This window comes from Parasphingorhabdus cellanae, assembly GCF_017498565.1.
Lineage (GTDB): Bacteria > Pseudomonadota > Alphaproteobacteria > Sphingomonadales > Sphingomonadaceae > Parasphingorhabdus > Parasphingorhabdus cellanae.
This window is the reverse complement of record NZ_CP071794.1, coordinates 805,903-1,036,588: the sequence shown is the minus strand read 5'-3', so window position 1 is coordinate 1,036,588 and position 230,686 is coordinate 805,903. Positions and strand designations below refer to the sequence as shown.

The window sequence follows — 230,686 nt, the reverse complement described above, 5'->3', positions numbered from 1 at the left end:
CCCACGCGCATATGATCGCCGATGGCCGGGTGACGATCATGTTCAATAATTTCGCCAATCCAGCGCTGATCATGCGGCTTTACGGGACCGGAAAGCCGGTCTTGCCGCAGGATGAAGGCTGGGATGAACTGGCGGCCCATTTCGAGATTTTGCCCGGGACGCGGCAGATATTCGATATCGCGGTGGATAATGTGCAAACCAGCTGCGGCTGGGGCGTCCCGCAGATGGAATTGAAATCAGAGCGCGAAACTTTGGTCAAATATCACCGACAGTCCGATCCGGAAAAATGGATGGAGAAGACCGCTGAACGGGTGCAGAGCATTGACGGCCTGCCAACCCGCGCGACCGATCGGTATCTGGGCGGGGATGGCTAAAGATGAGCCTGGTTGAACTGTCCCGTCACATGCATGGCTATGAAGCGGAAATCATCCGCGGCCGGCTGGAGGCCGCTGGCATTGGTGCGGTCTGTTTCGATAGCGGGGTGAATATTGTCGAGGGGGCAGGGATTGCCTTGCCCGCTCGCGTGATGGTGCTCGACGAGGATTTGGCTGAGGCGAAAGCGATACTGGCGGAGGATGTTGCCTTATGAAGCTTTCGCTGGCTCTTGGCGGCGGTGCCGGTCTCGGATGGACCCATATCGGCGTATTGCGCGCAATTGAAGATTCACCGCTGGAAATTGCCGCTATTTCCGGCACATCCATCGGGGCAATAGCAGGGGCCAGCTTTGCGGCTGGAAAGCTCGATTATCTTGAGGAAACCGCACGCACCGCGAATTTTCGAACCTTGCTCCGCTTCATGGACCCGCATTTCAAACGCGGCGCGGTGATGGGCGCGCGGACAATTGAAAAAGAACTCGAAGAACAGCTCGGCAGCCTGAGTTTTGCTGATCTGTCAATCCCGGTCGCGGCTGTTGCTGCTGACCTGAAGACCGGTGACACGATCATCATGAACAGCGGCAAGTTGGTGCCTGCTATTCGCGCATCCATGTCCTTGCCGGGTATTTTCAAGCCCGTGGAATATGAAGGTCGGTTGCTGGTTGATGGTGGCGCCGCTTTACCGGTACCCGTTTCCCCGGCGCGGGAAATGGCGCCTGATGCGCTGTGCCTGTCGGTTAATCTTCAGGATGACTTCATCAATCGCGCTGAAATGGCGGGAATTAGCCGCGTTGATGGAAAATATCCCAACAGCATTGCCATAGTGAAGGCTTCCATTGGGCTGTCATTGCGCAATTTGGGGCGCTATTCACTGGCATTGGATCCGCCAGATTTTGCCCTGTCACCACCCGTCGGTCACATTGATATGCAGAACTTCACCAAGGCAGATGAATTGATCGAAATCGGCCATCGCGAGACCGCTGCGATCATTCCCGAGATTCTGAAGAGGATCGAACAAAGCGCTGCCTAAAATTTAGGCAATCCTGTCAGCCTGCACAAAATTTACCCTTTGTTTAGAATTTGAGAATCACATTATCGTATGAATCCAGCAGTTTGTGATTCTGGCACACCCCTTGCGAAGTACTGACCGGTAACAAGAAGGGGGCAAAATGAAATTTATCATTGCCATAATTAAGCCATTTAAACTCGACGATGTGCGGGACGCGCTTACAGAAATTGGCGTGGCAGGCATGACCGTGTCCGAAGTAAAAGGCTTTGGCCGTCAAAAAGGGCAGACCGAAGTTTATCGCGGGGCTGAATATACCACCAACATGGTTCCCAAAGTAAAATTGGAAATCGCATGCAGCAGTGAACTGGCTGCACAGGCTGTTGAAGCGATTCAGAGCGCTGCGGGCACGGAGTCGATTGGCGATGGCAAGATATTCGTCATGGGTTTGGATGATGCCGTTCGTATTCGGACCGGTGAAACCGGCGACACCGCGATTTAAACAGGGAAGTTTGATAATGAGAAAAATTCTAACACTATCTGCGGGATTGGCGGCCATGGGGATGGCGTCGCCCGCATTGGCGCAAGAAGTCGTTGAAGTGGCTGACCCGAGCGCCAACGTTGCTTATATTTTTAACACGCTGCTCTTTCTGATTGGCGGTTTTCTGGTCATGTGGATGGCTGCCGGCTTTGCTATGCTGGAGGCCGGACTGGTTCGCTCGAAAAACGTTTCCATGCAGTGCCTGAAAAATATCAGCCTCTATTCGCTCGCCGGGATCATGTTCTGGGTCACAGGTTACAATCTGATGTACACAGATGTCGCCAGCTGGATCGGCAGCTTCGGGCCTTATGGCATGCAAGCCGTCGGTGAAGCCGATGTTGAGACAGGTTATTCGGTAGCATCGGACTGGTTCTTCCAAATGGTTTTCTGTGCGACCACAGCATCGATCGTATCTGGCACGATTGCTGAGCGGGTCAAATTCTGGCCCTTCATGATCTTTGTCGCGATCCTGACCGGCTTCCTCTATCCGATTACCGGTAGCTGGGAGTGGGGCACAGGTTGGCTCGATCAACGCGGTTTCAGTGACTTTGCCGGATCCACGCTTGTTCACTCTGTTGGCGGCTGGGCTGCTTTGGCTGGCGCGCTCATCATTGGACCTCGTCTGGGGCGCTATGTGAATGGCAAAATCACGGTCATGCCGGGTTCCAATATCCCGCTGGCAACATTGGGTACGTTTATCCTGTGGCTTGGTTGGTTCGGATTTAACGGCGCGTCACAGCTTGCGATGGGTACGATTGGCGATGTCAGCGATGTATCGAAGATTTTCGTCAACACCAATATGGCTGCTGCTGGCGGTGTGGTGACAGCGATTATCCTGACGCAAATCCTCTATAAGAAGATCGATGTCACCATGGCGCTCAACGGTGCCTTGGCTGGTCTGGTATCGATCACGGCAGAACCACTGACACCATCGGTGCCTGCTTCGATCCTGATCGGTAGTGTTGGCGGGTTAATCGTAGTGTTTGCGGTGCCATTGCTTGATAAGCTTAAAATAGATGATGTGGTTGGCGCCATTCCCGTTCACTTGTTGGCCGGCATCTGGGGCACGTTGATCGTCGCCTGGAACACGCAATCAGAAGTCGACGGTGTCACGCTGAGCGTTGGTGAGCAACTCGGCGTGCAGGCCTTGGGCGTTGTGTCCATCGGCGCCTTCACCTTCGTGCTTAGCGCCATCGTCTGGCTCATATTGAAATTTACCATTGGTGTTCGTCCTTCCGAGGAAGACGAACGACTGGGTATGGATATCGCGGAAGTCGGTGTCGAAGCATACCCGGAATTTGCCAAAGGATAACCAGCTTGGTGCCGGCCATCTCCTCCCATAATTGAGGTCGGCACCTCCACTTGTTCCTCCTGAGAACAACACCTTTACGGCCGGTGATGTGAAAACATCCCGGCCCTTTTTTTGTCCAAATCGGATGAATAGGTCCGATATGTGACTAATTCATCACAAAAAACCTCGCCCTGTCAAAAATACTAGGGAAAACGAGAGTTTCGCCTTCCCATCAATGTAAAATCCGATTTTAATACGGTTGTGGGCCAAAGAGCCTCGGTTGTGAACTTGACCATAAAGGTCATCACAGCAGAACATATTGAGAGGGTTTAGCTATGAAATCAGTAAAATTTGCAAGTCTGTCCGTATTGGCTTTTGCCATGGCATCGCAACCTGCATTGGCTCAAGATTCTGAGGAAGCGGCAGAGGCGGATGATAATATCATTATCGTCACGGCCACAAAACGGGACGCTAATCTTCAAGATATTCCATTTTCCATCAACGCCCAGACAGCGGCGGATATTCAAAAAAGCGGTGCGACCACACTGGAAGATATCTCTCGCAATGTCGCGGGTCTCTCGATTCAGAATCTCGGCCCCGGTCAGAGCCAGGTCGCCATCCGCGGCGTATCGGCGGGACAAATTGTTCGCGACCAGCCTGGTGTGAAAGAGCAGGTCGGCGTCTATCTTGATGAGTCGGTGATCTCGTTGTCGCTGTTTACACCGGACCTTGATCTCTTTGATCTCAACCGAGTGGAGACCTTGCGCGGCCCACAGGGTACGCTCTTTGGCTCTGGCTCTATCGGCGGCACCATACGCTATATTACCAATCAACCCAATTTGAATGAATTGGAAGCTGTTGCCGAGGGAGACATTAATCTCGTGGACGCGGATGATCTGGGATACAGCCTAAAAGGCGCGGTCAACGTGCCACTGATCGCAGATAAACTGGCCCTTCGTGCCGTCGGCTATTACACGCAATTTGGCGGGTTTATTGAAGCCTTGGGTGAAGGCGGAGTGTCCGAGGAAGATGTGAATAGCGGGGAACGCTATGGCGGCCGGGTGGCGCTGACATTGCAGCCAGTTGAAGGTATGACGATCACGCCGCGGATCGTGTATCAGGAAATCAAATCTGATGGGTTCAACCGCCAAGAAGTCTTCAACGTCTTTGCCAATCCCTTCACCACGACCCGGCCGGATATCCAGCTTGGCGAGCGGCAGCAATATCTGTTGCTTGACGAGGCTTTCGAAGATCAGACCATGATTGCGGATCTGACCTTCAATGCTGATCTGGGTACTGTGAACTTTACTGCCGTGACCAGCTATACCGACCGCGAAATTCTGGTCAGCCGCGATGCGAGCGCGTTGACGGGATCGGTATCAATTGATCTGGGTTTCCCTGAGGCAGCGGCACTATTGCCTTCCAACCTGCGGGATACCACCAATCTGTCCCAATATTCACAGGAAATCCGGTTTGCTTCAGATAATGAGAGTCGGTTCCAATGGGTTGTTGGTGGCTTCTATTCTTCTGTTACGCGCGAATATCGCCAACGCCTACCAACTCCGGGATATGATGCCGCACAAACGGCGCGATCAATCTTTCTTGACGGCGATGGCGATCCGGATACCAGCCTGCCATTGCCATCGGTTACGGCAAATGGGTTCGGCGCTGACTCGCCGTTTAACTCCGATTTGGATTATGATATCGAGCAGTTCGCCGTTTTTGCGGAAGCCAGCTTCGATCTTACCGACAGTCTGACCATTACGGCCGGCGGACGCTATTACGACTTTGAAGAAACGCGGATGATTACCACAGGCGGCTTGTTCGCCAACGGTGATAGCGGCGTGGTTGATGTAACGTCATCTGATGGCTTCACACCGCGATTGCTTGTGAATTATGACATCACTGACGATATTTCGGTAAACGCCCAGGCATCGCAGGGCTTTCGGCTTGGCGGGGTCAATGATCCGCTGAATATTCCGTTATGTTCCCCGCAGGATGCGGCGATATTCGGTTCATTTCAGGATTATGACGATGAATCGCTGTGGAACTATGAAGTTGGCGTGAAAGCACAGACTGGCGGCATCACCTTTAATGCTGCGGCTTTTTATACCGATATCAGCGACTTGCAGGTGACACTGGATGCTGGCTCCTGCTCTTCGCGCATCACCTTCAACGTGCCGGAAGCGCATACGCTTGGTCTCGAATGGGAATTGTCAGCAGAAGTGCTGACGGGTCTGGATATCGGATTGTCTGGTTCGATACTTGAAGCGGAGTTTGATTCCACCGTTGTCGACGGCGATGGAAACATATTAGGCGGCGTGGAAGACGGGAACAGGCTTCCTTCGGTACCGAAATTCCAGATATCTGGTGACGCGACTTACAGCTGGCCAATTGGTGCTGGTGAAGCCTTTGTCAGCGCGTCGGCGCAGCATGTTGGCAGCCGGTTTACCCAACCCAGTGATCAGGTCGACAATCCACGCTCTTTTGTATCAGGCCTGCCATTTGGCGGGGCCACAGGCGATGAAGCGACTGTCATTGATCTGAAATTGCCCGCTTATGAACTCGTCAATCTCAGCGCCGGTGTGAAACTCGATAATCAGCTCGATGTAACAATCTATGTGAAAAATGTGTTCGATGAAAATACTTTGTTATCCTTTGACCGGGAGCGCGGTGGTCGTGCACGTACTGCCTTCCGGGTTGGTCAGCCGAGAACATTTGGCTTGACTGTTCGCAAGGGCTTTTAGGCAAGCCACGCGATATATTGAAAGGCCGGTGATGGAAGCATTGCCGGCTTTTTCAAAGGATAGTGAACGCGAGGGCTGTCCTACAGGTCTTGATTCGTGCTAAGGTTCAGCTCCCCGCGGGATCAGGAACTGTCCCGCCATATTGAAAGCAATTGGCAGAGATTGGATTCGATTTCCTGTCGAAATTTATAATGTGCGAATAGTCATGATAGTCTGTAAACTTTGTAAACTTAACAGCTATGCCGCAGAAAATGGCGATTTATCTGTTCATAAAAGATGCTATTAACCTGAACAACTCCTGACAAGAGAGTTCAGTCTCCACTCAAGAGCGATTCCCTAAAAAGGTTTCGCAAGCTCGAAAATAGTTCTCGGGTTATGAGTAAAAGGAAAGTGGAGATGAACACTCTTAAAACAGCAATGATCGGAACCGCTGCCGCAACTGCGATGGCCGTTTCTGCGACACCGGCCATGGCTAAAGATCATGATCGAGATGGGATCAGCGCCGGAGAAGTAATTGCCGGAGCCGTTGTGTTGGGCGGGCTGGCTGCGATTTTGTCATCGAACAAGAAAGACAGATATTATTCGGGCTATGATCGCGATTATCGTGATGGTCGCTATCGCGATGGCCATTATCGTGACCGCCGCTATGGTAAGCGTATCCGTCCGCGCCGTGCTGTAAACAAATGTGTTCGGGCTGCCGAGCGTAAGGCGAGCTATTATGGCCGGGCCGACGTGACCCAGATCCGCGACGTCAAGCGCACCAGCTATGGCTATAAGGTCAAGGGGCGGATCGTGGTAAAAGATGGCTATCGCGGATATCGCCGCAGCTATGACCGGGGTAAGTTTACCTGTTACGTTGAAGGTCGCCGGGTGTCCGGAGTACGCCTGAAAGACCTTAGACATCGTTACTAAGGTTACAGGATATAAGAATATGGTTCAGCCTGGCGACAGGCTGAACCAACTATTTGTGGTATATCACTGGAGTCTAGGGTACAGAATCTAGTGAAACTGGGGGTATGCGTTATGAGTTTTCAAAAGACAATTTCAGCGGCTGTTGCATCGACGGCCCTGGTATTTACCGGATTTGCGCCTGCGATGGCAGCACCGATTAATCCGGCACCGACACCAGCACCTATTATAGATCTAGAGAGCCTGGGTTGGACAGCGAACAGCGACAAGGCCGAAGGCTGGCGTGGTTATCGCGGTTACCGTGGGTATCGAGGTTATCGTGGATATGGCTATGGTCGCGGCTATCGGCGGCACCGCAACCGGGTGGATGCCGGTGATGTCCTAGCCGGTGTGTTGATCATCGGTGGCATTGCGGCCATTGCCAGCGCAGCGTCAAAGAATAAGCGGGATCGCCGTTATGATGATCGTGACTATCGTTATGACCGGCGCAGTGATAGCCGGCGCTATGATGATCGCCGTTCAGATCGTCGCTCGGACAATCGCGGAGATCGCGGTACCGGCTCGATGGATAATGCGATTAACGTCTGCTCCAATGCCGCTGAGCGACAGGCAGGGAATGATGCTCGCGTTTCTGAAATTCAATCGGTTGCCCGCGATGGTGCTGGTTGGCGGGTTGAAGGCGGATTGTCGGGGACAGCGCAAACCACTTTCCTATGCGGTGCAACCGATGGCCGAGTGGATTTTGTGCAACTTGGTAACGGTGAGCTCGCTTTCGCGAACTAAGCTTTAAACAGCAGTGCGACCAAATTCTTGACGGGTGACCGGGTGCGAAGCGCTTAGTCCCCCGTCTACCGCAATCGCCTGACCATTGACATAAGATGATCTATCGGATGCCAAAAATAAGGCAACTTCCGCCATCTCGATCGGATTGGCTCCGCGGCGCAAGGGATTGAGATAACCGAGGCGGTCTTCTTTGCCCTTTTCCCGGGCCTTATCATAGATAAACTGAGTCATACCGGTTTCCGTGATACCAGGGCAAATGGCGTTGCAGCGGACATTGGCTGTAGCAAATTGTTGCGCGGCAACTTTGACAAGATTGATCACACCCGCCTTGGACGCGGAATAGGCAGGACCACCGGCACCGGACCGAATCCCGGCAACGCTGGCCGTGCAGATTATCGAGCCGCCATGGCCGCTATCAGCAATCACTTTGCCTGCATATTTGGCTGCGAGAAATGGTCCGATCAGATTGACGCGCAAGACTTCCTGCCATTCAGCAACGCTGCTGTCGAAGATACCTTCAAAACCACCGCCGATGCCGGCATTGGCAAAAAACACATGCAGGTCACCGAATTTCTGCTCCGCCGCATCGACAAGCATTTCGATATCACCTTCGGATCCGGCATCCGCTTTGATTGCAATGATATCGCCATCAGAGCCTTTGGCCGTCTCTTCCACTTCATCGGTAACATCGCTGGCGATGACTTTTGCCCCATGCTCAGCAAAGAGCAACGCTGACGCTCGACCAATACCGCTGCCAGCGCCAGTGACGATAGCTACTTTATCCTTGAGATCCGCCATGCTTTCGCTCCTGTTCGTCTGAGTTATGCGCCAGCGCGTTTTGCCGCTTCCCATCCGGCCTGTGCCAATGGTGTTACGCGGTCTGACATTTCAGCAGCCGCTGCGCTATTTGCTGTACCATCTACTACACGCTTCTGGATGCCCTGCAAAATTGCGGCAATCCGGAACAGGTTATAAGCGAGATACCAATCCATAGGCGGCAGATCATCAATACCGGATTTCTGGCAATAGCGGGCGATGGCCTCTTCGCGGGAGGGAATGCCTAGCGCTTCCAGATCAACACCTTTCAATCCGCTGCGGCCTTCCGGTTCCATTTCATAGGCCATCAGCCAATAGGCAAAATCTGCAATCGGATCGCCTAGTGTGGAGAGTTCCCAGTCCAGTACTGCTATAACTTTGGGTTTGTCATGCGCAAAAATCATATTGTCGAGACGATAATCACCGTGAACAATTCCAAAACTCTTTTGCTCCGGAATAGTCTTTGTCAGCCATTCGATCAGCTGATCCATTTCTGGAATGGTTTCAAGCTCGGACAATTTATATTGCTGTGTCCAACGGGAAATCTGCCGTTCGCAATAATTGCCGGGTTTGCCATGTTTCTCAAGGCCCAGTTCTGTAGGATCATAGCTATGGAGAAGGGCAAGTGTATCTATCATTTCGTGATAAATCGCGCGTCGGTCATCAGGCTCCATGCCTGGCAATGTACCGTCCCAAAGTGTACGTCCGTCAGCCATGCCCATGATGTAGAACATGGTGCCGATGACATCATCATCGTCGCAGAGACCATAAGGTTTCGCGACAGGAAACCCTGCTGGATGCAGCCCAGCAATGACCCTGAACTCCCGATCGACAGCGTGCGCCGAAGGCAATAGCTTGCCAAATGGTTTCTTGCGCAGAACATAATCCGTGCCGGGGGTTTCGATTTTGTAGGTGGGGTTGGACTGACCGCCTTTAAATTTTGTAATATCCATGGGCCCGGTAAAGCCGTCGACATTCTCTTCCATCCATGTTGATAGACTGGCTTCATCCAGCTTATCTTTGTCTGGCACCGCCATTGTACCAGTCATATCTTCTTGTGGGTTCATCTTGGTCGGTCCTCTGCCTTAAACTATCCAAATGTAATGACGGAGCGCGCCGCATCACCTTTTTTCATTTTTTCAAAGCCTTCGTTGATCTGTTCCAGTGAGATCGTTTCGGCAACAATGCTATCCAAATCCAGTAGCCCACGGAGGTAGAAATCGACCAAGCGCGGAATATCAACCGGGAAGCGGGTCGCTCCCATCAACACGCCTTGCAACTTTTTGCCAGCCAGCAGATCCATGGCACCAAGGCCAACTTTGTGATCCAGCGGCATCATGCCAAGGATTGTTGCTGTGCCTCCGCGTTTCAACGAGCCAACGGCGAGTTCGCCTGATCCAGGACGCCCTACGGCTTCGATGGCATGGTCGACACCGCCTTTTGTTTTGTCGATAATCTGCGCGGCCGCATCATCAGCAAGTGCATCAACAACATCGGTTGCACCGAGTTTCAACGCCAGTTCCCGTTTTTCAGGGATCGGATCTGCGGCTATTATACAGCCAGCACCCGCTATTTTTGCGGCATTTATCGTCGCAAGGCCGACTCCGCCACAACCGACAACTGCAACGGTCTCCCCGGGCGTGACATTACAAGCGTTAAAGATTGTTCCGGCGCCCGTTGTAACCGCGCAACCAATGACCGCTGCACGATCAAGGGGCATGTCAGGGTCAATGCGAACACATGCGTGTTCATGGATCAGCATCTGTTCGGCAAAAGCAGATAGGTTGAGCATTTGGGCAACCGGCGATCCATCGGGGCGGCTAATGCGCGGGTTATCATCTGGAGCACGTCGTGTATCGGCCCCAAGGCACAACGACATACGACCCGAAACGCAAAATTCGCAATGCCCGCAAAAAGCCGAAAGGCAAGATATGACCGCGTCCCCAACATTAACTGTGCGAACTTCACTACCAATCGCTTCGACAATACCCGCTGCCTCATGCCCCGGAATAGCGGGCAATGGGTGTGGATAGCTACCGTCAATAAAGTGCAGATCGGAATGGCATAACCCACAAGCCGCTGTCCGGATGAGCACCTCATGCGGTCCCGGCTTTGAAATACTTACTTCTTCTATTTCGAGCGGTTTACCCGCCTCAACCAGGACTGCTGCTTTCATAAAACGGATCCCCTATTATCGCGTAACGGCAAGGTCGCCCGAGGAAATTTCATCCTTCATTTTGCTGCCTTCAGCGGTTTCGGCATATTTGCCATATTCCATTTTTGCGATTGTCCGATTGTGGACTTCATCAGGGCCATCTGCAAGGCGCAACGTGCGCTGATGCGCATATGCCTGAGCCAATCCAAAGTCATTGCTTACGCCGCCCCCGCCATGGGCTTGAATAGCATCGTCAATGATTTTCAGTGCCATGGTCGGCGCCTGGACCTTGATCATAGCGATTTCGGCTTTCGCATATTTGTTGCCGACTTTGTCCATCATATCAGCCGCTTTCAGGCAAAGCAGTCGGCTCATATCGATGTCGATCCGCGCACGCGCCACACGTTCGTCCCAGACGCTATGTTCAGAAATGCGTTTACCAAAAGCAACACGTGACTGCAGACGCTTGACCATTTTCTCGAGCGCTTCTTCTGCCACACCAATTGTACGCATGCAGTGATGAATACGGCCAGGTCCAAGACGACCCTGCGCGATCTCAAAACCGCGACCTTCGCCCAGGATGATATTGGAAGCAGGAACGCGAACATCCTTCATCTCAACTTCCATATGTCCATGAGGTGCGTCGTCATAACCGAATACTGGCAAGTGGCGGATGATGTTTACACCGGGCGCGTCGGTCGGCATCAATATCTGGGACTGCTGCGTATAGCGGCTGCCTTCGAAGCTCGTTTTACCCATCACAATGGCAATTTTACAGCGTGGATCACCCAGTCCAGATGACCACCATTTCCGGCCATTGATAACATATTCATCGCCATCGCGCACAATTGCGGTTTCAATATTGGTAGCGTCTGAGGACGCTACCGCTGGTTCGGTCATCAAAAACGCAGAGCGAATTTCACCATTCATGAGCGGGCGAAGATACTGCTCTTTCTGCTCCAACGTTCCATAGCGATGGAAGACTTCCATATTGCCGGTATCGGGCGCAGAGCAGTTGAATACTTCCGATGAAAATCCAACGCGGCCCATTTCTTCGGCGCATAAAGCATATTCCAAGTTGGTGAGGCCAGGCCCCTCAAATTGGAAAACATCATCAATATGCGTAAGGTTGGGGTTTGCAGGCGGCATGAAAAGGTTCCAGATGCCTTTTTCTTTTGCCTTTGCTTTTTCCTCTTCGACAACCTGGAGCACTTTCCAGCGGTCTCCAGACTCATCTTCTGCTTTATAGTCGGCCACGCGGGGACGGACGTGATTGTCGATATGCTCGCGCACTTGATTGCGCCAATATTCCTGTTTTTCTGTGAGATCAAAATCCATGCGCGCATCCTTTTTCGAAAGCATTTCAATTTAACTATGCAATTAACTTATCAGAGCATCCTTGGCTTTGCCACAGGGAAACTTGTCATTGGGATCAGATTTATTCTGCAGCCTGATTATTCATTACCATTTTGGCTAATCGGTTTTCATGGTCTTTCTCGCCGAGAGGGAACTTGGTGTAGGCCCATGCCCCGATTAACGCGATAATAGTTGCCAGCAAAACGTAGATCAGTGCCAAATTATCCACTATCGCCGGGTCTACTGATCCCGGTGTAGCGTTTTTTGGCATATTGATGAATGAGATGATTTGGCTGGCGAGTAAAATACCAATGCCATTGACCACTTTTTGCATGAAGAACATGCCTGAAGAAAACAGGCCTTCGCTCTTGTTACCTGTTTCAAACTCATGCTGATCCGTGACATCGGCTATCATCGACATCGTTAAAATCATTGCTGAAATACTCGACGCGGTGGCAACCACCAGAAGAGTGAACAATACTGGCAGCATACGTGAATCTCCTGGGGCAGGAAATAAGTCTACCATCCTCAACCAATAAGGCGCTGTACCGATAAAAAGAGCGCCAAGCGTCAGGAACGAGGCTGCCTTTGCTTTTCCGAGCCGTTTAGAGATTGGCGTCACAACTAGAAAAGCCGTAATCGCAGCTACGAAAAGAGTGAGCGAATAGGCAGTAAAATCAGGCTGGCGGAACTCCCAGACGTGCGTAAACAGGTAAGGTGACAGAGCAAAAACAAGCCATTGATTAGTGAATGCAAAAACGCCAGCCAGCATGAGTAGAAGGAACGGCCGATAGCGAAATGTTTCCATGATCTGGCCAAAAGTTTCTGCGGTAGGTGGATGAGTTTTCGTGCTGCGATAATCTCTCACAACGCGCTTATGTGTGCCAATTGCTGAAATCAGAACAGCCGCCAACATGATAAAGGCACCAAGAATTGCGTAATTTTGGTAGCCATCTTTATTGAGAAGGCCGACCGGGTAATTTTCGCTGGGTACGAGGAAAATAGCATAAGCTATGAACATGATCGTCAGACCTCCTGCCCATCCAAATAGAAAGCGGAAGCGCATTATGGCGGTGCGGTCGTGATAGTCTCGGCTAAGCTCAGGTAACAAAGCCAAAGCCGGAACCTCAAAGGCGGAAAAAGCCATACGCACCGCCATGGCTACACCAAAGAGATAAAGAAATGTCATCGTCGGACTTGTTTCTGGTGGGTGCCATAAGAATACCCATGCGATCACAATCGGAAATGTCGCTCCGTAAAGCCATGGATGTCGCCGACCGATGCGTGTCCGTGTTCGGTCGCTCATTTGCCCAACCGCTGGGTCGATAAAGGCGTCTGCAATCAGAGCTAGGGCAATAGCCAGACCAACCAGATCAGCGCTGAGGCCTACAACCTGCTCGTAGTAAAATAATAGAAAGGTGGCAAAACCGTTATCTTTAATCCCATAAGCAATGGAGCCCGATCCATAAAGCAGTTTGGTTTTTGTCGGGAGAGGTTGAGCGATACTCATTTCATAGACTCCGGCAGCAGGGCATCCAGCAGACCGGGCATTTCTGGATCCCAGCTCGCTTGAGTGCCAACCAGCAGCCCTCCGTCGACGAGCAAATGAGTGCCGGTTACGAAACCAGCCGCATCCGATGCAAAGTAAGCGACAGCCTCGGCAATGTCATTTGGAATACCAGGGCGCGCCACTGGTTGAACACCTGCTGCCACTTGTCCGAGAGCGGTATTGATATGATTTTTCTCGTCGCTATTGGCGCCGAGGGTGGTTGCAAAAATATTGGTTTGGATAAAGCCCGGGCAGATTGCATTCACCCGGATTTTATACTGCGCCAATTCAGCAGCGGCTAGTTTGGTGAGATGCAACACACCGGCTTTGGCTGTCGAATAGGCAATGGGACCGAAGCCCGCTTGAAAAGAACAAACCGAAGCTGTGTTGATGATCGCCCCGCCGCCCCGTTTCTTTAAATGCGGCGCAGCGTGGCGGATACCCATTGCGACTGATTTTAGCAGCAATGCCATAGTAAAATCCCAGTCGTCGCCGCTTATCTCATCAATTGCGTCGCGCGGTCCGCCGGCACCGGCATTGTTGAAAACTATATCTATCCCGCCGGTCTTCTCAACCGCATTATCCATCAGCGATTTGATTTGGTCTTCTTGGGTCACGTCACATTTTTGAAAATGAAAGTCGTCGCCCAGTGAAGACATCATCGCCGTGCCTTCATCGGCGTCGATGTCACCCATTACAACTTTGGCGCCTTCGCGCAAAAACAGATCTACAGCGCCGCGACCAATGCCGGACGAACCACCCGTTATCACGATGGTTTTGCCTTCAAATCGCATCCTCGGCACTCCTGTTTTTTAGGTATTTTTATCTTCAGAACATAGGCCTATCGCGAATTGACCGTCAATTGATTCCGATAGTTTATTAGCCTACCGCTACGGAATCGGCGGCATAGCGCTGAAGCGATATATTTTTTCCTATTTCCGGTAAGGCCATCATTGAACCTTGCGGCGGACCTATGATAGTCAACGGTTAATTGAGCAATTAAAGGAATCACCATCATGTCCGATCTCGAAAGTTTCCGCGAAGAAACTGTCGCTTGGCTGGAAGCCAATTGTCCACCTGAAATGCGCCAACCCATGGTGGATGAAAGCGATATTTGCTGGGGTGGTAAAAACCCGACCTTCAAACCTGGCCAGAAAGAATGGATGGATAAAATGGCGGCCAAAGGCTGGACCGTTCCGGACTGGCCAAAAGAATATGGCGGCGGCGGATTGTCACGGGCCGAAACCAAAATCCTGTTGCAGGAAATGGGGCGCCTGAAAATTCGTTCGCCTTTATCGAGCTTTGGCATCTGGATGCTTGGACCTGCGCTGCTGCATTTTGGTAGTGAAGAACAGAAACTACATTTTCTGCCGCCAATTGCACGTGGTGAAGTGCGTTGGTGTCAGGGCTATTCGGAGCCTGGTTCCGGTTCTGATCTTGCCTCGCTGCAAACCTCTGCAGAAGACAAAGGCGATCATTATTTGATCAACGGTCAAAAGATCTGGACCAGCTATGCCGACAAAGCTGACTGGATTTTCTGTCTGACCCGGACCGACAAAACGACCAAGCATAAAGGCATTAGCTTTATGTTGTTCGATATGACGAACGAGGGTGTAGAGACGAAGCCTATCGTGTTGATCTCCGGACAATCGGCATTTTGTGAGACGTTCTTTACTGATGTCGAAGTACCCAAAACATATGGCGAAGGTGTGTCATCGGTGGTCGGTGAAGTGAACCGTGGCTGGGATGTTGCCAAATATCTGTTGGGACATGAGCGCAGCATGATTTCCGGTGACGGGTCTTCTGGTGCGACATCATTGGGCTCCAAGTTCGCGGATCAATATGGCCGGGACGAGATGGGCCGGCTGGATGATCCGATGCTGCGCGCGCAAATGGCAGAGATGGATATCGACGTGCTCGCTTTTCGCGCCATGGCCGAACGTTTTGGTGATACATTCAAAGCCAATCTTTGCCATCCTGCCCAGCCCAACATGATGAAATATGCCGGTACAGAAATTAACAAGCGGCGCCATGAACTGATTATGTCGGCGGGCGGTAGTGAAGTTCTGGAATGGGAGAGTGATGCATCCAATGGCGGGCTGACTGCTCGTGGTTGGCTCCGAACAAAAGCGAACAGTATTGAAGGCGGTACCAGCGAAGTGATGCTGAATGTCGTTTCTAAACAGATATTGCAATTGCCCAACGCCTGATCGCGCTGGCAGTGAAACAACCATATTAGAAGGATCCAAGCGATGCCGCTTTACTTGAATGACGACCAGAAGATGCTGCAAGACAGCGCAGCGGATTTTATGAAGGGCGAAGGCAATGTCGCTCATTTCCGTGAATTTCGTGACAAGAACTGCAAGGATGGTTTTTCGCATGCGCTGTGGAAGCAATTTGCGGAAATGGGTTTTACCGGAATATTGGTTTCCGAAGATGAAGGCGGTCTTGGTCTCGGTCATACCGAAGCTGGCGTTGTGCTCGAAGAAATAGGTCGCAATCTCACCCCGTCGCCATTCCTGACCACTGCCGTTGCTGGCGTAGAGGCCCTGAATGCTGGCGGCAAAGCGCTGCGTGACAAATATTTCCCGGGTATCTTGTCCGGCGACAGTGTCTTGGCACTTGCCATTGATGAGGGAGCCAAACATCGCCCCGATCAAATCGCTATGGCGGCTACGCGAGCAGGCAATGGTTTTAAGCTGGATGGCAAGAAGCAATTTGTTGTGCAAGGTGGTTCGGCCGATACATTGATTGTTGCGGCGCGGACCAGTGGCAGTGCGGGCGATGATAAGGGCCTGACTCTCTTTGCAGTTGATACCAGTGTTGGTGGCTTGTCCAGAGACAGTGTCCGTTTGGTCGACAGCGCTATGGCGGCCCATGTCGAATTTGATGGGGTGGTTGTTGACGCTGACGCGGTGATCGGTGAAGTTGACGAGGGCGGCGCGGTTCTGAAACGCATGCTCAATGCTGGCCGGGCAGGGGCGGCTGCGGAAACCCTTGGTGTCGGCGCGGGCGCTATGGATATCACCGTAGACTATATCAAAGGCCGCAAACAGTTTGATACGATTATCGGCTCGTTCCAGGCGCTGCAGCATCGCACCGCTCATCTTTACAGCGAGATGGAAATTGCCCGTGCAACCGTATTGAAGGCACAGCAGATGCTGGACGAGGGCTCGTCTAAAGCAGAAATGATGGTTTCGGTTGCCAAGGCGAAAGCGGGCAAGGCGACATCGCTCTCTGTCAAGGAAGGCGTGCAAATGCACGGCGGTGTGGGGATGACGGATGAATATGATATCGGTCTCTACATGAAGCGCGACCGCGCGCTGGCCGAATTCATGGGTGATACCAATTATCACACCAATCTCGTTGCCGAAATGCACGGTTATTAAAGGTATAATATGATGGATTTTAACAAGCTATTCTCTCTTGAAGGCCGTGTTGCTTTGGTTACGGGCGGTCACCGCGGTATTGGACGGATGATTTCTGAAGGCTTTCTGGCTCAGGGCGCGAAGGTCTATATTTCTGGCCGAAAAGCCGATGCCTGTGATGCCGCTGCGGCGGAAATGGGCGACAATTGTGTTTCCGTTCCCGGTGATGTCAGTACCGTTGAGGGCTGTCAGGCGTTGGCCGCCGAAATTGCCAAACATGAGACAAAGCTGGATATTTTGATCAACAATGCCGGCGTCGCATGGGGTGAGGAATATCTTAGCTTTCCGGAAGCCGGCTGGGACAAGGTGATGGATACCAATGTCAAAGGCCTGTTCTTCCTCACGCAAGCGCTGCATCCACAACTGAAAGCCGCAGCCAGTTTTGATCGTCCAGCAAAAGTCGTTAACATCGCCTCAATCGATGGCTTTAGAGTTAACCCATGGGAGACCTACAGCTATCAGGCGTCCAAAGCGGCGGTTGTTCATCTGACCCGCAAGATGGCGTCCAAGCTGGTGTCTGATGATATCATCATGTCCGGGATTGCGCCGGGTGCCTTTGCATCAAATATGAACAAGGCGGCACGTGATCATGAAGATGCGGTTGAAAAAGGCATTCCGGCGAAACGCATTGGTCGGCCCGAAGATATGGCCGCTGCGGCGATTTACCTATCCAGTAGTGCCGGTGACTATGTCATTGGCACGACCTTGATCGTTGATGGCGGTGTGGTGAACGCGTCCAATCCCGATGCCTCGATCCAGCCCTGATAAGCTCTCTTGACCTGGCCTCTCCATACTGTATTATGCAGGCAATACAGTATGGAGATTCCTGATGACCAAGACCTATTTGGCCGCGCTGGCCGTTATTCCGCTGACCCTATCGGCCTGTTCTGTTTCTGATGAAGGGGCGAACGAGGGGCAGGGCGACGACGGATTTGAAATGTCGATCGATTTAGACGGTGAGGCTGGTGACAAAGCCGACAGCATCAAAATTGGCGGCAGCGACGAAGATACCAAATTCTCCATCAAGACAGACGGTTTTTCTATGGACGTGGATTTGCCGCAGATATCGCTCGACAGTGATGATATTGATTTGAATAATGTCGCGCTTTACCCGGGTACGAAAGTCACTGCTTTGAACGTTGAGGATAAAGATGGCCAGAGCGGTAAATTCATCCTGCGTTTTGATGCTCCCACCGGCGCCGATAATCTCACATCCTGGTTCGAGCAAAAAATGGCAGAGAAAAATTTCACTGTCGCGAAAGACGGCAATACGCTGTCTGGTAAAACGGATGAAGGGGATCCTTTCCTGCTGGAGTTGACCGCCGCTGGTTCTGATCGAACGACGGGGAAACTGGAATTTTCTGAAACGAAATAGGCGTCGATATTCTCGATTTCCGGGTACAAGTATTTACACAATTTCGTGAAGCTATTCAGCTTGTTGCCAAAATGCTATGCTATGGTCAGGGGACATAAGATAGCAGGAGTGGGACAATGCGGAATATGACCAAGAAATTGAAACTGAGTGTGGCAACAGCTTTGCTGGCAGTACCATTGTCCGTGTCTCCGATTTTATCCGCCCCGGCACAGGCACAAGGCACCGGCGTCAAGAGCTTGCTCGGCAATGCATCCGATGGCGCGCTTGATAAATTGTCGCAGCCGGGCGCCTTTTATGCCGACAAAGCGGTGCGGGTATTGCTGCCCGGTCCCTTGAAAAACGCCACCAGTATATTGCGCTTCACCAGCAAGGCTGGCCTGACCAAGGATATCACCAAAAGCCTGAACGACGCAGCCGGCAAGGCGGCGCTTGAGGCCAAACCGGTTTTCCGGTCCGCCATCGATAACCTGACTTTGACCGACGGCGTCGGTATCGTCACAGGCGGCGGCACGGGCGGAACAGACTATCTGCGCAGGACATCTGGCGAAGAGCTGGCCGTCAAGATCCGCCCGCTGGTTGAAAAAGCGCTCGGCGAGGTCGGCGCTTATAAGCAGGTTGAGAGGCTTGGTTCGCTTTCCGCCTTGTCTTCGCTGGGCGGGCTTGATCTGTCGCGCGATGGATTAACCGATAGCGTCACCGAACAGGCTTTGGATGGTATTTTCTCTTACATCGGCGCTGAAGAAACCAACTTCCGCAAGAACCCTTGAAAAAAGGCAAGAAGTTGCTCGACGGCATTTTCTAAAACCATCCCAGTTGCAAATCATGCAACTAATACATCTCCGTTTTCAATTGAAACTTAACGGTTTGGCGACCATTTCCTGACTATCAGTTAGACAGGAAAAGTGATGTTTGATTGGCGTTTTTAAAACAGGAGATATCTCATGAAAACGCTTTTCAATATAGTAGCCGCCCTGACCGTTAGCAGCATCATCTTGATGACTACCGTTCAGGTCTAATACTTAATATTCTTTCAGTCTCGGTTGCCGCTCCTCCTCCCGATAGGCAACGGGACTGTTGCGACGGTCCGGCCCTTTCAAATATCCCCCTCCCGAAAGGCCGGACCAATCGCATTTTTGCCGTCAACCGTGCGCACCACCGAATGTCATGCCTCGGAAATCGTTTCCGGACGAAGAAACCCCAACATGTGCGGTATGTAATCCACCTTGCCAAGCTCGACTTTCTCGCTGCGCAATATGGCATATGCGGTCATGAGGTGGAAATAAAACTGGGCGAGCGTCCAGTCGCGGGCATATTGTTCCGCCGTCAGGTCAAATATCATGCCGCTGGGAAGTTCATGCACAATGGGTGCGTCCGGATCGGCATCCAGCGCGTCGGTGACAAGACCCTCCAGTAAATCCAGAGCCTCATGAATCCGTGCTTGCGCCTCTGCAAGCGAACCGGGCTTATCAATGGCATCACGCCCTTCATCGACCAGTTGATGCAGAGATTCCGGAAAAGCTTCTCCTCTTAAGCGATAAATAGGTTCCTGGGCCTGTACACAGACAAACCGGATCTGGGTCGATAGCGGAAACATATCAGGTGCCAGCCGAGCGGCCAGCAACGCTTCGGCATTTTCCTTGGGCATCTGCGCCTCTGCCTTTTTCAACCAGCCGGAAAGTGCTTTTAACATTTGGACATAGGTGGGGACGAGGAGCTTTGTTAATGACATGGGGGTCCTTTGATTTGAAATGATGATAATCGGTGCTGACAATCATTCCTGCCATCAGCGCCGCTGAACCGGTCGAAATCTATCATTGCGCGGCCTGTGTAGGAAAGCGGTTTCGATAGTCTGGCCCTGTGAAAGGGATTGTCCACAATCCGATAACTGTTTTTCCACAAGAAAGATCAGCATCTGTGGATAACTGGGCTTTTGCCATTTGGAGCGACTCGCAAACCCGTGTCATATACAAGTTATCGGACGGAGTTTGAATGGAACCGGCGACCAGTCAGCAATGACCCGCTGGAACGATCTAAAGCCTGAAGATAATCGAGACGAACATAGTGTTTTTCGCAAGAAAAATAAGATGATCTTTCGATTGATGATTGGAAAAAATCCGTGAAGCAAAGGCGCAAGCCGGAGCAGATCAGATGGACGACAATCATCGGGTGACTGGACCAATATCGGGTTTAAACCGAAACATGATTGCGCAAGCGATGATGCGGAAAACCAAAAACCATTAACGATATTGGCCCGGAAACCGGACACCGGAACTGCGGATGTTGAAATCGCAAGAGGACGATATCCCTAATCAGGTGCAGTGGGAGCCGAAATCCAAATTCGTTTGGAGATCGGCTCCCATTTTTTTTGCCATCGACCGAGGCGGTGCGATGTGTACGCTTTCCTTTCAAGCCGGCGACAAGATCGAACCACTTGTGCCCCTGCGCAGGCAGGGGTCCATCTCGGCCTCGTCACTGTTGCGCAGCAGGAATATTGGACGGCACTTTCCAGCTCATATCAACGCCCCACTTTCTGTCAGTCATTTTTGCAGAGACCGGGAGATAGGCCCCTGCCTGCGCAGGGGTACAGCGTTTATATCCCCCGGTCCTGGGTTTACCCGTATCACGACTTTGTACCCCGCGCAGGCGGGGGTCCATCTCCATCGCTTCACTTTAGCGCGGCGCGGATATTGGACAGTGCTTTCTGGTCCCTTTCCGCGCCCCATTCCCGTATTGCCTTTTTGCGAAGACCGGGAGATGGGCCCCTGCCTGCGCAGGGGTACGTAACGACGCTTGCCTCCCTGCGCCTCTTCATTCGGTCGCACCCATATGATCTTCGATCATCGCCTCGACGTCCGCGATCGTCGCGCATCGTTTGGCGAAATCGTCGCACATTTGCAGAAACGCCTCCTCGTCCACTTCCTGCCGCTGCCAGATGATTACATTCGGCCTTTCCAAATGTTCGGTTTTGGCAACCGCGCTTTGTTCGAGGCTATAGGCCTCGGCCGATACTGTTTCTGCTAGCGCCCCATCATAATCAGCCACGATGTCCCAGCGCGGTCCGGCATAATAGACGGCCGCATACATGATCCGTGCCTTCGCTCCGCTCACCTTCGACGCGCGCATGGCTTCGTAGAACATCCGGTGGGTTGCTTTCCATTCGCGGGTGCGAATGTCGCAATACCAGTCATGAACCACAGAGGCTTTGCGATAGCGGCCGACAAACGGACTGCCGAGAATCGACCACGCAAATTTCGGAATTGAGGCGCCGTCCACCCGCACATTTGCCGGCACGCTCCATACCCGCTGCGCCTTGTCAACAAAGGCAAAGCGGTTCAGCAATGTCATGATCCGCCCGTCCTCATCCCATTCAAAGCGCGGTCGTCCGGTATAATGTGCCATGATCGTCCTTTCTCCACCCCGTTCTGTCGCCCGCGAAGCCGTTATAGCATGTTTTACCGCTAAAATTGTCCGACAGTGATTATCATCACATCGTCGTGCAGAATCGCTTGCTACCACCCTATTGCGATGCCGCTTAATTCGCAGACAGTTGCGGGGGGCGGCGGCATCGCACCACTATCTTGAAGCCTTAGGGCTTTCGGGTGGTAACTTCCCTTTGGGACAGCCCGGTTTGGGCATTCCTCTGGAAGCTCGATGGTAAAGCGACCCAGCCATCGAGCTTCTTAGAGAAAGCCTTCAATTAAATCCTTATACACGAGCGCTTTACCAGTTTTCTGCCGCTTTGTGAGTCCGATCACACTAAATTTATTTTTTTCGGTTAAACAGCCCTTACGGTCGTTAAGCATCACGCGATGACACCGTAAAACAGGGAGAGTCCGGCGGCAAAGCGACCCAGTCGTCGGGCTCTTCTTTTTGCTATCCAGCGCTTAAATTTTTCCCGATATGACGTTTATCCGGGCCTTAAGTTTACAAAGTGTACAACCCTCATTTCCTGTCCGCCTCAATATCATCGGCCGCCAGGCTTACCGCGCTGGATGCCATGATGGTGGAGAGAAAAGCCGGGTCATCCATGGCAACTTCCCGGGTCTTGACCTGCGGATGCTTGGCGGTGATCTCCGCGGCTTCTTCGGCAAACATGCGCCAATATTCGACGTCCTTGCCATCGCCCCAATCCACTTCATGCATCGGTCCGTAGATCTTCTCCTTTTCCGGTGCGTCAGAATAATAGGGGTCCCTTGTCCGAGCGGCGGCGCTCTCGGGGTCGGCCTCGGCTTCGGCGGATAATTTGTCATCATGTTTACTATTGCTTTGGCGCAGGCACTCCGCCTCCACTTCCTGCACCGTCGCTTGGGCTTCGGTTTCTGCAATAATATCTACAATCTCGTCCGTGGTCGGTTCACTGATCAGGGGACTGGTATCGGTTTCTGTGGCAATCGCGTCGAGCATCTCGTCAAAGCGTGCTGCGCCGCGGCTGACCGAAATGCGCTCCGCCATCCGGTCAAGTCGCGCGATATGGGCGAGCAACAGGCGATTGTCATAGCGCCGCTTTGTACCGACAACCTCTCCCTGATAGTAGACCTCCTCTTCAATCCCGTTTACCGCGCGGTCCTGCAGCGCGTCGGTGGAAACATCCCGTCCAATCAGCAAGGCCGCATCCCATGCCCGCGAAAAATCTATGTTACGCCGCCTGAGACTATAAGCCGACGTGCGAGAGCGTTCCACAAAGATCGCCGCCGATCCGACATGCCCGCAATTGGCCAAAGCTTCGAGAAACTTGACGCGGATTTCGGGCGTCCAGCCGTCGTGGCGGGTAGCGCGGGCTGGCTTGGCGCGTGGTGCATCATTTGGTTCATTTGATGCCTCTACGCTCTCGTTGTCCCCAGCCCCACCATCATCGCCATAGCGCAAATGCAGTGTTTCTCTCTCGCCATCAGGGGCGGGAGCGGCGAAAGGGTGCTGATCCGGTTCCTGCCCCGCCAATTCGCCGCTATTGTTACCGCTGCGCCGCTGCTTCTTGGCATTACGCGCAAAATCATCTTGAAAACCCATGGTCTATTCCTTTCTGGTTCCACAGCTGCGTCCAATGCAGATATGGTTTGTTGAAAGAGAGATAATAACCTATTTGGTGTTTTGTAGGAAAGCGGTTTTAATAAACCCTCAGGGCGGCCCCGCTACCTGATCAGACTCACAGCTATAATCAGCAGCAATGTATAAGCCAATATACCAGCCAATATGCGCGGCAGGCTGAGGGTCTCACCGAAGGTGGCTTTTGCCATTGTCGTCGCTTGCTGCATCAACTCTGGCCAGGTGTAGGACACGAAATCGCCCTGCGTCATGATCGATTGCAACTTGTCGTCATTGTCGACAATTGGCAGGCGGCGAAAGCGTTCGTTGGACATGATCCGCAGCCAGTCGTTCAGGTCATCATCCGCTTTGGCCGTTCGCACAGAAGACGTCATGATATCCCCGACCTTGGTCTTCTTGGGATCACGCCCTTCGGCGATCAGGCGTTTCATGATATCGCGTTCGGTCATCATGCCCAGAATATGGTCGCTCTTATCCACTGCGATGATGGAACCGTAATTTTTGTCCGCCATTCGCTTGACCGCATCCAGGACCAAGTCATCCGGGTCACAGGTCAGGGGTTTTGGTTTGGTGGCATATTCTACGCGTTCAGCAATTTTCATCATCGCATCTCCTTATGATATTCTCGGTATCGTCTCTTAAGCTACGTAAAGTCTCTTAACCAACGCTGTGCAGCGGATATCGGGCTTTCCTGATTAGAGCTCCCCCGGTTTCATTCCTTGCAACGCGTTTCTCGGCGATAAGTTGCATGTCAAAATAGCGGATGTGGCGGGAGTTTATATATGCCCATTCGGGCAACGCGGTGCGGCTTACCACCACCCGGTAATCTCCATGGCCAGCATCACAAAGGCGTAGCCGAGCAAGCCGTATAGCAACGTGCGGAACACCGGATAGGGGATGCGGGCTTGCTGCGGGTAGCCTTCGGGGTAGATGATTTCGACCATCTCGCCGATCACCGGCTTGGGAAAAGGCATATAAAGCTTGTCACGCACCTCGATAAATGTGCCGTGTTCGTCGGCAAATCGGAACACTGGCTGGTAAACCGGCGCGCCGTCTTCATAGCGACGATCGTGGCGGACAATTTTTGCAGGCGCACGGCGGACAGGGTTGCGCAGAAACGGCAAATCACTGCGCAACGCCAGCGCTATTCCCGTTACCGTAAGGGCCAGGCCGATCCAGAGTATGATTGTCTCGATGACGCGGGGCTAGCATTGTTTTTTCGGGTTGTTAAGCCGGTCATCGCGCCGCCGTTTTCGCCCCTTGCCATCCGCAATCATTCTGCTAAGTGGGTTTCATAATGCAACGGAGATTGCATATGGTCTCGCACGACATATCAGGGGAAACCGCCATGACTTTATTTCGCATCGCTATCTATGTTTTCGGGCTGATCCCGCTTTATTACGGCGTTACAGGCATCGTCTTAGGTGCGGCACAATTGATGGCCGGGGAACCCTTTACCCCAGCGATGGATAATCAGTTTCGCTATCTCTCCGGCGTGTATATTGGCATTGCAGCGATGCTATTTTATGCCGCCGGCGATATAGTGGGACGGGCATCCGTGTTTCGCCTGGCGGTGCTGGCCGTGTTTATCGGTGGTTTGGGCCGGGTGGTTTCTTACCTGAGCATAGGCGCGCCGCCCGCAGAGATGGTTGGCGGCATGGTGCTAGAGCTAATCGCGCCCGTCTTTATTTTGTGGCAGGCGAAGGTGATCAAAAGCGCGTGATCGAGCGGCTCAGCGGTACGTGCGTAAACCCGCTGATTTGACGAGGGTTTTCGAAAGCTTCAGGACATTATCCGACGATCCCGTTCTGATAGACGGTTCGTCGCCGGCCGTTGCGGACGACACGCTTGGCGGTCAGTTCCTGATTGCGATAGGGTTCGCGGTAAGACACGTGAACCCAGCCGCTTGCCGGCACGCCGCGCTCGTAAAATTCCAGGATCAGCTGGTCATAGTTGAGCCGCCGTTCCATCCACTGGCAGATACGCAGGTTGTCGATACCGGCAATTTCGAAATCCGCCGCTTCGCCCTTGGCATGTTGCGAACTGCGAGAACCACGGATGGCGCGGTTGACGGCGGGCGAGCGATAGCCTGAAGAGATCAGGACCGGGCGATTATAATTCTCACGCACCGGCTCCAGCACCTTTTCGCAGAGCAGTTTCAGCGCTGCGATCTCCGCCGGTCCGGGCGTGTTGTCGAGCATCAGCCGCGTGGCCGTCTGCGATTGCGTAAACTCGCTGAGATGGAAATTCGGGCTGAGTTTCATGGGCATCATTGTGCGAGCGGGGGAGTGACCGTGTCAAGGGCATGGCCCACAGACGGTGCCAAATGCGCTGCCCACAAGATGCGTCATCCTGAACTTGATTCAGGATCCAGGTTGATGGTCGCATGTTGCTACTCTGGATCCTGAATCAAGTTCAGGATGACTGGTCTGCAATTTTTCAAGCTTCGCCTAAGTCTCCCTCAAGGGAGATCGCGCGGCCTCACTTCGACAGCATGTCCTTCAAATAGCCGCCAGTAAAGCTGCCCTTGACCTTCGCCACCTGTTCCGGGGTTCCTTCCGCAACAATCTCGCCGCCGCGCACCCCGCCTTCGGGACCGAGGTCGAGTATATGATCAGCCGTCTTGATGACATCGAGATTATGCTCAATGACCACCACGCTATTGCCTTGCTCGACCAATTGATGAAGCACTTGCAGCAATTTGCGGACATCCTCGAAATGGAGGCCGGTTGTCGGCTCGTCGAGGATATAGAGCGTCTGCCCGGTCGAGCGTTTGGACAGTTCCTTGGCCAGCTTCACCCGTTGGGCCTCACCGCCCGACAGGGTTGTCGCCTGCTGGCCGACTTTGATATAGCCGAGGCCCACTTCATAGAGCATCGCCATTTTGTCGCGGATCGGCGGGACGGCCTTGAAGAAGCTCACCGCGTCTTCGACCGTCATGTCGAGTATGTCGGCGATGGACTTGCCCTTGAACTTCACTTCCAGCGTTTCGCGATTATAGCGTTTGCCGCCGCATTCCTCGCAGGTGACATAGACATCGGGCAGGAAGTGCATCTCGATCTTGATCAGCCCGTCGCCGCGACACACTTCGCAGCGCCCGCCTTTGACGTTGAATGAAAAACGCCCCGGTTTATAGCCGCGCGCCGCCGCTTCGGGCAGGCCCGCAAACCAGTCGCGAATGTTGGTGAACGCACCGGTATAGGTCGCCGGGTTGGAACGCGGTGTCCGGCCAATCGGGGACTGGTCGATATCGATGACCTTGTCGCAATATTGCAGGCCGGTGATTTTATCATGCTTGCCGGCGATAACCCGCGCGCCATTCAATGTGCGCGCCGCCGCTGCATATAGTGTATCGATGGTCAGCGATGATTTGCCGGAGCCAGACAGGCCGGTGACACAGGTAAAGGTGCCCAGCGGGATTGATGCTGTGACATTTTGCAGGTTGTTCGCGGTTGCGCCATGGACGGTCAGCTTCTTGCCATTGCCTTTGCGCCGCTTTGCCGGAACCTCAATCTCCCGCGAACCATTGAGATAGGCTGCGGTGAGCGATTTCTTCGCTTTCAGGATCTGTTTGAGCGTGCCGGCCGCAACAACATCGCCGCCATGTACGCCCGCACCCGGCCCCATATCGACGACATAATCCGCGGTCCGTATAGCATCCTCGTCATGTTCAACGACAATCACGGTATTGCCAAGATCACGCAGGCGCTTGAGCGTGGTCAGGAGCCGGTCATTATCGCGCTGATGTAGGCCAATGCTCGGTTCATCGAGCACATAGAGAACACCGCTTAATCCAGACCCGATCTGGCTTGCCAGACGGATGCGCTGGCTCTCCCCGCCAGATAAGGTGCCGCTGGTACGGTCAAGATTGAGATAATCGAGGCCGACATTGTTGAGGAACCCAAGCCGTTCGATAATCTCTTTGAGTATCGGTTCCGCAATCTGCTTTTGGGTCTTGTCCAGTTGATCGGCGAGACCGTTGAAGAAGGCGAGGGCGTCACCGACGCTGCGCCGGGTCGGGATGCTGATATCCTCACCCGCAATTTTCACCGCCAGAGCTTCGGGTTTCAGCCGCGCGCCGTGACAGACTTCGCAAGGCGCCGCCGCTTGAAACTTCGCCAGTTCTTCGCGCATCCACGCGCTTTCGGTTTGCAACATCCGGCGGGTGAGGTTACCGACCACGCCTTCAAACGGCTTCTTGACCTCATAGCTTTTGCGCCCGTCCTGGAACCGTAAAGTGACCGGCAGACCCTGCGTGCCATTGAGGATGATATCGCGATGATGTTCCGACAAATCTTGCCACGGCGTATCGAGCGAAAATTCAAAATGTTTTGCGAGACTGCCAAGTACCTGCATATAATAGGGGCTGGGCGGATTGGACTTGGCCCAGGGCACGACCGCGCCCTTTTTGATCGACAGCGCCGGATTGGGCACGACCAGTTGCGTATCAAAATGCAGCTTTTCACCTAGACCGTCACAGGCGGGGCAGGCGCCTTGCGGTGCGTTAAACGAAAAGAGCCGCGGCGCGATCTCCTCAATCGTGAAGCCACTGACCGGACAGGCAAAGCGTTCGGAAAACACAATGCGATTATCGGGTAGGCCGGTGCCCTTCATCTTGCCTTGAGCCCTCTCCCCTTCAGGGGGGAGGGTTGGGAGGGGGGAAGTTTCGTCCTTACCGGACTTCCCCTCCTTTAATCCCTCCCCTGAAGGGGAGGGAGCCTTTTTGGCCATGGCCTCGGCAACCGTTCCCTCCGCCAGATCGACAAAGGCCAATCCGTCGGCCAGCCGCAGAGCGGTTTCGAAACTGTCGGCCAGCCGGGTTTCCATGCCCTCTTTATTGTCGGTCTCGGCCCGTACAACCAGACGATCGACGACAACCTCAATGTCATGTTTCAGTTTTTTGTCGAGCTTTGGCGTTTCTTCAATATCGTAAAATTCGCCATCGACACGGACACGGGTAAAGCCCGCTTTCTGCCACTCCAGCAATTCCTTGCGATATTCGCCTTTGCGTCCGCGCACGACAGGAGCAAGCAGGTAAAACCGTGTTTTCTCTGGCAATGCCATGACACGATCGACCATCTGGCTCACCGTCTGCGCGGTAATCGGTTCTCCCGTTGCAGGGGAGTAAGGCACACCTGCGCGCGCCCATAACAGACGCATATAGTCATAAATCTCGGTAACCGTCGCCACTGTCGAACGCGGATTGCGGGAAGTCGTTTTCTGTTCGATCGAGATGGCGGGGGACAGGCCCTCAATATGCTCGACATCCGGTTTCTGCATCATCTCCAGAAACTGGCGCGCATAGGCGGAAAGCGATTCCACATAGCGGCGCTGACCTTCCGCATAGATGGTGTCGAAAGCCAGGCTCGACTTACCACTGCCGGAAAGGCCGGTAATGACGATCAGCTTGTCACGGGGAAGGTCGATATCGACGCCTTTGAGATTATGCTCCCGGGCGCCTTTGACTTTAATATGGGTAAGACTCATGCGCGTGCTTTGCCGAAGATGAGGAGGAGAGTCCAGCGGGTCATAAGGCCGTATTATGTTCTATATATGTTCTTTTTGCAAGCGGGTTTGATTACAGCGGTGTGAGGACCGTCCACATCGCTTCGATGGGTTGTCATAAATTCGGTGATTTTGATTAAAGACCCAGAAAATCAAATAGATATATTTATTTACAATAGTGTAAATGATTTTATTTCCATTTTTATTTCCGTTTATTGGAACGATCATAAGTGTTACGTGTTTTTACAATATGTCACAAAGGCCAGAATATGAGCCGGGACACAGGCTGTCATCCCCAGAATTCTGGCTTTTCACGGCTTTGACTGCAGGCGCCTTATATTTAAGCGCTATTCAAATATTCCTGTTCTCCGTCATGCCGGATGAAAACACAGTTTCTAAGGCTCCAAAGGCAAATGTCGCACAGATTGCTAATGTTGGACCTGTCGGAATAAGTTCATCCCATCCGCATGTCATATCGCGAAGCAGCGACGGCCTGTTCTACATTGATGGCAATATTGACGGTGTTACCGTTCGATTTGCCGTCGATACCGGGGCATCGATAGTTGTTTTGAATGCACAGGATGCAAAGCGGGTCGGATTGGGCACGGAAAACCGGCTAAAACAACGCATTCGCACGGCCTCGGGCTATGGAATGATGGCTTGGCAGCGTGCCGATAATATAATGATTGCGGGACAATCGCTCGGTCGTCTGGAAGTCGCTATCATGGAAGATGGCCCGGATGTTTCGTTGCTGGGGCTGAATGCCTTGTCCCGTTTGGGTTCGATCACGATTGAACAGGATCAACTCTTTATTGAATAAAATTTGTAGTGAAGTGGCATCTGTAATCGCCTGAAACCATGACTGCCCAGCCCGCCGGTATTTATTGCGCTGGAAAACGGTCTCCACCGGACACATCAATTCGCCCTCCCGCTTCCACTGGCACGATACCGCGGCCAAACCAGACATAGCGAGCAGTGGGGGCCATCAGCAAATTGTCATAATTATCCGCTGCATAAATCGGGTCATAACCCATCAAGGCAAGAGTCGTCGGGAATAGCTGGCTATGGCTGCGCTCGCCGGGCGCGGACGCATAGCTTTGCTGTATATCCGGCGGTAGAAACCCGATAAGGGGCACGGAAAATTCGGCCGCCACCGGGCTTCCGCTGCAATGCGGGGTGACGCCGTCCTCGATATTCTGGCCATGGTCGGATGTATAGAAAATCGCAACCTTGGAACGATCAACGCCGTCTAGCAGCGCGTCAAAAAAACCCTGTTTGGAATAGGATATCGCCTTTCGATATTGCTCCATCATGCTGCTGCCTTCTGGCATTGCGCCTTGGGGATAATGGTCGCGATATTGAAAATGGACACCGCGCAGGATGGTATAAACGAACTGTTTGCCATCCGCTTTCAAGTTGGCATTGAGTGACCGCGCGATAGCAAAGTCGGTTTTCATACCATTGGCAGCGCTTTGGTACGTGCCAATCAATGCCCGTTCAGGCGGCAGCAACAGATTTTGTGGCGGCCCGGAAACCTGCCCGTCAATCATCGTCGTGGCATAGCCTGCTTTCGCCGCATAGCCCCAGATGGACGATGTGCGGCGCAGGTCTGTCGTGTCAGTGACAGTTCGGACATTCACTCCTGATCGCAGCGCGACGTTCGACGGCGTGCTGCAATGGCCCATGGATGCCGCTTCGCCAAAATCCAGGGGCGTGTGGCGCGTGATCTGTGGTGCAATAATCTCGTTAAAGGCTTCATAAGATACGCTTTCATCAACCAGCCAGATGATTTTATCGATCGCCATGTCCGATTCAGATGTGGCCGTGACAACAGCGCGCGGCGGTGCGGGATCAGCGGACAGGATCGCTATCGCGTAGCTGTAGATATTGCGTTCCACGGCTAGCGGATGCAGGCCGAGGACAGGCCAGAGAAACGAGGGCGCTGTCAGCAACAGCATGATAGCGGTGGTCGATTTTTTGCCAGCAACGCGGCCACCGGTCAACTGATGCACCGGTTTATGCGACAGGCGCCGTGCGGCTATCAATAAAGCGGCGGCCAGTAGCAACTTGCCAACTGCCAACGCAAGCGGCGATGCAAACTCTCCTGCCGCGTTAAAGGCCTGCCGTGCCTCTGTCACGAGCCAGCCGGCTTTCTGTAGGTCGAGTGTATCGCCAACAATCTGGCCATAGATCATGTTGATCCCCGCAGAGAGTATGACCAGCACCAGAGCCAAAACAAACCAACGGTTTGAAAGCCAGAGTGTCGCTATGAAAAGCAGCAAAGCCTGTAGCGCAAAAGATAGCCCGGCCAGTGCTGCATTGGTATAGTCAAACGCGGCTGCGCGATAGAGGATAGATTGCGTCAGCGGCAATTGGTTGATCAGCGCATAAGCCGCGCTGAACAGCAAAAAACCGGCGACAAACCGGGTAATCAGCCATTTGCTGTCGGGGCCGCCATCAGGGCCGTTACTGGGGCCGCCATCGGGGGTGCCAAAGGGACTGTCTGCCACGCGCTGAATCTCGCTTCAAAAGGCGGTGAATCAAATATTCACAATGGCACAAAGCCTTTAAGAAACGGTGACCTGCGCTTGTTTTCGCTGGTTTTTGACCGGTTGGGTCACGATCCTATGCACGATTGTCGAAGCCCGTCCCCCGTTTGTCGAAAGCGACTGCCTTCCGAATCTTATCTGGCATAATTTGTTGGAGAGCCACATAGTGGTCCTGTTTGGTTACGCATTAGGATCGCCGCTTGGCTTTAACACGGGGGATGGTGCCACATGACAAACGTGGTTCGTAATTTGGTATTTCGGGAATTTTTGCCCTCCGCATGGGCAAGCTCCTTTTCCCGACCCGGTACCCAAAGCGCCCTACCCCTAATCTGCGCTTTGTTTGCGGCGTTGATGGCATCATCCCCTATATTGGCGCAATCCACTACACCGCCTGAGCCAACCGCAAAAACACCGCCGCTGCCTTGTGCTACCCCCGCCCACCGCGCCTTTGATTTCTGGATAGGCACTTGGGACGTGACGCCAGCAGGCAAGGACGCGCCCACGGGGGTCAACCGTATCAGCGCGCAACATGGCGGCTGTGTGATCCGCGAGGATTATCAAACGAACGGCGGCTATACCGGCATGAGTATGAGTTTCTATGATGTCGCGCGCAAAATCTGGCACCAGACCTGGATGGGCGCGGATGGCACGGCTTTGTTCATAGCGGGCGGCGTCAATGAAGCGGGCGAAATGGTGCTCAGCAATGCCAATTGGCCCGGCTATGTCAAAGGCTCCCCAATCAACCGGGTGACCTGGACTCCGAATAAGAACGGGACCCCGAATAGGAACGGGACCCCGAACAGGAACGGGGCCGCGATTGAGAGCGTTCGCCAACACTGGCAGTCATCGAACGACGGCGGCGAGAGCTGGACGACAGTGTTCGACGGGCTTTATGTGAAGCAGGGAAAATAGAGCCTAGTTCACCCGCGCACGAAATTGAACGGTGAAGCTGGGCGGGCTGCTGCGGGAGATATTGAAATTAAAGAAATTTTTTTGACGCTTCGCATCTTTCCCAACAAACAGCGGGCAAAGATCACCGCTACCGCTCTTGCGCGACCAAATCCCTGACAAAGCCAATTAATCCTGTCTGCCGCGACCGGCGCATGCGCTCGGTGGCCAAAATCTGTTTCACCTTGGCAAAGCAGGCATCGAGGTCATCATTGATCAGGACATAGTCATAGCCGTCCCAATGGCTGATTTCGCTGGTCGCGCGTTGCATGCGGCTGTCAATTATCTCGTTGCTGTCGGTGGCTCTCGCCTCCAGTCGTTCTCGCAACTCAGCTAGCGAAGGCGGCAGTATAAAGATGCGCACAACATCTTCACCAGCGCGTTGATAAAGTTGCTGGGTCCCCTGCCAATCAATATCGAACAAGACGTCCTGACCTTCTTCGAGATTTTTCTGCACCGGAGCGGCAGGGGTCGCATAGCGATTGCCGAATACCGTCGCATATTCCAGGAAGGCGTTGTCGGCGACCATTTCTTCAAATTCATCGCCCGAAACAAAATAATAATCTTTGCCATGGTCTTCACCAGGACGCTGCGGCCGGGTGGTGACAGATACGGACATGGCAATTTGCTCATCCGCTTCCAACAGCATACGTGCAAGCGTCGATTTACCGGCGCCAGAAGGTGAGGAGAGGACGAATAGCAGGCCGCGGCGGCTCAGTTCGTCATGCGGAAGAGAAGAAATATCGTCGGCCATAGCGGCTATTGGCCGAGAAGAGTGCATGCCGTCAAGATACTAGTCGTGATCTATTGCAGATGTTACAGGAGCGGCAGTGACACGGATTGGATGACAGGTCGGAATTTTATGTTTATCAGCCAGTTGCAACGCGTTTTCGTCGCTTAAGGGAATGGTGATCTAGCATAATGTTACAGGTCCGGGTCAGTACTATATTTTTCTCGGTCGGCATAACGATCATGATCGGTTGGCTATTCTATGTCGGCAAGGATATCATCCTGCCGATTGTGACCGCGATCATCCTGCTGCAGATATTATATGCTGCCAGTGCTGCCGTTGCCCGTATTCCCGGTCTGGGCCGTTCGCCGATGTGGCTGCGCGCGACATTGGCGTTATTCGGTGTGATCCTGCTGCTATTTGTAATGACCCGAATGCTGGTCGCGAGCTTGCAGACGCTGGTGCCGTCGCTACCAACCTATCAGACCAATCTGGAAAATTTGTTTGCAGAATGGTTCCCCGCGCAAACAGAAACGGCAGCGGTCAAAACCGACATGGGTGATATGATGGCATCGCCAAGCCTAATGATTGATCGTGGCAGCGAGGCAGTCGTCAAAGCGGTGAGCGAATTTACGACCAAGCTGCTGACCGAAATCGATATCGCCGCCATTGCCCAATCGGTATTATCGTCGCTGACCAGCTTTGGCGGTTTTGTGTTTATCACAATCCTCTATGCGTCTTTCATGCTCAGCGAGATTACGGGTTTTCCCGCTAAGGTGCGCCGGGCATTCGGAAGCGCGAGCGAGTCCAAAGATACGCTGAACATGATCGCCCGGATCAACCATGATATCGGCAGTTATCTGGCGACCAAGACATTGATCAACATCATATTGGGTGTGATCTGCTGGGTCATCATGGTGGTATTGGGCATAGAATATGCGGCGCTTTGGGCGATCATTATCGGGCTGCTCAACTATATTCCCTATATCGGTTCAATAGTCGGTGTTGCCTTTCCGGCCCTGTTCGCGGTCGCGCAGTTCGGGACGCTGACGGTGCCGCTAATTGCAACGGGCCTGATGACCGGGGCACAGGTGATTATCGGCAATGTCGTCGAACCACGTATGCTCAGCAAGTCAGTCAATCTCAGCCCGATGGTCGTGCTCGTCGCATTGTCGGTCTGGAGCACCTTATGGGGTATTCCGGGGGCCATATTGGCGGTGCCGTTCACGACCATATTGATGATCATATTGGCTGGCCGTAAAGGCACAAAGCCAATTGCGGCGCTGCTGTCGAGCGACGGTAAGGTCTAGGCGGCTTTGGCCGTTTCAGGATGTGGCGGTGTCAAACAAATCGCCGAGATCAGCGACAGGCTGAGCAGGACTGAACCGATCAGGAAGGCAAGGTCATAGCTGCCGTAAATATCGAAAATATAGCCCGCACCGGCCGGCGCCATCGCCACAAAGGGTAGCAACAGCGGAGCGAAAACCGAGTTGATCTTGGCGAAGCTTTCCTGCCCGAAAAAATTGCTGGTAAGGGCAGGGGACAGGGCAAAAAACCCGCCATAGCACAGGCCCAATATAAAGGCGGCAACGCTCAGGCCGACGAAATCAGCGGCCGCCCACAGCAATAGGAATCCGAATAGCATCGCCGCCATCATTGCGGCCATGAGCCAGCGCAGCTCAAATCGGTCACCGAGCCATCCCGCTGGCATCCGGCCCAGTCCGCTGGCCATGATGAACAGACTAACCACCGACGCTGTCTGGATTTTGGAAATACCGGTATCTGACAAATAAAGCGAACCATGGGTCAGTAGAAAGGTACCGATGGCCAGATAAGTAATGTTGACCGTCATGATGAAATAAACCGCACGGGTACGAAACACCTGACGGATGGTCCAGCTATGCTCGCTGCGATAGGTGCGTGGTTTGGGTGCTGCTTTTCTGGCGTCGGCCTGTGGTGCAGCCGGGTCGATATTGTCGGAATGCTGTCCGATATCAGCCGGCCGGTTGATGATAAACTGGGTCAGCAAAAGCGCGATGATGACCGCAATCCCGCTGACATACCAACCGGACTGCCATGTGTCATATTCTTCCATGACGCGAATAAGCACGGGCTGGGCAACAAATCCGCCAAGCGCATTGCCGGTCATGATGATTCCCAAAACAGTTGCGCGCTTGACGTTAAACCATTGAATGACAACCGTTTGCCCGCAAAGCGGACCGGCCAGCGCCATGGCCATGCCCATGACGATGCCCCAGGCCAGCGTCCAATGCCAAATCTGTGTGACGAAAAAGATAGTGAGCAACAAACTGGCCAGCATCATGACCAGACCCGATGTCAGGGTCAATCTCACGCCCCATTTTCCGATCATCCAGGCAGTAAGCGGATAGCTGAGGCCCAGTGTCAAAAAGCTGAGGCTGTGCGCGATAGAGGCCGAACCGCGGTTCCAGTCCATTGCTTCAACCATCGCCGGAAAAATCGCCGCATAGGCGAAATAGACAAAGCCAGAGGCGGCAAACTGAATGGCAAATAACAGCGCAGCGTTATGCCAGCCATAAAATTTCCGCTGCACAACTTGGCCTGATACCGCGTCTTCATTCTCTTCGGCTTTTATACCGGGCAAAGCCTTCTCCTGCTATCCCATTCACGCGTGGTGGTAGCAGGCCGGGCGTCCACTAGGAAAGCGGTTTATAAAATGCGCCTGAGAATGGCGGGAAGCACAAGAAGAACAAGGCGGGGACGGGCGGAAAAGCCAATGCGGGGCAGGTCCCCGATTACCCGCCAGTCTCACTCATTTCGTTATTTGTTATGGTTCCATTGGTGTAATAATTCCCTAGCCAGTCGGTTATTTGCGGTACCGAAACCCGCTCTTGGAATTTAATACCAATTTCAGGACCTTTTTGCCATCGGACCGTACCCGCTATCTCGCCCAATTCCGGAACCGACAGGATCAATCGGTTTCCAATCTGGCAGGCACAACGGGTATTGATACGGGCTCCAGCGGGGGAAATATCGCAAATTTCGCCTCTGGCCAACGTCGATCCGATCCTTAAAAATACCGGTCGTGTCATGCGGACGCGTGGTAATCGCGCGGGTTGGTATTTGTTACGGACCGTCAAAGTGGCCAGCAATTCGGAAACGTTGATCCCGCTGCTAAATTGCATGCCAACCAGCGCGCCTTTGCGCCAACGAACCTTGCCCACCAGCTCCAAGTTATCGGTTAGTACAACTTTTGCCGTATCATCCAGTTTAAAGCCGGGATGTATCTCAATCATCACGCCATCATTTGAGATGTTCTTTATGAAGCCCCATCCTTCCGCCACACCGGATTGGATTTTTGCCAGGCGAAATACCGTGATCTGGCGATCACTCTTGCGCCGGTCCTCGCCGATATCTCTCGTCTCGCTGGCACCAAAGTCCTCAAGATCCGCCGTTTGGCTTTCGCTGGCCATTTAAACATACCTCATTTCTAATTGATCGACCGGCAAAATATCCTCCAAACAGGGATTGATTGCCCACAACAACATTGAACAATGTATCAAATCTGCCTCCTCCATCAATTTTTGCTTTTGGCCATTCCAGCAGGAAGTTTGGGAACGGTTTTGGTGACCATTGACACCAGCGCATCAAAACAGGTTTCATCAATCGCTTTGCCGCGTTCTGATCGGATAATATCCATCGCTTCATCTCGGGACATCGCGGGTCTGTAAGGGCGATCAGATGTCAGCGCATCATAGAAGTCCGCGATAGTAATGATGCGGGTATCCATGCAGATATCATCCGCTGATAAATTGTTCGGATATCCTGTTCCGTCCAATCGTTCATGATGTGCGCCGGCAATTTTGGCCATTTCCTTGAACACTGCAATACGGCCCAGGATTTCAGCTGTATGCTGTGAGTGACCACGCATGACGTCCCACTCGTCATCTGATAGCTTGGCAGGTTTATCCAGAATGAGATTACTTACACCCAGTTTTCCTATATCGTGCAGAATAGCGGCTCGTCTGAGCTTTCTGATATGGCCATTATTATATCCCAGGCGTAATGCGATGCCCGTGGCATATTTGCCAACCCGCTCGCTATGGCCGGCGGTATAGGGGCTTTTTGCATCAATGACTTGGCCAAAAGCTATAGCGATATCGTCAAGATAGGCTTCCGTTACCGGGATTTCAGATTTGGCTGGCTCCAAAGCCATTACTTTGGTCTCGATATCGGGAGACTGCAATTCTGTCCAAAACGTCTCATCAGCCGCCAGGTCAAGAAACACATTCGCAATGTCCGGATCAAACCACGTACCTTTACGTTTTTCGATTTCCTCTCTCGCGGCATCGGGACCATTGGCCATGCAGAATATATCAGCGACTTGCGCAATCAGCGCTATTCTGGAGAATAACGGGATCTGCTCGCCTTTAAGCATCGCTGGTTTTCCCGAACCATTCCAATGTTCGTCCAGTCCGGCAATGCCTTCTGCAACGTCTTCGCTGAAGCGCAATTTACGAGCAATATCGGCGCCGCGTATGCACCGGGTCGCGATTATGTCTGTTTCCAGTTTAGCCCCATTTACGATGACATTGGCAAGGGCGCTGATGCGCTGGGAGATGGGTAGATCTGCGGCCGTACGGGACAACACGAACTGCAGCACATTTTTTGTTTTGCCATCGATCAGCTTATAGTCTCGCTTAACCGCCAAATCGTCAGCAAGATATAGTTCACATATGCGGGCGGCATTGCTGCTGCATCCAAGGTCTTTGAGCAACACCGTGAAATATAATTCTCTCTGGTCTTCTTCCCTGAGATTGATTGCTGAACCGATCTTGGTGCCTATCCAACAAGCTCTTATGCAGTGCCCTTGAGGCTGCCCTTGGGTAAGATCAAGCGCATAGCTAAAGGCACTTAAAACTTCACCCAGCTTGATCGTCGTGGCCGGGCTGGTGTCAGTGTTACTTTGATCAAAAGTCTGGAACATTATGTCTGTAACGGTCACGCTTTTACATTATTAAGGTAAAATCGAACAAAAACATGCGTGGACAATCGCCGGTTCAATTCGTGCCTACGGCCAAAGGGACAGGTCGCGCGATCAACGTAATATCATTATTAATGAACAATAATAACAATAGGTTACATATTGGGTTCTCAAAGCATGAAGCAGACATAGCTTCGTTTCTCTTCTTTGAGCTACAGGAAGCGAACTATGCGCGAAACAAATTTCGCTCTTGATATATTACACATGTTCGAAGCTCGGAACGATATTCTCGGACCGGAGATTATGGCATTGGGGGAATATTCGTGGATATTATTGTTGCAGATGTTTGTGCATCAGGCCAACGGTACCCAGATATCCCACCAACAAATGATGCAATGCGGCGATAATCCCCGGATCGCGCGGCGGATAATCAATCAACTCGTCAAACGAGATATGCTTAAACAAGGTATTCCGGTATTGGGGAGCAAAGAAGTGTCTTATCGATTGACACGGCAGGCCAGATCGAAAGTTCAAATGATCCTGGCAACAAATCTTGTCACGTTAAGCTAAGATTGCTCGGCATTTTTTCGGGATTTTCCCCGTCCCAGATAGCCTTGATACACGGTCTGAGACGAAGTTTTCGTATCGCTTGCGTCATCCATCGGCGGTCAGCGTCAACAGCCAATCCTATGTTAGCGCAGCCGTTAGAAATAAATCCTCCTGCCTTTCCCTCACCAAAGACAACAACCGTGCCAGAGGCTCGTTGCAGCGCAAATCCTTCGGAATCCCAGTCTCGATCTGTAGGCAACAGCATTCCAGTGGGGCATACCGATAGAAGGAAGTGCTCCCCCATGAATAGTGTACGTAAGTTCGTAAAACCGTCTTTGACAGTTTTGGCCAGTATGGCGCTGATTCCGTTAAACGCTTGTGTCGATACGGTTGAAGATGAAGATATTGACTCATCCTCGGAACCCTATGTTCCAGAACGGGAAGAGGGCCCCACACAGGAGTCCGCTGAAGAATGATAACTGTTTGAAACATAGAGCGACAGCTGCTGTGCATTGTTGCCTGGCATGTTGCGGCCAGTCATTGATGTTGTAATCCTCCTTCAATGCTGCTGTGTTGCAGCTTCAATTGGGGGGCATATGACGATCTTATCACGCAATTATGTGCTGGCTGCGGCCGGTTTGGCGATACTCGCGCTTGCAATATTGTTCGGCATGGACAGGCCGCCCATTTGTGAGTGCGGCAACGTCAAACTTTGGCACGGTGCAGTGCAGTCGGCGGAAAATAGCCAGCATCTTTCCGACTGGTATACGTTCAGCCATATCATTCACGGCTTTCTGTTTTATGGCCTCGGCTATTGGTTATTCCGTAAAAAGCCAGAGGCGGCACGCCTTGGGCTGTCTTTATGCTTGGCCGTATTTATCGAAGGGTTTTGGGAAATTCTCGAAAACTCGCCAATCATTATCAATCGCTATCGTGAGGCAACTTTTGCATTTGGCTATGCCGGGGATAGTATCATCAATTCAATGGCAGACATTGGCTGGATGACACTTGGCTTTTTCGCAGCCCGGCGGATGCCCGTGATGGGGACGGTGATTGTCGCGGTGATTTTTGAGCTGCTCGCGCTCTACGCCATTCGGGATAATCTGACCCTGAATGTGTTGATGCTGACTTTCCCGATTGAGGCGGTCAAGAAGTGGCAAGGCGCGGTTTAGGCGGAGACCAACCGGTAGTTTGTTGGTCTAGTTTTCAGCATTTTCCGTTGGCGCGGGCGTGCCTTCAATATCGATAACCTGATCTGCTGCAGGAAGCTGTTCTTCTTCCTTGGATTTGTCATATAGCGCTTTCGCCACCATCGCGCCGCCGACAAGCAATGCGCCGGGCAGCGAGCGGGTGGCAATACGGGCCGCTAACATGCCCACACCAAAGCCGAGTAGGCCATTGCCCTTCCCGCGCTTGCGCGCTTCATTGCCGACTAATGCTGTGGTGATGTTGCGGATCAACGACATGGGCTATTCGTCACCTCCAGCAAACGGCACGGGTTCCTTGAATGTGTGGGTAACATAAGGGAACGGGATTTCTATACCAGCGTCGTCCAAGGCGCGTTTAATGGCACGAATTACCGTGTCCCGGCTTTCATGCATATCGCGCGGTTGTGATCCAGACCACCAGCGGACGGTAAAATCGACGGAGCTGGAATTAAATTCACGTGCAAAAACGTCAATTGGTTCGTCCTTATCCACATGATCTGCGCTCTCAACAGCTTTGAAGATTACGTCGCGTGCCTGTTCGAGATCCGTATCATAGGAAACCCCGGCAACCACCTCATGCCGCCGTTTCTCAACATCTGTGAGAATTTTTACCGGATTTTTGAATAGGATAGCATTGGGAACAATCGTCAGTTCCTTATCCAGCTTGCGAATATGGGTCTCGCGCAGAGCGATAAATTCCACTCTGCCTTCTACGCCTTCGCACTCGATATAATCACCAATGCGCATCTTCTCGCGCAGCATGATAAGAATGCCGGCCATGAAATTTTCAAAAATGTCCTGAAAAGCAAAACCAATCGCAACCGCGCCGAAACCAAGGCCGGCGATCAGGCTGGCCGGGGTCAAGCCCGGCAGCAGGATGGTGAGGGCGATCATCAGGCCGATCACCCAAATGGCAATGCGCACAACCGTTTCGACCAATTGTCGCAGCGACGGCCGCATGTCGGTTTTTCCGGTTATCCGGTCCGCAATTTTTACAGCGAAACGCGCAATAATCCATGTAATGAGAAGCACCACAAGAGCGATCAACATGCTGGGCACCAAGGCGATTAGCCCTTCCCACATCGCGGCCAACTGCCCCATCAGGATTTCTATCGATCCTTGGGTTTTTTCTGCAAATTCCTCGGTAACTTCTGCTGCTGCACTATTATTAGCCATATATCCCCATAAGTTCTGTCGATATTTCCCGCCCGCTAGACTGCTGCCCAGACTAACACAGATTACACATAAGTCACGGAAAGGTTGCAGTTAACTTGTCATATCCTGCGGCTTGACATGTGCATCATAGGTTTTCTCGTCAACCAAACCAAGAGCAAGCGCCGCCGCGCGTAAGCTGAGACCATTTTCATGAGCATATTTGGCTATTTTTGCTGCCTTGTCATAGCCAATGACTGGCGCGAGCGCGGTGACGAGCATCAATGAGTTGTCGACCAGTTCGGCAATGCGCGTCTCATTCACCTCCAGCCCGTCGACACAGCGCGTGGCAAAGCTCGACATGCCGATGGATGCAATTTCGATGGTGCGAAGGAGGTTGGCACCGATCATCGGTTTGAAGACATTGAGCTCCAGATGCCCCTGTATCCCGCCCACCGTGACTGCTTGATGGTTGCCAATCATCTGGGCTGCGACCATGGTCAGCATCTCGCATTGGGTGGGATTGACTTTGCCGGGCATGATTGAGCTGCCCGGCTCATTGGCGGGCAGGCTGAGTTCCCCAAGCCCGGACCGCGGGCCGGAGCCGAGCAAACGGATATCATTGGCAATTTTGGTCAGCGAAACGGCAAGCGTGTTCAATGCGCCGGATAGCTCTACCATGGTGTCATGCGCAGCGATTTCGGCAAATTTATTGGGCGCTGAAGTGAAGTTTAATCCGGTAATTTTGGCAATTTCACGGGCGATATGCTCCCCGAAATTCTCCGGTGCGTTGAGGCCAGTCCCTACCGCTGTCCCGCCCTGCGCCAGTTGATAAAGGCGCGGCAGAAGGGCTTCGATCCTGTCGCGCGCGGCGACGAGCTGCGCGGTATAGCCGGAAAATTCCTGACCCAGCGTTAGCGGGGTCGCGTCCTGCAAATGGGTTCGACCAATTTTGACAATGGCTTTCCAGTCCTGCGCTTTTTCCGCCAGTGCATCATGCAATTGCTCCAGTGCGGGAAACAGCTCCACTTCCAATGCTCGCGCGGCGGCAACATGCATGGCGGTGGGGAAACTGTCATTGGACGACTGGCCGCGATTGACATGGTCATTGGGATGGACGGGATCCTTGCCGCCGCGGGTGCCGGTCAGACTTTCGTTGGCGATGCCCGCGATCACTTCATTGACATTCATATTCGTCTGGGTGCCGGATCCGGTCTGCCAAATAGTGAGCGGAAATTGCGTATCAAAGGCCCCGGAGCGGACTTCTTCAGCCGCTTTTGCGATTGCGCCGGCAATTTCGGGGTCGAGTCCATGAATACCATTTACCCGTGCCGCCGCCTGTTTCACGGTCGCCAAGGCATGGATCAGCCGGATCGGCATGCGCTCATGGCGGGGGAAGGGGAAGTTCTCGACACTGCGCTGTGTCTGCGCGCCCCAATAGGCGTCCTCAGGGACTTCTATTGGGCCAATGCTATCGGTTTCTGTGCGGGTGTTGGTCATCATTCTCGTCTGTCGTCATCCCAGCGGGAGCTGGGATCTCATCGAGGGTGCGCAATACCTAGGGAGATTCCAGCCTTCGCTGGAATGACGCATTGTTTCTATTTTTTCTTGCCGAAGTCCACCGTTACAACGTTGGAGCCATCATCGACTGTCTCAACTGCTTCTTGATCGCCGTCATTTTGCGCCGGTTCATGGCTGTCGAGATCGCCTTCGACCTCATCCACCTGGAATTGCAGGGCAAAATCAACCGCCGGATCAACAAAGGAGGTGATCGCAGCAAATGGAATATGCAGCATCGAACTGATCTGATTAAAGCTTAATCCGACCTCGAACCGATCCTCGCTAACCGACAGATCCCAATAGCGATTTTGCAGCACGATGGTCATTTCATCCGGGAATTTCGCGATCAGATGATCGGGTATATCGACACCCGGTGCACGGGTCTTGAACGTGATGTAGAAATGATGATCGCCGGGCAGGCCATTGGCCTCCACTTCGCCCAACACCCGGCCGACCACAGCGCGCAGCGCTTCCTGCACTATTTCATCATAAGGAATCAGGCTATCGGGGGCACTGTCGTTCATAGCTACGTGGTGGCGCGAACCGGGGGCAGGGTCAAGGGCATTTGCATAATTTTCCGCAACTGTGATATTTCTGATTTTGCAGCGAAATTCTTGCCTGATCAAATCCAGCCTTTATAGGCAACCCGTATGAGAACAGCGACCATAGAGCGAAACACCAAGGAAACCGAGATTTTCGTCGAGTTGAATCTGGACGGAACCGGGCAATATGACGTGTCGACCGGCATTGGCTTTCTCGACCATATGATCGAGCAATTTTCGCGCCACTCGCTGATTGACCTGACGCTGCGGGTCAAGGGTGATCTGCATGTCGATCAGCATCACACGACCGAAGATAGTGCCATTGCGGTCGGGCAGGCGATTGGTCAGGCGCTGGGCGACAAGGCCGGGATCGTGCGCTATGGCAGCACCTATTCCCCGATGGACGAGACATTGAGCCGCGTTGCGTTGGATATTTCCGGGCGGCCGTGGCTGGTCTGGAAGGCTGGCTTTACCCAGGAACGGCTGGGTGAGATGGACACGGAGCTGTTCAAGCACTGGTTCCATAGCGTCGCCGATGCCGCTGGCATCACGCTGCATATCGAGCTGCTTTATGGTGAGAATAACCACCATATTGCCGAGAGCATCTTCAAAGGCTTTGCCCGCGCGATGCGGCAAGCGGTGGAGCGTGACCCGCGCAAAGGAGATGCGATTCCTTCGACCAAAGGGCAGCTTGGTGGATAATGTCATCGTCATTCCAGCGAAAGCTGGAATCTCAGACAGCCTGTGTGTCACCTCAAGGAGATCCCAGCTTTCGCTGGGATGACGCGTTTCTGGGATGCCTGAAAAAATAGCTCTTATCGATTTCGGCGCCGGTAACCTTCACAGCGTGCACAATGCGTTGATAGCAACTGGCGCATCCGGCGTGGTCGTGACCGCTGATCCGGATTTAGTCGCAGCGGCGGATCGTATTGTCCTGCCGGGTGTTGGCGCTTTTGGCGCGTGCCGTGATGCCCTGGCCGGGATTGACGGCATGATTGCGGCGCTGGAACAGCGGGTCCGGCAAGAGCGCGCGCCTTTTCTGGGCATCTGTGTCGGCATGCAATTGCTCGCCGACAAAGGCATAGAATTTGGCGAACATCAGGGGCTTGGCTGGATCAGCGGCACCGTGCACGCGATCGAAGCGCCTTCCGCGGATATTAAAATCCCGCATATGGGCTGGAATGATGTGACCCCGACAGCGGGCCATGATCTGTTGGAAGCGGGTGAGGCTTATTATCTTCACGGCTATCATTTCGATGCGGCAAATGTAGACGATATTTTTGCCACCACCTATCACGGCATGGAACTGGTATCGGCTGTTGGCCGCGACAATATTGTCGGCGTGCAATTTCATCCCGAGAAAAGTCAAGCCTATGGGCTGGCTTTCCTGAAACGTTTTTTGGAGTGGAAACCATGATCGTCTTTCCTGCCATTGACCTGAAATCCGGCGAAGTTGTGCGCTTGGCCGAAGGCGATATGGACCGCGCTACCGTCTATGGGGACAATCCGGCGGAGCAAGCGAGGCTGTTCGCCAAAGCTGGCGCTGAGCATATTCATGTCGTCGATCTGGACGGGGCCTTTGCCGGGTCTCCGCGCAATGCCGAAGCGGTTGAGGCGATTGTCGCCAGCTTCCCCGGCTATGTGCAGCTGGGCGGCGGAATTCGAAACCGGGAGACGGTGGAACGCTGGTTTGAACTGGGCGTGGCGCGGCTGGTCATCGGTACAGCGGCGTTGAAAGACCCGGAATTTGTGCGCGACATGGCCAGGGAATATGAAGGCGGTATTGTCGTTGCCGTCGATGCCCGCGACGGAATGGTCGCCACCGAAGGCTGGGCCGATGTCTCTGAAGTCAGCGTAAGAGATATGGCGCGGCGTTTCGAAGATGCGGGTGTTGCGTCGCTTTTATTCACGGATGTGGGGCGCGATGGCATGCTGACGGGTTGCAATATCGAAGCGACGGTTGATCTGGCGCGCTCTGTCGATATTCCGGTGATCGCCAGTGGCGGGGTGAAGGGTCTTGACGATGTCCATATGCTCAGCCAGTTTACCCAGGATGGTATTGAAGGCGTGATTACCGGCCGGGCGCTCTATGACGGGCGGTTGGATCTGGCGACGGCCATTGCGATGGCGAACCGATAGATATGACCGTTCGCATCCGCGTCATACCCTGTCTCGACGTAGCCGATGGACGTGTGGTCAAGGGCGTCAATTTCGTTGATCTTAAAGACGCCGGTGATCCGGTCGAGCAGGCGCGGGCCTATGATGCCGCGGGCGCAGATGAGCTGTGTTTTCTCGACATTGGCGCCAGTCATGAAAAGCGCGATACGATTATCGATGTTGTACGGCGGACAGCGGAAGTCTGTTTCATGCCGGTGACCGTTGGCGGCGGCGTGCGAACAGCGGACGATGCCCGCGCGCTGCTGATGGCTGGCGCCGACAAGGTAGCCGTTAACAGCGCGGCAGTTTCTCGCCCCGAAGTGGTCAGTGACATTGCCGGGCGTTTTGGTAGCCAGTGTATGGTCGCGTCCATCGATGCCCGATATGTTGAGGAAGGTCGCTGGGAAATCTTCACCCATGGCGGGCGCACGCCTACCGGAATCGACGCCCTGGAACATGCGGTACGCATGGCGGATCTGGGGGCAGGGGAGTTGCTCGTCACATCGATGGATCGCGATGGCACCCGCGATGGTTATGACCTCGCTCTGACCCGGGCGATTGCCGATGCGGTGTCTATCCCGGTGGTCGCCAGCGGCGGTGTTGGTAATCTTGATCATATGGTCGAAGGTGTCATCAAGGGCGGTGCCAATGCGGTCCTGGCTGCATCAATTTTCCATTTTGGCCAGCACAGTATATCCGAAGCGCATGATGCCCTGCGCGCCGCTGGTTTGCCTGCTCGCCACAACCGCTAAGGTGCGATAGCCAGCAAAAGCTAAGACTTAGTCTAAAGCTGATTCAATCTGAGAAAGTTTGAAAAGAACTGTAGTTAAGCGCTTATTTTTGGAGAAAATTATCTCCAATTCCCTATTTATATTTTCTCAACAATCTATCCGTTGGACTTGTTTGGTGATGATCTAGCCGCTGGCCGTTTGATACGGCGTCGATGCCAAACAAACAGGCCGAATGATTGGCCCAAACCAATATCGATTTTAATAGGGGTGGCTATTCCTCTTTCAAAACGGATGGCTCTACATTGTTGTCTCAATATGGGACGGTGACATTTATGGTTATTGTCGGTTTAACTTACAAAATTCACGATGTCCCAAATCCGTTAACCACCAGGATTGTGTAATATCGCAGGGCAGAGGATGTTGGCAGGAAAATTGCGTATCTCTTTTATCAGGCACTTCGAATTTCGGCCATATCCCCGAGGGCACGCTATGACATTTATGAATTTCGCCATTTTAGGCAGTGCAGTTGCAATAGGTTTGGCAGATTTGGCCGCTTCGATTCCAGAGCCATCTAATATCTTGATGCTGACGCTTGGCGTCGCCGGTCTGGTGGCCGGCCACATGGCCGCAAGCAAGAAGCGCAACAAGCTGTAAGAGTTCGTCGCGATTGGCGCGCAGATCCTTGATCTCGCTGTGCCATGAAAGGGCCGTCATCGGGGGATTAGACGGCCCTTTCCTTTGGGTAATTGGGCTCTGCGCACCGCAAAGACTTGACGCCCGTCCCCTTGCTCGCGCAAACGAACATCCATGAACGATATCTTGCAAAAGCTGGAAACCACCATCCATCAGCGTCGGAGCGCTGATCCCAAAGATAGTTATGTCGCCAGCCTGCGCGCTAAGGGACGTGCCAAAATGGCTGAGAAACTTGGCGAGGAAGCGGTTGAGGCCGTTATCGCGGCAGTACAGGGCGACAAGGCGGATATGACCGGAGAGGCAGCAGATGTCCTGTTCCACCTGATGGTTTTGCTGGCCGACATGGAATTGTCCATCGATGATGTGTTGGCGGAGCTGGCGCGCCGTGAAGGACTGTCGGGTATTATCGAAAAAGCTTCCAGAAAGGACTGATCCATGGCGATTAACCCAACCGAACCTTATGATGATGAGAATATCTTTGCCAAAATCCTGCGCGGGGAAATACCCAACAAGACGGTATATGAGGATGATCATGTTCTCGCTTTTCATGATATCAACCCACAGGCCCCGCACCATATCCTGGTCATTCCCAAGGGAAAGTATGTCAGCTGGGACGATTTTTCCGCTAAAGCCAGCGAGGTTGAAATTGCCGGTTTTGTGCGTGGTGTCGGTCATGTGGCACGCGAAGCGGGTATGGTTGAGCCAGGCTATCGCCTGCTCGCGAATATCGGTCATGACGGGCATCAGGAAGTTCCGCATCTGCACGTCCATATATTTGCCGGAAAACCACTTGGCCCGATGTTGATGAGAGGCTAGGTAGATCAGTAACTAGGCTGCTCAGACGGCGCGGAAAAATATCGGGGAGTTTCAAATATGGCAGGACCAGCAGCACCAACCGGAGAGGGTTGGTCATCGCGGACAGCCTTTATTTTAGCAGCTGTGGGCGCCGCGGTTGGTCTCGGCAATATATGGCGTTTTCCGACCTTGGCCGGTGAAAATGGCGGTGGGGCTTTTGTGCTGGTCTATATCAGCTGTATCATTTTAATCGGCCTTCCTATGGTTTTATCCGAAGTCCTGATCGGCAGGCACGGTCGCAGCGATGCATTTCATAGTGTCGTCAAGGTTGCTGAAGATTCCAACGTCAGTAAAAATTGGGGAATATTCGGCGGTATCGGTATATTAAATGCCTTTCTCATTCTTACATTTTACAGCGTCGTGGCCGGTTGGGTGATGTATTATGTCGGCGTTATGAGCGTCGATCTTGTGGGTGCGATCTTCTCCGGTGATCCTTTCGCTGGCGCTTTGGCAAGCGAAAACCCCGAAACTATCCCCAGCCGCATGACCGACCTGTTCGGAAATATCCCCCTGCTGCTGGGTATGCACACTTTGTTCATGGTCGTCTCTATCTGGATTGTCGCACGCGGGGTCACCGATGGGATTGAAAAAGCGGCAACGTACCTGATGCCGACATTCTTCGTGCTTCTTGTTCTGATCACACTTTATGGGGCCTTTACAGGGGAATTTGCCAAAGCCCTGTCGTTCCTGTTCACTCCCGATTTCTCAAAACTATCGCCGGCGGTTGTGAATGATGCCTTGGGGCAGGCGTTGTTTTCGATGAGCGTCGCCTCGGCTGCATTGATTACCTATGGCGGCTATGTTTCGCGCGAAACCAATCTTGCACCCACCGCTGGTATGATTGCTTTTGCTGATACTGGGGTCGCTCTGCTCGCCGGTTTGATGATTTTCCCGATCGTATTTGCGGTCGGCCTAGACGTTGCGGCGGGACCGACATTGGTGTTCCAATCCCTTCCGATCGCATTTCATAATATGCCCGCCGGATCACTGGTTGGGCTGCTATTTTTCGTGCTGATCTTCTTTGCTGCGCTAACCAGTTCGATATCCTTGCTGGAAGGTGTTGTGGCTTGGGCGATGCGGCGGTTTGAATGGGGCAGGGGCTTTACAGCTTGGCTGGTTGGCGGCGTCATATTCCTGATCGGCATTGCCTGTGCCTTGTCTCTTAACGTCTGGAGTGACATTCGGCCCCTTGGCTTCATTCCGCTTTTTGAAGATAAGAATATCTTTGACGCGATTGACGATCTGGTTTCCAAAATACTGCTTCCGGTTACCGCATTCCTGACAGCCGTGTTTATTGGCTGGCGAGCTGACAAGAAGCTGGTGAAGGAAGAAACTGGTCTGGAAGGCGCGATGTTTGGATTATGGCGTTTCTTGATCGCTTGGCTGGCGCCATTGGCAGTCGCGATGATTTTCGTTTTTGCAGTGTTTCCCAACCTTATCGGTCAGGGTTAGCTGTTGCCTGAGAAGCGTTCCTCAAAATGTCCGGTTTGCCGCAAGCCAAAATCCAGCGAATTTGCGCCTTTCTGTAGCGCAGGCTGCAAAGACCGGGAGTGGCTGGGAGAGGGCTATAAAGTGCCTGGACCGCCGGTTTCACCGGATCAACTGGCCGATCATTTTTCAGGAGATGCAGGCCGCGACGGAGAGTCCTAAAGCAGCATAAACAAACCGCGATTTTTAGGCTGGACAAGCCATGCAAGCCCCGCCTATAGCGGCGCTTCTAATTCGGTGGGAACAGCGTTTCCGCCCGTTGCCCGAATAGCTCAGTTGGTAGAGCAAGCGACTGAAAATCGCTGTGTCGGTGGTTCGAATCCGCCTTCGGGCACCACTTTTTTCCTCAGTTTTCAGCGTTTCGCGGTCTGAGTATTGTGGGTGTATTTTATCCCTATTTACCAGCGAGTTAGCAGATGATGATGCGCGGACCTTGTCTCCAGAGACCATTTGTCAGCCGCGACTTAAGGGCAAAATGGCCAAGTGTCTCGATAGCCCAAATACTGGAGTCCAGATGCACTTGTGGATTTAGGGAGTTTTTAGGCTGAAGCGAACCCAAACATTTTGCGCTGACCCGCCCAGTCTAGGGGGATTTTGTTGATACGTATGATCTTGCGTCCGGTGAGATCAGGTGGCTGAGTTCCATCGATAATTGTACAGATAATATCGGGGGCCATGAAGCTTAACCTAACGAGCTGCTGCAAATGCCGCTGTTTGTAGTGATTGACCATCGAAGAGGATATTCCTCGAACCAGAAGGTCCTGAGCTGCGAAGGCGTGAGCGATCAGTCTGAGCAACACTGGATCTGGCTCACGCTTGATTGGTCCATCATCCGGTGTAATTGCTAATCTTACTTCTGATCCTCTGCTGACCATTTTTGCCTTAATCGAGAGTTTGACCGGTTGATCCTGATTTGGAGGCGTGAATTTGATTTCAATTGTTCCGGCGTTGATAGCAACGTGAGTTTTACAGTTGAGCAATAATTCGCGTTGTTCGGTGATAGACATTGCAAGCAGATCGATTGAGGTTTGACGAACCAGATGAATCTGAACTTCCATTTCTCGTGCGTCATTAGTTCCTGTGGAGCTAAGTGTTACCATCTGCCTGGCAATCGTATCGATTACCAGCCGTTCGATTTCTCCAGCGGGCAATCTCCATTTGGAAGATTTGTCTCCAGGCGGTGTCCGTGTGACATAGTAGCGATAGCGCTTCGGTCCTTTCTTCGCATGCGCTGGCGTCATCGGCTTGTCATCAGGATCGGTAATAAAGCCCGTCAGCAAACTGGGGTTGTGGCTCTTCTTGCCAAGCGCATTATCGTGCCGGTTTTCAGCAAAGATGGATTGCACCCGTTCGAACAATTCATCCGAGATAATCGGATGATGCGCGCCATCATAGATTTTGTCTTTATGGCGGACTTTCCCGACATAGACAGGGTTTTGAAGGAGATGCGTTAAAGTACCAGTCTTGAAGTGGATACCCCCGGCGATCCTTCCAGATTTGAAGACACGGGCCCTGGTTCTGATATTTTTCGCGGCTAATTCATCGACTAACTTTGGAACTGATTTCAGTCGCGCGTACCGCTCAAATACATACCGCACCGTTTCAGCTTCAGCTTCATTAATCAGGAACTGGCGTTCTTTCACATCATATCCATAAGGAACACCGCCGCCCATCCACATGCCTTTCTTCTTAGATGCCGCAACTTTGTCGCGAATGCGTTCACCGGTGACTTCGCGTTCAAACTGCGCGAAGGAGAGAAGCACGTTAAGTGTCAGTCTTCCCATGCTGGTTGTTGTATTGAACGATTGGGTTACGCTGACGAATGAAGCATCGTTATCATCCAATATCTCAACAATCTTAGCAAAGTCAGCCAATGCACGCGTGAGTCGATCAACCTTGTAGACAACAATGATATCGACTTTGCCCGCTTTTACATCAGCCAGCAGCTGAGCTAGGGCAGGGCGATCCATAGTACCCCCTGACCATCCGCCATCGTCGTAAAGTTCTGAAACTGCTTCCCAACCTTCACTGGCTTGGCTCAATATATAGGCAGCGCATGCTTCTCGTTGGGCATCCAGACTGTTAAAGTCTTGCTCCAGACCCTCTTCTGTCGATTTGCGAGTGTAGATTGCGCACCGCTTTCGTTTTGCTCGCTCAACCATTGGTGAGCACTTTCGGCCCATACCCGCTTCGTTTCTTCAATCCGAAGAAGCGAGGGCCGGACCAATGCGCTCCGGTTATCGCGCGCGCGATATGACTGAGACTGGAATATTGGCGACCCTCAAACTCAAAACCATTATCGCAAACTAGGACATGATAGCTTTTGCCGTTCCATGATCGAACGAGCCGGGTTCCGGTTTTCAGTGAGATCGCATGCATGTGACTAGCTTTGCCGGTTCGTTCGACGCGTTTGCGAAGCCGCTCGATCTCTCGTTTTGTGGCACCCGTCAGGCTGCCATGCATGCGTTCCTGCAGCCGATTTGCTATGCCGCGCCGCAGCAGATCAGGTCCGATATCGGGTGCTGGTGACTTGAACGTATCACGCCATGCTGACCGTAACTGGGCAGGCGGCATTACTATGAGATCCGCCAAACGTTTATCCGGCTTGGTCATGCTGATCGTTTGGCGTCGGTGTCGCTTGGGCTTTGTGTAATGCGGTAGGCCGTACTATCATCGCCGCGCTGTTCACGTGCGAGCACATAGCCCTTCTTGCGCAGGCCGGTTAGAAATGCGCGGATGCTGTGCTGCTGCCAGTTTGTTGCTTTGCATATCTCATCGAGAGTAGCGCCTATCGTTCGCGACAACAGCGTGATGACCTTTGCGGATTTGGTTTGTGGTTTGGTTTTTGATGACATCGAAGGTCTCCAGTTTGGCGCTGGTACTTCCAACGCTTCCACTGACCGGAGCCGCGGATCGCTTTTAAGAGCGGGCGGCCCGTCGCAATTGATGTTTGCGACACCAACAACAATGCTCGAACAAACTCCTAAGTCCAGTTGTTTATTCTGATAATATGAAAAGCTGCATGTGGACTTTCATGCCAAGTCGAGCATGGGTTGGGACATGGCAGATACAAACGATGAAATTGATCCAATCAAGGTACGAACTGGATTATTTTCGCTGATCACTGCACGGTTAGAAGATGCCCATGAAATCGTTGTAAGGGGACAGGCCGCCAAGATCAGTGATCGAGATATTGGCAATTTGATTATTGATCTGCGTTCGATGCTTGATGAAGTTAATATTCAAATTGATGCGACCGATTTGTTGCGTGATCCCTAGCGGCAGTTTGCCGAACGTCGGCTTCCCAGACAGTTGCAGCCACTTTACATGGAGTCTGATCATGGGCCGCAAGCTGACGGTCCGGTTTGAGTTTAAATGGTAACAGAAGGGGCCATTGCGATACCACTTCTAAATGCGGCCTTCTGACCGTCAGGTCTTCACTGCAGAGACAAGGCGATAGCCGCGCGCAATCTTCACTATGCCTTGCTTGCAGATAGTTGCCAGAGCAAAAGCACCTCACCTCTAAGCTAGGCTAACGCCAATTTCGGGCAATCGATCGTCCATTTTTTTGGGTATATCAGCCGCTCTTGTCTTGGCAAATTCGTAGTAACGCTTGCGCCTAGGCGACCGAGTTAATCGCGGGCGAACTATCCTATCGTTGCTTCGTCCGTTCGTAGTCCTCGCGGGCCCGCTTCTGATCTGCTTCTAAGATATCGGCCGCATCTTTTTGCCGCTTCCGCGCTGCAAGCTCATACGCATCGGCTCGCTCGCGGTACTGCTCCTTGCGGCTGTCGATCAGCGTTCGGATTTCGCGATTGATGTCATTGTTTGAATTGCGTGTTTGAAGCCATGCTCCAAGACCTTGCTTTTCGCGGCTCCAGGCGCCAGTTACGCATGTAGACAATTGCGCCAAGGCAACATTGGTACGAAACGTATTTCCAGATTGCTGGGTGCTATTTTTAATGTTGGACCGCCCCATCGCCGTGTTGTTATGATTTCGGACCGCTGCCTCTCGTAACCTCAACTTCAACTCGCTCGGCGTGTCTACTTCCAAGAACTCTCCGCCGCCGGCGGTTGCCACCGCTTTCAATTGCTCTCGATCGCTCGCGGCCAAATCAAAGCCGATTATGTTCACCACAGCTTGAACATCGCTTCGATGCAACTTCCGCGCAGCGGAAATCGGGTCGCCGCCGCACGTCTCTTTCCCGTCTGATACGACGTAGACAACTTGGCCGCCTGGAATGTTGCTTGGCTTGAAGGATCGCCCGGCGCTCTCAATCGCCGATCCAAGCGGCGTCCACCCAGTTGCATCAAATTCAGTCAAGGCGGCAGCGACGCGTTGCTTGTCAACACCTCCAACTGCGTAGACGGTCTCAACCGCGCTACAGCTCTTCTCTTTGCCGCTCTCGGAATTGTTCCCGCGGTGGCCAAAGGCGATCAGCCCAACTTCGACATCATCGGACAAGCTGGAAGTATAATCGATTGCAGCAGCTTTTGCGGCTTCCATCTTGGTTTGGTTACCGACCCGCCCAGCCATTGAACCGGATGCATCAATGGCAATGATGACGCGGTTCATCGCATCGCGGCCGGGCAAGTCGTCGCTATCCTTAAAACTTACATTCGCAGGATCGGCACGAGTTTCCGGAAGGCTGCCAAAGCACGCCTCGAAGTCTTCTCCCTCGTCGTCAATATACCGTGTGAAGAGCATTCGCGCTTCAGCGCTAACTCCTGTTGGGTTCGTCAAACTCTCGGCAATCTCCGAAGCTGCCTCATCTCCCTCCTCGGAACCAGCGCACGCCCCAACAAGCAACGAGAATGAGCAAAGTAGATTGTACGCAAACCGCATTTCTGATTTCTCCGCGACCAACAAGGCACTGCTCAATTAACAGCTTTTCCAACCGAAAAGGGCGGTTTTTTCGCGTAACGGCTGCGTTCCGCGACCAAGTGAAGGCTTTTGACGCCGAATTGATTTTGCTTTAAACAGTCTGTCAAGTCGCTCGAATATCGCGCAGCACCCCAGCATCGGTCGCGATTTGGGCCGGTTGCGGAATGTCCAATTTTGGGCGCAAACTTTGCAGAAGCGGACTTCCCCGCTTCGAAAAATGTGATTTCGAGTTACAACGTGCGCGAGAGTTTCCGAGTAAACGCAAAAGATCTGGCGTCAGGCGCTTTGCAATCCAAGGCGGGCGTGCAATAGAGTGCCGATGAGTGCACCGAAGAGTATTATTGAACTAGTTGAACGCTTTCGACTTCATAAGGAAGCCTACCAAGCGAGCTCATATAACGAGACGCAGGTCCGCAGAGAGTTCATCGATCCCTTCTTCAAAGCGCTCGGTTGGGACATAGACAACGAACAGGGCTATGCCGAAGCATACAAGGATGTAGTCCACGAAGATGCCGTCAAGATCGGGGGGAACACTAAAGCCCCTGACTATGCTTTTCGGGTGGGCGGAACTCGAAAATTCTTCCTCGAAGCTAAGAAACCTGCGGTCAATATCAAGCGAGACGTAGGTCCCGCTTTTCAACTGAGACGATACGCGTGGAGCGCTAAATTACCCCTCTCGATCCTTACCGATTTTGAGGAGCTCGCGGTCTATGATTGTCGAGTCAAACCGGAAAAGACTGACAAGGCGAGCGTTGCCCGTACTGCCTATTATACCTTCGAAGACTACCTCGACAAATGGGACGAAATCGCGGCGATTTTCTCTCAAGAAGCAGTACTGAAGGGCTCTTTCGATAAGTACGCGAACGACAACCGGCGCAAACGAGGGACGGCCGAAGTCGATGATGCGTTTCTTGAGGAAATCGAGGGATGGAGGGCAGCGCTAGCTCGGAACATCGCACTTCGAAATCGGCAGTTGGACGTGCGAGAGCTAAATGCTGCAGTTCAAAGAATTATCGATCGAGTTGTGTTTCTGCGCATCGCAGAGGATAGAGGCATTGAAAAGTACGGGCAACTTCAGACGCTTGCTTCGACGAAGGAAGTTTACAGTGGTTTGACTTCGCTCTTCCTCAAGGCAGACGACCGTTACAATTCAGGGCTTTTCCATTTCAGAAAGGGAGATGGGTCAGCTGAAACATTGGACACATTTACGCTCGATCTCGCGATCGACGATAAGGTGCTGAAGCCAATCCTGAAAAGTCTGTATTACCCAGAGAGTCCATACGAGTTTTCTGTGCTGCCTGCCGATATCCTGGGGCAAGTCTATGAGCGCTTCCTAGGGAAGGTCATAAGGCTCGCTGGTTCCCGGGCGATCATCGAAGAAAAACCCGAGGTGAAGAAAGCCGGGGGCGTTTACTACACACCAGCCTACATCGTCGATTACATAGTCCAAAACACTTTGGGAAAATTGCTGGAAGGGAGAACACCCTCGCAGGCGTCGGGGGAGGATAGGCGTACGAAACACCCTGCTCCTATCCGTGTAATCGATCCCACCTGCGGCTCTGGCTCATTCCTGATTGGCGCTTATCAATATCTGTTGAATTGGTATCGGGATGCTTACGTTTCCGACGATCCTGCCAAATACACGGGAGGCAAAGAGCCAAAGCTGCTTGAAGTCGGAAAAGATGATTGGCGCCTAACAATGGCGGAACGCCGACGGATTCTGCTGACGCACATTTATGGAGTGGATATCGATACGCAGGCCGTCGAGGTGACCAAGCTATCACTTCTACTAAAGGTCCTCGAAGGCGAAACAGCTGATGCTATGGCAAGGCAAATGGATTTTTTCCAAATTAGGGCGCTACCGGACTTGGGGCAAAACATTAGATGCGGCAATTCGCTCATAGCAAGCGATTTTTACAAGACCTACTCATACTCTCTATTCTCCGACGACGATCACATTGCAATGAATGTGTTCGATTGGGAAGCAGAGTTTCCTTTCCTAGCCGATACGAAGGGGTTCGACTGTGTCATAGGAAACCCGCCGTACCTCTTCTCTGCCGGAAAGGATCAAGCGCTCTATTATCAAGACCGATACAAACTCACAGAATACCAGACGGACTTCTATGTCTACTTTATTGAGAAGGGTATCCGACTACTCAAGTCGGACGGCATTCTGGCCTACATTGTACCTGACTCCTGGTTGAACTCTGCCAACTTCTCAAGAGTCCGACACAGCTTGCTAAACGAATGGTCGACTGCTGAACTCAGTATTTTCGAGTATAAAGTATTTCGCGATGCAAATATCGAGAACACCATATTCTTCACTCGCAAAGCGAAACCGTCGAAGACCCTCAACATTGTAAGTTTCTCATCACCGTCTGAGTTTGAGCCGATGAGCACGTTAGATGTCGCTGACATCAATCGTCTTGGCTTGATCAATCCTCGCTACGACAAGCGTGCAGAGCGAATCATCTCTCGGCTTGACAGCAAATTTGATAACTTTGGAAGCATGGTGCGGCTGAACCGTGGCCTGCATGCATATCGGACAGATGGATGTTAAGTCCCTGACTTTTATTGGAAAGAAGGGCGAGAAGATACACCGCTTCCAATATACGGCGATTGATGATGCGACCCGCGTTCGCGCCCTGAAAGTCTATAAAAAACATACACAAGCCAATGCGATCGACTTCGTCGATCACATTATCGACAAGTTCCCTTTCCGCATTCGCGAAATCAGAACTGACAATGGCCACGAGTTCCAGGCCAAATTCCATTGGCACGTCGAAGATCTGGGTATCCGACATGCCTATATCAAACGCGGCACACCGCAACTGAACGGCAAAGTGGAACGATCACACCGATCAGATCAGCAGGAGTTTTACCAGCTGTTAAGCTATAAAGGCGACGTCGATCTGGAAGACAAACTCGACCAGTGGGAGCGCTTCTACAACTTCCATCGACCGCACGGCGCCTTCAATGGGAAAACACCCTATGAAGCTCTCCGGGAAAGGCTATAATCGAAGATAGAGAATGTCTCGCCAGTCACCCGATGTTACAGTTTGACTCTACGGCATAATCGCCAATCAGTGACCTCGAAAAGATGGCGTTTGGATGCGACAAAAATACTGCCACTTGCTCGGACTCAAGTAGTGGCAGATAGACTTACCCTACTTCGCGTGATTAAACTGGGTGCACAAATTATCCCAATCTGTAATTACTGACGCGTCGCGATATAGCGGAAAACGCTGTTGTCGCGCGGATCTGTTCGAACGACTGATAGCGTATCATCGTTGATCGTCATTTCCGTGATATTTACGACCTCATCGTCCAGAATATAGGTTATGCGATAGACACTATCGCTTACCTTCTCGACCTTGGCCATCGTGCCGCTTTGGCTGCCTTCAATCGCAACAGGATCGCCTCCCAGCGTCGCGCTCCAAACCGCGCCATTAGATTTATTTGAAAAAGTACCACCTTCAAGGGTGTAGGTAGCGAGGAGAGATGCCTCGCTCATTTCGCCAACCTCTGCCAGTGCCCAACTGCCTGACACGGCGTGCGCGCCTTCAGGCGCATCAGCAGTCCGGTTCATAGACACCGATCCTTCAGTTGTTTCATCTCCCGCAAGATTAACGAAATACTGTGTGAGTGATGAGCCGTCGTCGCTCACCGTCCAAGTCAATTCGCTAAGTTCGCGTCCTTTGAGGCGAACAGTGGATTTGACCGTTTTGTCGTCAACGACTTCTACCTTCATCTCGTCGAAGCCAGAACGAACCATTGGCTTCCATTGCCCATCGGCAATTGTCGAATAAGGCGGTATGCAGTTGCTACACGAAAAAGTGCCATCAATAAGCGTGAATTTTGAATCACTATTTTCAGATTTCGCAGTAGAGGTATCTATTTTCCAAGTGCCGGAAATTGCGTTGCCTGTCGCTGAAGTTGCTTCTATCTTGCTTGTTGCATCGACGCTGCAGGCTGCTGTTCCCAGTACAAGCGTGAGTGTGGCAAATGCTGTCATGGCGGTTTTCATTTACAAATTCCTCGCGTTGAAGCCCTGAGGTAGTCAGTGTCTGACCTAATCGGGCCATGTTCAGTGGTTCCAACTGTGTAAGTACACTACTCTCTATTAACTGTCCAAAATCGAACTGGCAGTTTTTCGATGTATTCTGACGTCAAATCTCTAATCAAAGTTCGTAATGATATCCGAAGTTTCGATCAAAGCCGCTAAGACTGCAGCTCAAGGTTAAGTCCCGAAAAAAGGAATCAGCAGTGCGTTTTTGAGAAAGAAACCTTAAGATACATATCGCCTCAAAATAGTCTCAAGCTTGAGTGCGAACCATAAGCGAGCAATCAACTCAAAATTGAATCCATGCACTGTTGCTTTTCGAGCATCTACCAGCAGCGCGTCCAAATCAATCAAGTTAAAATCAGCTATCAAAGATTCGGCAAATGCCTTATCAAAATCAAACATGGAGGCTTCGTGTTGAGACATCACGCCAAAGTGTTCTCCATATCTTGGAAAAAGAAAACCATCACTCAAGCCAGCTCGGGCCAATGACAGTACACTTAACATACGACCTTGTCGCATTGATTGAGGTAACGCCCGGCAAAAATCTACAACGCGCCGGGAAGTCAGAGGTTGAACAAGCCATATGTCTCTTCTCATAAACATATCCGAGCGACTAGTCGACGCATCAATAGCGGAAGACGCAATTCTGGAGTTTACTTCCCATTCTTCACGGCCGACAGTATTTTCCATTGTCAGTTCATCACCTCCGATTCCCGTAAGAACTAGGTCGATATCGCCGCCATCATGTTTTTCTAACGCGTTGACGCACGACATCCGAAACATATCATCATATGGTGTCCTGCTGCATTCTTTTAAGTTGAGTGCCGCAAAAGGCAAGGTGGAGTTAGCGGGAGCGGTAGCATCTATCAGACCGAGACTTGAAACTAATTCTTGACGTCTTTCGTTTTGCTGTATGCCCACTGCTCCCAACTGCAGCGCCGCATAAGAATACAAATCTGAACGTAACTGCGCCGCCGCAATCGCGACGCAAGACGAGTCATATCCTCCGCTCAATTCAATAGCGGTTCTCTCTGATTTTTTAACTGCCCGTTCCAGAGATTGCGAAATCAGAAAAATAAAATGTTCTGTTGCAACCGCGGAATTGCTTAATACTCCGCTCTGAACTATATCTCTGGAAGTAGCTTCGTGAAACGACAGGCCTGTTTTATCGAAAATACAAGCCTCGCCCGGCCAGAGCATGTAAAGCCCTTTAATTATCTGTTCCCGTATCGGTTTTGGGCCATGAGAAAGGAATTGCTTGCAACTTTGTTCATTGGGCAAAGGGTTCGCTATGGAAGCGACAACTTCTTCAATTTTCCAGGAAATGATGATCTGACTTCCTGTATTTGAGATATAGATAGGAGATCCAGTTACGTCGGTGCGGGCAAGTTCAACTCGAGCTCTGCCATCATTCGAGATTCTGATTTTAATCCCTTGTTGATCATCTATGTCACGGTATTGCTCCAAGGGCACTGATCGATCTATTCCTAAGTATGGATCTTCATCCTCGCCAATCCAAAATTCAATCACACCATCCCTGCTAACGGCTGAAAACTGAAGATGTTTGGATTTAAATTTACTGATGGTACTTTCGCCAAAAGTGGCTCTTGATGTATCATGTTCTATAGCAGAGTGAACGTCCTTCAGATTTAGTTTGGCACTCAACATGACAACACCCCACTCATTGAAATCCTCGCATTCGGCTATCCAAATAAAAAGAGCCGCAGAATAAACGCGGCTCCTTTTATATTTATCAAATATCTAACGGCTTACCTTGTTTTATAACAGGATTGAAATAGCCGTTTAGGCAAAATGATGTGCAGCGCCCATTACTTTCGCATGAGCATCCTGCGCAGAAATACCCTTACCGCCGCTCACCTGAGCGATTTCGGTTTCTTTTAAGGTACGGATAGGATGAGCAAAAACGCCGCCATTGGATTTAACTTGTTCTTTCTTTTTGCTATTAAACATCTGTATTCTCCATCTGTATTTGCTTCGTACAAATATACGAGCAAGATCACACTATAGGTCTATTTAGGTATAGTCAACCAATCGAAAATACCCACAAAGGTATACCTAAATAGCCTTATCGTATAGCAGTCACTAATCCACGATCTAAGCGAACAACCCTATCAGCTTTCGCAATGGTCTCTTTCCGATGAGCTACAATAACTCGCGTGATACCCAAATTTGCTATTGCCTCGTTGATGCTTTTTTCTGTTTCCTCATCCAAATGTGAAGTTGCTTCGTCCAGCACCAATACCTTGGGCTCCCTATACAACGCTCGCGCTAAGATGACCCGTTGCTGCTGCCCCCCTGACAACGCGTTGCCCATATCTCCTACGAGAGTATCAAAGCCCATCGGCATCTTTTTTACATCGCTGTATATAGCAGCGGCTGTCGATGCCTTGACAACCTTTTCCATATCCGGGTTTTCATCAAACATAGTAATATTGTCGCCAAGCGATCCGGCGAACAGGGTGTCATCCTGCAATACTGCGCTCACTTGTCTATGATAATTTTGATATCCAAATGTGTGTATTGGCACATCGTCTATCCAAACTTCTCCAGCAGACGGTCGAAATAGACCCAAAAGCAAATGAATCAGGGTGGACTTTCCACCTCCAGACGTGCCAGTTATTGCAATTGTCTCGCCATTTGAAATTTTGAGGTCAATACCGTTGAGTACGTATGGCTCTGTGTCACCATAGCGATATTTCACTCCGCGTAGTTCAATTGAACCTACCAAATTTGCCTGTACATTTCCATATTCCTGCAATCCTAAGTCATCTTCTGTAAGGGCTATATCAGCTAGTCGTTCCAAGTGAAGATCAAGCATTTTGAATTCGATGAACCGATCCAACAAGGTTGAAACGGCGACAAAAAATAGAACCTTATAGGCTAGGAATGCCATTATCATTCCAACGGTAAACCCTCCTTCAACAGCAAGGCTGATAGCGACAAGGATCACAACCACATTTTCTATACCGAGAATCGTATATTCTAGTGCGTTTTGCCAGTTTTCTAGTCGATTAAATCGGATGGCCGAGTTTACCGCTTCTACCATTCGTGTCCGCCAGAGCGCATGTCGGAGAGACTCCTGCCCTGATAGTCTTAAAGAACGGATGCCACGTAATGTCTCGATGAGAACAGATTGTTCGCGAGCATTCGCTATTAGCATATCCTCTTGCGCTCGTCGTTGGGCCAAAAAGATGGATAAGCGAACCGCAATTATCCCCACCATTCCAACGAACGAGACAAATGCGAGCAAATTAGAGTATATTGCCATTACGATCAGTGTCGAAAGCGCGAGCACTCCATCAACAATTGCAGCTGGCGCGTCTTCTGCCAAAAGTTTGCGAATTGGGGTAACAGATTGAAATCTAGATAATATGTCACCGAGATGACGACGATAAAACCAATCTATCGGTAGTCTGAAAAGTTTGCGAGATATGTTCGAGGACAATCCGCTTCCGAAAAGCGATCCAAGACTCAATAAAATTGACGAACGAAGAATTGTGGTCATTCCGGCCAAAACGATTAGTGCTGCAAAAAAAAGAGCTAGCTTAATAAGAAACGGAATATCTTGGTTCTGAAGAGCTTGATCAACAGCTAGTTGGACATAATACGGCGTCGAAAGCGCAAATACCTGAAGCAATAAAGAAAGCAGAACCACTTGGCCAACCGCCCGTTTTGTGCCTTTTATGTTCGACCATAAGTCTGATAATTTTAGTTGCTGACGAAAATCCCCTTGCTCGAACTCATCCAAAGGTTCTAGCTCAAGAGCGACTCCCGTGAAATGATCTGAAATTTTTTCGAATGAGATCCATTTGCTGACCCCCCGGGATCATGGATTAAAGCCTTTTGTGACCGTACTTGCTCAATCACGACGAAGTGCGCCATATCCCAATGCAGAATAGCAGGCATACGTAATGCGCCCAAGTCTTCCAATTCGAGTTGAACCGCGCGAGATGAGAGCCCCATTTGATCTGACATCTGCATTAAGGATTTTAATGTAATGCCGCGCGTCGATGGCCGAAATTTATGTCTTAAAGTTGCCAAATCAACTTCGAGGCCATGGTACGAAGCCACCATTGCGAGACACGCAAGGCCGCATTCGGCCACCGCCGTTTGCGTTACAAGGCGAACTTTGTTTTTTGCAAACAGCCCAATATCTAGTGTATTGCTCATTTATCAATCATGAAATAAGGGGCCCGAAAAGCCATCCCGCCAATGATTTGCTATCTAATGCTACTCGAAAACTGAGTTCCATACCTGGAACCAATGAGAATCGCTTTCCCTTAGCTTCAATGTGATCTTGGTCAAGTTTGGCGCGAGCGACATAAGCAAATTTGGTGTTTTCGCTTGGGGTTTCAATTGGCACGGGCGCTTTCGATACCGCTTCAACTGTAGCAGATACTCGTCCAAATCTTTCAAATGGGAAAGCGTCGACTTCTATTTCTATACGTTGACCTTTGCGGACATAATTTGTCGCTTTCATAGACACATAAAATTCCGCCACCAACGTCCCATCATCTGGAACGATGACCATCACCGCTTTATCCGGCGAAACAACGTCTCCTCGATGTGCCAATAGCGCTGTCACAGTTCCATCGACCGGCGCTGAAAGTATATATTCAGTATTACCGACGGCGGATTCCTCCTGCTCACTGAGGCGCGTTTGATCTCTCGCGATTTCGCCTTTCCTCGACATCAATTGGGTATTTATTGAGGTTTGAGCCAGCGCAGACTCCTGCAACTCAGCTTTCTTGGAAAAAAGATCTTGGCGCAGAGCTTCCAGCCCTTGTTCTCGGCTCACCACGAGTTCTTCTCGCCGCGCGAGATCCCTCCTGCTTAAGAATCCTCGAGTAGCAATTTCTTTTGCTTGCTGAAGGTCCTCGATTGCATCTTTTAGTAGTGTTTTTTGGGATTCTATTTGCGTTCCAATGCTTGAAACCTGATTTCGCAAAGAATCGATTTTTACATCTAACTTTCGAAGCTCGGAATTTGCCAGTGCCGTAGAGAAATTGGATTGATCATCTAATATTTTTCTTTGTTGCAAAATCAGATCTAAAATCTTTTGTTTGCTTCCAGGACTCGTTGGATCAGTTTGCGAAATGTTCACTTTTAGAAGAGGCTCATGTTTCTTCACATCTACACCGTCAGCGATGAAGAGATCGTCTACTCGACCCATTAGTGGAGGTGAAACATTGATTAGCCCCTCTGATAAAGTAAGATGACCTCTGCTTTTTTCGAAATCTGTATATGACATTGACAAAAGAGCTATCAGCAAAATTATTGCAGTGACTGCGAGAAGGGACGATATTAGATGCCAACGGAAAGGTAGAATTAAGCTGATGTCACCGTGTAATTCCGGTCTTCGCTTCAGAATAACTTCATCTCGAAAGAGTTTCATTTCATTTCTCAAATTATGACCCTATTGGTCGCAAATTTACAGATTCCAGAATTATGAAAACTATGAATTCAGACACAAAACCTCTACTTTTGAGAACTTAATTGATTTCATCGGGAAAACATATTTAATATACTTGTTAACATTCATCTCATGATAGAACACACATCATAGCTTCGGCTAGTGTTCAATCAACACAAATGTCAGTCTTAAAATTTGTGCTGACCTAACAATTGAGAGCGGAATTGCAATTTTAAGCAGCCGCAGGGGCGAGCGAGCTGAAAAAACACTCAGAAGCTTGCGGGAATTTGACAAAATCACTGATGTAAACACAATTTTCTATTTCCGAACCGCCCCGATAACCTTTGCCGCCACATTGCTTTTCACCCGGAGTTTACACGCATATCGCAAGGCCGTTGCAGGAGAATTCCAACGTAAAGCATGGGCAATACCCGCGCCAACAGCACCTGCTGCAAACCGATTTTGTGTCAGACCCACCCGAAGAGAGTGAGTTGAAATCGCATTTATCTCCTTAAGAAGTTTCGAGCCCATGATATCGACCAAACCAAGATCAGCGCACTGTAGCGCAATTCTTCTAAATATTGCTGTCGATCGCCAGATCAAATAGAGCGCGATCGCGAATACGCTCCTCCCGATCGAGGAAGAACCGAATGGCCCAAATCTGTTTCTGGTTGAGTGGGCGTTTGGGACCAATCTTAGCCTCAAAGTTCCATGGCACCCTATTCTGCGCTGCTGGATCAAATTATGAGTATGTCATTTACTTTCTCCTCGGCCGGAAAGACCAAAGAGAATGTCCGCTTCCAGGCACTAATAACCTATAGACTTTCGTCTTGGATTGGGGCTGCGGTTTCAACCGGTGGCCGCAACACTTTAATCTTTAGATTTGAAGATGGAGTGTTAGATACGAAGCAGAGACGACGGATATATTTTACAGTCGATCAGAAGCACGAGATATGGGATCGCTGGCAGCGCGGGGAGTCGATGAGTTCGATTGGTCGGGGCTTTGATCGGGATTCCTCTTCGATCTATCCGCTGCTGGCTCACACTGGTGGCATTCGTCCACCGACGCGTAAGCGGTCCAGATTGGCGCTCACTCTTGCTGAACGCGAAGAGATTTCACGAGGCCTGACCAGCTTTCTATCAATGCGGTCGATAGCGCGCCGACTTGGGCGTTCGCCATCGACCGTTAGCCGTGAGGTCAAACGTAACGGTGGAACCAGTCGCTACCGGGCTGCCAGATCGGATCAATCGGCATGGGATCGGTCAAGGCGACCCAAGCCGTGCAAACTCGCTTGCAATCGATCTTTGTGCCAAACAGTGGCGGGGAAGCTACAGCGCCACTGGTCACTGGAACAGATTGCTGGCTGGCTTAGGCGCAAATATCCCGGTGAAGGACATAATCACGTGTCGCATGAGACGATCTACCGCAGCTTATATGTTCAGGCACGCGGTGTGCTCAAGAAGGAGCTCCTCTCCCACTTACGGGCCAAGCGCAAAATACGCCGTTCCCAGTACGCTAGCCTGAAGCGGGATGGTCTTGGTCAAATCAAGGATGCCGTATCGATCAGTGAACGTCCTGCATCAGTTGAAGTTCGCGCTATACCGGGGCACTGGGAAGGTGATCTCATAGCAGGTTCCACGAACAGCTATATCGCAACGCTAGTGGAGCGCCATTCGCGCTACGTCATGCTGGCAAAGGTGGCGAACAAAGATACAAACAGCGTCGTCTCGGCATTGCTCAAGCAATCGCACAAGCTGCCGAGTGAACTCTATAAATCACTGACATGGGATCGAGGCAAGGAGCTTGCTGATCACAAACGCTTCAAACTGGCGACCAATGCAGATGTTTACTTCTGCGACCCGCACAGCCCATGGCAGCGCGGTTCAAACGAAAATACTAACAGACTGCTGCGTCAATACTTCCAAAAAGGTACCGATCTATCCGTCTATAGCCAGGTCAAACTTAATGCGGTAGCAAGACAACTTAACGAGCGTCTTAGAAAGACCCTCAGCTATGAAACGCCTGCAGAACGGTTCGAGGCGTGTGTTGCAGCCACCGGTTGAAACCACCCCCGAAAACGGACATTAGAACTGCATGATGACAGCGAATAACGAGCCTCCAATTTGCAGATTGTTCCGTCAACCGACACTGTCCAATCCTACAACCGAAGTTTTGGCGGATTTATTTTGTACGAATGTCAGCATGTCGCGCAGTTCAGTTTCTTCTAGATCTCGGAGGATGAAGACGATGCGGGAGCGGCGATCATCGCCTGGCCATTTTTCCAGTATCTCCGGCGGATGCCAGATGTGCTGTACACCGTGAATGACAAGGGGTTTATCAAGTTCTGCGAGTTTGATGATCCCCTTGACGCGCAGCACATTGACGCCGTTGAACGCTACTAGCATTTCCAGCCAACTGTCGAATACCTGAGCAGGGAGCGGTTCTTCGATCGTCAGGCAAACCGATCTTATCCTCTCATCGTGGCGGTTTATGTCATGCGCATGATCGTGGTCATGGGAATGGTCATGAGATTCATGATGGTGATGATGCCCCCCCTTATAGGCTTCGGCAGCCAACCAGGCTTGCACATCTTCGTGCTTCAATTTCGGATTGAAAGTCGGACCGTTAAAAAGGCGCGCAAGATCGTCTGTTTCGCCGGGAAGCAGATGCATAGGAGCGGCTGGGTTGAGTTTGCGTAGCCGTGCTTTCAACCTTGCGATGTCAGCAGCATCCGCAATGTCGGTCTTCGAGATCAACAGCTGATCGGCAACCGCAGCCTGCTTTACCGCTTCCACCTGAATATCGAGCGTGGAATTTCCGTTGTAGCCATCGACAAGGGCAATCACAGCGTCAAGCTGGTACAGCGCCTTCAACTTGTCATCCGCCATCACCGTGTGAATGATCGGGGCTGGATCGGCGAGGCCGGTCGTTTCGATCAGCACACGGTCAAACCAGCGCTGCCCGTCGCGAGCAAACCGCCAGGGAGCTTCATTCAACGTTTTCTGAAGATCTCCCTTTATGGTGCAGCATAGGCAACCGTTAGCCATCTCAACAATCGTGTCGTCTTCGTTGCTATGTGCCACGAGATCATGGTCGATTCCGATCGATCCAAATTCGTTGATGATAACCAGCGCCTTGGACATTTGTGGCAGTGGCATCAAATGATTCAGCAAGGTCGTTTTACCAGATCCTAGAAAACCGGTTATCAGGGAAACAGGGATGCGGGTATCTGGCATCTGCGCTCAATCCTCAACATGGTTGCTGTAAAGCTTCTGGGATGAATTTACCTCGCGACTTCAGCCGAAATTTCAATCGATGGAAAGACCGCAGGCCGTGGTTAGATCTAGCAACTGTCATCAGAAACTGATCCGCGCAGAAACCTTGAAATTCCGGCCCGTCAGAGGCACAAAATCCTTGGTGAAACTAGCATGGCGACGCGCATCGACGTCAAAAATATTATCAGCGGACAAGATCAAAATATGCTCACTTTCTTCACCAAATGGTTTCCAAGAGAATGATGCATTTACGAGCGTATGGCCATCGGTGGGAAGCTCAAATGCTGATGTCCGGTTTTGGCTGTCAACCCATTCGATCTCTGCCCGCCCACGTAAGCTTCCAGTGCTCGCTTCTAGACCACCTAACAATCGCAGTGGCGGAATGCGGGGCGCGGGGCCGTCATCCTCGATGGTTGCACGGACATAGTCCGCCACCGCATCGACGGTTACGGTCACGTTGTCAGATTGCACCACATCAACAGCAACCTGGGCTTCAAATCCCCAATATCGGGCGTCGGACTGAAAAAACTGGAATATAGGCAAGCCATCTGCTTCGCCTCCGGTTTCGATCTCATAGATAAAATCATCAAACCAGTTGTGATAAGCGGCAAGCTGGAAACGGGCTGGACCGCTCTTGCCACGCACATATGCTTCCAGTCCCAAAGAGGTTTCCTTGTCAAAAAAAGGATTGCCAATTTCAAAGGCTTGGGTTGCCACATGCGGTCCGTTGGAGAACAGCTCCTCGGCAGAAGGTGCTCGCTCTACCCGGCTGGCATTAATCCCGATTCGAACATCTGGGGCGATGCTGTAACTGGTCCCCGCAGCAACCGAGAACGCATTGAAATTGCGATCAATCGGGACAATCACCGCCGCTTCTTCCAGGCCAATGGCGACGCTGTTCGACTGGACGTCGGTCTTTTCAAAACGCGCGGACAACTCCAGTCCGACTTTATCCCATTGAAACTCCTGCAGTGTGAACAGGCCATATTGGTCGGTGACGTTGGGCGGTACGAAGGCTTCGGCCCCGGTTGCCACAAAATCGCGCGTAAGGCCCTGAAAACCAGTTACGCCGCGCCAGCCGTCGCGGTCCGCCTGGACAAATTCCAGACGGGCCTCAAAGCCTTCGCTGTCAAAAACAGTGCCGACCTCATCGCCTTCAAACTCAGTATGTTCATAGTTGGAATAGCCAGCACGAAAGCGAACCGATTCCAGAAAACCGCCGCCGGTGAATATTTCTCCGCGCAGATCGGCTCGCCATTGGCGCAAATCGATCGAAACCGGTGCCTCGCCTTCTTCTCCTTCTCCTTCGCCTTCGCCTTCCTCTTCTCCTTCTTCGCCATGATGCTCCGCCCCCGGACGTGCCGGTATCCCATAGCGCGTGTCATAAAGACTGATCGAAGCCCCCAGGCTTCCGCGTTCGTTGATCAGCGCAAAACCGGTGCCAAATGTATAGGTCTCGGTGAAACTATTGGGCAGTTGACCGCGCAAACCGGCAAGTTCTAGGGCTTCCGCTGCTTCATCAAGATTGCCTTCTTCCTGTTCTTCAGCGGCGACCTCCAACTGTTGGGCGCGCAGGGCGGGAGTCAGCACAAAATCGCCAACCTCCACATCACCGGTATCACGATAGCTGCCATCGATATGGACGACAAACTGGTCGCTCAGCGCCACTTCCAAAGCGCCGCCAATACTGGCCTCATCAAAAGCGCTACCATAATTGCCCAGCAGATCGACGTGAAAGCCATTTTCTGGGACTTCCCTAGGAATACGCCGGTCGATTGCATTCACCGCGCCGCCGATTGCTTGGCTGCCGAACAACAATGCCGCCGGCCCGCGGAATATCTCGATTCTATCGGTCGTGAGGGGGTCGATAGTAACAGCGTGATCAGCCGACGTGTTGGAAACATCAAGCGTGCCGATACCATCTGTTAACACCCGAACCCTTTCGCCTTGCAGGCCTCGCAGTACTGGCCGCGAAGCACCCGGCCCGAAGGACGTCGCCGAAACGCCCGGCTGTTTCGTCAGAACATCCCCAAGCTGCGGTTGCATACTGCGCAGGATATTATCTCTGGCAATAACCGAGGTCCCTGCAAGAATGTCAAATTCGGAGACATAATCCGCAGTGACAATAATAGTCTCATCATCTTCAATGGGATGATTCAGACTGCCATCCGCGTCTGCATCATTTTCAGCCAGTGCTGGACTTGCCAACAACCCCAGTGCAACAAATATTATTTTCTTCACATTAAACCCCTAAAATATGAGATGATATATCATATCTCAGATACGCAATCGAAAGTTCTTTGCAACAGAAAGTTCTACATTCCGGTCATTTCGCTGAGCCGGAACGAGCCATCGGCGCTAGATACCGTGCTTTGCCATGAAATTGACACAGCAAACCGGCACCTTACGACCAACATTAAAGAGGATTCGTTTTATGGCTGATTTGCGCTCCCGCAGACTTGATATGAGTCGGCGCCATGCACTCAAGACATTTGGGGGTGGTGCCATTGCGGCGTTGGGCCTGACGATCGGCGCGCCACTTCTCGCTGCGCCTGTCTTTAGGACCTATCCTTTTCAGCTTGGGGTAGCGTCAGGGGAACCTGCACCAGATGGATTTGTAATCTGGACGCGTCTTGCGCCTGACCCGCTTTCCATAGGCTATGGCATGCCTGCTGCCGCTGTTGAAGTCGAGTGGCTGGTGGCTAGTGATGAGCGAATGCGCGATATTGTGGCGCGTGGCACCGCCTATGCCCGCCCAGAGCTGGGTCATGCTGTACATGTGGCGGTCGCCGGGCTCGAACCCAATCGGCCCTATTGGTACCGGTTTGTTGTCGGCCGGGAACGAAGTGCCATTGGCCGTAGCAGGACGACCCCATCGGTTGGACAGCCATTAGACAGGCTCCGTTTCGCGGTAGCAGGCTGTCAGAACTATGAGGAGGGCTATTACACCGCCCATCGCTTCCTCGCCGCAGAAGAAGCTGATTTCGTCTATTGCTATGGCGATTATATCTATGAATATCGCGAGAACCGTTTCCGCAACAGGTCGAAAGGGCCTGTCGAAGTGGTCCGGCCACATGCGGGAGATGAAATCTATACGATCGATGATTACCGTCGGCGCTATGCCCAATATAAGATGGATGTAGACCTACAGGCTGCGCATGCCGCTGCGCCCTGGTTCATGACTTGGGACGATCATGAAATAGACAATAATTGGGTTGGCGCTATTGACCAGGACGGAACGCCGGAAGCGCTTTTCAATCTGCGTCGCCAGATGGCGGTACAGGCTTATTACGAGCATATGCCCCTGCGCGCCTCTGCCTTGCCTGTGGGTCCGGCGATGCAGCTTTATCGGCAGGCCCAATTTGGCGATCTGATGGATTTCAACCTGCTCGACACCCGGCAATATCGCACGGATCAACCCTGCGATGACAAATGGGGCATTCCCTGTAAGGATATCGATGGCGACAATGCGCAAGTGCTCGGCCAGCGTCAGGAAAGCTGGCTGTTTAACAAGCTCGGCAGCTCCAACGCCCGCTGGCAGGTATTGGCACAACAGGTCATGATGATGGACCTTGATCGCATGCCTGGCCCGGAGCATACCGAAAATCTTGATAGCTGGGCGGGATATCGCGTGCCACGCAACCGGGTTTTGGAACAGATCACTACATTGGGGCTAGACAGCGTCGTTGTGCTAACCGGCGACGAACACCAGAATTATGCAGGCGAATTGCATATGGATGGCAGGCGCCCAGGCTCCAAACCCATTGCCACTGAGTTTGTTGCCACGTCCATTTCATCGGGCGGCGATGGTGAAGATCAGCGTGAAAGCACAAAGGCCATCCAACGCGAAAATGCTAGCCTCAAATGGCATAACTCTCAGCGTGGCTATGTAGTATGTGATGTAAAGTCTGACCGCTGGATGACGGAGTTTAAAACGGTGGACTGCGTTACCGAACGCGGCGGGCAACTGCGAACCCGCAAACGCATGACTGTGGAGCACGGGGCACCCGATTCGCTCAGCGACGGGTAAGCCTATGGCAAGACAGCGGCCTGAAATCCGTCACCAGCACGAAAGATAAGCGTTTTGACCTTGGTTCCCACGCCAAGATTGACGCGATTTTCCTGACGCGACGAAATATCGGTCAATATCTGCGAGGATATTTGCAATTCGCTTCCCCGCGCCGGAGAGGGCATTTCCTGATAAATGAACAAGCTTCCTGCGTCGATCTCGCTACCAAGCAGCATCAGGTCCACCGGTTCATCTTCCACACTGATTGTAAAACGTTCGGCAACATATTTTGCAAAGGCCCGCCTGTTATCCATATCGGCGACAATATCCGGCGCCCTAACGCCCAATGACTTCAACGCGTGCTCCGCATCATGCAAGGTGATGCGATGAACCACCTCAAGCATTTCTGTCCGAGGATTATGTGAGACAGTGGAAATGGTGATCTTTTGCTGATGCGCTGCTGCGGGAACAGCCAGCGACAGCGCCATCAGCAAGACCATCAACAGAGAGGGCAGTCTCATTTTCGTCCTGTCTTATTCTTTTCGGTGCCGCGCGCTTCACCCATCAGATCGCGTTGAACACGCTCTTTTCTGTCCGGTGACTTAAACGCTTCAATCCGGCTTTCGATCATCCTGCGCGGATAGTGATTATTTTCAACGTCAGCGTCCGCGGTTTCCCAATCAGGATCAACGACAACCTTGGCAAGCGTTTTGCCTTTCGGAAATACCAGCATTTTTTTGACTTCTCTGGCATTACGCCGCCAGATCTCAGCTGGGATCATCATCCGTTCGGTCTTGCCATCAGCAAATGTCAAATCCAGAATGATCGGCATGACCAATCCGCCTTTGTTGGAAAAGCTCAGCACATAATAATTGGCATCCTCTTTCACAGCCCGGTCAAAGGTGGGGCGCATCCATGGTTCGTCCATGGATTCCAGAAACTCCTTATAGGACTTGCGATCCTTTGGCGTGACAGTGAATTCATCATTTTCGTCATAAAAATCAGTCACGCCGGGATTTTCCAAAACCCAGATCGGCACGCGCTCTTCGCGGTTCAAACGGTTGCCGACTTTTTCAGGATCATCAGCAAGTTCACCGCGGCGGCGCGGCAGATCAATGTTTGGATTTTCCGTATCGATCCGCAATTTGTGGATGGTATCCAGAGAAATATCAACATGGTCGGTGGTATAGAACCAACCGCGCCAGAACCAGTCCAGATCGGTACCGGAGGCTTCTTCCATCGTGCGGAAAAAGTCAGCCGGTGTGGGCCGTTTATGTTTCCAGCGTTGGGAATATTCTTTCAACGCGAAATCAAAGCGTTCGCGCCCGATAACAGTGTCGCGCAAGATATGAAAAGCAGCCGATGGCTTGCCATAGGCATTTGGCCCCAGATTCAGCACGCTGTCTGAATGAGTCATAATGGGAACCTGTTGAGAAGAGGTCATATAAGGGATCAGGTCGCGAGGAAGGCTGCGTGTCCAGGGCATATCCGGATCCCACTCATAGCCCGCAACACTATCGAGGAAAGAATTGATTCCCTCATCCATCCAGGTCCATTGCCGCTCATCGGAATTGACCACCATCGGGAAATAGATATGGCCAATTTCATGAATGATGACGCCGACTAGGAAAACCTTCTCTGACAGCGAATAGGTACGGCTTCCATCCTTGTTAAGCGTCGTCCGGGGCCCGTTAAAGGTGATCATCGGATATTCCATGCCGCCCACCGGCCCGTTGACCGATTGCGCGGTCGGATAGGGATAGTCAAAGCTGAACCGGGAATAGACCTTCATGGTGTGAACGACGGACGCAGTGGAATATTTACGCCACAGCTCACCGCCTTCTTTGGGCCAGAAAGACATGGCCATGACTGTATCATGTTCAGCCCCAGGCTGCTTGTGCCCCTGCGCATCCCACATGAATTTGCGGCTGCTTGCCCAGGCAAAGTCTCGCACATTTTTCGCGGTATAGCGCCAGATCTTGGTGCCGCTTGGCCCTGTGCGCTCATTGGCTGCTGCTTCTTGTGGTGTGACGATGAATACCGGTTTATCGGCGTTTTTGGCAGTCTCAAGGCGTTGGCGCTGGGTTGCTGTCAAAACATCAATCGGGTTTGCTAATATGCCGGTAGAGGACACGATATGATCGTTCGGTACCGCCATAGTGACATCATAATCACCAAATTCCAGCGTATATTCGCCGCGTCCCAGAAACTCCTTATTGTGCCAGCCTTCATAATCTGAATAGGCAACCAGACGGGGAAACCATTGTGCAAAAAGAAAAATGTCGTTCCCGCCCGAGCGCGGGTCATTGGGAAAATGCTCATATCCCGAACGCGCGCGAACCGCATTTTCCTCTACAATGTTAAACGCCCAATCGATCTGGAATTCAACGCTCTCGTTCGGCTTAAGTGGCATTGGCAGGTCAATGCGCATCATGGTGCCGACGATAGTATGAGAAAGCTTGGATCCATCTGGCAAGGTGATGCTGCGAATGTCATAGCCATAGTCATTGTCGGCCATTGCTTGCTGACGGCGCAGTTCACCGAGAGACAGCTTGGCTGGTTCATCACCATCGGCTGGCTTAACAACCGGGCCACGACGACCGGGGCCGCCGAAGGTGTTTGTCAGTTCGGCAACGGAGTCCTTGCGGAAGATATTCTGATCAAGCTGCATCCAGATCCAAGGCAGTACGTCTGGCGAGTTATTGGTGTAGTTTATTGTCGCTTGCGCGGTTAGCCGCCGCTTTTTCTCATCCAGCTCAGCTGTAATCCGGTAGTCCGCCCGCTGTTGCCAATATTGATGACCCGGCGCGCCAGACGCATTGCGATAGACATTGGGATCGGGCAAGACTTCGTCGAGTTGACGAAACTTGTCCTGAAAATCACCTTTGGTTTGCTGTATGCCTTGCGCCAAAGCGGGTGAAGCAAGCAGAAATGCTGCGATAAAAACCAAGATTCTCAATGATATTTCCTTCAGACTATAGAGAGCAGCGCGGTGTGCTTATTATTCAACGATGTCCATTTCCGCGATCAACGCCTGCGCGCCATCAACCTTGTCCATGACCCACAACATATAACGCGTGTCGACATGGATTGTACGGGTAGTGCGCGGATCAAAGTCCCAGTCGGAATTGACACTTTCAAAGGTACCATCAAATAACAGGCCAACCAGCTCCGCCCGCGCATTGAGCGTTGCTGATCCGCTATTGCCACCGGTTGAATCGAGATCGGACAGGAAATTCACGGGCACTGAATTCAAACTATCCAGCGCATAGCGGCCGTAATCCTTAGCCTCGATCCGCTCCAGCATCTTGGCAGGAGCGTTGAAGGGATCCTCGCCAGTATCTTTGTCTGTAATCCCCTCCAATGTCGTGAATGGCAAATACATCATGCCATCGCGCGGGCTGCCGCCTAGCACAGTGCCAAATGTCACACGCAATGTGCTGTTAGCGTCGGGATAGGTAAGCTGACCGCGCTCACGCTGCCACTTGGTAATGGCCTCCATATAGTCCGGGCGCAGCGCCAATGAGCGACCGCTGCGCTCTTCACTCTGCTTTTCCAACGCGCGGTCATATTCATATGTTGCCACCGCCAATTGCATGAAAGGATCGCTGCTTGCTTCCAGCTCTTCGGTTGTAGCTTCCATCAGGGCAAGGCGCGTGTCGCCATCACCCAGCTTTGTATCTGCATAGAACCGCTCTATTATGCCGGGCAGATCCGCTTCGCTTGTATTGGCATCAAGCTTCAATGCCTGATCAAATGCTGGCACCCGTTCTTCTGCTGGTTGCTTGAGATAACCGCTCAGGAACAAGAGCCATTCTGCCTTATCAACTGTCGGATCAAAGCGCCGGTCCAGCGCCTGAAGGCCTTCGCGGAAAAACGTCATGTCGCGCTCCTGATAGCCGGGTTCTCTTTCAGCATCAGGCTTTTGGCGCTCTTGCGTCAATCGATAGAGCCGCCGGGCTGCGGAAAACAGTTGTGGGCGAGACACATTGCGATACCAGAAATTGGTTCTGCCAGCTTTTGCCTGCTCTTCCGATAAGGTTGCGAGCTTTTCTATTGCCGCGCCATAACCAGCCCGCGTACTATCGGCTGCGATCCACTTGGTTAGGGAGGCCTCTCTCGTACGGCGGCGATCAACGAGTCCAACGCGTCTTGCGCCTTCAATTTGCCCGCGCAAATTCTTCTTGAAATTGTTCAATCCGGCAAGACGAGATTCATACTTCACCCTGGCCTCCGAACCCACGGGTGCCGCTTCCTCAATCGTATTGATCCAGTCGTTCAGCAGCAGTTCGAAGGTTGGATAGGTCCAGTTGAAGGTATTTTCCACTTCGGCGAGTAACGTATAGCGGCTGGTTGTACCGGGATAACCCGCCGCCATTACAAAATCGCCATCTTTGAGGCCAGATGCGCTAACCTTTAGATGATGTTTGGGACGATATGGGATATTGGCTTCATCGAAATCTGCCGCCGATCCGTCGGGCGCGACATAGGCCCGGTAAAACGCAAAGTCACCGGTATGGCGCGGCCATTGCCAGTTATCGATATCACCGCCATATTTGCCAACAGCATCGGCCGGCGCATAGACCAGCCGCACGTCGCGCACTTCCAGACGTTTCACTAACTTATATTGTGCGCCGCCATAGAAACTGGCCACTTGGCAGCGAAGACCCGCCTCTTTTTCGCATTCAGCAATAATATCTTTGCTGTGCTGTTCCACAATAGAGTAGCGATCAAGAGGTACAAGATCCGCGGTGCCCTCTCGTATCCGTTCGGTCACATCGACTACACCTGTAGTCACATAAATGCGAGAACCGGGTGCTGCGGGTAATTCGTCATCTTTGGCAGTCGCTAGAAAACCATCTTGTAGGTAATTTTTTTCGGCTGTTGAATTATATTGGACCGACCCGCGTGCGCAGTGATGGTTGGTAACAACCAGGCCTTCAGGGGAAACAAAGCTGGCAGAACAACCGCCCAGAGAGACAACTGCGCCCATCGGAAAACCGGTCAGATCGGCAAGCGTTTCCGGCGCAATCTCAAGCCCGGTTTGTTTCAGCTCTTCCTTGATTTCCTGCAGCTGGTCCGGCGTGTACATACCCTCTTTCGCTGAAACGGGTCCAGCCAGCGATACCGCGATGAGCAGATTGAGAGACCAGAGCTTTGTGTTTTTCATTGGATGATCCTGAAATTTTGTCCAAACGGGACTTGAGAACATCTATGATATAACATCTCATAGATGGAGAAGTAGTTCTCTGAACTATCCTTATGAGTCAAGCCGACATTGAAAATATTTAAGTTCCACATCCCGGACTCATCTGATCGATTGGATATATCATTATCGATCCTATGTTTGATGCGTTGCCTTGTTCTACCACCCTTTCTGGCGGAGCTTCCGCTCATTATTTTGGAACCGTCGCCGGAATGACTAGATGATTCTGAGTGGTTTCATGTTACATTGTTAGTCCCCGTGGTCTTGATCGTCGGACCTGTTTTGGTTGCTGGCGGTAAATATAATCGATCAATTTGGATATTCGCGCCCCTGGCGTTTGGTTTGCTGGATTTGGCATTGACTGTTGAATCACAGCTATCGGAGCAACTCATGACAATGGCCGGTGCGCTTCTGCTGATCATGGCGCATATCAAAAACAGAACGGCCAGAAAGATTTCAAGTTGACAAGCTTGTGGCCGCTACATCCTGAAAGTATTCGTAATTGGCGGAACTGATTACGAGTCGAGTTCCCGTTAGATTGCAGTGATTGATCTGCAACTGAAGGGATAAGAAGATGGGATATTATGTAGGACTGGATGTGGCGCTGCGCTCGGTTGCGCTTTGCGTGGTGACTGGAGATGGCGAGATTGTTCTGGAACGGGCTCTGGCCTGTGAGGTGGGTGAGATTGTCGAATGCTTGCGTGGTCTGGATCAATCGATAGAGAGGGTCGGCTTTGAGGCTGGCACAATGAGCCAGACATTGTTCCACGGATTGCACGCAGCAGGCTATAGGGTCATTTGCATGGAGGCCCGGCATGTCGGCGCGGCTTTGTCGGCGATGCGCAACAAGACGGACAGGAACGATGCGCGTGGTATCGCGCAAGTGGTCCGCTCCGGTTGGTATCGCCCGGTGCATATGAAGAGCCAAGAGAGCCACTACGTTCGAACCTTGCTAACGAGCCGGAAGGCGTTGCTGCGCCGCTGTATTGATCTGGAGAATGAGATACGCGGGCTGCTCAAGGTGTTTGGTATCCGGTTGCCATCATCGCTCGCCCATCACCGCTTTGCTCAGACAGTGAGACCGATCATCGAAGCAGATGAGGCTTTGCTATATGCACTTCTACCGATGCTGGATGCTCAGCAGGTGCTTCTGGCCAGCTATCAAGAGCTGGACCGGCGTGTGAAGCTAGTGGCGGGGAATGATCCGGTCTGCATGCTGTTGATGACAGCACCCGGCGTCGGAGCTGTCACAGCGCTGCACTTCAAGGCTGCCATTGATGATCCGGCACGCTTCACGTCATCAAGGCTTGTTGGCGCGCACTTTGGACTGACACCTAGACGGTTCCAGTCCGGAGAAAGCGACAACCAGGGGCGCATATCCAAAGCCGGTGATCCGATGTACGCTCAGCACTTTACTCTGCCGCAAACTCGCTGCTCACCCGAACACGCAAAATGTCTCCGCTCAAAGCATGGGGCTTGCATCTGGTTCGAACGAAGGGCCGGCGCCGCGCCACTGTTGCTGTTGCCCGCAAACTTGCCGTCATCCTCCACCGCATGTGGGTCGATGGCACCCAGTTCCAATGGAATGATCAGGAGGTAACTGCATGATCGCCACCTGATCAAACCAAAGGAAGACCCGTCCTCATCTGGACGTAGGTATGGGGATGATGCCGCAAGTGTCTGATGCGCCATAAACAGCGCGCCTGAAAGCAAGGCACTCCCTGACCAATCTTATACATGCATGCAGCTAGCAACATAGACTGCGGAGAGAAGCGTGACCCAGATGGCGACAATCAAACCAAATAGGGAACTTGACAATCACCAATTAGAGAAGCGGACATTAGTGTTAGCGGCGCTAAAGGTGAATTCGCTAACTTTTTTAGTAATTCAGATGGCGATTAGTATGGAGGCGTCGAAAAAATGGGAAGCAGTAGGAGGATTTGAAAAACGTCTGACGTCCCAAATTACTCGCGCCGCACTCACAATTGATCTGCAATTCGTCTCTTAGCTCGTTTATTCATGCACGAGGGCTTGGCAAGATTTCAGAGCCATTGAACCAGAAAGGGAAGTAATAAGAAAGCCAGAATGAACCAATAATCTAAGCGGTTCCACCAGCTTTCTTACGCTTCCGCTTACATCAAGCATCCACTGGCCACCCCGTCCATTTCTAGCGCATAGCCCAATGTTGCCCGGCGCGAACGGCAAACAGTCTTGCCAGCGCGTAACAATGGTGTCGCAATAGAGCGGATCATATTCAATCAGCCGGGCGCATCTGCCTGTCTTGTGTGCGGCAATCAGCGTAAAACCCGATCCGCCGAAACAGTCGAGAATGATCTCGCCTCGCCGGGAACAATCACGAATGGCATCCGCAACCAATGCGACCGGCTTGACGGTGGGATGCATGGCCAGCTCTTCATCCCGGCTCGCACTTATGCTGCTGATCCCGGCATAGTCCCAGACATTGGTGCGATAACGCCCGCTTTCTCCCAGACCAAAGCTGTTGGTATGAGGAGCGATACCTTTCTTGAACACAAAGACCAGTTCGTGCTTGGATCGGTAAAAGGTACCCATCCCGCCATTGGTCTTGTTCCACACGATCAAGTTTTTAAGCTCAGTGAAGACAGTATTGCCCGCTGCCAGCAGTTCACCCATATGACGCCAGTCCATGCAGACATAAGCAATCGAGCCATCGCGCATATGACCGGATGCATGACCTAATGTCGTGGATAGAAACGTCGTAAAATCCGTCTGGCTCATCTCTCCGCTAGCAAAAGCAAAGTCGCGGTGCCGGACATTGCCGAGGCCGCAGACATGCCCATCAATTTTCACATTATAGGGAGGGTCGGTGAACAGAAGATCAGCTTGCTCTGTACCGAGCAACTGAGCGAAGACGACACTGTTCTGAGCATCACCGCAAATGAGACCGTGCCGTCCCAGTTGCCAGATATCGCCGCTGATTGCCGCGGCATTTGGGAGCCGGGGAGGTATCACATCCTCTGCACTATCCGTTTTAGCCGGATCAGAATCATCGGCGTCATCCAACACCAGATCAATCGGGCCTTGCAGTTCGCTTGCCAACAAATCTTTGTCCCAGCCAGCGTTTAAAGCGAGCTTGTTGTCCGCCAGGATAAGGCTTCGCGATTATCTACTCGTAAACTTGAATGCGGATGTGAAGCTGAGCGAACGGGTTGATCTGTTCGGCCGCCTAGAAAATGTGGCAGATGAGGGTTACGAGGACGTGTTCAGTTTTGAAAAGCCTGACCGTTCCTTTTGCATCTGTGTGCGCGCCCGGTTCTGAGGTTTGGGCTTAGTCCAATTTCGGCGAGGATGGCCCAAGCATGATTCGGGTGTGGAATTCGCCATTCTCGCCGAACGGATCGACATGGTCCGGCAGCTTTGCAAGCAGGTCAGCGTCGAAAACATCGCCGATGGAAATTTGCGGAAGATCGGGGGCGACGGCGCTGACGATGCTGGTTGCTCCCGACGTTTTCAAATCTGCCAGCAGCGCATCATAATCCGCATTCCACAAAGGAAAGACCAGTTCCATTTCCGCCGTGCGCGGATGGCCGACAAAGGCCTGCTCGCGCCACTCGCGGATATGGATAAGATGAAGATCACCGAAGCATAGCCGTTCACAAGCCGGGATCAGATTGAGCGCTGCAGCGAGCTGGTCGACATAGTCCGCGCGTGCATGAAGCGGTACGCCGATTAGCGGCACACCCAGTTGCGCCGCCTGCTTAACCACAACTTCAATTGCGAACTCCTGATGCGCGATCATCCGACTGCGCGCATCGAAAGTGGTGAGGAGCACGATGTTGGTATGTCCGTCCCGTTGCAGCGCGCGGAACGCCAAAAAACTGTCTTTTCCGCCGCTCCAGAAAAGTAGCGACACGGGGCCGTCAGCATCATCATGCACATCTGTCAGCCACGCCGCCTGCTGGATCTTGCGGGTGCGCGCCGCCAACTTCACACCGTCATGGTCGAACGGGCAGTGCCGACACCCGGCACCGCAGCACCTTGTGCGTTGTAGGAGGCCAAGGCGCGTGAAGACGACATATCCGGTTTCGGGATCTTCATAGGTGAAATCACTGCGTTCGCAAGCGGCATCGTGCAAATCCCAATAGCTTGGCTCAGGCAAGTTCCATGAACTCCGACACTGCGTCCGACAGCATGACGATGCTGGGAAGGAGGGCTGGGCTAGGGCGGCTGAAATGCATGTGGCCATCGAGGAAAAGTACCGGACAGTCGAGCGGCACTGCGGCTGCCTTGGCCGCTGCTTCGTCCAACCCGCAGCAGGCGGCAATGACAATATCGGGTGCGGTTCTCGCAACCTCGTCCCAACCGACTTTAAAGGAGGGCTCGCCGCTCTTACCCAGCAGGCAGGTCATACCCAGCGTCTTGAGCATATCCGGTATCCAATGCCCGGCAATAAAGGGTGGGTCGAGCCAATCGAGAAATGCCACACGAAGACCAGTTCCCGCATGGCGGCCGTCATATTCGGCCAGAGTCGCATCCCATTTTGCGCGAAGCTCGGTAGCGGCTCGCTTTCGCCCGATGGCTTCCCCCACCTGGCCAAAACAGACCGGCACATCAGCCAGGCGGCTGGGGGCGAGATCGACCAGGATCGGCGCGTTCAAAAGCGAAAGAACCGCCTCGCGCACGTCGCCCGAAGGCACTGCGCAGACATCGCATAGCGATTGGCTGATCACCACATCGGGCGCGAGCCGTTCCAGCATCGCGATATCGAGCTGATATAGCGGCCGTGTCGCCGTGCTGACCTGTCGGTCGATCTGCGCGGCAGAGGCTTTCGTGTCGATCCAGGTGCTGGTCAGTTTGGGCAAATGATCCCATTCGCCCGAACAGCTATGACTTACTCCGACCAGATCGCCGCCTGCACCCAGCGCGACAACTATATCAGTGGCGCTTGGCAGCAGCGAAACGATCCGCATCGAATACTCCCGTCAAAGCGATGATTCCGAATGCTGCACCGCCATATATCGCATTGGCGAGGGCACCTTTCAGTAGAAAGGGCAGCCCGGCGACATAACAGGCGATCCATCCCTCAACTGTGTTAGGATAGAAACCCATTGCCATCGGTGTAATGTTGGAAATGAGATAGAATACCACCGCGCTCGCAACCGCCGCGAAAGCTACTGGAGTAAAACCGATCCTACGCAATGCCGGTCGCGCTGCGACCGCCGCAAATAAGTGCCCGGTATAAACGAAGCTCATCGCGAGCGCGCTGTAAAACCCATTCATCGCATCGACAAGCAGCACCGTTACAAATACCGGTACCAGCATAAGCCTGCGCGGCAGATAAGCCGCAGCGACCATTCCAATCGCGCCGACGGTCGATACGCCCATCGGATGCGGCAAGGCATGGGAGAGAACGCCCGCGAGCGCAAGCGAAGCGGCCAGAAGGCCGTTTTTAGCAGGTTGGTTCATGTTGCCAACTCCATAAGCCGCCAGTCCTCGGACGGTGATTTTAAAAGGTTCGAGCGGCCGGTCTCCGGACTTGACGAGTGTTGATAGGCAGCGCCTTCCCATCCTGAAAGGAAAGTGGCATCTTGCTGCTGATCACTCAATTACCGTTGCGAGGTCAGTACCGGATTTGCACCGGTTTCCCGTTCACCAACTCGAATGCACCTTCGTGCAACAATAACGTTAAACACAACTGAACTACGTGCCAAGCATAAACTATCGCTTTCCTCACTACACAATGAAACGACCAAAGGTCCGCCGGCGACAAGATGGAAGAGCTTTACATGTTTATCGCGCACCTGCTCGCCTTGTTCGGGTTTTTCGGTCGAGCGATGCATGAGATCGATAGAGTTGCGCTCAGGTGTCATACGTAATTTCTAAATCATTGAGATAAGAAGGACGGCCACGCCGGCCGTCAAACAATCTGTTGTATTCGGGTGCCGCCTGGACCGGGGAAGCGGCTTGCTGCCTCCCTGAGTTTGGCGACATCTTCGCCGGGCGGGCATCCGTAGAGCCTACGATAATCGCGGTAGGCAGTGAGGAAACCACATTTTCCAACATTAGGCTCTCATTTAGACCATGTTAAATTCCCCGCCAAAATCTATGTTTTTGCTAAATCGCATTCTTCAATCTTGCCGGGTTGATAACTAGCAACAGCCGCTCCTCACCAGTGCCTTCAATCGGTGGAGAGCGATGAATGCCAGCCTTGTCCCGGGACCAGAGGCGGCCTTTGAACAGGGCGACGTCGCCCGCCTGCATCTGCTGGATATTATGGAGATCACCGCAATCGCTATCGGCCGTATCTTCGCTATCAAGCCATTGTGTGCCTTGCCCCAAATAGGTGGTGATCAGCCGTGCTGTGACATAATCGGTGTGAAATTTCTTGCAGGCATTGGTGGTAACACACTCGAGCCGGATTTCGACAAATTCGTTCTGCATGATTTGGGCAAAGCGATTGGCGAGCACCAGAATATCGTTGTGCAGGATGTCCCGAGCAACACTTTTTTCATGACCTGCATCGTCAAGAGCACTATCGAGCATGGCAGGTAGCTCATCGATATCTGCCGTAAAACGGACATCAACTATTCCATCCAGTTTAAGGTCCGACAGGCCCGGTGGTGCTGAACGTTCCCAAATGGCAATTCCTACGCCCTCAACTCGAATCGCACGCAGAGCTTTTGGATTTCTTGCAGTGAATGCGATCGACCGCTCTTTCGCATCCACGCTCATTCGGCAGGCTCCAGAGCAGGTTGCGGCGCTTCCCATGCCGGGAAGGGATCGGCCAGTATTGACCATATATCAGGCACGAATATCTGTTCTTTCACCAAACAGCCGTCCAGTTCGCGGCGGATACGCGCCTCGTCCATGCCGATGCCAATGAACACAAGTTCCTGCCTCCGGTCGCCCCATGTTGGATCCCAATGTTTCAAGACAAATTCTTCAAATGAACCATCTTCCGGCCACAGGTTTTTCGGAACGGCGGCCCACCAGCGACCCATGCGCGCGGTAATGGTCTGGCTACCGGCTACAGCAAGCTCGCCTAAAAAATTGGGGCGGGTAGCGAGCCAGAAATGCCCTTTGGCGCGGATAACAGTATCGAGGCCATTTTGCGTTAGAAAATCATAGAAACGGGAGGGATTAAATGGGCGGCGGGCGCGGTAGACAAAACTCTCGACACCATATTCTTCGGTCTCCGGTCGGTGGCTACCATAGTCGTATAGCTCCTTGGCCCATAACGGGTGCATTTCCGCCTTTTCATCATCGAAAAGGCCGGTATCGAGTATCTCGTCGAGTTCAACTTTCGCATGATCTGCTTCAACGATCCTGGCATCAGCGTTGAGCGAGGCGACAACTTTTTTAACCATGGTGAGCTGTTCAGCCGATACATCGCTTGCCTTGTTAACGATAACGACATCGGCAAATTCAATCTGTTCCACCAATAGGCTTACCAGCTGGCGGTCATCACCTTCGCCAGCGGTTTCGCCTCGATCCGCAAGGAAGTCATGACTGGAATAGTCGTTCAGAAGATTAACCGCATCGACCACGGTGACCATGCAATCAAGCCGGGCCGCATCACTCAGGCATTGCCCGTCTTCGTCGCGAAAGGAAAAAGTTGCCGCCACCGGCAAGGGTTCGGACACGCCCGTGCTTTCAATGACGAGATAGTCGAAGCGGCCTTCCTCGGACAGCTTGCGCACCTCAAGCAGCAAATCGTCCCGCAGCGTGCAACAGATGCAGCCATTGGTCATTTCGACCAGCGTCTCTTCAGATCGCGATAGAGCTGCTTCTCCGCCGCGCACCAGATCCGCATCGATATTCACTTCTGACATGTCGTTGACGATCACTGCCACGCGCTTGCCGTCACGATTACTCAGAATATGGTTTAGTAGAGTTGTTTTGCCGGCTCCCAAAAAACCGGAAAGGACAGTCACAGGTAAGCGCGCGCCATTATCTGAAGTCATAAAACTGAGTCCTTGCGAATCATGTTATGTTGTATCATATCATAATTGTTCTAATTTCCTATCTTGATGGCTGCAAGGAAAATACCAAAGTGTCTCCACAATACGCCAACCGACTGGAAAGTTTGGCGCTGCTCCTGTCAGGGCTTTGTCTTTTCCATTGCCTGGGCCTTCCGCTGCTGCTGATCGCTATTCCTGCCTTAGCTGCTGTCTTGACTGTACCAGAATCGGTTCATTTCTATCTTGTGATCACAGCCTTGCCCTTAAGCGTGATAGTCCTTGTACTGGGTAGGCGCCAACATAAGTCATTCATACCATTGGCAATGGGCATTATTGGATTGCTATTTATGACTGCTGCTCTGACCGAGCAATATCGTAGCGATGAAATCACTCTGACCGTTATCGGCGCTACAATTCTTGCTCTGGCCCATATTATCAACTGGAAGCGCCGTTCGCGATGTGCCGTCGGTAGCGGTATTTGGAAGTGAAACGCCGGAAAGCTTTTGTCGTTGATGAGCAGGTCTGGAAAGTTCTCGTCAACAGCACGCAGCCCGTCGGTGCCTATCAGATAGCAAATATGTTGCCCAAGGTTTCGGCAACCCAAGTCTATCGAGTCCTTGAACGCCTTGTTTCAAGCGGCAAAGCAAGGCGGATAGCCGCGGGTAATGCGTTCGTGGTAGCATCCTCTAAAACCGATGCCATCGTCATTTGCCGCAAATGTGGTGAATTTGAACTGCTGGAATGTCCCGAGGCCATCGAAGGATTAGAACGCCATTGCGACGGTCGAAGCTTCCAGGCCAAACAGATTTTTCTTGAAATGATCGGTACGTGTCGGGATTGCCGTGGGTGACGGGGAAACTGGATCGACAATATCAAATGGAATTAGGCTTGGATAAATATAAGAGATGATGTATCATAACATCCATGATTAAAGCTAAAAAAGTTTGGACAGTCGCGATTCTATCTTTGGCCGTAGTGAGCTTGGGCACACCGGTACATGCCTGTGGTCTTCATGGCGATTTTGATGGCGGCTTTGGGATGCAACGGTTCAATCCGTTTCAAGCAGAACCCTCTGACAATAGCAGTTCATGGAGTGCTAGTCTCAACCAACAGAGAAAAATGTCCCCCATGCCGAAAACGCAGGATACAGATGCAGAGCCTGTAGAAAAAGCATGGACTGATACGCAGAATACAGATGAACAAGAGCCCGTTTCTCGCGGAACGCCAATTGGCCGACGCGATGATGCAAGCGGAGGTGATCAAGCCATAGAGCAGGAAAATGGGCAATACGACGAGCAGCAAAATCTTACAACTGCAGCAACCAGCGATCTGGATGTTGGCAAGGCGACGTTTCACTAAATCCATGTTGCTGGAAGTCGAGAATCTTCATTATACTATTAACGAAAACCCGCTGTTTTCCCGCTTTAATCTTGCGATAGAGGAGGGAAATCATCATCTCCTGGTCGGTCCGTCAGGTTCGGGAAAAACAACCCTCATTAACCTGACCTGCGGGCTTTTGTCACCGGAAAAAGGCGCGATCAGAGTAGCAGGCCATGATATGGCAGCCGTCTCCGAAAGCGGCCGCGATAAAATCCGGCGCGAACATATCGGGATCGTCTTCCAGACTTTACGGTTGGTTTCAGCCCTGGATTTGTCGGCCAATCTTTTGCTGGCCCAGCGATTGTCACGCGGGACCACAGATGCACCTTTAATCGCTTCCCTGTTGGAGCGGCTCGGCATCGCGCATCGCGCCAAAGCGAAGCCTCATCAGATGAGTCAGGGTGAGGCACAGCGGGCGGCCATCGCCAGGGCGCTGGTTACTCGGCCGCGGCTGCTCATTGCCGATGAACCAACCTCTGCGCTTGACGAAAGCAACGCCCAGCAGGTCGCCGATCTCTTACTGGAATGTGCCGCGGACTATGGTGTCACATTGTTGATCGCCACCCATGACGACCGGCTCAAACCTCTGTTTCCCAACCAAATTGCGCTGACTGACCACATGTTGAAAGCGGCCTGACCGATGTTTGGACTTGCTCTTGCCTATTTGCGCGACCGCAGTCTTACCACCGGGCTCAACATCCTGTTGCTCGGCATTTCGGTGGCGATGCTGGTACTGCTGGTGCAATTTGGCAACCAGCTTTCCAGCCGGCTGGACCGTGATGCGCAAGGTATTGATCTGGTCGTGGGTGCAAAGGGGTCGCCGCTGCAACTCATCCTCTCAAGCATTTTTCATATTGACCAGCCGACCGGCAATATCCCGCTCGACAGTCTTGATAGGCTGCGTGGCGACCCGGCGGTCAAAGTGGCCATTCCGCTGGCACTGGGCGATAATTTCGATGGTTACCGGATCGTCGGAACGGATGCATCCTATGCGACATTTTATGGCGGCGAAATCGCACAAGGCCAGATGTTCGAAAAACCAATGGATGCGGTTATGGGTGCCGCAGTAGCGAAAACAACCGGCGCGCAGCTTGGGCAGCAGTTTATCGGCAGCCATGGCTTGGAAACAGACGAAGGGGATGGGCAAGGGCACGATCATGCACCCTTTGAAACCGTTGGTATCTTGGCTCCGACAGGCACGGTTGTCGACCGCCTTATCCTGACTTCGGTTGAGAGTGTCTGGGATGTTCATGGCATAGAGCATGACCATGGTCACGATCATAGCGATCAGCCGAAAGCTGTGCATGATCATGGTCATAATCATGGTGCGGATGATGCGGCGCCGTCCGGGGCCGGGCAATTGCAGCCGGAATTGACCGCCATATTGGTCAGCTATCGTAATGCTGCAGGGGCCATCCGCATTCCCGCCATGATCAACCGTCAGACCGAGATGCAGGCCGCAACGCCAGCGGTGGAGACGGCACGCTTGCTCGCCCTGTTTGGTGCTGGGATAGAAGGCGCTCGTATTTTCGCGTGGATACTGGCTGCCACGGGCGGTCTCGCGATCTTCATTGCACTGCTCAACATGGCCCGTGCGCGGGAGGGCGATCTGGCGCTGTTGCGGGTGATGGGAGCCAGTAAGCCACAGGTCTTCGGCACTATATTGCTGGAAGGCTTGATAACAGCGGCAGCTGGAGCAACCCTCGGGCTCGCCGCTGCCCATGGAGCCCTTTTTGTCGCTGGCCGCAGTTTTCAAACGCTTAGTGATCTGGGGCTGAGCGCAACACAGTTTCTTCCGGCAGAACTCGGCATCGTCGCTGCTGTGCTGTTCATCGGTATCATCGCAGCGCTTGTTCCGGCGGCCCGCGTTTTCCGCATCAATCTGGCGAACACCCTCGCCCGAACATCATGAGGTTATCCATGAAAATTCTGCACGCCATAATCTTCGCATCTGCATTGTCTCTAAGCGCCGCACCCGCGCCAGCAGCCATGCAAGATGGCGGAAAGGCACCGATAAAAGACGTTTGGAAACCCGCGGCAACCCCGAAAGGCGGCGTATCATGGGCTGTTCTGGAAGGCACGAAAGAGAAAACGCGTAAAGGCAAGGATGGCTACATCTATTCAAAGCCGCTTTTTACACCAGCTGTAAAATCGCTCGCTGGAAAACGTATCAAGGTGGCAGGGTGGATGACCCCATTGGATAAAGGCGCGAAGCAGAAGAGGTTCGTGTTGCTCGCCTATCCGCCGGGATGTCCTTTCCATTTTCACGCAATGCCGAACCAGTTTATCGAAGTGCTAGCTGACATTCCTTTTCCCACGGATGAGAGGAAGGTGCATGTTGTCAGCGGTGTACTTGAACTTACAGGCCAAGACGAAAGCGGAATTTTCTATCGCTTAAAAGCCGCGAGCCCGTCATAGGGCGGGAACTAGTTTTTTGCGGTTCCAATTTTGATTTAAGTTGATGATTTCCTTCATGCCAAAGGAAGGGTATCTGAGCTCGCCTATTCTCTAAAACGGATGCCATGATCAACCGGGATTGCCTCGGAAATATCGCTTGAACCACACGATCAATCCAGTGATTGAGAGTAATAAGAGCGTTAAGCCGACGATCAAAATGACCGGCTGCCGCATTGCGCCGAATGTATCGCCGGAATGAATGGCATTGTTGATCGCACCAAGTTTGCCCAATCCCAAGACTTGTTCTTTATGGACCATATTCGCGCAGGAGGAGGAAACCCAGACCCTGCGGTCACCATCGCGTTTATCCAAATCATCGAGCTTTGATAGATAAAGGATGTGATAAGGTTGCCAGGGTGCAGCAAATTCCGCTTCCAGAATGCGAGTGCCGGGATATGTCGCTAGTGCTAGACCCGTCGCCTGACCAATGGAAACAGTTCCATCACAAGTTGCATTTTCCATTCTCTCGACGACTGCTTCCGGCAAAATATCGGTTTGAGGTTTGATAATCGCCGGCCCCCAATCCGGCTTGGACCAATAGGTCCCGGTCAGCCCCCAGATAACAATCAACAAAGCGCACCAGAAGCCAAAGAAACTGTGTAGACTGAATGATTTGCTATTCCAGTTTCCTTTCAGACTAAACCGCTTGGCCTTCATCCAAAAACCTCTGCGAACCGGCCACCAGAGATAAATACCAACGAAAGCCAAGATCGACAGGATCAATCCTAAAACGGCGACAATCACTTCGCCGATATCGCCCGCCAGCAGTTCATAGTGAAAGTCGATCAGCAAATGCGTCCATGTCCGGTCAAGATAGAAGTTGGTAATGGCTTCGTTGGTTCCAGGGTTGATGCTGACGATTTGCACTTCGCCGCCGGCATCAGGCGGTGCGGACATGCCGTAGATCATTGGTATGTCGGTGGCGATTTCCGCATGGGGTCCGAGATAGCCTAACGGTAAAAACGTCTCGCCCGCTTCGGTCCGCGCCGCAGCAACCATTGCCGCAAGATCGGGATCGGCCGCGGTGCTGATGGCTTCTATCTTCGGAAACGCGCCAGTCTCTAAGTGCATCAGCGGACCGGAGAACGCGATAGCCATGCCAGAGATCGTCACTAAAATGATGAAGATCGCGCAAAGCGCGCCTACCCAGGCATGTAAGGTCGCGTTGATTTTTCGAAGGGACGAGCGCTGTGCCATTATATTGCTGTTTCAGCGACAATCAAAATGCGAATTCAAGGCCGACACTGACTTTGCGCGGTTCCCCAACATTGGCGAGGGTACCGCTATCAAAAACGGACAGCTCGTAAAAGGCATCAAACGCATTGGTTAGATCGAGGAATAATCGTAGGCCTTCATATTCATAACTCGCCTGGAAATCGGCGACAAAATAACTATCGACATTATTGGCAGCGAGATTGGCATCATCACTGAAATAGCCATCGCTATACCGGCCAAAGCCGCTGAGGGTAAAGCCCGGCGCGGGTTCCCAAATAATGCCTCCGACGGCAGTTAATCCTGGGGTCCGCTGAAACTCGTTGCCGTCAATCAAGGCGCCGGCGTTGGAATCGCTTTGGAATTTTGTGTCCGTAATCCCGATCCCGGTTTGCAGAGTCCATCGGTCATTAACCGCAAAACGTGCTTCCAGTTCCGCGCCGATAGAGCGGGCTTCAGGGGCATTGCTGAATATATTGGCAAAGAAATCAGGGCCAAGTTCAACCAGCGTCGCGATTTGAAGATCATCAATATCGCTATAGAAAATATTGCCATTCAGGGTCAGACGTTGATCAAGCAGTTGCGCCCGGAAAAATGCTTCGTAATTCCACAACGTCTCCTGCTCGAACGTTTCGGCAGAAAAAGTTTCGAAGTTAAAGGTAAAGCCGCCCGCATTGAAACCCCGCTCGGCAATCAGGCCGATACGGACCTCATCCGAAACATCAAAAGCCAGCTCAAACTTCGGCAGGAACGCGTCAAAACTCTCGTCAAAGTCTATCGGAATCACCCCGGCAAAGCCGCCCAGTCTGGTCTGGCTATCGCGCTGCCAGCGGCCGCCAATATTGGCGTAAAGGTCGGGAGACAAAGCGATATTCGCTTCGGCAAAAATACCCAAACTGTCGCGCTCGTCGTTGAAATCGCCGATACCTATTCCAAAGCCGCTCAGGTCGAGCGTCTCTTCGCTTTCGAAACGCGATATATAAAAGCCCGCTAGCCCGGTGATGGCTGAGCCCTCGTTGCCGAAACGGGCGAGCAATTCGTTGGTCAGTTCATCCGATTGAATGTCTGCATTGCCTTGACCAGGTGCGACCAACCGTTGCACGCTGACGTCAGAATAGCTGGTTGTATTGCTCAGGCCAAAATTATCACTTACGGCGTAATTCAAAGCCACCGTGATAGCGTCAGAATTTGTTTCAAAAATCGAAAACCCGGGATTAAACCGTTGCAAATCCTCGAATGGTGCATCGATACCTTCTGTTTGAGGGCGGGATGTATCAGCGTGAGTCACGGTAATCAGGCCGTCAAATCCTGGCAAAGCCTCTGGCTTGATGCTCAGTTTGCCTCGCAAGTTCAGCGTTTCGATCCGCCGTAAATTACGGCCCAGATCAGCCGTGACGCCCAGCGGCCGAACGAAGCTCTCTTGTTCCCGGTAATCGGCCGATAAGCGAAAAGCCAGCTGGCCATCGGCAATCGGACCGCTGACAACAGCGGATGCTTGGTAAGTATCGAAATTGCCGACAATAGCGCGTAGTTTACCTTCAAATTCGTCATGATTGGGCTTGGCGGTTTCGATAAAGATCGCACCCGCAATAGCGTTGCGGCCTTGTGTTGTGGTCTGCGGCCCGCGAAAAATCTCGACCCGTTCAATATCCCAGGCAGATTCGCCGGAATAGACAAACTCGTTAAACGTTAATTGCCGTCCATCGACCTGAATGGTTGTGCGTGGCTGCGAACCGCCGAAAAAGCTTTCGAGGCTGGTGAGGATACCGCTGGTATTGGCGCCCCGAATAGTCGGGCCTTGATTGCCGTTGCCTGAAGTTGTCACATTCGCAGTCTGATTGAAAATGCGCTCCAGTGTATCCGGTCCGGCAAATGCATCGAGATCCGCTTGGGTTGTGACGCTGACTGAGGAAGCTGTTTCTTGCAGCGTTCGTTCCGTGCGCTCTCCTGTAACCACGATGATATTATCGGTATCACTGTCGGAAATATCTTGTGCTGATGCTATTGCAGGAACGCAAAGCGCCACTGATGTCAAAATTGCGTTGCGGATCACGAATCGCTCCCATGGATGGTTGCTGATCGAGATATGCAATACGGATCTTATTGTAAATGAGAATTAATCGCAATTTTTATTATGATATGATATCTACTAAACAAGAAGTCTTTGACGTCTGCTTTGCACTCTAAACAGATGCAGGCTTAGTGATCGCTTCATATCGAAAGCGGGTTCATTTGCGCGTGGTCAATCAGGAAAAACGAGTCGTCCCAGAGCTTGCTATTCAACCATTGCCATTTCCATCTATGTGATATAGTTACATTTTATGGTTCGGACCCGACGCACAACTAAGCAAAATTCCTTTGCGGCTATTTGGTTGCCTATGATTTTTGGCGCGTTTTTGCTCATGCAAATTATAGCTTCGGGGCATGCGCATGATGAAAATTTTGATGTAACGCCTGAAACATCTTGTGCAATTTGCGTTCACGGCAGTCAGAACGACGATTTGGATTTGCCAGCATCGATAGTGATGCCAGATGATGTCGGCCCGGCCCCCTGGGCAGCGACCATAATCAAAAGGCATCTCGCCGACTTTGCGCTTGAGGCAAAAGCGCGAGCTCCTCCATATTCCTGAAATCAGGTAGCTTATCTGCATGTCATGGAAGCATGTGACACAGGTATCCTGATGTTTCCCAAAAATATTATCGCCCAGTCTGAAAGGTCCAGGCGATCGTTTTGTCTGAATTACAGGAATATATAATGATAATATCAAATGCCGCTCGGTTGATGATAGGCGGCGCATCATTGTGCATCGCCAACACAGCTGTTGCGCAATCGGGGAATAATGAAACTGCCAGCATGTCTGCGGAGGATGACAGTGGAATTGTCGTCATCGGCTTGCGGCAAGCGTATCGCGGAGATTTTGATCGGCTCGAAATCCCTCAGGCTGACCAGATCATCGATCAGGAATTGCTCCAGGAAGCCGGAGTGGTCGACTTAAGCGGTGCTCTTGACTTGTCGGCATCGGTCGCGCGCCAGAATAATTTTGGTGGCCTATGGAACTCTTTTTCGGTGCGCGGCTTCTCTGGGGATATCAACCTGCCAAGCGGATTTCTCGTCAACGGCTTTAATGCCGGGCGTGGTTTTGGCGGCCCACGTGATCTGGCCGGAATCGAAGCTGTCGAAGTACTCAAAGGCCCGCGTTCAGCCCTTTACGGCCGGGGCGAGCCTGGCGGTACGGTCAATCTCGTTACCAAGCGTCCGGGTTTTGAAACCGTGGGCGAAGTTGAGTTTCAGGCCGGGTCATTTGACTTTTATCGCGGTGATGTCGATCTCCAAACAACCATTGGCGACAATGTCGGCGTGCGGCTTGTCGGCTTTTACGAAGATGCGGGAAGCTTCCGCAAAACGGTTGATACGGAGCGCTATGGTTTCTATCCATCGATTACAGCGAAGCTCGGCGAGAATACCGTAGCGACATATGAGCTCGAATATACCGAACAGAAAATCCCGTTCGATCGTGGTGTTATTTTCTCTGAAGAATTTGGTTTCAGCCCGCGCCGGACCTTCACGGGGGAGCCTGGAGATGGACCGATTGAAACAGAAGTTTTCGGCCATCAGTTCGAAGTCCAGCATGATTTCTCCGACAACTGGAGCCTGCTCGCTGGCCTTGGCTATCGCGAGACTTCGCTGACCGGGAATGCGTCGGAAAATAATTTCGATGGCCGCCAACTCTACCTGATTGATGGTCAGACGATCACGCGTTTTTTCCGGTTCCGCGATTTCGATTCCGAATATTTCGTTGCTCGGGCGGAACTGGCAGGCGAATTCAATACGGGCTCCCTGCGCCATCGCCTGCAATTTGGTATGGACTATGACCGATTTGATAATAACCTGTTCATCCTGCGCTTCCGCCCTCCGTTCTTTGCAGCCGGAACTGATCCCAGCACGTTGGACCCTGCTACTTATCTATTCCTCGACGCAAACAACCCCGTTTATGGGCAATTCCCGCAACCCGTTCCAGGGCCCAACACCGATCGTGAAGAACGGCTTAAAGGCTTTGGTATCTATTTTCAGGACCAGATCGACATTACTGATCGTCTGCAAATCCGCATCGGGGGTCGTTTCGATGATTTTGAGCAGGACCTGACGAATTTGCGCGCTACCCCTGCAACGACGACCACTAGCAAGGACAAGCGTTTCTCACCACAGGTCGGAGCTGTTTACCGTGCCGATGACGGACTAAGCATCTACGCTTCTTATGGCGAAGGTTTCCGCCAGCAAACGGGTTCGGATTTTCAGGGCAACCAATTTGACCCGAATATCACCAAGTCCGCCGAGTTTGGATTGAAGGCGGACCTGGGAGCCTATTTCAATGGGGTTCAAGGGAATGTTACGCTAACGGCCTTTCAGGTCGATCAAAGTAACATCCTTGTGAATGATGATCGACCTGAAGCCGTAGATGCTGGCTTCTTCTCGTTCCCAGCAGGTAAAGCGCGGAGCCGCGGCATTGAGTTTGATGCGAATGCCTCATTTGATAGCGGGCTGAGCATCTGGCTCTCTTATGCTTACACTGACGCTGAGTTCACCAACAGTAATCCCGATGCGGATTTTGGCGCGATCATCGAAGAGGGTGATCAGTTGATCAACTCACCAGAGCATCAGATCAGCCTCCTCGTCAGCCAGTCCTTTACCGTGGCGCAAGCGCCCGTTCAATTGGGTGGCGGTTTGCTTCATGTGGGTGAACGGAATGGTTGGACCGGGTTCGATTTTACGTTGCCAGATTACACCACGGTCAGGCTGTTTGGTGAGGTTGAATTAGTCGAAGGCTTTTCGCTGAGGCTCGACGTCGATAACGTATTCAATGAGACTTTTTACACCAACAGCTTCGCAGATGTCTGGGTTCAACCGGGCGCGCCGACCACTGCTCGGGTGTCTGCGCGATTTAAATTCTAGGCAAGGGAAGAATTCACTATGTCCATACCGCTTGAAGTTCGCTCGCTTTCACTGGTTCGCGAGGGAAATGCTGTCCTTGATGGCGTTTCCTTCACAGTGGCACAGGGTGAAATTTTCGCGCTGCTCGGCGGCAATGGCGCAGGCAAGTCGAGCACTTTGCTCACTTTCCTTGGTTTTCTGGCACCATCGGATGGTGAGGTTCTGGTATATGGTCAAAGCGTTGGAAGCGATGTTGCTTCCGCGCGATCAGCCATAGCATATCTGCCCGAGGCGGCATCTTTATATGGCCATATGACGGCTTACGAAAACCTGGATTACTTTCTTGATCTGGCCGGAAAATCAGCGAATCAAGCGGATTATGACCAAGCTCTTGACCGGGTCGCACTTCCTGATGAAGCCCGGTCTCGGCGCTTGCAATCCTATTCCAAGGGCATGCGGCAAAAGACAGCAATAGCGCTCGCCCTCTTGCGCGAAACTCCTATTTTGCTGCTTGATGAGCCGACCTCCGGTCTCGATCCCGTGGCGATTGATGAATTTCATGATCTGGTGAAGGACCTGGCAAGCGCTGGCCAGACGATCCTTATGGTAACGCATGATGTCTATGGTGCGTGTCAGGTAGCGGACCGGGTTGGATTGCTCAGGCGCGGCCAATTGGTTGGCAGCTTTTCGGCCGAAAATGGCAAGCGGATCGATACAGAAACCGTGCACGCAGCCTTCGCAGAGCGAGAAGCCGCATGAGCATGGTCTTCAGGATAGCGAAAGAAGAATGGCGGCTTTGGCTGCGCTCGAAAGTAGTCGTGATGGCAGCATTGATCGTCGGAACACTGCTTGCGGTGACGAGCGTTCTCACGATCAACCGCGTCGCGGAAGAACAATCGCAGCGGCTCGCACAACAGGTTGAGGCGGAAGAGACTTTTTTTGCCCAACCGGATCGCCATCCGCACCGCATGGTCCACTATGGCCACTATGCCTTTCGACCGCCGCCGCCGCTCGCTATATTTGAGCCGGGGGTAGACGCAGTCACGGGTCAGTCCATTTTCCTCGAAGGACACCGCCAGAACACCGCAATGTTCGCTGATACGAAGGCTGCAGCTGACCTTGGCGGCTTTGCGGCCTTGACGCCGGCCAGCCTTTACCAACTGCTCTTGCCGTTACTCTTGATTGTGCTCGGCCATGCGCTCTTCTTGCGAGAGCGCGAGAGCGGGACGCTGGCCGTGATTTTGGCACAGGGACAATCTGGTGTGACACTGGCGATGGGGAAGATGGCTGCGTTGCTCGCGGTCATCATCATTTTCATGATCCCGCTGATTATAGTCGCGGCTTATTCGGTCAGCCTCGGCGAAAGCCCGCTTGGGGCGTTGTCGCTGGTCGGTGGTTATTTCGCGTATCTCTGCGTGTGGGGTGCCATCGTCCTTGCCGCCTCAATCATCCTTAAGCAGCGTGCCGTCTCACTGGGTGTGCTGATATTCATGTGGCTGTTCGCTGCGCTTATTGTTCCGCGCTTTGCGATCAATGCCAGTAGTGCTGCCATTGATGCACCCGGCAAGATTGAAAGCGATCTTGTGATGCTCTCCGAACAACGCAAACTGGGAGATGGCCATAATGCGGCCGATCCCGCCTTTCAGCGGCTTCAAGCCGAGGTACTGGAGCAATATGACGTTGAAACAATCGAAGAGCTGCCGATTAATTGGCGCGGCGTTGTCGCGTCCTATTCCGAGGCAGAATTGACCGACTTGCTCAACGGCTACGCAGAAAACCGCATGAGCCTTGAGGCGAGCCAGTCGCGGATATTCGACCTGTTCGGTTTGATCTCTCCGACAATTGCAATCGGGTCGCTATCGCGAACCTTCGCCGGGACAGACCTTGCGACACACCACCGGTTTCTGCGCGAGAGTGAGAAATTACGCTTTGATTTCGTCCAGTCGCTCAACGAAGTCCACGTTAACGAGCTTAGTTATGCTGACGATATGAACCGCAACGCTGATGCTGAGGCAGCGCGCCGTGCCCAAGTAAACTCGGAGGCTTGGCAAGTGCTCGACGAGTTTCGCTTTGCCCCTGACAATGCCAGCGAGCGGATTGGCCGCGCCACGATCTCGCTTGGCGTGCTGATCACATGGTTGCTGGTATCAATCAGCATTGTGTTCCTCGCCGCTCGGAGGGTTCGTCTGTAATGGTTGGTAATCTTGTTCGTGAAGCCCGTTTTCTAGCCAAAGATGGCGGCGCATTATTTTGGCTGGGGCTGGCGTTTTTACTGTCCATTGTCGCGGTTTCATTCGGTGTCGCAGAAGTCCGCGATCAGCAAGAAACAATTGCTGAATTGGTGAAAGAAGATGCCGCCGACCGCGCCAACGCGCTAAAAGGGCAAGAGGATTGGGGTGGCGCAGCCTATTATGCCTTCCACCTGACTCATGCTCCGCCTTCTGATTTCGCCTTTGCCGCGATGGGACAGCGTGACAGCAGCCCATGGAAGCACCGCGTGCGGATGCTGGCGCTCGAAGGTCAAATACATGAAGCCGACACGAGAAATGCTGATTTCGGGCTAGTCGGGCGGTTCGATTTTGCGTTTCTTGCAGCATCCGTCGCTCCGCTGCTTCTCATCCTGCTGCTTTATGACCTGCGTGCAGCCGAGCGCAGTGCACGACGTCACGACCTGTTAATCGCGACAGCCGGATCGCCGATCCAATTGTGGTTTCCCAGGGCACTGGTTCGAGTGGTCGCTTTGTTGCTGTTGCTGTTGATCCCATTATGGGGAGCATCGTTGGTAGCGGGAACATCACTGGATATAGTTTTAAAAGCCACAGCAATACTGATTGGTGCACTCCTGATCTGGTGGTTGATCGTTGAACTGGTCAGTCGGGTCAATGCGTCGCCTTCTGTTCTGCTCACATCGCTCATTGGTTTGTGGCTGGCTTTGGCCATCATTGTTCCGGCGCTTTCAAAAGCGGTAATTGAAGTGCGCCAGCCGCTACCAAATGGCGGTGAAATTCTTCTGCTGCAACGGGAAACGGTGAACGATGCTTGGGATTTGCCCAAGGAAGCAACGATGACTCCATTCCTTGAAGAGCATCCTGAATGGAGCGCCTATGCCACCCTGGAAGAAGCCTTTGAATGGAAATGGTATTATGCCTTTCAGCAAGTTGGCGATCAAGTAGCAGCACCTTTAGTGAATCAATATCGCTCAGCTCGCCTCGCACGCGACCGTGAGGCGGGCTTGATCTCTTTTCTCTCACCGACATCATTTGTTGAGCGGTCGTTTGAAAAACTTGCTGGAACGGATGCGGCCTCTATGATTGCCTATGAAGATGCTGTGCGAGACTTTCACCGACAATTGCGGGATTTCCACTATCCGCTGCTCTTCAGGGATCAACCATTTGATCTAAACACCCTGAAGGATTTGCCGGTATATGCCCCGACATCTTGAAAATTATGATGTCACGATATCAGGACTTTTTTGGCTGTTGATCTGCAACAAAATTGCCATTGAATCGGGTGAGTACGAGTGTGATTTTTTCAGTGAGAATTAGACCATGACCAACGAGCCCATGCCATCATCACGCATCGCCTCCATTGATATCATGCGAGGCCTGGTCATCATCCTGATGATGTTGGATCATGTGCGCGAGCGGTTTTACATGCACGTACGCACAGGTGATCCGATCGCTGATACGATTGAGCCCGATCTGTTTTTTACGCGCATCTTGACGCATTTCTGTGCGCCCATTTTCATTTTTCTGGCTGGGCTCTCGGCATGGCTATACGCGCACGCAAAAGAGGGCGAATTTCGCTCGCCATCTAGGTTTTTATTCACGCGGGGCCTAGTCATCATATTAATTGAGCTTGTGCTTTATTACCTCGTCTGGGCCGACAGTTTCCCAAAATATCTGTTCCTACAGGTCCTTTGGGCCATCGGGCTTTGCATGATTGCATTGTCGGTTGCGTGCCGCTTTAATTACTGGGTGATCGGAGCCTTGGGTTTCCTGATTGTGCTCGGACATAATTTCCTGGTGCCAATCGACTTCGAACCCGGCGACTTGGCATATATACCTTGGGCAATCCTTCACGATGGCGGTGAGTTGGGGCAGGTGGGTCCGCTTACTGTAAGCCTGTCCTATCCGAGCCTGCCATGGTTTGGCGTCATTCTCTTGGGCTATTTCGCAGGCCCGCTTTTCGCGCAATCAACGAAAGCACTCACGCGCCAGCGCATGCTCGTAGGCATAGGTGTCGCATGTCTGGTACTCCTGCTTACCCTGCGAGGGTTTAACATCTACGGTGAAACGCTTCCGTGGGAAGTGCAAGACACGGGTATCGAGACCGTCATGTCGTTTATCAATTTCACAAAATACCCTCCGTCGCTTGACTATATATTGTTCACCTTAGGCTTCGGCTTGCCGTTGCTGGCATGGTTCGAGTCCGTCAAAAAGCAAAACTCCGTGCTGGATCTTATGCAGACCTTCGGTTCCATTCCAATGTTCATCTATGTCTTGCATCTGTATGTTCTGTTGGCGGCCTATTGGGTTTTGTTCCTGATCTTCGGACCAACCCAAGACGAGCGTTACGGCTTGGATAGCGTCCTGTGGATATGGATTGGCGCAGGCGCGCTCGTACTGATACATTATCCGATTGCGAAGGCATTTGCGGCCTATAAGCACCGGGAAAAACGTAACAAGCCTTGGCTAAGCTTTTTTTGATTGAGCGCCTGGCAAAACAAGCAAGGTGCCGATTGCATAGTTATACTATTCCATAATGGAAGACATGAATATTGACCAAAGCTAGCAGCGTTAATGACCGATGTTGATCAAAGCTTTGAAACATCTAATTGTCTGACTAATTTCGTCTTCGGAAGTTCGGTGAACCATTACCGCGCCAATTCCGTTAGCAGTGAGAGCCATCAACAAGTCACCCATGATGGCGACAGGTGTATCGGGTTCAAGATCACCTTGCGTGATGGCAGTTTCAATAATTTGTTGAAAAATTGCGCTATACGCCTTGCGTAACTCCAGTATTTCTGCGAATTTTTCTGGTTCTCGAGCCATTTTCAATTGCGCGGTACTGGTAATAAGGGGACTCCATAAGTCATTCCTCTGGGTTATCAGTGTCGCATCTAGAACGTTTGAAAGTTTGGTCTTCCAATTTCCTTTTATAGCAGCTGCGTCCGACAAAAGTTCAATATTTCGGGAAATAATTGCTTTCACAGTCTCCTGAAAAAGATCATCTTTTGACTTATAGTGGTTGTAAATGGCTGCGCTGGTCAGTCCGGCCGCTTTGGCAATTTGGGACATGCTGACTTCAGCAAATTCTCGTTCGCTAAACTGCTTGGCGGCAGCCTGTAAAAGGCTGCTTCGGGTTTCTTCTCCAGAACTCCCTGATGGTCGCCCCAATATGGGCTTCTTTGGTTGTGTTGCCATAACGAAAACCTATGCCGCAGTCAGAAAATCAGTCAATGATTGTAATAAGCGTCTTGGCAGGTATCTTATCCATGCTATTCGCGGCTTATCGCCGATATCAGCTATTTGGGCGATACCAGATCGGGGAGCTATAAGCGCGCTCCTGATTCAGGCGTGGAACATTTGGTGGCAATTTCAAGCCATATCGCTCGGCGTCATAGGTCGTCCAACGTTTGCTGGGCGCCTCCAAAACCCGGATATAATAGAAGGCACCTTCATTGGCATCGAAAGACGGGTCCGCCCAATAGGCAGAAAGCTGCGCGCCACCGCTTGTTTGGTCAGCCAGTACAACATCATAAATTCGCTCTCGCAAAGTGCCATCGCTTTGTCGCCATCCTTTTATTATTTGCACGCGCTCCAGATCTGCGCTTTCCGGGTCCTTCAATGCCTTGATAAGAAAACGCGGTATTTTCCCGCCTGTGGCTTTTTCCAATAGCCCACCCATTGGCACGCCCTCGATATAACCCTTGGCTGCAAAGTTCTTCGCAGTGAGATCATCTTGGCCAAAGCTCCAGCCTGCAAAAACCCGCAAGGTTATTCTCGGCCCGGTTGTTGCGTAAACTTCGCGGCGCTGAATCGCGTCGAACAATTCCGCCCGAGTATTGGCGCGCGCCCATACGCCAGTATAGCCGGAGGCCGTCAGCTTGCCGTTGGGCCAGAGCGCACCGCCCATTTTGCTATTCAGCCGGGTGCTGGATTGCTCGGAATCTTTGAATTTTCCCCAGAAGTTATTGTCATCAGCCGTCGCTAACGCCGTGTGGGAATCGGTCGAACCAATAAGACCGAATTGATAGGGATTTGCGCCCAGTTCATCATCATATTTCAGGCCCTTTTTTAGCCCGCTGCGCGCATATTCGCCTTTCAACATTTCGCGAACACGGTTCGGGTCATCCGGTTTGGGGGTCAAAGAAATATCGGTTTCGTCCCAAGTCTCGAAATCCGCAAATTTGTCATCGGCGGACAGCAAGGGATGGGCTTCGCCATCTCCCTTCACCTGCGTTACCTCATAGACCGGTTCCCAGCGGCTTCGTGTCTTGGCATATTCGGCGGTCAAAGGGTTACCATCCAATGTCTGATCGTCAAACATGATGCCACCGGACAAGTTTCCATTATGGGCAATAGCCAGCACCGAACCCTTGGTGGATTGCTCATATTGCGCAAGATAGGCCCATAGGTCTTCTGGGTCATCGCTATCGAGCGCCGAAAAAGGAATGGTTTCTTTTGTTTTTTCTGGACCGTCTTTGAACACCACAACCCGGTGCAAGTTCCGTCCCCCCGGCATCGAAGTCCATTCATAGCCAGCAAAGGCAGTAAATTTCCCGGGACTGTTAAACTGTTCCGCCAAGTCGATCACATGACGCCAGACGCTTTTATTGAAACTCTTATCGGGCACTTCAACGGGCTGTACGCCGGTTACCATAGCAACATATTCATCCATGATCGGCCCCATACCGTCGCCGCCCGACAGATATTCGTTCCAGCGCTTTCCCAGTGGGGTGGACAGCAGTCCTTCATTTTCGTCCTGTAAGGCGGTCAAAACGCCGAGATATTCAGCATGATCAGCGACCATCAAGAAATCTAGTGGCCGACTGAGCTTGGCGCGTTTGCCGCCCGATGCAACCACCTCTTCACCGCGTGCGAAGCGATAGGCATCCTCAGGGCCCAGATGTTGATTGCCGAAGCTGTTGCTATCAAAGGACAGGTTTGAGTGGACGTGAAGGTCTCCCCAAAAAACCCGCTCCGGCACATCGGTCATTGCAACGCGGTCGCCTGAGTCAGTGGTTGATTGCTCATCAGCAGCGGGATTTTGGCAAGATGCCAAAGTGAAAACCAGCACTGAAGCCAGCATCCAGACAGGCAGATTTTCTCCGATTGGCATTTGCATATACTCCCGAACCCGTCAGCGTCATTTTCGCCGCGATGCCCAAACTGTCAGTTTTGACTGTAGAACGAACATCATACTCATATAAATGAATGGTTAGTTATATAATGAAACAGCCAAAATCGATAGGCTGTTTACAGGGAGAGGAACACATGGAAAACGGCGGCATGAATCTGCACGGGAAATTGATGCAGACAACAATGTTGAGTTTGATCGCAGGTCTAGGGTTGACTAGCCCCGCCATCGCTCAACAATCTGATCAAGAGTTGAATGAAGAAGACAATATCATTGTGGTCACCGGCCGCCTCAGAGGTGATGCAGAGTCGGTGCAGGACGTTCCTCTTGCCGTAACAGTTGTGAGCCCAGAACAATTGGGAGCGCAGGGCGCGCTGAATATCGAAGACCTTGAAACACTATCCCCAAGCCTGGTGATTGATGGCGTGACCGCCGGCCCAGGCGCAGGCGCAATTTCGCTGCGTGGTGTCAGTTTCGAAGATGTCGAGAAAAGCTTTGAGCCTACAGTGGGCGTCGTGATTGACGGCGTATTTACTGGGACCAACACCGCGCAATTGACCAATGCCTTTGATTTTCAACAGATTGAAGTGTTGCGCGGACCGCAAGGTACGCTGTTCGGCCGTAATACCATCGGCGGCGTGATCAACGTCAGGCGTTCTCGCCCTACCAAAGAATTTGGTTTGCGAGCGGAAGCGACGTTTGGCAATTATGGCCGGCAAGAATTTAATGGCGTCTTCAATATCGGCGACGGTGATATTTTCGGCTTGAAACTCTTTGGTTCCAAGCGCGATTTTGATGGTTTCTACAATAACGTAACACTCGACCAGAGAACTGGCAGCAATAGCATCACCAACGCAGGCGGTACAATCCTAATCGAGCCGAATAGTGATCTTGAGATATTGCTGACGGCAGAACATACAAAAATTGGCGGCGATCCTGCCAGTGCCTCGCTATCCCAAACCGGAGAAGCGATTTGCGGCATTCCGGTGGTTGCCAATCAGTGCAATCTCAATACGCGACGTGATCTTTATACCGTTTTTGGAAATGTCTTGGGCGATATCGATTATGGCGAAGATGCGTTTTCTGCGCAGATTAATTACAGTTTTGGTGACCTAACTTTAACATCCATCACCGCGCTGAAAGATTCTGACGAACTGGTGATCCAGGATTTCGACGCCACTTCGATCGACTTTTTCACGACAAGCCGTGCGCAGCAATATCGTCAATTCAGTCAGGAACTCAGACTAGCGGGTGATTTTTTCGATAATGTTAGCGGGGTTTTCGGATTATTCTATTTCAACAACGAATATCAACTGCAGCAAACAACCACACTGCCCAATGGCTTTGGACTGCCATCAGAAACCGATCACGAAACCAAATCATATGCGGCTTTTGCAGATATTGATATTACGCTGACCGATGCACTGCGTCTGAGCGTCGGTGCGCGTTATTCGAAGGATGAGAAAGAATATACTCGCTCCATTTTCGCTGGACCTGGGCCTTTGCTAGATCTGTCCAATGAAGATGACTGGAGTCAATTCACTCCGCGTGTTAGTCTGGATTATCGCTTCTCCGATGATCTGTTGGTCTATGCGTCTTACGCCCGCGGCTACCGCGCTGGCGGGTTTAACGGTCGAGCCAACAGCCCGTCTTCAGTGGCCGTCTCTTTCGATCCCGAAACGGTCGACTCTTTTGAGCTGGGCGGTAAATCGACTTTCGCAGATGGCCGCGTCACACTGAATGTCGCCGCGTTCTACTCGCGCTATAATGACAAGCAGGAAGATGTCGTTCAAGCGACCCCACCCGGCTCACCAAATCCTCAGGAAACGGTGACATTAAATGCTGCTAATGCCACAATTTTTGGTGCCGAAATCGACATGCGTGCGGAACTTTTTGAAGGGTTCACAATCACCAGTTCTCTAGGTTTGCTGGATGCGTCTTATGATGATTTCTTCATCGATGTGAATCTTGATGGGGTTGAAGATCCCGGTGAGGACGCATCTGATCGTGATCTCAGACGCGCGCCCGACTTCTCCTTCTCGATCGCAGGCAATTATGAAGTGCCGGTTGGAAATTCAGGGACATTGGACCTGAACGCCAAATATAGCACCACAAGCTCTTACCAAACCACGATTGTCGCTGCATCGACTGATTTCGGACAGAATGATCCACGCGGCCTGCACCAGTCACAGGACGATCTATCGGCTTCAATAACTTATACGCATCTGTTGAGCGATGACAGCGAGCTATATCTGCGCGTATTTGGCCGCAATCTCACCGACGGTCGCGGACTAAGCGCAGCCTTACCGGTAGCCGGTCTATTCGCTTTCGGATCTGCTATCGCGCCGCGGCAATATGGCGCGACAGTCGGCTTCCGCTTTTGATAATCCAGACATGCATGACTCATGCCTCCCAAAAGGCATCCTCTGGCCCCGCTTCGGCGGGGCTATTTTTTGCCGACAGCAGGGGATTAGGTTTCGCAGGTTCTTGATCCGTTAGCGGAAATTCGATCTCAACGGATTCATCCATTTATTGGCAATCGGACTTTCAATTTAGATTTGCTTCCAGCACAGTCGAATTTCAATCAAAACTCAAAATCGGGCAATGTCGCAAATGCGATATCCAAAGCTTCGCTCCAGCCTTTGGATATCTCGTTAAAATAGGGATCGTCCTTTTCAATCCGGCGCTGTTCCGTGATCGCATAGCTGTCCGTTTCATAAACCTGCAAATCGATAGGCAAGTCCACTCCTGCATTCGCGCTGATTGTGGAGTCGAACGACACACACAGTAGCTTTACTGCCTGTTCAAAGCTCATGTCAGGTTTTAGCGCGCGAACTAAAATCGGGCGGCCATATTTCGTTTCTCCGCTTTGGAAAAATGGATTATCGTCTCCGGCCTCAATGAAGTTCCCCTCTGGGTAGATCAGGAACAGACGCGGCTCCATGCCCTTTATCTGGCCGCCGACGATTAACGTCGCGCCAAAAACGGATTCTGATGCCGGGCCGGCTTCGGTATGGGCTTGCACCAGTTCCCGCAACGTATCACCGACGATCGTGGCCACTTGAAACATGGAAGGCGCAGTCAGTATAGAAGGATCGCGATCTTTTGGTGCTTTGGTTCTCTCGTCAAGAACACTGACGACGGCCTGAGTGGTCGCAAGATTCCCTGCCGAAAGCAAAGTGATGACACGCTCCCCGGGGACTTCCCAACTGTTCATTTTTTTGACTTGAGCGATATCATCGACACCCGCGTTTGTGCGCGTGTCGGACATGAATACCAAACCCTTGTCGAGCCGAAGTCCCACGCAATATGTCATGATTTGGTAATCCCTGTCAGCACCAACTTGTGTGCAAGAACTGCTTACTGCTGAACCTGCAGCTGAACAACCATATTTTCGGAAGTGCCACCGTATCGCATACCGGACACAGGGGATGCTTCTTGATAGTCGAGACCGGTCGCGACGCGGATATAGCGCTCATCCGGAGAATATCCGTTGGAAACATCAAAGCCAATCCAGCCTACACCTTCAAAATATGCCTCAGCCCAGGCATGAGTTGCATCTTGATCTTCGCGGTCGTTCATCATCAGATAACCGGACACATAACGGGCGGGATGACCAAGCAGGCGCATTGCCGCAATGAAAATATGGGCGTGGTCCTGACAAACGCCAGCCCCTACCTGAATCGCTTCCTCAGCGGTTGTTTCAGCATTGGTTTTCCCAATCGCATATGGAATTTTTTCGATGATCAAAGCCGACAAGGCATGCGCTCTTTCGATCTCGCCTGAATGCCCTTCTCTCAATATTTGCAGGAGACCGTCTATTTTCGGCCCAGCTTTCGTTAACGGCGTAGGCTGCCGAAAACCCCATAAAGGCATGAACCCGCGATGCGGTCCGATGACGCCATTATTTTGGTCGACCTCTACCTCGCCTTCACAGCGTATGACGATCTGTTCACCGCCCGGGGTGATGCTGATCAGGTCAACCTGATTATTATGCTGGTCAGCAAATTGCAGCTCTTTCTTACCGCCTTCAATAGTCATATCCCAGCTGATAATATTTTGACCGTCGCTCGATTTAGGTGTCAGGCGGATCTGCTGTAAACCATAAGCCACCGCGGCGTCATATGTGTAAGTCGTGCTGTGTTTGACCAGAAGTTGCATGATTATCCTTGAAACCTGTAATCACGCTCAATTTGCGCGCCTAAGCTACTGTTGTTGAATAAAAATCCTTCGATATATTCGTGAAGCCCTTCTTCAAAAATCTCGCCAATCTGCCCTGTTTTCAATTTCTGGTGGACCATGTTGGCCAAGCGGCAGGATTCATGTTCGACACCATATTCTTCCTGTAAAAAACCGAGACTTTCATCGACCTGCTGTGCGCAATAAGCCAGCGAGCGGGGCATTTGCCGATGCAGGATGAGAAACTCTGCGATATTGGCCGGGCTAATCTGATCACCATTTAACCAGCGATAGGCCCGTTGTGCGGATACCGATCGCAAGATGGTTTCCCATTGAACATTGTCTAGTGATGATCCGATTTTGGCGATTGAAGGTAACAACAGATAATATTTTACGTCCAAAATACGCGCGGTATTGTCGGCCCGTTCCATGAATGTACCAAGCTGCGTAAAATGAAATCCGTCGTTGCGCAGCATCGTTCCGTGAGTTGCTCCTCGAACCAGAGCGTTTTGTTTGCGAATAATGCTGAGCGCATCAGGTAGGTCTTTCTCCGGAACCGGTTGATCAAGCAATTCCTTGAGTGTGATCCAACCTTCGTTGGTCGCTTCCCATACTTCCCGCGTAAGTGCAGTCCGGACGAGCCGCGCATTGTCCCGTGCGGCTTTCATGATTGATATAACACTGGAGGGATTGGCGAGATCGCGGAGCAGAAAGTCGATCACTTTTTTCGATTCATAAGTGCCATGTAGGGCCTCATAATCAGTAACCGAGCCAGCGGTCTTGAGCACCGACTTCCATTCTTCGGACGCGCTTGCCGAGCGGGTTAAAGCAATACGAAATCCGGCATCTAACAATCGTGCGTTATTCTCACTACGTTCTAGATACCGAAACATCCAAAAGAGGCCGCCTGCAGTTTTGCCTAGCATTGCGCTACTCCTCCAGCACCCAGGTGTCCTTGGTGCCTCCGCCTTGGCTTGAATTCACGACCAGAGATCCTTCGGACATCGCGACGCGGGTCAAACCGCCTGCTGTGATGTCAATTCGGTCTGGCGACATCAAGACAAAGGGCCGGAGATCAACATGACGCGGGGCCAGGCCCTTCTCTGTGAAAATCGGCACCGTCGACAGCGCCAAAGTGGGCTGCGCTATATAATTGGTTGGTCGCTCGATCAGTTTCTTCCGAAATTCTTCGACTTCTGCCTTGCTCGCTGCCGGCCCAACAAGCATCCCGTAACCGCCGGACCCGTGCACTTCCTTGACGACCAGGGCAGCAAGGTTGTCGAGCACATATTGCAATTGCTGTGGATCAGAACAACGAAATGTTTCAACATTGTTCAATAGTGGTTTTTCGCCGGTATAAAATTCGACGATTTCCGGCATGTATGAATAAAGGGCTTTGTCATCGGCGATACCGGTTCCCGGAGCATTGGCTATGGTAATGCCACCTGACCTAAAGACGTCCATAATACCAGGGACGCCAAGCATTGAGTCGGGATTGAAATTGAGCGGATCGAGATATTCATCATCAACCCGTCTATAGAGCACATCAATTGCAGTATAGCCCTGTGTCGTCCGCATCGCGATCCGGCCATCGACGACCCGCAGATCGTGTCCTTCGACCAACTCCGCTCCCATCTGGTCTGCAAGAAAGCTGTGCTCAAAATAGGCGGAGTTGTGGATGCCGGGTGTCAGCACGGCAACCACTGGCTTGCCTTCACATTTCGTTGGCGCGCAAGCCCCCAGTGACCGGCGCAAATTTGTGGGATAATTACTGACTTGTTGAATAGGAATCCGCGAGAATAGTTCCGGAAACATTTGCAGCATCGTCTCGCGATTTTCTAGCATATAGGAAACGCCTGACGGTGTGCGCGCATTGTCTTCTAAAACAAAAAACTCATCCGGACCGGTGCGTACAATATCCGTGCCGACAATATGCGTGTAAATATCACCAGGCGGATCAACACCGACCATTTGTGGCAAGAATGCCTCATTGTTGGCGATGAGTTCGAACGGAACCCTTCCAGCCCGCAAGATTTCCTGGCGATGATATATATCATGCAGGAAAGCATTCAGCGCACTAACGCGCTGTTCAATACCGCGGGATAGTTTGCGCCATTCCCGTGCCGAGATAACCCGCGGCACGACGTCAAAGGGGATAAGCCGCTCATCTGCTTCGTCGGTACCGTAAACATTGAATGTAATACCGGTTTTGCGAAAAAAGGCTTCGGCCTGTCCAGCCTTGCGCTGAATACGAGCCGGGTCTTCACCCTGAAACCATTCGTTATAGTCAAGATATGGTTCTCTAACCGACTCAGTTTCTCCGAGCATTTCATCAAAAAATTTAATAGGTCACCCCAATCCGTCTAACGCTATGATAAACGCTTAGCCAGCACCCTAGCGCAACATAGGAAAAAGACCAGTGATCAAAATTGATACAGTTTAACAGGCCGCGAAACTCGCGAAACGCAACCAGCCAAGCGGCCCCTTCAAAGACCATTGCCAATATCAAGACGACATAGGTCTATTCGGGTGATTGAACAGGCTGAGGGTCACTGATGCTATGGATGCCCTCTTAGATGGAAATTCCCGAGCCCACGGCAAAGATCAGGATCGCCACGACAAAGAGTTAGGCATCAAGTATGTGTACGTCTCTGCGCATATTTAAATATTGTCCGCTTTTTGCGCCTACAGACGACCTTAAGCCGCCTTTTGTGTGGGATCGTCATCCCAGCCGATCCAGCGCCGCCTGCAAGCGTTCGGCTTCTGCGGTTTTATCGGCCAAGTCTGCGCGGGCTTTTTCAACCGCCTCCGGTTTGGCTTTCTCGACAAAATTGGCGTTGCCTAAACGGCCTTGGAGCGACTTAGCTTCCTTCGATACACCTTCCAGCGCCTTGCCCAGACGCGCTTTTTCGGCATCAATATCGATCACCCCATCGAGCGGAACAGAGTATGTCACGTTATCTACAATCAATTGAAAAGCTGCGCTTTTGCCTGAATCATATTTTGTGCGATCAATGTCTTCACCTGACGCCAGTTGAAATGCCGTCCCAGTTAGAGCGAATTCAACAACATCTACTCGACCCAGCCTAGAGATCATATTCCCGAAGTTACGAAATTTCTCCACTAGATCGACCCTTTGACCATCGACTACTTCTTCACCATCAAACTTTTGATCATTGTGAACGATCAGATCAGTGCGAACTCCTGGCGAAACGTTCATTTCAGTCCGATTTGATCTGAGCTGAGTAATGAGATGAATGAGCCAGTCGACTTCCGCCTTGGCGTCAGCATCGATTTCCGCCTTTGGCTCCGGCCATTTCGCGACGATCAGGTCATAGTTCCGGCCACCGGTTTCGGAAGCCATGCTGTGCCATAACTCTTCGGTAATGAATGGCATGAACGGGTGCAGCATCACAATGATCTGGTCCAGCACCCAACCCGCAACGGCGCGGGTTTCGTCAACCTCCCTCTCCCCTTCAGGGGAGAGGGCCGGGGAGAGGGGGGTATCGGAAGCGTCGTGAGTCTCCCCCTCTCCCAACCCTCTCCCCTGAAGGGGCGAGGGCTTTTCAGCCTGACTTAGAATCGGTTTGATCAGTTCGAGATACCAGTCGCAGAACCGGTCCCAGGTGAAATGATAAATGGTGTTGGCCGCCGCATCAAAGCGCAAATCGCCCAGCGCTTTGTCGAGCGTGGCCAGCGTTTCGGACACCTCGGAAATGATCCAACGGTTGACCGGAAGCTTGGCCTCCGGTGCGCGCAGAGTCTGGCTCGCGCCAATGCCGTTCACTTCGCAGAAGCGCGAGGCATTCCATAGCTTGGTCGCAAAGTTTCGATAGCCCTCGACCCGCTTGTCATCCATTTTAATGTCGCGGCCCTGGCTTTCCATTGCCGCCATGAAGAAGCGCAACGCATCCGCACCATATTGGTCGATCAAGCCGAGCGGATCGACCACATTGCCCTTGGACTTGGACATTTTCGAACCATCTTCGGCGCGCACCAGCCCGTGCAGATAGAGCCGCTTCCACGGCACATCCTTCATAAACTGTATGCCCTGCATGGCCATCCGCGCGTCCCAGAAGAACAGGATGTCAAAGCCGGAGATCAGCAGGTCGTTGGGGTAGTGGCGTTCGAGGTCCGAGCCGGGGCGGGGGACTAAACTGCGCTCAGGCTGAGCTTGTCGAAGCCCGGTATTGGACCCTTCGACAGGCTCAGGGTGAGCGCCGCCTTCGACCATATCTTCCGGCCAGCCGAGCGTGCCGAACGGCCAGAGAGCAGAAGAGAACCAGGTATCGAGCACATCGGGATCGCGGGTCAAATTGACAAAGTCAGCCGATATCCCATCAGGAATACCATCAATCGCTATCTCATATTTGTCGGGATAATAGGCTCTGGCTTCCCGAATAATTTCTTCTTCGCTGCCACCAACGAAAATCTTTTCGTTATTCTGTTGCGCAACCCCGTCTTCAATCGTTGGACCGAACCAAGCCGGTATCCGGTGCCCCCACCACAGCTGGCGCGACACGCACCAAGGCTGGATATTTTCCATCCAGTTGAACCAGGTCTTTTCCCAGGTCTTGGGAACAATCTCGATGCTGCCATCGCGCACGGCTTTAATCGCAGGCTGTGCCAGCGTCTCGGCATCGACATACCATTGATCGGTCAGCCACGGTTCAATAACTACGCCGCCGCGATCACCAAAAGGTGTCGCAATGGTACGCGGTTCGGCATCATGCTCTTGCGTCTCGCCATCTTTGTTTTTGGTGACGTGCGGGATCAGGCAGTCGAGTTCCTTCATCCGCTGCACCACCAGTTCGCGTGCGCCATCGACGCCATCTTTCTTGAACCGGTGGAGGCCGATAAATTCTTCCGGAATCAGCCCGTCAGCGCTTTGGCAAACATTGGCTTCACCATCCAGCATGTTGAGCATCTCGCTCGCCGCAAAACCGGCGCGTTTTCCGACCTCGAAATCGTTGAAATCATGGCCCGGTGTAATTTTCACCGCACCGCTGCCCAGTTCCGGATCGGCATGCTCGTCCGCCACGACCTTGAAACGGCGTCCGGTAATCGGCTGCTCAATCTCTTTGCCGATGACGCTTTGATAGCGCTCGTCACTCGGGTGCACGGCCACCGCCATATCGGCCAGCATCGTTTCGGGCCGGGTGGTGGCGACTTCGATATAGTCCTGGCCCCTAAAATCTGGGTGGTCCAGTGTCACACCATCAGCCAGCGGATATTTGAAATGCCAGAAGCTGCCTTTTGTATCGACAGTCTCCACTTCCAGATCGGAAATCGCGGTTTTCAACGCCGGGTCCCAGTTCACCAATCGCTTGTCGCGATAGATCAGGCCATCCTTATAAAGATCGACAAACACCTTGAGCACGGCTGCGTTCATGCCATCGTCCATGGTGAAGCGCTCGTTGGACCAGTCCATCGAACAGCCGAGACGGCGGAGCTGTCCGGTGATCGCACCGCCGGATTCCTCTTTCCATTCCCAGACTTTTTCGACAAATTCTTCGCGCGTATAGTTGGTGCGTTTGTCCTGCCGTTCCTCCATCTGCCGCTCGACAACCATCTGGGTCGCAATGCCCGCATGGTCCATGCCGACAACCCAAAGCGCATCCTTGCCCTTCAGCCGTTCGTGGCGGATGATGATATCCTGCAACGTATTGTCGAGCGCGTGACCAATGTGCAAACTTCCCGTGACATTGGGCGGCGGATTGACGATCGTAAACGGCTCTGCATCGCCGCGTTCAGGGCGAAACTGGCCGGATTTTTCCCAATGTGCATACCAGCGCGCTTCAATGGCCGCCGGGTCGAAGTTTTTATCTAATGTCATGCGCTGCCTTTGCCAGCGGTTTTAGCAAGGGGCAACCGTCAAATCGCCCAAAATTCGTCATGCTGAACTTGATTCAGCATCCAGATTGTTGGTCGTGACAGTCACCCTAGATCCTGAATCAAGTTCAGGATGACAGGGGTAAAACCAAAACCTATCCCAATATCGCGTCAATTTCGGCATTGGCCTTCGCGCGCAGCTGGCGCTTGCAGGCGGCAAAACCGGGCTGCGCATTGAGCTCCTTTGCCTTTGCTACGGATTTTTCGATCAAATCGCCAGGCATCAGTGTTGCTTCGACCATGCCAGCGCCAATCGCTTCATTGGGTTTCAGCAACATGCTCGACAGCGCCAGGCGCCGCCGCCACGACGGTTCCAGCCAGTGATCCAATATTGCCTGCGGGACGGGCGGGAAGGGCAGGCCCGCCTTAGCCTCGGGCAGGCCGATTTTGTAGTTGCCAGAGGCAGCGTAAATCCAGTCAGCGCACAGCATCATGATCCCGCCAGCACCAATCGCATTGCCATTGACCGCGCAAACAAACGCGCAGGGCAGGCGGTGGAGCGATGCGGCATAGGCGTTAATGGCGGCAATCGCTTGTTCTTGACCCGCTTCATCCAGCGCGGCCGCGATCTTGGTGTCCATGCCGCAGGTGAAATGTTCGCCCGCTCCCGTGAGCACAACGCCACCTTTGGGGTTGTCCTGCGTGAACTTCCGGAACACTTCCGTGCCCTCGTTGAGTAACTCGGTCGACAATGTATTGCGCGGCGCATTGGTGAGGGTGACGATGACGGTGTCGCCGTCCGTTTCAGTGGGAAAAAAGCTCATTTGCTTTCGCTTTCCTTCGTCCAGCGGGCCATCCAGTCAAACACATTATTATGCCATTGCACGCTATTCTTGCCCTTTAGCACCCAGTGGTTTTCATCGGGGAAAATCAACAGTTTGGAAGGGATGTTTCGTTCTTGCGCATAGGTGAACGGCATCAGCGATTGGGTATAGGGAATGCGGAAATCCTTCTCCCCGTGAATGAACAGGGTCGGTGTTTTCCACTTGTCGATATGCTGGATTGGGTTCCATTTCTCCGGATTGGGCCGCTCCCACCAGGGACCGCCATGATCCCACTGATCGAACCACAGCTCCTCGGTCGAGAAAGCAAAGCTGCGCAGATCGAATATCCCGGCATGGTTGATGATACAGTCGAACTGGTCCGGCCATTGGCCCGCAATCCAGTTCATCATATAGCCGCCATAGGATGCCCCCAAAGCACAGGATCGTGTCCCGTCAATCTGCTTGTCAATTTTCAGCGCCGCTGCATGGCCAAGTTTCAGATCTTCAAGCGGTTTACCGCCCCAGTCCTGATTGATGCTGTCCATAAATTCCTGACCATAGCCCGCCGAGCCATGGAAATCGATGGTGACCACAGCATAGCCCTGCGATGCCATTACCTTGGGATTCCAACGGGTTGACCAGCTATCGCCAAAGCTGCCCTGCGGTCCGCCATGAACCAGAAACGCCATTGGTAGCTTGCCCTTCGCTCCTTCTGGCTTGATGATCTGACCCCAGACCTCTGCGCCTTCCGCGCCCTTGAAACTAAACCGTTCCACGGCAACTTCGTCAATTTCCGCCAATGCATTGCCATTGATATTGGTAAGCTGCGTCACTGTCCCATCAGCAGCCCGGCGATAAATATCATCCGGGGCCTGCAGGCTCTTCTTGGTGAAGATCATCGATCCATCTTCAAGCGGCGTGATATTGCCGACACTGCCCTTGTCGGTTAGGCGAGTGACTTTGCCATCGTCTATATTAACACGAAAGGCAGCATAATCGAGAATCTCCGAAGCGGTGACGATCAAAGCTCGGCTGTCGGGCGTCCACGTAATGGAGCTGACCGAGCGATCCCAGTCTCCCGTCAGCACAAGCGGCTCTTTTTCGCCCTTACGGAGCAGCTTGACCACTTTACGGTCGCTTTCATAACCTGGCCGTTCCATTGCCGCCCATGCCAGCCATTCATCATCTGGCGAGAAAGCGGGGAGGGTGTCGGTGGCATCGCCATTGCCTGGCATCGGATTGGGCTCGCCGCTGGAAAGCGCAACCCCATAAATATCCAGATCGGTTGACTTCGGTTCATTGCGGTCTGCCTTACGCAGGGTAAAGGCCAAGCCTTTTCCGTTTGGTGACCAGGAGATTTCTTCTCCGCCGCCAAAGGGTTTTGACGGACTATCGCCGATCAGATCACCGTCCATTGGGGTGCCGTTGCCGGCCAATTTGCCTTCCTGCAAGTCAAAGGCAAAAATGCGGCTGTAATTGCCGGGTGTTTCCCAACTTGACCAATGGCGCACGAACAATTCTTCATATTCTCGCCCGGTACCCGGCCCAGGTAGCGCACGGTTACCGTCTCCGCCCTCTGTTGCATCACATCCGAATGTCGGGCAGCCTTTGGCAACATCGCCCCAAATCGCTACTTTATCGCCTTTTGGAGACAGTTTGAAACCGGCAATATCGGCTTTCAGATCACTTGCCTGAACAGGTTCACCTTCTTGGCCGCCAGTCGTAAGATTAATCATCCATAGCTGCTCGGTTTCATTAACATCCGACAGATAATAGAGCGACTTTCCATCCGCTGAAAACGCTGGACTATGTTCACTCGCATCTGCTTGATCAGCAATGCGGACCGGTGTTGCATTTGCTGTGGTCAGGTCCAGCAAATAGAGCGCGGATGATCGCTCGTAGCTTTGCCTATCGGTTTCGGTGACGCCGAAAGCCAGTGATTTTTCATCAGGCGAGACTGCTACAGAGCCAACTCTTTTCAGGGTCGCGAGATCTTCTGCCGTCATGGGTCTGGCGGAGGCGATGGAGGTGGAAAATACGGTCCCTGCAAGCAGCAGAGCCAATGATGAAGCGCGAGAGATAGTTTTCATGCCCACCGGTGTAGCATGTCGCTCGGGCAAGGCAATTGGATTAGCGCGGTTGTCTTACTGGTCGCTAATCCGCTGAATTTCGCGTGCCACCATTTCCTCGACAAGCTTAGGAAGGTTTTCATCCAGCCATTCTTTTAGCATTGGCCGCATGAGATCACGAGTAAGGTCTTCTAAGGAGGTGCCATTGGCTGGCTTTGTCGGCGGCGCTGTGGAGCCGGAATCCTCCATGGCAACCAATGCTGACAGAGACTGACGCATCGAATCGAGCTTTTTATCATTGATCAACCGCTCTTCTTTGCGACGATCACCAAAAACACCTTGAGCGGATGATGGCTTATTGTCTTTGACCTCATTGGTCAGTTCCAGAACGCCATCATCATCGCTTGTTGTTTTCGCGGTAGCCTTTTTAACTTCACCGCTTTTGATCGCTATATTTTTTGGCAGCGGCGCGATCGGGGTGACATTATCAGCAACGGTCTTAAGGCGCGGTGAGACATTTTTGCGTTCTGCAATATCTTCATTCTTCTCAGTCGGACGATCTGTTTCGATCGCCTTATCTTCAGCGATAATGCGCTTAATCGATGATAGAATTTCTTCCATGGACGATTCTTTATTTTGTTCCGCCATTTACAAAACCTCTAGACTCAAAAAGTTAAAGCTACGCGTGATCACATTCTCTTAGCGCAGTTGCTATAAGGTCGGCAACCATTTGCCAGTTGATCGTTATTCGCGTCCTTTGGCTTCTGGCAAGGGTTCGATGTCAGCGGTTTGTGCAGGCGTGTCAACGGTCCGTGTCGCCTGCGGTTCAGGGTTCGGGTCAGACTGAAAATCGTAAAACTGGTTCTTTACCCGGTCATAATTGACCTGGGGATCATAAAGTGGACCACCGTCTAGGCCCAGGTCACGCGCTTCTGCGCGGCCCATGGCCGCCAGCAGGGTGAAGCCTGCAACATAGCTGTTGCGCCGCGCCGTTACCAGTTGCACTTGCGCATTAAGCAACTCTTGCTCTGCGTTCAAAATGTCTAGGATGGTCCGGTTGCCCACGCTATTTTCTGCTCGAACGCCTTCCAGAGACAAAGCACTGGCAGCGACCGCCCGCTCCGATGACTGGATCACCCGTTCGGATGCTCGCCAACTGGAATAGGCGGCACGGGTTTGTGCGATGATGTTGCGCTCCGTTGCAATGACTTGCTCATAAGCCTGACCAGATCTCGCCTGGGCTTGGCGTATCTGTGCTGCCGGACGTCCGCCTTGATAGATCGGAATGGTCAGGCGTACACCGGCTTCTGCATTGGATTGTTCTTGCGACGCCCGCGGACCTAGTCGCGGATCCGCCGGTAAATCGGGATCACGGCGGTCCAGCGTGTTCAGAAAGTTTATATAAGTGCCTTGCAAATATGCTTCGAGGGTTGGTTTGACAGCACCGCGCGCCCGTTTAATATCAAACTCTGTGGCAGCACTTCGTTCCTTCGCTGCCAAGAGGTCAGGATTGAATTGCAAAGCAATGTCCACCGCTTCATCCGGCGCTTTTGGCAAATTTGGTAAAGGGGGAGGAGATTGTAGTTCGCCAGGAACTTGCCCAACCAAAGCAATGTAATTTTCTTTACTGGCAATCAGATTGGCACGCGCGGATTCCAATTCGCCTTTTGCAATCTCTAGCCGCGATTCGGACTGGGCCACATCGGTACGGGTGAGGTCACCAATTTCAAAACGATCGCTGGTGGCCTCCAGATTGACAGCTAGAACACCAACATTGGCGCGATTAAGCCGTACGACGGCTTCATCGCGCATCACGTCCATATAGGCTGCGACCACGTTGCTGAACAGGCTAGCCTCGGTTCCCCGCAAATCATACTGGCCAGCAGCAACACGAGTTTTGGCTGCCCGAACGGCATTTTTAACTCTGCCGCCCGAGTATACCGGCACACTTACGTCGCCACCCGCCGTGACCCGCCGAAGAGGAGCCGTAAAGCTAATCGCATTGCGGAGAAAATCCTCCTGAAAGCCAAACTGGGAACCTGCACTTGGTCGTCCATCTGCTTTGGCTATTGGCACATTTTCGTCTTCTGCGCGTTGCGCTGCCTGAGCACCAGACAATGTCGGATTGGTTTTATAGGCCGCTACAAACGCCTCGCGAAGCGTGTCAGCCTGAGCCGGAGTAGAGATGGCCGCAATGGCGACCGCGCTAAGCAACAATCTGCGCTTACTCATTGAAAAACCTCTCCCAGGGAATTTTCGCAGAAACACTGCATATTAGAAATTGAAACTCTTGGCTTGTTCGAAGCCGGGTAGAGTAACGCCGCCGCAATCTGCGAAATATTGATAGCCAATAGTATCGCCCACCTTGTGTCCGATCGCCAGTCGTGCGACGCCATCGTCCATAATTGCTCCAACCAAGCGGCCTTCAGGCGCCAATTGCTTGACCAAATTCGCTGGAATCGTGTCGACAACTCCATCGATTATGATCACAGAGTAAGGGCTTTGATCGGCGAAACCATCGGCATGGTCGGTCTTCTCAACTTGTACATTATCCAGATCGTTTAGATTGGCTTTCGCTTTAGTGGCCAGTTTCGAGGATTGCTCCACGGCGACGACTGATCCCGCCAACTGCGCGACAACCGCGGCAGTGTAACCTGTCGCTGCCCCAATCAAAAGAACCTTATCATCCTTGGTCAATTCTGCGCTATTCAGTAGCCGACCGGTTGCAAGCGGCGCGTTAAGGGCCCGTCCATCACCAATTTGTACACCGCGATCAGAATAGGCAACATTGCGCGATGCCGCAGGAACGAAATTTTCCCGCGCAACATGGCTCATCGCCGCGATCACGCGAGGATCGCTGACATCAGTTGTTCGTAGCTGGCTGACCACCATGGCCTTACGCATTTCGGTAAAATTCTCGTGACCCACTATACTACCTTCAATTTATTTATCTTAGCCTATGCCACCCCTGTATTATTTAGGCAATACAGTATGGATATTTTTCGACCGCTTGTAGCCATACTTATTGATGTCGCCAAGACGGATTCCCGTGATTTTCCGATTATGACTAGATTTATGCCAGGATATTAACTGTTCACGAAGCAGGGTTCGTATCAACTTTGGGTTGACATTGCCGGAAAAGCGACGCAATTGCGCCCCCTCTCCGGCCCGATGGCGGAGTGGTGACGCAGCGGATTGCAAATCCGTGTACGCCGGTTCGATTCCGGCTCGGGCCTCCAGACATTTGGTCCAATGTCTGAATCCATATTTGAAAAAAGACTATCTTCAAAAAAGTCAGCTGTGAGAAAAACCAAACGGCGTGTTGGATTGACGATTGTCGTCTGATAAAATCTGACGGCCAATGGGCGGCGCGGATCGTGAGCGGCATTTTGTGCGGTGACAAAGGCGGCAAGTGACGCCAATTGGTGTGGCATTTTCCGGGCTGATATCCGGACGGTCGCGCGTATAAATCAGGCGGTCGGCATGTTCCGCTGCACAGCCCAGCGCAATAGCCCGCTCGACCTGTTGTGATCCAAATGCTCCGCCACCGGCAGTAACGGTGCGGGCGATCGAGAAAAAACGTTCTCCGTCAGGTAGTTCCAGCCACTGCGTGACAACTTGTCGCGGAGACCGGAATGCTTGATGTACCGACCATAATGGGCAAGCGCCTCCATGACGGGCGAAAGGAAATCCTGCGCCGTCCAAGCGCTTTGAGACATTGCCGGCGGGATCGACCCGGATGAAGAAAAATGGAACGCGTTCCTGACCGGGTTTCTGGAGTGTGGTCAGCCGGTGTGCCGTTTGTTCGAAGCTGGTGCCGAATTGGCGGGCTAGCGCTTCTACATCATAGTGACGTAATTCGACTGCTTTGGCGAACGCGGAATAAGGCATCAGCAATGCAGCGGCCGCATAGCTGGTAAGCGCTCTGCGTGTCAGTCTTTCGCCGCTTTCTGTGGCAAAGCTGCCTTCTTTCAGCACACTATCGATCTCGTCGTTTAGTTCCAAATAGGATAGCTGCAGCGCGAGTTGGAATCGCTGACTGGCGTTATCCAGCTGATCATCAATCAGGATCTGACGACGATGCCTGTCGAGCCGTCTTGTCGCGCCCATCATGACATCAGCGGGAAGTCTGCGCACTTGAAGGCCGTGCTTGTCATTTAGATGCGCGGTCATGCTTTCATGACTGTTCACGCTTTCAGCAAGCCGTTCGGCAGCGTCATCAATACTGGAAAAACTATTGCGCCGAGCGGCAAGAAACCGGCGTGCTTGTGCGACAGGATCGGCGGCATCAGGGTCAACGCTGCTACCGTCCACACGAGGAGCGGTATCTTTATCGGCCAGCGCGAGCTGCTCTTCCCGATAGGCTGTGTAAAGCCGCAGCATGGCTTCAGTAAAGCCAGGATAACTGATAGCCACATCCGCTGTGTCGAGTTGCGGAAAATCGATGTCCGCGAACATCGGATCTTTCAGCACTGCCTCTAACCGTGCGGTATATTCTTCGCCGCCGTCGCCAGCCAGTTCGGCCATGTCGATTTTATAGGTTCGGGCAAGGCGCAGTAGCATGTCGGCCGTAAAGGGGCGTTGATTGCGTTCCAACAAGGCGACATAGGATGCCGAGATTTCGAGGTCGGCGGCCATGTCCGCTTGCGTTAGGCCGAGGTCGCGGCGTAGCCTTTTGAGGCGGGGACCCATGTAGACCGGGCGTTCACTGGACATGATGGAGTCTGTTCATAGTTTTCCGAATCGCCTCGTTTGTAATATTCTTACAACTATACAACAATATTTTGTAAAGCGTTACAGTTAAACTGCACAGCGCTTCGGACTGGGCTCTAGGCCGCGTAAGACGGGATATAGCTTTCGTGAACAACGATTCGCGGACACCGCTTGAACTGCCGAATTTTTAAAGGAGCATGACCATGTCATATCAAGATCATATCAATCAGACGAATGCGCTGATCCAAAAGCAAAACGGAACATGGGATGGTATCGATTCCGAAGCCGTCGCTCGTATGCGTTTGCAAAACCGGTTCCACACCGGCCTCGACATCGCCAAATATGCCGCAAAAATCATGCGCGAAGATATGGCTGCTTATGATGCTGATCCAGCCAATTATACACAGTCTTTGGGTTGCTGGCACGGTTTCATCGGTCAGCAGAAGATGATTTCTATAAAGAAGCATTTCGGTAACACGAAGCGCCGCTATCTCTATCTATCCGGCTGGATGGTTGCTGCTTTGCGCAGCGAATTTGGTCCGCTTCCCGATCAGTCCATGCATGAAAAAACATCCGTGCCTGCGCTGATTGAAGAGCTTTACACCTTCCTGCGTCAGGCCGATGCGCGCGAACTGGGCGGCCTGTTCCGCGATATTGATGCGGCTCGCGACAGCGGCGACATGGTCACTGAAAAGCGTTTGCTGAACGAAGTTGAAAATCACCAGACCCACGTTGTTCCGATCATCGCTGACATCGATGCTGGTTTTGGTAATGCCGAAGCGACTTATTTGCTCGCGAAGAAGATGATCGAAGCGGGTGCCTGTGCCCTGCAAATCGAAAATCAGGTTTCGGATGAAAAGCAATGTGGTCACCAGGACGGTAAAGTGACCGTGCCGCACGAAGACTTCCTCGCGAAGGTTCGTGCTTGTCGTTATGCGTTTCTGGAGCTGGGCGTTGAAGATGGCATCATCGTGACCCGCACCGACTCTCTAGGTGCTGGTCTGACCAAGCAGATTGCGGTGAGTAATGAGCCTGGAGATCTTGGCGACCAGTATAACAGCTTCCTTGATTGCGAAGAGATCAATCCGGCGACGGCGCAAAATGGCGATGTTATCCTGAACCGAGATGGCAAGATGATGCGTCCGAAGCGTCTGCCAAGCAACTTGTTCCAGTTCCGCGAAGGAACCGGTGAAGACCGCTGTGTACTCGATTGCATCACATCCTTGCAGCATGGTGCTGACCTGTTGTGGATCGAAACTGAGAAACCACATGTTGAGCAAATTGCTGGAATGGTTGACCGGATCCGCGAAGTTATGCCGAATGCGAAGCTGGTTTATAATAACTCGCCATCATTCAACTGGACGCTGAACTTCCGTCAGCAGGTTTATGATGCGTGGGCAGCAGAAGGCAAAGACGTGAGCGCTTACGACCGGGCGAACCTGATGAGCGTGGAATATGATGCGACCGAATTGGCAGCTGATGCAGATGAGCGTATCCGGACCTTCCAGGCTGACGGTGCGAAGCGGGCTGGTATTTTCCACCACCTGATCACATTGCCGACTTATCACACCGCCGCGCTGTCGACCGACAATCTCGCCAAGGAATATTTCGGTGAGCAAGGCATGCTCGGTTATGTTCTCAACGTTCAACGTGAAGAAATTCGCCAAGGTATTGCCTGCGTGAAACACCAAAATATGGCGGGTTCCGACATTGGTGATGATCACAAAGAATATTTTGCTGGTGATGCCGCTCTGAAAGCCGGCGGCGAAGATAATACGATGAACCAGTTCGGCTAGTCATCATATTGTATATCGAATTAGAAACGGCCCGGAGACAAAATCTCCGGGCCGTTTTTGCTTGTCAGTTTGCGTTCTGAGAAAGGGCTGCCTTTAATAGCTTGGGATCGTAGAGCGACATATGTTGCTTTGCGACTACAAGCTTTCGGGTCCTCTGGAAGCCACTTTCCCATTCTTCCAAAGCGACGATAAAATCAGCATTGTCCTCAATGTCCTGCAGCTCACCAAGCTCTCGGCTGGCTGACATAATCGCTTTGCGCTGACGGGTGAGGCTCTTTCCCGCATAGCGTTCGTGAATCAGGCCAAGCCGGTTGCGCGCAGAGGCGAGCAACAAATGAGATAGTTTCAGGTCATTGTCTTGCCGTGCCTCTTTTGCAGAAAGCACCGCCTGATCGACGGCCACCAACTGATTTTCGGCCGTTACCGCTACACGATCATTATCAGTGTCAGCCGATAAAGATCGCACGTAGTGGGTGAGGGCGCCTAGAACCGATGGTGTCGGCTCTTGTCCATTAAACTCCTCCACAATCAGGTCGCGGATGAACTTTTCCAGCTCTTGGCTATCCTCGGCGCGAGAAACCTTTCCCGGAACCGTAAGGTCCGGGATTTTGACTGGATCGAATATCCCGTTACCGCGATGGGAACTGAAAAAGCTGCTCGTGACATCTGCTGTTCCTGGTTCGCCAGAGACATTGGGAAATAGAAAGGCAGGATTATCGCGACCATTTTCATGACAACTGGCACAAGAAAGGCCTGCTTTCGCTGCCTGACCACCCAATAGTGTCGGCGTATGGAACAAAGCTTCACCAGCCAGCATCTGTTGATCCTTAGCCGCGGCAACACGCCGCGGCTCTGTCGTCAACGCAGCAAGATGCTGTGCCGGGTCAAGCCATTCGATTGCCTGAATAAGCGGGCGATCAGCGGCCTGTGCAACGGCTGCACAGGTCAAACCAATCACCGCACTATATTTTAGGAAACGGACGCTTCGCCAATCCACCGGCGCAACTCCTCGGCTTCATAACAACCAAAGCTGCACAGGCTTTCCAGTCGGGCCAGTTTCTTTTTAGCGCCAGCAAGATCACCGCGTTCGACCATCAACTCGCCATAATATTCTGTCGCGCCGCGGTGCTCTGGCGCAACCGCCAAGGCCGCTTGATAATATTGCTCAGCGCTCTCGAAATTTTTGAGTTTGCGATTGGCGAAGCCCAGATAGGTAAGAATATCAGGATGTGGACCAAAGGTCATCGATGCCAGTTGCAGCTCTGCAATAGCGGCCTCATATTTCTTCTCGTTGATAAGAGCGACCGCACCCATATAAGCAATATCGCCATTGCCAATGCTTGCAAATTCGATGCTGTCAGCGGGCTGGTAGCTAGCAGAACCGCCGCCATTCATCGTTGCCTGAACTTTGGCAATAGCCTTGGTGAGTTCGTCCTTGTCTGCGCAACTATTGCCGCACGCGCTGTCCTTGGCCGTCAGTTTGCCGAGCGAAGCTTGAGCTTTCTTGGTCATTTTCAGTTTGTGATATGTGATCGCCAGATCGCGATGCGCACCGATCAATTTGCTGTCATATTTGACTGCCTTTTCGAGCGGTTTGCGTGCCTTTTTATAATCGTTCATCCCGACATAGCTGACGCCGAGGAGATATTGCGCGTTGGCATTGCGTGGTGCGACACTGAGTGAGCGTTTAAACGCTTCAACCGCGGCTTTGTTATCTTTGGCTTTGAGGGCTTTCACACCTTTTTGATATTCGACCGAAGCGTCGTATTTAGGGGCGCTTTTACTTGGTGAACTGCTACCGCCAAAGGCGATCGCTGATCCTGGGTTTAGGGCAAGCGTAGTTGCTGCGCCCAAAACCGCGACTGATTTGAAAATATGCATTCTGTGTCCTTTGCTTAGATGATTTCGATAGCATAATTGGACGAAAAATGGAAAAAGTGTCCTATGTTCCAAAGTTCGAGAAATCAGGGCAGAAGGTTACAGAATTGCGGTAGGTGGTTTTGAAAAGATATTCGTTGCTCAGTTAAGATGGGCAATCGGAATTTTCAGATGCGCTTGGCGGACCATAGAGTGACTGACATCCCGCTATGTCATCTTGTGCCAAAAAGCGTTGCGTACCAGAATAGCTGGGAAACATGAGCGCGCCTCTCTGACGACTGTGGCCGAGGCCTATCGCATGACCAAATTCATGAGCGGCGACGGTCAGGAAATCGATGCCTTGGGTATCGCTAACATTGCATGTCCAGTTTTCATCATCGTCAAAATGCGTGTCACCCGCGAGTGGACCGCCATTAGGCGGCGGGAAATAAGCATGGGCTAATACTCCGGATGGGCCGTCAAAAGGACTTTCGTCGCCATGTTCTCCGGTGGCAAACTGAATATCAATATCAACAATATTATCGGCACTTAGGGAGAATTGAAGATCGCATTGCTCAGACCAGAGATCAAAAGCGGCGGCAACATCCCGTTCGATGTCCGCTTGTGCCATTTTCGTTGAAAAGCTGTTGAATTTATAGGTAAGCTCGGATTTCTCCCAGCGGCTCACTGCGGTGAATGCGCCGATAGGAAGAATATCGGCAAAGCCGCACCGTGGCTTGGTCATCTCGCATAAGGTCGCTTGATCCATAAGACCGGATGCAGGCAGTCCGAAGCAGTTTTGAAAAAGCCTGACGGCTCTTCCGGTGGCATCGTCATATTCACCCTCATGCAGTGTACCAAATCGTTCCTGCAAATAACCATAATGTCGAAGATATGATTGGATAGTTTGAATTTCTTCGCTCGACATGCTGCGCGAATAAAGCATGTCATTAAGCGGCATTTGAGAGATATTTGGGGGTGTCGTCATTGATTTTCACCTCTATGAAAAAGCGTTAACCCCGTTCGACACCCCCGAAATATCCCTGGGCATTTGTTGCGACCCAATGCCCGGTAATCTGGAAATTATTCAGATGTTTCCGTTTCGCCTTCAGACATAGACGAGTCTGTTGATGACTCTGCTGCGTCATCGGTTGTGCCGTCTTCGCCTACCGGAGGAATAGCTTCGCTAGCTTCTGGCATGACTTCATCTGCCGGCGCTGCGCCGCCTTCCAAACCGCCATCTGCTGGCATTGTATCATCCATTGGAGCCGTATCGACTGGCTCTTCCATTGGCGAGGCTTCCATTCCCGTACCATCTTCCAAGCCATCAGCGGCCGGATCATCTGCTGGCGGGGCATCACAAGCCGCAAGCGCAAATATCGCGGGTGTCAAAATCAATGCTGGTTTCAATAGGTGTTTCATGAGCTCTCTTCCTTTGTCAGAGATATGTGGCGGCCAATAGAGCAGGGAGGGAGAATTTGCTCAAATTGGCCGCACACGTTAGGCACAGCTTAAGGCTATTCAAGCCTTATATGCTTTTGACTATTTTGGGTCAGGCGCGCCGTCACCATCTTGGTCAAAAGCGTCTGGGGCGCCATCGCCATCGGTATCCCAGCTATCAGGTTTACCGTCACCACGTTGGTCCCAGGCATCCATTGTGCCATCGCCATCGGTATCGATGGTCGCAGGTGCTGCCTCAGGGGCAGGAGCCGCTTCCGCTGCGCCTTCTTCTGGCGCTTCAGCACCAGCATCTTGCGCAAAACTAGGGGCGGCGATTAGTGTAGCAGCGCCAAAAGCGGCTGCAATCATTGGTAGCTTTTTCATTATACTCAACTCCATTGTTAACCCCCTGCCTATTTAAAAAATGGTGCTTATCGGGATACATTCCAGAAGTAAGCGGCCAGCGGAAGAGCCAGTGCGGTCAAGTGAAAAATGGCCGAAATTCATCGGAAATGTGGTGCATTCTGCCCCAGAACATCAAAAAATGGAAAAAGCCACGACTCCAAAACTATACAGGTTTGAGCATGGTGGTGAGGGCTGTGGCATTCTCAAAACGCCAGTTAAAGAAGAAGAGTGTTGTAATCTTAGAATGGATTTAACGTATATCCTTTTTGTTGCAAAAGGGCATGCGCCGTCATTGCCGATAAATCCATTTTTACGCCGGGTAATAAATCAGCATTGCTGATTTGATGTGCCGCCGCACTTTGACCACATAAGCGAAATTCGACACCATGTTTTTGAAGAACAGCAATTGCATTCGCACTGCCATTCGTCGTGTCGTTGTTGCGCGCGCTATATAAAGCCTGCTTGGTGAGATCCACTGACGCAGCGCCATGAACGACAATCGCAAGTCTGATATTGTCGGCTGGGACACCAGCAGCAACATGCATATTGATAAACCGCGCTGCACTTTCAATGGTGCGGTTGAGCTTTCCGGCATCGGCTTTCTTGGCAATATCAAAGGCTATTTTAAACTGTGTTGTCGCGGCGATAGCTGTATCGGCTTGCACCGGTGCGGTAGGACCGAAGTCGTTAAATACAGGGCCAGTCTTAAACCCCTCGAGTTGAGCCATGGCCGGATAGTTGAGCGTCAGCACGCCGAAGAACAAAGCAGCTTTCAAAATTTTCATGATACGTCCATCCGTTACAGTTGCATGATACGCAACTGTAACATGCTTGTTATCAAGTGCCATAACATTGTGATATCACGGTCAAGCTTCTATTTAAGTCCGGACAAATTTAAAAATCGATCCACCCAAAAGGGGACAATCGACGATGTTTGAGCAGTTTGACGCCGTAATGCTAGCGCGCATACAATTTGCGTTTACGATCAGCTTTCATTTTATATTTCCCGCCTTCTCAATAGGCTTGGCAAGCTATCTGGCGGTGCTGGAAGGGCTTTGGCTGAAAACTGGCAAGCAGATATATATGGACCTGTTCAAATATTGGATAAAGATATTTGCCGTGACTTTCGCCATGGGTGTCGTGTCCGGCATTGTTATGTCTTATCAATTCGGAACCAATTGGGCGGTCTTTTCTGATAAAGCGGGGCCGGTTATCGGGCCCCTAATGGCCTATGAAGTGCTGACGGCCTTTTTCCTCGAAGCCGGTTTTCTGGGTGTAATGTTATTTGGCATGAACAAAGTCGGAAAAAAGCTTCACTTTACCGCAACATTGATGGTCGCGATTGGCACGTTCATTTCGGCATTCTGGATACTGAGCGTGAACAGCTGGATGCAGACACCAACGGGACATGAGATTGCGGCCAACGGTCAATTTGTTCCAGGCGATAGCTGGTGGGACATCGTATTTAATCCCAGCTTTCCTTACCGTCTGTTTCATACGCTTATGGCCACGTACCTGACGACCGCTTTTGTGGTTGGCGGAGTCGGAGCTTGGCACTTACTGAAAGACAAGACCAACCTTCATGCTCGAAAAATGTTTTCGATGGCGATGTGGATGGCCGCTCTTGTGGCTCCGGTGCAGATTTTTGCTGGTGACTTGCACGGGCTCAATACGCTGGAGCATCAGCCAGCCAAGGTCATGGCTATGGAAGGCCATTATGACAGCTATCCTGATGGCGCGCCGCTGATCCTGTTTGGTATTCCTAACAGCGAAGAAAAGCGCGTCGATTACAAGATCGAGATTCCCAAGCTATCATCGCTGATTCTCAAGCATGATCTGAATGCGCCGCTCGATGGTCTGGATACGATCCCGGACGCGGACGAGCCGCCGGTTGGCATGGTGTTTTGGTCGTTCCGGATAATGGTTGGGATCGGTTTTGCCATGCTGGGTATAGGCCTTTGGAGTTTGTTTGCGCGCTATCGTAAGACGCTTTATGATTGGCCGCTCTTGCACAAGGCCGCTCTAGTGATGGCGCCATCGGGGTTCGTCGCTGTCATTGCCGGGTGGATTACCACGGAAGTGGGGCGTCAACCTTATACGGTCTACGGCTTGCTCCGCACCGCTGACAGCGTCTCACCATTGGCCGCGCCTGCGGTGGCGGCGTCCTTGGTCGCTTTCATCATCGTGTATTTCTTCGTTTTTGGTGCAGGGACTTGGTATATCATGCGCCTGATGAGCAAGGCTCCTAAAATTGGTGAAAAGGGCGTCAAATCGACTGAGACCGGTCCGGTGCGCACTGCCGGTATTGCGCCAGGGCCTGCACAAAAAGACTCACCTGCTTTTGAGCCAAGGCCAGCGGAGTAGATGCTATGGATTTAACCGTTATTTGGGCCTTCATCATTGCATTCGCCGTTTTTGCCTATGTCGTAATGGACGGATTTGACCTTGGCATTGGTATAATTTTCCCGGCTTTTGAAGTTGGTGATGCCCGCGACCAAGCGATGAACAGCATCGCGCCGGTTTGGGACGGCAATGAAACATGGCTGGTACTAGGCGGCGGCGGATTACTGGCTGCATTTCCCTTGGCTTATGCGATTATACTACCGGCAACCTACCCGCTGATTATCATTATGCTTTTGGGTCTTGTGTTTCGCGGTGTCGCCTTTGAATTTCGCTGGCGTGATCCGGACCACCGCGCCTTTTGGGACTTTGCTTTTACCGCCGGGTCTTTTGCGGCGGCTTTCTCGCAAGGCATGATCTTGGGCGCTTTGCTACAAGGCGTCGAAGTTGCGGATCGTGCTTATGCCGGGAGCTGGTTCGATTGGTTCACGCCTTACACGTTGCTAACCGGCATGGGGACGGTGGCTGGCTATGCGTTGCTCGGAGCGACTTGGTTGATCTGGAAGACCGAGCATGGTGCGCAGGATATGGCCTATCGGCTGGCTAAGCCCGCAGCGGTTGTGACTCTCGCATTGATGGCCGCCGTTAGTCTTTATACACCGTTTCTCGATAGCCAATATTGGACGCGCTGGTTTGAAATGCCGAACATATTATTCGCCGCTCAAGTCCCGTTACTGGTCTTGATCCTCACCTATTTTTTGTTCCGGGGACTACATAAGAAGCAAGAAGCAGCGCCCTTTTTGATTTCACTAGGGTTGTTCTTCCTGGGCATGGCTGGGCTTGGTATTTCAATGTTCCCCTATATCGTCCCTGATCAGATCACGATCTGGGATGCTGCGGTTCCCGAGAGTAGTCAGATATTCATGCTGGTCGGGGTAGCGATTACCGTACCGCTAATCCTCGTCTATACTGGCTGGGCCTATTGGGTGTTTCGCGGTAAGGTCGGAACGGAAGGTTATCACTAATGGCACCTGTTGATCATCAAACCGCCGATGAGGCCCCATTGTGGAAACGGCTGGCGTGGATGGCTGGGATATGGGCGATGAGCATTTCTGCTCTGGGTGTGGTGGCTTATATTTTGCGGTTATGGATCAAGTAGCTACCAGATTCATTTTATATCCAAAGCGTGTAGCTTTCAAATCGGGTTAACTTTGAAGCTGCTCCACTTGTTCTGCCAATTCCAGCCAGCGCATTTCAGCTGTGTCTTTCTCATCGATCAACGCGGCATTTTCTTCGGTTAGTTTTTCAAACTGCGTAAAATCCTTGGTGTATAGATCGGCGTCGGACAGAGCAGTTGCGATCTCGCTCATGCGAACATCAATAGCCTCAATCCGACCCAGCAACATGTCATAGTCGCGCTGATCCTTGTAACTGAGCTTCTTTGGCGGACTGTTCGATTTGGCAACAGGTTTTGGCGCGGCTGTTTTGCTTTTGGCCTTTCCAGCATCGCCATCTTCTTTGCGCTTTGCTTCCCATTCGGCATAGCCGCCGGCGATTATGTCAACCTTACCGCTTCCATCAAGACCCAAGGTGACTGTCACGGTGCGATCGAGAAAGTCTCGATCATGGCTGACGAGCAGCACCGTCCCTTCATAGTCCGCGATAACCTCCTGCAACAGGTCAAGCGTTTCAAGATCGAGATCGTTGGTCGGTTCATCAAGTACAAGCAAATTGGACATACGTGCAAATTCGCGGGCAAGAAGCAGTCGCGATTGCTCGCCACCGGATAAAGTGCCGACCTTCGCGTCAATCAGATTTGGCGCGAACAGAAAGTCTTTGAGATAGCCTTGCACATGTTTCTTGTCGCCACGCACATCAACCCAGTCACTGCCATCGGCGAGCACGTCGCGGACAGTTTTATTGTCTTCCAAAAGGCTGCGTTGCTGATCAATAAAAACGCCGTTGAGGGTTTTTGCCAGATTGACCGAGCCGGTATCGGGCTCCAGTTCGCCAGTGAGCATCTTGAGCAAAGTTGTCTTGCCGGCTCCGTTAGCACCAACAAGACCGATCCGGTCACCGCGCTGGATGCGTAAAGAGAAGTCCCTGATGATAGTCCGCTTTGCGTCACCTTCTCCAAATGTTTTGGAAATATGTTCGGCCATGATGACAGATTTTGTTCGGACATCGTCGCTCTGGGCTTTTAGATTCGCTGTCCCGGCCGGTCCAACCATTGCCGCACGCTGCGCACGCATTTGATAGAGTTTTTCCAGTCGTCCCTGATTGCGTTTGCGCCTTGCAGTGACACCGCGTTCAAGCCAGCGCGCTTCCAGTTTTAGTTTTGCGTCGATCTTATGGGCGAGTTGCGCTTCATCAGCATGAATTTTTTCCATCCATGCGTCATAGCCGCCAAAACCAATTTCCTGGCGCCGCAGTGCGCCGCGATCCAGCCAGATGGTTTGCTTAGTCAATCGCGTCAAAAACGTCCGGTCGTGGGATATGGTGATGAACGCGCCTTTATAACGCCGCAACCAATCCTCCAGCCAATCGATCGCGCCGAGGTCAAGATGGTTGGTCGGCTCGTCGAGCAGCAACAGATCCGGTTCCAGAGCCAAGGCACGGCAGATGGCCGCACGGCGTTTTTCACCACCGCTGGCCTTGTCGGCGCGGATCGATAGGTCAGTGGAAAGCTGGTCTGCGATAGATTGCACTTCATGCTCAGCAGGTCCGGTGCTTCCGGAAAGGGCGAAGTCCAGCAATGTTTCGAAAGGCGTAAAGTCCGGTTCCTGCTCCAGCATCACGATATTCGTGCCGGGTTGGATCATCCGCTTGCCCTTGTCGGCTTCGATCTGATCAGCGATCAAGCGCAGCAAGGTCGTCTTGCCTGCGCCGTTACGGCCGATCAGCGCCAGTCGGTCGCGCGGCCCGACATGCAGGTCCAGGTCTTTGAACAGCCAGCCTTCCCCTTGATGGAGGGCGAGCTGTTCGTATGAAAAAATCGGCGGTTGTGACATTGTCCTTGCGCGTTAGGGACATGTGACCATTTGCTCAAGTTACCTTTTAAAAAAAGCATGCTATGCGGAACCAATTAGCGATAAGGGGGTAGCAATATTTAGCCGAAGCAGGGTTCTTAACTTTAAGAATTTTTGGAAGGAATAAAATGAAATATCTTGGAATCATGGCTCTCGCTGCAGCAATATTGGGAAGCAGTACTACAGCCCAGGCTGCTAATGTTCAGATAACCGCACAAAATCCGGTGATTGAACTCAGTATTTCCGAACAAGTTGATAGCCGCCCCGACACCGCAACTTTCAATACAGGTGTAGAAACCAAGGCTGCAACCGCAACACAGGCGTTACGCGACAATTCGCGCAAGGCCACGATGATGATCGATAAACTGAAATCACTGGGCATCGCAGAGAAAGATATTCAAACCACCGGCATTAATCTGAATGCTGATTATGAATATGATCGCGCGAGCAAAACAAACCGTTTTGTCGGCTACCGTGTTTCCAATCAAGTTCAGGCGACCGTCCGAGACATTAGTAATCTTGGAACGATATTGGACGCGCTGGTCAGCAGTGGTGGCGCAACAAATTTAAACGGGCCATATTTCTCGATTGATGATGACAATACAGTCAAACAGTTGGCGCGTGAGCGTGCGCTTGCAAATGGCAAGCAGCAGGCAGAGAACTATGCCAAAGCGTCGGGATATAGCGGTGTGCGTGTGCTTTCGATTGCGGAAGGGATTAGTAACAGCGCGCCAGGTCCGATGCCTGCGAACCGCATGATGGTAGCACAAGAAGAGTCTGTTCCTGTAGCACCGGGGCAAGTTGGTACTTCGGTAAATCTCAATATTACCTATGAAATGACACGTTAAGGTTTAAAGCGGCAAGGTGAACTCGTCGTTCACGTGCTGTTAAAAGCACGGTAGGTAAAAGCCTGATGATGTTAAAAAAATCTATCCTTTCCGGGCTAGTGGCTTTTACCGCCTTGGCCGTTGCAACGGTTCCGGTGAACGCGGTTCAGCGGGATGATGAGCAAAAAGCTGCCCGTGCCCAGATGATGGCGGGCAAGGGGAAATCCCTGCGTTCGATTGAAAATAGAGTGCTGCCAAGAATGGCAGGTAGCCAGTATCTTGGGCCGGAATATGATCCGTCGGCACAAGTTTATCGTTTAAAATTTATCGAAGACGGCCGAGTTATCTTCATTGACGTCGATGGCCGAACCGGAGCAATACTCCGTGAGCGCCGCTAAGCCGCTTTACCTTTCCTTTCGGCGGCGTTGAGCCGTTTTGTCTTTATCGTTGTGAGATTTAATGATGGTGATATAGCTACACCATCATGAAAAACGGTTTTCTGGAGTAACTTTATGCGCGTGCTTATAGTCGAAGATGAACCCACTTTGGGACAGCAGCTAAAATCGACGCTGGAAAGCAATGGCTATGCGATTGATCTGTCCACAGATGGCGAAGATGGCCATTTCATGGGTTCAACCGAAGAATATGACGCGGTTATCCTGGATCTCGGCCTTCCTGAGATTGACGGTCTGACTGTTTTGGATCGCTGGCGCAAGGAAGATAGGAATTTCCCGGTACTGGTTTTGACAGCTCGTGATAGCTGGTCGGACAAGGTTGCCGGATTGGATGCTGGCGCTGACGATTATTTGGCCAAGCCATTTCAGACGGAGGAGCTTATTGCTCGTTTACGTGCGCTTATTCGCCGTGCATCTGGCAACGCATCGTCTGAACTGACTGCCGGCGAAGTTCGGCTCGACACACGCTCTGGCAAAGTCACATTGGATGGCAGCCCGGTAAAACTCACGGCGCAGGAATATAAGCTGCTTTCCTATCTGATGCACCATAAAGGAAAGGTAGTATCCCGTACCGAACTGATCGAGCATATTTACGATCAGGATTTTGATCGGGATTCCAACACGATCGAAGTGTTTGTCACGCGTATCCGAAAGAAACTGGGTGCAGATGTTATTTCGACCATCAGGGGGCTGGGCTATAGTCTAGAGGATCCTGACAACTGAATGAAACGAGCAAAATAGACCTTCCTTTTGACGAAGCTACTGTTCAGCCAACACCCCCGTTAGGCACACAAACTACCGGGTCATTGAGCCGCCGGATGATTGGTATTGCCGCGGCCTGGATCATTGTCCTGCTGCTCGGCGGCGGCGTTGCTCTAGACCGGGTGCTGGTCAATGCGGTGACTCGCAATTTCGACAATCAACTCGAATATGCGCTGACCGCTATGATTGCGTCTGCGGAGATTGATACGACAGGCGAGGTGTTCTTCAACAGACCGCTTGGTGATCAAAGGTTTTTAGAACCTAATAGTGGTCTGTATTGGCAAATTAGCGGTGTAGGACATGACGATTTCACGTCGCGATCATTGTGGGATCGTACGTTGGAGCAGGCGACCCCGCACGACGATCTGGAAACTCATCTATACGATAGCGATCAGTTTTCCGGAGAAGGACTGCGGATGGCTGAGAGAAGCGTCATTCTTCCCGATTCTGAGGTGAAATGGACATTCCAAGTAGCGCAAAGCAGGGAAGGTTTGGATGCGCAGGTTAGCGAAATACGGTCAATATTGGTCAATAGCTTTCTGCTGCTTGCACTCGGCCTTATAGGGATGGCGGCGCTACAGACACTTTATGGACTTTGGCCGTTGCGCAAGATCCGCAAGGCGATCGGCGAAATGCGGAACGGGCAGCAAAAACGGGTAAGTGAGCCCATGCCTAATGAAGTAACGCCGATGGTCGATGAGCTTAATGAACTGCTCGATCATAACGAAAAACAGGCGGAAGAAGCCCGCCGTCACGCGGGTAATCTTGCTCACGCGTTAAAAACACCGCTTACGGTCATCATGAATAGCGCCACAGCAAAGGCGGATGATCTTGCCGATACAGTCATTCGAGAATCAGGTGTGATGCGCCGTCAGGTAGATCACCATCTGGCTCGTGCCCGTGCCGTTGGCCGGCGCGGTCACGCGCATAGCCGGTCTCGTGTCTGGCCAAGCTTGCAAGCAGTGGAACGCGCCGTCGGACGGCTCTACAAACATGTTCGGATCGACATTGATGGCGACCAGGAAGCAGAGGTGTCTGTCGAGCGCCAGGATTTGGATGAGATGATCGGTAATCTTGTCGAAAATGCCGCAAAATATGGCGGTGGTAGTGTCTTTGTAACCGTTGAAACCGGCGATGAATTTGTCGAATTGCTAATCGAAGATGATGGCATGGGTATCCCGGCAGAAGAACGTCAGCGCATATTTGATCGTGGTGCCCGTTTAGATACAGGTAAACCGGGAACGGGTTTGGGATTGGCCATTGTTCGCGATGTAGCTGAGATTTATCAGGGCAATGTGCTTCTGGAAGAAAGTGAAGATTTAGGCGGCCTAATGGTACGATTGTGCTTGCCGAAATCTCAGGTTCAACTGACTAGCTAGCGTCTTCGCGGATCTGTTCGTGGTGGCGAATGACTTCGTCGATGATGAAGCGCAGGAATTTTTCCGAGAATTCAGGGTCTAGGTTAGCATCGCTGGCAAGCTGTCGTAAGCGGGCGATTTGCTGCTGTTCGCGAGATGGATCAGCAGGCGGCAGATTGTTTTCGGCTTTATACTCGCCAACGGCCTTCGTGACTTTGAACCGCTCGGCAAGCATGAACACGAGTGCGGCGTCGATATTATTGATGCTTTCACGATATTGTTTGAGCTTTTCGTCCATGGGTGACTGCCTGATTTCCGTAATTGATTCGCCCGTTGATAGACTTGCCCGCAAGTTTTGCAAACTTCACCTGCTGATGCTTTGATTTCACTTGCCTTATTCCAGTTCCCTTGCCACATCGCATGCAACATGTCTGCAACTGTCCACCACTTGGGGCGCGAAGCTACCCCGTCACTAGAACCGCTAATGGCGCTTGTTGCGAGTGATATGAATCAAGTCAACAGCGTAATTCTTGATAGGATGCAGTCGGAAATACCGTTAATCCCAGAATTGGCAGGTCATTTGATTGCTGGCGGCGGCAAGAGAATGCGCCCTATGCTGACTTTGGCAGCGGCCAAATTGATCGGCTATGAAGGGGATCGCCATTTTAAATTGGCGGCAGCGGTGGAATTTATTCACACCGCAACGTTGCTGCATGACGACGTGGTTGATGGATCTGATCTTAGGCGCGGTAAAACGACCGCCAATCTGGTCTTTGGTAACCCTGCTACGGTATTGGTGGGTGACTTTCTATTCAGCCGGTCTTTTGAATTGATGGTGGAAGATGGTTCGCTGAAAGTACTGAAAATCCTATCGAGCGCATCAGCAATCATTGCTGAAGGCGAGGTAAACCAACTGACCGCTCAGCGTAAAATTGATACCAGTGAAGATCGTTATCTCGATATCATTGGATCAAAAACAGCAGCTCTTTTTGCGGCAGCAAGCCGGATTTCTGCAGTTATAGCTGAGCGAGATGAAGAAACTGAACTGGCCCTGGACTCCTATGGTCGCAATTTGGGAATTGCCTTTCAATTGGTCGACGATGCCATTGACTATTCATCAGATAGGGAGGTCATGGGTAAAGATGCCGGTGATGATTTCCGAGAAGGTAAGGTTACGTTGCCAGTGATTTTGGCCTATGCGCGCGGCAGCGAAGAAGATCGTAAATTTTGGAAAGATGCGATTATCGGCCATAAAATCTCTGATGATGATCTAGGCTATGCCACCGACTTGCTCAAAAAAACCGGAGCAATTGATGATACGATCTCGCGCGCGCGTCATTATGGACAACGAGCGATTGATGCGTTGGGTGCTTTTCCATCAGGTAAAGCGAAATCCGCGATGACCGAAGCAGTTGAATTTGCGATTTCACGCGCTTATTGAGGCGGTCATCAACGAAGGAAAATGTCATGGCTGCGCGGATTTATCAGATACCTATGAATGCTATGCAGTCGGGCAGGGCGTTGACCGACAAATGGATGCTGGAATTTGAACCATCCGAAGCCCGGAAAGCTGATACGCTAACCGGCTGGGCAGGCTCTGGTGATACACAGCGTCAGGTACAGATGAAATTTCCCAGTGTTGAAGCAGCTAGGGTCTATGCTGAAAAATATGGGATCGCTTATTCGGTTGTTCCTACGCCTAACAAAACCTTGAAGATACAAGCTTACGCGGACAATTTTCGCTAAATCGCAAGCCTACTTAAGTTTGAGAAGCAGCAGCAGTTTTGCGTCAATAGCAGCGCCTTCAATACGTTTTTGATCGATGAAATTGCCAAGTTCTTCAAGAGCTACACGGTGGACGGTAATATTTTCTCCCTCGACACCGCCGCCAGGGCCAGTTTTGGTCAATCCGTCAGCCTTGAATAGAAAAAAGCTCTCTGAGACCATGCCGGGGGATGAATAAAACTCGCCGCAATCTTCTATTGTTGTAGCGCGATAGCCGGTTTCTTCTTCCAGCTCTCGCATAGCGGCTATCGATGCATCCTCATCGCTATTATCGTCATGATCGCCGACCAAGCCGGCTGGGAATTCTATACAGTTTTTGCCCAGCGGCATGCGATATTGCTCGACTAACAAAACATGGCCATCATCTATGGCCAATATTACCGCAGCGCGGATACCGCGGCTACGCGACACATATTCCCAGCGGCCTTGCCGTTTAGCCGTAATGAAACGGCCTTCCCACATGGTTTCTAGCGGTGCGTCGGAATCTTCAATACTCAAATTTCAATAAGCCGGTCTGGAAGTTCGTTTGGGTTCTTGTCGGTTTTAGGAAAATGCTCCTTGAGCACCACACCAACATGCCGCACAGCTGCCGCCATGCCTTCACCAGGGCGGCCGACCCGGACTTCATCAATTAGCGCGACCATAGCTTCGCCCCAGACTTCGGGCGATACTTTTTCGGCAATGGCTTCATCGGCAACGATTTCGGCACGATGTTCTTTTAGGGAAACGTAAATCAAAATACCCGTCAAGCCCACGGTACGACGCTCAGCACCTACTTTAAAAAAATCAATAGCTCGCCTACGCACCCGTCGTTGTTTGGTGCTTTTCGGCGTAACCAAAAGGCGGAGCGGCATCCACGCAAATAGATAACGCATCGCAAGGAATAAGGTAACGGTAGCAATAAAAAGCACTGCCATCTGTTCGCCCGCCGTGGTGAAATCCTGCTGCCAACCGCCGAATAGTCCGTTGATCATGGACTGATAGAAGGCCGGAAAAACCGCGAGTGTCGACAAGAAGAAAAACGTGATGCCAATCGCCCATTGCAGGCCGGCATCATGGTATTTGTCAGAGAGGTCGGTGACGATAGTCACAATCTCTCCGTCGGTGGATTTCTCCGCTTCACCTACTGCTGCGGTTACAAGCCTGTGATCCGCTTCGGAAAGCTGATTAACCTTTTGCATTACCATCCCCCGGATGCGCCGCCGCCGCCAAAGCTGCCGCCACCGCCGCTAAAACCACCACCACCGAAGCCGCCGCTGCTAAATCCGCCGCCAGAGCTGCCCCACCCGCTGGAGCCGCCACCGCCCCAGATAACAACAGGACCAGCACCGCCACGATAGCGTTTGCCGCCGCGCGAACCAGAGATGGACATAATAATAATCACTATCCCTACGATGATCCAGAATATGATCAGGCCGCCTTCACCGTCATTAGAGCGCTCGCGTTGTTGACTGGCTGCCTGTGAAGCAGAAGCGCGTGCCTCTTCTTCAGGCAGCATCAGCTGGGCGGTAATTGCGTCAACACCGGCGGTTATGCCTGCGGGCATGTCGCTATCGCGAAACTTGGGCAATATGAAGTTCTGAATAATCACGCCGGAAAGGGCATCGGTCATGATACCTTCCAACCCATATCCTACCTCTATGCGGACCTTGCGATCATTGGGCGCGACCAGCAATATGACACCATTATCTTTTTCGGTTTCTCCGTCGCCATCCTGGCCAATGCCCCAGGTTCGGCCGAGTTGATAGCCATAGTCGGCAATATCATAGCCTTCCAAACTGGACACTGTGGCAACGACCAGTTGCCGGTTTGAATTGGCTTCCAGTGCTTCCAATTTGGCGGTCATCGCCGCCTCTTGCGCGGGATCAAGCAGGTCCGCTTGATCGACCACCCGGCCCGTCAGCTCAGGAAAGCTTTGGGCTGCTACCGTTCCAGCAGGAACCATGATTACCAAGACCAGGGCAGCCCAAATTACGGCGAAAATGCTGTGGGGGAGGATACGCATTATAGGTTAAAACGCGACCGTCGGCGCTTCATCTGCACCTTCTGTGGTCGCCGTAAATGGCGCCATTGGCTCTGCGCCATGAATGATTTTCGCACCGATAATATCGGGGAAGGTTCGAATGGTGGTGTTATATTGCCGGACGGCTTCGTTATAGTCTCTGCGCGCCACATTGATACGGTTTTCTGTGCCTTCCAGTTGGCTTTGCAGGGCCAGGAAGTTCTGATTGGATTTAAGATCAGGGTAGGCTTCTACAGTCGCCAACAGACGGCCAAGGCCTTGAGAAAGTGCGCCTTGTGCTGCGGCAAATTCCTGAATTTTTGAGGCATCACCCAAATCATTGGCACCCACTTGAATGGATGTCGCCTTCGCGCGGGCCTCAACTACAGCGGTCAGTGTATCCTGCTCTTGAGCAGCGAAGCCTTTGACGGTTTCAACCAGATTGGGGATCAGGTCAGCACGGCGTTGGTAAGTGCTTTCAACATCAGCCCATTTCGCCTTCGCCTGTTCCTCGGCAGTCGGAACGCTGTTAATGCCGCAAGCGCTGAGCGCCAGCGCCAAAACTGGTACCATTAAAAATTTGGTTAACTTACTACGCATGTTGATTTTCTCCCACGTTCCGATTGAGCGCCTCTTCAATTGTAAAAATAGTGATGAAAGCGGTTAATTGCAATGACTTCCCTCGACAAATCATAGGTTATCAGGCATTTACAAACCATCTTACGGGGAAGAGGAGTATTGCTATGTTTGCGGAATTTAAAGAGTTTATCCTGAAAGGCAATGTATTAGACTTGGCAGTCGCGGTCATAATAGGTGCTGCCTTCGCTACTATCACCACGTCGTTGACCGAAGATGTGATCATGCCGATTGTAAGCGCGGTTCTCGGCACACCGGATTTCTCTAAAATGTTCATCCTGTTGGCTACACCACCAGCGGAGCTGGCGGGTTCAACCGACTATGCAGCACTGAAAGAGGCTGGTGTGCCTATGCTGGGTTGGGGTCAATTTCTGACCGTTGTGATCAACTTCATCATCTTGGCTTTCATCATTTTCATCATTGTCCGCTATGCCAATAAAATAATGGCTAAGAAGGAAGAGGAAGAAACACCTTCCGGTCCAACCGAAATTGATTTGCTGACGGAAATTCGGGATAATTTAAAAAAATAGCCGCCATGCTAACCGGCTGACTATCGCCGGCGAGTTGATGATAAATTATCCGGCCTTTCTTGGAACCATCGGGCAAATTGCTCGTTAGGTTTCAGGAAGGGCCATTTTTTTTGGCCTCCAAAAAGGGACGAAGGAAGATTTATGCGTAAATTAGCAATTGCAACGATAAGTGCAGCCACCTTGACATTGGCGGCATGTGATAGTGCTGGGCCGGAAACAGCAACCGAAGCGGCAGCAGAAGAAGCCGAAGCACAGGCAGATGTCGCTGACGAAGCGGCGGATGACGCAATGACCGAAGCTGGTGAAGAAGCCATGGAAGAAAAGGCGGCAGATCTGGAAGACAAGGCAGACGTCTTGGAAGAGGCGGCTGACGAAGAAGAAGGTGTACTGGCACAATAAGCCCGACATTTTGTCCTTTGGGACGAACTAGAACTCCTGGGGCTGGCAGACTATCTGCTGGCCCTTTTTCTATTCAACAACAGCCTGCACACTTTCCATTCATAAATTAGTGACTATATAGGGCCTGTCTGCTTCGGCGGACTATGGTGATAAATTGTGATGTGCAATAGGCACAACGGACCCGGGGGCAGTACCCGGCGGCTCCACCAATATAGATGTTTTCAGACATCTTTGTTGATGGGGCCGAACCAGGATCGACGTGTGTTGAAAAGCATTATTTTTACCCGGCCTGAGTATGCCGTGATTGCTCAAAAACTATAAGTGCAAACGATAATGAAGCACTCGCAGTAGCGGCTTAAGCCAACGACCTCACGGTTGTAACTTAAGAAGTTAAAGCGCGGTTGGACCCACCGGGCAACAGAAGGGATACCGGCGGTTTGGTGAGCACCGAGCAACAGAAGCTCACCACCTTATTGGTTGAATGGCATGCCAAAAATCTTTCGTAAAACGCTGAAATAAAAAAGAAGGTCCGTTAATATTCTGGCCCATAAACTCTGCGATAATCGATCGCATCGAGCATCTTGGCACCGGCCATGAAAACGGCACCGGTGCAAGCAAGAAATAAGAGCTTCCCGCCAAAGCCGGGATATTGAATCAGATAATCCTGACCTCTTGCGATAGCGCCAGTCGCCAGTGCATAAATAATCAAGAACGCTTCAAACTTGGTTTTGATGATGAACAGTCGTTTGAATTTTTTCCACATGTCCCAAAATATAGCAAGGCCTATGCCAAGCCCAGAAAAGTGGGGGTTTCGTGCATCGCAACATAGTTAACTGTAAGTTAACTCGACAGTTGGGCCTGGGTTCTAGGTCTCAAGCTCCGTCAAGGCACATGTCTGCAAAAGCGCTTTGCGTGCTTTCTGGATGTTCGCGAGCAGATCAGCATCGGTTAACTGATCGGGCATGATGGTTTCCGGCCAATATTGTTCGACCACCCCGGCAATGGCATCAAGTTTTTCCGCCGTCGCCATGAAGCGTTGATCCACCAGTTTTGGATCAGCGACAACCCGCAACCGTAAACAGGCCGGGCCGCCGCCATTGGCCATGGATTGCCGGACATCTACCGGGCAAAGTTTGCGGATTGGACCATTACCGATCACCAGTTCCTGTAAATAGGACCAAACCGCTTTATTCTCCTTCGCTTCGGTCGGCAGAATAAGCGCCATGCTACCATCATCCGGCAGCGTGACCAGCTGCGCGTTAAACAGATAGGATGTAATCGCGTCGGCCAGACTTACTTTGTCGGCTGGTACGGTGATAATCTCTGCTTGTGGGCATTTGCGCAGCACTTCTGCATAAAATCCGTCGCGATTTTCAAACGCCTCTTCGTGGGCAAACAGCACTTGTTCATTGGCAACAGCCACGACATCATTGTGAAATGCTCCGGCGGCGATAGCCTTGTCCGATTGTTGTGTAAAAATAATGTGATCGTCTTTTAGACCATGCTTGCGCGCTACTGCTTTACTGGCCTCGACATGCTGGCGGGCGGGGAATGGGCCGCCACTCTTGCCATAGACAAATATCTCGATACCCGCCTCTTCATGAGATGTGCATAGCCGCATATGATTGGCAGCGCCTTCATCACCAAAAGGAGATGGAACGGGTGTATGAACCACAAAATGGTCGCGATTGGCAAAAGCGGTGTGCAGCTGCATCAATGTGCCCGGCCATTCGTGGCTGCGATGGGGCATAGTCTGAAGATTCGCGACCGTCATATGACATCTGCCATCACCACCATCGGGAGCCGGAGATATGGTCGCCGCATTGGCCGCCCACATTGAAGAGGCCGAATAGGCTGCAGCGCGAATATGCGGTTCTGCGTCGGTTAGCGTCACTCCCAACGAACCGATCCACGCCATATTTGGCCGGTCGAGTGGCATGAAAAAACCCTGCGCCAGTCCTAAATCGATATTATGCCGCATCTTCGCAATGCCTTGCAGCGCGGCCTCGCGCGGGTAAGATGCCTCGCCTGCATTGGTCGAGGACGCGATATTGCCAAGGCTAAGCCCTGCGTAATTGTGGCTGGGACCGATAATCCCATCGAAGTTGATTTCCTGAAGCTTTGTCATTCTCGTTACCTTGGAATATGCCCAATCATGTCACCGACCGAAAGGCCAAGATTAGCGGCCGCATCTTCATCGATGGTTACGCCGCCATCGGCTTCACCGATAAAGGCATAAGTGGCTTGGAAATCATGGAGCTTGCCGCAGGATATAATCGATTTGAGACCTGCGCCGGAAGCGGTGATCCCAACAATTTCGTCCGACTTGGCATTTTTCACGCTAGTGACATCATCGGTCTTGGCGATCATTGTCGGACCGCCGTCAAAAATATCGACATAGCCGTCATAGGAAAAATTCTCATTTTCCAGCATCCGCATCGCTGCCCGGCCATTGGGGTGGGGGATGCCGATAGCGGCGCGCGCGGTTTCGCTGAGCATCGCCGTATAAATGGGATGTTTGGGCATCAGGTCGGCGATAAACTGATTGCCGTGAATGGCGTTGAAATAGTCCGCTTCCTGAAAGCCCATGCCGAAAAAGCGGCCAGCCAGACCGTCCCAGAATGGCGAACCACCGGCTTCGTCGATCACCCCGCGTAATTCTGCGAACAGACGATTCCCAAACCGTGAACGATGTTCCTTGATGAACAGATAGCGGCTGCGCGCCAAGAGCATGCCCAGACCGCCAGCACGTTCACCGGGATGAAGAAAAAGGCCGCCCACTTCACTGGCGCCCTCCAAGTCGGTGACAAGGGTCAGCATTTGGGCACTAAACGTCCGGTTCAGTTCCTTGCTGGTCTGGGAAAGAGTACTGAGGCGATAGGAATAAAAGGGCCAGCTTTGTCCGACCATCGTGAATAATTGCGATGTTCCGCGCACCGCTCCGGTTTCCACATTTTCGAGCACCATGACGAACAGGTCATTGCCATGCTCATCCGTATTCCGGTCGTAGGCCTTTACCGAGCGGTCCAGCTTGGCCGTCAAACTGTCCTTGTCGGCAGGCAGGTTTGTGAATCCGCCGCCGGTAAGTTTCGCCATCTCATAAAGATGCTGAAGGTCTTCCATCCGTGCCGCGCGTATTTTGAAACTCATAGCCCCCCCTTTTCGGCAATCCGCATGATTGTGAGCGCGGACAATTGTGTGCGTTCGACCAGACTGTCGCTGATCAGAAATTCATCAGCGCTGTGGATGGCCCCGCCGCGCACTCCCATTGTGTCAACAACCGGGACGCCGCAAGCCGCGATGTTATTGCCATCACAGACCCCGCCAGTTCCCCGCCAGTTTATGTCCAGCCCTAGATCCGCACCGCAGCTTTTGACAAGATGGAACAGCTTTTTGGCTTGCGGGTCAATTGGCTTAGGCGGACGGCCAAAGCCGCCATGACAGTGCACATTAAGATCATGGCCGCGGGCGATGATACCGACCAGATTATCAAGTGTGTTCTGGGCCTCTTTCTGATCCGCCAGCGATTTCGGTCGGAAATTCACCCGCAATATTGCATGATCTGGTACCGCATTATTCGGGCCGCCGCCTTCAATCTTGGCGGGATTAACGCTGAGCCCTTCCCGGTGCAGCGCCTTGAGTTGCAAAGCCATATCGGCTGCAGCGACGAGCGCATTGCGGCCTTCATCAGGATTGCGGCCGGCATGGGCGCTTTTGCCCGTGAAAATGATCGAGAAATTACCGCTGCCGCCGCGTTCGCCGGCCAAAGTTCCGTCGGGCAGGGCGGGTTCGTAGGTAAGGGCGGCAACCTTGTCCTTGGCACAACGTTCGATCAGCGCTGCTGACGATGCAGAACCGACTTCTTCATCACTATTGATCATGACGTCATAGCCGATGCGGCTGGCCTGTTCGCTTTGCTCCAGCAATTGCAATGCGCCTAGCATCACGGACAGCCCGCCCTTCATATCGGCCACGCCGGGGCCATTTAGGACGCCTTCTTCCAGCCATTCGAGATTCTGGAAATGATGATCGGCTGGGAATACTGTATCCATATGGCCGGTCAGCAATATCCGTACCGGAGCGTCGGGCCGAACGGACCCGTGAAGATGCTGACCGCGTTGGACCTGATCGACAGAGCCATCGGGTCGTACGGCCTCGACTGGATCGGGATCAACTAGTTTTATATCGCCTGGCAAAACAGAAAACGCATCGGCCAATTGCCCGGCTACTGTTTTCAGACCATCCAGATTGGTCGTTCCGCTATTGACCTTGGACCATGTTTCCGTGCTTTCCAACAACGGCAGGTCTTCGGCTGTTTCCAATATTGCGCTTTCGGGGAGAGGATTTGCTTTCATTTGAAACTGATAGCATTTGTAATCAATCGCTGTCACCTGTTTCCAGCAATGCGGAGACATATCAAAAAATTCAATATCGGGCGTCTGCGATCATGGCATCGACACCCTGATGAATTTCCGCCCAGAGCGCATGCTCTTCTTGTTGCGCTTCGGGAATGGTTGCGACGATGACATATACTGCTGCGTCGACTAGCCCGCTGAACCAATTGCTTTGGACATGGAGGGTTTGCTCATGATGCGGAACGGTGCTGCCAAATATGATACCGATTTCCTGCGGGCTTTCGAGCCAGTTCATCAGGCAGTAAACGACGCTTTCAACCATTTCGGCTTCCAGCTTTACCGTATTCCCTAGGCCATGCTCACGGAAAGAAGCCTGCGCGCTTGGATGTACCGAGTAATAGCGTTCCATCACTGGATCCGTGATATCTCCCAGCGCGTCCGCGGCGCGTTCGAGACTGGTTTCCAGCAGTGCCATTTTGTCATTCAGGTCCATTGCAGAAGATTTTTGAACCATCCTGATGTGATCAGCAAGGATTTGATTTGGAGCATTTACAAAATCCGCGTCACCAGCCATAGGGTGCGACCGATTCCTCCCCGGATTATCTGCTCTTACGCTCACGCAAATGATGCCGGGGCGTGATGTGTTTTTTTGTGAACAAGAGGAACTACCCATGTCCGAATATGTCAGTCAAAACGGTATCCAGATTGCTCCGTTGTTATTTGATTTTATCAACGACCGCGTTTTGCCGGGAACCGGTGTAGATCAAGATCAATTCTGGTCAGGCTTTGCGGACCTTTTGGGTCAGTTTGCGCCGCGTAATGCTGAACTGCTCGCCAAGCGGGAGAAGCTGCAATCGCAAATTGATGACTGGCATCAGGCTAATAACGGCAAGCCTATTGATCAGGCGGCCTATCAAGCGTTCCTGAAAGAAATTGGCTATCTGGTCGATGAGCCAGCGCCCTTTGCCATCACTACCGAAAATGTCGATCCAGAAATCGCGACCATGGCGGGACCGCAACTGGTGGTACCATCACTCAATGATCGTTTCGTTCTGAACGCTGCCAATGCGCGCTGGGGCAGCCTTTATGATGCGTTTTACGGTACAGATGCTCTGGACGCGGCGTCGGCTCAGCCCGGAGGCTATGATCCGGTGCGCGGTGCTGCGGTAATCAAAGCGGCCAAGGCGTTTCTGGATGAGACTTTCCCCTTAACGTCAGGATCTTGGAACGATTATCGCGGCGGTGTGCCCGCTTTGGCCGCTCCCGCGCAATTTGCTGGCCGCAACGGTGATTCTCTGCTGCTCAAGCATAATGGCCTGCATGTTGAAGTGGTGATCAACGCCAATCATCCCATCGGTAAGGATGATCCTGCCCATATTGCTGATGTGTTGATGGAAGCGGCGCTGACCACGGTTATAGACATGGAAGACTCGGTTGCTGCGGTCGATGCCGAAGATAAGGTGCTGGCCTACACCAACTGGCTAGGTCTTATGCGCGGTGATCTCGCGGCCAAATTTATGAAAGGCGGCAAGGAAGCCGAACGCCGCGCAAACCCGGATCGCAATTATGTGGATCAGGACGGTAATAGTTTCACATTGCCGGGCCGAAGCCTGATGTTCGTCCGCAATGTTGGCCATTTGATGACTAATCCAGCAGTGTTGCTAAGCGACGGGTCCGAAGCGCCCGAAGGCCTGCTCGACGGCGTATTTACCAGCCTGATTGCGATGCATGACCTTCAAGGTCTGGGCGATCTACGGAACAGCAAGACTGGGTCCATCTACATCGTGAAACCAAAAATGCACGGGCCGGAAGAATGCACCCTGACCAATGACCTGTTCGATGCGGTCGAAGATCTTCTGGGTCTGGCGCGTAATACGATCAAAGTCGGCGTCATGGACGAAGAGCGCCGGACATCTGCCAACCTGGCGGCCTGTATCCACGCCGTGAAAGACCGGATTGTGTTTATCAACACCGGCTTCCTCGACCGTACGGGCGACGAAATTCATACCAGTATGCAAGGCGGAGCGATGGTTGCGAAAGCCGATATGAAATCCAGCGACTGGATTCAATCCTATGAGGCGCGCAATGTCGCGATCGGTTTGGCTTGCGGTATGTCTGGCAAGGCACAAATCGGTAAGGGCATGTGGGCAGCGCCAGATATGATGGCGGATATGATGGAGCAGAAAATCGGCCATCCGATGACGGGCGCCAATACCGCATGGGTGCCAAGCCCGACAGCGGCGACGCTGCATGCGATCCACTATCACCGGCTGGATGTGTTCGCGCGCCAGAAAGAGGTCGCTGGTGAGGGCATTCCGGCGCTCGATAAATTGCTGACCATTCCCTTAGCGGAAGGCCATAACTGGTCAGCCGACGAAATTGAGCGCGAGCTCGATAACAATGCGCAGGGTATATTGGGCTATGTGGTGCGTTGGGTCGATCAGGGTATAGGCTGTTCCAAAGTGCCTGATATCCACGATGTCGGCTTGATGGAGGACCGGGCGACCTTACGGATTTCTTCGCAGCATATGGCCAACTGGATGCTGCATGGTGTGTGTTCGGCGGAGCAGGTCGATGCGGCCTTGCTGCGCATGGCGGCGAAGGTCGATGGGCAGAATGCCGGTGATCCTTTATATCGCCCGATGGCTGATGATCCGAAGGCCAGTCTGGCGTTTCAGGCCGCGCGCGATCTGGTGTTCAAAGGCGTCGAGCAGCCAAGTGGCTATACCGAGCCGCTATTGCATGCTTATCGATTGAAACTGAAGGCCGCAGGCTAGTCAGACAGAAAGCGCGCCAGCGCTACAAACTCTTCGACACTCACGGTTTCTGGGCGGCGGGCGCCATCAATCCCGGCATTGGCCAAAGCCTCTAATCCGCCGGGCAGGCCTTTCAGACTCTGCCGCAACATTTTGCGGCGCTGGCTGAACGTGGTCTGGGTTAGTTTTGCCAGTATCTCGGGATCAACACCCTCCGGCTGAGTCTTGGGCGTCAAATGCACAATCGCAGACATCACCTTTGGAGGCGGTGTAAAGGCGGAGCGGTGGACCGACATGGCAAGCTTCGCATCACAGCGCCATTGCGCCAATATCGATAGTCGCCCGTAAGCACTGGAGCCTTCTTTGGCGACGATCCGGTCCGCGACTTCGCGCTGAAACATGAGGGTCAGCGATTGCCAAGCTGGCGGCCATTTGGAGTTGGAGAGCCATTTGATCAACAGCGCAGACCCAATATTATACGGGAGATTGGAGACGATGTGAAAAGGCATCTTGAACTGTTGTGAAAGGTCGATTTTCAAGGCGTCGTCATTGATAATTTTGAGCTGCCCAGGAAAATAGTCCTCCAGATCAGCCAGCGCAGGCAGGCATCGCTCATCCCGCTCCACTGCTGTGACACTTGCACCGGCTTGCAGCAAAGCTTGCGTCAGTCCGCCAGGACCGGGACCTACCTCAAAAACCGAACTGTTGGTCAAATCCCCTGGAACGGCAGCAATACGGGACAGCAACTGAGTGTCGAGCAGAAAATTCTGACCAAGCGCCTTGTTAGCGGTCAATCCGTATTTTTTGATCACCTCTCGCAAGGGGGGTAGGGGAGATTGCTCCCTCAATTGTCGTATTTTTCGCGATTGGATACAGCGGTTGCCGCCATCTCAATCGCAGCAATCATCGATCTGGGGTCAGCAATATTCTTGCCGGCAATATCAAACGCGGTACCGTGATCGGGCGATGTGCGAACGATAGGCAGTCCCAGTGTCATATTGACGCCGTCAAAAAAATGCAGTGTCTTCAAAGGTATCAAGGCTTGGTCATGATAAGGGCAGAGGGCAATATCATATTGCGATCTTGCCTCTTCATGAAACATGGTGTCGGCTGGGAGCGGACCCCTTATATTCAATCCTAGCGCAAGCAGCGCGTCAATTGCCGGCTGCATTACCAGTTTTTCTTCATCACCCAGATTGCCATTTTCGCCGGCGTGTGGATTGAGGCCTGCAATAGCAATACGGGGATTTTCTATTCCGAAATTGCGTGTCATCGCCTTGGCAGCCGACTTTGTACGGGCTACTATCAGATCATGAGTCAGCTGGCTGGGAACGTCTTTCAATGGAATATGTGTTGTCATTGGAATGACGCGGAGCGATGGCCCACCCAGCATCATGACTGCATTTTCGCGCGCTATTCCACATCTTTCAGAAACAAATTCAGTTTGTCCCGGATAACGGAAGCCGACCCTGTAGAGTTGCGATTTGGAAACAGGTGCGGTGATCACGGCCCCGGTATCTCCGGAGCGGGCTAAACCAGAAGCAATTTCCAAAGCATGCAAAGCACATTGCGCGCCATCTAACGTCGGCTCGCCGAGACGGGTTATGTCACCATCGTAAATATGCAAAACGGGAAGGGCCTTATCAAAGGCAAAAGTGGCTTCCGCAGGCTCTGAAATTTTGACCACAGGTATATTGTAAACGTCATCAAAGTCGGCAAAATTACCTGCCACGAAAAATGGCCTCGAATTGAAGTTTTTCCGTTCAAGCCAGGTTTTGCAGATAATTTCGGGTCCCACTCCGGCAGGATCACCGCAAGAAATAACAAAGGGTTTCTCTACCCCCGACATCTATCAGTTATAATCAATTATAGCATCACGACGAAGATCGCGCAGATAGATTTGAGCGCGTTTATTTACCCGTTCATTTTCCAGTTGCGACATGATCTGATCGAATGAAGGCGCTGCCGCGGATTGTGGATTGTCTCGGCCACAAAGGATCAACACGCGTACGCCATCGGTAACTGAACCGAAAGGTTGGCTTGCCTGTCCGATGGGGAGTTGGGCAACTGTATTCTGAAGCGGTCCGGGAAGATCTCTTAACCGAACCTGATCATTATCAACGATCTGTGCGCCGATTGATGCGGCAACTTCATTGGCTGCACCACATCCTTTGATGTTTTGTGTTGCCGTCGCAAATTGCGCCGCCTTTGTCGTTGCTTGTGCCTCGGTTGTTCCTGGCGAGAAACTGATGGACAATTGTTTCAGGCTCAAAACAGCATTGCGCGGATCGGCGGTCAAGATCTGACGTTGATCAATCAGATATAGGATCGAAAATCCACCTGGAACCTCAATCGGCCCGACGACCTGACCAACTTGCATTTGTATGGCCGCGTCAGCCAGCGATTGTGGCAATTGGGCGGGGCGCACCCAACCAAGATCACCGCCGGTTGCGGCTGTTGATGCTTCCGAAAACTGGCGTGCATAGGCGACAAATGAACCACCCTGACGGATTTGGTCCAATATCTTGCGCATATTCACGGCAACCTGCTCTGCTGCTTCTGGAGCTGCAGACATATAAATTTCACCAATGCGATATTCCGTCGTACCTTTTGATGCATTAAGGCGTTCGATAATGGCATTCACTTCTTCATCACCGACATTGATGAAAGGCTGAATATTACGACGAAGCAAGCGACTCCAAGCAAGTTCTCCCTTAATCTGACGTTTAAGCGTATCTGTCGAAGATCCCTTCGTGCGCAAAAATGCATCGAATGCACTGACATCTTGTTTGAAATTCTGTTGGGCGACTTGATTGAAAGTTTGCTCGATTTCTCCATTAGAAATCACGATTTCATTCGCTTCTGCTTCCTGAATCTGCAGAGTTTCATCGATCAAATTGCTCAAAACCTGAGTCCGAAGGCGCTCTCGTTCTTCTTTCGAGACCTGACCGCCATTTGCGGCGACAATCAGGGCGAGCCGATGGTCAACATCCGTGCCGGTAATAATATCGCCATTAACAAGAGCCGTTGCCCGGCGGACATTGGGATCATTCTGACCAAAAATGGTCAACTCCTCAGGAATATCCAATCCTGTCTGTGGGACACTAGCATCGGAAACTGTCTGGCTAGACGAAGGCGTTGCTGCCAATAAAATCGCGGAGGTAACAATCGCTAACTTCGCGCTATTACCTGAAAATTTGGTACGCATAAAATTCATTTTTCGTTTCTTTTCAAACTCTAAGAACATTGTGAACACAGCAAATATCAAAATTCGGCTGAACATAATATGAGCGGTTAGTTATAATTATTGGACGTCTTACACACCCAAATTGCGTAAGGCCAGTCGGAACAGAAAAGTACTGCCGCGCTGGTCATCGCCGGTATCGTCGTAATCATAGCGCCATGTCACACCAAGAGATAGACAGCCATCATCATATGCAACGCCGATACGATGCCGGACAGGCTCAAATCCATCTGCGGAAGAGGTAGGATCCTCGCGCGCATCGGTAAGGTCAATAATCGCGGACCCAAAAACCGACCAATAGTTGTCAATCTGATAGCGCCCGCCGATGCGCACCTCTTCACGATCGCTTAGATCTTCAACACCCGCCCCGATATTGCGGTTTAGCCGCAAATAACCGATTTGCGCATAGGTATTTTTTGATCCGACCGTCGCATCAATTTCATTGCGTCTGATAGCAGCGCTGTCTTTATCAAGCCGGTATCTGTGGGTGAATTTCACAATGTCTTTAAACCGGACTTCTGTTCGGCCAACGATATCGGAAAATCGCTCGGATAATCCGGTCCCTTCAGGCACAATATTGCTATTATTAGCCAGTCGATAGCTTTGCCCGACAACCGCATTTATGCTCAAATTGGGCCGACTGAGGCTCCATTCTAGCCCGTATGTGGCGCGAACATTGTCTTCATAGCGATCATATCCAGGGAAGCGGTTCAGCGCGAAAAGATTGGTGTCCTCCAGATCAACCGAGCGAGAGTCTTCATTCGGTAAGTCGAGATTTGATATCGCCGGCGTTGCCACAACCTGAAAACGTGGCGTCAGGGTTTGGGTGCCGCCAAATACTTGGCCCACGAAAGGCCATTTCACGTCAACAGCAGCGGTTACGATACCACGAGTTTGCCAACCGGATTCGCCGCGATAAATGGCGGTTTCGTTGAGCGCGTTGTCTTCGCTGTTGTAAACGTCGCCGCGGGCGAAGCCGGTTAATGTAATTTCCTGGCCCATGGTCGTCAGTTTACGTAAATCCCAGCGTGCGGAAGCAAAGGCACGTTGTGTGTCCTGACCTTCCGTTCGCCCAATCGCGAGGCTGTTTAGCTGGATCTGGGTCTGGCCGCCCAATAGTGTTTCTCCAAAACGCTTTCGATAATCTATCACTGGCAGCGCGATGGGTACCCGGTTTTGGGGGTCACCGGCGCGCAATGTTTGAAAGGCCCAGCCTGCTAAAGAAAAATAACTACTATCATCGATCCGTTCGACATTGATTGTTGAGCGCAAGCTATCATCATCGCTGATATCATATCGGCGCAAGAACGTCCGGTCAGAAGCAATCCGGGCCGATTGCGATATTGTCCAGTTTTCATCAAGTATGAAGCGGCCACTTGTCTCAAAATATCCTCGAAAACCCTTTTCTGAATCCGGTAACGGACCGCCAGCGCCAGTTGGGATACGCGAGCTATAGGTCGCATAGCCAGTCATCTGAAATGCGCCCTTGTCATCAAGGTTTCGGAATGTTCCGCTTATTAATGGGGCTACTTCGGTGAAAACCTGTGTTGTTACCGTAGCATCTTGATTGGGTGCTAGATTGAAATAATAGGGTACGGATACGGCAACCCCATTTGTGGAATCAAACCTGAGATTTGGAACCAAAATCCCGCTACGATTCTCATCGCTGACCGGATGAGAAAGCCCGGGCAAAGGAATGACCGGCAGTCCAAAGATTTCAATTCGCGCGCCATCATAGCTGACGCGCTTCTTGATCGGATCATAGCGGACCTTGACCGCTTTGATCTCCCAGCTTGGATTTTTCGGACATCCATCTTCTGTTGTAACTGCGCAGGCGGTATATGCTGCATTGTCGAGCGCAAGCGATCCATCAGAAAACCGTTCCCCTTTGCGCGCAGCCAGGCGGCTACCGTCTTCCAATACCAAAAGTAAATTATCGACAATGCCGTCGCGTAGAGTGTCGGTCAGGACAATGCTGTCGCCATAAGCCGTATCGCCGTCGGGGCTGGTGGACCGGATATTTCCCCTTGCCTCCACAATACCGGTTTTTCGGTTCCATATGACTTCATCTGAACGGAGCTTATAACCTTCGCGATCCAGTATGACGTCGCCTGTGGCGGTGACAATATCATTCTCAAAGTCATAATCGACCGAATCCGCGCTAAATTCGATTTCATCCGATTTTTGCGAAGGTGTTTCCGCAACCGGTTTAGGCTCGCTTTCTCCTGTCTGGGCGATAGCAACCTGAGGATAAGCCAAGGGAATAGCCAAAGTAATCAATGCGATTGAAGATTTCATCGACGAGATTAACCTACCTTTGATCCCATAAGATATTGGCATTTATATTTACCACCAATCCAACCATCGCCCTATTGCATCAGATTGCTTCTGCTGCAAATTTTCTATCGCAGATTTTTAATGTCATCTGATTTGATCGTTAACTGGAGTGAAATGATGATTGCAAAGACAGAGCCAATCTTTCATTGATCAGGGCTGAACGGATGATCAGATGTCTGCGATATAAACGCGGCTGACCCATTGATAAGGACGCTTTACCCATGAAATTCACATTTGCTGCTAACCCGTCTTCCACGCCAGATGCGATTGCTTATGCCGTTGGCAAAGATGCGCTGGATAATGCGGAAATATCGGTCGAACAGGCAGATATGGTGCGTGCTGCCGCAAAAGCAGGGCGATTTGAGGGCAAGACTGGACAGACGTTCCAGACATTTGTGACCGAGGGTGATGCAGTTATTCAGATCATTTTGACCGGTATTGGTAAGGGTGAGCGTAAAGACTGTGAAGCCGCTGGTGGAGCAGTTGTTGCCAAACTGATTGCATCAGGCGTGAAACATCTCGCCATAAACGGAGCCGGATTAGAGCAGGATCAATTGGCGCGTCTGTTGTTTGGTGCAAAACTGCGCAGCTGGAGAATCGATAAATATCGCACCACCATGCCGGAAAACACCAAACAGACGCTAGAGGCCATCACAGTGCTCGATACCGATATGGAATCGGCGCAGGCTTGGCTGGATCTTTCGGCGGTGGCCGACGGTGTGGCGCTGACCCGCGAGCTGGTATCCGAACCTGCGAATGTAATATATCCGGAAAGCTTCGTAGCGCGCTGTGAAGAGCTTCAGGATATGGGCGTAGAATTCACAGTGCTTGGGCAGGAGGAAATGGAGAAGCTGGGCATGGGTGCGCTTTTGGGCGTATCACAAGGCTCGGTTCGTCCGCCACGTATGCTCGCTATGCGCTGGGACGGCACCAACGGTGCCCAGAAAAAGCCGCTCGCGCTGGTCGGTAAGGGTGTGACCTTTGACACTGGCGGTATCTCGCTGAAACCGCCGGGTGGTATGGAAGATATGAAATGGGATATGGGCGGCGCTGGAGCGGTTGCCGGCACGATGAAGGCGCTTGCTGGTCGAAAGGCCAAGGCGCATGTCGTTGGTGTCTGTGGGTTGGTTGAGAATATGCCGGATGGTAAAGCTCAGCGTCCTGGCGATGTCGTGACCAGCATGAGCGGTCAGACCATCGAGGTGATCAATACCGACGCCGAAGGGCGGCTGGTGCTATGTGATGCGTTACATTGGACTCAGGAGACTTTTGAACCGGAAGTTGTCGTCAATCTGGCAACGCTAACCGGAGCGATTATCGTATCACTGGGCAATGAACATGCCGGTTGTTTCAGCAATGATGATGGCTTGTCCGACAATCTGTTGGCCGCCGGTAGCACCGCTGGCGATCCGCTGTGGCGGTTCCCGCTGACCGCTGCCTATGATAAGCAGATTAACTCGCCAATTGCGGACATGAAAAATGTTGGTGGCAAGGGCGCAGGATCAATTACCGCAGGACAATTCCTGAAAAGATTCATCAAAGACGGTGTCAAATGGGCGCATCTCGATATTGCCGGCATGGTTTGGGCAGACAAGCCTGGTCCGGTTTGGGACAAGGGGGCCACGGGCTTTGGCGTGCGCTTGCTGGATCAATATGTTGCCGATAATTTTGAGCAATAGGCCAAGCCAAGGGGCAATTTAACCGGTGCAGGTCGACTTTTATCATTTGACCCGGGATCCGGCGGAAAAACTGGTGCCGGTCTTGGCCCAAAAAACGTTAGATGGCGGGCAAAGAATGTTGCTGGTGTCCAACTTTGTCGGGCAGCTGGAAAAACTCAGTCATGCTTTGTGGCAGGCTGGACCGACTAGCTTTTTGGCCCACGGTTTGGCGGGAAACGGACATGATGAAGCACAGCCTGTGTTAATTTCCGGAAAATGCGAAGCCACCAATGGAGCGCGATTTGTCGCGCTAACCGATGGCGAATGGCGTGACGAAGCCCTGGGTTTCGATCGGGCCTTTTATCTTTTTACAGCTGACCAGATCGATAGTGCAAGAACAGTTTGGCGTGCTTTATCTTCCAAAGACGATGTGACGCCGCGCTATTGGAAACAAGATGGCGGCAGATGGGTCGAAGGGCCGTAGCTGCGTCTCAATACTTGCCATGTTGCAATGCAGCAGCTAAGGGCGGCGCAACTTTATAACGAACCCCAGTTTTATCTTATTTACGGAGCATTATCATGGCCGGTACACGGACCTTTTCGATCATTAAACCAGACGCAACCAAGCGTAACTTGACCGGTGCAGTCACCAAAATGCTTGAGGAAGCTGGCCTACGCGTTATTGCTTCCAAACGCATCCATATGACCCGCGATCAGGCAGAAGGTTTTTATGCCGTCCATAAAGAGCGGCCGTTCTTTGGCGAACTGGTTGATTTCATGATCAGTGGCCCGGTCGTCGTTCAGGTTCTCGAAGGCGAAAACGCTATGCAGCGTAACCGTGATATTATGGGTGCAACTAACCCTGCAGACGCAGCGCCTGGCACTATCCGGAAAGAATTGGCTGAAAGCATCGAAGCCAATACAGTTCATGGTTCTGATAGCGATGAAAATGCAGCGATTGAAATCGCCTATTTCTTCAATGAAGATGAAATCGTCGGATAATAAAATTATCGATTAAGTCACCATTTTACGGGGCTTTCACCGAATTTTAAGCCTGTTCTGCTAACCCGCAATCTGATCGTAAACGCTGGAGTGGGAAATCCAGTGTGATGCGGTCGCTATTGTGGGACCAGGACCAGTGCAACACATCATCAAGCATTTCATGCTGATCATGATCTATGCCGTGGCTGCCGTGAGTTTTGGCGGAGGTACCGCCATGGCCGCCACTTGCGCTCCCGCAGGCTCACAAGGCGCGGCTCCGGCAGCTTGGCAAACCTATTGTTGGCTCGATTTCTCATCTTATAATGACGCGGCTGTGCGTTCGGTATCCGGTCAAGACTTCTCTTTTGATCTGGATGACGGATCGCAGCTAACCTTCACGCTCAACGCAACAAGCACGACAGCATCAGCGGCGGATGATCGGGCGGCACCTAGCTGGTCTGGGGCGGCGGTGGGTAATTCGTCTTTCCTCAACATTCCGGGGCGACCGATACTTTACATGGTCAACAGCGGTGCGCTGGTCGATTTTACCTTCTCCAACATCGCAATCGTTCCGCCTCCCGGTGTTGCATCAGTAACCAGCTATGCTTTCGTCGCTGCCGACGCGGAATCCACAGACAATAGCGAATTTCTGGAATTCGGGACTAATGGGTCTAACTGGCAAATACTGGACGCGGTACCTCCAATTAGCGGCAACCAGTTTCCGGTTTTGACTGGCGCAGGGACTAATATATTGCGCATGTCTGGGGGCGGGCAGACGGGACGGGTTGGCGGTTATATTGCCGGGACAGATTCGCCGACCAACGTGACGGCTTCCATGCGGGGACAGGGGTTGCAGGGCATGATGTTCGCCGTACGCTTTGCATCGATCACGTTGAACAAAACCATCACCGGTGCGCGCGTTGACCCGGCTGACCAGTTTACGTTCCAGATTACATCGACATCATCTGGCGACCTGCTGGCATCCGGCACGACGACCGGATCAGGCAACGGGCCATTTCCAGCCGCAGTCATATCAACAGCATCCGGAATTCCCATCAGTTTGGGCGAAGTCGTGGCCAGCGGCAGTGCCAGCACATTGAGCCAATATCGCCCCCAGCTGACCTGCATTAACAATAGCGCTGGCTCGCCGACGGTCATGCCGACCAATTTGGAAACAACAAATTATAGCTTTGGGTCTCTGGCTTTTGGCGACGCGGTCGAATGTGTATTTAACAATACACCCTATCCCCATCTCTCACTCGAAAAGCGGCTAAGTGCAGCGGGGCGGATATTTGACAGTGACGAGTTTCGTATTCGCATAAGAGAGGGGAGCAGCACGGTTGCGGCCCGGACAACTGCTGGTACCGGAGCAATTATTAGCAACGCCCCGATCGCAATGACGCAATTGGTTAGCGGCAACAGTTATAATGTTGACGAGCTGGCGCGCGGGACGACCGATCTTGGCCGCTATACCGCCGGTCTGGCCTGTACCAACGCTAACACGGGTTCCTCGACGGTATTACCCAGCACATTGAGCAGCGATTTCACCCCGGCCATTGGCGACGTAATCACCTGCATCATCACCAACACGCGCGACCCGGCCAATGCGGTGCTTGAGATCAGCAAGCAATCAACCGTGCTATCCGACCCGGTCAATGGTTCCGCGAATCCCAAAGCGATTCCCGGTGCTGTGATACGCTATACAATTGAAGTGACCAATCAAGGCGATGCGCCAGTAGATACCAGCAGTATCCAGATTGCCGACGTTCTTCCGGCTAATATTAGTTATAATGCAGCGTCACCGATTGTGTTTACCGACGGTTCGACATCTAGCGGCCTGGATCCGTTTGATCCTGTAACAATGGCCAGTTTTTCTGACCAACCCTCTGGCGCTGCACCCTACGGTTACGCGCCCAACACAGCCGGTTTCGATCCCAATGTTACGGGTGTGATTGTAAACCCATCTGGTATATTGGCTGCCTCCAATGGTTCCGACAATCCCAGTTTCACGATCAGTTTTGAAGCGCGTTTGGACTAAGCTTTAGGAGTGGCTTCTTCATAGCGTTCCCAGTCATGGAACGCTTCACGCCGGACGATGATCCATTTGCCGTCCCGTTTTTCAAATTTATCACAATAGCGACCGGCAACAATCCAATCGGTTGCTTTGCCGTTTGTAGGAACAGGGTCGAATTCAGGCGTGCCTTCTTGAATATAGTGATACGCAACGAAATTCGCTTCGGTAGAGGCGTTTTTTCCGTCGTCACTGAAAGTAAAATGCACATTGGAAATGGAATGGTGGGTGGCGGGCACCTTTTCTAATATTGCACTGGCAAAGCCGATAAATTCATCCGGTGGTCCCGAATAATCGCCGTGATTGTGCACATGATCATCTGCGAAACAGGAGCGAACCAGCGTCCAGTCTTTGCGGTCAATTCCCTTGCAGTAGGAGTGCAGCAAATCGCGAATATCCTCACGCGCCAATAGCTGTTCGACTTTATCCATCCTGCTCTCCCTCATATTGTTAGGGCCAGTGCGTAGCATGTGCTGCTAATCTATGGATAGTTGGCAAAAAAGAGAGGGACAAGGATGGGCAGACTCGATGGAAAGATAGCCATTATTACCGGCGCGGCAAAAGGGCTCGGTGAGGCTGATGCGCGCATGTTCGCGCGGGAAGGGGCGACCGTTATCCTTACTGACATGGATCAGGATAACGGAGCGCGAGTCGCTTCCGAAATTGGCGGTTCGGCGGAATTTCATATGCAAGACGTTCGTGACGAAGCTGTATGGGAAGATATTATAGCTGATGTCGTATCACGGCACGGAAAACTGGATATTCTCGTTAATAATGCTGGTGTAGTTGAGCCCGGGACTATTGAAACCCAAACAGCTGAAGAATGGCGCTTCGTCATGGCAGTCAGTGCTGACGGGACCTTTTTTGGATGTAAATATGCGGTGCCAGCGATGAAAGCGTCCGGCGGCGGTTCGATAATTAACATGGCATCTATCGCTTCGGTTCAAGGAGAGCCAGTTGTCGCCGCCTATGCAGCAGCAAAAGGGGCGGTCGAAAGTCTGACCCGCAGCATAGCCGTGCATTGCGCCAATAATGGATATAATATCCGCTGTAACAGCGTCCATCCCGCCGGAATATTGACGCCGATGGTTGAAGAAATTGGACCTAAGATGATGGATAGGCAGGATTTGCGTCCCGCCAGTGAAGGGCCGGCTGCCAGCGCTCTGGGGGAACCCGATGATATTGCTAACACGGTATTATTTCTGGCTTCTGATGAGTCAAAATTTATCAATGGCGCGGCGATCAGAGTCGACAACGCAAAATCTGTGGTGGAGGGTGTCGTTCCATAGTAACACGCAGCTATGCCAGCGAAGAAACAAATTAAAAAACAGCATCTGCCGCAGAAAATCTGCGCAACGTGCGATCGACCATTTACTTGGCGTAAAAAATGGAAAGATACGTGGGAAGACGTGAAATATTGCTCGAAACGCTGTAAAGGTGGATAAAGAGGGCGTTAAATATTGGGGCATTCCGCTTGCCATAGCGGACTGGGATGGACTAAGTTTGATTTATGAATTCAAAGGACGGCGATAACAAAGTAGATCAGCAGTCAGTGCCCAAGGTTGATTTGCCCAAAACCACTGTGAGAGCACTGATTGACAACAGCCCTATTGCATCGGTCATCAGCAACCCGAGATTGCCGGACAATCCGATTGTAGCGTCTAACAAAGCATTTTCTGATCTGACCGGATATCAGCCTGACTTTATCATCGGAAGAAATTGTAGATTTCTCGCCGGGGCTGCCACGGAACCATGGCTTACAGAAGAAATCCGGCGCGGAGTGCGGGAACGGAAAGCTGTTCTGGTCGAGATTCTGAACTATAAAAAAGACGGCACGCCATTTCAAAACGCCGTTTTGGTTGCACCCTTATTTGATGAAAATGGGGAGCTTGAGTATTTTTTAGGATCTCAGGTCGAGATAGATGGTGATAAACCAAGCCTTGCCAAAGCGCGACGAATGCGGGCTACAGAGATAGTCAAAGATCTGTCAAACAGACAAAGAGAAGTCTTAAACTTCATAGCTAAAGGTCTGTTAAATAAACAAATTGCACACGAGTTGAATTTGAGTGAGCGTACGATAAAGATGCATCGTGCAATCCTTATGAAGCGACTGGATGCACCGAGCGCAGCTGATATGGTACGGCTGGCCGTTGAGGCGGGAATGTAAGTAAAACGACTACGGTCCTAATACCGTATCGTTATTTAAGAAGACGCTGGCTATTTAATAGTTAAGCATCGCGGTTGAGACAGTCATCCCAGATCTAAAATTGTAAGCGACATATCCTCCCTCCTCCTTGTCGCTAAAAATTTTCGTTTCACACCGCGATGCGAATTTTCTAGAAATCGTCAGCAATATCCATGAAGCGGGTTAATCGCTTCGGCGCCACCATTCGCCAGCTCTTCCTTAGCGAATCAGTAACATGCTCCCAGTCCGTTCGGCCCGTGTCTAGTCGGATCGCAATCCAGCCTGATTTTCCATAGAATTTAGGAGAAAAATAGAGATCTGGATCCGCATCAAGCAACGCCCCTTGCTCGTCCAGTCCGCTCGTCTTCACAAAGATAGATGTTCCCGTTTCGCCGAAATGACGGCGGGAAAAATAAGCAAAATATTTCCCGGTTTTTTCACTACCAACGCGCCATCCAGGCGTACCGAAACTGGGACGTTCATGGGTTTCTTCAAGGGCGAGTGCGCGCGTACGAACTTGATCCAATATCCAATCGGGATCCTCTTGGCGGCTGACATATTTAGCAAGCGTCGCCGGATAGAGTTGATGTTCAGCAATTAAGACCCGGTCGGCCAAAATACTGGCGGTATCGTTGGGCAATATTGCGACAGCAGTTTGCGCCAATACCGGGCCGTCGTCCAATTCAGGCGTTACAAGATGTACGCTGCACCCCGCATGCGTGTCGCCAGCGTCCAACGCGCGTTGGTAGGTGTCCAAGCCCTTATATTTCGGCAAAAGGCTCGGATGGATATTGAGCATGTGATCGTTCCATCTGCTCACAAAATCATCGCTCAGGATTCGCATATATCCTGCCAGCGCAATATATTCGGCACCTGCGCTCGTGACGGCCTCATGGATGATCTGATCATGTTCCAGCCGTTTCAGGCCTTTGTGGGGGTGAGCGAACGTGTCGATGCCCTCTGCCTGGGCGAGCTTCAAGCCAGGCGCGGCAGGGTCGTTGGAAGCTACCAGCACGATCTCATAAGAACAATCGTCTGCCTTTGCGGCATAAACCAAAGCGGCCATGTTGGACCCACGACCTGATATGAGGACGGCGACCTTAGCCCGTTCTTTCATCTGGCATCAGCCATTATGGGTCGTGGTCCAATCGCTTAAGGCCGACCAAGTTCCTGCCGCGCCTGTCACCGTGCAGCCTTTACTGCCGGATTTGACAACGCCGACCTGATGCACAGTCTCTCCCGCAGCTTGCAGATCAGCAACCACCGAGGCTACATCATCGGGAGATACGGCCAATATCATACCGATCCCGCAATTGAAGGTTCGTGCCATTTCTTCCGGTTCGATATTGCCCTGGGCTTGTAGAAAAGCCATTAAACGCGGCTGATCCCAGCTGTCGGCATCGACATAGGCATGCATGTCATCCGGCAATACGCGCGGAATATTTTCCAGCAATCCGCCGCCGGTAATATGGGCCAGCGCCTTGATTCGACCTGATTGCATAAGCGGTAGCAAGGATTTCACATAAATTCGGGTCGGCGCAATCAACGCTTCGATCAATAATATGTCGGGATCGAACAGGGCGGGGCGGTCCAATTTCCAGCCTTTGTCCTCGGCCAGTCGGCGCACTAAGGAATAGCCATTGGAATGTATGCCAGAGGAGGCAAGGCCCAGTAATAGATCGCCATCGGCCAATTGGGCACCGGTTAAGGCCTTCTCGCGTTCGACGGCGCCGACACAAAAGCCTGCCAGATCATAGTCGCCTTCCGCATACATGCCCGGCATTTCCGCCGTCTCGCCACCGATTAAAGCACAGCCGGACATTTTGCAGCCCTCGGCAATGCCAGCAACAACCCGTTCCGCAACTCCGTTTTCCAGTTTCCCCGTCGCAAAATAATCCAGGAAAAATAGCGGTTCTGCGCCTTGTACGATCAGGTCATTCACGCACATGGCAACCAGATCAATACCGACCGTGTCATGGCGGTCATGGTCAATCGCTAATTTCAACTTGGTGCCCACACCGTCATTGGCAGCCACCAGCAGCGGATCATCATAACCAGCCGCTTTCAGGTCAAAGAAACCACCAAAACCGCCCAGTTCCGCGTTGGCCCCAGCCCGTGCGGTTGCTTTGGCAAGCGGAGCTATTGCCTTTACTAGCGCGTTTCCTGCCTCAATCGATACACCGGCTTTCGCATATGTGTAAGATTCCGGTTCATTTCGTTTGTCACTCATAAAATAGGCGATTAGACAAGTCGTGGGTGGATTTCCACGTCATAATCGTCAAAAGAGCGGAAATGAGATTTTTGACTAGTTTTAAATACCGATTTGGGGCCTTGTTTGCATTGATTGGACTGGCGACTGCCGGACTTGTCTACGCACAACTCGAAGGCACCGAACGCGGTGTCGCGCCGCTTGCCAGTAGCGGTGACTTCGAGGTTTTCGGGGTTGAAGTGGATACGCGCGGGAAAAATGCGTTTGAGGCGCGTCAAAAAGGCTGGGAAGAGGCGCAGCGGAAGGCATGGATCAAGCTCTATGCGCGCACGCAAGGCGGCAAAACCGCTGGACTTTCTGACAGCGCATTGAACAATATCGTCTCGGCAATCATCGTGGAAGAGGAGCAGATCGGGCCAACGCGCTATATTGCGCGGTTGGGTGTCATGTTTGATCGCGCCCGTGCTGGACAGATTTTGGGTGTCGGCGGCAGACGGCTGAGATCTCCACCTTTGCTGGTCCTGCCGATTATGTGGAGCGAAGGATCTCCTCAGGTGTTTGAGAATAAAACCGAATGGCAAAAAGCATGGGCACGGTTCCGCGCGGGCGACAGCGCAATTGATTATGTCCGACCATATGGGTCTGACGCCGAATCGTTGATGCTGACAGCCGGGCAGGCAGAGCGTCATGATCGGCGATGGTGGCGGATGATATTGGATCAATTCGGAGCTGCCGATGTAATCGTTCCGATTGTTCGGATGCAGTATGAATATCCCGGCGGTCCGGTAACAGCGCGATTTAGCGCGCGCTATGGGCCGGATAACAAATATATCGAAAGCTTCACGTTGAAGACAAAGTCTAGCGATGGCATTCCATCAATGATGAATCAGGCGATTGAACGTTTGGACAAAATCTACACCAGCGCTCTATCGCGTGGCGTTTTGCGGACCGACAAATCGCTGATTGTCGAAGATGATGGTTTTGATCTTGAGGCGCTTGAGCAAGAAATCGAGGCGGAATTGGCCTCTGAAACAGGGATTAGCTCAATTGAGTCGTCTAGCGGCGGTGATGCGAATAGCGTTGAAGGCGAAGGCAACACGGCCGCTGCAGCCGGTGCTGCGACAACGGTTACTATTCAGTTCGATACCCCGGATGTAGGTGCCGTTAGTCGCGGCGAATCATCCGTTCGGTCAGTGCCTGGCGTTTCCTCTGCCTCGACATCCAGCCTTGCGTTAGGCGGCGTCTCGGTAATGCGAGTATCTTTCACGGGTAATTTGTCAGATTTGGCTTCGGCGCTCCGTTCCAGAGGTTGGCAAGTTCAACAGGGATCGGGTGCGCTGCGGATCAGCAGGGGCGGTGGGACGCCAGCTGCGCAAGGAGCGAATTCCGGGAGTGACGAGCCGGAACAGTGACCCAGATAGCCCTTCCTCTGGATATTGGGTCAACATCGCACGATGAAGGCTATCTCGTAACGGACTGCAACATGCAAGCGCACGAGCAGTTGGAGGATTGGGCTCGCTGGCCAAATTCAACGGCGATATTGATCGGGTCGTATGGCTCAGGCAAGCTCGCAATGGCCGAGAAATTTGCCAGCCAAAGCGGAGGGCGATTTGTTGCAAATGCAAATGAAGTTGCTGACGATGACCTTTTCCATCTCTGGAATCAGTCGCAAGCTGACAAGCTACCGCTCTTATTGATGTCCTCACGAGACGTGTCGGATTGGAACGTCCAGCTTCCCGATCTCAAATCGCGCTTGGCGGCTTCTCTGCTAATCGAGATCGGCGCACCAGATGAAGCTATGATAGAGGGCTTGCTCCAGAAATATTTCTCTCAGCGCGGCCTTTCTGTCTCTGAAGATGCTTTAATCTATCTCGGCAAAAGAATGGAACGCAGTTATCGGAATGTTCAGCTTTTGGCTCAACTGATGGATAATCTTGCTATAGAGAGGAAGAAGCCGATTACGCGCGCGATTGCAATCGAAGCGTTATCGCAGCATCAGGCAATGATTGAAAAACGAATCATGGAGCCAGAAGCAACTCAGAATGTTGAGGAAGATTGAATGGATAGTCTCGTCCCCCAGACTTCAGAACCCGATGACGAAAATGAAAGCCTGGCATATATTGAGGAAGGCGGTTTAGAGCGCTATTTTAACCGGGAAATCAGCTGGCTTGGTTTCAATGAGCGGGTGATCGAAGAAGCGCAAAATAGCTCGCACCCTTTGCTCGAACGGCTTCGCTTCCTGTCTATATCCGGCAACAATCTTGATGAGTTTTTCATGGTTCGCTTTGCTGGGCTGGTGGGGCAATTTCGTCAGAATATTGAAGAACGATCGGCTGACGGCCTGACCGCAAGCCAACAGTTGCAGGCCATCGCCACTCAGAGCAACATATTGACCTCTAATCAGCAAAAAGTATGGGATCAGCTTGCTACCGCGCTTGCGGAGCAGGACATTTATGTTTTGTCCGCCACCGAATTGGATGAAGCAAATGATGCCTGGCTCAAGCAGCATTTTATGGATCAGATATTTCCGGTCCTGACGCCGCAAGCATTGGATCCAGCGCATCCTTTTCCCTTCATTCCTAACAAGGGCTTGAGTCTGGTATTCGACCTCGTCCGCCAATCTGATAGCCAGCGAATCCGTGAATTGGTTATGATTCCTTCTGGTCTGCCGCGTTTCATTCGCATGCCGGGCAAGACCGCCACATATGTTTCGGTAGAGTCCGTCATCCAATGCTATTCGGCTCAGATTTTTCCGGGCTATGACGTGACGAACAGCGGCCTTTTCCGCATCATCCGCGATAGCGACATCGAGGTTGAGGAAGAAGCCGAGGACCTTGTCCGCTATTTTCGCAGTGCCATCAAACGTCGGCGACGCGGGGACGTTATTCGCCTCGAAATGAGCGCGGACCTGTCGGAGCCGGTGGTGGCCATGCTGCGTGAACATTTGTTGACAGATGGGGCCACCGAAAGCCGTATCGATGGTTTGGTCGGTATTGGTGACCTTGATTTGCTGGTTGAGGAAGATCGTCCGGATATCAAATTCACGCCTTATAGCCCGCGTTTTCCGGAACGGATACGCGATCATGGCGGGGATTGTTTCGCGGCCATTCGGGATAAGGACATATTGGTCCACCACCCCTACGAATCCTTTGAGGTTGTAATCGAATTCCTGCGGCAAGCCGCCGCTGATCCTGATGTCGTTGCGATCAAGCAGACACTCTACCGTGCGGGCAAACAATCAGCAGTAATTCGTGCACTGATCGATGCCGCAGAAGCCGGCAAGTCCGTTACCGCAGTTGTCGAACTCAAAGCGCGGTTTGACGAAGAACAAAATCTCCTTTGGGCGAGTGCGCTTGAGCGGGCGGGCGTACAAGTCGTCTATGGCTTTATCGAGTGGAAAACCCATGCCAAGATTTCCCTGGTCGTGCGCAAAGAACAGGAGGGCTATCGGACCTATTGTCACTTTGGTACTGGTAACTATCATCCTGTAACAGCCAAAATCTATACCGACTTGAGCTTTTTTACAGCCGATCCAAAGGCCGCGCGCGATGCTGCACAGCTGTTTAATTACATCACTGGCTATGTTGAACCAGAAAAACTGGAAATGATCTCCATGTCACCGCGTTATATGCGGAGCGATCTCATGGATTTGATAGACCGTGAAATAGCCAATGAACGCGCGGGCAAACCGGGGATGATCTGGGCGAAGATGAATTCTCTGGTCGATCCTGCGCTGATTGAGAAACTCTATGCAGCCAGCAATGCGGGGGTTGAAATTGATCTCGTTATTCGTGGTATCTGCTGCTTGCGTCCCGGTGTGCCGGGGATGTCGGACCATATTCGGGTCAAATCTGTAGTCGGCCGCTTTCTGGAACATAGCCGGATATGGGCTTTCGGTAACGGCCGTGACTTGCCGAATGATGGGGCTGCGCTCTATATTAGCTCGGCGGATTGGATGCCACGAAACCTTGATAGGCGGGTGGAATATATGATGCCGATCACCAATGCGACGGTTCACGACCAGATATTGGATCAGGTCATGGTTGCTAACCTGATCGATGATGAACAGAGCTGGGAGCTTAACCCGGATGGCAGCTATACTCGGGTTAAACCGTCCGATAAGCCTTTCAACTTGCACCGCTATTTCATGACCAATCCGTCGCTGTCCGGGCGTGGTAAATCCTTGACCAAAAGTACAGCCGTTCCGCGACTGTCTTTGCGCCGCCGCAAGAAAAAAGTCTGATTGCGATCGCCAGATGCAGGTCGGGGGATTGCAAATAACCAGGAAGAAGAAAACGCCGCGCACGAGCCGGCGTACGGCAATTGTTGATATTGGCTCTAACTCTATTCGTTTGGTTGTTTATCAAGGACCAGCAAGGGTCCCGGCTATTTTGTTCAACGAAAAAGTCATGGCAGGTCTTGGCAAAGAGCTTGCCGCGACCGGGGCAATTGCTGAAGACTCAATGGTGCTGGCCATACAAGCGCTGGAGCGCTTCTACCGGCTTTGCACGCAAATGGACGTCGATTCGATCAAGAGTTTCGCCACCGCAGCGGTGCGCGACGCCACCAATGGCGGAGATTTGATCAAAGCGGCCGCTAAAATAGGGTTTGAAACCCAGGTCTTACTTGGTGAGGAAGAGGCAGAACTGGCTGGGCTGGGCGTTCTATCGGCCATCCCTCAAGCGCGTGGTATCGTGGGTGATCTGGGCGGCGGCAGTCTGGAACTGGCGATGATCGACAAGGGGAAAGTGCTTGAGCGGTATAGCTTTCCGCTGGGCGTCCTTCGCGTCGCGGACCTGCGGGCCAAGGGGAAAGACAAGCTGAAACGGCAAGTCCGCAAGATGCTGAAGAAAACGGGCTGGGATCAGAACGCACAAGACTTGCCCTTCTATCTGGTCGGCGGTTCTTGGCGGTCGTTGGCGCGGCTTGATATGTTTGACAGCGGATATCCACTGCCGGTGATCCATCATTACGAGATGCAGCCGCAGCGCGCGCGGCGGCTGGTGAGCCAACTGGCGCGCATGAACAAGGCAAAACTGAAAGCCGTTCCCGGCCTTTCGACATCGCGAATTCCGACTTTGGATGACGCGGCATGGCTGCTGTCTTTTGTTGTCCGCTATCTTGGTAGCAGCACGATGATCGTATCTGCATATGGCGCGCGCGAAGGTCTTTTGTTCCAGAATGTTAGTAAGCCCGAAAGCAAGCGGGATCCACTGTTGCTGGCAACTGAAGAATCGGGTGCGGTGCAGGCCCGCTTTCCAGCAAATAGTAAATTGCTGGGGAAGTGGATTAGCCCGATTTTTGCTGAAGATCCGCCGGCATGGCAACGGATAAGACAGGCTGCCTGTAATTTGGGCGATGTAGCGTGGCGCGCCAATCCCAATTTTCGCGCCGAACGTGGATTGGTTATGGGGTTGCACGGCAATTGGGTTGGCATCACCGGCGCTGAAAGAGAATTACTGGGGCAGGCGCTATTCACCAGCTTTGGCGGTGGCAATAATATTTTCCCTGGTGGTGGGAAGCTTGCCAGCGAACAAGCAACACAGCGCGCAATTTGCTGGGGTTTGGCCATGCGGCTGGGACAGCGGTTGAGCGGCGGCACCCGCAATCCTTTGGAGCAGACTCAATTGCGAAAGATTGACAATAGGCTTGAGATTATCATGGCCGCTGATTTGAAACCGCTTTACGGCGATGCGGTGGCGAAGCGGCACATGCAACTCGCGAATATGCTGGAACTGGAACCAGTATTGGTGATTGAATAAACGTTGATTAACCGCAGTTTACGCGTGTGATTACCATCTCATCATCATATTCTATATTCAATCGGTCCTGGCGAAAATCCATAGTTACCGCCGTGTCTGGTGCGATCCAGCGGAGGCGTTTCGCGCCAGATTGTTTGAGCGCACCAGCGGCAATTTCAGCCGTTGCTTTTTGCCCAACCAATGTTTCGAGATCATCTGTTTTACAGACATATCCGGGTATCACGCCGCGTTCCGGAATGGCTGGTTCGGGGTTCGTGGTCGAGCAGGCCATTATGGCCGGACAGCTTAAAGCAATCAGAGCGAACTGCATTTTCATTCGGCGTTTTCGCTTTCTGTTTCCGGTTGATGCGTCATTTTCAATTTTCCATCTTTGACCGTAAAACTCATGCGGCCTTCTATTAGATCGATCGCGTCGCGGCCAAATTCTTCGTAACGCCAGCCTTGCAACAAGGCCACGCCATCGCGCTCGCCGCCAACGATCCGTTCCAGATCATCGGCGCGGGCGAGTAATTTGGAAGCGACATTCATTTCTGCTGATCGGATTTTCAGCAATAATTTCAATAGGTCGGCGACCAACGCGTTTTCCTTGCTGAATTTGGGGCGGCGGCCGCTACGATCCGGTAGTTCACTTTTGGTCAGCGGTTCGGCATTGGCGAGTGCTTCCATCAAACGTTCGCCAATTTCATTATTCTTCCAGCCCGACGACAGCCCGCGTACCTGAGATAGCTTATGCTGATCTTTGGGCGGATGGGCAGCAATATCAGCCAAAGTTTCATCACGCATGATCCGGCCTCGCGGCATATCTTTGGATTGCGCCTCCTTCTCTCTCCATGCGGCCAGCGCTTTCAAACGGCCTAGCGCCTCAAGATTACGACCCTGAAATTTCACCCGGCGCCACGAATTTTCAGGATCGTTCACATAATTTTTGGGATCAGCGAGCTTTTCCATCTCGGCATTGATCCACATGCCGCGGCCAGTTTCGATCAACTTTTCCAGCATCATTGAAAAAATTTTCGACAGATGCGTCACATCGCCAATGGCATATTCAATCTGCCGATTATTCAGCGGACGCCGCGACCAATCGGTAAAGCGGGCGCCCTTGTCGAGCGTGACGCCAAGCCAGCTATCGACAAGATTGGCATAGCCGATTTGTTCGCTGGGGCCCAATGCCATTGCCGCGACCTGGGTATCAAATATCGGATGCGGCGTTTTTCCTGTCATATTGTGGATGATTTCCACATCCTGGCCGCCCGCATGAAAGATTTTCAGCACGTCTTCATTATCGACAAGCAAGTCCAGTAATGGCTTCAAATCAACGCCTTTGGCGAGCGGATCAATAGCGGCAGCTTCTTTGCCATCGGAAATCTGGATCAGACAGAGGATCGGCCAATAGGTGTTCTCACGCATAAATTCTGTATCGACCGCGACAAAGTCGGCAGTTGAAAAGCGTTCGCAAATATCGGCAATATCCTGATTGTCAGTCAGTAATGGATGAATTTTCATGATGGTTCTATACAAGTTACGCCAAAGCTCGCAAACATTTCTGATAGACAAATTCGATAGCCAGCGGCTTTTGTCTGAACCTGATGCGAAGAATAAGATTTGCAGTTTAAATGCTTCATCCTTGACAAATGTCCTTTCGGCCTGTGTTACGCCCTCATAAGTTTCGTGATCAGAAACACTCCAAATATCAAAGGTCCATCATGCACGCATATCGTTCCCATAACTGTTCACAGCTTCGCACTGCTGACGTCGGCGAAGAAGTCCGCTTGTCGGGCTGGATCCATAATATCCGTGACCATGGCAATTTGATGTTCGTCGACTTGCGTGACCATTTTGGTTTAACCCAGATTGTCAGTGAAGAAGGCAGCGACGCTTTCAAAATGCTGGATGCCGCACGCAAAGAGTCGGTCATCACTGTCACCGGTAAAGTGGCCGCGCGTTCAGCCGAAACGGTTAACGCAAATCTGCCAACCGGCGAAGTGGAGCTGGTGGCCGATACGGTTGAAATGCAGGGGCCAGCAGAAGAACTGCCCATGCCGGTCTTTGGCGAACAGGAATATCCCGAAGATATTCGCCTGCGTTACCGTTTCCTCGATCTGCGGCGGGAGAAAGTTCACGCCAATATGATGCTGCGCTCTCAGGTCATCGCTTCGCTTCGTAACCGCATGGTGGGGCAGGGCTTTACAGAATTTCAGACACCAATCCTAACGGCTTCGTCGCCAGAGGGCGCGCGAGATTATCTGGTGCCCAGCCGCGTGCATCCTGGTAAATTCTATGCGCTGCCACAGGCACCGCAAATGTTTAAACAGATGCTGATGGTGGCTGGCTTTGACCGCTATTTCCAGATTGCTCCCTGTTTCCGTGACGAAGACGCCCGGGCTGATCGCTCGCCCGGTGAATTTTATCAGCTCGATCTTGAGATGAGCTTTGTCACGCAGGAAGATGTGTTTCAGGCGCTGGAACCGGTTCTTGCCGGCGTTTTCGAAGAATTTGCCAATGGCAAATCGGTCACGCCTGCCGGAGAGTTTCCGCGTATTCCTTACAAAGAGTCGATGCTGAAATATGGCTCAGACAAGCCCGATCTGAGAAACCCGATCATCATTCAGGACGTGTCGGACCATTTCAAAGGTTCCGGCTTTGGTCTGTTTGACAAGATCACGTCATCTGGCGGCACGGTGCGCGCTTTTGTCGCGCCAGGAGCCGGCAAGAATAGCCGTAAGTTCTTTGATGATATGAACAACTGGGCGCGAGGCGAAGGCTTTGCGGGTCTCGGTTATATCAACATGAAAGAGGGCGCGGCTGGCGGCCCGATTGCGAAAAACCATGGTGAAGAAGGCACGGCGAAATTACTCGCGGATCTTGATTGCGGTCCTGATGATGGCGTTTTCTTTGCCGCGGGTAAGGAGGCCGAAGCCGCCAAACTGGCCGGTGTTGCGCGGACCCGTGCAGCAGAAAAGCTTGACCTGATCAGCGATGATGAATTCAAATTCTGCTGGGTCGTCGATTATCCGATGTATGAATATGACGAAGAACTGAAGAAGCTCGATTTCTCGCATAACCCGTTCTCGATGCCACAGGGTGAGATGGAAGCACTGGAAAATAAAGATCCGCTCGATATTTTGGCCTGGCAATATGACATTGTCTGTAACGGCATCGAACTGTCATCTGGCGCCATCCGGAACCATCGTCCCGATATCATGTACAAAGCTTTCGAAATTGCCGGCTATGACAAAGCGGCGGTGGATACAGAGTTTTCCGGTATGATCAATGCGCTGAAATATGGCGCGCCGCCCCATGGTGGGTCTGCGCCAGGTGTGGACCGGATCGTTATGCTGCTGGCCGATGAGCCGAATATCCGCGAGGTTGTGCTCTTCCCGATGAACCAGAAAGCGGAAGACCTGATGATGAGCGCACCAAGCGGTGTGTCGCCCAAACAATTGCGCGAACTGCACATCCGTGTTGTGGAGCCGCCGAAAGAAGGATGAACGCAGCGGGGCAACCAACAGAAAAGCGGTTTCAACAGGGCGAAACGGATCTCTGCTATTTCGAGTGGGGTAATCCGGCCGATCCGACCATATTGATGGTGCACGCCACCGGCTTTCATGCGCGTTGCTGGGACAAGACGATCGCGGCGTTGCCGCCCGGATATCGCATCATCGCTGTGGATCAGTGTGGCCATGGGCGCAGCGCCAAACCGGATAGCCTTGGCGACTGGCGATTAATGGCACGCGAGGTTGGTAGGCTCGTAGAGGGGCTTAACCTGAATCAGATGATCGGTGTTGGTCATAGCATGGGCGCGCATGTGCTGGTGCAGATTGCCGATGTCATGCCAGACCGATTGGAACGACTGGTGCTGGTTGATCCGACTATTACGGAGCCAGACGCCTATCAAAATCCGCCTCCACCAGCAGATATTGATCCGAACCAGAACCCTGTTTCGCGCCGCCGCAATGATTGGGTATCTCCCGAAGCGATGTTTGACGCATTCAAGGATCGCCATCCTTTCAGCCTTTGGCAAACCGATGTGCTCATCGATTATTGCCAATATGGCCTGCTGCCCGCCGATGACGGAGAAGGATTTGTCTTGGCCTGTCCGCCCTATCTCGAAGCATCCGTTTATGAAGGCTTTCGTTCTGTTGATCCCTATCCCTTGGTGAAACGGAATAAACTGCCAGTCGCGATATTGCGGGCGCAGACCGCGAGTGATGACGTCACAGCGGCGCGTGACTTTGCGAACAGCCCGACTTGGCCAAACCTGGTGGGCATCTTTCCTAACGCGCGAGAGTTGTACATCCCCGAGCTTTCACATTTTATGCCGATGCAGGATCCTGAGCGGATAGCGGGCTATATTATCAATGGAATTGATCCGCATATTTGACGATAGCGGTCTATGAACGACACTGTAATAGCGCGTTCAGGCATGCTGTTATAAGCCCTATAAGTGAATGACTTAGAGGGATAATATGAATCAAATTCTATCATTGATTAAGGCGGGCTCGGTTGGGTTAACCGCACTGTGTTTGGCCACAACGGCGCAAGCAGAGACATTGCAGATAGATGGCCTCTACCCGGCTCGTGTAGATAATATCGCAGAGATTAAATCCATCGCGATAGATCGTTTTGGCGGTGATGATGGCATCGCTTTGGCTTTCGCAATCGAAGATAAGCTCAGCGATGTTAAGATTGATGGCGCTTCTTATTTCAAAATCATGGCAGGGCGTTCCGCCATCCAGCCAGAGGCGACGTTGTCGGGGACTGCCACGGCTGGCATAGAGGAATTCCCGACCACGGGATATCGCGATCGCTGCGTGAAACGGGACGATAAAGGCAAATGCAAGAAGCGCAAAAGCATCGAAGTGTCCTGCCTCAAAAGAGTGATTGATTTTCAGGCGCAGATCCGTCTTTCCCGTTTTAGGGACGGGCAGACTATTTATTCTGAGCGAAAATCGAACGGTCACGAACAGACAGTGTGCGGCCGAAAAGAGAGCTTTTCCAGCAGCGAGGCCATTATTCGCGGAATGATCAGCAGCGCCGCCTATTCAGTGCGCCGCGATCTTGCGCCCATAGAAAGACAGCAAAAAATCCGTGTGTTCGAAAGTCGCAAAGCCATGGATAAAGCCACGGCTAATCTTTTCAAGGCAGCCGTTAAGATGACCAAAACCGATGAGCGAGAAGCTTGCCGGATGTGGGATCAGGCGGCAATGAACAGCGCGCCGCACCGATCAATCGCCTTCAACCGAGCGCTTTGCGCCGAACAGGAAGGCGCGCTGGAAAAGGCTGTGACGCTTTATAGTCAAGCCGGTCAATTGGCGGGCGGTAAAACCGAAATTAGTCAAGCTATTCGCCGCGTTGAAGATCGCCAGCGCGCCATGGATGATTGGGATATCCGCTATGCCAGTACAGAAATGATGAGCGAAGCGCTTGCGACAGCTGAGGCGGATTGATCGAAACAGGGTTAACAGATTCGTTCTTTTTTCCGTCTTATAGTATGCCAGCTTTTCCTGAGTGCAGGGACGAAGGGCATTTTGAGGCGAACTATGGGCAAGAATGTAAAACTATCAGATTATGAAGGTGGCGAGGAATTTGATGGCGACTATTCCGATGCACTGAAAGAAGTGCAGGAGCGCTTGGCCCGTGTTCATTTCGAACATATCATTCATGGCAAACGGACAATGTTGGTGTTTGAAGGTTGGGACGCGGCTGGTAAGGGTGGTTGTATCCGCCGCATGACTGCCGAATGGGATCCCCGTTACTTTGAGGTTTGCCCAATTAGCGCTCCTACGCAGGTAGAAAAAGATCATCATTTCCTCTGGCGCTTCTGGCTGAAACTACCGGCCAAGCGCAATATCACGGTATTTGATCGCAGCTGGTATGGCCGCGTCCTGGTAGAACGTGTTGAGGGCTTTTGCAGCAAAGCCGAATGGAAACGCGCTTATGACGAGATTAACGAATTTGAAGCGCAACGCATCGATAGCGGGATTAATCTCATCAAGCTTTTCTTCCACGTAACGCAAGACAGGCAAGACGATCGTTTTGCAAGGCGCCTGAATGTTCCGCACAAGCGCTGGAAAATTACTGCAGAAGATTTTCGCAACCGTTCCAAAAGAGCAGACTATCTGGACGCCATCGAGGATATGTTCAAACAGACGGACACACGCTGGGCCCCGTGGAAGGTTATCGACGGTAATGACAAAAAAGCTGCGCGAATTGCCGCACTGACCTATGTGGCCGAGACGTTGGAAGCCGCGTTGCCGGATGACCTGCCGGATGCTGATCCAGAACTCGTTAAACTGGCGAAAGAGGCGTTTGGATATAAGCCGGAGTGACCCGGTATATATAAATTTGATTCTGCCCCCCGTTTGGATCACAACGACCAGCGACACGGACCGCTTGCCTCATTTTTGCTCTGAGGCTCTTCAAAAACTAAAAGGAACGCCGGTTGAGAAAGAGAAAAATTGCAGCGATTGCTTTGGGCATCATTCTGGTCGGCGGCGGTGCTGCCGCTTATGTTGCTTCACCGACTGTCCACGCCGGGCAATCCGGCGAAGCCCCGGAATTTGGGCGACTTGGCGCATATAATATCGGGACAAGCGTCAAAAAATTTGCGCTGGCAGACCGCACGAAAATTACGACTTGGGGCGCAATTTCAGGAAACCTGACCGATGCGGATCGAGAGCTTTCGGTTCGCTTTTGGTATCCGGCCAAAACCAGTGACAGTAAAACCGCAAAATATGCGCATATCATGCGGCCACCAGGGAAGGACCCGGTGACTGTTTCTGCCAACGGCGTGGCGGTGCCGGATGCCACAGCGCTTGTCGATGAGAAATATCCGCTAGTCCTGATGTCTCACGGTTTTGGTGGATGGGATACGCAATTTAGCAATTTGGCCGAACAAATTGCCTCGCACGGTTATATCGTGGCTTCGATCAATCATGCGGATATGCCTATTGATGGCATCAGGTCTTTCCTCCTGTCTTTCGGTAATGTGCTGGTGGACCGATCTTTGGACCAACGCCAGATTCTGATGCAGATATTGGCGGATGCACAATCAGGATCGCAACCATATGCGGCGCAAATTGATACCGACAATGTCGGACTGATCGGCTATTCTATGGGCGGATATGGCGCCATAGCTTCTGCGGGCGCGTTCTATGATTTCGCCAATGATCCGATGGCCAATATCCCGGCAGCAGCCAGAACAGCGATGGAAGAGGCCTCACAAAAACCCCTGCCAGTTAAATCACTGGTGACTTTCGCTCCCTGGGGTGGTCAGCCGGATAGCCGGGCATGGACAGCAGATAGTATCGCGGCGATTGATAAGCCGGTTCTGGTGATTTCTGGAAATCAGGACGATGTGGTGAACTATGAGCAAGGCGTGAAGTGGCTGTTCGAAAATATGACCGGATCAAATCGCTACATGTTGGTCTATCGCGAAGCGCGGCATAATATTGTCGGCAATGAATTTGATCTGGATGCAGACAGCGATTTTACGACAGCAGAGTTTCTGAAAGAGCCAGTATGGCGAAGCGACCGCTTAAACGCGATTAATCAGCATTTTGTAACGGCGTTTCTCGATATGACGCTGAAAGGTGATGCGTCTAAAGCGGATTATTTGAACGTGCCAACTGTGGATTCCAACGACAGCAAATGGCCCATCGGTTTTGGTGAGCAGCTAAATGGGAAAACGGCAGGTGATGAACAGTCTGATCATTGGAAAGGCTTTCAGCGCCGCTGGGCCGTTGGTCTTGAAATGCATCATATGAAGAAGAAACAATAAAGGCGTGTGCCCGTATCGAGGGAATTTGGGAAACTGTTGCTCGGCAACGGAAAAAATCCGTATATGGCAACTTTCTTAAAGCCTTGACCGGCGGACTTCGGTCAACAAGCCTCTATATGCAAGGAGTTTGACTTTGCGGTACCTGCCACTCCAACTCGCGGCCACATTTTGTGCGCTGACCCTAACATCAAACAGCTTTGCCCAGCCTCTTCCTGACAAGGACGGCCAGGCAGAGCCCGCTACCCCTGTGGGTTCCTATCGGCTTACCGGGGTGATGGAGACAGCATCACGCCTTTTGTTGGAAGCCGATGGCAGTTATAAATGGATGATGATTGTTGGTGGGCTCGACTTGTATAGTGAGGGTCAATGGACCCAGACCAATGGACAAGTGATCCTCGGCCCCCATCAATTCAGTGATGAAACGCCTGTATTTGCTCTGGGTGCAAAATATTCTTGGGGAAGCGAAGAAAAAGATGCCGCTTATAAGATGGAAAATATCCGGCTGCGTAATCGGGCAAAGTGGACATGCGCCTTCCTTGAATATGGCGCTCAATATTCTTCGTCAGGTGATTTGGCTTTTCCAAAAGATCTACCGCCCCAGGAGCGGTTCGAGGCCGCTGTTGAAATCGAGCGCGAACGGCATGGCGCTTATAAAAAAGCGATAGCAAATTATTTTAATCGTGACTTGCAAGATGATAGCGACAGCGCGGAAATAGCCGCCCGCACGGCGAGACAACATTGGCGAGAGGCGGTTGCCTTTCTTGCCGACAGCGGGCGGGCCGCTGGCAAGACCGGAGAATATCAGTCGCCCCCACTGCCTGCTGACTGTCTCTTCTTGTCCGATTTTACGCCATTTCATGCGCAAAATGACGATAGACCCAATGTGAATTGGAATGACGGCGTAGGTATCTGGGTTAACCGGCGTGAGCGGCCCAATGCGCGTCTAAAAATCGAGGCGCAATTTTCCTTCGCCGACGGCAGTCAAGTCAGCGCGAATAGCTATGAACTTGGCTTTGCGTTCGCACCCAAAACCAGAAACAACCAGCTTCAGTCCATCACGCTGACATTGCGTCATAATGAAAAGGAATATTCCTCCAGTTTCGATATCGCACCGAATAATAAAGCGGCCGTTTACGAAGTGAAGCTGGACAACCGGCTATTCATCAAGCCGCCTTTTGAGGAGTTTCGACTGAATATTGCGGACGATAGGCTTGTGCCCGTGGATGGCAGCAGGGGATATTATGTTAAGGGCAATTAGGGTATCGGCACCGGCGAAAGGCTGGTTTTCGATATAGGATAATAGCCTTTGTTTTTATCCATGTATCTCGGCAAAAATCCCCCCTTTCCTACAAATAACCAGATAGGTTATCTTCTCTGTTCCCCCCATAGAACAAGGAACAGCAGATGACCGAACTCCCTTCACACGACAGCTTCACCGATATCCCCGCCCCTGATGATCTGGCGCAGCCCAGGGAGCGCCATGATGGCTGGTCGCCGGACCGGCAGGTGGTGTTTCTCGAAGCCCTAGCAAGAACCGGTAATGTCAAAGCAGCCGCCGCCTATACCGGATTGTCGCGGGAGAGCGCGTATAAGCTGCGGCGCAGGCCGGACGCGCGGGCCTTTGCCCGGGCGTGGGATGCGGCGCTTATCCATGCGCGCGATATTTTTCAGGATGCGCTGCTCGACAAGGGCCTCAATGGCTGGAACGAGGCGGTATGGCATCAGGGCGAGGAAGTGGGCATGCGCACCCGCTGGAGCGCGCCCTTGTTTCTGGCCGCCATGGCGCGGCTCGACAAGATGGCGGATGGTATTGATCTGGCGGGCAAGCCTGCGCGGGTGGCAGCGGAGCATTTTGATGATTTGCTCGACGGCATTGGCAAGGGTGAGGATTGTGCAGCACTGGTGGACAAGATAGAGGCGTCTGGCCGGACGGCCTCGGAAGAGGAAAACCAGCGCTCTGATGAGCATATTATCGCGATGTTGGAGCTGCAAGCGGGACGGGAGCAGATCCTGGCCATGGCACCGGAGGATATTGATGTATCGGACCTTGATGTGGCGAGCCGGGAAACCTGGAGCGACCTCGATTGGGACCGCGCCGAGCGCAGCGGCTTGCTGGAACGCAGCGGGATATTCGATGACCTGCCCGAGCCGGTGTGATCTGTGTGAACTTTGAGGGCGCGCCTTTTGCCATCGTCATTCCAGCGCAAGCTGGAATCTCCATGCAGCAGAGCGGCAGGTTTCGAGGAGATCCCAGCTTGCGCTGGGATGACGGGGGGGATGGGGGTGTGAATGGTGTGAACTTTGGAAGGGAGTCTTTATTTATTCCCTCAGGCGTCGGGCGGGCCCATCCGGGCCCTTGGCTATCGCGCCAATAAGGCTCGGCGGCCAGTCGGCCTTGCCTTCGCTGCGCTCGGTTATATGGTCTCAAACGAAGCGTTTAGTGTCGCGCTGAACCGACGCATCGCGTCGGCAAGCGCGCCAAGAATCAGATGGCGCGCGCCCGAGCTTATGCGAGGAAAGCCAAGCGGGCGGATGCCCGCGGTTTGCTTTTGTCTCGGCTACCAGAGAATGAAGAAGTAAAGCGGAACAACTGTCACGACTGCGATGCTGGGCCATTTCCAGGTGCCAAGATAATCGAGCGGTTTGAAAGGTCCATAGGTGGAGAACGCTTCGCGTGTTCGTTTGGCATAGATATAGGCTCCGCTCGCCGCCATGCCGATCAGGAAAAGGCCAAATAGCACCCAGATGAGCTTGATCGTGAGGCCGCCGAATGTTCCGAAATGCAGCGGATCGGCGGTGTGAACAATGCGCTCCCCCACTCCCATCTCATGCGCTGCGCGTATGCGAAGAAGCGCGCCGGTTACCGGATCGAAGAAAGCGGCATTGGCGCGTTCTCGAACCAGGATGGCACGCCACTGGCCTTGCACCACGGTTGGATCGCCTGGCGAGTACGGCAGAAAAACTGCGTTGACCGCAAGGCCAGGCATTTCCGCTTCAGTGCGTTCCACCCAGCCTCTGATTGTTGCGCCGTTGATATCAAGCGGAGCCTCGGTGACTGTTGCTGCGGGAGGCGGGGTTTCAAGCCCGACACCTGCCCGTTCGACGAAATACCAGACGGAGGTCAGTCCGATCGTCACAACGAACCAGAGCGACCAGAGGCCGGCGAGCCGATGAAGATCGCCCATCAAGGTGCGTCCGTCGCGATGCCATCGCGGCCGCCTGAAGAACCCGCGCCAGAATTTCTTATAGCTCGGGCCGTTTCGTCACATAGTTGATGATGCCGCCGGGCTGGCCTTGGCCGTAGAGCAACGCCGATGGGCCTTTCAATATTTCGATCCGCTGGAGATTAGCGGTTTCGGTTGACGGGATGTTGGAAGCGTTAAGCGCATTGTTGATGCGCGCCCCGTCTTTGTAGATCGACTGGGAGGCGTCGAAACCACGGATGGAGAATTTTTCCTCGCCGCCATTGCCTGTCTTGAACTTGGTCACACCGGCCACATTACGCAGTGCATCGTCGACATTGTTCACCTGCTGATCTTTCAGAATATCTTCCGAAATCACGCTGACGGCGGCCGGCGTTTCGAGCTGACTCAAATCGATGCCAAGCGCGATGCTCTGGTCCTCGTTAGCGAGATAGTCGCGCTTAAAAGCGGTCACGACTATGGTGCTGTCTTCGGCAACCGCCGCATCTGAGGATTGTGCGTTTTCTGCAGGTCTATTGGTTTGGGCCATGCTTGGAACAGTCAATGCCGAGCTTGCGCAAGCCGACAGGAGGAATGCGATGCGCATATGATTAAAGCCTGATGTCATTATAATCTCATCGATTTGGGGGTTTGGGAAAGGCCATTGGAAGTTTTGTTATTGCAAATGAATATCAAATATGAGGTACCACAACACTGGTTTGCCAAGTTCTGCATGATTTTCACAATTTCGGGATCAACCTGCCAGTTTGGAGTATGTAATTTTCATATTCCGCACCAAAAATGTCCCGCATCATGGTCTCTTCCCGTGGGATACGCAGAACGCACATGACTGCGAATGCAAGGATGACCAGCGCGCCTGCTATCCAGTTGTGGATTAGCAGCGGCTGTGAAAGGGCGGCCAGCCAGATTGCTGTGTACATGGGATGCCTTATGCGGGCGTACACACCTTCGGTCACAAGGTTATGCTCATCGCGAACCTCCAGGGTCGCGCTCCAGTTTTGTCCGAGATCTGAATGACTACGCCAAAATAGCCAGAGGAAAAGGACCTGCATGACAAAGCCGATAGTGGTTGCCCAAGTCGGCAGGGCATAATCTGCGAATGCAAAGAGACCGGTGGCGATGTGCAAGAGAGGGAACAGAGCCATGGTCAGGAACATGGCGGTAAGCAAAACCTGTTCCTGCACGTCCTTCTTGTCCTGGACGATAGTGTTTTGCGCATTGCGCCGAGCATGCGGAACACGAATGATGGTCTGTCCGATCATTGCTCCAATCCAGACCAATGCGCCCCAGCCATAAGTCTGCCAATTCAATACGGCCATCACGAGCAGTCCCAGTCCCATAATGGTGATTACCAGGCGGATGATCTTGCCGAATATCGGGTCTGGCTCGGGCTTGCTCATCAGTGCATGGTTATCCGCGCAGCCAGATAGGGGCGAATGAATGCCTGAATGGCGTTGTAGACATGATCCCGCACATCTTCGTCCAGCATCTCGCAGAGTATATGATCATAGCCGGGGCGATTGTCATGAACCGCTGCGGTGATCAGGTTCACAATCAGCCGCTCGTCCATGCTGACCATATGGCAGAAAGGTGGTTGGACTGAGAACGGTTCCGGCCAGTTTTCACCAATGACACGAAGCACATGCACAAGCGCGCCAGCTGCCTTATCTGAACCCAGAATACTGGTCATCGATTCCACAGGATCCTGTTTGCAATGTGTCTGGAACACCGCTGTGCGCACGGCCAGTATGATACGCTGGTCGGCTGGATGATAATCTGCCGTGCGTTGATGGTCGGCAAAAAACTTGGTCATGTAGCTCATGCAACTGCTCCGATTTAAGCCCAGATTTCAGCCAACAAAGGCCCGTTCGATGACAAATTGCCCTGGAGCTGCGTTGGACCCTTCCTGAAACTCCAGAGCCTCGAAATATTCGGAAAACTCCTTGATCATCTCCATGCTGCCACACAGCATGATCCGGTCCTGACCGGGGTCGAAGCATTTTGGTCCGATAACCGGGTGGCCGAACAATTCTTCTGTCTGAATGAGCTGCTGGATCCGTCCGGTGGTCCGAAAGCTTTCCCGCGTGACCGTGGGGATATAATGGAACTGTAACAGGGCCTGATCTTGCACCAGCGGATCTCCGGCCAGTTGCGCTTCAAGTTCGTTGCGAAAAGCGAGCTCGCTCACATGGCGCACGCTATGCACCAGAATGACCTGGCTGTAGGCCTCATATATATCCGGATCTCTGGCTATGCTGAGAAACGGAGCAAGACCAGTACCGGTGGCCAGCAAGAACAACCGGCGTCCGGGTAAAAGGGCATCGGCGACCAGTGTACCTGTAGGCTTGCGTCCGAGATACAGTTGGTCGCCGTTCCTTATCCGCTGTAATTGGGAAGTCAGCGGACCATCGGGGACCTTTACCGAGAGGAAGTCGAGCTCGTCGGCATAGGCAGGACTGGCAATGGAATAGGCGCGCATCAACGGCTTATCATCAACCGCCATGCCGAGCATGACAAATTCTCCTGACCGAAAACGGAAACTGTTCGGACGAGTGACACTGAAACTGAACAGATGCTCATGCCAATGCTTGACGCGCACAACTTCGACGGTGCTGAAAGCCTTGGCATCCGGAATTCGCAGCGGGGGACGGACTTCCATGTTCATCGATTTTTGCTCACACGATGAGGTTCCGTCGTTATCGGAAGATGCGCGAGGCTAAGCGGTGAAACTGCTGCGTGATCACAATAGCGCTGCAAGGCGATCATAAAACCCATCACCGCTTCGCTCGCAATAAGCTGCTCCGATATGCCTCTGGCAGCAGTGCCGTTGCCAGAGAGTGTTTCCCGGTGGACCGCCAGCAGGATCGCTTCAATTTCATGCACCACCGCGCAGCACGGCTGTCCGAAAACCAGTTGCTGCTGTGCGGACTCATTCAGATAGGCCATCGCCATTGAAAAGTCGGGGAGTGCCTCAAGCATTTTCCATTTGGTGAAAGCGGGACCGAGAGTGGAGCAGGGGCATCTCTTGTTCATGTTGGCAAACACCCATTGCCGCATGCTCCAGACGAAAAACCGGCTGGGATAATCAAGCTGCTGGATTGGGCGATCAACATATTCATACATAAGTGTTTGTTCCTCTCTAAAAAAGGCCGTTACGGCCTTCATGTCATGTGATCTGTTGACGAAATAATTTGATGAATCGCGAAATGGTGATGTGAAGCCGTTCGCAATCTTCTTCGGCGATCATATCGCAGAGAAGGCCGTTAAAATGGGCGGGGTCATTTCGGATAACGGCTGTTACAAGGTCGAGAAGCAGCATCTCGTCATAGGTCGTTGTGCCGCATTCCGGTGCATGAACCATTATCGGTTCTGGCCAAACGTCACCCATCGCCTCAAGTATCCGGGCAAATCTGTAGGCGGCCTTTCGTGTACCGAAGTGCGCGATCAGGCAACCCTTGACGTCTTTTTGCTGCCGATGGGTCAAAATCGTGTGTCGCATTGCGCTGACAATACGGACTTGCGCTTTCGGAATGTTCGCTAAGGCGGGTGTGCTGCTGAGCAACCTGGCAAACTCCGACGCATCCTGCTTCATGGCACTCCCTCAATAGGTGTTATGTCAATTATTGATAATGAGAACGATTCGCAAATAAGACTATGTCCGTTAGTGTCAAGCTGTCAATTAGATTGTTCGAAATTTTGCTTAATCTCTGAAAATGAGCCTATTTTTGCTGAATTTTTACGGTAGAACCACGTTCAATTTTAAATGATAATGATTCTTATTTACATATATGAGGGGAGCCGTTAGAGCGCTGCGCGAACTTGATCGGATAGAGGGAATCAAAAATGATTAGAAAGTTTCTGTTGGCGGCAACGGCTCTGACATTTTCCAACGCGTTATATGCTCAGGATCAGCAGAAAAGTCAGACGGAAACCGATAATGAAGAGGATGTCATTATCGTAACCGGCCAACTTTCTGATTTTGGTGCGTTAAAGTCGGCAACCCCTATAGTTGAAACGGCGCGATCTGTAACGATTGAGACAGAGGACCATTTTCGTGACAAAGGCGCGCTGACGCTCGATGATGTTCTGAACTATATTCCGGGCGTTGTCGGCGACACATTCGGTTTTGCGACGCGCGGCGACTTCCCTCAAGTTCGCGGCTTTGACGCTGCAGAATATCGTGATGGGCAACAGGTACTTTTTGGCTTTTACAACAATACGCGGTCAGACGTCTATGTGCTGGAGCAAGTCGAAGTTCTAAAAGGCCCCGCATCCGTTTTATATGGAAAGGGCACTCCAGGGGGTATTGTAAATGCCGTCTCGAAACTGGCGGGTCCTGATAAACAGAGTGAACTTGTCGTCGATGTCGGGACATTTGACCGATATCAGGCGGCTGCGGACTTGAATGCAGAAATTTCCGACAGCCTTTTCGTTCGATTTGTCGGCCTGTACCGGGATTCCAATACGCAGATTGGTTTCGTCGATGATGACGCCATCATCGCTATGCCATCGATAACTTATGATGATGGCCGCACCCGCCTGACAGCGATGCTCGAATATGTTGATCGGGACAGTGACACGGCGCAGCAGTTCCTACCATTAACCGGTACCGGATGCGTGAGTGGAGATGTGACGATTACGCCGGCTGCTGTCTGTGTAAACTCGTCGGGCGAGGAGGTTGAACTGGACACATATCTGGGGGATCCGGACTTCAACCGTTACGATACCAACTCCATTTTAGTCAGTCTTCTCGCCAGCCATAACTTCACCGAAAATTTTTCGGTCGACGGCATTTTTCGGTACAAGGACGCAGATGTTGATTACCGGCAATCCTATATCGATTTTCTCGGCCCCATTGGCCCTCCCCGCGTCGATGCCAATGGTGATGGGGGCCGCACTTTCTTTCGCAGCAATGCGTTTTCGAAACAGGCCGCGTTTGATCTGCGAGCGCGTTGGGCGTTCAATACCGGACCAATTGAACATGAATTGTTCGGCGGTTTTGCCTATCAAAATGTCAAAATCGGTAATGAATTCATTTTCTTAAGCGACCCCGCCAATCGCAGGGTCGGTGCGATTAACATCTATAACCCGGTATATGGCAATATACCGCCGGCTCTGTTCGATGACGCTAATTTTTCCGATTTAGGGGACACCGTAACGGATGATTACGGCCTTTATCTCAACAACCAGATGTCGATTGGTGATCTCAAGCTGAACTTTGGTTTTCGCTATGATGACAGCAGGACAGAGAGTGATGGCAATGTCCAAAAGGACGATGCGGTATCATTTAGCGTAGGCGCGCTTTACGCTTTCGACGGTGGAATTTCGCCCTATGTGAGCTTTGCTGAGTCATTTGAACCGGTGATCGGAACCGATGGCCTGACAAATAATCCGCTTAAACCGAGGGAAGGGAAACAATGGGAAGTGGGTATCAAATACCAGCCGCCCGGAACGCGGACTTACATAACTTTTGCCTATTTCGATATTGAGGAATCCAATCTGCCTAACCCGTCCTCTCTAATCAACCAGCCGAACAGTCAGCAGGAAGGCGTTGGAAAGGTGAAAGGTTTTGAACTGCAGGCACAAACGACGCTGGGCGACTGGTATCTGGAATTAAACGGGAGCCTATTGGATACAGAAACGGCAGACGGCGTTCCGTTTGCTTCTATTCCGGAAGAACAGGCATCGGCATGGGTCCAATATCAGCCCAGTTTCGGCTCATGGGACGGTTTTAAGTTGGGTTTCGGTTTGCGCTATGTCGGCGAAAATGAAAGCAACGGTACTGGAGCTGTTGGTCCGATACGCGTTGTGACAGACGGCAATATCCTAGGCGATTTTTTGCTGGGTTACGAAACAGAAAACTGGGATGTCACTTTTAACGTCCGGAATATCACAAACGAGAAATATTTCGCGACCTGCCTGGCACGCGGCGATTGTTTTGTTGGTGAAGAGCGAACCGCTGTGGTCCGCGTAGCATATCGTTTCTGAAATGAATGACACCACTATCTGGCAATTCACGGGACTGGCGGCTGCAACAGCTGGCATATTTCTGCTGCGATCTTCTTGGCAACAAAGGCACAAAACGCCAGCCCGGCTCGTCTTCGGCTGGTTGTGCATATTGGGATCAATCATTGCCTGGTCGCAGACCAGCGGGGCAGATAAGGGCTCTGCGCTGGGAATCATTGTGGTTGTTGTAATCGCGGTCCTCGCTGTCACCGTAACCGCTGTACAAGCCCCGATCCGTGAAAGACGTGCTGCTAGGGTAAGCCAGAATAAACCGGATCAGACGCAAAAGCCGGGCTATGCGAGAGCCGTCAAATGGTGGGATGGTCTATTGGTCGGGCCGATCGCCGGGCTGTCCGCCATGTCTGTTTCGACTCTGCTATTTGTATCCAACCGGTCGATCGGGATGGAACATACTGCCAATCTGACAGTGGCCATGTTTGCCTTCCCGCTGGTCTGGGCCGGACTTGCCGTGTTGTCTGGGGCGGACCAGAATATGAAGCGCAAGTCATTGGTCCTCATGAGTGTGGGTGTCGTGCCATTGATGGGCTTGACGCTGATTGGCCGATAATCTCGCAGACTGAACCCTTTAAAGTGAGCGATGAGGATCGATAAATATGGCATCAGCAAAAAAATCCGCAATTCGCGTAGCGCGCTCTCTTGAAGCGCATAGCTTTTTGGCGGTCATTTTCGGGGGCCTTATCTACATATTGGCCGTCACCGGTACGCTCAGCGTATTCAACCATGAATTGCAGCGCTGGGAGCAGCCAGATGCACCGGAAATGGTGTCTATTTCTCCAAAAGCGGTAGAGCGGGCCGCACTATCCGTATTTAACAGCGAAGAAACCCCGACCACGCATCTTTATGTGAATTTCCCGCAACCCGATTTACCCCGAACGATAGTCACCACAGACACGCAGGCGTTTTTTGCGGATGCGAGGGGCGATATTGTCGGGGAGGAATCTTTTCCATGGACACAGTTTCTCCTCGATCTGCACTATTATCTGCATATGCCGCAAATCCTTGGCCTGACCATCGTCGGTGCGCTGGGTGTTATGCTGATCGGCTTGTCGCTCTCTGGCCTTCTTGCTCATCCCAGAATATTTCGAGACGCCTTCACTTTCCGGAGAAAGGCGGGGCGGCTGAGCACAGTTGACCTCCACAACCGTCTGAGTGTGTGGACAATGCCTTTTCACCTGTCCAACGCGCTGACCGGCGCGATCCTGGGGCTCGCAAGCATATTGGCCTTTGCGATTGCCGCTGCGGGGTTCAACAATGATACAGAAGCGGTTTTCAGCCCGGTCTTCGGCTCTGAACCGGCTGCCAACGCCGCGCCAGCGGCAGTTGCGTCAATCGCCAAGCCGCTAAAGCACATGGCGGCGACTTTCCCGAATCTGGATGTTACCTATTTCATTTTACATGATCCCGGAACCGCGGGCCAGAACAGCCAGATAATAGCGGAGCATCCTGATCGTCTGATTTTTGGCGAATATTATAGCTATACTGCGGACGGCCATTATCTGGGCAATGTTGGCATATCCGACGGTACAATCGGTCAACAGATTACAGGATCGGTGTATAATATTCATTTTGGCAACTGGGGCGGTTTGCCGGTCAAATTTGCTTATCTGCTGTTTGGTCTAGGTCTCTGCGTGATCATCGCTTCTGGGTTGAAAATCTATTTCACCAAAAGGGAAGAAAAAGGTAATCCAGCACCCCGACTTGAAGGGGCATGGACGGCTGTCGTCTGGGGTACCCCGGCTGCGCTAGCGCTTACATTGGTTTTGGCGTTACTGGATATCGTTCCGGCGATGGGGCTGGTGGCAGCATTTTGGTTATCCCTGGCCCTGGCGGTCGTACAGGGCAAGCGTGTCGGGAAGGCCGCCATCACCAAGATGTTGTTCGCCGCAAACGGAGCTTTTTTGTTCTTGGTGGTGGCAGTCTATGCAGCGCGCTATCAGAAAATGGTTTTGACTGCCGCAGGGCTGCCAATCACAGCGAGTTTTTTGGTGCTTGCTGTCGGCGCAATTCTGCTGCGCGTTTCAAGCTTCAAAGATCGAGGCAAAAAAGCCGATATGGTAGTGTCAGCAGAGTAGAAGATATCTTCCAAGTCCGTTCAATTCCGAATGGTGCCTGGCTTTTATCGGTCTTGGCTTATTGGTCCTCGGCCACGGCCTAGACGCAGACAGAATCGGAAGCATCTGGCGGTAAAGCCAATGTGATCGTTGTCACAGGCACGAGGCTGAAAAGCAAAGCCGTGACCAGCGCACAGTTTGCGACGCTGCCTGTGACAGGCCGCGCCATGTCCATTCCTCTGGAACTGTCGGAAAAGGTGTTAACCGTCGGCGACAAGATCATAACGAAATTTCAATTTCACGATGGCCGGGTGGAGCAGGAGGAAGGGAGCCGGCCTGCAAAATGAAACGCTGAAATCGGTTCATGCAATTGCGGTCCCCACTATTACACAAGTCGTCAGTCAAGTTTTCCAATCACGAAACTTATTGTCCGTCATTGATGATATTTCTAGATTTCTAGACTGCGATTTTGTTTTTTCTGTTACGGGCACCACAACCATCAGCGGCATGAACAAAATGCTCAAACGCATTCAGGCGAGATCCGGGACATCCAGCTGGCGCTTGCATGACCTGCGCCGCACGGTTGCCTCAGGCATGGCCAGAGCCTTACTGGCTCCCGATATTGTCGAAAAGGTCCTGAACCATGTCAGCGAAATCATCTCCGGTATAGCCGCTGTCTAAAACCGCTACGGCTATGATCCGGAGAAGCGGGAGGCGCTCGACAAATGGGGAGTGTTTCTTGACAAGCTTAATTGATGATCCGGCGTTTGGCGCCATGCTGACGGTGCGGGAAGCGATGGACCGGATCGACCCCTAAATCTATCCGGAAAGCTGGAATAGAATAGAATATCAGGAACATAATCTAATACCATATGATACCCGCAAGCCTCCTGTAACGTTCCCACCATCCCTAAATCATTGAAATAATGGTGAGCCCTGCTGGGTTCGAACCAGCGACCTACTGATTAAAAGTCAGTTGCTCTACCGACTGAGCTAAGGGCCCACAACTGCGCAATTGCTGCTGCGAAGCGCTTCCCTAGTGGGGCTTGGCTTTCGGGTCAAGCGGCTTTGGGCGGTTTTATGAGGTTTTTAGGTTTGATCAATCCGATAGGCCAATTGCCTAACCGTCAGGCCGGTGACCGGATCGCTCCAGTCGGGCGCAATTTCGGCAGCGGGGCGCAGGACGAACGGCCTCCGCCGCATCTCGATATGAGGGATCACAAGATGCGGGTGGCGGCTGGAAAAGGCACCGTTGGTCCATAAAATAATATCGAGATCAAGCACACGCCGCGACCAGCGCTTCCCGCGCCTTGATCCAAAAGCTGATTCGACCGACTTTAATATTTTTAGCATGTGTATGGGGCCATGCGGGGTTTCGACTATAACAACGGCGTTGGCGTAACAACGCTTTGAAGGCCCTATTGGCAGAGAGCGGACTATAGATGATCGTTTGACGATTATAATCCCGCGCTCACTCAATGCTGCGATCGCTGCGTTAAGGACCAACGGCGGCAGGCCGTGACGGACATGCCTCTGATTGGATCCCAAAGCGATCAGAAAGCGGCTTTTTGGCATCATACTCCGATCGATAAATGCTGCTACTTAAATGGTTTCACGGCCATTGAAGCGCTGCTACCATGGAATGGACTGAAGGCAAACCGAGGAACATCATTATGATTCGTCAACTTGGAAAAACGGGTAGCTTGAGGCTGTTAATAGCAGGACTGAGCATCTCATTAGTCGCTTGCAGCGACGGGAATTCTGATTCTGAAGTTTCGCCAGCCGAGAGTATTGCAAGAGCAACTTTGCTTGGCGCCGATGGAACACAATATGGAGAAGTTATTATCGGCGAAGGTGATGGCGGCTTGATTGTTCGCGTTGATGCCCGGGGTCTTGAGCCAGGACCACGCGGTGTTCATATCCATCAGGTCGGGAAATGCGATGGCCCGGATTTCAAGTCTGCTGGTGGCCACTGGAATCCGACCGAAAAGCAGCATGGATTTGATAATCCGAAAGGCGCACATATGGGTGATTTCGTCAATCTGGAAATTGGAGAAGACGGATCAGGTTCTATCGAGGCCACTATTGAAGGCGGTAACCTGAAAGAGGGCGCGAATGCGCTTATGGATAGCGACGGCGCGGCATTTGTCGTGCACGCGGGTCCCGACGATATGAAGACGGATCCGTCAGGAGAAAGTGGAGGGCGTGTTGCTTGCGGTATTTTTGAGCTTCAGAAATTCGAACCGGTCCGATAATCACATATAGTCGATAAAATCTTACTACTAAATTTAGCTATCGGGGGGTCGCTTGGCTATTTCAGTTCTTTTTGTTTGTATGGGTAATATCTGCCGATCTCCATTGGCGGAAGCAGCGCTGCGTCAGCAATCTGCCCTGTCCGGGCTAAGTTTGATCATTGACTCGGCCGGAACGCATGACTGGCATACCGGCCAGCCGCCCGATGATCGGGCGCAGACGGTGGCGGCGAAAAACGGCGCTCCGATTGATCATCTCAGGGCGCGTCCAGTTCGAACGGCGGACTTTCGGGATTTCGATCACATTATAGCGCTTGATGGCGATAATTTGAGGAATTTGCAAGCCATGGAGCCTGTCGATGGCAGCGCTACCCTGTCGCTGTTGCTTGATCATGTGGAGGGGCGAGCAGGAGAAAATGTTGCTGATCCTTATTATAAAGATGATCAAGCGTTTGATGTGACCTGGGCTGATGCGGTTGCCGGTGCCAAGGCTCTTATTAAAAGCCTGTCCCGATCCCAAGCTGTTTAAAAATGGCTGATGGCATCTGGTGTAGAATGTTCGTAACGGGACAACCGATCCAAACAAGCCTGCAGATTTTCGAAATCATCGATTAAGTCTTGATTCGTGGCATATTTCACCCTCAACCACGGCTTTCCTGCGTGAATTTCTAATATCGATTGATGTTATCTATGAGTTTGTTTGTTGATTTTATGCGCTACACATCCGGTTTTTCTTGAAAAATTCACATAATCAACCGATATTGACTAGGATAGCGCCGCAGTCATGTATTTTTGCGGCTGAATAACCGAGGAGTTTGAATATCATGGCTTGGCCTGACCCTAGAGCGACAATGTCGCGTACACCTGTTGGCACGACGCCACAATCCGATGTCGCTTATGACGCCGGATTGCGGTCTTACATGCTCAAAGTCTATAATTACATGGCAAGCGGTGTGCTGCTTACCGGTATTGTGGCGATGCTGTTTGCCAGTTCTGGCATGGCAGCGGAAATCATGTTTGGTGGCGGACCGCTGAAATGGCTGATTATCCTTTCTCCATTGGCAATCGTATTCGCGATGAGCTTTGGACAGAATAAATTTTCGACATTTACCCTTCAGGCGATGTTCTGGGGCTTCGCGACCTTGATGGGTCTTTCCATGTCGACTATTTTCCTGGTCTACACCGGCGCTTCAATTGCCCAGACATTTTTTGCCACATCGGCGGCTTTCCTGGGGCTTAGCCTGTTCGGTTATACTACTAAGAAAGATTTGTCCGGTTGGGGCAGTTTCCTGATCATGGGTGTTATCGGCTTGTTGGTGGCGATGGTGATCAACATCTTCCTGCAGTCCACGATGATGCATTTTGTTATCAGTGCGATCGGTGTTCTGGTCTTTGCTGGTCTGACCGCTTACGACACGCAACGGATCAAAAGCATGTATGCTTATGTCGCCGGCACCGACATGGTCGGAAAGGTCATCATCATGAGCGCTCTGAACCTGTATCTGGACTTTATCAATATGTTCCAGTTCCTGCTCAGCTTCATGGGCAGCCAGGACTAAGCCTCTATTCATATGCTTTGAACTAGAACAAAGCCCGGTAGGAAACTGCTGGGCTTTTTCTTTTGCCTTTTGACCGCTTTTCGATTGCTATAACTGGACAATGACAAAGCCGCGTCATAAGGATTTTGGATTGTTATAGGGGAGAGTGAAGTGTTCCAGGGTATAAACAAAGTCCGTCTGTTGATGGCGACGGCAGCTGTATCTGTTTTGGCGGCTTGTCAGACACCCCCGCCGCCACCGGTCGCGCCTGTCGTGGTGCCACAATATACGCCGCGTGCACCAACAACGCCATTTGGAGCGAGTATCAATACGATTGTACCGCAACTGCGCCCAGATGGCTTACGGCAAACGATTAACCGCGACATAGGGCCACTACAAACCGTGTGGCACGTTCGTGCCGCTTTAAATGTCGCAGCGCTTAGTTGCACCGGTCCACAATATGAGCGGATCGTTAGTGACTATAATGCGTTTATTGGCAATAATAAGCGGTTTCTGCGCAACGCCAATAGCGCGATCCTGCGTAAATTCCGCCGCGATATAGGAAATGGCTATCAGCAGGCCCATGACCGCCACCAGACGCGCCTGTATAATTACTGGTCCTTTTCGCCTCTCCGTCGCCCGTTTTGCGATCAGGCTGTACAAGTGAGTCAGCGCGCAATTGTAACGAAACCAGAAGATATGGAAGCTTTCGGCGCACAGGCGCTGATGGAACTCGAAAAACCGTTTACTGACTTTTATCTCGCTTACGAAGAATATGAGCGTGATCTTGATGCTTGGCGCCGGCAATATGCACCGGAGCAGGCCCAGGACGCAGCTGATGAGACAATCAATACAACAGGCCTGACCGAGGGCGGTTGACTATTCCCGAGCCGTTATTTGGGTTTGGACAAAAAAGAAGGCCAGATGGAGTGAACCATCTGGCCTTTGTCTTTCAGCTTTCCAGAAATGAGGAGAGAGCGCTGAAAGAAGGAGGGATGAGGTTAAAAGCCGAAGCGTATTCCGATAGAGCTTTTGTCGGCTGCAGCTGGTCCGGCATCGGATAGATAGTCTGAGCGGACAGAGCTTGATATGAAGCGGCCCGGATTGACTGCATCCACACCGCTGTCCTGAGCAGTGGACCGGTAAGAAAATTCTTCTGACACCAGCAGGCTAGCAAGACTCTCATTCGGTTTAGAAGCGGGGCGAGCGCCGTTGTCTTGTACTCTGTAACCTGGCTCAAATATATCCACCATCGTAGCCATGAAGCTATAGCCTTGGTCTGTTGTTACGCCTGCCAGATTGAAATGGCCGATAGGAAGGTCGATCGCTTGATGCTGTTGAGGGGCAGCAGTCTCGACCATGGTTTCGGTGTCGATGGCGGAGTCAGCAAATGCGGGTGTTGCGGTGGTGCTGATAAGGGCAGCTGCAGCAGCGAGGGTAACATTTTTCATGACTTCGTCCTTCCTATCGTTAGCAGCCAGCACTTGCTTGCTGCTCTCATAGAAGGTTTCGGGCCAGCACCGAATAAGGTTACAGCGCCCGTGTTTTTTATTGGTTTGTTTTAGGATTCCGGCATTAATGCTGCGTCAATCGCTTTGGATTCCTTGTATTTCTCGCGTTCCCGCAGACGCTCTGCATAGGCAGTAAAACTGTCGCGCTCTGGAAAAGTTTGAAATTGCAAGCCCCAATCCACCTGTGATCCGACATAAACGTCTGCCATCGTAAAACGGTCTCCACAGACATATTGATTGGACTGCAGCATTTGGTCCAGCACATCCATCGCGCGGTCATAACTGCCATAACCAGCCGAGCGTTCTTGTTCGGTGGTGGGTGACAATCCCAAATTGCGATCCATGACAGCTTGTTCAACTGGCCCTGCCGCGAAAAACAGCCAGCGATAATAGTCGGCCTGTTCGTCCGGCGTCGGCGCAAGCCCGGCACCGAGAAAAGCATCCGCCAGATAGGCGCAGATTGCAGCACATTCTGTAACGGTTTTGCCATTGTGAACAATCGCTGGCACCTTACCCATAGGGTTGATCGCAAGATAGTCCGCAGACTTTATCTCCTCGCCATATTGGACAATTTTCTGATCATAGTCCGCCCCGGCTTCATGAAGCGCCCAGCGGGCGATCTGACCACGGGACATCGGGTTGGTGTAGAAGGTGAGGGTGGATGAAGATAAAGCCATGATCGTCTCCTATGGCGGCGAAATTTGAGGATGAAAGCTATAACAGGCCGTCGCCAGCTTGTAGTCAGTCTTTATCTATACTGACATTTAGCGTTTGCAGAAACCAGATGGATATCGGCAAACGCAGCTGTCACGGTCTCTCCACTATTATCCGTATCACTGGATATGGCGATAGAGGTAACTTTGGCTCTGCCGGTTTTAAATTGTTTTTGGATATCGGCAGCAAGGTCGCGGCGTTCATTCACCCATGTTCCGGCTTGTGCAGCTCCGCTCTGCGCGACGATGATCTTTGCTTGTTTGGTATAGACATTGTTGCGAGCAGTCCCAACTGGAAAGCGGTTATCCCAGACATAGTTTATCGCTCCGTCAGGTATCGCTTCGCTGCCGCGTGTCCTGGCCAGCGCCAGTTGGGCGCGAGTGCCTAGCGGGATTTTGCTGTTCGGCAGGTCAAGCCCGATATACACACGCGCTGCCTGATCATCGCCTGACTTTTTGGCGATGTTCGCTGTTCTCACAACATCGTTAACCCGCCAGCGCCAGCAGAGCACTGGAGTTTTCGCAAGGTTGACAGTCACTGGCCGCGTGAACAGGGCCATGCTTTTGCGCGCATAGGCCTGAATGGCTGGGACGCCCTGAATGCGTTTGGCCGTGAACTTTGTCGCCGGGACTTTCTTGTCGATTTGTACGCTGCGCCATCCGGCCGTACCGCTGGCGAAGTTACTGATCCTTTGGAGGCCGCCCGATTGCGCCGAAACGGGAGCTGATGAAGCGGTGAGAATGAAGGCGATGGCGGAAAGAGCGATTTTGTGCATGGTCTATCGGATCCGGTTCAAGCGCCAATCATAACTTAGAAAGCTGACCTTTATCTTGCCAGATTTCAATGCCGCTTGCTGACCCTTGGTCAAGTCGAGCGACCCAGCATAGATGGCGAGAAACTGATTGAGGTTTTGCGCGCCGCGCCACCCCTTTTCAAAATCGCCACGATACCATTTGAAGATATTGGAGACCTGAAGCTTGCCGTCTTTCAAGCGATTGCGGCTGCGGTCGCGCAGGAAATCTTTTGTCGCCGTTTGAAGTTGAGCGGACAGAGTGTTACCGCGATAGGCGGAGTTGCGAAGCGCCGGGCATCCGATGCTGGCACAGTTCACTGCAAAATGGATGCGCGGCTCGTTGTAACGTCCGCTGCCGCGGATCAACGTGTGCTCGATATGATCGAGTGATACGGTCTTGCCGAATAGCGGGATGAATTTCTGTTTCCAGGGAGACCGGATGATCGAGCCGAGATCCTTGATCGATTTCAAATTGGGATATTCGGTTAGAATTAGTTCAACCGTCCAAGCATTATAAGCGTTGATCAGAAAAGCGAGCTGATCGTTTTTGGACCATTTATTGAAGGTTGCTTGGCTGACAGACGATGTGGAATCGAGATAGGTTTTTAGCTTCGCCCGATCTGTTTTGAAGCGCGCATAGTTGACCTTTGACGAAGTGCCTCCGCCGGTAACGACAACATTGCGTTTCAGCAGAGAGTTCCAGTCGGAATGATCATGCGCCGCCCATGCACTGGTTGAGAGCGAGAGAGCCACGAAGGATAACAAGAACCGCGATAGCATGTCTAAAGCCTTTTTTCGGTATAGATATTTGTTAGTTCGCAGCCGATAGCTCACAGGTTACACCATGCCCTATAATGTCGCAGATTAAATCATGGGGTGGGACTAATGATCAAACAGTTTTTCCTGATTTCGAAAAAGTCTGAACTGACATCTGCCGAGTTTCGCGCCTATTATGAGGCCAGGCATGTGCCATTAATCCGGCGCTTGCTGCCCATGTTTGCGCGCTATCGGCGACATTATCTCGATCACGAAAATGCTGGTATCCGCGAAGACCAAGCCGATCCTGACTTTGATGTTGTCACCGAAATCTGGTTTGCTCATCCGGCAGACTATGACGCCTTTATGGAGCGTGTTTCGGATCCCGACGTGATCGCGGAGATACGGGCGGATGAAGCTAATTTTCTGATCAGCGACGCTACACGGTCCTTACGGATAGAGACTTTTGAATGACGGTGATATCCAGCAACAAGTTACTGTTTGCCATATTTGTCTTCGATCTGCCTCAGGATTTCGGCCAGTGACCGTTCCGGCACCTGAGCGTAAGTGCGGCCTGTTTTAGCAAGCTTTTCCATACGATCTAGGCGAAACATCCGGAAATTATCACGCAATTCGCACCATGCGACCAATGTCCATTTTTTGCCCCAGAACCACAGTCCCAATGGCTGAACATTGCGGGTTGTAGCTAAGCCTGCCTGATCATGATAGTCGAAAGACAATATACTGCGCGCTTCGATAGCGGCCTCACAAAGGTCGATTATGGCTCTTGTCTGATCGCCGAGCCCCATTTCGGGTGCGAATATCTTGGTGCCGCCGACTCGGCCGCGTTCTTTTTCGGGCAATACGGTTTCAATTTTGACTAACGCTTCTTCCGCCGCGCCCACCATGGCGGTGCCACCCCAAGCGCGCACCATGCGGGCACCGGTGACAAGCGCGACAATCTCCTCGCGCGTGAACATCAGCGGCGGCAGATCAAATCCACTGCGCATGATATAGCCGATACCCGCCTCGCCATCGATCGGGACGCCGGTCGACTGAAGGTCCGCAATGTCGCGATAGATGGTACGTTCAGAAACTTCCAAACGCTCAGCGAGCCTAGCCGCTGTAATGAGCCGACCACCGCGCAGATATTGCACAATCTGAAACAGGCGGTCGGCTCTACGCATATTAGTATTTGAAGATTCCGAGCGAGTTACCGTCGGTATCTTTCGCGTAGAAAAAAGAGCCAGCAGGAATAGTGATCTCTTCGGACACGATTTCGCCGCCGCCTCTTGCGACCCTTGCCATCGCGTCATCCAGGCTTCCTTTCACCGCCAGATGCGCGGTTATGCCATCTCCCTGAGTAACGGGTTTTCCTTCATAGAGGTGCCCGACCGCACCGTTGCCTTGGAGATCAGGCAGCATGAGCATTGGCTGCGGTCCGTTATTGTCCTCCGTTAAGGGCACTTCGAGCAGTGTTTCATAGAAAGTGCCCGCCCGTTTTAAGTTGGTAACAGGTATCTCCGTCCAGACGAGACGATTTTGGTTGGCTTCGGTCATATGCTTGTTCCTTTCATTTTTGCGGACAAGCAGGTAATGACATAGGCCTACTGACAGCATATTGTCAGGAGTGTTTCCATAATATTCAAAGCTAGCGACTGTCAGCGACAAGAAGAACATCAAAACCACCGAGAATCATCCGTTCGCCATCAACCGGCATGTCGGCATCGGATGGTGGCATGCGCGTGTCTTCGCGCATTTTCGCCGAGCCACGCTCATAGGCCTCTTTGGTGGGCCATTCGACAAAACCGAAAGCAATCGCTTCTCCGGTTTCGGCTTTTACTGCGCGCTTGCAATCGGTCAGCTTGCCATGTTCAATTTCTTCGGCCCAACCATCGACGGCATGCAGCGCTCCGCTATCCACAGCGATTTCGCGCATGGTCGCGCACATATCGGCAAATGGTTTGCGTTTTACTTTCGCGACCGGGGCAACATATCCCTGGACATAGCCCGTCGGCCCGCCTTGGCCATGTTTCCCTAGCAATTCGAAGCCTGAATAGATCATGCGCATGCCATCGAATGGCATCTCACCCGGTGCCTCCATGCGTTCATCTTTGGTCATGCTGTCCGCTGCTTTGTCGCATGCTTGCTTGGATTCCCAATCAATCCACGAGAAGACGATATCTTCGTTTTCTTCAGCGTTGACTGCGCCATACATATCCGTGGTTTTTCCATGTGGGACATTGTCGCCCCAGCATTCAACCGTACGCAGAGCGCCATATTCGGCAAAAAACGGGGCGACTTCTTGAGCCATCTTGCGATAGGCTTCTTTATTCTTTTTTGGAACGGGTATAATAAACCCTTGAAAATAGGCCATATTCAATCTCCCGCCAAGATTATAGCAGAAGAGCCTGATTGAATAAAACTGGAGCAAAAAAGCGGCGTGAGACCAGTCACGCCGCTTTGTGTTTTTTGGAATAGCGAGTCACCCCGCTATTCAAATGGTTATTTGTTTTTGGTCGGAGCCTTTTTCTTGGGCGTTGATTTTTTCTTTTTCTTTGCTGCTGGTGCTGACGGCGTGACCTCAAAGCTTAGTTCATTATCTTTCAAATGCACCTTGACCTCGCCGCCATTCATCAGCTTGCCGAATAGAAGTTCCTCAGCCAGCGGTTGTTTGATCTTTTCTTGGATCAAGCGGCCCATTGGACGCGCACCATAGAGTTTGTCATAGCCACGCTCGGTCAGCCATTTGGTCGCATCGTCATCGAGCGTGATATGGACATTTTGATCAGCCAGCTGCAGTTCGAGTTCGAGGATAAACTTCTCGACAACCCGTTCAACAACTTCTGGCGGCAGATAAGCAAAGGGAACAATCGCATCCAGACGATTGCGGAACTCGGGGGTGAACATTTTCTTCACCGCCTCGTCGCTGGCGTCTTCTTTGGATACATTGCCAAAGCCAATGCCCTCTCTTGCCATGTCGGACGCTCCGGCATTGGTAGTCATGATGAGGACAACATTACGGAAATCAACAGTCTTGCCATGGTGATCGGTGAGTTTGCCGTTATCCATCACCTGCAGTAGGATATTGAACAGGTCCGGATGGGCTTTCTCAATCTCGTCGAGCAGCAGCACGCAATGCGGGTTCTGATCCACCGCATCGGTCAGCAGGCCACCCTGATCATAACCGACATAGCCCGGAGGAGCACCAATTAGGCGTGAAACGCTATGGCGCTCCATATATTCGGACATGTCAAAACGTTTGAGCGGGATGCCCATGATGGATGACAATTGCCGGGCAACCTCGGTTTTACCGACACCAGTGGGGCCAGAGAACAAATAGTTGCCAATCGGTTTGTTGGGTTCGCGAAGACCAGCGCGAGAGAGTTTGATCGCGCTTGAGAGTTTTTCGATGGCCGCATTTTGACCGAAGACGACTCGTTTCAAATCTTTGTCCAGATTTTCGAGCGTTTTCTTGTCATCTTTCGACACGGATTTGGGCGGTATGCGCGCCATGGTTGCAATAACCGCTTCAATATCACGGGTCGTGATCATTTTTTTGCGACGCGAAGGTGGCAACAGCATTTGCATCGCCCCAACCTCGTCAATCACGTCAATGGCTTTGTCCGGCAACTTGCGGTCATTAATATATCGCGTTGATAGCTCAACCGCGGATTTCAACGCATCAGGTGCGTAACGCACCTTGTGATGCTCTTCAAATGCGCCGCGCAGGCCAGCGAGGATTTTAATCGTGTCCTCAACGCTAGGCTCGTTGACATCAATTTTCTGGAACCGGCGCAGCAAGGCGCGGTCTTTCTCAAAATGATTGCGGAATTCTTTATAAGTGGTCGAACCGATGCAACGGATAATGCCGCCCGACAGCGCTGGTTTCAGCAGGTTGGACGCATCCATCGCGCCGCCGCTGGTTGCACCAGCGCCGATAACCGTGTGAATTTCGTCAATGAACAGGATCGCGTCCGGCATTTTTTCAAGTTCGGAAACAACCTGTTTGAGCCGTTCTTCAAAGTCACCACGATAACGTGTGCCAGCCAGTAAAGAACCCATGTCCAGCGAATAGATGATCGCTGGCTTAAGCACGTCAGGCACGCTTTCTTCAACAATGCGCAGCGCAAGCCCTTCTGCGATGGCAGTTTTACCAACGCCGGGTTCACCGACATAAAGCGGGTTATTTTTTGACCGGCGGCAAAGGATTTGCACCGTGCGATCAACTTCAGCTTGGCGGCCAATGAGAGGATCAATCCGGCCATCTTTGGCTTTCTCGTTCAAATTGACCGTAAACTGGTCGAGTGCGGTTTCTTTTTTGGCTTTGGCGTCTTTCTTCTCTTCGCCTTCGTCGGCACCGGACAGCTCGGCGGGGTCAACAGATTGCCCGCCCTTGCCGACGCCGTGGCTTATAAAGCTAACGGCATCCAGGCGGCTCATATCCTGCTGCTGGAGGAAATAGACGGCATAGCTTTCGCGTTCCGAGAATAAGGCTACCAATACATTGGCACCGGTGACTTCATCTTTACCGGATGACTGCACGTGAAGAATCGCGCGCTGAACAACGCGCTGGAAACCGGAAGTAGGGGAGGGATCAATCGATTTTTCAACCTTCAAGGAGTCCAGCTCGCTATCGAGATAAAGCACGACTGCGTCTTCGAGTTCACCAAGATCGACACCGCATGCATTCATCACTTGCGAGGCATCACCATCATCAATCAATGCGAGAAGAAGATGTTCAAGAGTCGCATATTCATGAGACCGATCAGCGGCATTTTTCAAAGCCTGATGGAGGGTCTTTTCCAGCGATTCTGCGAATGAAGGCATTTATTTACTCCTTGGGGGACAAAATGAGTGTCCCGGTAGCCGAAAGCCTATGGGACCTGATGGTGTCCCGACCTTAACTATTCGGTGTTCTTCTTAATCTATGCGTAACCCGAAAAACATCAAGGGCATTTAGCAAGAAGGACAAGCGTAGAGCCAAGGTTATGTGCAATTACTCGTATCTTCTCCTATACGGTTCAAGTCGGATCAACTTAAATCCAACTATTAAGATATAGGGTTAACAAATCCTTACCAAGCTATCAAAGTTCATGGCCTTTTAAACAGACTATCGGCGTTGGCGCGATGCGACACTGCAAAGCTTTTCTTGGCTTCGCAGCGGCTTATCTCATTTTTGAGGACAGATATCCGCTTTTCCAGTTCATCGACAGAAAAAGGGTCGAGATCCTGTTTTGTCAGCAAGCTGAGTGGATCATTTGCGCTACGCGGCAGATCATCATCTTCATTCATGTCCATAATTCCTATCTTTTTCGGCCATCTGCATCGGCAATGTTGACCGGCCGGGGTTTGCTGTCAATAAGGGCAATAGAGAAAAAGCTTGCTGCTCTTTACTTGAGCCTTGCGGCAGTTGGGGGATCACATAATGGCATCGAAGGTCTTACAATCGGAAATGACTGCGATCGCGATCAGCGAGCCAGGTGGCCCGGAAGTGTTGAAGCCGCAAACTATGGCGGTGCCTGAACCAGCAGCCGGAGAAGTTTTGATACAAGTCGTTGCTGCTGGGGTGAACCGGCCTGATGTAGTGCAACGCATGGGGCTATACCCCGCGCCTCCAGGCGCATCACCTTTGCCCGGTCTGGAAGTGTCCGGCACTGTCGTTGCATTAGGTAAAGGCATCGAGCCTGAATGGATGGGCCGCAAGGTCTGCGCTCTTACCAATGGTGGAGGTTATGCAGAATATTGCGTTGCGCCAGCTGGACAATGTCTCCCGGTTCCGGACAGGCTGACAATGGAAGAAGCTGCGGCCTTGCCGGAAACCCTTTTTACCGTGTGGAGCAATTTATTCAATCGTGCCTTTGCAAGAGAAGATGAAACGGTACTTGTCCACGGCGGCACTAGCGGTATCGGTACAATGGCGATCATGCTGGGGAAGTTATTTGGACTGAAAGTGATCGTGACATGCGGTTCGGATCAGAAATGCACTGCGGCCAAGGGCATCGGCGCGGATCACGCGATTAATTACAAGGCACAGGATTTCGTGGAAGAGGTCAAGAAGATCACTGGTGGCGAGGGGCTGGAAATAGTGCTCGACATGGTCGCAGGTGATTATGTGCCGCGCAATCTCAATTGTCTGAAAGAAGATGGCCGACACGTAACGATAGCCGTTCAAGGCGGAATGAACGCCACGCTCAATATGGCGCAGGTGATGATGAAGCGGCTGACGCTTACCGGCTCAACACTGCGTCCGCAATCTGCCGATCGCAAAGCGCTGCTCGCTGACGAGCTCTATCGCTATGTCTGGCCAGATATCGAAGCGGGCAAATTGAAGCCGGTTATGGATGAAAGTTTCGCCCTGGCGGATGCTGCCAAGGCTCATGCCCATATGGAGGCTGGCGACCATGTTGGGAAGATAATTTTGTTAATAAAGTAACCATCTTTACAATATTGTATAATATAAAATATTAATTATGTAACAAATAATAAAGTATTGGATCATATATTTCTAGCACTTCAGGTGTTGGGAGTTTTCCTGCTTTGCATAATTATTTATCTATTCAATACCTTAGAGGTATCGCGGCTTTAATGGTCGTCATCCTGCACTTGTTCACTGGAAGCTTGTTCATCGAAAAATGGTCAAATACCTGGCTGCGAGGCGGGGTAGATATATTTTTCGTTATATCTGGATTTATAATGGTTAAATCGACCATCAATAAGAGATATTCAATTCTATATTTTTACTTGAAGAGAATTATCCGTATCGTACCGCTTTATTGGTTGGCAATCATAATTACCATTCAATCGTCCACCTGGACCGGCTGGCATAGCATTGCATCTTTTCTATTTTTGCCAGCCGTCCATCCGGAAAATGGTGCATATTTACCTATTTTGTAGCCTGGATGGACGTTGAATTATGAAATGTTTTTCTATCTGATTTTCGGTGCCGGTCTGCTGGTGTCATCTGCCCGGCAGGTCTTTGCCGTCGCCTCTTTTCTGACGATGCTGGTAGTTGCAGGATTGCTTTTACCGGTAAGCGGGATATCCGAGTTTTATACGAAAACTATATTACTGGAATTCGTGTTCGGCATGGTTATAGCCAAGTCAGGCAAATCGATTTCTCCGTTTTTTGTACCTCTGGGCTTTGTTTTGATGCCAATATTATATGCGACGGTGGATGTACGGCTGATCTCCTTAGGCGTACCCGCAATGCTAATCGTCTGGGGATTGGTTTCCTTTGAGCATAAGATTGCAAATATCCCAATTCTGTCTTTAATCGGTGACGCATCTTATTCGATTTACCTATTCCATATGTTGGTATTTTCTTCGATTTATCACGTGTGGACGACTCATGAAGAAGTGACGGTGTGGTTTATCCCGGTTGGCATCTTGGCGGCAGTGGCTGTAGGTATTTCAATTCACATTTCAATTGAAACGCCGATTACTACCTATCTTGCAGCTAAGTTGAAATGGATGGGTGAGAAACGGGGCTCGTCATCCGAGCGTGCCGGATATCAGCGGCAAACATGAGGTTTACCGTTGTGCAACGCATTTGCGCTGAAAACCCACCGACTTACATACTGGAGTAGGAAAGGAGATGATACGACAAAGCAAAGGCGAGCGGAGTGATGAATGATGAGATCGACTTCCACGGCGCAAAAGTGGCGCTATTTGTCGAGGACCGGCTTCTAGTCTATCGCCGTGATAACAAGCCCAATATTCCGTTTCCCGATATGTGGGATCTTCCGGGAGGTGGCCGCGAAGGTGGCGAAAGTGGCGCTGAATGCGTTGTCCGGGAAACGTTTGAAGAATTTGGTATCAAGGTGCAAATTGCAGCCATTGACTATATTCAGTATTATGAAAATTGGCGAGGCTCTAGCAGTCGGCGGGCGCTGTTTTTCGTTGGTCGCCTGACCCGCAAGCAAGTGTCTGGAATCGTTTTTGGTGATGAGGGGCAGCACTGGCAAATGATGACTGTAGCCGACTTTCTGGAGAGCCAAGAGGCCGTTCCGCATTTACAGGACCGGTTGCGTGATTACCTCACGAAACGGCTCTAAAACCTGCCTGACGCTGTAAATAAATGGTCACAAAACGTGAATCATCCTGTAATATAAAGCAGTTATAGGCTGCTCCCATAGATGGTTTCTTTGGGAGCTAAGTGATGACCAAACAATTTCCGTCAATTTCTGCGTCCAGTGTTCCGTTGCTGGACGCCGACAGATACGAAGCACGTTTGTCAAGAAAAACACAAGTCAATTCGGCTGACCGAACGCGCTATCGTACGATCTGGATATCTGACATCCATCTTGGAACACGCGGTTGCAATGCGGAAATGTTGATTGATTTCCTTGACCATGTGGATAGCGATACTCTTTATCTGGTCGGCGATATTATTGATGGCTGGCGGTTGAAGAAGAAATTCTACTGGCCTGATGGACATAATGATATCATCTGGCGGATATTGAAACGGGCCAAGCGAGATACAAGGATTGTCTATATTCCTGGCAATCATGACGAAATGTTTCGGCAATTTACGGGGCTTAACTTCGGTGGTGTCGAAATACGCCGCTCTGCTATTCACGAAACTGCTGACGGGCGACGTCTGTTGGTGCTCCATGGCGATGAATTTGATGCCGTGATGCTAGCACATCGTTGGCTCGCGTTCGTCGGTGATGCCGCTTACACCACATTGATGCGACTAAATTGGGTGGTGAATAAGGTGAGGGGGCGGATGGGGCTGCCCTATTGGTCGCTTTCAAAAATCGCCAAACACAAGGTTAAAAACGCAGTTGAATTTATCGGCCGCTTTGAGGAGCTGGTTGCCAAAGCGGCAGGTAACCGGGGCGTTGACGGCGTCGTTTGCGGTCATATCCACACGGCCGAAATGCGTGAGATCAAAGGTATCGAATATTATAATGACGGAGATTGGGTGGAAGGTTGCACCGCATTGGTCGAATGTGACGACGGGACAATGGAAATATTGCATTGGGCGGATGAAATTGCTGCTCGGGAGGCGCGTCGCGATCAACCGCTAAAGCTGAAGACCGTAAAGGGTGACTTGGAGCAAGCGGCGTGAAAATCGCACTGGTCACTGATGCCTGGCACCCCCAAGTCAATGGTGTTGTTCGAACCCTCGACACCGTTATCGGTATATTACGCTATTGGGGGCATGAGGTGTTGGTTATCTCGCCTGATCAATATCGCTCTGTTGCTGCACCTAGCTATCCAGAAATCCGTTTGGCCGTGACCCGCGCGCGCAGCGTCGGGCAGCGGATTGCAGAGTTTGATGCAGATGCTATCCACTTGGCGACGGAAGGGCCTCTCTGTTTGTCGGCACGGCGCTGGTGTCGCCGCAACCATCGGCCATTCACGACAGCCTATCACACCCAATTCCCCGAGTATCTTGCAAAACGTACATATTTTTCGCCGCGGATTTTTTGGCTCTATATCCGCTGGTTTCACCGCCCATCACAAGCCATAATGGTGTCTACAAATAGTGTTCGTCAGCAACTGATCGATGAACATTTGCCGCAAGTCCATCACTGGAGCCGTGGTGTTGACCTTGATAATTTTTCGCCAGATGCACCAACACCAGACCTGTTTAAGCAGCTACCACGCCCTATTCAGCTCTATGTCGGACGCGTGGCGGTAGAGAAAAATATCGAGACCTTTCTGAAAACTGATCAACCTGGTAGCAAGGTAGTAGTTGGTGACGGCCCTGCTCTGAAAACCTTGCGCAAGGATTATCCAGAAGCCTATTTTCTAGGCCGGAAATCGGGGCGAGAACTTGCCGGCTGTTATGCCGGTGCCGATGTCTTTGTGTTCCCTAGCAAAACCGATACGTTCGGGCTCGTGCTTATTGAGGCGCTGGCCTGCGGGACGCCAGTTGCGGCTTTTCCGGTAACAGGACCTATAGATATACTAACCGGAAATAGCGGCGTTATGGATGACGATCTAAACCGCGCGATTGCCGCTGCCCAGTGTTTGCATCAAAATGATTGTTTGGAAAGGGCTGCAAAGTTTAGTTGGGGGGCAAGCGCGAGTCAATTTCTCGATGGATTGGTTCCAATAGAGCCGGACCGGACAGTTCATCTATCTCGCCGATTTATAGCAAAGGCGATTTTTGCGAGGGCTTGAATCTAGAAAATTTGCAAAAAAATGATGGTTCAACCAAATATCTTGCCGACTCTTTCGATATCCCCTACATAGGGCTCAACAACAGGCCGCTCCCGAAAGGGGCGGCCCTTATTTTTTGAGAAGGACGCCACCGTGGCCCAAGATAACCCAACTCCGCTCATGCAGCACGCCACCGCCAGCTGGCTGGTGGATAATACCGGATTGAGCTTTGAACAAATTGCTGAATTTTGTGGCATTCACATTCTTGAAGTCAATGCGATGGCCGATGATCTGGCCGGTTCCAAATATACCGGCCGCGATCCGGTGCAGGCGCATGAACTGACCAATGAGGAAATTGCCAGAGCAGAAGCAGATCCCAATTATCGGATGAAGCTGCAAAAAGGCCCCGATCAGGTGCGCCGCACCAAGGGACCGCGTTATACCCCGGTGTCTAAGCGTCAGGATAAGCCAGATGGCATAGCCTGGTTGCTGCGCAATCATCCGGAAATTTCCGACGCACAGGTGGGCAAGTTGATCGGTACAACCCGCACAACAATCAACGCAATCCGTGATCGCGAGCATTGGAATATTGCAAATATCGTTCCCAAAGATCCCGTGACTCTGGGGCTTTGCTCACAGCGCGAACTGGATGCTGTTGTTGCCAAGGCAGCGAAAAAAGCCGGTATTGAGCCTGAAGTGCCCGAAGACAAGAAACTCGGCGGCGACAAAGAAGCGCTTATTGCTGAACTGCACGAAGAACGGGCGCAGGCCGAACGTGATGCGGAAGCTGCGCTGGCCGCTGAATCTGGCGAGGAAGAAATCGCGACCGAAGATTTGACTGCAGAGACGTTGTTCAAGGATAGCTAATCTGATGCTCCGCGTTTTATGCGGTGTCCGGAGCAATAAACTTTTGGTGCGGTAATTCCCTTAATTGACCGATTAAATCCGGTTGCTTGGCGACAAGGGATATGTCTATGGTCTATCCATGGATGCTCTCACAACACCACCCGCTTATGACGCAACGCTGGCTGATCACGGCTTTGATCCGATCGAAGTCGAAGGTCTCACCTATCCGCTCGGCGAATATGAGCCCAAATATGGCGAATATTTCGAATTGATGCCCGGCATCGGCTGGACCCGCACGCCGGTTCCGGGACCTCTGGGACATATTAACAATTGGATATTGGATGACCTGCATCCGGATGGAACGCCGGGTTTTGCTATTGTCGATACCGGCTTGTTCATGCCCGCCGTCATTGAATCGTGGAAAGCGCTTTTTGAAACTGGATTGAACGGGAAAACGGCCACCAAAATTGTTGTCACCCATTTCCACCCTGACCATGTGGGCTGCGCCGGCTGGCTAGCCAATCGGTTCAAAGCACCGTTGCATATGAACCGCACCGAATGGCTGCTGGCACGGATGCTGACGGCTGACGTGAGCGCTGATGTGCCGCAGGAAGCAATTGACGAATGGCGGTTTGCGGGTTGGGATGAAGCGCTGATCAAGGAAAAATGTGAGGGCGGCTGGGGCCGCTTTGCGCGCGCGGTCTCACAGATGCCCATCGGTCATATTCGCATGGATGAGGGCGATAGCCTGACTATCGGCGACAATCATTGGCGGGTAATGATCGGGCGTGGCCATACGCCAGAGCATGCTTGTTTGATTGATGACAAAAACCAGGTGATGATTTCTGGTGATCAGATCCTGCCGCGAATTACCTCGAACATTTCGGTGATGCTGAGCGAACCAACAGCCGACCCTCTGGGTGAATGGCTGACCAGTATTGACCGATTTCGGGCCGAGATTGACCCCGACCTGCTTGTGTTACCAGCCCATGGTCGGCCATTTAAGGGCGCGCATCAACGCCTTGATACTTTGGCGTTGCGGCATAATGAGGCGTTGGATGATCTCGCCGATGCCCTTGCTGAAAAACCGATGCGGGTGGTCGATAGCTTTCCGTTACTTTTCTCCCGTCCCATTGGCCATGATGTCATCGGGATGGCAACTGGAGAGGCGATGGCAACGCTCCGCCATCTCGAATATACGGGCCGGGCAGTGCATGACATGAAGGACGGAACGGCTTGGTATAGCGCGCCTTGATCTAGCGCAAAGACAGCCAGTTTATTTCCGCATAAACCGCTGTCATGTGGAAGTATCATCCAGAACTGCTCGAACGCCCGGTTCCGCGCTATACAAGCTATCCAACCGCCGCTGATTTCAATGCCAGCGTCGGTTCGCCCGATCTGGATCGCGCGCTGAAAAATGTCCGGCTTTGCGACGATATGTCGCTTTATGTCCATATCCCCTATTGCGATCAGATATGCTGGTATTGCGGCTGTAACACCGACAGAGCAAACCGGACGCACCGTCTGACGGCCTATATGAAAGCATTATTTGCCGAGATTGATCTGGTTGCAGCCAAGCTGAATCACCGAGGCCGGGTGAAGCGGATCGCCTTTGGTGGTGGCAGTCCAAATGCTCTTTTCGCTGGTGATTTCAAGGCGTTATTGAATCAACTGAAGACAGTTTTCCAAATCGATGGAGCTGTCCTCTCGATCGAACTGGACCCCCGAAGCTATTCGGCAGAATGGCAGGAACTGATGGTGGGGGCCGGTATGGATAATGTAAGCCTTGGCGTGCAGAGCTTTGATCCGGCTGTGCAGGCTGCGATCGGGCGAGTGCAACCTCTGGACATGGTGACGGATATGGTCGCGCACTTGCGAGCGACCGGCGTTACATCACTCAACTTTGATTTGATGTACGGTCTGCCCGACCAGACGATGGATATTTTGCGGAAAACGCTGGAACAGACGATTGCGCTCGCGCCGGAACGGATCGCGCTGTTTGGCTATGCTCATATTCCGAGCCTCATTCCCCGTCAGCGTCAGATTGACGATACTCATCTGCCTGATGCCAGGCAGCGTTTCGATATGGCCGCTTTCGGCTATGACTTTCTAACCCGAGCGGGCTATCAACCCATCGGCTTTGACCATTTCGCACTGCCCGGCGATCCCCTCGGGCAGGCAGGGGCAAGCGGTACGGTTAGGCGAAATTTCCAAGGCTTTACCGATGATCAGAGCGATATATTGATCGGAATGGGCGCTTCGGCGATCAGCGAATTTCCTGACCTGATCGTCCAGAACGAGAAAAATACCGGCCGCTACCGCGCTTGCTTGGGGCAAGGCCAATTGCCAGCGGCTGTGGGCATAAGCCGGAACTTCAACCATCAAATGCACGGCGCGATTATTGAACAGATTTTGACCAATGGGGAGGCTGACCTTGCGACACTTGGCGGGGCGGCGACCTATGCCGGTCGACTCGCGCCCTTTATTAACCGCGGTCTGATCGAGATTGTTGATCAGCGGATGAAATTAATGCCTTCTGCCAGACCTTATGCGCGGAGCATCGCTGCGACATTTGACGAATTTCGCGGACAAACGGCGGGAACCTTTAGTCAGGCCGTCTGACCCGTGGCACATGAGTAACAGGCTGCGATAAGTGACCGCCAAAAACGGTAAGCCCCATTGTCACCGCCGCTCCATTGACTTACACTCATGTTAATGACTGATATCCCCGAAACCCATCCATCCGCTGAACCCAGTCCAATCTGGAAATCGCGCTATAATCATCCTACCAACTGGGATCAATTTTTTGCGCCCCTGTCGATGCCCGGCATGTTCTTTCGCTCGGCTGGTCGCAGAGGAGACGCGAATCTGCTCGATTTCATGGGGCGTAAATATAGCTACGCCGAAGTGGCGGCTGGCGTCGTCCGTGTAGCCAAAGGTCTGCAAGATCTCGGTGCCAAAAAGGGCGACAGGATCGGTCTGTTTCTTCCGAATGTTCCACATTATGTAACGGCTTACTATGGCGCAATGGCGATTGGCGCGACGGTGGTAAATTTCTCGCCGCTTTATACGGTTGAGGAACTGAACCATCAGGTTGAAGATAGCGGCACGAAGATTCTCTTCACATTGTCGGCAAGCGCGGTATTCCCCACAGCCTATGAAGTGCTCCAGCAATCCAGCCTCGAACGACTGGTTGTAGGCAGCGTAGCCGGCGCTCTGCCGGGCGCAAAAGCGCTTTTCTACCGGTTGTTTCGCAGCAAGGAAAATTCACCGCAGCCCGAGGATGACCGGATCACGCCCTTTGCGGACCTGACGGCCAATGATGGCAAATATATCGCGCCCAATATCCACCCGGAAAAAGATATTGCTTTGTTGCAATATACGGGCGGGACGACAGGGACTCCCAAGGGCGCGATGCTCAGCCATCAGAACCTGACGGCCAATGCGCGGCAGATTAATAGTATTGATCCTTATATTGACGAAGATGACCGGCTGATGGGCGTGCTGCCTTTCTTCCACGTCTTCGCCAATAGCGCAGTGCTCAATCGCACGGTTCAGCGGGGCGGGGAGATTGTCATGCTGCCGCGCTTTGACGCCAAGCAGACCTTGAAAGCGATCACCCGCAGCCATATTACCGCCATGCCCGGTGTGCCCACTATGTATCAGGCGCTGCTCGATCATCCTGATATCGACAAAACCAATTTTTCTTCGCTTAAAGTCTGTGTATCCGGCGGGGCGCCATTGCCACTGGAGCTCAAAAAGAAATTCGAAGCGAAGACCGGCGCCAAGCTCGTTGAGGGTTATGGCCTGACCGAAAGTTCCGGCGTGGTGAGCGCTAACCCCTATTCCGGCCTCAATAAATCCGGAACCATCGGACAGCCAGTACCGGGGACTTTGGTCAAGCTGGTCGACAAGGAAGACCCGACCAAACAAGTCCCCGAAGGCGAGCCGGGCGAATTGATCTTCTCTGGCCCGCAGGTCATGCAAGGCTATTGGAATTTGCCGCAGGCCGATGACGAGGTATTTGTCGATGGCTTTCTGCGCACCGGCGATGTCGCGGAGATTGACGACGATGGCTATATAAAGATTGTCGACCGGATAAAGGACATGATCGCCGTTGGCGGTTTCAAGGTTTTTCCGAGTCAGGTCGAGGAAGTGCTTTACAAGCATGAAGCTGTTAAGGAAGCGCTCGTCATTGGTGTTCCCGATGATTATCGCGGCGAAAGCCCCAGAGCTTATGTTGCTTTGGAAGAGGGAATGGATGTTGACGGTGCAGCTCTGAAAGACTGGCTCAACCCACAACTTGGCAAGCATGAGCGCGTCAGTGATGTGATTGTTCGTGACAGCTTGCCCAAGACGATGATCGGGAAACTCGACCGCAAGACTCTTCGCGCGGAGGAACTGGGCTAGAAAAAACGTGCCTGAAAGTTAGCGCTTAGCAAGGCTTACTATACAATCACCGATCCTGGCTGAATGCTAGTCGCGAGTTTATCAGCAAGATCACGACTGAGTAGCGCCATCATGGCATTTTCAAAACTGGATGATTTCGCCATTAGTCGCTCAATTTCTGCGCTATTCCACTCGACATATCTGGTGTTAGCCAGAGCGCTAACATTCGCAGTTGGAGGGCCTTTGAGAACGAATGCGATCTCTCCAATAAAATTTCCAGCGGCCAATGTAAATTCATGCTTCCCCTTCTTCGCATGAACAGATCCTTCAAAAATATAATATAATTTGGAAAGCGGTTCATTCTCTGTGGTGAGCACATCAGAGGATTGGGCCGTGCGCCATTCGGCGATTTTGAGCAGTTGTCGAAATTGCCCGGGCGTAAATCCTTCAAACGCTGCGAACAGTTGCTTTTCCTCAAGACTTAATGCGAGCACAGACCGTTCCAAGGCAATGCGGAACAGGACGATTAAATTGGCAAGCGTCAAAATGACCGTAGTCAGGATTGCATCCCACAGAGGAACGTCCGGAAACAGATAGTAATATAGCAGGTAAAAAATAGAGCCGCTCAATACCAGCAGACGCAGCTTCATTTCATCGCGGATCAGGAAGGCGACGATGTAAAATAGAGCACCGATATGGATCAACAAAGCGGTGGTAAAATAAGTTTCCATTTTGCTTCCATCGGTTTTTTGCATAGGTATTGCAATATCTTCACTCGAAAAAACGCGATCGATGCAAAGCGCCCACATCATATTGACCACTGCTATATTGATTACGTTGATTACTTCAGTGTTCTTGATCATCTGGTTCCGAAAAACCCTACTCACTGGGGAGCAGCCGAGTAGCTTGATGGCATTTATCGCCATTTTATTCACTTCTGGTCTGGATGTCGGTTTGATCCTGTTCCCCTTGACTGAATTCCCGGTCTACGAAACGGAAGCTGTATATTCTTTCACGAACCCGTTGGCGCTCGAATTTGGCTTTTGGGGGTTTTTGGTTTGGGGTTTTTATTTTCTCACGACATTTTATTTTTGTGTTGTCGAACCACGGCTGAAATTGTTCGAGATCGGATGGGTGAAGGTGATGAACAATCTCGTGATCATAGCGACTTGTGCGTTTACCGGATTTCTCTTTTTCAGCTATCTTCCCGATTATATCACCAATATCCCGGAGGCGGCGCGCTATGCGCTTGTTGCTGTGGTCGTGCTCGCCGCTGTGATATCAAGCACCGACATTCGATTGGTTATTTGGCTGAGTATGGGTTCGTTCGTGCTGTTCCTTGCCCTGATTGCCGCGATTTTGGTGCATAGCGATATGGGTATCGACCAATTTTTACAGAGCGGACAATATCTGGGCGGCTATTTTGGCAATTTACACCGGTTCGTCAGCCCACTGACTGACTATCATGCTTTTTATCTGTTCTGGTGGTTCGCTTGGAGCATCATGATCGGCCAATTTGTTGCGCGATTTGTCGGGGGGCTTCGGCCGTGGCAGCTGCTGGCGGCACTGCTCGTCTTGCCATCAATTCCCATCGCATTATGGTTCTCGATATTATTTTATGTTCACAGCCAAGAAATCTCCCTAACCGCACCTTTGCAAATTGCGATGATCGTGGTTGGGATTATTTTCGTCGTGAACTCGCTGGACTCATTAACCCGCCTCTATTCCGAAAACCTTAATCTCACCGTGGAACGACTGGGCCGATGGTTCTATATTGCCGTCCATTGGGGTCTGCTCTTTGGGTTGATCCTGCTATACCAATTCACACCGCTGAAAATTGAGTGGATCGGTATGGTGGTCATTTTGCTCTACGCTTGTATATACGCGCTGATTTTTCAGCGGCGACGTCAACTAGCAGCCGCTTCGTTTTAAGGGTAAAACGCATGCCAACCGCTTCTGACTGGGATTACATCATAATTGGCGCAGGGTCTGCCGGGTGCGTGCTGGCCAACCGCCTTACAGAAGATGGCAAGAACCGCGTGTTGTTACTGGAAGCTGGCGGTAGCGATAAAAATATCCTGATCCAGATGCCCACTGCGCTGTCCTATCCCATGGCGTCCGATACGTATAACTGGGGATATATGTCTGAGAGCGAAGCTGCGCTTGATGGCCGTCAAATTACCTGTCCGCGCGGTAAGGGGTTGGGCGGGACATCTTCCATCAACGGCATGGTTTATGTTCGCGGTAATGCTTGCGATTTTGAAGAATGGGAGCAGGCGGGGGCAGAAGGTTGGAGCTATGCCAATTGCTTACCCTATTTCAAGCGATCAGAGACCTGGCAAGCTGGCGCAGATGACTATCGCGGCGGCTGCGGACCGCTGGGTGTCGGCGGCGGAAATGATATGACTGGCAATCCGCTCTATCAGGCCTTTATCGACGCCGGCGTCGAGGCGGGATATCCGTCCACGGAAGACTATAACGGTTTTCGTCAGGAGGGGTTCGGCGCAATGCATATGACGGTGCGTGGCGGCATCCGGGAGTCCACGTCCCGAGCCTATCTCGATCCCGTAAAATCGCGAGCTAATCTGACCGTATGGACCGATGCGCTAGTTGATCGCATAGTGTTGGAAGGCAAAAGGGCTGTCGGTGTGGTTCTGACTCATGGCGGTGTGCAGAAGACTATATTTGCTGGTAAGGAGATAATCCTGTCCGCCGGTTCCATCGCTTCGCCAGCAATTTTGCAGCGCTCCGGTGTTGGAGCGGCGCCTGTGCTGAGCAAAGCCGGTGTTGAAGTCTTGCATGAATTGCCTGGTGTCGGGGAAAATCTTCAAGATCATCTGGAAATCTATTTTCAGTTTCGCTGTAAAGAACCTGTGAGTTTGAACAATAAGCTGGGATGGTTTAGCAAGCTTCTGATCGGGGTGCGCTGGTTCTTTTTTAAATCCGGTCTTGGTGCGACCAATCATTTTGAATCCTGTGCCTTCATTCGATCGGGCGCTGGTATCAAGTCACCGGATATCCAATATCATTTTTTGCCAGCCGCGATGCGCTATGACGGCACACCGTCTTTAAAAGGCCATGGTTTTCAGGTTCATGTCGGACCCAACAAGCCCAAAAGTCGGGGGCATGTGCATATCCCCTCTACAGACCCCGCTGCCGCGCCAATCATCACGTTCAATTATATGCAGCATTCAGATGATGTCACGAAATGGCGACAATGCATAAGACTGACGCGTGAGATTATCGGACAACCGGCGATGGATGTATATCGCGACGAAGAGCTACAGCCCGGTATACAAGTTGAAACAGATGCCCAGATTGATGCCTGGGTAAAGGATAATGTGGAAAGTGCCTATCATCCTTGTGGCACATGCAAAATGGGATCAGAAAGCGACGCCATGGCCGTAGTTGACACACAGTGTCGGGTAATCGGTCTCGACGGCTTGCGCGTCGTGGATGCTTCGGTCTTTCCCACCGTCACCAACGGGAATATTAATGCGCCAACGATCATGGTCGCCGAGCGCGCTTCGGACATGATTTTGGGAACCCCCTTGTTGTCTGCATCAACCGCGCCGAGCTGGATAGATGAAAATTGGCAAACGCGCCAACGCGAGGGACACGCCGTCCGCGCGCTAGGTTGAGGCTGCCACCATCGATCGGGTGCTCGCTTCAATATCTCAGTTCAACAGTCGCACATAGTCGACTAACCTGTTGGGCAATTATAGAGAGAGGGCATTTTTTGAAGGGCCTTTGTGGGTTTACTCAACTTTCCAAGGGTGGCCCAATTCCGTGTGGCGTTCAAAATTCATTTTGGTGATACGCTAAAGCTGCCTCCATACTGAAATAGCCACCAAGTTTTCTTTGAAGAGACAGACAGAAATTTCCCGTAAGATTTTGTAAATAATGATTTAAATATGTTTGCGACAAAGTGATACAAATTTTCGGTTGCTGGCAAATAGTCGCGAACTATGTTTGGGGCTGGGGCAGGCACGATTGGGAGTGAATATGACCATCGCGAAAGCCATAGCCATGAACCGGTTCGGTCTCGGCCACCGTCCGGACTATGGCAGCTCGGATAGACAGCAAGCGTGGCTGTTAGATCAGCTGATACGTTTTGATCCTTCACCACAGGTAGTTGCAGCTCAGCCTTCACGCCAGGCTATTGCCAGTGCGTTTCAGTCTTATCGTATGGACGCGAAGCAGTTTCGGAATATGCGGAAAAACAAGGCCGGCACTGAAGATCAAATCGCGATGCTGGAGGCGCAACGAAAAGAGTCCCGCAAATCTCTGCAAAATATCCATATGGAAGCGGTCGATGCGCGGCTGACCGTCGCTCTGAATAGCGATACGGATTTTGCGGAGCGACTGGTCCATTTTTGGTCGAATCATTTTGCCATTTCTGTCGAAAAACCGCCGGTGGTGGCGCTTTCGGGCAACTATGAATTTAGAGCTATTCGGCCGCATATCATGGGTAAGTTCTCCGATCTGTTATTTGCTGCGGTCCAGCATCCGGCGATGTTATTATTTTTGGATCAGGCGCAATCGGTCGGTCCATCAAGCCCCATGGCAAAGCGCATATCGCAGCGGCGCGGCAAGCAATTCGGGCTGAATGAAAATCTCGCGCGGGAGATTTTGGAGCTGCATACGCTTGGTGTTCGCACCGGCTATGATCAGTCTGACGTTACCGAATTGGCGCGTGCGCTAACGGGCTGGACAATCGCAGGATTTCAGGGCGGACCAGCGCAGCGCCGGTTGGCGGAAAGTGCGAAAACGGGAGACACCGTTTTTATAGATGCTGTCCACGAGCCCGGTCAGCGGCGGATCATGGACAAAACCTATGGTGCTGAAGGGGCTGACCAAGTCAAGGCGATTCTCTCTGATCTTGCGGTTCATCCAGCCACAGCGCGCCACGTTGCGATGAAGCTGGCGCGGCATTTCGTTTCGGATAAGCCGCCGGAAAAATTGGTCAATAGGCTCGAAGACGATTTCCTGAGCACGGGCGGTGACCTCCCATCACTCTATCGCACGCTGGTCGAAGCGCCAGAGGCTTGGCCAACACCGTGGAACGGTGCGCAGGCGAAATTTAAATCGCCATGGGAATGGTTGGTTTCATCATTACGCGCGTTGAATGTGCGTGATTTGCCGACCAATATGAAAACAGCACAACTGTTGCGCCAACTAGGTCAACCGGTCTGGAAGCCGGGGTCACCCGCGGGCTACGCCGACGAAACCGCAACTTGGGCAGGGAGTGCGGCGCTGATGCGGCGGGTAGAGTTGGCAGAACGCATTGCGCGACGCAGCGCAGATCGTATCGATGCGCGGGCATTAGCTCCGCAAATTTTACCGGGTGTACTCGCTAACAATACCGTTGAAGCTGTCGCTCGCGCGGAAAGCCCGTCTCAAGGCCTGTCGCTGTTACTTGTCTCACCAGAATTTTTGCGGAGATAGCCATGCAATATCATCGTCGTTCCGTTATTGCCGCCGGTCTTTCAGGTCTAGCCATGAGTGTGGCATATCCTGGGATGGCATGGGCATCGGCAGCCACCGACAAGCGGTTTGTTTTCATTCTGCAGCGTGGAGCAGCCGATGGTCTGGCGACGATTGCCCCGACTGGCGATCCCGATTATCTGCCAGCGCGCGGCGATCTGGCACAGGAAGCTCTGACTGGCAACAAGCTTGATAGTTTTTTCACACTGCATCCCGCTATGGTTGAATCAGCCAAACTGTATCGGGAAAAGCAAGCCCGCTTTCTCCATGCGCTGGCCTCTGGTTATCGCGAACGCTCCCATTTCGATGCCCAGAATGTCATGGAATCTGGGGCGATGCAGCCCTATGGCCGAGATGATGGATGGATGAACCGGCTCCTATCTCTACTGCCTGCAGAGAGTGCCAAGGCAATGGCGATAGCGCCAGCTGTACCGCTGATCTTGCGCGGTCCGGTGCCGGCGAGTAGCTATGAAAAGTCCCGAGCCAAAGGACCGGATGGCGATTTAATGCAGCGGGTCGCGATGCTCTATGCTGAGGATCCTGCGCTCTCATCCTTGTGGCAAGATGCTTTGGCCGCCGATGCGATGGCGAATATGCAGCAAGGCCAAATGCGCGGTGGTGCGGCGATTGGTTCGATGGCTGCCGGATTGATGAGCGGGCTCGCTGGTGCGCGGGTTTTGATGCTAGAGACCAATGGTTGGGACACGCACAGCCGTCAAAAAGGACGGCTTGGTAATCAGTTGAAACAGGCGGATGCGCTGATCGCGGCCTTACGGGATGGCCTTGGAGAAAATTGGAACAACACACTTGTGCTGGTTGCAACCGAATTTGGTCGTACCGTTGCTTTTAACGGCACGGGAGGGACGGACCACGGTACCGGATCGGCTGCAATGCTTTTCGGAGGTGCTCTAAAAAATGGCGGTACGGTACAAGCTGACTGGCCGGGCCTAGCGCCCGCCAACTTGCTGGACAACCGGGATTTGCGTCCGACCATGCGATTTGAGGCCATGGTTACCGGCGCGCTGTCCGATCATTATGGTATTGAGCCGGGCCAGATGAAGAAGACGCTGTTTCCTGATTTTGTGTGAACTTATGCGCCGTCGCGCTTGAGCCATTGTGGCAGACCTGCAGTGATCAATGCAACATCGTCCGCTGCTGCGGCAATGCGTTGATTCATCCAGCCGGATTCGTCGCGAAACTCGCGTCCTAAGGCACTTTCCGGAACAATACCCGAGCCGACTTCATTGGATACTAGGATCACCGGCCCTGGCGCGTTCGATATGGATTGGGCCAGTCCGTCAACGGTTGTCGCAATGTTCCGATCGGCGAGCATGACATTGCTCAACCATATCGTCAGACAATCAATCAGTAGCGTAGTTTTTTGAGCGCTATGGGTGGTAATAATAGTAGCCAGATCCAGCGTTTCTTCGACCGTGTGCCACTGTTCGCCGCGATCCTGCTGATGGCGTGCAATTCGGTCGGTCATTTCGTCGTCAAAGGCTTCGGCCGTTGCGATGTAAACAAGCTTGTCGCCATTTTGCTCGGCCAGGCGCTGTGCAAAGCTGCTCTTACCCGATCGGGTGCCGCCCAAAACTAGCGTGATATGGCTGCTTCTGTCGGATTTGGTCGGCATAATTGTCTTGCTCCGCAGAATTGGGATGACTAGAGAAGCCTTTGCTACAGGTTCCCGGAGACGGGATCAAAAGGGAATTCGGAAGGGAAAGCGATTTCTTAATCCGAAGCTGCCCCCGCAACTGTGATCGGTGAGCGGGCTCGTCAAATCCCACTGGACTTTGTGTCTGGGAAGGGGACGAACCCAGCGATGATCCGAGAGCCAGGAGACCTGCCCGTGGCTGTCGTTCTATCATGCGGACGGGGTGTGCCATATGATCGAGGAGTTCCTCGCGTAGCGACGATTACCATCGGGCTACGCATGTGGGAATCCCATGGGCGTCAAATATGCGTGGCCTTTTTGAATGATTGTCAAAAAGGAATATTCATGCGTTTTCATAGTTTTATTTTATCCACCACGGGGCTTGTCATGGCGCAGCCGGTTCTGGCCGAAACGGCAGTAGTGACCGAAGATGGTGACGAGGTTATCGTTGTAACGGCATCTCGGTCCAAGCAGCTGTTATCGGAAACCGGGCGGTCCATTACCGTCATCGACCAAGACCGGATCGAACGGACCCAGAGCGTTGCGGTTGTCGACCTGTTGCGAAATGTGCCTGGCGTTACCTTTACGCGCAATGGCGGCATTGGAACCGCAACATCGGTATCCATTCGCGGAGCAGATTCTGACCAGACAGTGGCTCTGATCGACGGGGTTAAACTGAATGATCCGTCATCTCCCGGTGGCGGCTTCAACTTCGGTAACCTCCTCACCGGTAATATATCTCGGATCGAGGTGCTGCGTGGATCGCAGTCGGTTATCTGGGGTAGCCAGGCCATTGGCGGGGTGATCAACACGATTACGCGGGAGCCGACGGAAGACCTCAGCATCAATGCGCGCGCCGAATATGGTTATCGCGATACTGGGCAAATAGTTGGTAATATTTCCGGACGCTTCGGTCCGATCGCTGCCAGTGTCGGTGCGGGCTATTACCGCAGCGACGGGTTCTCCGCCTTTAATGAAGAGCGCGGCGCAACGGAGAGCGACGGCTATCGAAATTTCGGTGCGAACGGAAAGTTTGAAATTACGCTGAACGAGGCTGTTTCAATTGATCTGCGCGGTTATTATTCAGACGGCAGAACTGACATTGATGGTTTTATACCGCCCAATTTCACATTCGGTGACACACCCGAGGTTTCCAATGTAGAGGAATTTGTCGGATATTCAGGCCTGAATATAAACCTGCTAGATGGGCGGTTCCGTAATCGCTTAGCCTTTGCCTATACCAGCATTAAGCGGGATAATTTCAATCTCGATGTGCAGACATTTGACGCGCTCGGCCGTAATGAGCGATTTGAATATCAGGGTGTTTTCGATATTTCCGAAATATTCCAAACAACAATTGGTGCGGAAACGGAAACATCAAAATACCGCACGGGTTCCGGTGATACAGCACAAAATTTTTCGTCTGAGATTGACAGTTTCTACGGTCAATTGAGCGTGACGCCGCTGGAAGGATTTACGGCCACGGCTGGCCTGCGTTACGATGATCACAGCACATATGGCAGTGAAACGACCTTTGCTGGTGATCTGGTGTTTAGCCCCAATCAAGGGAACACGATTTTCCGTGCCAGCTATGGCGAGGGGTTCAACGTGCCATCCTTATTCCAGTTGTTTAGCGATAATTTCGGAAATCCAGCGCTCGAAGCAGAAACATCGCGAAGCTATGATGCCGGCATCACGCAAAAGCTTATCGGTGGCAAAGTGGAATTGAGTGCGACGATTTTCCGACGCAACAGCCGCAACCTGATCAACTTTGTCGGAAGTACCTACGAAAATGTCGGTCGTGCGCGAGCGCAAGGGTTGGAAATGGGATTGCTTGTCCGACCGGCTGAGCCACTCGCTTTTTCCCTCAACTACGGGCTGGTCGATGCGGAAAACCGGGAAACCGGCTTGAAGCTGAATCGGCGTCCGAAGCATAGCATCAATGCTTCGCTGGATTATGACTGGTCCTTTGGTCTCAAAACCGGTGCGACGATCACCCATGTCGGATCGAATTTTGACAACACATCAAACACGCGCGAAGTGGAAGGTTATGTCGTCGTTGATCTGCGTGCGGCTATGCCAATAACCGATAATATCGAGGTCTATGGCCGCGTCGAGAATCTGTTTGACGAGGAATATGAAACGATATTCCGCTATGGCACGCCGGGCCGATCTGCCTTTGCCGGCGTCCGGTTACGCTACTAATATGAGCAATAGTCCAGCCACCAATCCGTTCCGCTTTCATGGCGGACGATTGGCGGCTGCGGCTGTGCAATTTGCGGATGCGCCGGCGCCATGGGTTGACCTTTCGACCGGGATCAGCCCGTGGGCTTATCCCTTACCCGAACTGGCGCCGGACATCTGGAGCCGCTTGCCGGAACCCGAACTTATCGCTGATCTGGAGCTCGCCGCAGCTAAGGCATTTGGTGTGAGCAATCCTGCTGAAATCATTGCCGTGCCGGGCAGTGATATGGCCATCCGGATGTTGGGCTCCTTGTTCGCAGATCAACGCGGCGCGATGCTGACACCGATATATTCAGGCCATAAAGCGGCCTGGCCAGAGGTGGAGGAAATTTCCATCGAAGAGGCGGCGGATAAAGAGCTGGTCATTCTCGCCAATCCGAACAATCCCGACGGTCGTATCGTTGCGCCCGAAAAATTGCGGGCACTGCACGGACAAGTGATTGTTGATGAGGCTTTTGCAGATACTGCGCCGTCCGCCAGCATTTTGCCGGAGCGCGGCAATGCCATTGTCCTGCGCTCATTTGGTAAATTTTATGGTCTGGCGGGGATCAGGCTGGGTTTTGTAATTGCCAATATTGCGATTGTGGAAAAACTGCGTCGCATGCTGGGCGACTGGCCCATATCGGGCGTGGCGGCAACTGTCGGATTGGCTGCCTATGCCGATCGGGATTGGCAGGACCAACAGCGGCAGCGCCTTCAAACAGCGGCGGCCCGGCTCGACAATTTGCTTAAAGATTCTAACTTGCATATTGTGGGGGGGACATCGCTGTTCCGTCTGGTATCTCACCATAAGGCACAGAAATTATTTCATATTCTCGGCCAAGCGGGCCTGTTGGTTCGGCCATTTTATGGTGATGAAGAACAATTGCGTTTTGGTCTGCCAGCTAGCGAAGAGGAATGGCAGCGTTTGGAAAATGCCCTCAAAATATGGAGAGACAAGCAATGACCGAATCCAGTGGTGACCAACATGCAAAACATAATGCCCGGATGAAACGCGTGCAGGCCGCCCGCGCGAAAATGCAGGCGCGCCGGACGATTGAACGCGGTCTTTTAATTGTCCATACCGGCAATGGCAAAGGCAAATCCTCCTCCGCTTTCGGCATGGCCATCCGCTCGCTTGGCTGGGGCATGAAGGTCGCGGTTGTGCAATATGTCAAAGGCAGCTGGGAAACGGGGGAGAAGAATTTTTTTCAGGCCAATCCCGATCTGTTGACCTTTGAAGTCATGGGTGATGGGTTCACCTGGGACACACAGGACCGCGCGCAGGATATTGCAGCAGCTAAAGCCGCTTGGGAACGGTCCAAAGAGCTGATCATGAATCCCGAATATGATTTTATCATTTTGGATGAACTGAACATCGTGCTGCGCGATGACACGCTTGATATTGGGGAAATAGCTGAATTCCTGAAACAGCGGCCATTGGAAAAGCATATTTGCATTACCGGGCGCAATGCCAAACCGGAACTGATCGAAATGGCCGATCTGGTAACCGAATTTGAAGAGGTCAAACACCCGTTTAAAGCCGGTTTTAAGGCGCAAAAAGGCGTTGAATATTGAAGCAGATTTCTGTCTTTTTGATCGCATTGGCGCTATTGTTCTGCCCGGTTGCCATGGCCGATGCGCAGGTTGTGACGCGTAGCGCAGGGGCAAAAATACCGGCCTATCCCAAACGGATTGTGTCGATAAATCCCTGCGCCGATGCGCTGCTCATGCAATTGGCGGACAAGCGCCAGATCGCATCGGTCAGCCATTATTCGCATGACAAGCGCGCGACCTCTATTCCTTTGGCGCAGGCGCTGCAATTTCCGGCCACATCGGGCACGGCGGAAGAGATTTTGGCCATGCGTCCCGATCTGGTCGTGGCTGGTTCGCATGTTGCACGGCCAACGGCCACTGCGCTGAAACGCATGGCAATTCCTATGGTGCAGCTTTCGATTCCGCAAAGCGTGGCGGAAAGCCAGCAGCAGATAAGTCAGTTGGCTGAAATAGTAGGTGCCACGCAGCGCGGTGTGGCTGTTAACCAGCGCATTTCGAATGCTTTTGACAAAGCCAGACCGAAAGACAGCGATAAGATATCCGCTTTGATCTGGCGCAGCGGAGGGCTGACCCCTGGTGACGGCACATTGCCTGACGAGCTGTTGCGCCGCACCGGTTTTGAAAATGTCAGCAGCACTTACGGGCTGAAGCAATGGGATATTCTGCCGCTCGAACATCTGGTGGCGCGGCCGCCGCAATTGTTGTTTTCGAACGCTTCTGAGGTCAAAACCGGGCGAAAAGACCGGATGCTATCCCACCCGGTTGTCGAAAAACTTTCCCACCGGATCATGATTGCCGATTATCCTGCGCGGTTGATGCATTGCGCGGGGCCGACATTGATCGAAGCGGTCAAAACCCTGTCGGCCGCAAGGCACAAGTTAAAGGCGAAGCGATGACAGCATTTCGGTTAAATGGTCTTTTGGCGATTGGGCTTGTTGCGGCGATGCTGCTTTCTTTAATGGCAGGCAAGGTGTGGGTCGCGCCTGCCATGTGGTGGAGCGATGATTTGAGCGGGCTCATCATCATGGAGCTGCGCATTCCGCGAACGATTTTAGGGGCTGCAATCGGGGCGGGTCTGGGCATGGCGGGTGCGGCGATGCAGGGGTATTTGCGCAATCCGCTGGCCGATCCCGGGGTTTTCGGCGTGTCGAGCAGCGCGGCATTGGGCGCGGTGACATCGCTTTATTTTGGATATGCAATGACCGCATGGCTTTTGCCGGCCTTTGCGTTAATCGGCGCCGCTATAGGCATGGGGCTTCTGGCCATGCTTGCCGGGCGTTCGGGCAGTTTGATCCTATTCACTCTTGCCGGGGTGATTATCGCCAGTCTTGCCGGGGCGCTGACGTCTTTGATGATCAGTTTGGCCCCCACGCCATTTGCGACTAGCGAAATAGTAACCTGGCTGATGGGCGCGCTGACCGATCGCAGCTGGGATGATGTGAAGTTGGCGGTGCCGCTGATCGCATTGGGCATGCTGTTTTTAATGGCCACCGGAAAGTCACTGGACGCTTTGACATTGGGGGAGGATGCCGCCCGGTCCATGGGCGTCAATGTACTTCGCCTGCAAGGGCTGGCCGTGATCGGAGTAGGGCTGACCGTCGGTGCATCTGTGGCCGTGGCCGGCATTATTGGTTTTGTTGGTCTGATCGTTCCCCATCTGGTGCGTCCGTTTGCCGGGCATCAACCATCCGCCGTAATGTTGCCATCGGCACTGGCCGGAGCGTTGCTGGTCGTTGCGGCGGACAGCGGTGTGCGCATTTTGCCGAGTGTTAGCGAATTGCGGCTGGGCATCGCTATGTCCTTGCTCGGCGCGCCATTTTTCATGATGCTATTGTTCAAAATGCATCGGGAGCTGGCATAATGTTGCTCTCCTTTGAAAATCTGACTCTCACGCTGCGCGGGCGGGAAATATTAAGAGGCGTGAGCGGACAGTTTGAACCGGGCAAAGTTACCGTCATATTGGGCGCCAATGGCGCGGGTAAGAGCAGCCTGCTATCCTGTCTTGTCGGTCTGCGCGAACCGCAAAGCGGATCGGTGACATTGGATGATCGCCCTCTATTGTCGCTGGACAATCGCGAACGCGGCCGGGCCATCGGGCTATTGCCGCAGCGCCCCGATATTCACTGGAATGTGGATGTTAAAACCATCGTAGGGTTGGGGCGGCTGCCCCATTCCGGCCGCTGGGGCATGAGCGCGGCGGATCATGAAGCCGTGGTCAAGGCAATGGCAGCGACAGATTGCACCGATCTTGCGGATCGCAAGGCGATGCGCCTGTCCGGCGGCGAACAGGGTCGGGTATTGCTGGCCCGCGTACTGGCCGGTGAACCGCAATGGTTATTGGCTGACGAGCCGCTGGCAAGCCTGGACCCCGCGCATCAATTTGATGTTCTGGAGCGTCTGAAATCCTATGCCATCGCTGGAAATGGTGTGATTGTGGTGTTGCATGATCTGACCCAGGCGGCGCGCTTTGCGGATAATATCATCGTGCTGAAAGAAGGCGCAATTCTGGCCTCTGGACCGCGCGAAGAGGTTATGACGGCGGCAATCATGGGGCAGGCTTATGGGGTGGAGGTGCAAATTGGCATCAGCGATAGGGGGAACCCTTGGTGGTTCCGGTTCGGCGTTTGTGACAATTTGGGAGCCAATCGTAACGGCCATCGGGATGAATAGCGCGCTTCTGCTCGTAGCTTTGGTGGTCGAAGCGGTGATAGGATATCCCGATACCTTAAACCGCCGGATACCGCATCCGGTGGTTTGGACCGGCCGCCTGATCTCAGGATTGGACAGGCGATGGAATAACGGCCATGCCAGACAGCAACGCCGGGCCGGAATTGTCGTGGTCGTGATTCTTGTCCTGCTCCCAGCTACCATTGGACTGATTCTGGAGGTTTTTCTGATAGGATGGTTCGGAATGGTGCTGCTGGTTTTGATTGCCACCACCGGCCTTGCGCAGCGCAGCCTGTATATCCACGTCCGCGGGGTTATGATCCCTTTGAAACAGGGCGATATGGCGCAGGCTCGCAAAGCATTATCTATGATCGTGGGCCGGGATACCGACCATCTCGATGAACAGGCGATTGCCTCTGCTGCCACCGAAAGCCTTGCGGAGAGTTTCTGTGACGGGATTGTTGCGCCCGCCTTCTGGTTTTTGATCGCGGGGTTGCCGGGGCTGTTTGTGTTCAAGGCGATTAGCACGGCAGATAGTCAGATTGGCCATTTGGATGCGCGCTATCGCCATTTCGGCTGGGCGGCGGCGCGGGCGGATGATGTCATGAATTTCCTGCCGGCCCGGATTGCCGGATTTCTGATCTGTATTGCTGCACCGGGGGGATGGCGGATCATGTTTCGCGATGCGCGCAAGCATCTTTCCCCCAATGCCGGATGGTCAGAGGCGGCAATGGCCGGGGCTTTGCATGTGCAAATGGGCGGCGGCGCTTTTTATGATGGGGAGTGGATAGAGCGGCAGGCCTTGGGTGATGGGCCGCGCCCACAGGTTCAGCAATTATCCGGCGCGCTCGCTATTTATATCCGCGCCTGTTTGTTGCTGTGGATCATTACGGGGGCCATAATAGGGACATTGATATGGCTGCTGTGATGTTACAGGGGACGGGCTCTGATGTGGGAAAATCGGTGTTGGTTGCCGGCTTATGCCGCTTGCTCAGCAATCGCGGCATGGCGGTGCGCCCGTTTAAGCCACAAAACATGTCCAATAATGCTGCCGTGACCCCGCAAGGCGGTGAAATCGGCCGGGCACAGGCGTTGCAAGCATTGGCGTGCCGGGTGCCGCCCCATGTGGATATGAACCCGGTATTGTTAAAACCGCAATCCGACAAAAGCGCGCAGGTCATCGTGCATGGCAAGGTCCGCAATACCGGCAATGCAGGCTATTTCCGGGATCATAAAAAGACGCTGCTGGAGGCGGTTTTGGCGTCATATCACCGCCTGTCGGAACAAGCGGATATCGTGTTGGTCGAAGGCGCAGGCAGCCCCGCCGAGATTAATCTGCGCGCGGGCGACATTGCCAATATGGGCTTTGCCCGCGCCGCGGGCGTACCAGTTGTTCTGATCGGGGATATTGATCGCGGCGGCGTCATTGCATCCATTGCCGGCACGAAAGCGGTGATTGACGGTGATGATGCCGCGATGATCCATGGTTTCCTGATCAATAAATTTCGCGGGGACGTCCGTTTGTTTGACGATGGGTATACCGCTATTACAGATCGCACGGGATGGCCTGGATTAGGGGTTATTCCGTGGCTGCCCATGATTCATAAATTGCCCGCCGAGGACGCGGTGGTGTTGCAGCAATCCGAAATAACGGCAACAGGCACGATCGACATAGCTGTGCCAATGCTTTCCCGCATCGCTAATTTTGATGATTTTGACCCGCTGCGGCTTGAACGCCAAGTGCGCCTGCACATGGTGCCACCGGGTCATCCGATACCGGCCAGTGCGTCGCTGGTCATTATACCGGGTACGAAAGCAACAATTGCAGATTTGAAATTCATGCGCGCACAGGGATGGGATATTGATATGGCGGCCCATGTCCGGCGCGGCGGGCATGTTTTGGGTATTTGCGGCGGGTATCAAATATTGGGCCGGACTATTGCGGATCCAAATGGTATAGAAGGCCCGGCCGAAACGGTTGACGGACTGGCCTTGTTACCTGTGCACACGGTATTAACTCCGTCAAAAATATTGACCAATATTACCGGCAAAAGCATCGCCGATAATCAGCCATTTAGCGGGTATGAAATTCACGCAGGCGATACGCATGTGCAATCCGGTGAACGGGGCTGCAAAGCCATGCTGCGGCTGAATGATAAGCGGGAGGATGGCGCGATAAGCGCCGATGGGCGGATATCGGGATGCTATATACATGGTTTATTTGACATGGCCGCGCAAAGGCGTGCGTGGCTGAAACGACTGGGCACAAGTTCCAATGGCGAAGAACATGCCGCGGTTGTTGATCAGGCGCTTGATGATCTTGCCATGGCATTGGAAAAACATGTTGGTATTGACCGTCTGCTTAAGATTGCTGAAAAAGCTTTATGACGGACGATAACGCACATGATGATGCCCCGACATTCGACGATGGATTTCGTGATGGGCTGGACCAACTATTGGCATGGCGAAGGGACGTGCGGCGTTTCAGTGATCGTTCGATCAGTCCCGAAATATTGGATGACTTGCTGAACCGCGCCTGCCTGGCGCCATCGGTTGGTAATGCCCAGCCATGGCGGTTTGTTTCCGTGGAAAACACCGAACGGCGACAGGCGGTTATTGCGCATGTTGACTCCGAAAATCGTAAGGCGGCGGCGGCCTACGCGGATGATAATGAGCGATCAGAATATCAGAAACTCAAACTGCACGGTTTGCGCGAAGCCCCGGTTCATCTGGCTGTGTTCTGCGATATGGCGGTAGAAGAAGGGCGCGGTCTGGGCCGTCAAACCATGCCGGAAACGCTGATCTATTCCGTGGTCATGGCGATCCATAATCTCTGGCTCACTGCTCGTGCGCGTAATATCGGACTCGGCTGGGTTTCGATATGCGAGCCGGATCAGATTACAGCTTTGCTGGACGTGCCAGCCGGATGGCATTTCATCGGCTATCTTTGCATCGGCTATCCGGCGCAAGAAAGTGATGAACCGGAATTGGTCACCTATGGGTGGCAGGACCGGATTGATTTAAAACAGACGCGGTTCGTGCGATGACTATCACCCCAGAATATGTTGCCGAATATCTCGATGCGCTGGCCAAGCCGCAAGGCAGCATGGGTCGTCTGGAAGGGCTCGCTATTCAATTGGCAGTCGCGCAGCAAGTTTTGCCAGCCCACACCAATCCGCGCCGGATCGTATTGTTTGCGGGCGACCATGGCGTTGTCGAGAGCGGCGTGTCCGCTTGGCCTTCGGCTGTGACCACCGTGATGATGGAAACTATCATCGCCAAGCAGGCCACCAGTACAGCATTGGCTGCTGCGCATATGACCGACCTACGGTTGGTTGACGTAGGAAGCATTAAACCAGCTGAAACCGGCGGTCAGACGTCATCCTTTGTTAATGCGCGCTTAGCGGCTGGAACGGCTAATTTAGCCACCGGGCCAGCAATGACGAAGGAACAGTTTCAAGCCGCATGGGCTGCGGGAGAAGCCGAAGCCAAGCGCGCGCACGATGAAGGCTTTGTTCTGTTGATCGCCGGAGAAATGGGGATTGGAAATACAACGCCGGCAGCTTGCTTGACGATGCTTTTAGCGGATGTTGACGCCGAAACCGCAACCGGACATGGGGCCGGGTCAGACGATGCAATATTATCGAACAAGCAGGATATCGTTGCGCGAGCTGCGGAACGAGCCAGACATTCGCTCGACGACGACCCGGTCGCTGCGATTGCGGCAGTGGCCGGTTTTGAGATTGCGGCTATGGCCGGCTTTTATGCCCAAGGTGCGGCGCAGGCTTCAGTCCTTTTGTTGGATGGCTATGTTGCCACATCCGCTGCGTTGATCGCTGAGCGGCTGGTGCCTGGAACCACGGAAAAAATGATCGCGGCCCACTTGTCCGCGGAGCCGGGGCATCGGGCGGCGCTTGATCATCTCGGTCTGGAACCACTGCTCGAATGGGATATGCGGCTTGGAGAAGGGACCGGTGCGCTGACCGCTTTGCCGTTACTTGATAGCGCTGCGGCTCTGCTCAATGATGTCGCAAAATTATCAGACATTATGCCATGACGGGCAATCCGGTGATAAGTTGGTGGATGCCGCCGCTATTGGCGGTGCAGTTTCTGACGCGGCTACCTGTGCCCGGATTGAACCGACTATCTGCGGAACAAGCGCGATATGGCCTATCCCGTTCGGTTATTTGGTTCCCGCTGGTCGGTGCTTTGGTTGGTGTCATCACAGCGGCAGTGCTGGTGGCAACCGCCCATATCTGGCCGCGCGCTGTAGCGGTTATCATTGCGCTTGCGATTGAGGCGCGTCTAACGGGTGCTTTCCATGAAGATGCCGTAGCCGATTTCTGTGATGCATTTGGCGGCGGCCATGATGTAGAATCGACGCAGCGGATAATGAAAGACAGTCGCATTGGCAGCTATGGTGCGCTCGGCTTGGTTCTGGCGGTTGGTTTGCGCGCGGCTTTGCTGATTGCGATGCCACAGGATTGGATCATGATTGCACTAATCGCATCCGCCTGTTTTGGGCGGTTCCTGGCTGTTGCGGTCATGGCGATCGTCGCTCCTGCGAAAACGCAAGGGGGCGGTCTGGCAAAAGATGTCAGCGGGCGAACCGATGTCATGGATTTGATCTGGGCGAACCTTATAGCTGCACCCGTCCTGGGTCTGTTTGCTTATTGGCATCCGGCCGCTGCCTTGCTGACGCTTTCTGGGGCTGTGTTATTTTTGCTCTGGTTCCGCGCAATTCTGCTTCGACGGTTGGGTGGCAGCACGGGTGATTGTCTGGGCTTTGCTGTTTATGGGGGGCAACTTCTTTTGCTTTTGGCTTTGTTGGCCATGGTCGGTTGATGATCTGGCTGGTCCGGCATCCTCCCGTGGCTATCCATTGGCAAAAGCTTTGTTATGGCGCCAGTGATATGGGATTGAGCCGTGAAGGTGCGCGCATAGCGAAGGTTTTGGTGGACAAGCTGGTGACATTGTCGCCTGACTTGATTGTCCATTCGGACCGCAAACGTACCCGGATAATCGCTGAACAAGCCGCGGAAAAATTGTCTGCCGAGATACGCGCCGATCATCGTTGGCGGGAACGGGACTTTGGTGATTGGGAAGGGTGCAGCTGGAATGAAATATATCGCGCGACCGGCAACGCGATGGACGGGATGCTTGATGATCCCGAAGGATTTCGGCCAGGTGGTGGCGAAACAACGCAAGAGCTGGTTGATCGGGCGCTCGACGGCTGGCGGACGCTTCTAACTGACAAAGATATAGCGGTTATCGCTCATGGGGGGCCTATTGCCGCCGTTTTGGCACATCGTGCTGAGGCTTCAATCTCGTCCCTGCCCGATTATATTCCGCAAACAGGCTCCATCACGGAAGCGGGTTAGAGGGCTTTTTGCGCTTTTCTACCCGCTGATAGATAAACCAGCCTGTCCACAGTAGCGCATAGAGCCCCAAAGCGGTGAATATTGCTGGCTGCGGGTTATCCAAGCTACTAACCGAACCGGCATAGGCAGCAATCCCGACATAGGGAATGGTGCCAAGTGCATAGAATATTAGATAGCGCGGCAGTGGCATACGCGTGACCCCAGCCATACAGGCGGTAACCTCTGGCACCATCGGTGCGGCGCGGGCCAGCATGATCATCGCAGGACCGCTGCGGGCAAAGGCTTCAGCCATAAGCGCCCGTTCCGTCTCGTCCTTGATCAATATGCTGATCGCCCGGTGCCCATATTTGCGGCTAAGTGTGTATCCGGTGAGCATTGCGAAGGTTAGCCCCGTAAAGACGGCTGCCGCGCCGATCGGAAAGCCGAGGAAAAAGCCAGCTAGCAAGGTTGTTGCCAACGTGGGCACAGATAGTAGGATGTCGAGCAGCAGCAAGATCACAATGGCTCCGAAAATATAGACTGGATCGACTTGCTGAGCGGCTTCCAGTACGCCGCGTACCCTATCCACGGTCAGAATACCGAAGAGCTGGCCGATCAAGAATATCGTCAGAAAAACGAAAGTCAGTGCGGCCATGATTTTCAGGAGCGGTCTCATGGCGTTTTTCTGTCTGCTAGCTAGCCGCTATGCAAATATTATTTGATCAATCGCGTTAACTACGGGCTGCCATCAGCTTTTTATTTCGCGCTTCGACGGCTCGAAAACCTTTAAAGACGCTCAAGCCTGGATCGGTTTTGCCGCTTTTGCCAATATTAAACAGCTGTTCGTAAAACCAATAGATGGTAGCAAAACCATCCACCGCTTTGACCATCTGAAACCGTTTTAAAAAGCCTAGCCAATCAGGAATGAGTTGCAGTGTGTTTTCATAACGGGGCAATTCATCAAGGCCAGCGAGCAATTGTTTCGGCGCGTCCGTCATCACACACATCGGGCGACCGAGACCGATCAAGTCGGCAGCTCCGCCTTCCAACGCCTGTTCCATGGCAGCGCGCGTCCGGAAACCGCCTGTAACCATGAGCGGCACTGTGACCGAAGCCTGCATCGCTTTGGCAAAATCGACAAAATAGGCTTCGCGGGCTTGCGTGGAGGGCGCGACATTTTGCTCCTCTTTTTCTTCCATCCCGTCAGCGCCCATCAGTGCGGGTTGTTCATAAGTACCGCCAGAAATCTCGATCAGATCGACACTCGCTGCTTCCAGCCATTGCACAACCTGTAAGCTATCCTCGAACGCAAAGCCGCCTTTTTGAAAGTCGGCGCTGTTGAGTTTTACCGAGATTGGAAAGTCGGGGCCAACCGCTGCGCGAACCTTGGCAACTGCCGACAAGAGAAAGCGCGCGCGGTTCTCCAGACTGCCGCCATATTCATCGGGGCGTTGATTGGCGCGCGGGCTGAGGAAGCTGCTGAGCAAATAGCCATGCGCAGAATGGATTTGCGCGCCGGTAAAGCCCGCTTCCTGACAGGTTTTTGCCGCCAATGCGAAGCGATCGACCAGTTCCTCAATCTCTGAGACCGTCAGCGCAACCGGTTCACCAAATTGACCACCAGGCAGGCCGAGCTTGACCGCAGAGGGCGCTTTGGGGTGTTTGTTCACATTGCTTTGCGTTTGCCGTCCGGCATGGCTTATTTGCGCCCAAAAATGATTGCCATTGCGGGTGGCAACTGCGGCCCAGCTTTTCAGTGCTGCCATCATGACGTCATCGGCTGGCTGGTCGATCACAACATTGCCGGGGCGTTCCAGATGATCGCGGTCGATCTGGATGTTCCCGCTGAGCAACATCCCGGCACCGCCATCGGACCAGATGCCATAGAGCCGTTCGAGTTCCGGGGTAGGGACACCATCGGGCGTTGCCATTCCCTCGGTCATTGCGCCTTTACCGATGCGATTGGGTAATATGGCGCCGCAGGGCAGGGTGAGAGGATTGGCGAGAGTGTTGGTCATGAATTTGCCCCGAAAATTGCATTGCGATTAGAAACTGATTCTGTCTGAGAGCGCAATTTTTAGCAAGTCCTATGTGACATTAACGACATTTTAACACAGAAATCTGCCGATTTGGCTTTTGGAAAAAAGCGGTTATAGTGTTGGCCAACGCCAGTTTGGGGAAACATTCGGCGGCGCGGAGAGAGAGCATGTTGAAGGGGAATGGATATGGTTGCAGCAACTTCTCGTAAAACAGTTGCAAAGCATCGCGATGATCGAGAACTTCGGTCGACGTCGGCCACGCGATGGGAAAAGAAAATGAGCAATAATTGCGCTACGGCTTTGCTCGTCTACACACTGATGCAGATATTCTTTGTTCTCAGTTTCATTCAAACCAAAGGCATGTCGATTGCACCCTATTTCGGACTAGTGCTGTTGGTTGCCGTCATCGTCCCCTTCTGCCGAAAATATGAAAAACGCTGGCAAGGCGTCGCCAATAGCGGCCTTGGTGAACAAAGCTTGGCTGCCCGCTTTCGCAGGGATCAGGTCACCCTCTGGATTTTGGCGCTTGGTTTACCGTTTGTTTTTGTCGGCATCATAAAAATAATTGGCGCAATCATCTAATCAATTCAGTTTTGTAAACAAAGGCCGCACGCGGCGTTGACCTCAATGCCTGTCAACCCTATGTCCTGCCCATGTTAAAGCCACAAGAAGCGCAGGATCGCGCCGACGCCCTTATCTCCCAAGCCAAAAAAGCCGGTGCTGATGCCGCAGATGCAATTTATGTCTGTGATGCATCGACACAGGTATCGATGCGGCTTGGCAATCTGGAAGATGTAGAACGGTCCGAAGGTGAAGAAATCGGCCTGCGCGTTTTTGCAGGTAAGCGCTCTGCCACCGTATCTTCCTCTAATATGGATCCGGAAATTTTGTCTGCGTTGGTTGGACGCGCGTTGGATATGGCACGGGAGGCACCGGAAGACCAATATGCCGGTTTGGCACCGGAAGAACTCATCCTGAAATCCGATCCCCATATGATTGATGGTGATGATGGTGTTGATCCCGATCCGGAAGCGCTGCGCGAAATGGCGCTCAAGGCCGAAGATGCTGCACGGGCGGTTAAAGGTGTGACGAATAGTGAAGGCGGCGGTGCGAGTGCCGGCCGCTCGATTGTCGCTTTGGCAACCAGTCACGGCTTCTCTGGAGCGTATTCCACTAGTGGTTATAGCTGTCACGCCAGTGTCATTGCAGGCGAAGGTGACGGCATGGAACGCGACTATGCTTATGACAGCACACGCCATTTTGAAGATCTCGATACGCCGGACATGATTGGCAAGGAAGCGGGTGAACGCGCGGTATCACGCTTAAACCCGGTAGACTTTAAATCAGGCGCGATGCCCGTAGTGTTTGATCCGCGGATCAGTAATTCGATACTCGGTCATTTTGTCGGTGCGATTGCTGGCAGTGCGATTGCCCGTAAAACCAGCTTTTTGCTCGACGCCATGGATACGCAAGTCTTTGGCGACGCGATCAACATTATCGACTGCCCGCACCGCAAGCGCGGGTTGCGGTCCAAAGCCTTTGACGGCGAAGGATTGCCGACGGCGAAAACAAAACTGATTGATAATGGCCGCCTAACTCAATGGATTATGGAAAGCGCATCAGCGCGGCAATTGGGTTTGCAACCGACGGGCCATGCCTCTCGCGGGGTTGGTGGTGCGCCGGGTGTTAGCGTGACTAATCTTCACATGAACGCTGGATCGGTTAGCAAAGATGAGTTGATCAAAGACATCAAGCACGGTGTCTATA

The 230,686-nt window shown here is 52.2% G+C and carries 218 protein-coding genes, 3 tRNA genes, 1 other RNA gene, 4 pseudogenes and 2 riboswitches (2 of these 228 running past the window's edge); of the genes and pseudogenes, 120 read left to right on the top strand and 106 right to left on the bottom strand.

The features are described 5' to 3' along the window. The 8 genes from J4G78_RS05160 to J4G78_RS05125 form a co-directional block, all read left to right on the top strand. Nucleotides 1-374 carry the 3' portion of a pyridoxamine 5'-phosphate oxidase family protein gene (locus tag J4G78_RS05160; protein ID WP_207989080.1) on the top strand. Its footprint begins 187 nt before the window's first position, so only the last 374 of its 561 coding nucleotides appear in the window; its start codon lies off the left edge, out of view; the stop codon is at nt 372-374. Nucleotides 375-376: 2 nt separating this feature from the next. Next, the gene (locus tag J4G78_RS05155; protein WP_207989078.1) at nt 377-589 is read left to right on the top strand and encodes a putative signal transducing protein; all 213 of its coding nucleotides are present in this window, start codon (nt 377-379) and stop codon (nt 587-589) included. Then, a complete protein-coding gene (locus J4G78_RS18330; RefSeq protein WP_207989076.1) occupies nt 586-1,404 on the top strand; it encodes a patatin-like phospholipase family protein in 819 nt (272 codons plus the stop codon). Before J4G78_RS05155 ends, J4G78_RS18330 begins: the two co-directional genes overlap by 4 nt. 139 nt (nt 1,405-1,543) lie before the next feature. Beyond that, nucleotides 1,544-1,882 carry a P-II family nitrogen regulator gene (locus J4G78_RS05145; protein WP_207989074.1) on the top strand — a complete coding sequence of 113 codons (339 nt, stop codon included), beginning with the start codon at nt 1,544-1,546 and terminating at the stop codon, nt 1,880-1,882. Nucleotides 1,883-1,898: 16 nt separating this feature from the next. Beyond that, nucleotides 1,899-3,233, top strand: coding sequence for an ammonium transporter AmtB (gene amtB, locus J4G78_RS05140; protein WP_207989072.1), 1,335 nt, complete (start codon nt 1,899-1,901; stop codon nt 3,231-3,233). Nucleotides 3,234-3,547: 314 nt separating this feature from the next. Beyond that, nucleotides 3,548-5,959 (top strand): TonB-dependent receptor, encoded by a 2,412-nt coding sequence (locus J4G78_RS05135; protein WP_243457232.1) that lies wholly within the window; start codon nt 3,548-3,550, stop codon nt 5,957-5,959. Nucleotides 5,960-6,355: 396 nt separating this feature from the next. Further along, complete coding sequence (locus tag J4G78_RS05130) at nt 6,356-6,871, top strand: hypothetical protein (RefSeq protein ID WP_207989070.1); 516 nt, start codon at nt 6,356-6,358, stop codon at nt 6,869-6,871. 111 nt (nt 6,872-6,982) lie between these two features. Continuing rightward, on the top strand, nt 6,983-7,651 hold the full coding sequence (locus J4G78_RS05125) for a hypothetical protein (protein WP_207989068.1): 669 nt from the start codon (nt 6,983-6,985) through the stop codon (nt 7,649-7,651). A gap of 3 nt (nt 7,652-7,654) precedes the next feature. On the opposite strand, the gene J4G78_RS05120 is transcribed toward J4G78_RS05125, so the two are convergent. The 6 genes from J4G78_RS05120 to J4G78_RS05095 all read right to left on the bottom strand — a co-directional run bounded on the left by J4G78_RS05120 (nt 7,655) and on the right by J4G78_RS05095 (nt 14,321). Beyond that, a complete protein-coding gene (locus J4G78_RS05120) occupies nt 7,655-8,449 on the bottom strand; it encodes an SDR family NAD(P)-dependent oxidoreductase (RefSeq protein WP_207989066.1) in 795 nt (264 codons plus the stop codon). Between the two features lie 23 nt (nt 8,450-8,472). Then, nucleotides 8,473-9,534, bottom strand: coding sequence for a phosphotransferase family protein (locus J4G78_RS05115; protein ID WP_243457231.1), 1,062 nt, complete (start codon nt 9,532-9,534; stop codon nt 8,473-8,475). Between the two features lie 23 nt (nt 9,535-9,557). Beyond that, entirely contained in the window at nt 9,558-10,643 is a 1,086-nt protein-coding gene (locus J4G78_RS05110) for a Zn-dependent alcohol dehydrogenase (RefSeq protein WP_207989064.1), read from the bottom strand. Between the two features lie 15 nt (nt 10,644-10,658). Further along, on the bottom strand, nt 10,659-11,960 hold the full coding sequence (locus tag J4G78_RS05105; protein WP_207989062.1) for an acyl-CoA dehydrogenase family protein: 1,302 nt from the start codon (nt 11,958-11,960) through the stop codon (nt 10,659-10,661). 100 nt (nt 11,961-12,060) lie between these two features. Then, on the bottom strand, nt 12,061-13,488 hold the full coding sequence (locus J4G78_RS05100; protein ID WP_207989061.1) for an MFS transporter: 1,428 nt from the start codon (nt 13,486-13,488) through the stop codon (nt 12,061-12,063). Further along, nucleotides 13,485-14,321, bottom strand: coding sequence for an SDR family NAD(P)-dependent oxidoreductase (locus J4G78_RS05095; RefSeq protein ID WP_207989059.1), 837 nt, complete (start codon nt 14,319-14,321; stop codon nt 13,485-13,487). Before J4G78_RS05095 ends, J4G78_RS05100 begins: the two co-directional genes overlap by 4 nt. Nucleotides 14,322-14,543: 222 nt before the next feature. Between J4G78_RS05095 and J4G78_RS05090 the strand changes: the two genes are divergently transcribed. The 5 genes from J4G78_RS05090 (at nt 14,544) to J4G78_RS05070 (ending at nt 19,097) form a co-directional block, all read left to right on the top strand. Then, entirely contained in the window at nt 14,544-15,737 is a 1,194-nt protein-coding gene (locus J4G78_RS05090; protein ID WP_207989057.1) for an acyl-CoA dehydrogenase family protein, read from the top strand. Between the two features lie 42 nt (nt 15,738-15,779). After that, nucleotides 15,780-16,916: an acyl-CoA dehydrogenase family protein gene (locus J4G78_RS05085; protein ID WP_207989055.1), complete on the top strand. Its 1,137-nt coding sequence runs from the start codon at nt 15,780-15,782 to the stop codon at nt 16,914-16,916. 12 nt (nt 16,917-16,928) lie between these two features. Continuing rightward, nucleotides 16,929-17,720 carry an SDR family oxidoreductase gene (locus J4G78_RS05080; protein ID WP_207990425.1) on the top strand — a complete coding sequence of 264 codons (792 nt, stop codon included), beginning with the start codon at nt 16,929-16,931 and terminating at the stop codon, nt 17,718-17,720. Nucleotides 17,721-17,784: 64 nt separating this feature from the next. After that, nucleotides 17,785-18,330, top strand: a complete 546-nt coding sequence (locus tag J4G78_RS05075; RefSeq protein WP_207989054.1) for a hypothetical protein — start codon at nt 17,785-17,787, stop codon at nt 18,328-18,330. 116 nt (nt 18,331-18,446) lie between these two features. Beyond that, nucleotides 18,447-19,097, top strand: coding sequence for a DUF4197 domain-containing protein (locus J4G78_RS05070; RefSeq protein WP_207989052.1), 651 nt, complete (start codon nt 18,447-18,449; stop codon nt 19,095-19,097). A gap of 395 nt (nt 19,098-19,492) precedes the next feature. On the opposite strand, the gene J4G78_RS05065 is transcribed toward J4G78_RS05070, so the two are convergent. The 5 genes from J4G78_RS05065 to J4G78_RS05045 all read right to left on the bottom strand — a co-directional run bounded on the left by J4G78_RS05065 (nt 19,493) and on the right by J4G78_RS05045 (nt 24,509). Further along, complete coding sequence (locus tag J4G78_RS05065; protein ID WP_207989050.1) at nt 19,493-20,059, bottom strand: DUF1993 domain-containing protein; 567 nt, start codon at nt 20,057-20,059, stop codon at nt 19,493-19,495. Between the two features lie 1,079 nt (nt 20,060-21,138). Beyond that, nucleotides 21,139-21,729, bottom strand: coding sequence for a DUF1353 domain-containing protein (locus J4G78_RS05060; protein WP_207989048.1), 591 nt, complete (start codon nt 21,727-21,729; stop codon nt 21,139-21,141). A gap of 543 nt (nt 21,730-22,272) precedes the next feature. Continuing rightward, nucleotides 22,273-23,337, bottom strand: coding sequence for a hypothetical protein (locus J4G78_RS05055; protein ID WP_207989046.1), 1,065 nt, complete (start codon nt 23,335-23,337; stop codon nt 22,273-22,275). A gap of 122 nt (nt 23,338-23,459) precedes the next feature. After that, a complete protein-coding gene (locus J4G78_RS05050) occupies nt 23,460-23,978 on the bottom strand; it encodes a CBS domain-containing protein (RefSeq protein ID WP_243457230.1) in 519 nt (172 codons plus the stop codon). Nucleotides 23,979-24,182: 204 nt separating this feature from the next. Further along, nucleotides 24,183-24,509 carry a DUF3592 domain-containing protein gene (locus tag J4G78_RS05045; RefSeq protein WP_207989044.1) on the bottom strand — a complete coding sequence of 109 codons (327 nt, stop codon included), beginning with the start codon at nt 24,507-24,509 and terminating at the stop codon, nt 24,183-24,185. A gap of 212 nt (nt 24,510-24,721) precedes the next feature. Between J4G78_RS05045 and J4G78_RS05040 the strand changes: the two genes are divergently transcribed. Further along, nucleotides 24,722-25,096: a DUF4345 domain-containing protein gene (locus J4G78_RS05040; RefSeq protein WP_207989042.1), complete on the top strand. Its 375-nt coding sequence runs from the start codon at nt 24,722-24,724 to the stop codon at nt 25,094-25,096. Between the two features lie 67 nt (nt 25,097-25,163). On the opposite strand, the gene J4G78_RS05035 is transcribed toward J4G78_RS05040, so the two are convergent. Both J4G78_RS05035 and uvrA read right to left on the bottom strand, forming a co-directional pair. Beyond that, a complete protein-coding gene (locus J4G78_RS05035; RefSeq protein ID WP_207989040.1) occupies nt 25,164-25,637 on the bottom strand; it encodes a D-Ala-D-Ala carboxypeptidase family metallohydrolase in 474 nt (157 codons plus the stop codon). A 217-nt stretch (nt 25,638-25,854) separates the two neighbouring features. Then, nucleotides 25,855-28,860, bottom strand: a complete 3,006-nt coding sequence (gene uvrA, locus J4G78_RS05030) for an excinuclease ABC subunit UvrA (protein ID WP_207989038.1) — start codon at nt 28,858-28,860, stop codon at nt 25,855-25,857. Nucleotides 28,861-29,251: 391 nt separating this feature from the next. On the opposite strand from uvrA, the gene J4G78_RS05025 reads away from it, so the two are divergent. Beyond that, complete coding sequence (locus J4G78_RS05025; protein WP_207989036.1) at nt 29,252-29,698, top strand: retropepsin-like aspartic protease family protein; 447 nt, start codon at nt 29,252-29,254, stop codon at nt 29,696-29,698. Nucleotides 29,699-29,759: 61 nt separating this feature from the next. Here J4G78_RS05025 and J4G78_RS05020 read toward each other — a convergent pair whose 3' ends face one another. Then, the gene (locus J4G78_RS05020) at nt 29,760-31,388 is read right to left on the bottom strand and encodes a sulfatase-like hydrolase/transferase (protein ID WP_207989034.1); all 1,629 of its coding nucleotides are present in this window, start codon (nt 31,386-31,388) and stop codon (nt 29,760-29,762) included. Between the two features lie 390 nt (nt 31,389-31,778). Between J4G78_RS05020 and J4G78_RS05015 the strand changes: the two genes are divergently transcribed. Continuing rightward, a complete protein-coding gene (locus tag J4G78_RS05015; protein ID WP_207989032.1) occupies nt 31,779-32,339 on the top strand; it encodes a hypothetical protein in 561 nt (186 codons plus the stop codon). Between the two features lie 127 nt (nt 32,340-32,466). Here the strand turns inward: J4G78_RS05015 and gmk are convergent, their stop codons facing one another. Continuing rightward, on the bottom strand, nt 32,467-33,129 hold the full coding sequence (gmk, locus tag J4G78_RS05010) for a guanylate kinase (RefSeq protein ID WP_207989030.1): 663 nt from the start codon (nt 33,127-33,129) through the stop codon (nt 32,467-32,469). A 167-nt stretch (nt 33,130-33,296) separates the two neighbouring features. Here gmk and J4G78_RS05005 point away from each other — a divergent pair, with 167 nt between their 5' ends. Next, nucleotides 33,297-34,415, top strand: coding sequence for an AI-2E family transporter (locus J4G78_RS05005; protein ID WP_207989029.1), 1,119 nt, complete (start codon nt 33,297-33,299; stop codon nt 34,413-34,415). Here J4G78_RS05005 and J4G78_RS05000 read toward each other — a convergent pair. The 3 genes from J4G78_RS05000 to J4G78_RS04990 all read right to left on the bottom strand — a co-directional run bounded on the left by J4G78_RS05000 (nt 34,412) and on the right by J4G78_RS04990 (nt 38,089). Beyond that, complete coding sequence (locus J4G78_RS05000; protein ID WP_207989027.1) at nt 34,412-35,728, bottom strand: MFS transporter; 1,317 nt, start codon at nt 35,726-35,728, stop codon at nt 34,412-34,414. The genes J4G78_RS05005 and J4G78_RS05000 overlap by 4 nt on opposite strands. 151 nt (nt 35,729-35,879) lie before the next feature. Further along, nucleotides 35,880-36,557, bottom strand: coding sequence for a PilZ domain-containing protein (locus J4G78_RS04995; RefSeq protein WP_207989026.1), 678 nt, complete (start codon nt 36,555-36,557; stop codon nt 35,880-35,882). Nucleotides 36,558-36,661: 104 nt separating this feature from the next. Next, nucleotides 36,662-38,089, bottom strand: a complete 1,428-nt coding sequence (locus J4G78_RS04990) for an HD-GYP domain-containing protein (RefSeq protein WP_243457229.1) — start codon at nt 38,087-38,089, stop codon at nt 36,662-36,664. Nucleotides 38,090-38,296: 207 nt separating this feature from the next. Here J4G78_RS04990 and J4G78_RS04985 point away from each other — a divergent pair, with 207 nt between their 5' ends. The 3 genes from J4G78_RS04985 to J4G78_RS04975 all read left to right on the top strand — a co-directional run bounded on the left by J4G78_RS04985 (nt 38,297) and on the right by J4G78_RS04975 (nt 39,789). Continuing rightward, nucleotides 38,297-38,638 carry a hypothetical protein gene (locus tag J4G78_RS04985; RefSeq protein ID WP_207989024.1) on the top strand — a complete coding sequence of 114 codons (342 nt, stop codon included), beginning with the start codon at nt 38,297-38,299 and terminating at the stop codon, nt 38,636-38,638. Nucleotides 38,639-38,919: 281 nt separating this feature from the next. Next, a complete protein-coding gene (locus tag J4G78_RS04980; protein WP_207989022.1) occupies nt 38,920-39,093 on the top strand; it encodes a hypothetical protein in 174 nt (57 codons plus the stop codon). A 120-nt stretch (nt 39,094-39,213) separates the two neighbouring features. Further along, nucleotides 39,214-39,789, top strand: a complete 576-nt coding sequence (locus J4G78_RS04975) for a DUF2585 domain-containing protein (protein ID WP_207989020.1) — start codon at nt 39,214-39,216, stop codon at nt 39,787-39,789. Between the two features lie 27 nt (nt 39,790-39,816). On the opposite strand, the gene J4G78_RS04970 is transcribed toward J4G78_RS04975, so the two are convergent. From J4G78_RS04970 to J4G78_RS04955, 4 genes are all read right to left on the bottom strand, one after another. Further along, entirely contained in the window at nt 39,817-40,083 is a 267-nt protein-coding gene (locus tag J4G78_RS04970; protein ID WP_207989018.1) for a hypothetical protein, read from the bottom strand. Between the two features lie 3 nt (nt 40,084-40,086). After that, a complete protein-coding gene (locus tag J4G78_RS04965; protein WP_207989016.1) occupies nt 40,087-41,001 on the bottom strand; it encodes a mechanosensitive ion channel family protein in 915 nt (304 codons plus the stop codon). 90 nt (nt 41,002-41,091) lie between these two features. Then, nucleotides 41,092-42,477, bottom strand: coding sequence for a class II fumarate hydratase (fumC, locus tag J4G78_RS04960; protein ID WP_207990419.1), 1,386 nt, complete (start codon nt 42,475-42,477; stop codon nt 41,092-41,094). Nucleotides 42,478-42,575: 98 nt separating this feature from the next. Next, nucleotides 42,576-43,061 carry an SspB family protein gene (locus tag J4G78_RS04955; RefSeq protein ID WP_207989014.1) on the bottom strand — a complete coding sequence of 162 codons (486 nt, stop codon included), beginning with the start codon at nt 43,059-43,061 and terminating at the stop codon, nt 42,576-42,578. Between the two features lie 126 nt (nt 43,062-43,187). On the opposite strand from J4G78_RS04955, the gene hisB reads away from it, so the two are divergent. From hisB to J4G78_RS04905, 10 genes are all read left to right on the top strand, one after another. Continuing rightward, nucleotides 43,188-43,781 (top strand): imidazoleglycerol-phosphate dehydratase HisB, encoded by a 594-nt coding sequence (gene hisB, locus J4G78_RS04950; RefSeq protein ID WP_108810562.1) that lies wholly within the window; start codon nt 43,188-43,190, stop codon nt 43,779-43,781. A gap of 94 nt (nt 43,782-43,875) precedes the next feature. Next, nucleotides 43,876-44,496, top strand: a complete 621-nt coding sequence (gene hisH / locus J4G78_RS04945; RefSeq protein WP_207989012.1) for an imidazole glycerol phosphate synthase subunit HisH — start codon at nt 43,876-43,878, stop codon at nt 44,494-44,496. Beyond that, complete coding sequence (gene hisA / locus J4G78_RS04940) at nt 44,493-45,218, top strand: 1-(5-phosphoribosyl)-5-[(5-phosphoribosylamino)methylideneamino]imidazole-4-carboxamide isomerase (RefSeq protein ID WP_207989010.1); 726 nt, start codon at nt 44,493-44,495, stop codon at nt 45,216-45,218. The genes hisH and hisA overlap by 4 nt, the downstream gene beginning before the upstream one ends. A gap of 2 nt (nt 45,219-45,220) precedes the next feature. Further along, on the top strand, nt 45,221-45,988 hold the full coding sequence (gene hisF, locus J4G78_RS04935; protein ID WP_207989008.1) for an imidazole glycerol phosphate synthase subunit HisF: 768 nt from the start codon (nt 45,221-45,223) through the stop codon (nt 45,986-45,988). Between the two features lie 468 nt (nt 45,989-46,456). Continuing rightward, a complete protein-coding gene (locus J4G78_RS04930) occupies nt 46,457-46,621 on the top strand; it encodes a PEP-CTERM sorting domain-containing protein (protein WP_207989006.1) in 165 nt (54 codons plus the stop codon). Between the two features lie 153 nt (nt 46,622-46,774). Then, nucleotides 46,775-47,092 carry a phosphoribosyl-ATP diphosphatase gene (locus J4G78_RS04925; RefSeq protein WP_207989004.1) on the top strand — a complete coding sequence of 106 codons (318 nt, stop codon included), beginning with the start codon at nt 46,775-46,777 and terminating at the stop codon, nt 47,090-47,092. A gap of 3 nt (nt 47,093-47,095) precedes the next feature. Beyond that, nucleotides 47,096-47,476, top strand: a complete 381-nt coding sequence (locus J4G78_RS04920; protein WP_207989002.1) for a histidine triad nucleotide-binding protein — start codon at nt 47,096-47,098, stop codon at nt 47,474-47,476. Between the two features lie 57 nt (nt 47,477-47,533). Continuing rightward, on the top strand, nt 47,534-48,967 hold the full coding sequence (locus J4G78_RS04915) for a sodium-dependent transporter (protein ID WP_207989000.1): 1,434 nt from the start codon (nt 47,534-47,536) through the stop codon (nt 48,965-48,967). Between the two features lie 3 nt (nt 48,968-48,970). Next, nucleotides 48,971-49,165 (top strand): DNA gyrase inhibitor YacG, encoded by a 195-nt coding sequence (gene yacG / locus J4G78_RS04910; protein WP_207988998.1) that lies wholly within the window; start codon nt 48,971-48,973, stop codon nt 49,163-49,165. A 99-nt stretch (nt 49,166-49,264) separates the two neighbouring features. Beyond that, nucleotides 49,265-49,340: transfer RNA gene (locus J4G78_RS04905), tRNA-Phe, on the top strand. A gap of 202 nt (nt 49,341-49,542) precedes the next feature. On the opposite strand, the gene J4G78_RS04900 is transcribed toward J4G78_RS04905, so the two are convergent. From J4G78_RS04900 to J4G78_RS04890, 3 genes are read right to left on the bottom strand one after another with little or no spacing between them, the layout of a single operon-like run. Beyond that, nucleotides 49,543-51,165, bottom strand: coding sequence for a recombinase family protein (locus J4G78_RS04900; protein ID WP_207988996.1), 1,623 nt, complete (start codon nt 51,163-51,165; stop codon nt 49,543-49,545). Continuing rightward, the gene (locus tag J4G78_RS04895) at nt 51,158-51,616 is read right to left on the bottom strand and encodes a DUF2924 domain-containing protein (RefSeq protein WP_207988994.1); all 459 of its coding nucleotides are present in this window, start codon (nt 51,614-51,616) and stop codon (nt 51,158-51,160) included. Before J4G78_RS04895 ends, J4G78_RS04900 begins: the two co-directional genes overlap by 8 nt. Then, complete coding sequence (locus J4G78_RS04890) at nt 51,613-51,858, bottom strand: DUF3489 domain-containing protein (protein ID WP_207988992.1); 246 nt, start codon at nt 51,856-51,858, stop codon at nt 51,613-51,615. Before J4G78_RS04890 ends, J4G78_RS04895 begins: the two co-directional genes overlap by 4 nt. A 205-nt stretch (nt 51,859-52,063) precedes the next feature. On the opposite strand from J4G78_RS04890, the gene J4G78_RS04885 reads away from it, so the two are divergent. Beyond that, nucleotides 52,064-52,282, top strand: a complete 219-nt coding sequence (locus J4G78_RS04885) for a hypothetical protein (RefSeq protein WP_207988990.1) — start codon at nt 52,064-52,066, stop codon at nt 52,280-52,282. Between the two features lie 373 nt (nt 52,283-52,655). Here J4G78_RS04885 and J4G78_RS04880 read toward each other — a convergent pair whose 3' ends face one another. Beyond that, nucleotides 52,656-53,747: a vWA domain-containing protein gene (locus J4G78_RS04880; protein WP_207988988.1), complete on the bottom strand. Its 1,092-nt coding sequence runs from the start codon at nt 53,745-53,747 to the stop codon at nt 52,656-52,658. A gap of 460 nt (nt 53,748-54,207) precedes the next feature. Here J4G78_RS04880 and J4G78_RS04875 point away from each other — a divergent pair, with 460 nt between their 5' ends. Both J4G78_RS04875 and J4G78_RS04870 read left to right on the top strand, forming a co-directional pair. Continuing rightward, nucleotides 54,208-56,448 (top strand): Eco57I restriction-modification methylase domain-containing protein, encoded by a 2,241-nt coding sequence (locus J4G78_RS04875; protein WP_207988986.1) that lies wholly within the window; start codon nt 54,208-54,210, stop codon nt 56,446-56,448. Continuing rightward, a pseudogene (locus J4G78_RS04870) lies at nt 56,426-56,905 on the top strand (integrase core domain-containing protein); the annotation flags it as partial. The gene J4G78_RS04875 and the pseudogene J4G78_RS04870, both read left to right, overlap by 23 nt. 197 nt (nt 56,906-57,102) lie before the next feature. Here the strand turns inward: J4G78_RS04870 and J4G78_RS04865 are convergent. The 6 genes from J4G78_RS04865 to J4G78_RS04840 all read right to left on the bottom strand — a co-directional run bounded on the left by J4G78_RS04865 (nt 57,103) and on the right by J4G78_RS04840 (nt 63,382). Beyond that, nucleotides 57,103-57,915: a hypothetical protein gene (locus J4G78_RS04865; RefSeq protein ID WP_207988985.1), complete on the bottom strand. Its 813-nt coding sequence runs from the start codon at nt 57,913-57,915 to the stop codon at nt 57,103-57,105. Nucleotides 57,916-58,176: 261 nt separating this feature from the next. Next, complete coding sequence (locus tag J4G78_RS04860; RefSeq protein WP_207988983.1) at nt 58,177-59,622, bottom strand: asparagine synthase (glutamine-hydrolyzing); 1,446 nt, start codon at nt 59,620-59,622, stop codon at nt 58,177-58,179. Between the two features lie 135 nt (nt 59,623-59,757). Further along, nucleotides 59,758-59,925, bottom strand: a complete 168-nt coding sequence (locus J4G78_RS04855) for a hypothetical protein (RefSeq protein ID WP_207988981.1) — start codon at nt 59,923-59,925, stop codon at nt 59,758-59,760. Nucleotides 59,926-60,040: 115 nt separating this feature from the next. Continuing rightward, complete coding sequence (locus J4G78_RS04850; RefSeq protein WP_207988979.1) at nt 60,041-61,723, bottom strand: peptidase domain-containing ABC transporter; 1,683 nt, start codon at nt 61,721-61,723, stop codon at nt 60,041-60,043. Nucleotides 61,724-61,728: 5 nt separating this feature from the next. Beyond that, the gene (locus tag J4G78_RS04845; protein ID WP_207988977.1) at nt 61,729-62,145 is read right to left on the bottom strand and encodes a cysteine peptidase family C39 domain-containing protein; all 417 of its coding nucleotides are present in this window, start codon (nt 62,143-62,145) and stop codon (nt 61,729-61,731) included. A 7-nt stretch (nt 62,146-62,152) separates the two neighbouring features. Beyond that, nucleotides 62,153-63,382 (bottom strand): HlyD family secretion protein, encoded by a 1,230-nt coding sequence (locus tag J4G78_RS04840; protein WP_207988975.1) that lies wholly within the window; start codon nt 63,380-63,382, stop codon nt 62,153-62,155. A 900-nt stretch (nt 63,383-64,282) separates the two neighbouring features. Between J4G78_RS04840 and J4G78_RS04835 the strand changes: the two genes are divergently transcribed. Further along, the gene (locus J4G78_RS04835; protein WP_207990417.1) at nt 64,283-65,452 is read left to right on the top strand and encodes an IS30 family transposase; all 1,170 of its coding nucleotides are present in this window, start codon (nt 64,283-64,285) and stop codon (nt 65,450-65,452) included. Nucleotides 65,453-65,527: 75 nt separating this feature from the next. Here the strand turns inward: J4G78_RS04835 and J4G78_RS04830 are convergent, their stop codons facing one another. Both J4G78_RS04830 and J4G78_RS04825 read right to left on the bottom strand, forming a co-directional pair. Continuing rightward, entirely contained in the window at nt 65,528-66,625 is a 1,098-nt protein-coding gene (locus J4G78_RS04830; protein ID WP_207988974.1) for a CobW family GTP-binding protein, read from the bottom strand. A 120-nt stretch (nt 66,626-66,745) separates the two neighbouring features. Beyond that, nucleotides 66,746-68,905 carry a TonB-dependent receptor domain-containing protein gene (locus J4G78_RS04825; protein WP_207988972.1) on the bottom strand — a complete coding sequence of 720 codons (2,160 nt, stop codon included), beginning with the start codon at nt 68,903-68,905 and terminating at the stop codon, nt 66,746-66,748. Between the two features lie 193 nt (nt 68,906-69,098). Between J4G78_RS04825 and J4G78_RS04820 the strand changes: the two genes are divergently transcribed. Then, entirely contained in the window at nt 69,099-70,694 is a 1,596-nt protein-coding gene (locus J4G78_RS04820; protein ID WP_207988970.1) for an alkaline phosphatase D family protein, read from the top strand. A 2-nt stretch (nt 70,695-70,696) separates the two neighbouring features. Here J4G78_RS04820 and J4G78_RS04815 read toward each other — a convergent pair whose 3' ends face one another. Genes J4G78_RS04815 through J4G78_RS04805 form a run of 3 tightly spaced genes read right to left on the bottom strand, consistent with a single transcriptional unit; the run spans nt 70,697 to nt 75,843 of the window. Then, nucleotides 70,697-71,194, bottom strand: coding sequence for a DUF6702 family protein (locus tag J4G78_RS04815; RefSeq protein ID WP_207988969.1), 498 nt, complete (start codon nt 71,192-71,194; stop codon nt 70,697-70,699). Next, entirely contained in the window at nt 71,191-73,632 is a 2,442-nt protein-coding gene (locus J4G78_RS04810; protein WP_207988967.1) for a M1 family metallopeptidase, read from the bottom strand. The genes J4G78_RS04815 and J4G78_RS04810 overlap by 4 nt, the downstream gene beginning before the upstream one ends. A 42-nt stretch (nt 73,633-73,674) precedes the next feature. Further along, nucleotides 73,675-75,843 carry a S46 family peptidase gene (locus J4G78_RS04805; protein ID WP_207988965.1) on the bottom strand — a complete coding sequence of 723 codons (2,169 nt, stop codon included), beginning with the start codon at nt 75,841-75,843 and terminating at the stop codon, nt 73,675-73,677. 273 nt (nt 75,844-76,116) lie between these two features. Between J4G78_RS04805 and J4G78_RS18370 the strand changes: the two are divergent. The 3 genes and pseudogenes from J4G78_RS18370 to J4G78_RS04790 all read left to right on the top strand — a co-directional run. Further along, nucleotides 76,117-76,344, top strand: a pseudogene (locus J4G78_RS18370) (MerC family mercury resistance protein); the annotation flags it as partial. Between the two features lie 109 nt (nt 76,345-76,453). Continuing rightward, nucleotides 76,454-77,479 (top strand): IS110 family RNA-guided transposase, encoded by a 1,026-nt coding sequence (locus J4G78_RS04795; RefSeq protein WP_207988960.1) that lies wholly within the window; start codon nt 76,454-76,456, stop codon nt 77,477-77,479. Between the two features lie 174 nt (nt 77,480-77,653). Next, nucleotides 77,654-77,887 carry a hypothetical protein gene (locus J4G78_RS04790; protein ID WP_207988958.1) on the top strand — a complete coding sequence of 78 codons (234 nt, stop codon included), beginning with the start codon at nt 77,654-77,656 and terminating at the stop codon, nt 77,885-77,887. Nucleotides 77,888-77,892: 5 nt separating this feature from the next. Here J4G78_RS04790 and J4G78_RS04785 read toward each other — a convergent pair whose 3' ends face one another. The 6 genes from J4G78_RS04785 to J4G78_RS04760 form a co-directional block, all read right to left on the bottom strand. After that, nucleotides 77,893-78,960: a DNA-methyltransferase gene (locus J4G78_RS04785; protein ID WP_243457228.1), complete on the bottom strand. Its 1,068-nt coding sequence runs from the start codon at nt 78,958-78,960 to the stop codon at nt 77,893-77,895. A gap of 226 nt (nt 78,961-79,186) precedes the next feature. Next, complete coding sequence (locus tag J4G78_RS04780) at nt 79,187-80,017, bottom strand: Dph6-related ATP pyrophosphatase (protein ID WP_243457227.1); 831 nt, start codon at nt 80,015-80,017, stop codon at nt 79,187-79,189. Then, nucleotides 80,010-80,828: an ABC transporter substrate-binding protein gene (locus tag J4G78_RS04775; protein ID WP_207988954.1), complete on the bottom strand. Its 819-nt coding sequence runs from the start codon at nt 80,826-80,828 to the stop codon at nt 80,010-80,012. Before J4G78_RS04775 ends, J4G78_RS04780 begins: the two co-directional genes overlap by 8 nt. Continuing rightward, nucleotides 80,794-81,324: a DUF6580 family putative transport protein gene (locus tag J4G78_RS04770; protein ID WP_207988952.1), complete on the bottom strand. Its 531-nt coding sequence runs from the start codon at nt 81,322-81,324 to the stop codon at nt 80,794-80,796. The genes J4G78_RS04775 and J4G78_RS04770 overlap by 35 nt, the downstream gene beginning before the upstream one ends. A 37-nt stretch (nt 81,325-81,361) precedes the next feature. Further along, nucleotides 81,362-81,544, bottom strand: a riboswitch (cobalamin riboswitch). Between the two features lie 428 nt (nt 81,545-81,972). Next, nucleotides 81,973-82,590, bottom strand: a complete 618-nt coding sequence (locus J4G78_RS04765; protein WP_207988950.1) for a DUF1826 domain-containing protein — start codon at nt 82,588-82,590, stop codon at nt 81,973-81,975. Beyond that, nucleotides 82,587-83,822 carry a GTP-binding protein gene (locus J4G78_RS04760; RefSeq protein WP_207988948.1) on the bottom strand — a complete coding sequence of 412 codons (1,236 nt, stop codon included), beginning with the start codon at nt 83,820-83,822 and terminating at the stop codon, nt 82,587-82,589. Before J4G78_RS04760 ends, J4G78_RS04765 begins: the two co-directional genes overlap by 4 nt. 89 nt (nt 83,823-83,911) lie before the next feature. On the opposite strand from J4G78_RS04760, the gene J4G78_RS04755 reads away from it, so the two are divergent. From J4G78_RS04755 to J4G78_RS04730, 6 genes are all read left to right on the top strand, one after another. Then, a complete protein-coding gene (locus J4G78_RS04755) occupies nt 83,912-84,307 on the top strand; it encodes a MerC domain-containing protein (RefSeq protein WP_207988946.1) in 396 nt (131 codons plus the stop codon). Beyond that, nucleotides 84,304-84,669 (top strand): Fur family transcriptional regulator, encoded by a 366-nt coding sequence (locus J4G78_RS04750; RefSeq protein WP_243457296.1) that lies wholly within the window; start codon nt 84,304-84,306, stop codon nt 84,667-84,669. Before J4G78_RS04755 ends, J4G78_RS04750 begins: the two co-directional genes overlap by 4 nt. 74 nt (nt 84,670-84,743) lie before the next feature. Then, nucleotides 84,744-85,178, top strand: a complete 435-nt coding sequence (locus tag J4G78_RS04745) for a hypothetical protein (protein ID WP_207988942.1) — start codon at nt 84,744-84,746, stop codon at nt 85,176-85,178. Then, nucleotides 85,099-85,836 carry an ABC transporter ATP-binding protein gene (locus J4G78_RS04740; protein ID WP_243457226.1) on the top strand — a complete coding sequence of 246 codons (738 nt, stop codon included), beginning with the start codon at nt 85,099-85,101 and terminating at the stop codon, nt 85,834-85,836. Before J4G78_RS04745 ends, J4G78_RS04740 begins: the two co-directional genes overlap by 80 nt. A 3-nt stretch (nt 85,837-85,839) precedes the next feature. Next, a complete protein-coding gene (locus J4G78_RS04735) occupies nt 85,840-87,111 on the top strand; it encodes an ABC transporter permease (RefSeq protein WP_207988940.1) in 1,272 nt (423 codons plus the stop codon). 8 nt (nt 87,112-87,119) lie between these two features. Next, complete coding sequence (locus tag J4G78_RS04730; protein WP_207988938.1) at nt 87,120-87,617, top strand: DUF3299 domain-containing protein; 498 nt, start codon at nt 87,120-87,122, stop codon at nt 87,615-87,617. Nucleotides 87,618-87,725: 108 nt separating this feature from the next. On the opposite strand, the gene J4G78_RS04725 is transcribed toward J4G78_RS04730, so the two are convergent. Beyond that, nucleotides 87,726-88,853 carry a PepSY-associated TM helix domain-containing protein gene (locus J4G78_RS04725; protein WP_207988936.1) on the bottom strand — a complete coding sequence of 376 codons (1,128 nt, stop codon included), beginning with the start codon at nt 88,851-88,853 and terminating at the stop codon, nt 87,726-87,728. Between the two features lie 22 nt (nt 88,854-88,875). Further along, the gene (locus J4G78_RS04720; protein WP_207988934.1) at nt 88,876-90,921 is read right to left on the bottom strand and encodes a TonB-dependent receptor; all 2,046 of its coding nucleotides are present in this window, start codon (nt 90,919-90,921) and stop codon (nt 88,876-88,878) included. A gap of 702 nt (nt 90,922-91,623) precedes the next feature. Here J4G78_RS04720 and J4G78_RS04715 point away from each other — a divergent pair. From J4G78_RS04715 to J4G78_RS04695, 5 genes are all read left to right on the top strand, one after another. Continuing rightward, a complete protein-coding gene (locus tag J4G78_RS04715; protein ID WP_243457225.1) occupies nt 91,624-93,819 on the top strand; it encodes a TonB-dependent siderophore receptor in 2,196 nt (731 codons plus the stop codon). Nucleotides 93,820-93,837: 18 nt separating this feature from the next. Further along, nucleotides 93,838-94,557 (top strand): ABC transporter ATP-binding protein, encoded by a 720-nt coding sequence (locus J4G78_RS04710; RefSeq protein WP_207988932.1) that lies wholly within the window; start codon nt 93,838-93,840, stop codon nt 94,555-94,557. Beyond that, nucleotides 94,554-95,990, top strand: coding sequence for a DUF3526 domain-containing protein (locus tag J4G78_RS04705; RefSeq protein WP_207988931.1), 1,437 nt, complete (start codon nt 94,554-94,556; stop codon nt 95,988-95,990). Before J4G78_RS04710 ends, J4G78_RS04705 begins: the two co-directional genes overlap by 4 nt. Beyond that, nucleotides 95,990-97,240: a DUF3526 domain-containing protein gene (locus tag J4G78_RS04700; RefSeq protein WP_207988929.1), complete on the top strand. Its 1,251-nt coding sequence runs from the start codon at nt 95,990-95,992 to the stop codon at nt 97,238-97,240. The genes J4G78_RS04705 and J4G78_RS04700 overlap by 1 nt, the downstream gene beginning before the upstream one ends. 106 nt (nt 97,241-97,346) lie before the next feature. Continuing rightward, nucleotides 97,347-98,507 (top strand): acetyltransferase domain-containing protein, encoded by a 1,161-nt coding sequence (locus J4G78_RS04695; protein ID WP_207988926.1) that lies wholly within the window; start codon nt 97,347-97,349, stop codon nt 98,505-98,507. Between the two features lie 90 nt (nt 98,508-98,597). On the opposite strand, the gene J4G78_RS04690 is transcribed toward J4G78_RS04695, so the two are convergent. Continuing rightward, nucleotides 98,598-99,224: a TetR/AcrR family transcriptional regulator gene (locus J4G78_RS04690; RefSeq protein ID WP_207988925.1), complete on the bottom strand. Its 627-nt coding sequence runs from the start codon at nt 99,222-99,224 to the stop codon at nt 98,598-98,600. Nucleotides 99,225-99,321: 97 nt separating this feature from the next. Continuing rightward, nucleotides 99,322-101,142 (bottom strand): DUF3604 domain-containing protein, encoded by a 1,821-nt coding sequence (locus J4G78_RS04685; RefSeq protein ID WP_207988923.1) that lies wholly within the window; start codon nt 101,140-101,142, stop codon nt 99,322-99,324. Between the two features lie 155 nt (nt 101,143-101,297). On the opposite strand from J4G78_RS04685, the gene J4G78_RS04680 reads away from it, so the two are divergent. Then, nucleotides 101,298-103,544 (top strand): TonB-dependent receptor, encoded by a 2,247-nt coding sequence (locus J4G78_RS04680; protein WP_207988921.1) that lies wholly within the window; start codon nt 101,298-101,300, stop codon nt 103,542-103,544. Nucleotides 103,545-103,744: 200 nt separating this feature from the next. Here the strand turns inward: J4G78_RS04680 and J4G78_RS04675 are convergent, their stop codons facing one another. The 10 genes from J4G78_RS04675 to J4G78_RS04630 all read right to left on the bottom strand — a co-directional run bounded on the left by J4G78_RS04675 (nt 103,745) and on the right by J4G78_RS04630 (nt 116,992). After that, nucleotides 103,745-104,476 (bottom strand): proteasome-type protease, encoded by a 732-nt coding sequence (locus J4G78_RS04675; protein WP_207988920.1) that lies wholly within the window; start codon nt 104,474-104,476, stop codon nt 103,745-103,747. Between the two features lie 44 nt (nt 104,477-104,520). Next, on the bottom strand, nt 104,521-105,321 hold the full coding sequence (locus tag J4G78_RS04670; RefSeq protein ID WP_207988918.1) for a transglutaminase family protein: 801 nt from the start codon (nt 105,319-105,321) through the stop codon (nt 104,521-104,523). A 2-nt stretch (nt 105,322-105,323) separates the two neighbouring features. Beyond that, complete coding sequence (locus J4G78_RS04665) at nt 105,324-106,265, bottom strand: alpha-E domain-containing protein (protein WP_207988916.1); 942 nt, start codon at nt 106,263-106,265, stop codon at nt 105,324-105,326. Nucleotides 106,266-106,269: 4 nt separating this feature from the next. Further along, complete coding sequence (locus tag J4G78_RS04660) at nt 106,270-107,667, bottom strand: circularly permuted type 2 ATP-grasp protein (RefSeq protein ID WP_207988914.1); 1,398 nt, start codon at nt 107,665-107,667, stop codon at nt 106,270-106,272. A 394-nt stretch (nt 107,668-108,061) separates the two neighbouring features. Beyond that, complete coding sequence (locus J4G78_RS04655) at nt 108,062-111,175, bottom strand: valine--tRNA ligase (RefSeq protein WP_207988912.1); 3,114 nt, start codon at nt 111,173-111,175, stop codon at nt 108,062-108,064. A 151-nt stretch (nt 111,176-111,326) separates the two neighbouring features. Next, a complete protein-coding gene (locus J4G78_RS04650) occupies nt 111,327-111,995 on the bottom strand; it encodes an enoyl-CoA hydratase/isomerase family protein (RefSeq protein ID WP_207988910.1) in 669 nt (222 codons plus the stop codon). Continuing rightward, nucleotides 111,992-114,085, bottom strand: coding sequence for a S9 family peptidase (locus tag J4G78_RS04645; protein ID WP_207988908.1), 2,094 nt, complete (start codon nt 114,083-114,085; stop codon nt 111,992-111,994). Before J4G78_RS04645 ends, J4G78_RS04650 begins: the two co-directional genes overlap by 4 nt. Nucleotides 114,086-114,139: 54 nt before the next feature. Next, entirely contained in the window at nt 114,140-114,712 is a 573-nt protein-coding gene (locus tag J4G78_RS04640) for a DUF2497 domain-containing protein (RefSeq protein ID WP_207988906.1), read from the bottom strand. A gap of 96 nt (nt 114,713-114,808) precedes the next feature. Further along, entirely contained in the window at nt 114,809-116,296 is a 1,488-nt protein-coding gene (locus J4G78_RS04635) for a TolC family outer membrane protein (protein WP_207988904.1), read from the bottom strand. Nucleotides 116,297-116,338: 42 nt separating this feature from the next. After that, nucleotides 116,339-116,992, bottom strand: a complete 654-nt coding sequence (locus J4G78_RS04630; protein ID WP_243457224.1) for a protein-L-isoaspartate O-methyltransferase family protein — start codon at nt 116,990-116,992, stop codon at nt 116,339-116,341. Nucleotides 116,993-117,229: 237 nt separating this feature from the next. On the opposite strand from J4G78_RS04630, the gene J4G78_RS04625 reads away from it, so the two are divergent. After that, nucleotides 117,230-117,303, top strand: a tRNA-Cys gene (locus tag J4G78_RS04625). 55 nt (nt 117,304-117,358) lie between these two features. Here J4G78_RS04625 and J4G78_RS04620 read toward each other — a convergent pair. Next, nucleotides 117,359-118,780 (bottom strand): helix-turn-helix domain-containing protein, encoded by a 1,422-nt coding sequence (locus tag J4G78_RS04620; RefSeq protein WP_207988903.1) that lies wholly within the window; start codon nt 118,778-118,780, stop codon nt 117,359-117,361. A 200-nt stretch (nt 118,781-118,980) separates the two neighbouring features. Here J4G78_RS04620 and J4G78_RS04615 point away from each other — a divergent pair, with 200 nt between their 5' ends. Then, entirely contained in the window at nt 118,981-120,573 is a 1,593-nt protein-coding gene (locus J4G78_RS04615) for an isocitrate lyase (RefSeq protein ID WP_207988901.1), read from the top strand. Nucleotides 120,574-120,637: 64 nt separating this feature from the next. Here J4G78_RS04615 and J4G78_RS04610 read toward each other — a convergent pair whose 3' ends face one another. From J4G78_RS04610 to J4G78_RS04585, 6 genes are all read right to left on the bottom strand, one after another. Further along, nucleotides 120,638-121,570: a hypothetical protein gene (locus J4G78_RS04610; protein WP_207988900.1), complete on the bottom strand. Its 933-nt coding sequence runs from the start codon at nt 121,568-121,570 to the stop codon at nt 120,638-120,640. Beyond that, entirely contained in the window at nt 121,543-122,454 is a 912-nt protein-coding gene (locus tag J4G78_RS04605) for a tetratricopeptide repeat protein (RefSeq protein ID WP_207988897.1), read from the bottom strand. Before J4G78_RS04605 ends, J4G78_RS04610 begins: the two co-directional genes overlap by 28 nt. A gap of 142 nt (nt 122,455-122,596) precedes the next feature. Beyond that, nucleotides 122,597-123,418, bottom strand: coding sequence for a matrixin family metalloprotease (locus J4G78_RS04600; RefSeq protein ID WP_207988895.1), 822 nt, complete (start codon nt 123,416-123,418; stop codon nt 122,597-122,599). 95 nt (nt 123,419-123,513) lie between these two features. Further along, nucleotides 123,514-123,852, bottom strand: a complete 339-nt coding sequence (locus J4G78_RS04595; RefSeq protein WP_207988893.1) for a hypothetical protein — start codon at nt 123,850-123,852, stop codon at nt 123,514-123,516. 120 nt (nt 123,853-123,972) lie between these two features. Further along, a complete protein-coding gene (locus J4G78_RS04590) occupies nt 123,973-124,254 on the bottom strand; it encodes a hypothetical protein (protein ID WP_108809672.1) in 282 nt (93 codons plus the stop codon). A gap of 260 nt (nt 124,255-124,514) precedes the next feature. Continuing rightward, complete coding sequence (locus J4G78_RS04585; protein ID WP_207988891.1) at nt 124,515-125,060, bottom strand: DsrE family protein; 546 nt, start codon at nt 125,058-125,060, stop codon at nt 124,515-124,517. Between the two features lie 145 nt (nt 125,061-125,205). On the opposite strand from J4G78_RS04585, the gene J4G78_RS04580 reads away from it, so the two are divergent. The 3 genes from J4G78_RS04580 to J4G78_RS04570 are packed head-to-tail and all read left to right on the top strand — an operon-like array spanning nt 125,206 to nt 127,774. After that, nucleotides 125,206-126,639, top strand: a complete 1,434-nt coding sequence (locus J4G78_RS04580; protein WP_207988889.1) for a cytochrome ubiquinol oxidase subunit I — start codon at nt 125,206-125,208, stop codon at nt 126,637-126,639. Between the two features lie 5 nt (nt 126,640-126,644). Then, complete coding sequence (gene cydB, locus J4G78_RS04575) at nt 126,645-127,640, top strand: cytochrome d ubiquinol oxidase subunit II (RefSeq protein ID WP_207988887.1); 996 nt, start codon at nt 126,645-126,647, stop codon at nt 127,638-127,640. Beyond that, nucleotides 127,640-127,774 carry a DUF2474 domain-containing protein gene (locus tag J4G78_RS04570; RefSeq protein WP_207988885.1) on the top strand — a complete coding sequence of 45 codons (135 nt, stop codon included), beginning with the start codon at nt 127,640-127,642 and terminating at the stop codon, nt 127,772-127,774. Before cydB ends, J4G78_RS04570 begins: the two co-directional genes overlap by 1 nt. Nucleotides 127,775-127,820: 46 nt before the next feature. Here the strand turns inward: J4G78_RS04570 and J4G78_RS04565 are convergent, their stop codons facing one another. Next, nucleotides 127,821-129,626: an ABC-F family ATP-binding cassette domain-containing protein gene (locus J4G78_RS04565; RefSeq protein WP_207988883.1), complete on the bottom strand. Its 1,806-nt coding sequence runs from the start codon at nt 129,624-129,626 to the stop codon at nt 127,821-127,823. 146 nt (nt 129,627-129,772) lie between these two features. Here J4G78_RS04565 and J4G78_RS04560 point away from each other — a divergent pair, with 146 nt between their 5' ends. The 4 genes from J4G78_RS04560 to J4G78_RS04545 all read left to right on the top strand — a co-directional run bounded on the left by J4G78_RS04560 (nt 129,773) and on the right by J4G78_RS04545 (nt 133,067). Further along, entirely contained in the window at nt 129,773-130,492 is a 720-nt protein-coding gene (locus tag J4G78_RS04560; RefSeq protein ID WP_207988881.1) for an SIMPL domain-containing protein, read from the top strand. A 65-nt stretch (nt 130,493-130,557) separates the two neighbouring features. Further along, nucleotides 130,558-130,869 carry a hypothetical protein gene (locus J4G78_RS04555; protein ID WP_310737249.1) on the top strand — a complete coding sequence of 104 codons (312 nt, stop codon included), beginning with the start codon at nt 130,558-130,560 and terminating at the stop codon, nt 130,867-130,869. A 114-nt stretch (nt 130,870-130,983) separates the two neighbouring features. Next, nucleotides 130,984-131,649, top strand: coding sequence for a response regulator transcription factor (locus J4G78_RS04550; protein ID WP_207988880.1), 666 nt, complete (start codon nt 130,984-130,986; stop codon nt 131,647-131,649). A gap of 95 nt (nt 131,650-131,744) precedes the next feature. Beyond that, nucleotides 131,745-133,067 carry an ATP-binding protein gene (locus J4G78_RS04545; RefSeq protein WP_207988878.1) on the top strand — a complete coding sequence of 441 codons (1,323 nt, stop codon included), beginning with the start codon at nt 131,745-131,747 and terminating at the stop codon, nt 133,065-133,067. Here the strand turns inward: J4G78_RS04545 and J4G78_RS04540 are convergent. Continuing rightward, nucleotides 133,060-133,344 carry a chorismate mutase gene (locus J4G78_RS04540; RefSeq protein ID WP_207988876.1) on the bottom strand — a complete coding sequence of 95 codons (285 nt, stop codon included), beginning with the start codon at nt 133,342-133,344 and terminating at the stop codon, nt 133,060-133,062. The two genes, J4G78_RS04545 and J4G78_RS04540, sit on opposite strands and share 8 nt — an antisense overlap. Nucleotides 133,345-133,473: 129 nt before the next feature. Between J4G78_RS04540 and J4G78_RS04535 the strand changes: the two genes are divergently transcribed. Then, nucleotides 133,474-134,487 (top strand): polyprenyl synthetase family protein, encoded by a 1,014-nt coding sequence (locus tag J4G78_RS04535; protein ID WP_207988875.1) that lies wholly within the window; start codon nt 133,474-133,476, stop codon nt 134,485-134,487. Nucleotides 134,488-134,513: 26 nt separating this feature from the next. Further along, nucleotides 134,514-134,792: an NADH dehydrogenase ubiquinone Fe-S protein 4 gene (locus J4G78_RS04530; protein WP_207988873.1), complete on the top strand. Its 279-nt coding sequence runs from the start codon at nt 134,514-134,516 to the stop codon at nt 134,790-134,792. 9 nt (nt 134,793-134,801) lie between these two features. Here J4G78_RS04530 and J4G78_RS04525 read toward each other — a convergent pair whose 3' ends face one another. The 4 genes from J4G78_RS04525 to J4G78_RS04510 are packed head-to-tail and all read right to left on the bottom strand — an operon-like array spanning nt 134,802 to nt 137,433. Beyond that, nucleotides 134,802-135,329 carry an NUDIX hydrolase gene (locus tag J4G78_RS04525; RefSeq protein WP_207988870.1) on the bottom strand — a complete coding sequence of 176 codons (528 nt, stop codon included), beginning with the start codon at nt 135,327-135,329 and terminating at the stop codon, nt 134,802-134,804. Then, the gene (locus J4G78_RS04520; protein WP_207988868.1) at nt 135,326-136,012 is read right to left on the bottom strand and encodes a TPM domain-containing protein; all 687 of its coding nucleotides are present in this window, start codon (nt 136,010-136,012) and stop codon (nt 135,326-135,328) included. Before J4G78_RS04520 ends, J4G78_RS04525 begins: the two co-directional genes overlap by 4 nt. Next, the gene (locus J4G78_RS04515) at nt 136,012-136,836 is read right to left on the bottom strand and encodes a TPM domain-containing protein (protein WP_207988866.1); all 825 of its coding nucleotides are present in this window, start codon (nt 136,834-136,836) and stop codon (nt 136,012-136,014) included. Before J4G78_RS04515 ends, J4G78_RS04520 begins: the two co-directional genes overlap by 1 nt. Nucleotides 136,837-136,842: 6 nt before the next feature. Next, nucleotides 136,843-137,433 (bottom strand): LemA family protein, encoded by a 591-nt coding sequence (locus J4G78_RS04510; RefSeq protein WP_207988864.1) that lies wholly within the window; start codon nt 137,431-137,433, stop codon nt 136,843-136,845. Between the two features lie 143 nt (nt 137,434-137,576). Between J4G78_RS04510 and mscL the strand changes: the two genes are divergently transcribed. The 3 genes from mscL (at nt 137,577) to ssrA (ending at nt 138,830) form a co-directional block, all read left to right on the top strand. Then, nucleotides 137,577-137,999 carry a large conductance mechanosensitive channel protein MscL gene (mscL, locus tag J4G78_RS04505; RefSeq protein WP_207988863.1) on the top strand — a complete coding sequence of 141 codons (423 nt, stop codon included), beginning with the start codon at nt 137,577-137,579 and terminating at the stop codon, nt 137,997-137,999. A gap of 141 nt (nt 138,000-138,140) precedes the next feature. Beyond that, complete coding sequence (locus tag J4G78_RS04500; protein WP_207988861.1) at nt 138,141-138,398, top strand: hypothetical protein; 258 nt, start codon at nt 138,141-138,143, stop codon at nt 138,396-138,398. Between the two features lie 88 nt (nt 138,399-138,486). Continuing rightward, nucleotides 138,487-138,830, top strand: a transfer-messenger RNA (tmRNA) gene (gene ssrA / locus J4G78_RS04495). A gap of 100 nt (nt 138,831-138,930) precedes the next feature. On the opposite strand, the gene J4G78_RS04490 is transcribed toward ssrA, so the two are convergent. The 5 genes from J4G78_RS04490 to J4G78_RS04470 form a co-directional block, all read right to left on the bottom strand. Next, the gene (locus J4G78_RS04490) at nt 138,931-139,161 is read right to left on the bottom strand and encodes a hypothetical protein (RefSeq protein WP_207988859.1); all 231 of its coding nucleotides are present in this window, start codon (nt 139,159-139,161) and stop codon (nt 138,931-138,933) included. A 102-nt stretch (nt 139,162-139,263) separates the two neighbouring features. Beyond that, on the bottom strand, nt 139,264-140,526 hold the full coding sequence (locus J4G78_RS04485) for an N-succinylarginine dihydrolase (protein ID WP_207988857.1): 1,263 nt from the start codon (nt 140,524-140,526) through the stop codon (nt 139,264-139,266). A gap of 5 nt (nt 140,527-140,531) precedes the next feature. Then, on the bottom strand, nt 140,532-141,548 hold the full coding sequence (gene astA, locus J4G78_RS04480) for an arginine N-succinyltransferase (RefSeq protein ID WP_207988855.1): 1,017 nt from the start codon (nt 141,546-141,548) through the stop codon (nt 140,532-140,534). Continuing rightward, nucleotides 141,545-142,753, bottom strand: coding sequence for a hydrolase (locus J4G78_RS04475; RefSeq protein ID WP_207988853.1), 1,209 nt, complete (start codon nt 142,751-142,753; stop codon nt 141,545-141,547). Before J4G78_RS04475 ends, astA begins: the two co-directional genes overlap by 4 nt. 70 nt (nt 142,754-142,823) lie before the next feature. Then, nucleotides 142,824-143,267 carry a hypothetical protein gene (locus J4G78_RS04470; protein WP_207988851.1) on the bottom strand — a complete coding sequence of 148 codons (444 nt, stop codon included), beginning with the start codon at nt 143,265-143,267 and terminating at the stop codon, nt 142,824-142,826. A 157-nt stretch (nt 143,268-143,424) separates the two neighbouring features. On the opposite strand from J4G78_RS04470, the gene J4G78_RS04465 reads away from it, so the two are divergent. Beyond that, nucleotides 143,425-145,530, top strand: a complete 2,106-nt coding sequence (locus tag J4G78_RS04465) for a malate synthase G (protein WP_207988849.1) — start codon at nt 143,425-143,427, stop codon at nt 145,528-145,530. Here the strand turns inward: J4G78_RS04465 and rsmA are convergent. The 4 genes from rsmA to J4G78_RS04445 form a co-directional block, all read right to left on the bottom strand. After that, nucleotides 145,527-146,321 (bottom strand): 16S rRNA (adenine(1518)-N(6)/adenine(1519)-N(6))-dimethyltransferase RsmA, encoded by a 795-nt coding sequence (gene rsmA, locus J4G78_RS04460; RefSeq protein WP_243457223.1) that lies wholly within the window; start codon nt 146,319-146,321, stop codon nt 145,527-145,529. The genes J4G78_RS04465 and rsmA overlap by 4 nt on opposite strands. A 32-nt stretch (nt 146,322-146,353) precedes the next feature. Next, on the bottom strand, nt 146,354-147,358 hold the full coding sequence (gene pdxA / locus J4G78_RS04455; RefSeq protein ID WP_207988845.1) for a 4-hydroxythreonine-4-phosphate dehydrogenase PdxA: 1,005 nt from the start codon (nt 147,356-147,358) through the stop codon (nt 146,354-146,356). A 3-nt stretch (nt 147,359-147,361) separates the two neighbouring features. Further along, nucleotides 147,362-148,717 (bottom strand): peptidylprolyl isomerase, encoded by a 1,356-nt coding sequence (locus J4G78_RS04450; RefSeq protein ID WP_207988843.1) that lies wholly within the window; start codon nt 148,715-148,717, stop codon nt 147,362-147,364. Between the two features lie 108 nt (nt 148,718-148,825). Next, nucleotides 148,826-151,051: an LPS-assembly protein LptD gene (locus J4G78_RS04445; RefSeq protein ID WP_207988841.1), complete on the bottom strand. Its 2,226-nt coding sequence runs from the start codon at nt 151,049-151,051 to the stop codon at nt 148,826-148,828. A gap of 260 nt (nt 151,052-151,311) precedes the next feature. On the opposite strand from J4G78_RS04445, the gene J4G78_RS04440 reads away from it, so the two are divergent. From J4G78_RS04440 to J4G78_RS04425, 4 genes are all read left to right on the top strand, one after another. Next, nucleotides 151,312-152,769: a leucyl aminopeptidase gene (locus tag J4G78_RS04440; protein WP_207988840.1), complete on the top strand. Its 1,458-nt coding sequence runs from the start codon at nt 151,312-151,314 to the stop codon at nt 152,767-152,769. Nucleotides 152,770-152,794: 25 nt separating this feature from the next. Further along, nucleotides 152,795-153,232: a DNA polymerase III subunit chi gene (locus J4G78_RS04435; protein ID WP_207988838.1), complete on the top strand. Its 438-nt coding sequence runs from the start codon at nt 152,795-152,797 to the stop codon at nt 153,230-153,232. Between the two features lie 95 nt (nt 153,233-153,327). Further along, the gene (gene ndk, locus J4G78_RS04430) at nt 153,328-153,750 is read left to right on the top strand and encodes a nucleoside-diphosphate kinase (RefSeq protein ID WP_207988836.1); all 423 of its coding nucleotides are present in this window, start codon (nt 153,328-153,330) and stop codon (nt 153,748-153,750) included. Nucleotides 153,751-153,886: 136 nt separating this feature from the next. After that, nucleotides 153,887-155,767, top strand: coding sequence for a CshA/CshB family fibrillar adhesin-related protein (locus J4G78_RS04425; protein ID WP_207988834.1), 1,881 nt, complete (start codon nt 153,887-153,889; stop codon nt 155,765-155,767). On the opposite strand, the gene J4G78_RS04420 is transcribed toward J4G78_RS04425, so the two are convergent. Continuing rightward, nucleotides 155,764-156,231: a nuclear transport factor 2 family protein gene (locus tag J4G78_RS04420; RefSeq protein WP_207988832.1), complete on the bottom strand. Its 468-nt coding sequence runs from the start codon at nt 156,229-156,231 to the stop codon at nt 155,764-155,766. The two genes, J4G78_RS04425 and J4G78_RS04420, sit on opposite strands and share 4 nt — an antisense overlap. Before the next feature lie 84 nt (nt 156,232-156,315). Here J4G78_RS04420 and J4G78_RS04415 point away from each other — a divergent pair, with 84 nt between their 5' ends. The 3 genes from J4G78_RS04415 to J4G78_RS04405 all read left to right on the top strand — a co-directional run bounded on the left by J4G78_RS04415 (nt 156,316) and on the right by J4G78_RS04405 (nt 157,967). Then, nucleotides 156,316-157,089 carry an SDR family oxidoreductase gene (locus J4G78_RS04415; protein WP_207988830.1) on the top strand — a complete coding sequence of 258 codons (774 nt, stop codon included), beginning with the start codon at nt 156,316-156,318 and terminating at the stop codon, nt 157,087-157,089. A gap of 12 nt (nt 157,090-157,101) precedes the next feature. Then, complete coding sequence (locus tag J4G78_RS04410; protein WP_207988828.1) at nt 157,102-157,245, top strand: DUF2256 domain-containing protein; 144 nt, start codon at nt 157,102-157,104, stop codon at nt 157,243-157,245. Nucleotides 157,246-157,310: 65 nt separating this feature from the next. Beyond that, nucleotides 157,311-157,967 (top strand): LuxR C-terminal-related transcriptional regulator, encoded by a 657-nt coding sequence (locus tag J4G78_RS04405; protein ID WP_207988826.1) that lies wholly within the window; start codon nt 157,311-157,313, stop codon nt 157,965-157,967. 169 nt (nt 157,968-158,136) lie between these two features. Here J4G78_RS04405 and purN read toward each other — a convergent pair whose 3' ends face one another. Next, nucleotides 158,137-159,102 (bottom strand): phosphoribosylglycinamide formyltransferase, encoded by a 966-nt coding sequence (purN, locus tag J4G78_RS04400; RefSeq protein ID WP_207988825.1) that lies wholly within the window; start codon nt 159,100-159,102, stop codon nt 158,137-158,139. Nucleotides 159,103-159,108: 6 nt separating this feature from the next. Further along, the gene (gene purM / locus J4G78_RS04395) at nt 159,109-160,215 is read right to left on the bottom strand and encodes a phosphoribosylformylglycinamidine cyclo-ligase (RefSeq protein ID WP_207988823.1); all 1,107 of its coding nucleotides are present in this window, start codon (nt 160,213-160,215) and stop codon (nt 159,109-159,111) included. A 62-nt stretch (nt 160,216-160,277) separates the two neighbouring features. Between purM and J4G78_RS04390 the strand changes: the two genes are divergently transcribed. The 4 genes from J4G78_RS04390 to J4G78_RS04375 are packed head-to-tail and all read left to right on the top strand — an operon-like array spanning nt 160,278 to nt 165,956. Next, nucleotides 160,278-161,606 (top strand): heavy-metal-associated domain-containing protein, encoded by a 1,329-nt coding sequence (locus tag J4G78_RS04390; protein WP_207988821.1) that lies wholly within the window; start codon nt 160,278-160,280, stop codon nt 161,604-161,606. Continuing rightward, nucleotides 161,603-162,253 carry a P-loop NTPase family protein gene (locus J4G78_RS04385; RefSeq protein WP_207988819.1) on the top strand — a complete coding sequence of 217 codons (651 nt, stop codon included), beginning with the start codon at nt 161,603-161,605 and terminating at the stop codon, nt 162,251-162,253. The genes J4G78_RS04390 and J4G78_RS04385 overlap by 4 nt, the downstream gene beginning before the upstream one ends. Continuing rightward, nucleotides 162,254-164,437, top strand: coding sequence for an RNA degradosome polyphosphate kinase (locus J4G78_RS04380; RefSeq protein WP_207988817.1), 2,184 nt, complete (start codon nt 162,254-162,256; stop codon nt 164,435-164,437). It abuts the gene before it with no gap. Nucleotides 164,438-164,450: 13 nt separating this feature from the next. Beyond that, nucleotides 164,451-165,956 (top strand): Ppx/GppA family phosphatase, encoded by a 1,506-nt coding sequence (locus J4G78_RS04375; RefSeq protein WP_207988815.1) that lies wholly within the window; start codon nt 164,451-164,453, stop codon nt 165,954-165,956. 7 nt (nt 165,957-165,963) lie between these two features. Here the strand turns inward: J4G78_RS04375 and J4G78_RS04370 are convergent, their stop codons facing one another. Next, nucleotides 165,964-166,272, bottom strand: coding sequence for an I78 family peptidase inhibitor (locus tag J4G78_RS04370; RefSeq protein WP_207988813.1), 309 nt, complete (start codon nt 166,270-166,272; stop codon nt 165,964-165,966). Beyond that, nucleotides 166,269-167,459, bottom strand: coding sequence for a ribonuclease D (gene rnd, locus J4G78_RS04365; RefSeq protein ID WP_207988811.1), 1,191 nt, complete (start codon nt 167,457-167,459; stop codon nt 166,269-166,271). Before rnd ends, J4G78_RS04370 begins: the two co-directional genes overlap by 4 nt. 200 nt (nt 167,460-167,659) lie before the next feature. Here rnd and aspS point away from each other — a divergent pair, with 200 nt between their 5' ends. The 7 genes from aspS (at nt 167,660) to J4G78_RS04330 (ending at nt 175,893) form a co-directional block, all read left to right on the top strand. Next, nucleotides 167,660-169,444 (top strand): aspartate--tRNA ligase, encoded by a 1,785-nt coding sequence (gene aspS, locus J4G78_RS04360; protein ID WP_207988809.1) that lies wholly within the window; start codon nt 167,660-167,662, stop codon nt 169,442-169,444. Then, nucleotides 169,441-170,337, top strand: coding sequence for an alpha/beta fold hydrolase (locus tag J4G78_RS04355; protein WP_207988807.1), 897 nt, complete (start codon nt 169,441-169,443; stop codon nt 170,335-170,337). The genes aspS and J4G78_RS04355 overlap by 4 nt, the downstream gene beginning before the upstream one ends. Nucleotides 170,338-170,422: 85 nt before the next feature. Next, nucleotides 170,423-171,403, top strand: coding sequence for a hypothetical protein (locus J4G78_RS04350; protein ID WP_207988805.1), 981 nt, complete (start codon nt 170,423-170,425; stop codon nt 171,401-171,403). 93 nt (nt 171,404-171,496) lie between these two features. Continuing rightward, the gene (locus J4G78_RS04345) at nt 171,497-172,285 is read left to right on the top strand and encodes a polyphosphate kinase 2 family protein (RefSeq protein WP_207988803.1); all 789 of its coding nucleotides are present in this window, start codon (nt 171,497-171,499) and stop codon (nt 172,283-172,285) included. Nucleotides 172,286-172,398: 113 nt separating this feature from the next. Beyond that, nucleotides 172,399-173,736: an alpha/beta hydrolase family protein gene (locus J4G78_RS04340; protein ID WP_207988801.1), complete on the top strand. Its 1,338-nt coding sequence runs from the start codon at nt 172,399-172,401 to the stop codon at nt 173,734-173,736. 133 nt (nt 173,737-173,869) lie between these two features. Further along, nucleotides 173,870-174,994: a hypothetical protein gene (locus J4G78_RS04335; protein WP_207988799.1), complete on the top strand. Its 1,125-nt coding sequence runs from the start codon at nt 173,870-173,872 to the stop codon at nt 174,992-174,994. A gap of 146 nt (nt 174,995-175,140) precedes the next feature. Further along, on the top strand, nt 175,141-175,893 hold the full coding sequence (locus tag J4G78_RS04330) for a hypothetical protein (RefSeq protein ID WP_207988797.1): 753 nt from the start codon (nt 175,141-175,143) through the stop codon (nt 175,891-175,893). Nucleotides 175,894-176,294: 401 nt separating this feature from the next. On the opposite strand, the pseudogene J4G78_RS04325 reads toward J4G78_RS04330, so the two are convergent. The 7 genes and pseudogenes from J4G78_RS04325 to J4G78_RS04295 form a co-directional block, all read right to left on the bottom strand. Then, nucleotides 176,295-176,960: pseudogene (locus tag J4G78_RS04325) on the bottom strand (PepSY-associated TM helix domain-containing protein); the annotation flags it as partial. Nucleotides 176,961-176,979: 19 nt separating this feature from the next. Beyond that, nucleotides 176,980-177,546, bottom strand: coding sequence for a TonB-dependent siderophore receptor (locus J4G78_RS04320; RefSeq protein ID WP_207988795.1), 567 nt, complete (start codon nt 177,544-177,546; stop codon nt 176,980-176,982). A 112-nt stretch (nt 177,547-177,658) separates the two neighbouring features. Beyond that, nucleotides 177,659-178,339, bottom strand: coding sequence for a protein-S-isoprenylcysteine O-methyltransferase (locus J4G78_RS04315; protein ID WP_207988792.1), 681 nt, complete (start codon nt 178,337-178,339; stop codon nt 177,659-177,661). After that, nucleotides 178,339-178,761 (bottom strand): hypothetical protein, encoded by a 423-nt coding sequence (locus J4G78_RS04310; RefSeq protein WP_207988791.1) that lies wholly within the window; start codon nt 178,759-178,761, stop codon nt 178,339-178,341. The genes J4G78_RS04315 and J4G78_RS04310 overlap by 1 nt, the downstream gene beginning before the upstream one ends. A 27-nt stretch (nt 178,762-178,788) precedes the next feature. After that, nucleotides 178,789-179,598: a ferredoxin--NADP reductase gene (locus J4G78_RS04305; RefSeq protein ID WP_243457294.1), complete on the bottom strand. Its 810-nt coding sequence runs from the start codon at nt 179,596-179,598 to the stop codon at nt 178,789-178,791. Between the two features lie 2 nt (nt 179,599-179,600). Beyond that, complete coding sequence (locus J4G78_RS04300) at nt 179,601-180,062, bottom strand: hypothetical protein (protein WP_207988787.1); 462 nt, start codon at nt 180,060-180,062, stop codon at nt 179,601-179,603. A gap of 43 nt (nt 180,063-180,105) precedes the next feature. Then, on the bottom strand, nt 180,106-180,531 hold the full coding sequence (locus J4G78_RS04295; RefSeq protein ID WP_207988785.1) for a hypothetical protein: 426 nt from the start codon (nt 180,529-180,531) through the stop codon (nt 180,106-180,108). Between the two features lie 251 nt (nt 180,532-180,782). Between J4G78_RS04295 and J4G78_RS04290 the strand changes: the two genes are divergently transcribed. The 5 genes from J4G78_RS04290 to J4G78_RS18255 all read left to right on the top strand — a co-directional run bounded on the left by J4G78_RS04290 (nt 180,783) and on the right by J4G78_RS18255 (nt 185,698). Next, entirely contained in the window at nt 180,783-182,927 is a 2,145-nt protein-coding gene (locus J4G78_RS04290; RefSeq protein WP_207988784.1) for a TonB-dependent siderophore receptor, read from the top strand. Nucleotide 182,928: 1 nt separating this feature from the next. Next, nucleotides 182,929-183,513 (top strand): hypothetical protein, encoded by a 585-nt coding sequence (locus J4G78_RS04285; protein WP_207988782.1) that lies wholly within the window; start codon nt 182,929-182,931, stop codon nt 183,511-183,513. 46 nt (nt 183,514-183,559) lie between these two features. Then, the gene (locus J4G78_RS04280) at nt 183,560-185,038 is read left to right on the top strand and encodes a PepSY-associated TM helix domain-containing protein (RefSeq protein WP_243457220.1); all 1,479 of its coding nucleotides are present in this window, start codon (nt 183,560-183,562) and stop codon (nt 185,036-185,038) included. A 122-nt stretch (nt 185,039-185,160) separates the two neighbouring features. Continuing rightward, a complete protein-coding gene (locus J4G78_RS04275; protein ID WP_207988780.1) occupies nt 185,161-185,364 on the top strand; it encodes a hypothetical protein in 204 nt (67 codons plus the stop codon). After that, on the top strand, nt 185,321-185,698 hold the full coding sequence (locus J4G78_RS18255) for a tyrosine-type recombinase/integrase (RefSeq protein ID WP_259371350.1): 378 nt from the start codon (nt 185,321-185,323) through the stop codon (nt 185,696-185,698). Before J4G78_RS04275 ends, J4G78_RS18255 begins: the two co-directional genes overlap by 44 nt. A 246-nt stretch (nt 185,699-185,944) precedes the next feature. Here the strand turns inward: J4G78_RS18255 and J4G78_RS04265 are convergent. Together J4G78_RS04265 and folK are read right to left on the bottom strand one after the other, a co-directional pair. Further along, nucleotides 185,945-186,020, bottom strand: a tRNA-Lys gene (locus J4G78_RS04265). An 86-nt stretch (nt 186,021-186,106) separates the two neighbouring features. After that, nucleotides 186,107-186,595 carry a 2-amino-4-hydroxy-6-hydroxymethyldihydropteridine diphosphokinase gene (folK, locus tag J4G78_RS04260; RefSeq protein ID WP_243457218.1) on the bottom strand — a complete coding sequence of 163 codons (489 nt, stop codon included), beginning with the start codon at nt 186,593-186,595 and terminating at the stop codon, nt 186,107-186,109. Between the two features lie 95 nt (nt 186,596-186,690). Between folK and J4G78_RS04255 the strand changes: the two genes are divergently transcribed. From J4G78_RS04255 to J4G78_RS04240, 4 genes are all read left to right on the top strand, one after another. Next, nucleotides 186,691-187,272 (top strand): superoxide dismutase family protein, encoded by a 582-nt coding sequence (locus J4G78_RS04255; protein WP_207988776.1) that lies wholly within the window; start codon nt 186,691-186,693, stop codon nt 187,270-187,272. A 52-nt stretch (nt 187,273-187,324) separates the two neighbouring features. Continuing rightward, on the top strand, nt 187,325-187,798 hold the full coding sequence (locus J4G78_RS04250) for a low molecular weight protein-tyrosine-phosphatase (RefSeq protein ID WP_243457217.1): 474 nt from the start codon (nt 187,325-187,327) through the stop codon (nt 187,796-187,798). A gap of 295 nt (nt 187,799-188,093) precedes the next feature. Continuing rightward, complete coding sequence (locus tag J4G78_RS04245) at nt 188,094-188,828, top strand: Bax inhibitor-1/YccA family protein (RefSeq protein WP_108812398.1); 735 nt, start codon at nt 188,094-188,096, stop codon at nt 188,826-188,828. A 150-nt stretch (nt 188,829-188,978) separates the two neighbouring features. Continuing rightward, nucleotides 188,979-189,686, top strand: a complete 708-nt coding sequence (locus J4G78_RS04240; RefSeq protein ID WP_207988774.1) for a hypothetical protein — start codon at nt 188,979-188,981, stop codon at nt 189,684-189,686. Nucleotides 189,687-189,808: 122 nt separating this feature from the next. On the opposite strand, the gene J4G78_RS04235 is transcribed toward J4G78_RS04240, so the two are convergent. From J4G78_RS04235 to J4G78_RS04220, 4 genes are all read right to left on the bottom strand, one after another. Beyond that, complete coding sequence (locus J4G78_RS04235) at nt 189,809-190,258, bottom strand: hypothetical protein (RefSeq protein ID WP_207988772.1); 450 nt, start codon at nt 190,256-190,258, stop codon at nt 189,809-189,811. Between the two features lie 110 nt (nt 190,259-190,368). Next, on the bottom strand, nt 190,369-190,995 hold the full coding sequence (locus tag J4G78_RS04230; RefSeq protein WP_207988770.1) for a glutathione S-transferase family protein: 627 nt from the start codon (nt 190,993-190,995) through the stop codon (nt 190,369-190,371). Between the two features lie 71 nt (nt 190,996-191,066). After that, a complete protein-coding gene (locus J4G78_RS04225) occupies nt 191,067-191,807 on the bottom strand; it encodes a DUF3047 domain-containing protein (protein ID WP_207988768.1) in 741 nt (246 codons plus the stop codon). A 3-nt stretch (nt 191,808-191,810) separates the two neighbouring features. Beyond that, nucleotides 191,811-192,605 (bottom strand): DUF547 domain-containing protein, encoded by a 795-nt coding sequence (locus J4G78_RS04220; RefSeq protein ID WP_207988766.1) that lies wholly within the window; start codon nt 192,603-192,605, stop codon nt 191,811-191,813. Between the two features lie 105 nt (nt 192,606-192,710). Here J4G78_RS04220 and J4G78_RS04215 point away from each other — a divergent pair, with 105 nt between their 5' ends. Next, on the top strand, nt 192,711-193,055 hold the full coding sequence (locus J4G78_RS04215; RefSeq protein ID WP_207988764.1) for an EthD domain-containing protein: 345 nt from the start codon (nt 192,711-192,713) through the stop codon (nt 193,053-193,055). A gap of 20 nt (nt 193,056-193,075) precedes the next feature. Here J4G78_RS04215 and J4G78_RS04210 read toward each other — a convergent pair whose 3' ends face one another. From J4G78_RS04210 to J4G78_RS04190, 5 genes are all read right to left on the bottom strand, one after another. Next, the gene (locus tag J4G78_RS04210; protein ID WP_207988762.1) at nt 193,076-193,768 is read right to left on the bottom strand and encodes a helix-turn-helix transcriptional regulator; all 693 of its coding nucleotides are present in this window, start codon (nt 193,766-193,768) and stop codon (nt 193,076-193,078) included. Between the two features lies 1 nt (nt 193,769). After that, nucleotides 193,770-194,141, bottom strand: a complete 372-nt coding sequence (locus J4G78_RS04205) for a VOC family protein (protein ID WP_207988760.1) — start codon at nt 194,139-194,141, stop codon at nt 193,770-193,772. A gap of 91 nt (nt 194,142-194,232) precedes the next feature. Then, on the bottom strand, nt 194,233-194,958 hold the full coding sequence (locus tag J4G78_RS18365) for a DUF1428 family protein (RefSeq protein WP_207988758.1): 726 nt from the start codon (nt 194,956-194,958) through the stop codon (nt 194,233-194,235). Between the two features lie 128 nt (nt 194,959-195,086). After that, entirely contained in the window at nt 195,087-197,411 is a 2,325-nt protein-coding gene (gene clpA, locus J4G78_RS04195) for an ATP-dependent Clp protease ATP-binding subunit ClpA (RefSeq protein ID WP_207988757.1), read from the bottom strand. Between the two features lie 264 nt (nt 197,412-197,675). Beyond that, entirely contained in the window at nt 197,676-197,876 is a 201-nt protein-coding gene (locus J4G78_RS04190; protein WP_207988755.1) for a DUF1192 domain-containing protein, read from the bottom strand. Nucleotides 197,877-198,009: 133 nt separating this feature from the next. On the opposite strand from J4G78_RS04190, the gene J4G78_RS04185 reads away from it, so the two are divergent. The 9 genes and pseudogenes from J4G78_RS04185 to J4G78_RS04140 all read left to right on the top strand — a co-directional run bounded on the left by J4G78_RS04185 (nt 198,010) and on the right by J4G78_RS04140 (nt 207,953). After that, nucleotides 198,010-199,017, top strand: coding sequence for an NAD(P)H-quinone oxidoreductase (locus tag J4G78_RS04185; RefSeq protein WP_207988753.1), 1,008 nt, complete (start codon nt 198,010-198,012; stop codon nt 199,015-199,017). Nucleotides 199,018-199,121: 104 nt separating this feature from the next. Then, nucleotides 199,122-200,111, top strand: a pseudogene (locus tag J4G78_RS18360) (acyltransferase family protein). A 98-nt stretch (nt 200,112-200,209) separates the two neighbouring features. Next, nucleotides 200,210-200,638: an NUDIX domain-containing protein gene (locus J4G78_RS04170; RefSeq protein ID WP_207988747.1), complete on the top strand. Its 429-nt coding sequence runs from the start codon at nt 200,210-200,212 to the stop codon at nt 200,636-200,638. Between the two features lie 104 nt (nt 200,639-200,742). Further along, on the top strand, nt 200,743-201,657 hold the full coding sequence (locus tag J4G78_RS04165) for a UDP-2,3-diacylglucosamine diphosphatase (RefSeq protein ID WP_207988745.1): 915 nt from the start codon (nt 200,743-200,745) through the stop codon (nt 201,655-201,657). Further along, nucleotides 201,654-202,718 carry a glycosyltransferase family 4 protein gene (locus J4G78_RS04160; RefSeq protein ID WP_207988743.1) on the top strand — a complete coding sequence of 355 codons (1,065 nt, stop codon included), beginning with the start codon at nt 201,654-201,656 and terminating at the stop codon, nt 202,716-202,718. Before J4G78_RS04165 ends, J4G78_RS04160 begins: the two co-directional genes overlap by 4 nt. Before the next feature lie 159 nt (nt 202,719-202,877). Continuing rightward, nucleotides 202,878-203,564, top strand: a complete 687-nt coding sequence (locus tag J4G78_RS04155; RefSeq protein ID WP_207990399.1) for a DUF1013 domain-containing protein — start codon at nt 202,878-202,880, stop codon at nt 203,562-203,564. A 118-nt stretch (nt 203,565-203,682) separates the two neighbouring features. Further along, nucleotides 203,683-204,798, top strand: coding sequence for an MBL fold metallo-hydrolase (locus tag J4G78_RS04150; protein ID WP_207988741.1), 1,116 nt, complete (start codon nt 203,683-203,685; stop codon nt 204,796-204,798). Nucleotides 204,799-204,842: 44 nt separating this feature from the next. Beyond that, nucleotides 204,843-206,165: an oxygen-independent coproporphyrinogen III oxidase gene (hemN, locus tag J4G78_RS04145; protein ID WP_207988739.1), complete on the top strand. Its 1,323-nt coding sequence runs from the start codon at nt 204,843-204,845 to the stop codon at nt 206,163-206,165. Nucleotides 206,166-206,258: 93 nt separating this feature from the next. Then, the gene (locus J4G78_RS04140) at nt 206,259-207,953 is read left to right on the top strand and encodes a long-chain-fatty-acid--CoA ligase (RefSeq protein WP_207988737.1); all 1,695 of its coding nucleotides are present in this window, start codon (nt 206,259-206,261) and stop codon (nt 207,951-207,953) included. Nucleotides 207,954-207,991: 38 nt separating this feature from the next. Here the strand turns inward: J4G78_RS04140 and J4G78_RS04135 are convergent, their stop codons facing one another. Then, nucleotides 207,992-208,663 (bottom strand): Crp/Fnr family transcriptional regulator, encoded by a 672-nt coding sequence (locus J4G78_RS04135; protein ID WP_207988735.1) that lies wholly within the window; start codon nt 208,661-208,663, stop codon nt 207,992-207,994. Between the two features lie 61 nt (nt 208,664-208,724). Between J4G78_RS04135 and J4G78_RS04130 the strand changes: the two genes are divergently transcribed. The 4 genes from J4G78_RS04130 (at nt 208,725) to J4G78_RS04115 (ending at nt 214,507) form a co-directional block, all read left to right on the top strand. Continuing rightward, nucleotides 208,725-209,864, top strand: a complete 1,140-nt coding sequence (locus J4G78_RS04130) for a BCCT family transporter (RefSeq protein WP_207988733.1) — start codon at nt 208,725-208,727, stop codon at nt 209,862-209,864. An 11-nt stretch (nt 209,865-209,875) separates the two neighbouring features. After that, the gene (betA, locus tag J4G78_RS04125) at nt 209,876-211,573 is read left to right on the top strand and encodes a choline dehydrogenase (protein WP_207988731.1); all 1,698 of its coding nucleotides are present in this window, start codon (nt 209,876-209,878) and stop codon (nt 211,571-211,573) included. 364 nt (nt 211,574-211,937) lie between these two features. Beyond that, nucleotides 211,938-213,380, top strand: a complete 1,443-nt coding sequence (locus tag J4G78_RS04120; protein ID WP_207988729.1) for a DUF1800 domain-containing protein — start codon at nt 211,938-211,940, stop codon at nt 213,378-213,380. A gap of 2 nt (nt 213,381-213,382) precedes the next feature. Next, nucleotides 213,383-214,507, top strand: coding sequence for a DUF1501 domain-containing protein (locus tag J4G78_RS04115; protein WP_207988727.1), 1,125 nt, complete (start codon nt 213,383-213,385; stop codon nt 214,505-214,507). A 2-nt stretch (nt 214,508-214,509) separates the two neighbouring features. Here the strand turns inward: J4G78_RS04115 and cobU are convergent, their stop codons facing one another. Then, the gene (gene cobU, locus J4G78_RS04110) at nt 214,510-215,052 is read right to left on the bottom strand and encodes a bifunctional adenosylcobinamide kinase/adenosylcobinamide-phosphate guanylyltransferase (RefSeq protein WP_207988725.1); all 543 of its coding nucleotides are present in this window, start codon (nt 215,050-215,052) and stop codon (nt 214,510-214,512) included. Nucleotides 215,053-215,083: 31 nt separating this feature from the next. Next, a riboswitch (cobalamin riboswitch) is annotated at nt 215,084-215,284 on the top strand. A 134-nt stretch (nt 215,285-215,418) separates the two neighbouring features. Between cobU and J4G78_RS04105 the strand changes: the two genes are divergently transcribed. The 12 genes from J4G78_RS04105 to J4G78_RS04050 are packed head-to-tail and all read left to right on the top strand — an operon-like array spanning nt 215,419 to nt 226,901. Continuing rightward, complete coding sequence (locus tag J4G78_RS04105) at nt 215,419-217,278, top strand: TonB-dependent receptor plug domain-containing protein (protein ID WP_207988723.1); 1,860 nt, start codon at nt 215,419-215,421, stop codon at nt 217,276-217,278. Continuing rightward, nucleotides 217,211-218,263 (top strand): threonine-phosphate decarboxylase, encoded by a 1,053-nt coding sequence (locus J4G78_RS04100; RefSeq protein ID WP_207988721.1) that lies wholly within the window; start codon nt 217,211-217,213, stop codon nt 218,261-218,263. Before J4G78_RS04105 ends, J4G78_RS04100 begins: the two co-directional genes overlap by 68 nt. After that, nucleotides 218,260-218,874, top strand: a complete 615-nt coding sequence (gene cobO / locus J4G78_RS04095; protein ID WP_207988719.1) for a cob(I)yrinic acid a,c-diamide adenosyltransferase — start codon at nt 218,260-218,262, stop codon at nt 218,872-218,874. Before J4G78_RS04100 ends, cobO begins: the two co-directional genes overlap by 4 nt. Then, nucleotides 218,871-219,749 carry an ABC transporter substrate-binding protein gene (locus tag J4G78_RS04090; RefSeq protein ID WP_243457216.1) on the top strand — a complete coding sequence of 293 codons (879 nt, stop codon included), beginning with the start codon at nt 218,871-218,873 and terminating at the stop codon, nt 219,747-219,749. The genes cobO and J4G78_RS04090 overlap by 4 nt, the downstream gene beginning before the upstream one ends. Next, nucleotides 219,746-220,714, top strand: coding sequence for a FecCD family ABC transporter permease (locus J4G78_RS04085; RefSeq protein WP_207988718.1), 969 nt, complete (start codon nt 219,746-219,748; stop codon nt 220,712-220,714). The genes J4G78_RS04090 and J4G78_RS04085 overlap by 4 nt, the downstream gene beginning before the upstream one ends. Then, complete coding sequence (locus tag J4G78_RS04080) at nt 220,714-221,523, top strand: ABC transporter ATP-binding protein (RefSeq protein WP_207988716.1); 810 nt, start codon at nt 220,714-220,716, stop codon at nt 221,521-221,523. The genes J4G78_RS04085 and J4G78_RS04080 overlap by 1 nt, the downstream gene beginning before the upstream one ends. After that, nucleotides 221,516-222,448, top strand: coding sequence for an adenosylcobinamide-phosphate synthase CbiB (gene cbiB / locus J4G78_RS04075; RefSeq protein WP_207988714.1), 933 nt, complete (start codon nt 221,516-221,518; stop codon nt 222,446-222,448). The genes J4G78_RS04080 and cbiB overlap by 8 nt, the downstream gene beginning before the upstream one ends. Beyond that, entirely contained in the window at nt 222,436-223,908 is a 1,473-nt protein-coding gene (locus tag J4G78_RS04070) for a cobyric acid synthase (protein WP_207988712.1), read from the top strand. Before cbiB ends, J4G78_RS04070 begins: the two co-directional genes overlap by 13 nt. Continuing rightward, entirely contained in the window at nt 223,905-224,567 is a 663-nt protein-coding gene (bluB, locus tag J4G78_RS04065; RefSeq protein ID WP_207988710.1) for a 5,6-dimethylbenzimidazole synthase, read from the top strand. The genes J4G78_RS04070 and bluB overlap by 4 nt, the downstream gene beginning before the upstream one ends. Further along, complete coding sequence (gene cobT / locus J4G78_RS04060) at nt 224,564-225,577, top strand: nicotinate-nucleotide--dimethylbenzimidazole phosphoribosyltransferase (protein ID WP_207988708.1); 1,014 nt, start codon at nt 224,564-224,566, stop codon at nt 225,575-225,577. Before bluB ends, cobT begins: the two co-directional genes overlap by 4 nt. Then, nucleotides 225,574-226,365 (top strand): adenosylcobinamide-GDP ribazoletransferase, encoded by a 792-nt coding sequence (locus J4G78_RS04055; protein WP_207988705.1) that lies wholly within the window; start codon nt 225,574-225,576, stop codon nt 226,363-226,365. Before cobT ends, J4G78_RS04055 begins: the two co-directional genes overlap by 4 nt. Continuing rightward, nucleotides 226,365-226,901, top strand: a complete 537-nt coding sequence (locus tag J4G78_RS04050; protein ID WP_207988703.1) for a histidine phosphatase family protein — start codon at nt 226,365-226,367, stop codon at nt 226,899-226,901. The genes J4G78_RS04055 and J4G78_RS04050 overlap by 1 nt, the downstream gene beginning before the upstream one ends. Here the strand turns inward: J4G78_RS04050 and J4G78_RS04045 are convergent. Together J4G78_RS04045 and J4G78_RS04040 are read right to left on the bottom strand one after the other, a co-directional pair. Beyond that, nucleotides 226,885-227,556, bottom strand: coding sequence for a TVP38/TMEM64 family protein (locus J4G78_RS04045; protein ID WP_207988700.1), 672 nt, complete (start codon nt 227,554-227,556; stop codon nt 226,885-226,887). The two genes, J4G78_RS04050 and J4G78_RS04045, sit on opposite strands and share 17 nt — an antisense overlap. A gap of 55 nt (nt 227,557-227,611) precedes the next feature. Continuing rightward, on the bottom strand, nt 227,612-228,898 hold the full coding sequence (locus tag J4G78_RS04040; protein WP_207988698.1) for an NADH:flavin oxidoreductase/NADH oxidase family protein: 1,287 nt from the start codon (nt 228,896-228,898) through the stop codon (nt 227,612-227,614). 207 nt (nt 228,899-229,105) lie between these two features. Here J4G78_RS04040 and J4G78_RS04035 point away from each other — a divergent pair, with 207 nt between their 5' ends. Continuing rightward, on the top strand, nt 229,106-229,501 hold the full coding sequence (locus tag J4G78_RS04035; protein WP_207988696.1) for a hypothetical protein: 396 nt from the start codon (nt 229,106-229,108) through the stop codon (nt 229,499-229,501). A 71-nt stretch (nt 229,502-229,572) separates the two neighbouring features. After that, nucleotides 229,573-230,686, top strand: the 5' portion of a protein-coding gene (locus J4G78_RS04030; RefSeq protein ID WP_207988694.1) for a TldD/PmbA family protein. It continues 233 nt past the right edge of the window; only the first 1,114 of its 1,347 coding nucleotides appear in the window; it begins with the start codon at nt 229,573-229,575; the stop codon falls past the right edge of the window.

Coding starts and splice junctions, on each gene's coding strand:
- J4G78_RS04730 (WP_207988938.1), top strand. CDS start 87,120: ATGAAAATTCTGCACGCCATAATCTTCGCATCTGCATTGTCTCTAAGC.
- J4G78_RS05090 (WP_207989057.1), top strand. CDS start 14,544: ATGTCCGATCTCGAAAGTTTCCGCGAAGAAACTGTCGCTTGGCTGGAA.
- J4G78_RS04680 (WP_207988921.1), top strand. CDS start 101,298: ATGGAAAACGGCGGCATGAATCTGCACGGGAAATTGATGCAGACAACA.
- fumC (WP_207990419.1), bottom strand. CDS start 42,477: ATGACCAACACCCGCACAGAAACCGATAGCATTGGCCCAATAGAAGTC.
- J4G78_RS04830 (WP_207988974.1), bottom strand. CDS start 66,625: ATGCCAGATACCCGCATCCCTGTTTCCCTGATAACCGGTTTTCTAGGA.
- J4G78_RS04150 (WP_207988741.1), top strand. CDS start 203,683: ATGGATGCTCTCACAACACCACCCGCTTATGACGCAACGCTGGCTGAT.
- J4G78_RS05115 (WP_243457231.1), bottom strand. CDS start 9,534: ATGAACCCACAAGAAGATATGACTGGTACAATGGCGGTGCCAGACAAA.
- J4G78_RS04530 (WP_207988873.1), top strand. CDS start 134,514: ATGGCTGCGCGGATTTATCAGATACCTATGAATGCTATGCAGTCGGGC.
- J4G78_RS04655 (WP_207988912.1), bottom strand. CDS start 111,175: ATGACATTAGATAAAAACTTCGACCCGGCGGCCATTGAAGCGCGCTGG.
- J4G78_RS04665 (WP_207988916.1), bottom strand. CDS start 106,265: ATGCTAGGCAAAACTGCAGGCGGCCTCTTTTGGATGTTTCGGTATCTA.
- J4G78_RS04165 (WP_207988745.1), top strand. CDS start 200,743: ATGACCAAACAATTTCCGTCAATTTCTGCGTCCAGTGTTCCGTTGCTG.
- J4G78_RS04865 (WP_207988985.1), bottom strand. CDS start 57,915: ATGAAAACCGCCATGACAGCATTTGCCACACTCACGCTTGTACTGGGA.
- J4G78_RS04450 (WP_207988843.1), bottom strand. CDS start 148,717: ATGCGTACCAAATTTTCAGGTAATAGCGCGAAGTTAGCGATTGTTACC.
- J4G78_RS04700 (WP_207988929.1), top strand. CDS start 95,990: ATGGTTGGTAATCTTGTTCGTGAAGCCCGTTTTCTAGCCAAAGATGGC.
- J4G78_RS18255 (WP_259371350.1), top strand. CDS start 185,321: ATGGCCGGGTGGAGCAGGAGGAAGGGAGCCGGCCTGCAAAATGAAACG.
- J4G78_RS04080 (WP_207988716.1), top strand. CDS start 220,714: ATGTTGCTCTCCTTTGAAAATCTGACTCTCACGCTGCGCGGGCGGGAA.
- J4G78_RS18330 (WP_207989076.1), top strand. CDS start 586: ATGAAGCTTTCGCTGGCTCTTGGCGGCGGTGCCGGTCTCGGATGGACC.
- J4G78_RS04045 (WP_207988700.1), bottom strand. CDS start 227,556: ATGAGACCGCTCCTGAAAATCATGGCCGCACTGACTTTCGTTTTTCTG.
- J4G78_RS04185 (WP_207988753.1), top strand. CDS start 198,010: ATGGCATCGAAGGTCTTACAATCGGAAATGACTGCGATCGCGATCAGC.
- J4G78_RS04860 (WP_207988983.1), bottom strand. CDS start 59,622: ATGTTGAGTGCCAAACTAAATCTGAAGGACGTTCACTCTGCTATAGAA.
- J4G78_RS05070 (WP_207989052.1), top strand. CDS start 18,447: ATGCGGAATATGACCAAGAAATTGAAACTGAGTGTGGCAACAGCTTTG.
- J4G78_RS04500 (WP_207988861.1), top strand. CDS start 138,141: ATGCGTAAATTAGCAATTGCAACGATAAGTGCAGCCACCTTGACATTG.
- J4G78_RS04235 (WP_207988772.1), bottom strand. CDS start 190,258: ATGAAAAATGTTACCCTCGCTGCTGCAGCTGCCCTTATCAGCACCACC.
- J4G78_RS04965 (WP_207989016.1), bottom strand. CDS start 41,001: ATGGCTAATAATAGTGCAGCAGCAGAAGTTACCGAGGAATTTGCAGAA.
- J4G78_RS05075 (WP_207989054.1), top strand. CDS start 17,785: ATGACCAAGACCTATTTGGCCGCGCTGGCCGTTATTCCGCTGACCCTA.
- J4G78_RS04695 (WP_207988926.1), top strand. CDS start 97,347: ATGACCAACGAGCCCATGCCATCATCACGCATCGCCTCCATTGATATC.
- J4G78_RS04590 (WP_108809672.1), bottom strand. CDS start 124,254: ATGAAAAAGCTACCAATGATTGCAGCCGCTTTTGGCGCTGCTACACTA.
- aspS (WP_207988809.1), top strand. CDS start 167,660: ATGCACGCATATCGTTCCCATAACTGTTCACAGCTTCGCACTGCTGAC.
- J4G78_RS04535 (WP_207988875.1), top strand. CDS start 133,474: ATGTCTGCAACTGTCCACCACTTGGGGCGCGAAGCTACCCCGTCACTA.
- J4G78_RS04370 (WP_207988813.1), bottom strand. CDS start 166,272: ATGAAAATGCAGTTCGCTCTGATTGCTTTAAGCTGTCCGGCCATAATG.
- J4G78_RS04050 (WP_207988703.1), top strand. CDS start 226,365: ATGATCTGGCTGGTCCGGCATCCTCCCGTGGCTATCCATTGGCAAAAG.
- J4G78_RS04540 (WP_207988876.1), bottom strand. CDS start 133,344: ATGGACGAAAAGCTCAAACAATATCGTGAAAGCATCAATAATATCGAC.
- J4G78_RS04445 (WP_207988841.1), bottom strand. CDS start 151,051: ATGAAATCTTCAATCGCATTGATTACTTTGGCTATTCCCTTGGCTTAT.
- J4G78_RS04745 (WP_207988942.1), top strand. CDS start 84,744: ATGATTAAAGCTAAAAAAGTTTGGACAGTCGCGATTCTATCTTTGGCC.
- J4G78_RS04520 (WP_207988868.1), bottom strand. CDS start 136,012: ATGCAAAAGGTTAATCAGCTTTCCGAAGCGGATCACAGGCTTGTAACC.
- J4G78_RS04225 (WP_207988768.1), bottom strand. CDS start 191,807: ATGCACAAAATCGCTCTTTCCGCCATCGCCTTCATTCTCACCGCTTCA.
- J4G78_RS04580 (WP_207988889.1), top strand. CDS start 125,206: ATGTTTGAGCAGTTTGACGCCGTAATGCTAGCGCGCATACAATTTGCG.
- J4G78_RS04255 (WP_207988776.1), top strand. CDS start 186,691: ATGATTCGTCAACTTGGAAAAACGGGTAGCTTGAGGCTGTTAATAGCA.
- J4G78_RS05035 (WP_207989040.1), bottom strand. CDS start 25,637: ATGAAACTCAGCCCGAATTTCCATCTCAGCGAGTTTACGCAATCGCAG.
- J4G78_RS04725 (WP_207988936.1), bottom strand. CDS start 88,853: ATGGCACAGCGCTCGTCCCTTCGAAAAATCAACGCGACCTTACATGCC.
- J4G78_RS04920 (WP_207989002.1), top strand. CDS start 47,096: ATGGCGATTAACCCAACCGAACCTTATGATGATGAGAATATCTTTGCC.
- J4G78_RS04645 (WP_207988908.1), bottom strand. CDS start 114,085: ATGAAAACTATCTCTCGCGCTTCATCATTGGCTCTGCTGCTTGCAGGG.
- J4G78_RS04070 (WP_207988712.1), top strand. CDS start 222,436: ATGGCTGCTGTGATGTTACAGGGGACGGGCTCTGATGTGGGAAAATCG.
- J4G78_RS04100 (WP_207988721.1), top strand. CDS start 217,211: ATGAAACGATATTCCGCTATGGCACGCCGGGCCGATCTGCCTTTGCCG.
- ndk (WP_207988836.1), top strand. CDS start 153,328: ATGGCCGGTACACGGACCTTTTCGATCATTAAACCAGACGCAACCAAG.
- J4G78_RS04975 (WP_207989020.1), top strand. CDS start 39,214: ATGACGATCTTATCACGCAATTATGTGCTGGCTGCGGCCGGTTTGGCG.
- J4G78_RS05025 (WP_207989036.1), top strand. CDS start 29,252: ATGCCGGATGAAAACACAGTTTCTAAGGCTCCAAAGGCAAATGTCGCA.
- J4G78_RS04550 (WP_207988880.1), top strand. CDS start 130,984: ATGCGCGTGCTTATAGTCGAAGATGAACCCACTTTGGGACAGCAGCTA.
- J4G78_RS04615 (WP_207988901.1), top strand. CDS start 118,981: ATGTCATATCAAGATCATATCAATCAGACGAATGCGCTGATCCAAAAG.
- J4G78_RS04765 (WP_207988950.1), bottom strand. CDS start 82,590: ATGAGCGTGGATGCGAAAGAGCGGTCGATCGCATTCACTGCAAGAAAT.
- hisB (WP_108810562.1), top strand. CDS start 43,188: ATGAGAACAGCGACCATAGAGCGAAACACCAAGGAAACCGAGATTTTC.
- J4G78_RS04605 (WP_207988897.1), bottom strand. CDS start 122,454: ATGCATATTTTCAAATCAGTCGCGGTTTTGGGCGCAGCAACTACGCTT.
- J4G78_RS04055 (WP_207988705.1), top strand. CDS start 225,574: ATGACGGGCAATCCGGTGATAAGTTGGTGGATGCCGCCGCTATTGGCG.
- J4G78_RS04320 (WP_207988795.1), bottom strand. CDS start 177,546: ATGACATCAGGCTTTAATCATATGCGCATCGCATTCCTCCTGTCGGCT.
- J4G78_RS04985 (WP_207989024.1), top strand. CDS start 38,297: ATGCGCGAAACAAATTTCGCTCTTGATATATTACACATGTTCGAAGCT.
- J4G78_RS04805 (WP_207988965.1), bottom strand. CDS start 75,843: ATGAAAAACACAAAGCTCTGGTCTCTCAATCTGCTCATCGCGGTATCG.
- J4G78_RS05040 (WP_207989042.1), top strand. CDS start 24,722: ATGACTTTATTTCGCATCGCTATCTATGTTTTCGGGCTGATCCCGCTT.
- J4G78_RS04775 (WP_207988954.1), bottom strand. CDS start 80,828: ATGCGGATCGTTTCGCTGCTGCCAAGCGCCACTGATATAGTTGTCGCG.
- J4G78_RS05155 (WP_207989078.1), top strand. CDS start 377: ATGAGCCTGGTTGAACTGTCCCGTCACATGCATGGCTATGAAGCGGAA.
- J4G78_RS04280 (WP_243457220.1), top strand. CDS start 183,560: ATGGCATCAGCAAAAAAATCCGCAATTCGCGTAGCGCGCTCTCTTGAA.
- J4G78_RS04310 (WP_207988791.1), bottom strand. CDS start 178,761: ATGAGCTACATGACCAAGTTTTTTGCCGACCATCAACGCACGGCAGAT.
- J4G78_RS04410 (WP_207988828.1), top strand. CDS start 157,102: ATGCCAGCGAAGAAACAAATTAAAAAACAGCATCTGCCGCAGAAAATC.
- J4G78_RS04815 (WP_207988969.1), bottom strand. CDS start 71,194: ATGAGACTGCCCTCTCTGTTGATGGTCTTGCTGATGGCGCTGTCGCTG.
- J4G78_RS05065 (WP_207989050.1), bottom strand. CDS start 20,059: ATGTCATTAACAAAGCTCCTCGTCCCCACCTATGTCCAAATGTTAAAA.
- J4G78_RS05105 (WP_207989062.1), bottom strand. CDS start 11,960: ATGGATTTTGATCTCACAGAAAAACAGGAATATTGGCGCAATCAAGTG.
- cbiB (WP_207988714.1), top strand. CDS start 221,516: ATGAATAGCGCGCTTCTGCTCGTAGCTTTGGTGGTCGAAGCGGTGATA.
- J4G78_RS04690 (WP_207988925.1), bottom strand. CDS start 99,224: ATGGCAACACAACCAAAGAAGCCCATATTGGGGCGACCATCAGGGAGT.
- J4G78_RS04215 (WP_207988764.1), top strand. CDS start 192,711: ATGATCAAACAGTTTTTCCTGATTTCGAAAAAGTCTGAACTGACATCT.
- J4G78_RS04345 (WP_207988803.1), top strand. CDS start 171,497: ATGGGCAAGAATGTAAAACTATCAGATTATGAAGGTGGCGAGGAATTT.
- J4G78_RS05085 (WP_207989055.1), top strand. CDS start 15,780: ATGCCGCTTTACTTGAATGACGACCAGAAGATGCTGCAAGACAGCGCA.
- clpA (WP_207988757.1), bottom strand. CDS start 197,411: ATGCCTTCATTCGCAGAATCGCTGGAAAAGACCCTCCATCAGGCTTTG.
- J4G78_RS05080 (WP_207990425.1), top strand. CDS start 16,929: ATGGATTTTAACAAGCTATTCTCTCTTGAAGGCCGTGTTGCTTTGGTT.
- J4G78_RS04760 (WP_207988948.1), bottom strand. CDS start 83,822: ATGACTTCAGATAATGGCGCGCGCTTACCTGTGACTGTCCTTTCCGGT.
- J4G78_RS04420 (WP_207988832.1), bottom strand. CDS start 156,231: ATGGATAAAGTCGAACAGCTATTGGCGCGTGAGGATATTCGCGATTTG.
- J4G78_RS04595 (WP_207988893.1), bottom strand. CDS start 123,852: ATGAAACACCTATTGAAACCAGCATTGATTTTGACACCCGCGATATTT.
- J4G78_RS04305 (WP_243457294.1), bottom strand. CDS start 179,598: ATGGAAGTCCGTCCCCCGCTGCGAATTCCGGATGCCAAGGCTTTCAGC.
- J4G78_RS05135 (WP_243457232.1), top strand. CDS start 3,548: ATGAAATCAGTAAAATTTGCAAGTCTGTCCGTATTGGCTTTTGCCATG.
- gmk (WP_207989030.1), bottom strand. CDS start 33,129: ATGGCCGACGATATTTCTTCTCTTCCGCATGACGAACTGAGCCGCCGC.
- J4G78_RS04820 (WP_207988970.1), top strand. CDS start 69,099: ATGGCTGATTTGCGCTCCCGCAGACTTGATATGAGTCGGCGCCATGCA.
- J4G78_RS04035 (WP_207988696.1), top strand. CDS start 229,106: ATGGTTGCAGCAACTTCTCGTAAAACAGTTGCAAAGCATCGCGATGAT.
- hisF (WP_207989008.1), top strand. CDS start 45,221: ATGACCGTTCGCATCCGCGTCATACCCTGTCTCGACGTAGCCGATGGA.
- J4G78_RS04440 (WP_207988840.1), top strand. CDS start 151,312: ATGAAATTCACATTTGCTGCTAACCCGTCTTCCACGCCAGATGCGATT.
- J4G78_RS04740 (WP_243457226.1), top strand. CDS start 85,099: ATGGGCAATACGACGAGCAGCAAAATCTTACAACTGCAGCAACCAGCG.
- J4G78_RS04620 (WP_207988903.1), bottom strand. CDS start 118,780: ATGTCCAGTGAACGCCCGGTCTACATGGGTCCCCGCCTCAAAAGGCTA.
- J4G78_RS04705 (WP_207988931.1), top strand. CDS start 94,554: ATGAGCATGGTCTTCAGGATAGCGAAAGAAGAATGGCGGCTTTGGCTG.
- J4G78_RS05060 (WP_207989048.1), bottom strand. CDS start 21,729: ATGGCACATTATACCGGACGACCGCGCTTTGAATGGGATGAGGACGGG.
- J4G78_RS04350 (WP_207988805.1), top strand. CDS start 170,423: ATGAATCAAATTCTATCATTGATTAAGGCGGGCTCGGTTGGGTTAACC.
- J4G78_RS04915 (WP_207989000.1), top strand. CDS start 47,534: ATGGCAGGACCAGCAGCACCAACCGGAGAGGGTTGGTCATCGCGGACA.
- J4G78_RS05095 (WP_207989059.1), bottom strand. CDS start 14,321: ATGCGATTTGAAGGCAAAACCATCGTGATAACGGGTGGTTCGTCCGGC.
- J4G78_RS04510 (WP_207988864.1), bottom strand. CDS start 137,433: ATGCGTAGTAAGTTAACCAAATTTTTAATGGTACCAGTTTTGGCGCTG.
- J4G78_RS04315 (WP_207988792.1), bottom strand. CDS start 178,339: ATGAGCAAGCCCGAGCCAGACCCGATATTCGGCAAGATCATCCGCCTG.
- J4G78_RS04570 (WP_207988885.1), top strand. CDS start 127,640: ATGGCACCTGTTGATCATCAAACCGCCGATGAGGCCCCATTGTGGAAA.
- J4G78_RS04135 (WP_207988735.1), bottom strand. CDS start 208,663: ATGGAAACTTATTTTACCACCGCTTTGTTGATCCATATCGGTGCTCTA.
- J4G78_RS04300 (WP_207988787.1), bottom strand. CDS start 180,062: ATGTATGAATATGTTGATCGCCCAATCCAGCAGCTTGATTATCCCAGC.
- purM (WP_207988823.1), bottom strand. CDS start 160,215: ATGAGTGACAAACGAAATGAACCGGAATCTTACACATATGCGAAAGCC.
- J4G78_RS04710 (WP_207988932.1), top strand. CDS start 93,838: ATGTCCATACCGCTTGAAGTTCGCTCGCTTTCACTGGTTCGCGAGGGA.
- J4G78_RS04515 (WP_207988866.1), bottom strand. CDS start 136,836: ATGCGTATCCTCCCCCACAGCATTTTCGCCGTAATTTGGGCTGCCCTG.
- J4G78_RS04295 (WP_207988785.1), bottom strand. CDS start 180,531: ATGAAGCAGGATGCGTCGGAGTTTGCCAGGTTGCTCAGCAGCACACCC.
- J4G78_RS04770 (WP_207988952.1), bottom strand. CDS start 81,324: ATGAACCAACCTGCTAAAAACGGCCTTCTGGCCGCTTCGCTTGCGCTC.
- hisH (WP_207989012.1), top strand. CDS start 43,876: ATGCCTGAAAAAATAGCTCTTATCGATTTCGGCGCCGGTAACCTTCAC.
- amtB (WP_207989072.1), top strand. CDS start 1,899: ATGAGAAAAATTCTAACACTATCTGCGGGATTGGCGGCCATGGGGATG.
- betA (WP_207988731.1), top strand. CDS start 209,876: ATGCCAACCGCTTCTGACTGGGATTACATCATAATTGGCGCAGGGTCT.
- cobT (WP_207988708.1), top strand. CDS start 224,564: ATGACTATCACCCCAGAATATGTTGCCGAATATCTCGATGCGCTGGCC.
- J4G78_RS04685 (WP_207988923.1), bottom strand. CDS start 101,142: ATGCCAATCGGAGAAAATCTGCCTGTCTGGATGCTGGCTTCAGTGCTG.
- J4G78_RS04925 (WP_207989004.1), top strand. CDS start 46,775: ATGAACGATATCTTGCAAAAGCTGGAAACCACCATCCATCAGCGTCGG.
- astA (WP_207988855.1), bottom strand. CDS start 141,548: ATGAGTTTCAAAATACGCGCGGCACGGATGGAAGACCTTCAGCATCTT.
- J4G78_RS04890 (WP_207988992.1), bottom strand. CDS start 51,858: ATGTCATCAAAAACCAAACCACAAACCAAATCCGCAAAGGTCATCACG.
- J4G78_RS04980 (WP_207989022.1), top strand. CDS start 38,920: ATGAATAGTGTACGTAAGTTCGTAAAACCGTCTTTGACAGTTTTGGCC.
- cobO (WP_207988719.1), top strand. CDS start 218,260: ATGACCGAATCCAGTGGTGACCAACATGCAAAACATAATGCCCGGATG.
- cobU (WP_207988725.1), bottom strand. CDS start 215,052: ATGCCGACCAAATCCGACAGAAGCAGCCATATCACGCTAGTTTTGGGC.
- J4G78_RS04415 (WP_207988830.1), top strand. CDS start 156,316: ATGGGCAGACTCGATGGAAAGATAGCCATTATTACCGGCGCGGCAAAA.
- J4G78_RS04715 (WP_243457225.1), top strand. CDS start 91,624: ATGATAATATCAAATGCCGCTCGGTTGATGATAGGCGGCGCATCATTG.
- J4G78_RS04380 (WP_207988817.1), top strand. CDS start 162,254: ATGGATAGTCTCGTCCCCCAGACTTCAGAACCCGATGACGAAAATGAA.
- J4G78_RS05125 (WP_207989068.1), top strand. CDS start 6,983: ATGAGTTTTCAAAAGACAATTTCAGCGGCTGTTGCATCGACGGCCCTG.
- J4G78_RS04210 (WP_207988762.1), bottom strand. CDS start 193,768: ATGCGTAGAGCCGACCGCCTGTTTCAGATTGTGCAATATCTGCGCGGT.
- J4G78_RS04170 (WP_207988747.1), top strand. CDS start 200,210: ATGAATGATGAGATCGACTTCCACGGCGCAAAAGTGGCGCTATTTGTC.
- J4G78_RS04355 (WP_207988807.1), top strand. CDS start 169,441: ATGAACGCAGCGGGGCAACCAACAGAAAAGCGGTTTCAACAGGGCGAA.
- J4G78_RS04995 (WP_207989026.1), bottom strand. CDS start 36,557: ATGGCCAGCGAAAGCCAAACGGCGGATCTTGAGGACTTTGGTGCCAGC.
- J4G78_RS04895 (WP_207988994.1), bottom strand. CDS start 51,616: ATGACCAAGCCGGATAAACGTTTGGCGGATCTCATAGTAATGCCGCCT.
- J4G78_RS04465 (WP_207988849.1), top strand. CDS start 143,425: ATGTCCGAATATGTCAGTCAAAACGGTATCCAGATTGCTCCGTTGTTA.
- J4G78_RS04245 (WP_108812398.1), top strand. CDS start 188,094: ATGGCTTGGCCTGACCCTAGAGCGACAATGTCGCGTACACCTGTTGGC.
- J4G78_RS04230 (WP_207988770.1), bottom strand. CDS start 190,995: ATGGCTTTATCTTCATCCACCCTCACCTTCTACACCAACCCGATGTCC.
- mscL (WP_207988863.1), top strand. CDS start 137,577: ATGTTTGCGGAATTTAAAGAGTTTATCCTGAAAGGCAATGTATTAGAC.
- J4G78_RS04085 (WP_207988718.1), top strand. CDS start 219,746: ATGACAGCATTTCGGTTAAATGGTCTTTTGGCGATTGGGCTTGTTGCG.
- J4G78_RS04600 (WP_207988895.1), bottom strand. CDS start 123,418: ATGACGACACCCCCAAATATCTCTCAAATGCCGCTTAATGACATGCTT.
- J4G78_RS04330 (WP_207988797.1), top strand. CDS start 175,141: ATGACCGAACTCCCTTCACACGACAGCTTCACCGATATCCCCGCCCCT.
- cydB (WP_207988887.1), top strand. CDS start 126,645: ATGGATTTAACCGTTATTTGGGCCTTCATCATTGCATTCGCCGTTTTT.
- uvrA (WP_207989038.1), bottom strand. CDS start 28,860: ATGAGTCTTACCCATATTAAAGTCAAAGGCGCCCGGGAGCATAATCTC.
- J4G78_RS04930 (WP_207989006.1), top strand. CDS start 46,457: ATGACATTTATGAATTTCGCCATTTTAGGCAGTGCAGTTGCAATAGGT.
- J4G78_RS05055 (WP_207989046.1), bottom strand. CDS start 23,337: ATGGGTTTTCAAGATGATTTTGCGCGTAATGCCAAGAAGCAGCGGCGC.
- J4G78_RS04475 (WP_207988853.1), bottom strand. CDS start 142,753: ATGAAAGCAAATCCTCTCCCCGAAAGCGCAATATTGGAAACAGCCGAA.
- J4G78_RS05100 (WP_207989061.1), bottom strand. CDS start 13,488: ATGAGTATCGCTCAACCTCTCCCGACAAAAACCAAACTGCTTTATGGA.
- J4G78_RS04115 (WP_207988727.1), top strand. CDS start 213,383: ATGCAATATCATCGTCGTTCCGTTATTGCCGCCGGTCTTTCAGGTCTA.
- J4G78_RS04845 (WP_207988977.1), bottom strand. CDS start 62,145: ATGAGCAATACACTAGATATTGGGCTGTTTGCAAAAAACAAAGTTCGC.
- J4G78_RS04885 (WP_207988990.1), top strand. CDS start 52,064: ATGGCAGATACAAACGATGAAATTGATCCAATCAAGGTACGAACTGGA.
- J4G78_RS04560 (WP_207988881.1), top strand. CDS start 129,773: ATGAAATATCTTGGAATCATGGCTCTCGCTGCAGCAATATTGGGAAGC.
- J4G78_RS04285 (WP_207988782.1), top strand. CDS start 182,929: ATGAATGACACCACTATCTGGCAATTCACGGGACTGGCGGCTGCAACA.
- J4G78_RS04405 (WP_207988826.1), top strand. CDS start 157,311: ATGAATTCAAAGGACGGCGATAACAAAGTAGATCAGCAGTCAGTGCCC.
- J4G78_RS04485 (WP_207988857.1), bottom strand. CDS start 140,526: ATGACAAAGCTTCAGGAAATCAACTTCGATGGGATTATCGGTCCCAGC.
- J4G78_RS04155 (WP_207990399.1), top strand. CDS start 202,878: ATGCAGCACGCCACCGCCAGCTGGCTGGTGGATAATACCGGATTGAGC.
- J4G78_RS04585 (WP_207988891.1), bottom strand. CDS start 125,060: ATGAAAATTTTGAAAGCTGCTTTGTTCTTCGGCGTGCTGACGCTCAAC.
- purN (WP_207988825.1), bottom strand. CDS start 159,102: ATGAAAGAACGGGCTAAGGTCGCCGTCCTCATATCAGGTCGTGGGTCC.
- J4G78_RS04855 (WP_207988981.1), bottom strand. CDS start 59,925: ATGTTTAATAGCAAAAAGAAAGAACAAGTTAAATCCAATGGCGGCGTT.
- J4G78_RS05015 (WP_207989032.1), top strand. CDS start 31,779: ATGGCATCATCCCCTATATTGGCGCAATCCACTACACCGCCTGAGCCA.
- J4G78_RS04130 (WP_207988733.1), top strand. CDS start 208,725: ATGCAAAGCGCCCACATCATATTGACCACTGCTATATTGATTACGTTG.
- J4G78_RS04490 (WP_207988859.1), bottom strand. CDS start 139,161: ATGTGGAAAAAATTCAAACGACTGTTCATCATCAAAACCAAGTTTGAA.
- J4G78_RS04635 (WP_207988904.1), bottom strand. CDS start 116,296: ATGAGTAAGCGCAGATTGTTGCTTAGCGCGGTCGCCATTGCGGCCATC.
- J4G78_RS04120 (WP_207988729.1), top strand. CDS start 211,938: ATGACCATCGCGAAAGCCATAGCCATGAACCGGTTCGGTCTCGGCCAC.
- J4G78_RS04875 (WP_207988986.1), top strand. CDS start 54,208: ATGAGTGCACCGAAGAGTATTATTGAACTAGTTGAACGCTTTCGACTT.
- J4G78_RS04565 (WP_207988883.1), bottom strand. CDS start 129,626: ATGTCACAACCGCCGATTTTTTCATACGAACAGCTCGCCCTCCATCAA.
- J4G78_RS05050 (WP_243457230.1), bottom strand. CDS start 23,978: ATGATGAAAATTGCTGAACGCGTAGAATATGCCACCAAACCAAAACCC.
- J4G78_RS05005 (WP_207989029.1), top strand. CDS start 33,297: ATGTTACAGGTCCGGGTCAGTACTATATTTTTCTCGGTCGGCATAACG.
- J4G78_RS05145 (WP_207989074.1), top strand. CDS start 1,544: ATGAAATTTATCATTGCCATAATTAAGCCATTTAAACTCGACGATGTG.
- J4G78_RS04970 (WP_207989018.1), bottom strand. CDS start 40,083: ATGTCGTTGATCCGCAACATCACCACAGCATTAGTCGGCAATGAAGCG.
- hisA (WP_207989010.1), top strand. CDS start 44,493: ATGATCGTCTTTCCTGCCATTGACCTGAAATCCGGCGAAGTTGTGCGC.
- J4G78_RS04795 (WP_207988960.1), top strand. CDS start 76,454: ATGGGATATTATGTAGGACTGGATGTGGCGCTGCGCTCGGTTGCGCTT.
- J4G78_RS04140 (WP_207988737.1), top strand. CDS start 206,259: ATGACTGATATCCCCGAAACCCATCCATCCGCTGAACCCAGTCCAATC.
- J4G78_RS04670 (WP_207988918.1), bottom strand. CDS start 105,321: ATGCAACTTCTGGTCAAACACAGCACGACTTACACATATGACGCCGCG.
- J4G78_RS18365 (WP_207988758.1), bottom strand. CDS start 194,958: ATGGCCTATTTTCAAGGGTTTATTATACCCGTTCCAAAAAAGAATAAA.
- J4G78_RS04290 (WP_207988784.1), top strand. CDS start 180,783: ATGATTAGAAAGTTTCTGTTGGCGGCAACGGCTCTGACATTTTCCAAC.
- J4G78_RS04650 (WP_207988910.1), bottom strand. CDS start 111,995: ATGAGCTTTTTTCCCACTGAAACGGACGGCGACACCGTCATCGTCACC.
- J4G78_RS04205 (WP_207988760.1), bottom strand. CDS start 194,141: ATGACCGAAGCCAACCAAAATCGTCTCGTCTGGACGGAGATACCTGTT.
- bluB (WP_207988710.1), top strand. CDS start 223,905: ATGACGGACGATAACGCACATGATGATGCCCCGACATTCGACGATGGA.
- J4G78_RS04735 (WP_207988940.1), top strand. CDS start 85,840: ATGTTTGGACTTGCTCTTGCCTATTTGCGCGACCGCAGTCTTACCACC.
- pdxA (WP_207988845.1), bottom strand. CDS start 147,358: ATGTCGGGGGTAGAGAAACCCTTTGTTATTTCTTGCGGTGATCCTGCC.
- J4G78_RS04470 (WP_207988851.1), bottom strand. CDS start 143,267: ATGGTTCAAAAATCTTCTGCAATGGACCTGAATGACAAAATGGCACTG.
- J4G78_RS04040 (WP_207988698.1), bottom strand. CDS start 228,898: ATGACCAACACTCTCGCCAATCCTCTCACCCTGCCCTGCGGCGCCATA.
- J4G78_RS04640 (WP_207988906.1), bottom strand. CDS start 114,712: ATGGCGGAACAAAATAAAGAATCGTCCATGGAAGAAATTCTATCATCG.
- hemN (WP_207988739.1), top strand. CDS start 204,843: ATGTGGAAGTATCATCCAGAACTGCTCGAACGCCCGGTTCCGCGCTAT.
- rnd (WP_207988811.1), bottom strand. CDS start 167,459: ATGAAAATTCATCCATTACTGACTGACAATCAGGATATTGCCGATATT.
- J4G78_RS04190 (WP_207988755.1), bottom strand. CDS start 197,876: ATGAATGAAGATGATGATCTGCCGCGTAGCGCAAATGATCCACTCAGC.
- J4G78_RS04220 (WP_207988766.1), bottom strand. CDS start 192,605: ATGCTATCGCGGTTCTTGTTATCCTTCGTGGCTCTCTCGCTCTCAACC.
- J4G78_RS04375 (WP_207988815.1), top strand. CDS start 164,451: ATGCAGGTCGGGGGATTGCAAATAACCAGGAAGAAGAAAACGCCGCGC.
- J4G78_RS05120 (WP_207989066.1), bottom strand. CDS start 8,449: ATGGCGGATCTCAAGGATAAAGTAGCTATCGTCACTGGCGCTGGCAGC.
- J4G78_RS05130 (WP_207989070.1), top strand. CDS start 6,356: ATGAACACTCTTAAAACAGCAATGATCGGAACCGCTGCCGCAACTGCG.
- J4G78_RS04105 (WP_207988723.1), top strand. CDS start 215,419: ATGCGTTTTCATAGTTTTATTTTATCCACCACGGGGCTTGTCATGGCG.
- J4G78_RS04955 (WP_207989014.1), bottom strand. CDS start 43,061: ATGAACGACAGTGCCCCCGATAGCCTGATTCCTTATGATGAAATAGTG.
- J4G78_RS04675 (WP_207988920.1), bottom strand. CDS start 104,476: ATGACATATTGCGTGGGACTTCGGCTCGACAAGGGTTTGGTATTCATG.
- J4G78_RS04900 (WP_207988996.1), bottom strand. CDS start 51,165: ATGGTTGAGCGAGCAAAACGAAAGCGGTGCGCAATCTACACTCGCAAA.
- J4G78_RS04390 (WP_207988821.1), top strand. CDS start 160,278: ATGAGATTTTTGACTAGTTTTAAATACCGATTTGGGGCCTTGTTTGCA.
- J4G78_RS04545 (WP_207988878.1), top strand. CDS start 131,745: ATGATTGGTATTGCCGCGGCCTGGATCATTGTCCTGCTGCTCGGCGGC.
- J4G78_RS04660 (WP_207988914.1), bottom strand. CDS start 107,667: ATGCTCGGAGAAACTGAGTCGGTTAGAGAACCATATCTTGACTATAAC.
- folK (WP_243457218.1), bottom strand. CDS start 186,595: ATGATGCCAAAAAGCCGCTTTCTGATCGCTTTGGGATCCAATCAGAGG.
- J4G78_RS04555 (WP_310737249.1), top strand. CDS start 130,558: ATGATGTTAAAAAAATCTATCCTTTCCGGGCTAGTGGCTTTTACCGCC.
- J4G78_RS05110 (WP_207989064.1), bottom strand. CDS start 10,643: ATGAAAGCAGCAGTCCTGGTTGAGGCGGGTAAACCGCTCGAAATAGAA.